Here is a 230686-nt window from a genome sequence, read left to right as displayed (position 1 = left end):
GCATAAAAACCGAAAAGAATCATCGGCAGAGATAAAGCCATGCCATAAGTAAATCCAGTAGAGTGGAAGAGAGATGCAAACCATTCTGGATCCTCTTGAGGAGCACGGAAAATTTCTGAAATGCTGCGTGCTATTCCATAGCTTATATTAAATATTCCAGTTATTATTCCAGGATGTTTTAATGCTTTGAAAGAAAAAATAGCAATGGCTAAAATGATAAAGAGAAGAAATCCTTCCATTAATGCTTCATAAAGTTGACTAGGATGGCGTGGAAGATATTGAGGATCGTTATAAAAACAAACTGCCCAAGGAACAGTAGTCACATTTCCCCATAATTCTTGATTAATGAAATTGCATATCCGTACAATACCAATGCCAATGGGAACGGCTGCGGCGATTGTATCAAACATTCCCCATACGTTAATATTGTTTTTATAAGAAAACCAAATCATAGCAATGATTATACCTATAAGTCCTCCGTGAAATGACATACCACCATTCCATACGGCAATGATATCGACCGGATGATTGAAATAATAAATAGGATCCCACATAAGTACTTGTCCTAAGCGGCCACCAACCACAATCCCAAGAGTACCTAAGGTAACAAAATCACTCATTTTTTGGGGGTGCATAGGTGCTTTATTGTTAGGCCACAAGGACTTTTTTTTAAGTAATTTTTGTGTATACCACCAGGCAAATAAAATGCCTACAACATAACCAAACCCGTACCAATGGAATGCTATCGGCCCTAAACGGATGATCACTGGATCAAGAAAAAGAGGAAAAGCAATAGCTTGGCAAAAAGGGAAATCATTCATGAGGGGGAGCTTTACATTTATGAAGTTATATGATTATCAAACCATGACAGATGAATACAAAATGGTCAAGTTCGGTCAGAGGTTAGTTGCTGTTATTGGTGGACGTAAAAAATACTGATAGATTAAAGTAATATCTATTAGAAAAACAAGTACAATCTTTCAATATTATAAAATGCATTACAGTGTGTATATAAATAGTGTGTATATAAATAATGAAAATTAAAGGAAAGCTTATGTATAATGGATCAAACCGTATTCTTGATGAACTGGCAAAATTAGCAACGGATGCAGCAGGTATTGCACAAGGTGTACGGCGTGAAGCTGAAACTGCTGTTCGTTCACAGGTTGAAAAGATGATCAATAAACTTGACCTTGTTTCACGCGAAGAATTTGAAGTTATTAAGGAAATGGTTCTTAAACTCTATGCCGAAAATGCTGATTTGAAAAAACGTCTTGATGGTTTAGAAAAACACAACAGAAAAAAGTGAAAACAGATACAGTCTAAGCAATAAATAGTCTTAGAAAAAATAATCCCCAATTTTTCCATACTATGTATGAAACCGAAAAATGCTTAGTCATGAGTCTGTTAGGGCAGATGAGCAATTTATTTTTAGTTCATTTTTTACAAAAAATTATTTTTTTTTAATTAAGGGACTAGCGCTACGAAATTGTATCAATACACTGAGTTTACTTGATGATTCGTTTTTTCTTTATCAAGCTATGTTATTATAGGAAATATTATCATTTGTTTCCTGGTGTTGTGTGTTTGCTATGTTTTAATGTGTATTTGTTTGGTGTAAAGGCTTTGATTGTGGCGAGTATTGTTACGATGATAGTTTTTTTCCATTGTATTGATAATATTCTTAATTATTGAGGGTTCATGATGAGGCTTGCCATTGGAGCCACAGAGCGAGAAGAGCATCCGGTTGATTTTATCGAACAAATTGTTTGTAAGTATGATTGGTCTTTTGAGCGGAATGCACAAGATGAAATTAGCGTTTGCGTAGAAGGAAAACGAGCTTGTTATCGTCTTTCTTTTTCATGGATGGAGGAGCAAGAGGCTCTTCATTTAGCTTGTGCATTTGATCTTTTTATTGAAAATACTCGTATAGCAGAGATACAACGTTTGTTGTTGGCAATTAATGAGAAATTGTTACTAGGACATTTTGATTATTGGCAAGGAGATAATACGGTTATTTATCGGCAGGGTCTTCTTTTAGCAGGTGGTGTACACCCATCACATACACAAGTAGAAACATTATTGATCTATGCACTTAAAATTTGTGAAAGTCATTATGCTGCTTTTCAAATGGTTGCTTGGGCTGGTGAAAGTGCTCATAAAGCACTACAGTATGCTTTATTTGAGACCGTAGGAAATGCTTAAAGTCTTCATATTGCTCTCATTACTCTTTAAAAAAGTTTTTGAATATGTTTTATAGAGGGATATCTATAATAGCGCGCAAACCTCCTAATGGACTATCATCTAATTGAATATTACCTCCGTGGCTACGTGCGATATCTTGCGCAATAGAAAGACCAAGACCTGTTCCACTGGCATCTTGATTGCGTGATTGATCAAGCCGAAAAAATGGTTTAAAAACTTCTGTATGCATGTCTTTTTGAATACCTGGTCCATCATCATCAATAGTAATAATCAAAGATTCTTTTTGGGGTTTAGCTGTGAGTTGGATGGTATTTGCATAATAAAATGCATTTGATAGAAGATTACTAATCAAACGGGTAAAAGCATAGGGGCGTACTTGTATCTGTGGGGAGCCTTCAATAGTATAGGAGAAGTTACGTTGATGAAGATGAGCATTAGTGGAGAACTTTTGCATCAAGACATTTAAATCAAGGGTGCTAATATTTTCGCTGCCTTCACCACGTGCAAAAGCAAGATAACCCTCTAACATATTTTGCATATCGCTGACATCTTGCTCAAGCGGTTTAATATCAAAATCATTACTTACTAATGCGAGTTGAAGCTTGAAACGTGTGAGGATGGTTCTTAGATCATGACTTACACCTGAGAGCATCATAGTGCGCTGTTCGATTTGACGTTCAATTCGTTCACGCATACGTAAAAAAGCAATACCAGCACGGCGTATTTCATCAGCTCCTTGTGGTTGAAATCCTTCTGGTAAAGGATGCCCACGTCCAAAACTTTCTGCTGCTTTTGCTAATTGTTGAATTGGTTTGATTTGATTACGTAAAAAGTAAATAGCTATTAACAGTAAAACAAGGGCTGTCCCTACCATCCAGCTTAAAAAAATACTGGTATTAGAGGCATAGGCTTGGCTGCGCATGGCAAAAACGCGCAAGATATTGTGATCAAGGCGGATACGAATTTCGACAAGATTAGAATCGCCAACTGTATCAATCCAGAAAGGACGGTTAATTTGGCGAGTGATTTCTTCACTTAAAAAGTAATCAAGTATGGCAAAAAACGGTTTCGGTCCTGGAGGAGGAAGAGGATCAGGTGGGAGGAGAGAGATGTTTAGTCCCATGCGTTGTTGTGCAATACGCTTAATTTCTTCATAATTATGCTGTTGTGGATATGTTTCAATTATATCGATAATAGCTGCAATATCATGGACAACAGTGGTTGAAAGACGTTCTGTTACCATTTGCCAATGGCGTTCCATGAAAACATAGCCAATTACTGTTTGTAAGAGTACCATAGGAGCAATGATGATGATCAAAGAACGAGCATAAAGCCGTTTAGGCATTTTCTTAGATAACCATTGCGCAATTTTTTTTGCAGGTTCGATCATCTCAGGCCTATTCAATTGAAAGCTTATAACCAATCCCTCTCACGGTTTGGATCCATATAGGATTTGTTGGGTTGCTTTCGATTTTACGACGAAGACGGTTGATTTGCACATCAATAGAACGTGCACTATTGTTATCATCCATTGCAAATTTATGGCGTGGAATAGTATCTCCTGCATGTTCAGAAAAAATGACCATCATTTCCTGTTCTTTATCTGTCAGTTTAATGATCTCTCCTGCTTTTTTGAGTTCACGTCGTGAAATTGAAAAGATATAAGGTCCAAAAATAATCTGTTCAATTTTTGGTTGGGTAGAAAATGAGCCACGTCGCAAAATGGCATTAATGCGGAGTAAAAGCTCGCGAGGATCAAAGGGTTTAGCAAGATAATCGTCTGCTCCTGCTTCTAATCCATGAATACGATTATCTATTTCTGATAAAGCTGTTAACATTAAAATAGGAACATTTTTTGTTTGACGGAGTGAATAGGTTAGATCAATACCGTTTTCACCAGGCATCATGATATCAACAATAAGAAGATCAAAATCTAAGCTTTTAAGTTGACGTTTAGCTTCATTAGAGTTGGCAGAGACTGAAACACGAAATCCATTTTTAATGAGAAATTGAGATAAAAGGTTGCGAATGCGGGTATCATCATCAATCACGAGAAGGTGGGGTGCATTATCACATAAAGTCTGAATGTGATCAGCCATGATTCAAACCCTTAATAAAAATTCAGTTTACATAGATTGTACTTTATATAAGTTATATAAAGCTGTCGAGCGAACAATTTTTTGCTTTATAAAGACAGAAGAAATGTTATCTATAAACTAAAAGATTTTAAAATATTGAATTTTTGAAAAGGGTTCTAATGAGCGATTTCAGTGTGTATATTATTCCGGTTACGCCTTTTCAACAAAATTGCACTTTACTTTTTGATAATGAAAGTAAAAGAGGTGTTTTAGTTGATCCGGGTGGTGATTGGCCTAAGATACAACAAACCATTCAAGAAAAAGGGGTTATTGTTGAAGCTATTTGGATAACACATGGTCATATTGATCATGTGGGAGCAGCCATGCAGGCTAAAGAAGCGTTGGATATTCAAATTATTGGTTCACATCGTAATGACAAACCAGTAATGGACGATGTCAGTGAAAGAGCAAAAATCTATCACATGCCTGATGCGCGTGTTTGTATTCCTGATCAATGGTTAGAAGATGGTGATAGTGTTGATTGTGCTGGACATGTGTTCAATGTCTTTCATACACCTGGCCATTCGCCTGGTCATGTTATTTATTTTAATGAAAAAAAGCATTTCGCTTTATTAGGGGATGTGCTTTTTCGTGGCGCTATTGGACGCACTGATTTTCCATTATGTTCTCATGAAGCATTAATTAAATCAATTAAAGAAAAAGTCTTGCCATTAGGCGATAATGTCAGCTTTATTTGTGGGCATGGGCCAGGAAGCGAAATAGGTTATGAACGCCAATACAATCCTTTTCTTCAGGGGATTTAATAGTTTATTATACTCAAAAAAAAACCGCTTTAAAGCGGTTTTTTTGGGTGTTGTTGAAAATTACTGTAGTGGGGCATAACAAACATGATCTAAGCCATCATGACCTCGAAAAGTTCCTGTTTTTGGATTAAAGGAACGGTATGTTTTTTTACAATATTGATACCAACTTGTTGTATTTAACGGCTGGGAAGATTGATATGTTACTACTGGTTGCACTTGATAGACCGTTTGATTTGATGGTGGGGTTTGATAAACAACTTGTGGCTGTTCAGGTTCTTTTAAAGCATTTTTGATAATTATACCTGCTGTCAAGGCTAGAAGACCTGCAGCAATAACACCACCTACATTACCACTACTACTACTGCTACTACTACGACTTACATGACGTTCGTGAATGTTTTGTTCTGTATATTCGAAATTCCTTTGTGCTGTAAAAGTCTGACTGGAAAACTGGAGAGGAGTACGTCCAGTTCCACCTGTTGTGCGCGTAATTGTCTGTTGGTATGATTGTACTTGTGCAGCAGCAAGTACTGTCTCTAACGGCGCTGAAATGGCTGTTGTCAACATTGCTGATAACACTATTAATTTAGTTAATTTTATCATAGCAATACTCCTTGTACAAATTTATCTTGGTCTGCACTTTAAATGTTCTAAGCTGAATGTAATCTGAACAATGCTCGATTTTATTCCACTAGAACGAATAAAGAAAGAGTTTATTATATAAAATTAAATATAGTAAAATGAAACCGGGTTTTAAACCCGGTTTCACAAAACGGACTTTGCTTAAATTAATTCATAACATTAATATTTATAGCTTTTGGTCCTTTACCACGACGGTCAGGCTCTATATCAAATGATACTTTTTGCGCGTCATTTAATCCAGTAAGGCCTGAGGCCTGGACATCAGAAATATGAACAAAGATATCAGTACTCCCATTATCAGGTTTAATGAAACCAAAGCCCTTGTTATTGTTAAAAAATTTTACTTCGCCCGTTTGAGCCATAGAATATTTCCTTATTTGATTGCCTTTGTAAGGCAGATAGTCAACAACCGTATTACGCACCTTACGTAAACGGTATATTTAGGCAAGTTACGATATCTGGAAAACGTTTTTTATTATTTTTTATCAACTCAGAACTTAGAATCATTTCTAGAAGACTTTTTATATCACCTTCCAATGTTCGCAATTTATCTAAAAAAACAAGATTGCTTGAAAATAGAATATTTGACAAGAGTTTTCTTTATAGAATCTGTTTTCTTATGTTATTTTTTTAGTTCATAGTAAGTATAGCGGCTTATTAATTTATCTTGGATAATAGATGGAAAAGAGAAATATCTTATTCCAATTTTTTATGGTATGTTACTATTATGTTACTATTTTGTGGTCCTATTGGCAGGGTTTTCTATAAAAGCTAATTATTTTGTAGCAATTTGTAGATTTTAGACTGTTTATTGCAAGAATCTCTTTTTAACATCTCATTTAAAGTATTCTTTGATCATTTTCTTTCTTTTTTGCGTTTTGCTAATAAACCAACATCCATAGTATTAGGGCCCATTTGATCAAGATTTGGTTTAGTGAAAAGACTTGAGTGTTCTATGGATTTATCAAGGGAATATTTGTTATTACACACTAAAGAATCACTGGCGATAGTTAATTCTATTTCTTGTAATCGTTTAATTTCATCACGAAGTTGAGCGGCTTCTTCAAAGTTAAGGTCATCAGCTGCTTTACGCATTAGTTTTTTGAGATGCTGAATATGGTTGGTTAGATTGTTGCCAACTTTATTATTTTGCGTGATAAAATGAGAGATCTTGACATTATGATCATTTTCGTAAACCGAACTAAGAATATCATCGATATTCTTTTTAATACTAGTCGGTGTAATTTGATGCTCTTCATTATAGGCTATTTGTTTTTTTCGACGTCGTTTCGTTTCTTGCAAAGCACGTTCTATAGAACCAGTAATTTTATCAGCGTAAAGGATAACCCGACTCTCTACATTACGTGCAGCTCGTCCAATCATTTGGATAAGTGAAGTTTCTGAACGTAAAAAACCCTCTTTATCAGCATCGAAGATAGCAACAAAACCACATTCTGGAATATCTAAGCCTTCTCGAAGTAAGTTAATACCGATTAAAACATCAAAAGTACCAAGGCGTAGATCTCGAAGAATTTCAATACGCTCTAGTGTATTAATATCAGAATGCATGTAACGCACACGAATATTTTGTTCATGGAGATACTCGGTCAGATCTTCTGCCATGCGTTTGGTAAGAACAGTTATTAATGTGCGATAACCCTTTTTGATTGTCTGGTGAATTTCGTTGATGACATCATCAACTTGTGTTTTGACTGGGCGTATTTCTGTTGGTGGATCAATCAGCCCTGTGGGACGAATGATTTGCTCTACAAAGATGCCATGCGATTGTTCTATTTCCCAGCGTCCAGGTGTAGCTGAAACGGCGATAGTTTGTGGGCGCATTGCATCCCATTCTTCAAAGCGTAAAGGACGATTGTCCATACAGGAGGGCAAGCGGAAACCATATTCTGCTAAGGTAGCCTTCCGTCGGAAATCACCTCGATACATACCACCGATTTGGGGAATTGTTACATGACTCTCGTCAATAAAAACAAGAGCGTGGTTAGGAATATATTCAAACAGAGTTGGAGGTGGTTCGCCTGGTTTTCTTCCAGTCAGATAGCGGGAATAGTTTTCAATTCCTGGGCAGGATCCGGTAGTTTCTAGCATTTCTAAATCAAATATTGTACGTTGTTCTAAACGTTGCGCTTCCAAAAGACGATCAGCTGCATTTAATTCATCGAGGCGTTGTGCTAATTCTATTTTGATTGATTTTATCGCTTGATTTAATGTGGGTCGCGGTATTACATAATGTGAATTAGCATAAATTTTAATGGATTGAAGATCTCCTGTTTTTTGTCCCGTTAAAGGGTCAAACTCAGTAATTGTTTCAATTTCATCACCAAACAGTGAAATACGCCAAGCACGGTCTTCAAGGTGGGCAGGGAAAATCTCAATTGTATCGCCTCGAACACGAAAAGAACCACGAACAAAGTTTATATCTTGTCGCTGATATTGTTGAGCAACTAAATCAGTCAGTAATTTCTGTTGATCGAGTTTGTTGCCTTTTTGCATTTGGAAAGTCATTGCTGTATAAGTTTCCACTGAACCAATTCCATAGATGCAAGATACAGATGCGATGATAATGACATCATCACGTTCTAATACAGCCCGTGTTGCAGCGTGGCGCATGCGGTCAATTTGTTCATTAATAGAGGATTCTTTTTCAATATAAGTGTCAGATCGTGCAACATAAGCTTCAGGTTGATAATAATCATAATAAGAAACAAAATACTCGACAGCATTATTGGGAAAAAAGTTTTTGAATTCTCCATAGAGCTGGGCAGCTAGAGTTTTGTTTGGTGCTAAAATAAGGGCGGGGCGTTGTGTTTCTTCAATGATTTTGGCCATTGTATATGTTTTACCTGAACCGGTAACGCCCAAAAGCACTTGAGTGCGTTCATTTTTCTTAATTCCCTTGACTAAAGATTTGATGGCAATGGGTTGATCACCGGCAGGCTGGAAGGATGTTTTAATTTGAAATTGAATTCCACCTTCAGATTTTTCAGGACGAATAGGACGATGAGGTGTCCATAATTCACCATTTTTAAAAAGGGGATTACCTGAAGCAATGAGTGCAGAAAGAGCTTCAACTGTTGCTGTAACACCGTTTGTTGTTGTTATGTTTTTAGGTGATATAGTATTTGTGGTTTCAGATGAAACATCATGGTTTTTGATTGTATGAATTTTGGTATTAGAGCATTGTTTCATAACTGCAGACGGATTTATTAATCCTTGATTGAATTGTTTTTGATTTTTTTTTGACTTTTTATGTGACATGATAAGAATATTTTATACAGTTATTCTAAATATAATTTAGAAAAAAATTAAAAGCTTTTGATTGCATTTGTTTTTGAAAGAAATTTCTTTTTTATCATTTGATAATTAGTTAAAATATTTTTTGTGATATGGTAGAGGTGACTATAACTATTTTTGATACTGATCCTAGGAAGTTATACCTCTCTATAAGTAAAGTGAAGGGATGGCTAAGGTCAAAGTCATGCTTTTTGTACTAGCAAGGTTGAGACTAGTGCTAATAACGTTCGGTAAAGCAATCTTGGTAATGTTTTTGGCTATTATTTTTTGATATTCGGAGTATGTGCTGTAGTCGACGGCTTTGTATACATTTGGTAAAGATCATTTCCATTTTTGAATGAAAGGTAACGGGATGATACCCAACCTGTTCGTGAATTATAATCAATTTGGCACCAGTTGCCTTTGCATGTTCGGATCGAAACTGATTGGTTTATCGGAATCCAGCCGAGAAGCGGGTGTTGCGTGCTCGGACCTATTCTGAAATTCAAATTATTTATTACGATAGCATTTGTAGCATCGGCTGGTGTTATTACTAAAATGAGGGAGCCAGCTATAAAAAAATTAATCAAATTTTTCATTTTTCTTCTAACATAGATTCTTGATACTGTATTTTCATTTTTACACAATGTCTTTATAATAAAAAAGATAATTACATCCTTTAATATATCGATAATAACAGAGATATTCCTAAACATTTAAAATCTAAAATATAAATTCACTTTTAAAGTAACTAAAGAGTCCTCTATGCTCTTTTTATTTTTTATATGGAAAACAGAATTTCTGTATTATATAATAAAGACAATTGTAATTTTCGGGTTCCAAGAGTCATCTTGGAGGCCGATTTTTATATCTTTATAAGGTCTTTCGTGTACAAGAAAGGGACGGATCATGGAAAAAGTTCCGATGACTACAGCTGGTTTTGAAAGTCTCAAAGAAGAGTTACGGTGGCGCCAACAACAAGAGCGTCGACGGATTATTGAAGCAATTTCTGAGGCACGCGCACATGGTGATTTGTCAGAAAATGCAGAGTATCACGCTGCTAAAGAAGCACAAAGTCATAATGAGGGGCGTATAAACGAGCTTGAAGATTGTATTGCCCGAGCAGAAGTTATTAATGTTTCACGTCTTTCAGGTGATAAAATTAAATTTGGAGCTACTATTAATCTTTTGGATGAAGACACTGAAGAGAGAAAAGTTTATCAGATCGTTGGTGATCAAGAAGCTGACGTAAAAACTGGTAAAATTTCTATTTCTTCTCCTATTGCGCGTGCACTTATTGGTAAGCAAGAGGGTGATGTAATTGAAGTAAATGCACCAGGTGGTGCGCATAATTATGAAATTATTAAGGTTCAATATATCTAAATTGTTATGCGTGCGTTTTTGAAAGAAACTGACATTATTGTTCCGCATTTTAAGAAACGTTTATCAGGAGTAACAACGACGATTATTCATCTTGTTCCATTGCAACGAAAACAGGGTATTTATATATCCACTTTAGGGATAGGGTTGCCAAAAAATTTACCTGCTCTTTCTTTTAAAGATCTTCTCGGTCTATGGAAAAGTCCAGTAGGAAAATCATTTCGAATTTGGCATGCACGACGCAATATTGAGATGCTTTGTGGTATTTTCTTACGGGATGTTTTAAAAATGAAACTTAAACTCATTTTTACATCGGCATCTCAACGTCATCATAAGCCTTTTACAAAATGGTTAATTCGCCGCATGGATAAAGTGATTGCTACAAGTGAACGCACAGGAAAGTATCTTGAAGTTCCTCATAAAGTTATTATGCATGGTGTGGATCTTGAGCGTTTTTCACCACCGAAAACCATTGATGATTGTTTTTCAACTTCTGGATTATCTGGAAAATATGCAATAGGATGCTTTGGACGTATACGCTATTTGAAGGGCACTGATTTATTTGTGGATGCAATGTTAAAATTATTGCCCAGTTATCCAGATTGGACAGCAATTATTGCCGGTCGTACTACAGTAAAACATTATAACTTTGAAAAACAATTACGTCAGAAAATTGCTACTGCTGGTTTAAGTGATCGTATTATTTTTCTTGGTGAGATCCAGGATACACCTTTGTGGTATCGTCGTCTTTCACTTTATGTTGCTCCCTCTCGTAGAGAAGGGTTTGGTTTAACACCATTGGAGGCAATGGCATCTCAGACTGCTGTAGTGGCTAGTAATGCAGGGATGTATGAAGAATTAATAAGAGAAGGAACAGGAACAGTTGTTTCTGCAGGAGATCGAGTAGCTTTGACAGAAGCGATTGAATTATATTTTTCTGATTTAGAAAAAACAATAATGGCAGGGAAAAAAGCGCTAACCCATGTTCAGACGCATTTCTCTTTAGAAAAGGAAGCAATAGCAATTGGGCATGTTTATAAAGAAATGTTTGCAGAGAACATATTTTAAATATATCATAGCTTATTTAGATAGAGATGAAATAATATTTTAAAAGCAAGATGCATGCGTTCATACATGTGATGCTAAGATTCTAATTTATACTCGCTCAAAATTTTTAATGTACTGATTTACTAAGAGCTCTTTTGGCATTTTATATTAATTACATTAAGATTGGTTTTAAAATTTATGTCATCTATAATGCATGTATTCTATGAATTTTCATATTATAAATATAGAAAACTGTACATTAGAATTGTTCGTTCCAAAAAGAACGGGTAAAAAGTACAAAGATAGTTATAATTTCAAGGCGGCCGGCGAGCATTAGAGCACTCAAAATCCATAAGGCCTGATCATTAATGGTTGAGAAATTTCCAACAGGACCAATAATGCTTCCAAGACCTGGACCAATATTTGAAAGCGCTGTTAAAGCGCCTGTGCAAGCAGAAGTAAAATCAAGTCCAGTAGTGAGTAAAAGTGCAGTACCAATAAGAAGACAGAACATATAAAGGCACAGAAAAAGTAAAACTGCCTTAGTAATATCATTAGAGACATTTGAGTGATCATAGCGCACTTTTACAATCGCATTAGGGGAAAGAAGTTGTGTCATATTTGTTTGTGCAATACGCCATAGGATAATTAAACGGTTAACTTTTATACCACCAGAAGTGGAACCAGCACAGCCACCCATAAAAGAAACAATAAAGAAAATACCAAGTGCAAAAGGTCCCCAAAGTTGGTAGTCTTCAGCACTGTAACCGGTAGTGCTAATGACAGATGTCAGATGAAAAATGACATCAAGAAAAATTTTGTGGAAGGGAAGATGATTATGAAATCGTAACCAGGTTGCGAGTGCAAAGCTAAAGAGAAAAACAATACTAAGAAAAACGATAACTTGTGGGTCTATGGAACGTTTAGAGTATCCAGGAAGTAACAGTTTAATATAAAGAACAAAAGGTAATGCAGAGAGCAACATGAAGATTGTAGCAACAATTAAAATAGCTGGTTTATCAGAAAAATAACCAAAGGAGGTATCATGGGTTGAGAACCCAGCCGTTGCTATCGTTGTCATTGCGTGGTTGATAGCATCAAATAATGTCATGCCAGCAGCAAAATAAGAAAGCATGCAAGCTAGTGTTAGTCCAATATAGGCAATAATAATGCCATTGGCGATTTGGTGGATACGGGGTAATATTTTTTCCGATTTATCAGATGATTCCATGTGGAAAAGTTGTATACCGCCAACTCGTAATGAGGGTAGAAGTAATAAGGCTAAACCGATAAAACCAATACCTCCAATCCAGCATATGATGGAGCGCCATAATAAAATGCTTCGTGATAGATGGTCAAGGCCAGTAATAACTGTAGAGCCTGTTGTTGTAATTCCAGAGATGGATTCAAAAATTGCTCCTGCTAAGGAAATTGGGAGTGAAGAAAGATAAAAAGGGAGAGCTGCCACTATACTGCCTGTTAGCCATAGACAAAGGGTTAGTGTAAAGCTAAGCCGTGTTGAAAAACGGCAGGTAGCTCCTCTAGTTGCTAAGAGAATAAGTGTTGCTAATACAGTTGTAATAGCACAAGGATAAAGAAAAATTGTCCAATTGTGATTGTTATCCCGTAAATCTGCAAGAGCTGGCAAAAGCATGGTTCCTCCCATGATTAATGCAAACCGTGCGCAAATATTAATAATAAACTGAAAAATAATCGCTCCTTGTCTCTAATTTTTTTATTGTAATGTTTACCTAATTAGAATTTATACACCTATGTAATATAAATTTAATGCTTATACTAAGCAAACTATGATAAATTAGCAATGCACTTTTAATCAATCTTGAAAAAATACAACTTTGCCATAATTCGAGTTCTTAAGAAATGTGTTTTTAAAGACATATTTTGTTATAAACTTATAAACTTATAAAGTTTAATTAAAGGCCGAAAAAAGGAGTTTTATTGTGCAATTGCATAGTCGTGTTCTTATTATTGGCTCCGGACCTGCTGGTTATACAGCGGCTATCTATGCTGCTAGAGCAATGCTTAAACCAGTGTTAATTACTGGAACGCAGCAAGGAGGGCAGTTGACAATTACAACTGAGGTTGAAAATTATCCAGGTTTTGCTGATCCAATTCAGGGGCCATGGTTGATGGAGCAAATGGCAAAGCAAACAGAAAATATGGGTACAAAAATTGTTTATGATAATATTGTAAAGGCTGATTTATCTAAGCGCCCTTTTATTTTATTTGGGGATTCAGGAACGCAGTATTGTGGTGATGCGCTAATTATTGCAACAGGAGCAAAGGCGCGTTGGCTTGGTTTGGAAAGTGAACAAGCTTTTATGGGTGGTGGTGTTTCTGCTTGTGCTACTTGTGATGGTTTTTTTTATCGTGGTAAAGATGTAATTGTAGTAGGTGGCGGTAATACAGCTGTTGAAGAAGCTCTTTATTTATCTCATTTGGCTAACAGTGTATGTGTGGTTCATAGGCGTGATCATTTTCGGGCAGAAAAAATCTTGCAAGATAGGTTATTTTCTCGTGATAATGTTCGCGTTATTTGGGATCATATAGTGGAAGAAATTATTGGGTTGCCTGCTCAGTCTCCAATGGGGGCTGTTGTAACAGGTGCGCGTCTAAAAAATACAAAAACAGGTCAAAAAATGCAAATGGATGTGGATGGAGTATTTATTGCCATTGGTCATGATCCTGCTGTTTCTTTATTTGAGGGGCAATTAAAACAAAAACCAGGGGGATACTTATGGACTGCACCTGATTCAACAGCAACAAGTATCGCTGGCGTTTTTGCTGCAGGGGATGTCGCTGATAATTTATTTCGTCAAGCTGTAACTGCAGCAGGGAGAGGATGTATGGCAGCGTTAGAGGTGGAACGGTTTTTGGATTCATAGATGTATATCTCAAAAAGGTAGTTCTTATAAATAACGTTTAAAAATTAGGAAGAAAATTGTGTCATTGCCATTAGATTGGAATAAATTAAGAGTTTTTCATGCTGCGGCAGAAGCAGGTTCTTTTACACATGCAGCTCAAAGGCTTCATTTATCTCAATCTGCAATTTCGAGACAAGTTTCGTCTTTAGAGCAAGATGTTCGAGTGCCTTTATTTCAGCGTCATGCACGCGGTTTAATTTTAACAGAGCAGGGCGAAATACTTTATCGTACAGCTCATGATATTTTGATGAAGCTTGAAAATACGCGTCTGCAATTAAGTGAAAGCTGTGAAAAACCAACAGGACATTTACGTGTAACATCGACTTTTGGAATAGGAGCAGGATGGCTTGCGGAGCATATACCTGAATTTTTGAGTCTGTATTCTGATATGCAAATTCAGCTTTTGTTTGATGATGAAGAGCTTGATTTGACAATGCGTTATGCAGACTGCGCTATTCGTTTACATCAGCCTCAACAGCCTGATCTTATACAAAGAAAATTATTTACAGTTCATATGCATGTTTATGCTTCAGAAAATTATATTGCAAATTATGGTAAGCCAGAAAAATTATCTGAGCTGGATCAGCATCGCATTATCTCATTTGGCGAACCTGTGCCACCTTATTTGGTTGGCTTGAATTGGTTGCAAAGAGCTGGGAAAAGTGGTGATTCCGTGCGTGTTTCAATTTTGCAAATTAATAACATTATTTCAATCAAAAATGCACTTATGCGCGATCTTGGTATTGCTGTACTTCCTGATTATATTGTGAATAATGATGAAAAACTTATACGTCTTTTTCCTGATATGATTGATATTCCTTCTTTTGATACTTTTTTTTGTTATCCTGTTGCTTTGAAGAATTCAGCAAAATTGAATGCTTTTAGAGATTATATCTTTTTAAAAGCACGCAAATGGTCCTTTTAAATAATATTTTTATAGATTATTGAAGGGTAGAGGCTCATAATCTAATGAGCTATGTGTTTATTTTTATAAAATGCAAGAAAATATTATCTCTTAGTTATGTTTCCTCCTATTAAGTTTTCTTGAGTGATTTCTTTGAGGATCTATAGGGTTATTAATTTTATCTCTCAAAATCTTCTGAATTTGCTAGGCTTTAGCTCGGTTTTTTATTTCTGAAAAAAATTTCTTTAAACTTTTTCTATGGCTACTTTTATTTTTTATGTTTATTAAGGTTTAATCGTACACTTATGTACAAGCCTGAAAAACCTAAAATACTAAAGAGAGTAGACAGTTTATAGATCATCTTTTTTATTATGGCATAATCAAAAAGTGTGCGAGTAATCTTATCCTATTAAGAATTTCTATTATCTCTTGTTTATGTGCAATAATATCTAATATATATATAATCGAACTACTATCTTTTCTAACATTGTTTTGAGAAACTTCAAGAATATCAAAAAGTATTATTTCCGTTATGAACTTATGTCATTTAATGTCTATGTTGTATTATTAAACTAAGTTATCGTTCATCTTGAATAAGAAAATATTCTTTTTTTCTTTTATTAAAATACATTCAATAATTAGAGCTATCATTTATTTTTAATTCATTAATACTATCTGGATAGATGATGATTCATAATTTCAGGACAAACTGTTACAAAAGCGCTGAATACGAAAACAGGCTTCTTCAAGTATTTCATCTGATGTTGCGTAGGAAATACGAAATGCTGGTCCAAGTCCGAAAGCAGATCCATGAACTACAGCAACGGACTCTGTTTCCAAAAGAGCTGTTACGAAATCCTCATCATTTGTAATAATTTTGTTTTGAGGTGTTTTTTTACCAATAAGCTTTGCACAGGATGGATAGACATAAAATGCACCTTCAGGGGTTGGGCAATCAATACCATAGGCTTGATTGAGCATAGAAACGACAAGATCTCGACGTGTTTGAAAAATATTTTTATTTTTAGCGATAAAGTCTTGTGGACCATTAAGTGCTTCGACACCTGCCCATTGTGAAATGGAACTTGTACCAGATGTTTGTTGACCTTGAATAATATCCATAGCTTTAATTAATTCATGCGGACCACCTGCATAACCAATTCTCCACCCTGTCATGGAATAGGCTTTTGAAAGACCATTCATTGTCAGTGTACGGTCATAGAGTTGTGGTTCTACTTGAGCTGGAGTGACAAAAGTAAAATCTCCATATGTTAGATGCTCATATATATCATCAGTGAGAATATAAATATGAGGGTATTTCATTAAAACGTTGGTTAATTTTTTTAATTCATCGTTTGTGTATGCAGCACCTGATGGATTCGAGGGAGAGTTAAAAATAAACCATTTAGTTTTTGGGGTGATAGCAGCTTCTAGATCTTGTGGTTGGAGTTTATAAAAAAATTCAGCTTTTGTTTCTACGAAAACAGATTTACCACCGTTAAGAGCAACCATTTCAGGATAACTAACCCAATAAGGAGATGGAATAATAACTTCATCACCTTTGTTTAAAGTTGCCATTAATGCATTAAAGAGAATCTGTTTGCCACCTGTGCCAACAATGATTTGCTCTGGCGTATAAGTAAGATTATTTTCTCTTTTAAACTTTACAGAAATAGCTTGACGCAATTCTGGAATACCAGATATGGGCGTATATTTTGTTTCTCCACGTCGAATAGCTTCAATAGCAGCATTTTTGATATTATCTGGTGTATCAAAATCTGGTTCTCCAGTACTTAAAGAGATGATATGACGACCTGAAGCTTTTAGAGAACGCACTTTTTGAGCTACAGCAATTGTTGCAGAGGGCTTGATGGAAGAAAGCTTATCAGCAATGAAAACCATCGTTTCAATTCCTTATAATATTAGGCAGGAAACTCTTAATTATAAAATACATAAAAGATTATGTCGTAGAAAACATAAAACTGCAAGAAAACTGCCAGCAAATTTTATTGTAAACTTAGATTTAGTGATTTTAGTTTTTTATACTGAGGAAATTTTGAAAAATCAATTCAAGAATAAATCTCATTTTATGCTGATAATGAGGCATTTATTTGACTTTATTTCTAAAAGGCACATCAAATTATATAGGCAACCTGATTGATGGCGTATAGTTTGGTGGATGAGATTAAGCAGATAAAGTTGACTGCGAAGGTAAAGATGACTGGTTGATTGAAGAATAAAATATATTAAAATTTTTTGTTTTGTAGAACAGTGTGATTTTATTAAATTTCTTATTTTCTTGGTTTTTTGTTATTATTCAATAATAAAATTTTTTATAGTTACTAGTTTATGTGTCATATTTTTATTTAAATTAGTAATGATTAATTTAAATAAAAGAAAGAAACAACTTAAATAATTTTGAAGAGAAAATAATCAATATTTTATAATACTTAAAAAACCTCGCCTATGAAGGCGAGATATTTTATGAAATACTCAAATTTTAAAGAGCAGAAAGATTTCCAGCAGAAAATTTTCCTGAACGACGATCTTGGAGAACATCATAAGAGATTTTTTGTCCTTCATTGAGGTCATTTAAACCAGAGCGCTCAACCGCGGAAATATGCACAAACACATCTGCACTTCCATCATTAGGCTGAATGAAACCAAAACCTTTGTTTGTATTAAACCATTTAACTGTTCCTGTAGACATAGGAAATTCCTTAGTATATATAATATTATGTACTGAGATTTAAAATTCTCACTACGAGTTCAAATCGAAATTAGGCGGAAGAGATTTCATCAGAAGTGCGATTGCACAGAAAAGAAAGATCGCGTAACCAAAAATACGATAAAAGAAACTATAAAAGGTTTTTTGATATAAAGCAAGCCCTATTAATTTTTGTTATATTAATCAAAGATTGATAAAAAAATGAAAGATATTACATTTTGTGGGTGCATAAGGAAAACTTTAAGTAAAGTAGTTTTGCAAAGAACGCACTTCAAGATTACTAGTTTTAAGTGCTCGAATAGCCTGTGCTGCCGATTCAGCTCCAGCTACTGTTGTGTAGTAAGGAACTTTTTGCATAAGTGCTGCATGGCGCAATGATTTGGAATCTGAAATGGCACTAGCAGTATTAGTTGTATTAAAAATCAGTTGAACTCTTAGATTACGAATAGCATCTTCAATATGAGGGTGACCTTCTAGAACTTTATTAATTTTTTCTGCTTTAACGCCGTTTTCAGCAAGAAATTTTTGTGTTCCAATTGTTGCTAAAACAGAAAAACCAAGCTCAATTAAACATTTGACAGGTTTTAAGATACGTTCTTTATCTTCATCTCTTACAGACACAAATAATGTGCCTTCTTTAGGAAGATCAACACCAGCTCCAAGCTGCGCTTTAGCAAAAGCAAGAGCAAAATCATAATCAAGCCCCATTACTTCACCTGTTGAACGCATTTCAGGGCCAAGTAGTGTATCTACACCTGAAAAACGGGAAAAAGGGAAGACTGCTTCTTTAACAGCAATATGTGGTTTTTGTAGCGTAGACGGTACTCCACCATAAGCTTTAAGTGCACTTTGGAGATCTTCTCCGATCATGATACGTGTTGCGATTTTAGCAATTGGTCGACCAATAGTTTTTGCAACAAATGGAACAGTACGGGAAGCACGAGGATTGACTTCTAAGACATAAATTGTTTCATTTTTGATAGCATATTGTACATTCATCAAGCCGCAAACGCGTAGTGCTTTTGCTAAAGCTTTTGTTTGATTCTCTAATTCATTAACCAATTTATGTGAAAGTGTGCGGACTGGTAAAGAACACGCTGAATCACCAGAATGGATACCTGCTTCTTCAATGTGCTCCATAATACCAACAACTAGTGTTTTTTCTCCATCACACAAACAATCAACATCAACTTCTATCGCTTCTGTTAGATAGGTATCAAATAGAAGCGGATTTTTACAAAGCAATGTGTTGACCTGATCTGTTTTGTTATGAGGATAACAAGCTTTAATATCTTCTGGCACTAATTCAGGGACTATTTCGAACAAATAATTCCGCAAGTCACGCTGGTCTCGAATAATTTGCATAGCACGCCCACCTAAAACATAAGAGGGACGTACAACTAATGGAAAATCTAGTTCGTGAGCTATGAGTTGTGCTTGTTCAACTGAATAAGCAATACCATTTTGGGGTTGGGTTAAATTAAGTTGGCACAACAATTTTTGAAAACGATCTCTATCCTCTGCAAGATCAATAGCATCAGGTGAGGTGCCTAAAATAGGAATGTTATTTTTTTCGAGTGCGCTTGCCAATTTCAATGGTGTTTGTCCACCAAATTGAACGATAACTCCGACTAATTCACCTTTTTCTTGCTCTGTTTTTAAAATTGCTAAAACATCTTCAGTTGTTAAAGGTTCAAAATAAAGGCGATCAGAGGTGTCATAGTCTGTTGAGACAGTTTCAGGATTACAGTTAATCATGATAGCCTCGAAGCCTGCATCTCGCAAAGCAAAGGCTGCATGGCAACAACAATAGTCAAATTCGATGCCTTGGCCAATTCGGTTTGGACCGCCACCTAAAATAGCAACTTTTTTGCGTTCAGAAATGTTCGCTTCTGAGCACTCCACACCTGCAAAGGGTCTTTCATATGTTGAGTACATATACGCTGTAGGTGAAGAAAATTCAGCTGCACAGGTATCAATTCGTTTGAAAACACTTTTAATATTCAGGGATTGTCGTAAGGCAAAAATATCATCTGGCGTTTTTCCAGCAAGATTTGCTAAGCGTGCATCTGAAAAACCCATAGCTTTTAACATGCGTAAATTATCTGCATCATCGGGAAGTCCATGGATACGAATACGCTGTTCTGTTTCGATGATAGAGGCTATTTGTTCCAAAAACCATGGGTCAATTTTGCTTATTTGGTGAATTTCGTTCAAGGATAAGCCCATACGTATCGCTTGCGCTATATAACGTAAACGATCGGGACTTGGGATGGCAATAGCCGAACGGATAGAATTTTTTTCATCACCTTCGGCGTGTTCAGGGAGTATGATTTCATCAAGACCCGTAAGACCTGTTTCAAGTCCACGGAGTGCTTTTTGTAAAGATTCTTGGAAAGTACGACCGATTGCCATAACTTCTCCAACAGATTTCATTGCGGTAGTTAAGACAGGCGATGAACCAGGAAATTTTTCAAAGGCAAAACGAGGGATTTTGGTGACAATATAGTCAATAGCAGGCTCAAATGATGCTGGTGTTGCACCGCCCGTAATGTCATTTTTTAATTCGTCAAGCGTATAACCAACTGCTAATTTAGCTGCTACCTTTGCAATTGGAAAACCAGTGGCTTTTGAAGCAAGCGCTGAAGAACGAGAAACACGTGGATTCATTTCAATAACAATTAAGCGGCCATTTTCAGGATTGACGGCAAACTGTACGTTAGATCCACCAGTTTCAACACCAATTTCACGAAGTACAGCAATTGAGGCATTCCGCATAATTTGATATTCTTTATCGGTTAAAGTAAGAGCAGGAGCAACAGTGATAGAGTCGCCGGTATGAACACCCATAGGATCAATGTTTTCAATGGAACAGATAATGATACAGTTATCCTTTTGATCACGAACAACTTCCATTTCGTATTCTTTCCATCCCAAAATACTTTCTTCAATCAAAACTTCTGTTGTTGGTGAAGCTTCAAGTCCACGTTCGATAATTTCGTAAAATTCAGAGCGGTTGTAAGCAATACCACCACCTGTGCCACCAAGTGTGAATGAGGGACGGATAATGGCTGGAAGTCCAATAATATCAAGAGCTTGAACCGCTTTTGCGGTGGCATGAGCTATATAATGTTGCTTACGATTGGCTTCTGTATTACACCAATCTTGTTCAAGCTTTTCTAACGCTTGATCAAATACATCACCGGAAAGTTCATTTTTAAGTGTATTATATGATTTTTCATATAATCGGCGATCTTCTTCTTTGAGCTCAGTTGCATTCGCTAATATAGAACGCGGTGTTTCTAAACCAATTTTTGCCATTGCTTTACGAAATAGAGCACGATCTTCTGCCTTATCAATAGCGTCAGCATTGGCGCCGATCATTTCAACATTATAGCGGTTTAAGATGCCCATTCGCTTTAAAGATAAAGCAGTATTAAGCGCTGTTTGTCCTCCCATTGTTGGTAAAAGTGCATCTGGGCGTTCATGAGCAATAATTTTAGCAACTATTTCTGGAGTAATGGGCTCAATGTAGGTTGCATCTGCCAAATCCGGATCAGTCATAATAGTAGCAGGATTAGAATTCACCAGGATAATTCGGTAGCCTTCTTCTTTTAAGGCTTTACAGGCTTGTGTGCCTGAATAATCAAATTCACATGCTTGACCAATAATAATAGGTCCTGCTCCAATGATAAGGATAGACTTTATATCTGTACGTTTTGGCATGGCTTTTTCCTATGGCAAACATTTATGCGCAGTTGTAGTAGGCAGAAATATTAGAATTTTGGCTAAACTCACTTTATAGGTTAATAGACAAAGAAAGTAATCCATAAAATATCTTTTTTATGCTTTTTCTTTGAGGATAATGTTTGAGAACAGTATGCTTTTATAAATAATAGTTAACTGATTTTAAAATAAAAAGGTGAAAGTATTTGTGGATTTCAGCAATGTTAGCTGAAATAGAAGATATTTAAAGCATTATCTTTTTGCTAATCTAACATGTATTATAAAAATATGTTGAAACATTATTATATTGTATATCAGTAAATACCTTTCTTTTTGCATGGCTATAATGATAATCATTGTGATATTTCAAACATAACTTATGTCTAAATATGATTATGGAGCTGGTTTTGGCTATAATATTGTTGAGGCAGATTTTATATTAGATAGGTTCAAGAATAACCATAACACTGTTTTTAAAATTATAGGTGTTTATAGTAAATTATCTTTTTATGATGATTATGCCTAATAAAGTATCTTCGGTAAATGTTTAGGAATTGCTCATGCTAGTTCGCAGAAAATACGAGTTATAAGGAGAGTCTAGATACTAAAGCTATGCGATTAGACTATTTTTTATAATCCATAATCAAATTGCGAAAATGTTGAAAGAGATAATGACTATCTTGAGGCCCAGGCGAAGCTTCAGGATGATATTGAACAGAAAAAATCGGTTTTTCAATAATTCGAATGCCGCAATTTGAACCATCAAAGAGGGAAATATGTGTCTCTTCAACATGTTGTGGTAGCGATGTTTTATCTACGGTGAAACCATGATTCATTGATACAATTTCGACTTTGCCGGTAGTAAAGTCTTTAACAGGATGATTGGCGCCATGATGCCCTTGATGCATTTTTATAGTTTTAGCTCCCACGGCAAGAGAAAGCAGCTGATGACCAAGGCATATGCCAAAAAGTGGTATGTTACAATCGATGAGTGTTTTGATGGTTGGAACAGCGTATTTAGCTGTAGCAGTTGGGTCTCCAGGACCATTAGAAAGAAAAATACCATCCGGCTTCATAGATAGAATTTTATTTGCATTTGTGGATGCTGGTACAATAGTTATGTGTGCACCCAAAGCCGATATAAGACGGAGGATATTGCGTTTAATACCATAGTCAATTGCGACAATGTGAAAATTACGTTTGCTATTTAAACTATAACCTTTATTCCATGTCCACGGTTTTTCATTCCATTCTATCAATTGCTTTGATGTTACTTCTTTTGCGAGATCAAGATTGATAAGGCCAGACCATTTTTGTGCACGCTTTTTTAAAGCATTAATATCAAAATTTCCATTTGGATCATGAGCAATGATGGCATTTGGTACACCTTTTTCGCGTATAAGAGTGGTTAATGCTCGTGTATCAATATCGTAAAGTGCAATAATTTTTCGTTCTTTAAGCCACTGATTTAGATTTTCATGTGCACGGTAATTAGAAGGACCCGTAATATCTGCTTTGAAAACAGCACCAACTGCGCCATGATAATTGAGGGGTGTAAGGTCTTCAATATCTTCTTGATTAGCTCCTACATTACCAATGTGAGGAAAGGTGAAATTAATGATTTGTCCTGTATATGATGGATCTGTGAGGATTTCTTCATAGCCTGTTATAGCGGTATTAAAACATACTTCGGCTTCAACAGTTCCTGTAGCACCTGCGCCTTTACCTTCGATCACTGTACCATCGGCTAAAACCAAAAGAGCTGTAGGTTTATTTGTGCTCCAAGGACGGGGAAGCGAGATGGTTTGTGTCATCGTTTGGGCTCACAATTTGCTATTTGAAGGCATAATACTCAAAGTTATGCAAAAACCGCGCAACTATAATAAATGCTGTATATTGTTATTGTAATTTTCACTTAGATTTAAAGTATAAGTATATTCTATAAGGAGGTAAAGATCCAGTTTTGAGTTTTCTGAAACTGTATTATGAATTATTTTTTATTCTATATTATTTATAGAGAAATTAATTACTTACAATGAAGCAAAAAAACAGTGAGGAGTTACGAGTTGTGAACTTTTCTTCATTGGATTGATGGGAAAAACATTGCATAGGATTTTGTTAGGTTTGAAAAAAAACTAAATACACAATGTGAAAAATCGAGATACCGTAAAGAAATGCTATGCGAAGTATCATTTTTTATACTAGGTAATGTTGTAGAAGAGTTGTAAATTAGGCAATTACACCCTGAATTTATTATTGCTATAGTTCAACAACAAAAATAGGGCTTAATTTGCTTTAAAAGGCAATAGAGAACATTCTTAAAAGATGAGTAATTATTTTATGATCGAACTTTTTTGCCAATCCATATAAGGATGCAGGCTCCAATAAAGCCGGAAATTAGATAACCAAGCCAACCAGCAAGATTAATTTCTAAAAAGCTTAGAAGGAAACTGGCTAATGCAGAACCAACAACACCTAAGATAATATTTAAAAATATTCCTGTTCGACTTTTCATAAAATATTGTGCAATCCAACCTGCAAGTCCACCAACAATAATAGCTAAGATCCAGCTGATATATATATCGTTCATTCCACTCTCCTATGTCTAAACTTAAACTATTATCTTTAACTGAAGTAGAAGCTAGAGTAAGTTGGTTCAAAGTCAAGGCTTATTTGTTGTCTTAATTTAAAGAAAGCTTGTTGTTTAGAAGTTTATGATGGTTTTTTTATTGATTTTCTTACGCAATGACTGAATGGAATCTATACCGAAAAGATAATTATTCTTTCAAAGAAAGTAAGGATTAGCTGTTTATTTGGGCAAAAAGATCTCTTAGATAAGAATTTGGGAGTATTCTTCGTCCTTCTAAATTGAATAAATTGTTATTTTATGACTTTAAGTTTTTTAAAGAATAAATATAATTAAAGTTTATTATTTTGTTTTCAATGTATTTTTTAGATTATAGCTTGCACGTGTTAAGTCATAGCCGCATGGATTTTGAAAAATTTTGAGACCAAAATCAGGGAGAATAGAATAAAGGTGATCAAAAATATCAGCTTGAATTTGTTCATATTCTTCCCAAACGGTGGTATTCGTAAAGCAATAAATTTCTAAAGGTAAACCATTTGGCGTAGGAGGTAATTGCCGTGTCATTAAAGGTGTATTTTTTTTGATATTTAGATGCTCTCTTAGATAAGATAACACATAAGCTCGGAAAGTACCGATATTAGTTAAACGGCGAGTATTGGCTGGTATGTTGTGATTTTTTTCTAAGCGAGTATTCCATTCATTAATTTCGGGTATTTTTTGTGCAAAGTAGTTTTCTAGTAGATTAAATCTTGCCAAATATTCTTCTTCTTTTTTTGTATGAAAGCGGATACTTGCTTGATCAATAAATAAGGATCGTTTGATACGTCGCCCACCTGACTCTTGCATACCACGCCAGTTTTTAAAAGGATCAGTTACCAGTTTACGGATAGGAACTGTGGTAATTGTTTTATCAAAGTTTTGAACTTTCACAGTATGGAGAGCAATTTCAATGACATCACCATCTGCGCCAAGATTAGGAATTTCAATCCAATCTCCGACGCGTACCATATCGGTAGATGAGATTTGAATTCCTGCAACAAGAGAAAGTAATGTATCTTGAAAGATCAAAATCAAAACAGCTGCCATTGCACCAAGACCAGAAAAAAGGATAAGAGGCGATCGGTCTATTAATGTGGCTAAGATAAAAATAGCAGTAAGAGTAAAAAGCGCAATTTTAGCTATTTGAATGTATCCTTTTATTGGCTTTAACCTCGCTGCAGGTCTTTGTTCGTAAAAGGTATTAATGATATTAAAAAGAGCAGAAATTGTTAAAGCAACGATAAAAATGATAAAGGCATTAGAAACATTTCGGATAATTGTACTGAGTATATTGGGCAATGTAGATATAAAATTGATACCCGTTGAAAGAATAAAAGCCGACGCAATATGAGCTATATACTTAGTAATATTTTCAATGTCGGTAGTTGTATTTTGATGGAGAAAAGTAGCGAGTTGTTTTTTTCCGTGAATAAGTAAGATACGTGTTAAAAAATTAACTAAAAGTGCAATGAGAACTAGAACAATTAACCAAGATATCATTTCTAGTGATGGATATTGAACAAGAAATTTAGGCACTTTTGCTGTCTCCATTTTTGAATCATATGTGGTTATTTATTTAGAAATTCATTTATTATTTAAGAGGAAGTATTGGAATTATGCTTTAAAGTAATTAAAATGCAAATAAAGAATTTTCAAACTCTGTGAGAGATAATGCGTATTCCGCCTGATTTCCTTGATGAGATTCGTGCCAGGTTACCAATTTCAGTAGTTATTGGTCAAAGGGTGACATTTGATCAAAAAAAAAGTAAGCCTTCACGTGGTGATTTTTGGTGTTGTTGCCCATTTCATGGTGAAAAGACTCCAAGTTTCCATTGTGATGATCGTCAGGGTCGTTATTATTGTTTCGGCTGTAATACAAGCGGTGATATTTTTACCTTTCTTTGCGAACTTGATGGATTGCGCTTTTCGGAATCTGTAGAGCGCTTAGCTAATTTTGCAGGTATGAAATTACCTATCTTTGATTTACAAAATCATAAAGATGAAATGAAGAAAAATGATCTTTATGATGTCATGAAAATAGCCACGGATTTTTTTCAAAATAACTTATATCATCAAATTGGATCCCAAGCACGCCATTATCTTTATGAACGTGGTGTGACATTAGAACTCGCAAAGCGCTTTCAGATTGGTTTTGCTCCGGTAGGGCGTACAACTTTGAAAGATGCATTGAGTGTACGTGGTATTTCGCTAAAGCAAATGGAGGATTGTGGTCTACTTATATCTGGTGAAGATATTTCTACTCCTTATGATCGATTTAGAAATCGCATTATATTTCCTATTCAAGATTTACGCGGCCGTGTGGTTGCTTTTGGCGGGCGCTCGTTAGATGAAAATGCACGAGCAAAATACTTAAACAGTCCTGAAACGGTTCTTTTTCATAAGGGTAATATGCTTTATAATGCAGCATCTGTTCGTAAAAATAGCCGTGTCTCCGAAAAAGGAGAAGCATATTCTGTTCTTGTTGTTGAAGGCTATATGGATGTAATTGCTTTAACTAAGGCTGGTTTTGAAAAAGCTGTTGCTCCTTTAGGAACAGCATTAACAGAAACGCAAATTGGCCTTTTATGGCAAATGGAATCTGATCCGATTTTGTGTTTTGATGGAGATAGTGCAGGTTTAAAAGCTGCTTTCCGTGTTGCTGATCGTGTACTTCCTCTTTTAAAAGCAGGAAAGTCTGTGCGTTTTGTTCTATTGCCAAATGGGAAAGATCCAGATGAAATTATTCGTGCAGGAGACGCACATCTTTTTTCTTCTTTTGTTCAAAATTCAATTCCATTGATTGAGCTTTTATGGTGGCGCGCTACTTTTGGAAAAAATTTTACAACTCCAGAAGCACGTGCTGCATTAGAACGAGAACTAAAACAGCAGATATCAACAATTAAGGATCAAGATATACGTCGCTATTATTTTCAAGATATAAAAAGACGACTCTTTGATTTTTTTCGTTCACCTTTTTTAAAACAAAAGAATCAACGGGAATATATTCAAAATCAAAAAGATGGAATGTTTAAAGACCAATCTTTTTCTGCATTAGAAAATTCTAATATAGTTCGTAGTTCAAAACATTTTATTCCTTTACGTGAAGCAGTTATTTTGCTGATTTTAGCTCACTATCCTGAGTTATGGTACGAGGATTTTGACGTTTTTGCAGAATTAGAATTAAAAAATGCTCAATTAATAAGCTTACATCAATCCATGTTGGAAATTCTTGGAAATCAAGAGTTATGTGATAAAGAAACAATGTTTGCACTTTTAGAAAAAAAAGGAAAAAAAACTATTTTAGAGCATATAGATAACCTTGCGCAAAGAGTTGGTATGCGGATTACTTTGGAAGGAGCTTCAATAGAAGATGCTCGCGCTGTGTTAAAACAAGCTATCTACTTGCATCTCCAAGAACACCACCTACATAAGAGACTACAAGATATCGAAGAGCAACTCATAAAAAATCCTAGAGATGAAGTTTTTGATCTACTTCGTGAGGTGAAAGCTGAATTGGAACGAACAAAAGCAATAGAAGCTTTAATTGAGGGATTCGGATCTTGGTTTTGCGAAAAAATAGATGAAGGTAAGCCAAAATAGAATAAAATGATTCGCTTTTTAAAAGCGAATCAGTCACCAAGTCTGATATAAAAACCTATTATTGAAATGACGTTTTTGTGAAGAATGGTGATTAAATTTTAGGAAAAGCGGGAAATTGGTTCTTATTATGTGTGCAGATATTATCTCAGAAAGACTGAGATATATTGGCGTGGTTTCTGCAGTGTTCCCGTGTTTTTGTGTGAAAAGGTGTATACAAGAGTGTGTCTTTTTGAATAGAAGATTAATCCTGTAAACAGCGCATATAAAAAATTTTAATGCGCTAAGTAAGAATAATAAGCTGATCACATGAATCTTACCTAGTGATCAAGTGGAGTTAACAGTATGGCAACAAAGGTTAAACAAAAAGATAGTGTGGAAGAAATGGGCAAAGTGAGCTCGGATGGTCCTCTTCTTGATTTTTCCGATGATGCTATCAAAAAAATGATTAAACTTGCCAAGAAAAATGGCTACGTGATGATGGATGAATTGAATGCGGTTCTTCCTTCTGAAGAATTCACATCTGAGCAAATTGAAGATATATTGGCAATGTTCTCTGAGATGGGTATTAGTGTTATAGATGATGAAGATGAAATTGAATCTGAGCAATATGAGGAAGAAATCACAATAGAAGGTGGCGATTTAGTAGAAGCCACAAATTATGCCGTTGCAACAACATCTAAACGTGAAGTAGCTGACCGAACTGATGATCCAGTTCGTATGTATTTACGTGAAATGGGAGCTGTTGAATTACTCTCGCGCGAGGGTGAAATCGCTATTGCTAAACGTATTGAGGCTGGGCGTGAAACAATGATTTCTGGTCTTTGTGAGAGCCCTTTAACATTTCAAGCTTTAATTATTTGGCGTGAAGAGTTGCAAGAGCAGCGTATTCTTCTTCGTGAAATTATTGATCTCGAGATGACTTATTCTGGCCCAGAAGCGAAGCAGGCTCCCATTATTGATGGAAGTGAAGTCAAAAAAATAAAAGAAGAAACACCATCTTATAGCATGCATGATACGAATGATCTTGAAGAAGATATAGGGGGCGAAGATGATGACGAAGAAGATGATGAAGTTAATTTATCCCTTGCGGCAATGGAACATGAGTTGTGTCCTCAGGTTGTGGAAACTTTAGATTTTATTGCTGAAACTTATGTAAAATTACGCGAGCTACAAGATAAACAAGTTGAAAGCAGTTTATCATATCGTAAAGAAGAGCTTCTTTCATCTGCAGAAAGAAAACAATATACCCAATTAAAAGATGCTTTAATCCAAGCAGTAAAATCTCTTTCTTTAAATCAAAACCGTATTGAGGCATTAGTTGAGCAATTATACGATATCAATAAGCGGTTAATACATAGCGAAGGTAAATTGAAAAGGCTTGCTAGTAACTATGGCATTGGGCATGAAGATTTTTTAAGAGAATATCAAGGTCGTGAGTTGGATGCGGATTGGGTTAATTATATTGCAACTTTATCAGGGCGTGGTTGGAAAGAATTTTCAACTTGTGAAGCTAAAACTATTCAAAGTTTGCGTAGTGAAATACAAAATCTTGCGCAAGAAACTGCTATTTCAATTAGTGAATTTCGCCGAATTGTTACGCAAGTACAGAAAGGGGAGCGTGAAGCAAATATCGCTAAAAAGGAAATGGTGGAAGCTAATTTGCGTCTTGTGATTTCAATTGCCAAAAAATACACTAATCGTGGCTTACAATTTCTTGATCTTATTCAGGAAGGCAATATCGGTTTGATGAAAGCTGTTGATAAATTCGAATATCGGCGTGGATATAAATTTTCAACTTATGCGACATGGTGGATACGTCAAGCAATTACGCGGTCTATTGCTGATCAGGCACGTACCATTCGTATTCCTGTTCACATGATTGAGACAATTAATAAAATTGTTCGTACATCACGCCAAATTTTACATGAAATTGGACGTGAACCAACACCAGAAGAACTCTCTAGCAAGCTTTCTATGCCATTAGAAAAAGTGCGAAAAGTGCTTAAGATTGCAAAAGAGCCTATCTCACTTGAAACACCTGTTGGTGATGAAGATGCTTCTCATTTAGGTGATTTTATTGAGGATAGAAACGCATTATTACCAATTGATGCAGCTATTCAGGCTAATTTACGAGATACAACAACACGTGTTCTTGCTTCATTAACGCCACGTGAAGAGCGTGTTTTACGAATGCGTTTTGGTATTGGAATGAATACTGATCATACATTAGAGGAAGTTGGTCAACAGTTTTCAGTTACCCGCGAGCGTATTCGTCAAATCGAAGCAAAAGCACTTCGTAAGTTGAAACATCCTAGCCGTTCACGCAAATTACGGAGCTTTCTTGATTCTTAATTAAAAAGAACAGCACATTTTAAAAGATGAATAAAAAATATGATATGAATAATAGATTGAATTTTATTTATTTTATTCTTTAAAAGAATTGTCTTATGAAAAGAGTAGATCCTGTTTATGAGTAAAGAACTTCCCTTTTGGAAAAGTAAAAAATTAGAGGAAATGTCTATTACTGAGTGGGAAAATCTTTGTGATGGTTGTGGGTGTTGTTGCTTGCATAAATTAGAAGATGACGATACGGGTGATATCTATGCAACTAGTGTTGCATGTCGTCTTTTGGATAAAGATACGTGTCAATGTAAGAACTATAGTCACCGTAAATCAATTATTCCAGATTGTATATTATTAGATATTGATACGATTAAAACAGCTCGTTGGTTGCCAGAAAGTTGTGCTTATAGGCTGGTGAATGAGGGTAAAGATCTTCCGTGGTGGCATCCATTAATCTCAAAAGATTTTCAAACAGTACATCAAACTCAATTTTCTGCACGTGAACAGATTAAAATTTATGACGATGAACTATCATCAATAGAATCTTATTGTCAATATATCACCGGAGTTCTCTACAAAAACCGATGATATAATTATTTTACTAAGTGATTGATGATTATTCGTCGATAGTAAATGTTATGGTGACATTAACATTGTAATTCAATTCACCTCCTGAAAAATTTGTATCTGCATAGTCTGCAGTTTGCGCTCTACTCATGAGGCGTGGTGTTGGATAACGTTCATTATTACTTTCATTAATTGCAATAATCTTGCCTAATTTCACATTGGCTGCTTGAGCTAAAGTTTCTGCTTTTGCAATAGCTTCAGTAACAGCTTTTTTACGTGCTTCTTTATATAATGGCTTTGTATTGGCGTTGGTAAAGGTAATTCCATTAACAGAATTAACACCAAGTGCCATTGCTTGATCAAATATTTTACCAGCATTGGCTAGATCACGGATATTTACTGTTAAAGAATTTGAAACATGGTAAGTTATTTCATTGTTCTTTTTTTCTTGTTTTGTATCTGAGGTCATTTGGTAAATAGATAAGCCTGATGTTTGCAAGTCATTTGCGTGAATGCCATTATTTTTAAAAGTATTCATAATATCATTCATAAATTTGTTATTCGCTGCTAATGCTTTTTGAGCAGTTGTGTCATGAGTAACAACGGCTAGATTGATAATCGCCATATCTGGTGTTGCTTGGTTTTCACCAGTTGCTGTAACTGTAATTGTTGATGCATCTTTGATTGTTTCTTCGGCATGTACGACGAGTGAAGTAGTGAGTAGAGATAATACAGTCAATATCGACAACTGAATTCGGTAGATATTCAACAGTTGAAAAATTATTTTAGTCATGTTTATTCCTTATAATATATATATTCTATTACTTTCCCATTTTTGGTACTCATTGTAAAGGAATTAGAGTGCTGAAAGAAAAAAAACAAAAAGCAAGGAAAAAAAGACGAAGTATAATTAAAGCAAGCTCTTGTATAATGGGATATTTTAGTTTAGAGAAAATCTTCGTGGGGCCTGTAGCTCAATTGGTTAGAGCCAGCGGCTCATAACCGCTTGGTTGGGGGTTCGAGTCCCTCCGGGCCCACGTTCCCCTAATAAAATAAATATCTTCATTCAAACATGAAGGATTTTGTAGGTATTAATTCCATTAATCTATTCCTGGTATGAGAAAATAATGATATAAAAGTTCTTAATTAGATATTACTAATCAAGGATTTATATGGTGTATAAAGTTATTTCTCTGGTCTTAGCAAGAATGGTAATTTGCTCTTTTTTATTTTGCGAAAAGAGAAGTTGTAACTAATGTTTAGTGCATCGTTTTTTAGATAAATGATGATGAGTAGTCTTAAGAGGATTCATCTAGTTTCTATCTTTATACTATTTGTATATAAAGTAACAATGATATATTGCAGTTTAGGTAAAAGTTTATGGATATTAAGGATAAATTTTGTCTATACTTCCCCCTTTAATCATTCGCCTTTGTGGGCCACGCGGGTTTTGTGCTGGTGTTGATCGTGCTATCCAGATTGTTATTCTTGCATTGAAAAAATATGGCTCTCCCGTGTATGTCCGTCATGAAATTGTCCATAACCGCTATGTTGTTGAGGGGTTGCAGCAACGAGGAGCCATTTTTGTTGAAGAACTTTGTGAGATACCTGAAGTGCATCGTAGTCGACCTGTTATATTTTCTGCTCATGGTGTGCCAAAATCTGTACAAGAAGAAGCTATTCGTTACAATTTATTTTATCTTGATGCGACATGTCCGTTAGTTTCTAAAGTCCATAAGCAAGCAATTCGTCATCAACGTCATGGCCGTCATGTTATATTGATTGGTCATGCAGGCCATCCTGAAGTAATTGGAACTATCGGGCAGCTTGAAGAAGAGAATGTTACACTGATTGAAACAGTAGAAGATGCTTTATATTATCAACCAAATAATCCAAATAAATTAGGATTTGTAACACAAACAACACTCTCTGTTGAAGATACAGCACAGATTCTTAATGTATTACAACAGCGTTTTCCTGCGTTAGCAGCTCCAGCGGCTGAATCAATTTGTTACGCTACTACTAATCGACAAGATGCTGTTAAGGCAGCGGCGTTAGGAAGTGATTTATTTTTAATTGTTGGTTCACCGAATTCATCTAATTCTAAACGTTTGGTGGAAGTTGCTGAGAGATTTGGTGCGCGTCAATCTATTTTAATTCAGCGTGCTGATGAAATTGATTTTGATAATCTAGGTGTCCTTTCAGTCATTAGCCTTTCAGCGGGAGCATCAGCTCCTGAAATTATTGTTGATGAAATCATTACAGCGTTTCGTACACGTTATGATGTCAAAATAGAATTGGCTGAAACTATAGTTGAAACGGAAACATTTCTAGTAAATCGTGAATTGCGTGATATCAGTCTATCTTCTCAAGATATAGCCTTTATTAAGGGACGAGCAGAAGTATTAAAAAACAAAAGTAATGATAATAGCGTTCATAAAATAAAAGAAGAATAGTAGCACTTATATAGGATATTATAGCTAAGGCATTTTAGCATGTTAGTCAGTAAGTTTGCTTTTAAAAACGAGGAAAAAGAGAGGATGCTGGAAGTCTAGAGTTTTATAAAATAGAACAACTATTCACTTTAATGTTTATGCAAAGTGTTTCTTAGAAAATAATTTATCTTGTATGTATCTTTATACGACATTTATATCCGATATAGTTTTTCTTGTTATGATCAGTGTTTCAACAAGTGATTATATCATAATTTATTGTATTGGACAGGCAATATAGTTTTATTATTCAAAAAAATTGTTGAAATATTGGCATGAACTTTATTTTTGCAGTAATGTGAACTTATTGGCTGAGGTAGAGTTTTGTTTATGTTATGTTAGATCAAAAAAAAGTCGTTGAAATTTATACAGATGGTGCTTGTTCGGGAAATCCTGGTTTGGGTGGATGGGGAGCAGTTTTACGCTGGAATGGTCATGAACGTGAGCTTTATGGTGGAGAAGTACATACGACCAATAATCAGATGGAACTTACAGCGGCAATTCGCGCGTTAAATGCTTTGAAGGAATCATGTTTGGTTGATCTTTATACGGACTCAGCTTACGTACGTAATGGGATTTCTACGTGGATTGAGCGATGGAAAAAAAATAATTGGCGCACTGCATCGAAAAGTCCTGTTAAAAATATGGAGTTATGGCGAGCCCTTGATGATGCCTGTTCTCACCATAATATCAGATGGTACTGGATAAAAGGACATGCGGGCCATCCAGATAATGAGCGCGCAGATGCACTCGCACGTAAAGCAATTACTGAATATCGTGAGAATGGGCATTTTTCAACATAATTTTTTATTTCATGGAATGGTAGTATGGCTTGATTGTGTATTTATTGTAAATGTTCCACTGAAGGCATGGTCTTGATAAGAAACAGTATAAAAAACTGTTTTGTTCAGTTCATCTGAATCGTAATATATCGGTGCAGTAAAGACTGCATATCCTTCGTGATCACTTATCTTTTTTGTTGGTCCAATTTGCATTGAACCTCCATCTAAAAAGAGAGCAGAAGTTGTGATTGTTTTATTATTTTTTATCTTTATTAAGAGGGTATTTTCATTTTTTTCAGCATGTATTTTTAATGCATTATGGGCTGTACCAGGTAAAGCATCTTGAGCTTTTTTTAATAAGGATAGAGAAAGAGAAGTATTATTTTGAGTAGATGAGGAAAAATTAAAATTGATAGTAAAGGGGATACAAATTTCATTACACATTCCGAGGGTTAAAGAACCACTTAGATTTTCGTCTGAACCAGAGATATTAAAGGGGAGTACAACTTTATTTGTATAACCTAATGACCAATCATTCTCTGTTTTATAGAGCTGTGGTGTAGGATAAAAAATTTCATAAGATACTTGTTGGTTGAAATTAAAAAATGGTGCCATACCGGAATCTCCTGGGTTTCGCCAATAAGTTTTCCATTTTGGTCTTAACGTAATTTCAATAATGCCACTTTTTATTCCAGAAAGCGAAGATGAAGTTATAGCTAATCTAGCATAGCCACCTTCTGATTCATGCCAAGGTGTTGCAATAAGATATGGTTTTTGTTTTGCTTGAGTATTAGCAAGAAAGTAGAAAAATCCTAAAAATACGAGTATTATTTTCAAAATTACTAAGAGATTTTTCTGAAAAGTATTTGTAATTTTTTGTAAATTTTGAAATATTTGCAATTTTTTCATTTGATCTTTATTCTTTACTGATACTGATTTAGTTGAAGTCAAAAATTAGATTGTGGAGACTATCAAATTATGAAACAGCATGAAGGATTTTTGAATGGACAGTTGCTGATAGCAATGCCTGGAATGAATGACAAGCGCTTTGTTCGTTCTGTTATCTATATTTGTGCCCATTCTAATGCTGGTGCTATGGGAATTATTCTCAATCAGTTACACAATATTAATTTTCCTGAACTTTTGCTTCAGCTGGGAGTGATTAACCAAAATCAAAAAAATTATCTTTCTGAGCCAATAAAAAAGTTTCCAATACGCTGTGGTGGGCCTATTGATACGTCTCGTGGTTTTGTACTGCATTCAGATGATTATGCTTGTGAAGCAACCATATCTGTTACAGACGAAATTTGTCTTACTACAACCCTTGATATATTAAAAGCTATGAGTTGTGAGAGGGGTCCTCAACATGCTCTTATAGCTTTGGGCTATGCTGGGTGGAAAGCAGGACAGCTTGAAACAGAGATTTATACAAATGGTTGGTTAATTAGTCCTACATCTCCTAATTTTCTTTTTGAAAGCGATATTAGTAGTAAGTATGATGAAAGCCTCATTCGCATGGGAATTAATCCAACTTCTCTTATTTCTGAAGTAGGTCATGCATAGATTATTCGTTTTATAACGTTACTTAATTATAGGTATGAGAGAAGTGATTTTGAATAAGAGCAATTAACTCTTCGACGGCAATTGGTTTAGTGACGGTTGTACTTTGAACATATTTACAACCTTCTTGTCGTAAAAAAATAGCTTCTTTTTCGTTTTCTACGCCTTCTGCTATGATTTGTAAATTAAGATCAGTAGCCATTCTGATAATTGATTTAAGTACAAGTTTTTTCTTATGTGAATCGATAGAGATAAGTGAACGATCTAATTTGACCATGTCGAATGGATAACGGACAAGATATGTAAGTGATGAATAACCTGTTCCGAAATTATCTAATGCCAGATTCATTCCCAGTGCTTTAATCTGTTCAAAAAAATGAGCTGATTGTTCAGGATTTTTTCTTAAAACAAGCTCAGATATTTCTATCATCAATCGTCCTTTACTGACCGGATTGCGAAGAAGAGCAGAGCGTAATTGACTTATAAAGTCAGGATGAATCATTTCTGCACTTGGTAAGTTGATAGAAATAAAGAAAGGATGTTTAGCACATTTTTCTTGTATATTTATAAGATCTACTATAGCGCGATCAACGATGAATTCTACTAAATCCATAACGAGCTGTTCGCTTTCTACGATTTTGATAAAATCATGGACATTTAAATTTCCATGATTTGGATGGTGCCATTCCACGATTGTTTCAAAACCAATAATTTGTCCATCTGATAAATTAAGAATAGGATGATAGAGAATTTTTATTTCATTACGCTTGATAGCATGATGAATATCTTTGTTGATATTGTTATGCTCGAGGTTTAAAGTACGAAAATTGGGGCGGAAAGGTTCAATGTGATTACCACCCATTTGTTTTGCATGGATCATTGCTAGCTCACTGTCATTGAAAAGATTTTGAGCAGTTGATCTGTTATCACTCCATGTAACCAATCCAATGGATGAAGAAAGCGTTATAGTTTTTTCTTCAAGAGTAATAGGAGCTGAAATTGTTTTGTGCAGATGATTTGCGAACATTGCAATTTTTTTTGGTTCTGTTTCGCTGAGTAAAATAATTGCAAAACGATCTGCAGAAAGGCGTGATAAGGTATCTTGTAGGTTAATAAGGCGGCTCAAACGACGCGCAATTATCAAGAGGACAGTGTCCCCAACCGCTATACCTAGTTTACGATTAATTTGACGAAAGTTGTCAAAATCAATCATAAAAATTGTTGGTTTAATTTTTATATTTGCTTTAGCTAAAGAGCTATAATTTTGTAATCTATCGAGAAAAATTTGTTGGTTAGGAAGACCGGTCAAGCTATCATGAATTGCATCGTATAGTAAACGTTCTTCGGCTTTTTTGTGATTGGTGATATTGACAATACTCCCGATAACGCGGGTAATCTTTCCGTCTTTTTGGATAGCTGGGCGTGCACGCAGAGAAAACCAATGATAATGGCCCCCACCGGAGGAGAGCCGAAAAATCTGATCAATACGTCCTTTTTTATGTTCAAGAATAATATTTAAAACAGCTTGAAAGCGCTCACGATCATCATAATGCAAGGCTGAAATCCAGTTGCTCATAGTACCGTTGAGTTTGCAGTTGTTAGCACCAAAAATGGCTGCCATATCTGGGTGAACAACAATGCGGTCACGTTCGACATTCCAGTCCCAAATAATACTTCCAGCTCCTCTTGCTGCCAGAACTTGTCGTTCAAGATCGGAAAAAATGCCCTCATAGAAAGCATCATTAGAAAACGTTTGTTGCATGACAAGAAAGCTGATAAGAAGAACAATGAGCACCAATCCTCCTGCTAGAGCTGGTTGAACAATATCATTATCTAAATATCCTATTATGCAGGCATAAGCTTCAAGAGACCAAAAGCTAATTAATAACCATGTTGGAATAAGCATGATTGCACGGTCATATCTACGGATTGAAAAATAGCTGATCAATATAATCCCGAGTATAGCTGTAAGCCCAAATGATAAGCGAGCGATTCCAGCTGCTCTAGTGGGATCATAAATAGCAAATGCTCCTAGTCCGCAGAGAGATATAATCCATATAATTGCACCATAGCTAAAGTGATAATGCCAGCGGTTAAGACACAGATAAGTAAATAGAAAAATAAAGAGTGTTGCAGCAAGTGCAACTTCTGTACCAGCACGCCAAATTGGTTCTGTTATTGGTGTAATTGCAAAGAGCTTATTCCAAAAGTTAAAATCAATACCAATGTAAAAAAGAACGGCCCAAGCAACAGCAGCTGTTGCAGGGAAAAGACTTGTCCCACGAACAACAAATAAAATAGTTAATAGGAGCGCCAAAAGTCCTGATATACCAAGAAGAATACCATGATAAAGCGTATAAGAATTAATTGTATCTTTGTAAGCTTCAGGCTGCCATAAGTAGATTTGTGGAAGATTTTTAGAGCTTAATTCTGCAACAAATGTAATTACAGTGCCAGGGTTGAGAGTGATACGAAAAATATCTGCATTTGCATTAGTTTGGCGATCAAGGGAAAAACCTGCACTTGGAGTGATGGATTCGATACGTGCTGATCCAAGATCTGGCCACAGAAGACCCGAATGAGCCATACGATAATGAGGCACTACAATGAGACGATCAATTTGTTCATCTGTTGGATTTGCGAGGGAAAATACTGCCCAGTTTCCTGAAAAATTTTCACTTTTTGCCTGTACTTCAATACGCCATATAATACCATCCGGTCCTGGTGCTGTACTGGTCTGGAAGATAGGGTTATTGGTGTGATGAATTTCAATAGCTTTGGACAAATCAAGGGCTATATCCTGAGGAGAAATTTTGATTGGTTCGATTGCTTGTGCTGATGAAAGGCATACAAAAAGACTAATTATTATGATAAGGACGATATTGATTATTTTACCAAAACTCTTCACGCTGCCTCACTCTCAGTATTTGAAGCTATTGAATCTTAAACGAGATTTTCGAGGAAATTCTTCCACTTTATTAGTTATTATTTTTATAAAGAGCGGTTGTCATTTTCTTTTGAAAAAATCACACAGATTTTATACAAAAATAGATCAGATATTTGCTCATACTAACGAGTCTCAAAATTAACGGAATTTTGTTCTTTTTAAAAGGAAAAATATCAACCATTTATTGTTAGATTTTACGCAATGTATTCTTGTTGATTAAATTATTTATCATATGAGGTGTTAATTAGGCAGTTTTGCTCGTTTTTTTGATAAAAATTTTTCAAATTTATTTAATTTAATAAAGAAAAGTTTTTATGATGATTTTCATTAAAGATGTGTGCATATTTTGGGGTTTATTGGGTTTTAGAGTAATTTATGCATATCCAATTATAATTTTATCTAATTAAAGTATTAGGGAGTACTCTTCATTTCTTTTAGAGAAGACAGTTCATATTAGGCGAAAGAGTTGACACTAAATCGTCAAAATTCATGAGTGGACCAATAGGGCCAACAGCTGCTAATGTTGGGCTAGAATTGATAAAAAGATGTTTAGCTAGATCAGTTAGCTGTTCTAAGGTAATAAGTTCTAAACATTCAGTCATTTCAGAAATTGGAATTGGTCTACCATAAAGGAGCATTTGGCGAGCGATAAGATGTGCTTGACTAGATGGATTTTCTTGTGACATTGTAAGATTAGCGCGATATTGTGCTTGTGCTCGTTGAAGTTCATTTTTATGAATATTTTTACTTATTTTATAGAGCTCATCAAGAATAACAGGTAGAAGTGTTTCTAATCCTTCTTGTCCTGTAGCAGCATGAAGACCGAAAAGCCCAGTGTCTGAAAATCCCCAATGGAAAGCATAAATAGAATAACATAACCCACGTTTTTCTCTTATTTCTTGGAATAAGCGTGATGACATACCTCCTCCAAGAATAATGGAAAGAATCTGAGCAGTATAAAAGTCATGCGCATGATATGGACGTCCTTCAAAACCAAGTACAATTTGTGTATCCATTAGATCACGATATTCGCGAAAGTCACCACCGATATAATTAGCAAGATTGACTAAAGGAGCTGTTGAATGGGGGCGGAAAGTGCCAAGACAACTTTCTACTTGGCGCAGAAAACTTTCATGTTCTACAGATCCTGCAGCAACTACGATCATGCGGTCTGCACTATATTGTTGCTTCATAAAATTGTGAAGATCAGCAGATGTGAACGATTGGACTGTTTTCTGTGTTCCTAAAATAGAACGGCCGAGAGATTGATGACGAAAGGCGGTTTCAGTAAAATGGTCAAAAACGATATCATCAGGAGCATCACAAGTAGCGCCAATTTCTTGAAAAATGACTTGTTTTTCACGTTCTAATTCATCTTCGTCAAATTTTGAAGATGTCATAATATCGGCTAGAATATCAATAGCAAGAGGAATGTCTTTTTTTAGAACACGTGCAAAATAAGCGGTTGTTTCAATACTTGTGGTAGCATTGATTTCTCCACCAACATCTTCAATATCAGTTGCGATTTTAAAAGCTGTACGGTTTTCTGTTCCTTTAAAAGCCATATGTTCAAGTAGATGGGCAATACCATGTTGTATAAAGGTTTCGTTACGTGAACCAACTTTAACCCATATTCCAAGCGCTACACTTTCAATTTGTGGCATTTTATGTGTGGCGATAGTCAAACCATTACTAAGGCGGCTGATATCTACACCCATGTATCATTACTCCGTTTAATCAACCAAATGCACAATTATAACGGCATTGGAATATTTCTTACTTAAATAAATGCAGCTAATTATAATAAGATGCACACGATTTTAAAGAAAATAGTCTTTTACTATTTTTTCTATCATTAGCAATAGTTTGTAAAGTGTTCTCTATAATCTATGAGATTTTTTAGACACATTAGTCATGGTAGATGAGTAATATTAACAACTAACATTAATTGAAGTAATGTAAGCGGCAGTAAGAGTAATCATCATTATAGATGTATGATTGTTTATTGTTGTGGATAATTTTGAGTGCAATTTCTGTATATAGATTAGTGAGATAGTTGCTGTCTTGATACATGCTATTCATTATCATATTGTTTTATGGATATAATTTGTTCTGTTAAAGGATAGAATAAAAATATTTTTGAGTTATTTTCATCAATTTTGAAACAGCTGAATTCAAGATTTCAATAATATTAAAAGTCTAAATTAATTTAAATTTGTTGTGTTCAAGTTAATAGATATCCAAATTAGAAAAATTCAATTTTCATAGATATAAAGAATAATATTATATTTCTTACAGGTATATTGCATAAGTTCGACTGAGCACTCTTCATACAAGGATGTTAATATCGTTCAGTGTAATGATTAATTACTCTATGAGTAATTCGTATCAATTTATCTTTTATTTCGATATATTTCATTTTTTAGCATGTATGATTTACTCTTTACTGATGATAGGATGCTATTAATTTTACGGATATATTCTAGTTTTTAAGAGTAATTGTTGAATTTTTTAGCCAAAAATTACTGAGAGAGTATATGAGCTGATATATGTCGGATGTATCTTTTTATTGCGAATCTTTCCATATTTTCATTGCTTCTAAGGTTTCGGGTAAATGAGCGTGTTTTGTAATAACCGTTTCAGCACCGGCTTCTACAAGAGCATTAGAGTGGCCAAGATAACTGTGGGAGCCTCCAGTGAAGCCGATAACACGCATTCCTGCAGCAGCAGCAGCATGTACACCATGAATAGAATCTTCTATAACAATAGTATTTTCTGGTCGTACACGTAATTCTTGTGCAGCAAAGAGAAAAACATCAGGTGCAGGTTTAGGTTTTTTAGTTCCAACTTCAGGTGCTGAAAATATTTTATTTTCAAAAAAGTGATAGAGTTTAACAGTGTTAAGCATATCTTTTATATCTCTGCTCATTGCATTGGAACAAATACAATAAGGATAAAGGGATTTAATAATTTCTATTGCTTCTTTTACACCGTTAATAATATGTAATTCAGTTTTCATTTGTGCGCGAAACAGATGTGCCATTTGATCTATGAAATTAGCAGAAATTGGTTTTTTAATTTCTTGTTCAATTTTTTTAAGAGTATCTTGAAAAATAAGTCCTGAATAGCGTTCGCTTAATTCTTTGGGCGATATTTTATATCCTATTTCTTTAAGTAATTGTGATCCAATTTTTGCTATAAGATATTCGGAATCTACTAAAACTCCATCACAATCAAAAATAATAAGATCAATTTGTAACATAAGACATTCCTTATTATAACGGGTTTAAGAATTTTCATAAAATAATATTGAAAAGCTCTCGTTTGATAAAGATATAACTTGAAAGATTTTTCTCATTAATTTGATAATATGAATAATATGCTACAAAGGAGTAAAATAAAGATTTATCAATATGAAATTATTTTGCTTGCATTGAATAAAATAAATTTGAATTAGCTTAACGATACATTTACTCTATTTTGTGAAGATAGCGGACAATTAGATTAATTAATCATTTTAATTATAGAGTTATTTCGGTTCGTGTTGTTGAGTTTTTTATGACAATTGTTCAGCTACAAAAAAATCAGGTTTGTACTTCTTCACAGACGCAGTGGCGTAATAAAATCTTTAAAGGAGATTGTGTTGCAGTACTAGAAAAACTTCCTAAACATTCTGTTGATGTAATTTTTGCAGATCCTCCTTATAATTTGCAATTAGAAGGTGTATTGTATCGTCCAGATTACTCGCGCGTTGATGCAGTTGATGACGCGTGGGATCAGTTCGAAAGTTTTTCTGCTTATGATGCTTTTACACGCGCATGGTTGCTTGCGTGTCGTCGTGTATTAAAACCTAATGGGACAATTTGGGTTATTGGATCTTACCATAATATTTTTCGAGTTGGTACGGCGCTACAGGATTTAGGTTTTTGGATGCTTAATGATATCATTTGGCGAAAAAATAATCCTATGCCGAATTTTCGAGGGCGTCGCTTTCAAAATGCTCACGAAACGCTTATTTGGGCTGTTCGAGATCAAAAGGATAAAAAATATACATTTAATTATGATGCTTTAAAAGCCGCCAATGAAGATAGACAAATGCGTTCAGATTGGCTGTTTCCTCTCTGTACAGGTGCTGAACGTTTAAAAGATAAAATAGGACGTAAATTACATCCAACACAAAAGCCTCAATCCTTACTAGCACGGATTATTATGGCTTCTAGCAAACCTGGCGATGTTATTCTTGATCCATTTTTTGGTTCAGGAACGACAGGTGCTGTTGCCAAACTTTTGGGTCGTGATTTTGTAGGGATTGAACGCGAGCAACATTATATTGATGCAGCTTACGAGAGAATTGCTGTAGTTCAACCTTTAGCTAAATCAGAATTAGAAATTTTAAAAACAAAAAGGACAGAACCACGCGTAGCATTTTCTAGCTTGCTTGATGCAGGATTGCTTCATCCCGGAAGCATTCTTTATGACAAGAAGAAAGAAATATCTGCTATTGTTAGAGCTGATGGGACTATTATGTATGATGGTGAAGCGGGATCTATTCATATGATAGGAAGAAAGGCTCAGGCTTCGCAAAGTTGTAACGGTTGGACATTTTGGTATTATGAAGAAAATGGCCTATTAAAATCGATAGATGATTTAAGAATGATGATACGTTCACAGATGTTGAAAGCTAATATTATATGAGTTGCACTAATTTTAATTGCTGATAAAGCATTATTATAGTCAATTTTTATTTTATATAGGTGGGAAGTTATTTGAATTTAAAGGGAGAAGGAATAGCTATAGCAATGGCTTTTTTCATAACAGTAGGGAGTGCCTCTTTGGTAAGATGATGAATATCACACCACCAACCATTTTTAAGCTTTATTCCCCCAATATTATCTGCACAGTAGACATTAAGTTTTAAAGAAAAGTGAGTAAAAATATGTGTAATTTGTCCCTTAAGTTTCCAATTAGCAGAACAGGGAGCATTTTGCAGTCCATTTTCTTCATTTATCCCAATATTATTAGGAATTTGGGTCATGCCGTTGAGTAATTTTGTATGCTGTCGTTTTTCTAAGTAAATTTGTTTATTTTCATTGAGTATTACAAAAGCAGCACCAGTTTTTAAAGGACGTTCTTTTTTAGGAGCTTTTACTGGAAAAGCTTCTGTTGTCTGCGTTTTCATTGCTGTGCACAAATTTTGAAGAGGGCAGAGTAAACAAGATGGCTTACGGGGGGTGCAAATTGTTGCACCTAAATCCATCATAGCTTGAGCAAAATCACCAGGACGTTGCACATCAGTAATTTCAAGTGTTTTTTCTTTGATCTCAGATTTTGCTTTGGGTAATGTTGAAGTAATGGCAAATAAGCGCGTTATAACACGTTCGACATTGCCATCAACAACGGCTACAGGATGACCAAAGGCAATTGCAGCAATAGCTGCTGCAGTATAGTCTCCAATACCCGGTAAAGTGCGTAATATTTTTACCGATTGTGGAAATTTACCTCTATGATTTTTAACAAGTTGAATAGCACAATTTTTAAGATTACGTGCACGTGAATAATAACCAAGGCCCGCCCATGCCTTCATGATATCATCTTGTGATGCTTGTGATAAAGAGAAGAGATCAGGCCAAAGTTTTAGAAATTTTTTAAAGTAAGGTTTAACAGTTTCAACTGTTGTTTGTTGCAGCATAACTTCGGATAACCAAATTTGATAAGGATCAGGATAAATGCCTTTTATTTGTTTTGTAGGGGGCATACGCCATGGTAAATGGCGATAATTTTGATCATACCAAGAAAGGAGAAGTGAAGAAATTTTATACATCGTTGTTTTTAATTATAAACAAGTCTAAAATACAAAAAAAGCATATATTTTGCAATTTATAGTTTGCTTTTAATATTTAATGATAAAAATTCTAATTCAGTAAACGCAGTTTTTTAAGTTGTATTTATTATTAATTTTCAAAGTATTGGCTTTAAATATCGAAAAGAAAACAATTATGATTTAATAATAGTCTAGGCTGGAATGAGCAAAAAAACACAAAAATATCATTTTTATTCTATTGCTGAAATGGTATCCGAAATGCTTGATCCGATTTTACGCAAAAGGACAGGGCTTAATATAGCGCTCATAGAAAATTGGTCACAGATTGTAGGTCAGGATATTGGCGAACGTACAATGCCGATCAAAATTATTTGGAAAGGTCGTGCAGATCAAAATGAAACATTTCATCCTGCGACACTCGTGGTAGCATGTGAAGGAATCGCTACGTTAAAGTTAATGCATGAAACAGATGAATTGATTCAAAGAATTAATAGTTTTTTTGGGTATATCGCTATTGACCGAATCAAAATTGAACAAAAGCAGGTATCAGTTGTCACGGATTGTTCGGAAGTAGAGCTATTCCCAGATGAAAAAAATAAACAACGCTTAAAAAAAATGCTTGAAGAGATTGAAGATAAAAGTTTACACCAATCACTTTATAAACTTGGATATTGCATTTTTGTGGAAAAAAAATAATAAAGAAGGAAAACCATTTTATATTTCTTTCCCTTAATAAAGAGGTATTAGATTTTTATTTGTTTAAGTCGAACAGAAAAGTGTTATTTATGATTAATTATCGTTTCATCGTATCTTTCGTAATAATTTTTATTTGGGGTGTAACTGCACAGGTGCATGCAACTACAACTTTAGTAAGTAAAGCTGAGCCAGTAGCAACCATTGATATGGCTGAACTCCTTAAATCGGGTAAAGTTAAGGATAAAGTTGAGGGTGAAGACAATGCTCCTGTGATTATTATTGAATATGCTTCACTTTCATGCGCTTTTTGTGCCGATTTTTACAATGTAATACTTCCTCAACTTCGTAAAAAGTACATCAAAACAGGTAAAGTAAAACTTATTTTTCGGGATTTTGCTTATGATCCTCGGGCAACAGCGGGTTTTATGTTGGCTAGATGTGCTCCAGAAGATCGTTATTTTCCTTTGATAGAAGTTTTGTTTCAAAAACAAAGCGAGTGGGTTATGGCACCAGATGCTTTGGAGCCATTGAAAAAAATTGCCTTTATGGCTGGTTTTACTGATGAAAGCTTTAATGCGTGCCTAAAAAATCAATCTATTTTGAACGAAGTGAATGCATCTTTTGAACGTGGAAAAGAGCTTGGTGTTACAGCAACACCAACCTTCTTTATTAACGGTAAGAAGTATGAAGGTGCTATGTCAATGGAAGATTTCTTTTCAGTAATTGATAGTTTTCTTTAACAATATACATTGTTTCCAAAATGAAGATTGGTAATTATGATTGTTGGTCTTCTTATTGGAGGGGGGTACTTTTCATACCTTACTATAAGGCAGTATTTTATTTGGCTTCATTAATTTTAAAATCAAAAGACTATTTTTAATGATTAGCTTAAGTCAAGTAATATTTTGATACTGATAATTAAACGGATTTATACGATGGCAAAATGGGTTTATAGTTTTGGTAATGGTCAAGCAGAAGGAAGTGCGAGTGAATGTAATCTTCTTGGTGGTAAGGGAGCTAATTTAGCAGAAATGAGTAATCTTGGTTTGCCTGTTCCTCCTGGATTTACTCTTACAACAGAAGTTTGCAACTTTTATTATACTCATGATGGTACATATCCAGAAGAATTGCAGGAGGATGTTAGACAAGCGCTCCAACGCATTGGAGAACAGACAGGACGGGAATTTGCTCATAAACAAATGCCGCTTTTGCTTTCTGTCCGTTCAGGAGCCCGGGATTCTATGCCAGGGATGATGGATACGGTTCTTAATCTTGGTATGAATGACGATACTGTAAAAGCAATTGCTATACAAACCGATAATGAGTGCTTTGCTTATGATAGTTATCGTCGTTTTATTCAAATGTATTCCAATGTTGTTTTGGGGTTAGATCATTCGCATTTTGAGGAGATTCTTGATGAAGTAAAAGCACGTAATGGTTACGGTGTTGATACAGAAATGACAGCAGATGATTGGAAAAATATTATTATTCTTTACAAAGCATGTGTTGAAGAAAAGTTAGGAGAACCTTTTCCACAAGATCCTGAAAAACAATTATGGGGTGCGATTGGAGCAGTTTTTTCAAGTTGGATGACAGCGCGTGCAATTACTTATCGTCGTTTACATAATATTCCTGAAAGTTGGGGAACAGCAGTTAATGTGCAAGCTATGGTGTTTGGCAATATGGGTGAAGATTCAGCAACAGGTGTTGCTTTTACACGTAATCCATCAACAGGGAAAAAAGAACTCTATGGTGAATTTTTAGTTAATGCACAGGGTGAAGATGTTGTAGCAGGTATTCGTACACCTCAGAATATTACCGAAGTTGCTCGTGTTGCTGCTGGTTCAAATAAACCATCATTGGAAAAAATTATGCCAGAAGCTTTTTCACAATTATGCCAGATTGCGCATAAGCTTGAACAGCATTATCGAGATATGCAAGATTTAGAGTTTACAATTGAAAAGGGTAAATTGTGGATGTTGCAGACTCGTTCAGGAAAGCGAACAGCACGTGCAGCTTTAAAGATAGCAGTTGAGATGGTTGCGGAGGGGTTGATAAGTTGTGAAGAAGCGGTGATGCGGATTGAACCAAAATCACTTGATCAACTTTTACATCCCATGCTTGATCCCAAAGCAAAGCGATGTGTTATAGCACGTGGTCTACCTGCTTCCCCAGGAGCTGCAACTGGTGAAATTGTTTTTACATCTGAAGAAGCAGAAAGAGCATCAATAGAAGGACGGAAAGTTATTTTAGTACGTGTAGAGACAAGTCCAGAAGATCTTCATGGTATGCACGCTGCAGAAGGAATTTTAACGACACGTGGTGGGATGACGAGTCATGCTGCTGTTGTCGCTCGCGGTATGGGAAAACCCTGTGTTTCTGGTGCCAGCAGTGTGCGGATTGATTATAAGACAAATACAATGATTGCTTCAGGTCAGAGCTTTCAAAAAGGCGATATTATTACAATAGATGGTGGAGTGGGGGAAGTTTTAGAAGGAAAGGTTGCAATGTTGCAGCCCGAACTTTGTGGAGATTTTGCTCAATTAATGGAATGGGCTGATGGAATGCGGCGAATGAAAGTTCGCGCTAATGCTGAAACAGTGACTGATGCACATATGGGGCGTTCTTTTGGAGCTGAAGGTATTGGTCTTTGTCGTACTGAGCATATGTTCTTTACTGGTGAGCGTATCGTTGTTATGCGTGAAATGATTTTAAGTAATGATGAAGATGGACGTCGCAAAGCGTTGGATAAGCTTTTGCCAATGCAACGATCAGATTTCATTGAATTGTTTGAAATTATGTCTGGTTTACCTGTGACTATCCGTTTTTTAGATCCGCCTTTACATGAGTTTTTGCCAAAAACAGAAAAAGAAATTCTTAATGTTGCAATGGCAATGGGAATTCCTTCTGAACTACTTGTAGAACGTTTGCACCAATTACATGAATTTAATCCCATGCTTGGATTACGGGGATGCCGTTTAATCATTACTTATCCTGAAATTGCTGAAATGCAAGCGCGAGCAGTTTTTGAAGCGGTAGTAGAATCAGCTAAGAAAACAGGATCTCCTGTCATTCCCGAAATTATGATACCACTCGTGGCTCTTAAGTCTGAATTGGATTTTGTTAAAGCGCGTATTGATTATGTTGCTGGTGAAGTAATGAAGGAAAAGAGTGTTAATATTCAATACGTAGTTGGGACAATGATTGAATTGCCAAGAGCTGCTCTTCGAGCGGATGAAATTGCAGAAACCGCAGAATTTTTTTCATTTGGAACAAATGACTTGACACAAACTACTTTTGGTATTTCGCGTGATGATGCAGCACCATTTTTGACAACTTATTTGCAAAAAGGACTTTTGGAAAAAGATCCTTTTGTATCGATTGATCAAGATGGAGTAGGAGAGCTTATCGCTATTGCTTCAGAACGTGGGCGTTCTCAACGTGCGAAAATTAAATTGGGTATTTGTGGTGAACATGGAGGTGATCCTCATTCTATCGCTTTTTGTGAAGAAAATGGTCTAGATTATATTTCATGTTCGCCTTTTCGGGTACCGGTCGCACGTTTAGCAGCAGCACAGTCAGCAATTGCCAAAAAAACTTTTTATTAAAGTGATACAATCACTCATCGAGTAAAGTTGATATCTCCATTGTATAAAGTTGTTTTTATTACAATCTTTTATATTCATTTTTGATTTTGCATGTTTTATCGATATTTTTGATAGTATCTTTATAGATTAAAACAGTGCTTTAATTCTAAATGCTAGCAGGTTTTTTTATAAACGATTAATAAGGAACTATAAATTTGTACTATTAAAAATTTGTTCAAATTAATTATTACATAAATAATTTCTATCCTTTTCGACCTTGTCCTTTAGCAATAGAGCTACTACCTTCAATAATTTAATCTGGAATAGATATGAGTTTTTATAAATTAACCGGAACAAATTTTACTCTAAATTATTGATTGAATATTATAAACTTTCTCTTAATATAAAGATATAACTATAAAATTATTAGGGTATTAGTTTTGTTATCAGCAAGTACATATTCTTTAAAATAAAGCACACTAGGCTTATTAAAGAATCTTATTGATTAGTTGTTATAATCATATTTACATAGTACACGATGATGCAGTCATCTATCAGTTGTAAAAACAATTCAACGGAAATAGTAATAGAGCTATAAATCAACACCTAAATTTTTATTAGGAAAAACTGGCTGGGGTACCTGGATTCGAACCAGGGAATGCCGGTACCAAAAACCGGTGCCTTACCGCTTGGCTATACCCCAAAGACAACATAATCACACTAGCGTTCGCGCCTTATAACGATTTTTACAACTGTACGCAATATGTGAAAGCAGAAGTGCTCATTTTTTCTTCTTATAAAAGCTTATTTCTATCATGATATCATAAAAATAGATTATTAGCTTCTAAGAAAATTAGACTAAAAATTAATTTGATGTATATCAATCAAATATTATATTTTCCTTACAGTAATTATTCTAACATTCAATATCTTATTATTTATAGTATAAAATTCATAAATATCTATGTTTAAGAGCGTATACAAATCAAAAAAAATATTGTATTATTTTCAAATAATTGAAACATCATAATAATCTATAAAAATACTATTTTGGCAAATGTAATTACAGAAATTATTCAATTACAAAGCTTATAAAATAATTTATTGTGGCATTAATTTAAAATTGTAGAAAATATCTCAATTATCTGTCTTTTTCTTATATCAAAATAAAATAATTATTTACTTTGAAAATGTAATCATATTTTATAATTTTTATTCATCGTTTGAAGAAAAAGGAATAGAAGCTATTTCTGTATCAAGTGCATCCATAAAAGCGATGATGAAAGCAGCATTTGTACCAAAATCTCTTGGCAAATGACGCGAAGTAGCACGCATATCAACAAAAGTTGTATCTCCTTCATCTGTTAAGCGAATTACAATATCGGAAATAAAACCTAGGCAAATAGTTTTTGCTATTGTCGCAATATAAAATTCATTATCTTCGCTTTTGATACTTTGTTGAGCTAGCACAGGCCAGCCGCGGGCTGCTAAGACATTAAAAACTGATTTACGAATATAATCAGGTGAGCCGTCATAACGACGTCCTGACATTTCTGGCCATTGTGACATTTGTACTGTTGCTTGTTTAATTAAATCATTTTTGAAAGGTAAAGAATCACTAGGACGCAAAGTACGGAAAAAAACTGGTGGTTTCTGTGTATCAGTAGCAACATCATAAATAGCTGGTAAGGCAAACCACCATCCAGTAGATAGCACCAGTGGTGTGGCAGTGATTAACGAAAAAATGATACCTTTCAGTGCTTTCATTCCACCTCGAATACCATGTGTCCATAAATTATAGAGTGCTTTGATGGCAAGAAAAAGAGAGAGAAAAATACAGCAAGCAGAAAGGCTTACTAAAACGATAAAATCACTGAAACGAAGCATAGAATATCGTTGTAAAAGTGTTGAGAATAATAAAATAAGAAATGCCAATCCACTAAAACGAGGAGACCATACCGCTGCTCTTGAGGTAAACCAAACATATTCCTTTTTCATGAAACGTTTTTTCCCCAATAAAGTACTCATTTTATGTTTAATGATATAAGTAAATAGAGCACTTACTTTTGAAATCAAGAGCACTTTAAGTAATATACATTTTCAGTAATTAAAATTAATTTATTCATACGAATAAATATCAATTTGTTTTTTAGAGAATTTATGTTAAATAAGGGCGTTATTAGAAAAAAGAGAACAGTTTGTCGTAATATTATTTTTTTGTGGTTTTTTTAACAAAATGTGTTGTATTTAAATTTGGATTTTTTACAAATGAATATAAAATATTTAATGACGGTATCCATTTTAGTTATTAGTTTAACTTCTAGAATACAGGCAGCTGACATTATAGTTCCTTCAAATTTAAAATCAATTTCTGCTCCTGTTTATTCTTGGGAGGGTTTTTATCTTGGGGGACAGATGGGCGGCTTTTCTAGTTCTGCTATTTGGCAATATAATGATATAGATAAAACTAAAAAATGGAATTCGATTGATAAAGATTTTTCATCTGAGCTTTCTGGTATTACGGGCGGTTTCTACGCTGGTTTTAACTTTGATTGGGGTAATCGTGTTGTTCTAGGTATTGATACAGATATCGTTTTCTCTAATAAAAGGAATACAAAAGTTTTTGTTAAAAACAAATTTGAAAGTTTGGTCCCGCCACAAAAACCAACAGAGTTAGCGCGCGGTCAAGCGCCTGTACGTTCAATGTCGATTCTTACATCCGTGGGTGAGGAGATAGTAAGTACTTCGGACAAGGAAATGGTAATTAGCCCTCTATCTTCTTCTCCAGCTTCTTTTCCAGTCGTTACTCATACAGTAACACGTTCTGCGGCCGCCTCCATTGATCCAAGCAGTGTAAACATGTATACTGTTGACAGCGCAGGAGGCGAACTGAAACCTTCAGTTACCAGAGGAGATGTTGTTACCACATCTTCTTCAAGACGGAAACGATCAATAAGCAGGCAGGTTTTATCTAATCCTCAACCCTCTAAGCCTATCGTGGAAAAAGCTGTTTCTTCTGAGAGTAGATCACCAGTACCTGTTGCGAGAAGTACAAGTTCACCAAACCCAATGTTAAGACAGCCTAATCTTGTTGAAACATATACTCATACTTTAAAACAGAAATGGATTGGTACTTCACGGATACGTTTAGGTTTGTCCGCTGGTCGTGTTATGCCTTATATTGCTGGTGGTATTGCTTATACAAACATTCAAGGTACTTTTTCGAAGTCAATTAAGGAAGTAGGTAAGGGAAATACTTCTTCGAGTTTGTTCGATAGTGCAGAAACAATGATTGGTTATACTCTTGGGGGTGGTTTTGATTTTGCGATGACTGATCATATTCTGCTACGCTCAGAGTATCGTTACTCGGATTTTGGTGAAAAGAAATTCGATAAAATAAACCTAAAATACTATAAAACTAATGATTTTCGTATTGGTTTAGCTTATAAATTTTAATTTGTTGGAGTATGAAATTACTTAAAAGTTATATTTTTCTGAATGAAAACCTTCTTTAAGGTAGTTAGGAAGGAATCTTAGGATAGCTATAGAGGTAAGTTTTTCAGAATGAGAATTAGAAAATCCTATTTAAAATTTCATTATAAGGTTTCTAATAATTAAAAGATGTAATGCAATAGAAATATTATAATGTGTAAATTTGCTGTTGGAATATAGACTTTTCAAGTGAATTGTAGGAAGATTCTAGTGCAAGGTGATTGATTAGGCTAGCAATAAATTTATAGATAAGAGAGGTACAAGGGTGATTTAAAAAATATAAGTTTTTCTAAATTCCATCTCATTTATAAAAAGTGTATCTATATTTTTATGGATAAAGCTGTGAGTTTTTTGAATGAGGAAAGAAGATAAGGAATTTGGAAGTTTTGATTTTTTATTTCCTATATTTTTGTTCTTGTTTTGGTCTATTTCTGCAGTAATTCTTTAAAATATTATCAAGCGATAGGGGAAAAAATATATTGATGTAGAAGACAATCGGGGCATTTTTCTTGGTATGCACTATTAAAAAGAGAATAATGAATTTTAGTTTATACAATTTGGTTTCAGTATGAAAGCCATCATTGTTTAGTGATGGGCATAATAGGCAGGGCGTACAGGTTTTGGCGGAGTTTTTTTAGTGGAAGATATCCTAGTTTTATACTGATATCAAAGGTGATTTATCTAGTATAGCAAAAGCTGTGGTGATGAATGACAATATAAAAGAGAGAGCTGGAACTCGGGTTAAAAACGATGGAAATGAGTGATAATCTGGTTATTTGGTTTGATTTATTGTAGGAACAATAGCATTCAATTTGTACAACAATAGCAAATATGAAATTGCTGGTTTTGTTAAGCATACTTAATTAACGCTAGTACAGAAAGGTATACTGAATGGTGTCTTTCGTATTGCTATTGATGAAGTTTTTTTCTTATTGGCTTGAAAGGTTTGCAAGCACTATTTGTTTATAGTACAGATTGTTTTTTCAGTTGTCAGCTCGCTATAGAAATATAGCTAAGTCACTTGTTGGAGCCATTAAATAACAATTTTTTGTTTTAGAAACGCAGGGTAGAAATTGTTTTGGGGGTAAATCTATTATTGAACTTTTTAATATTATGCTTATGAAAATTGATGAATGAGAAGTATAAATATTGTGTGTAGCAGCTAAATGATGTTTCATTTGAGATCTTATTCAATATTTGTTTTATAGTTACTGTTAAAACTTTTTGAAAAAATTGCGGAAATTGGTAATCTAAAAAATTACATTTGATTTTTTCTTTGATTAAGTACATTTAATTTATTAATAATCTTCTTAAGATTTTAATTGAGAAAATTGAACAGATTTTTTGTTTAATTTGTTTAAAAAGTGTTGGGATTTATTTTACAGAATCTACTTAATATTCCAGAAGCTATTTAAACTGAGCTTGGGAATTGTGTTCAATATGTATTATACTCCATGTGAAGTTAAGGCGGTTAAGAGTTGCTGCTTCAACTTTTTGTGTTAATCTGTAGTTTGATACAATGAAGGCAATAGAATAGCTTTCTATAGGAGAAGAACTTATTTCAATTTTAGAAAAAGAAGCAGTTCTATCGGTTGTGCAACGGAATTAATTTTTTCTTCACATTCATAGATTAGGCCAATAATACAGAAGAAAGTGAGAAATTTATTGCCTCTAGTTTTATTTGGGATCAGTATGAACAGAGTATTAAATGTGTTTCGGCTTATGAGATATTATCAAGATCTAGAGAAAAAAACTTTAATTTCTAAAAAGTAATCGCTAGCAATCTTATTTTGGATACAGTGATAAAAGGAATAACAAGTTCAATCATAAATATGCTAGGAAGAGTTTTGTAAAGACAGGTAAGAATATTTTCGTGGTGTGTTGGCAATATTTTATGTCGAAAATGTAAGGGCCGATAGCTATTAACTATTCTTCTTTTTGTTATTTAAAAGTAATTTGATATTCTGGTAGATAATCAGATTAGGAATATTTATCAGAATATGATTGTATTCAAGGTAGTATCATTGATTAATGATCAAATATCTTCAAAAAGCTGTTATAGTGTATATTATTCAATTGATATCAAACATTATTCGATATTTGCTCTTAAAAATATTATAAGTATCAAATTAGATTTAGGAGTGAGATTAATAATTAGAATCGAGGAGATTTTTAAATGACTTTTAAATTAGCTGAGTTGCCTTATGATTATGATGCCCTTTCGCCTTATATGTCACGCGAGACACTTGAATATCATCATGATAAGCACCACCTTGCTTATCTTACGAATACTAATAATTTTATAAGAGATTTAGGCTTAGAAGATAAGAATCTTACAGATCTTATTAGAGAAAGCTTTGGAAAAAATCCTGGTTTATTTAATAATGCAGCTCAGTATTATAATCACAACCATTTTTGGAATTGGATGAAAAAAGGTGGTGGAGGACAAAAACTTCCTGCAAAATTAGCTAAAGCTATCGAATCTGATCTTGGTGGTTATGATAAATTCCGTGCAGATTTCATGGCAGCTGGTGGTGCTCAATTTGGGTCTGGTTGGGCGTGGGTTGTTCTTAAAGATGATAAACTAGAAATTATGAAAACACCAAATGGCGAGAATCCTTTAATTCATGATGCGCAACCTATTCTAGGTGTTGATGTGTGGGAGCACTCCTATTATATTGATTATCGTAATGCTCGTCCAAAATATTTAGAGGCATTTGTGGATCATTTAATTAATTGGGATTATGTTTTAGAACTTTATGAAAGCTATGGATTATAGGAGGAGGAGTGTATAGTTCATTATAATTAATAAAGGCTTCAAATTTATAGTTTATGAAGCCTTTTATAGGGTAAGATATTGAAGTTAGCAGTTATTTTTTCCTACTATTTTTAGAATGTATGCGTAGATATATGCAATCTCTTCTAATTTTGAGAAACGTCCAGCGGCACCTGCATGGCCTGTATCCATATTAATACGCAATAAAACTGCATTATCATCTGTTTTTAAATCACGTAATTTCGCTATCCATTTTGCAGGCTCCCAGTATGTTACGCGAGGGTCTGTTAATCCTGCAATGGCAAGAATAGGAGGATATTGTTGGGCCTTGATATTATCATAGGGTGAATAGGAGGAAATAAGATGATAATCTTCTTCAGATTCAAGAGGGTTACCCCATTCTGGCCATTCTGGGGGGGTTAGAGGCAACGAAGCGTCGAGCATTGTTGTTAGGACGTCTACAAAAGGAACATTTGCGATAATACCAGCAAAATCCTGTGGGGCTATATTTGCTATGGCACCCATTAACATTCCTCCTGCTGAGCCGCCATAGGCAATTAGTCGATCATGAGCAGTGAACTTATTATTGACGAGATGACGTCCACAGGCAATAAAGTCTGTAAACGTATTTTTTTTAAAGAGGTGTTTTCCTTTTTCATACCATTCTGTCCCCTTTTCTTTTCCTCCACGAATATGGGCAATTGCATAAATAAAGCCTCTATTGACTAGCGAAAATATATTACTATTGAAATTTGCAGGAATTGAGATTCCATAGGCGCCATAGCCGTAAAGAAGGCAAGGCGCATTACCATTAAGATCAGTAGTCTTATGATAAAAAAGGGAGATAGGGATTTTCTCTCCATCACTTGCAGTTGCCATAATACGTTGTGTTATATAATTATCTTGATTATGCCCAGAGGGAATGTTTTGCGTTTTTAAAAGAATTTTTTTACGATTTTTTATTTCATAATCAAAAACTTGATTAGGGGTTGTCATGGATGAATAAATAAATCGAATAGTTTGGCTGTTGTATTCAGCTGCCCCTTGTAGATCTAAAGAATAAGCCTCTTCTGTAAAAGCAATAGAATGAGTTTTTTTAGTGGTCCTCTCCATGATTTGTATACGAGGAAGCCCCTCAAATTGTTCAAGCCAAATTAGAAATTCTTGATAAGCATCATGGGAAAGGATGAGACGCCCCAATTGATGTGGTACAATTTCAGACCAGTGTTCTGATTGCGGTGATGTATATGGTGCTACCATAATTTTAAAGTCTTTTGCATTATCTCGATTAGTGAGAATATAAAAGACATCGCCTCCTTCTGTGAATGAGTATTCAATGCCTTTTTCTCTTTTTCGTACACATTGAGGAGAATTGAGAGGAGCATTGGCAGGGATCAGCCAGATTTCTGAAGTTTCATGATCATGAATATTAATATAAATAAAGTCATTCAGTTTAGAACCACTCACATATAGAAAAAATCCTGGGTCATTTTCACAAAAAATAAGTTTATCTTGAGCTTGATCAGTATTTAATCGGTGATAGTAAAGTTCTGAAGGGCGATGATTTTTATCCATTTTAGTATAAAAAAATCCTTCAGAATTGGCATCCCATACGATTTGTCCGGATGTATTAGTGATTGTATCAGGATAGTGAGGCAATACTCCAAAATTATGAATTTTAGTTGTATAATATTCAGAGCCTTTATCATCATAAGCCCATGCTGCATATTTATGATTGGGAGATATTTGAACTGTACCAAATTTGAAATAATCTTTACCATTCGCCAAAACATCACCATTAAGATAAATGTTTTTTTCTCCACCATTTCTTGGTGTGCGGAAATAATGTGGTTGTTGACCTCCGGTTACATAAGAGAATCCATAGGCAAAAGGTCCATGTTTTATAGGAACAGAACTGTCATTTTCTTGAATACGGCTTTTCATTTCTGAAAAAAGTAAGTCTTGTAATGGTTTTGTATCAGCCATTTGATCAGTCTGATAAGCATTTTCTGCTTCGAGATGTTGTTGAATATTTTTATCAAGACAGCTGATTTTTTTTAAAACATCTTGCCAGTTTGATGCACGCAGCCAATGATAAGGATCTTCGCGGTAAATACCGTGATGAATTTCTTTATGAATAATTTTGGGTGCTTTTGGAGGGAGTATAGACGAACGAGGCATGCATAATCCTATGAAGATATCAGTATTTTCTACGTGTTAAATCAAGATTATTGATAGATTAATTCAAGTCCAATGCTTAGTAGGCTTTTATTTATTTTTTAAAATATAAGTTAGGTAGATTTTACAATTTATGTACTATACTTTTATTCATGATATTTGTTTTTTTATTATTGAAATTAAAAATAATTCCTTAAATTATTTTTTTATTAAGAAAAGACTAATTTTTGATACAAAAATTGAAATTGACGGAACTAATACAGGGTGTAGTGTTATTATTTAAAACGAAAAGTTTTTTTATATTATAAATTTGCATTTGGCATTTCTAATTCTATGCTTTTTTATTATATAATATGACAACAAAGAGAAGTTTATTTGATTTTTTTGTGTTAACGCAATTTTATAAAATAATTGAATTGACAAAAAAGATTTTTGTACAATATGAACCTTATATGTGTATAATCTCGTTATTGCGAGTATAAATACAATGATGTCTCGGTTAAAATTAAAGGAAATAAGAATGGAACATCGTCCAGTCCTGGAGACTGAAAGCAATTTAGTTATTACGTTGGTTGCCGATATTGTTGCTGCTTATGTGAGTAATAATTCGATACGGCCGGCGGAAGTGCCAAGTTTGATTGCTGATGTTCATGCTGCTTTTCTAAAAGCGGGGAATATGACATTAGCGGAAGTTGAAGTCGAAAAACAAAGGCCTGCTGTTAATCCAAAACGTTCAATCTTTCCTGATTATCTTATCTGTCTTGAAGATGGAAAGAAGTTTAAATCTTTAAAGCGTCATCTCATGACGCATTACGGGATGTTGCCCGAGGAATATCGTGAAAAATGGCAATTAGACAGCTCTTATCCCATGGTCGCACCTAATTATGCGAAAGCACGTTCAGCTTTGGCTAAAGAAATGGGACTTGGACGTAAAAGCGAAAAAAAGAAAATCAAATAATTGCGTTATTTCAAAGATATTGTCTTAATTTGAAGTCTAGAAGTATTTTTTAGAAAGCGTGTTAGTGATGAAGATTTAATGTACTTTTGGGAAAAAGAGTCTTATTGTTATAGAAAGCTTTCTGCACGAATTCGTTTAATCATTGCTTTAAGGCCATTAGATCGTTGTGGCGTTAAGTTTTCGTTTAGACCAAGCTTTGCAAGAAGTCCTTCAACATCAGCTACACGGATTTCGGAAGCTTTTTTGCCTGAATAGAAAGCAAGAAGGATGTAGATCAGACCACGTACAATGTGAGCATCAGAATCTCCTTGGAATGTTAATATTGGATTTTCTGAGTTATCGCGTGAGGAAAAAAGCCATACTTGACTAACACAACCACGAACTTTGTTAGTATCGTTTCGCGCACTTTCTGGAAAAGGTGGTAATTCATGGCCAAGCTCAATTACATAGCGATAACGATCTTCCCAGTTATCAAGCTGGGAAAAATCCTCTATAATATCATCAATCGTTCTTGTCATAATAAACTTTTTCCTTGTTTTCTGAGGCGCTTTTATGATGCTTCTTGTTGACAGAATTATCTTATTTTTAATGAAGTTAATGAGAAGTATTAGAAGAAATAAGAGTATTTTTATAAGGTAATTTTATATTATTTATTTTCTTTTGGTTTTTTTGTATCTGTGCTGGAGCTATTTTTTTTGGGAGTTCTCGTGTTTTTATTGCTAAATGTATGGTCAAGATATTCATAGATAATTTTTGAACCATTACGTGCGCGTTCACCCATTGATCCTAAAAAGGATTTTCCGATTTTACAAGCCTCTATGTTTCGTTCACAGAACATTCCTAAATCATTTATAGTTTCCTTCAAAGCAATAATCATATCTCTTGTTGTTGCATCAGTTTCTTTAGAGGAGGAAGGGTTATTATTGTTTTGCTTCGTTGTAAAAAACGAGATGATTATAAAAATAAAAAATAAAAAAAATGCTGATTTTATTAAAAAACGTATCATATTAGACCAATATGCTGCTATTATAAATGAATATAAGGGTAACTTATAATATTTTTGATGTGATATTCATAATGCTTAATATTTTATGAAATTGAGCATTCATTTTGAATGATTTATCTCGTGAATGATATTATAAAATATATATTTGTGTTGTATATAAATAATATTTTGCCATTGTTTCATTAAAAATTGAACATTAATTTTGTCTGTAGATAGAAAGTGTTGAGAATGTATATCATTTGTATTTTAAGTAGAATATAAATAGGATTATTACATTATAAGAGGTATGAACAGCGGGCATCTAATGATATTTAGATTAATATGTAGAGTGCTGTGCAGCCGTTGTGTGCATTATGCTGTTTTTATGGATAGTTTTAAACAGAAAAGTATTTTATAAATACTCTCTTCTAAAATGGTTGAATGAAATTTTAGGCTTTTGAAATTAATCGGTAGAAATATAGAAAATTCTAGTAAAATACAGTGCATTTTTAATATTATAACGTAAAGCTAGTATTAAATTATAGATTAAAACCAGATAAGAGACTGATTTAGTTTTTAGTCTTTTTAAGTTGTTTTTCTCATTGTTCAAATTATTCATGAGACTTTCATATTTTTGCGAGTGAAATTTTATTTTATGGCAAAAGAAAAAATAACCAATTTGTGTTAAAAAGACTGAGTAGTTTTTTATTATCTTGAAAATTTCAAATACAGTTATAGATGAAGTCTATGAAATTTATTAAATACTAACAGCATGGGTTACCATTTGCATATTATATTATATCTGAAATAATTATACTAATTTACTGTTATACAAAGATGTAAATTTATTATTCCATTATCTTTGAAAAGTGTATGCTGTGTTTTACGATCAAGCTTAATTTGATTTTAAATGTTATCAAATATAGGTACAAAAAGAGTGTAATTAAATTAATTATACAATGCGATTGAGATAGCAATAGAAAAAATAATTGGATGAAATAATAGCTTAATATGAAATAAAATGCTGTATAGTAGGAATTTCTTTTAGTCGTGTGAAAGTTCTGTTGAATGTAAGATCAATGGATAGAGAGTGTAATATAAATATATCTTTCATTAACTGAAAATGAAAATAATATATGTTAGTTTCTATTATGGCAAATAAACGAAAGAAACAAAAAAATAATTCTGTAAAACAGAGGATTATTACTATAGTGTTTTTGGCAGTAATATTCCGTTTTGTGCTTTGGTTAATAAAACAGTTTTATCGCCATACATGTGCAAATGCTTGTTTAGTTATAGGATTATTTATTTTTATTATAAGTTTTGGATTTTTTATTATTAATGCCTTGTTTTCACAAATGAAAACGCATCAAGATGTATTGACTAATATAAATTTAGCATTGGTTTCAGCTGTAGCAGAAGATTCTATTTTATCTGAAAAACAAATAAGAAACAAAGCAGATTCTCATATAATTTCTGTTTCTATTTCAAGTAGTTTACATTAAGATTTATCTTTGTGCTTGCTCAAAGAGCTATATCAGGAAATCTAGTGGATATGCAGAGGCAATTAGCAAAATTAAATTTTATAGTGGTCTTCTAGATGAAGTAAGTAGCGCCAAATATATATCATATTAGAGCATAGTAGGAATAGAAAATGATCCGTAAGCATTTATCAAAAAAATATTTTATTATAAATAATCAGAGAATTATAGTTTTTATTTATTAAGTACAGTGGGTTAAGATAGCAAATGCTTCAATAACGACATTGAATGCTTTACTTAAAGAAGCTATTTTAAATGTTGTATTGTCGATATTATTTTGAGAAAGGGAGCTTTATATATTTTTAGCTCTTAGAGAAATAATCATTTGTATAGAAGATTAAAAAACTGAGAATGATCTTAAATAGTCAAAAATATTTATACTTTCCTATAATAGAAAATTGATTACAAGATTTTGATTAAAATACTAAAGTTGGTTTGTTAAATTAACGATCAGGGCAATTTTCATTTATTGAATATACGACAAGTTGCTTTTGCAAGAAAGGATTCACTTTCTTTTTTTTCAAGTGGAGATGGAGTGAATACGCGTAAAATAGTAAAACCTTCATTTGATTTTTGAGAGACTAAAACTGAATTAAGAGTATGCTCAATTTTTGATTGTTTGAGTTTTGTTATTTGTAGAGGGCTTCCGATAATAAGATTGAGCTTAGCATTTGGAGTTGTTTTATCATTGAGATTGTAGAAAATAATTCCTTCGCTTGTATAGGCTGACAATGACCAAAATTGTGTTGTTTGCGGAGCGGTTAAGTGAACAGGACCATTTTCCAGATTAAATTTGCATACTTTAAGAAGAAATAAAGGATCCATAGATTTGCGAATAGGATTATATGAAGCCAAGTCAACAAATTGATAAGGAGGCCCTATTTTTTCAAGGCTTGTCCATATATTATTTCGTGTGTAATGAGGAATTAACAGTAAAATACCAATATGAACAATGATCGTACTGATGCCTATCAGAAGAATTGTATGAATGAATTTAAACACATTTTTCTCCTGATGGAATTCGTTCTACAGAGGGCATTATAGGTTTTCGTAGTGCTGTTGTAGAGAGAATTGAAGTGTCATATAAGTTCAGGATAAGTCCAAATTCTTTTTTACTAGTTGATGCAAGCCAATTGCCTGTTTGCGGTGTTGGTGAGATATTTATCCGTAATGAACCATCATTTTCATAAATTACGTTGTAGGTGTGGAGTGCAGAAGGAGTATTGTTGGTTGAAGTGTACGGTTTAAGGAATTTATCAGCTGTATACAGAGTAAAGAGACGCGTTTCAGAAATGTGTCCTTTAAGTAAATAATGGCAGCCGGGGCGTAACGGATGTCCCTGGTTATCTGTCCAAAGTTGGAAAATGAGATTTTCTGGATATCCAAGGGAAATATCGCCATGCTTTGCAGTGTGTGCGCGGGTGTAAGGATCAGCTTTAGCTGTTCCTATATGTAAATAGCTCTTCCATTCTCTAATCTTTAAATACTCAAAATTGATGGCAGTATTGAGCATATAATTAATGCTGAATATTCCACATAAAATGGAAACAACGAAGATTAGAAAAGTAAAAGTGATATTAAAAAGCACTGTAGGATACTCAAATTGCATTTGTTGAAGAAAAAATAGTTTTCGTATTTGATAAGGTCATATTTGGTAGTTTTTGTAGGTCTTTGTTGATAGAACGTATAGCGTTTAATGTTGCTGCTGAGAGTATTTGCGGCAATTTAGAAGTGATATAAGGATTATTATCATGGGAAGAATTAATTGGTGATTGATAAGGTAAAATAGAATTTTTTACTCCATAGAGTGGTTGGAGAACTATATTTTGATGTGCATAGAGCATAATGCGATGCCATATCATGGCAGGAATAACACCACCAAAAGCGCGATTCATAGATGAAAAATCATCATTTCCCATCCATACAGCGCCGGTATAATTACCAGTAAAGCCAACAAACCAAGCATCACGGTAGGCTTGTGATGTTCCAGTTTTTCCAGCAACAAGTGACATGGGCAGCGCTGCACGTTTACCAGATCCTCGTGTTGTAACGCCGACCAGCATTTGATTCATATAAGCAGCTGATTGTTGACTGATAACTTGATATAATTTGTTACCATTATGTGCCCAATCCCATATTACATGACCATCTATTGTGCTGATTCGTGTAAAACCGTGGCGATTTCCAGCTATGCCTCCATTAGCGAAGACATTAAAACCAATTGCTTGATCCATTGGTGTCATATTGGATGTTCCTAAAACCATGGTTTTGTGTGATAAAATATGAGAATTAATACCCATATTTTTAATCAAATTTCTGATTGGTTGAGTATCACGATTAAGATACTGGTAAGTAATATGGACAGGTACTGTATTAATGGAAAAGGCTAAAGCGGTTGCTAAATCGACATTGCCGATATAACGGCCAGAATTATTTCGTGGCGACCAACCGCCCCAATTGATAGGTTTATCAGATACTATAGTATTGGGGGATAAACCATGTTCTATTGCAGTTGCATAAACGTATGGTTTGAATGAAGAACCAGGCTGTCGACCACCTTGTGTTGCTCTATTAAACTGGCTTTTTTCATAATCAAGTCCTCCGACAATTGCACGTACAGCTCCGTTATTATCAAGAATAACGGTGGCTGCTTGTGTTACGTGATATTGTTGACCGTATTGGTATAGATAATATTCGATTGCTTCTTCTGCTGCTCGTTGAATATTTGGGTCAAGAGTGGTTTGAACAATTAAGGTATGGCTTGGTAATTGATTGCTGATTTGGCGTATTTCATCAAATACCCAATCAAGAAAATAATTAGGCTGACTGTTTTTGACTTTTGTAATAATCTTAGCAGGGTGGCGGTATGCTTTGATAATTTGGCTATCCGTCATAAAATTACTGTCAACAAGATTAGATAGAACTGTATTTGCACGTGCTTGTGCAGCAGGTAAGTTGCTATGAGGAGCATATTTTGTTGGTGCTTTAAAAAGACCAGCTAATATCGCAGATTCTGCTAAAGATATGTTGCGTACATTTTTATCAAAATAAAATTTTGATGCCGCTGCAATACCAAAATTATTTCCTCCCATGTATACGCGTTCAAGATAGAGTTGCAAAATTTGTTTTTTGCTGAGATTTGCTTCCAGCCATAGAGCAAGGTAAGCTTCTTTAATTTTGCGTGTTATAGTTCTTTCATGTGTTAAAAATAAATTTTTCGCGAGTTGCTGTGTAAGAGTTGAACCACCTTGAACGATAATTTTAGCTTGTATATTTTGTGTAATTGCTCGTATAAGACCATAAAAATCAATTCCCCAATGATGAAAAAAACGGCGATCTTCTGTTGCAAGAACTGCTTTGATAAGATAATCAGGCATTTCCTCAACAGGGACAGATAGAGCTGGTAAAGCTCCACGGTGTCCAATAGAATTTCCATAGCGGTCTAGAAAAAGAATGGAAAAATTCTTGGATGAATACCAATCTTTTTTTGTTAATTCAAAAACAGAAAGACCAACGATGGTGAATAAAGTAAAACCAATCAACCCTAATGTTAATGTTTCATCGAGGATTTCAACGATACATCGTTTCCATCCTCGTATATGAAAACGTTGCGAAATAAGAGCTGTTCTATTCCAGAAGAAATTGTGAGAAGTACGGATATTGTAAAGTGTCGTGTCTAGCCATGCGTCTAATTCAATAAGTTTAGGGCTATGGAATGGTTTATTTTGTTGGATTTTCTTTTTTTTCAAAAAATCAAACATAAAAAGCCTATGCTAAAGTAATGCAATTAAATAATCTAATAATAATTATATGGAGTATAAGAACTTTTTTGCTATAGGCATGACAAAAAAAGAATGTATTTAGAACTTTGATACTTAATTTATTTGACACATATATTTAGTTTTGCAGGTCATTTAAAAAATGAATTTATAATTACTAAAATTTTAATATTACGATATATATAATAAGATTATATTTTTCTTTGTGTAATTTTAATTTAAGAAATAAACTAATTCGTTTATTCGTTCTCTATTCGGATAATATGACTTATAAAAAATTTTCTTTTTTGTGATATTCATAAGTCTTATTGATTTAGATTTTGTTTTAGCAGCTGACTGTATTAAAATAGGAAAAAAGTTGCTATGCAACAAAGAGGAACATTAACTCGTTCAACACCGAGTGTTGAAGATAGCAAAAATATGTGTGTGGTTGTGATTGCTTTTTCTCTGCATAATGGAGATAAATCACGACGTGTTGAGGTTGTTATTGCTGCCAATTAACTTTTTCAGGTATAGTAATGCCTATTTTAGGAAGTACAAAGCCTTATGATGCTTGTTTTAATGTTAGCAGTGCGTGATCTTTGGTCTGATAAGGTATGTCGTGTTGATGCGGTTGTTGGTGATTATGTCGTTAAGTCATTCCATTTAGAGGAAGTGATGGCACGGTTGCGTGCTTTAATTCGCCGTTCGATGGGATATGCAACAAATATGTTATTTTGTGGGGAGGTTTTATTAGCTGTTAAAACTTCTCGTGTTTTTATTGGTGGACAGTTAATTAATTAACATCATATGAATTTCGGCTTCTGTCTTATACCATGCATCATAGCGATAAAATAGTTTTAAGGACAGAGTTTATTGAGCACCTTTATGATCAGGATTTTGATAAAGATTCGAATACGATTAAAGTGTTTGTAAGGCAGTTGCGTAAAAAACTCAGAGTAGATTTAATTGAGACTGTTCGTGGGTTAAGCTATAGAATAAATAATGTTAGGTGACAAATGAGAGTTTCGAAGAATAATAACCGATTGAAACGGTTATTATTTTATTGAAAAATTTCTCAGTCTGCGTGTTATGATTTTATCAACATTATAAGTCATTATTTCATTTTTATCTATTTCAGTAGTCAGTATTTATTCTATAAGTGTTCAAGCTAACAAAGTTTGGATCGTATTCTTTCGTTTCATCTTGATAGTCTGATTACAGCTGTCACTTTTACATCTGAGGGATGTTTGAAAGGGAAACTTAAATTTGGTGATATTCGTTATTCAGATTCAACATCTGGATGCTATTGAGAGGTTTTGCCTGTATCATCTAATTTACATGGAAGATTGGTATCACGATCATTAGGAACTAAAGAATTTTTTTTACCGAGCGTTGTTAATGCCCCTTTTAATAGTCAATTTTTTCTCTCCTATCAAATAAAGGTGTAGATGAGGAAAACCTGAAAGTTATTGAAAGTGCTGTTATTTTTGATAATCAGAATCATGTTGCTCGTTTTCGCCTTGTTGGAAATATTGATGAAGTGTATGCACAGGTAAATAATTTGTAACAGACTTTGCAAATTCTTCTGTGGAGTTTTGGTATAGGTAGTGTTCTGATTAATTTGATTTTTATTTTTTAGTTTTCAGCTATTGAGACGAATTCAACAAACATTGAATGATATTCGCATAGAAAAACTGATTATATAAGTACAGATTTATTGAGTAAGGGTATGTTGTTGGCGCAAGAAATGAATGCTCTTATTGATAATAATCAGCGTATTATTGAATGATTTCGAACTCAGGTTGGTAATCTTGCTCATTCATTAAAGGCACCTTTATCAGTTATCATTAATGAAGTCGATAAACATGGCAGAGGAACCAGCCTTCTTATTGCGCGAGCAAGCTAAAATAATGCATACCCAAATTGATCATTATTTGCAGCGTGTCCGGATTGCAGCGCAGCATGATAGTATTGTTTCTCACACGGCTGTTCCGGAAACATTTAATTGTTTGGTTAAGGTCATGAAGAAGCTTAATCCTGGTAAACATATTCAATTTACTATGGATGTTAATGATATTATTTTTTTCTGGTGAAAAGGAAAATTTAGAGGAAATTGTAGGTAATGTGATTGAGAATGCTGTTCAGTAGTTTCGCACTAAAATCTTAATCTGTTGTTCTTGAGAAGAAAGTTTTGAAGAAACAGCATTCTTTAGTATGATTATTAAAGATGATGGTCTGAGTTTGACAGAAGAGCAAATTGATAAAGCTTTTAAAAGAGATCAACGGTTTGATGGAAGTAAGCCAGGAACAGGATTAGGATTAGCGATTGTTTCAGGCATGGTCAGTGAATATGGCGGAAGCTTTTCTTTGCCACGTTCTGAGCTGGGTAGATTATATACAAAAATTGTATTACCAAGATGATAAATGTATTTTCTTTTTCTTGGTGCATATATCAAAGACGACATCTATAATAACAAAGCAATATTTTGTATACAGCTTACGATAGCAAGTAAAAATATCTTCGTGCCTTAATAGTTTTCTTTGTATGTAATGGAGAATATAAATGAAAATTTTGTTTTTATGGTTTTATAGATATCAGAAAAATTGATGATGAGTTTTATGGTGTCATAATGCAGAAAGTTTTTTTATTATTGGTTGGTATGCTGATTGTCAGTTTGTTAGGATGTAGCCATACATTGAAATTAGAGACAAGGGATCTCAATGTAGAAGTAGAAGAAGTTAATTCCGATAAGATTAATGGCATGGGGACAGGTCTCCTTGGATCTTCTTTTATGCTATTATCTTTGGGCGATCGTTATAAAGTTTTGCAAGCAGAATATAATGCACTAGAATATGCTAGTGCTGGAAAAAAAGTGCGTTGGATATCTACAAAAAGAGGCATTTTTGGTGAAGTAAGTGCAGGACAATTTTATCAAGTTGGTTCACAAAATTGTCGTCAGTATAGTCATTCTTTTACACTTAATGGTATATCTGAAATAGTTTACGGTAGCGCGTGTCGCAATCCTGATGGAAGCTGGATTCCTCTTATATAAGTGCTACAATTAATATAAGAATATGAAAGAAATTGGTTGTAGTTTTTTGATTTCTATATTGGTGTTAAAGTGATATGCTATTATCAATCTTAGCTGCATTTTTTTTTACTTTTTTTACAATTATTTTTTTTCTGCTTTTTTATTATAGAATAAAGCAAGAGAAAATGTCTTTTTTCAGTATTGATCAAATCCAACACTGTGAGAGTAAAACTGATTTTAAACGTTGCACTTTTGACGAAGAAAGTATACGAAAATTTTATAAGCATCCAAAAAGTTTTTGTGCACTTATAGTGCTGAGTCTTTTATTCATTTTTTTTGTAACATGGGGTGTTTATAGTCTGACGGGTAATCCAAGAGTCAAAAGTTATTTTTTTAGTGAATTGATGGAGAGAGAGCCCAATACGTTAAATGAGTATGAAAGACTTATCCGTTTAGAAGTACTTTTTTTTCGTATGCCTCATGATGGAAAGATAGCAGATGCATTGGCAGTAGGGTATCTTGAAGCAGGCCGTTTTCAGGATGCTGTGAATACCTATTTATATGCACTTCATTTAAATGGAGAAACAGCTCCAAGACTGTTGGGATATGGTTTAGCGTTAGTTAATTATGAAGGAGGAATGATTACGCAAGAAGCACAGGATGTTTTTCAAAAGGCTGTTAATTTAGCGCCAAAAGATTTTTATCCTCATTTACTTTTAGCGAGCGCTTTTCATCAAGCAGGCCGATCTTCTCAGGCGGTTCAGCTTTTGCAAAATTTCCTTAATAAAACGCCTAAGAATATTAAAGGAAGATCGCGTATTGAAGAAATGATTATTCAGTTGCGTAGTGTTTCTGATGAGCAAGATGTAGACTAGTTTATAATTGCATAATTAGGTGAATTTATTCAGAGATAGAAAAATACGTATAATAAGTTTTACTTATATCAAAGGATATACAAAGCTATTTTAGTAAAAGGTAGGGCATGTATACAACATACATTGATGAAAATATTTTCATGAGTAGGCCATGAACAATCGACCTTTAAAGGATTTTTATTCACTTGAGCTTGTTTTGCAGAAGCGAAAAAAAAATAGACTACTTATGATTTTGTCATGTCTTTTTATTATGGCAATTGCTACGGGTTTTATATTGTATACGATTCGTAATACAGTGAATTTTTTTCGCACGCCATCTGACATTACAAGAGAAGATATTTTAACGGGTCGTGCCTTACGTTTAGGTGGTTTTGTTGAAAAAGGAACTGTTGAATACAGTGGTAATATGCAGGTTACCTTTTTTGTAACTGATAGTCTAAAACGTGAAAAGGTTGTTTTTACTGGTATATTACCAGATCTTTTTCGTGAAGGACAAGGCGTTATTGTGGAAGGATATTTTAATAAACAAAGACTTTTTATAGGTACGCGTATTTTGGCAAAACATGATGAGACTTATATGTCTAGAGAAATGGCTGATCGCGTAAATAAGTGTCAGAATATGAAGAGGCAATTCGATTGTGCTCGTTGAATTGGGTCATCTTTTTTTAGCTGCAGCATTGGCAGTTAGCTTGTTGCAGGCATTTTTACCAACTTTTGGTGCTTTGCAAGAAAAGCCTTTATTGGTGCAATCAGCAGTGCCGCTAACGTATATCATTTTTATATTATTGCTCTTATCTTTCTTGATTATTGTTTATTCTTATATTGTATCTGATTTTTCTGTTCTTAATGTTGTTGAGAATTCTCATTCAGAAAAGCCAATTCTTTATAAAATCGTTGGTGTGTGGGGTAACCATGAAGGATCAATGTTATTATGGGTTTTGCTTTTAGCGTTTTTTAGTACATTGATTGCATTATTTTCTCGACAATTACCAGAACAGTTTAAAGCATTAGTTTTAGGTTGCCAAAGTTGGATCATAAGTGCTTTTCTTTTGTTTATTCTCTTTATATCTAATCCATTTATACGTGTTCATCCACCATTATTGCAGGGAAATGATCTTAATCCTGTGTTACAGGATATTTCTTTAGCAATCCATCCTCCACTTCTTTATTTAGGCTATGTTGGTTTTTCGGTTTGTTTTTCTTTTTCAATAGCTGCATTGATTACAGGATATCTTAACAAGATTTGGGCCCATTGGATACGACCATGGGTTTTGCTTGCGTGGATTTTTTTGACAGTTGGCATTACGGTCGGGTCTTATTGGGCCTATTATGAATTAGGCTGGGGTGGTTATTGGTTTTGGGATCCAGTTGAAAATGTTTCATTGATGCCTTGGCTTTCGGGAACTGCACTTTTACATTCGGTGATTGTTTTTGAAAAAAGAAACTTATTGAGAAGCTGGACCTTATTTTTAGCTATTCTTACGTTTTCTCTTTCTCTTATGGGAACTTTTCTTGTTCGTTCGGGTATTTTAATGTCTGTGCATAGTTTTGCTGTTGATCCAACACGTGGGAAGGCAATTCTTGCTATTTTGTTTTTTTTCACAGGAGGTGCGCTTCTTCTTTTTGCTATACGGATGCCTATTTTGAAAACAGGGGGATTTTTTTATCCAGTTTCGCGTGAAGGTTTTATTATTTTAAATAATTTGCTTCTCATAACAGCAACAGCAACAGTTTTAATTGGTACACTCTACCCTTATTTTTTTGAGACATTAACGGGGCAAAAAATTTCTGTAGGCGCTCTTTTTTTTAATTTTACATTTGGACCTTTAATGATGGTACTCTTGCTATTTGTTCCATTTGGCCCGATGATAGCTTGGAAACATGGCGATTTTTTTGCAGTTTTCGAACGATTATGGTTTGTATTTGCATTAGCTTGTGTAGCGTGTTTTATAACATTTTATGTAGATTCTTTATGTGATATTTTTGCCGCTTTAGGCGTTGGACTTGCGGTTTTTGTTTTTTTGGGTGGTTTAGCTGATCTTTGGAGTAAGAGTGGCTATCATAAGGTGCCTTTTTTATTACGAGTTAAGAGATTTTTGGGATTACCGTTGTCTGTTTTTGGTGCTGCGTTGGCGCATATGGGATTAGGAGTTACATTATTTGGCATTATCTGTGTTGCAACTTTTGGGCAAGAACGTATTTTAATTATGCAAATAGGGGAAACAGTTACGATAGCTGGTAAGACTATTCGTTTTGATGAAGTTCATAATATTGCAGGTTCAAATTATTCGGCAATACAATTTGATTTTAAAATATATGATAACAAAAATGTGATAAGTGATGTGATAGCCTCGAAACGTTTTTATTCAAGCCAAAATAGATCAACAACGGAAGTTGGTATCAAAAGTCATGGCTTTTCTCAATTTTATATTGCTCCTGGTCATATAAATGATCAAGGGCTTGTTGTGCATATATGGTGGAAACCTTATGTTATATGTATTTGGCTTGGTGCATTCATGATGGCAGTAGGAGGAGGATTATCTCTTTTAAATTATTGGATGCGTGTAGGTCGGTTGCAATCGATTATAAAGGGATCAAGATGAGGAAGCTTTTCTTTTGGACTTTTACATTCTTTGTTCTTATTTTTTCTATGCAATTAGTGAGAGCGGTAGAGCCAGATGAGATTTTAATGGATCCAGTACTCGAAGCCCGCGCTCGTGATATTTCATCATATTTGCGTTGTCCAGTTTGTCAAAATCAAACAATTGATGATTCAAATACTTCATTGGCACGTGACTTACGTCTTTTAGTTCGTGAACGCTTGAAAGCAGGCGATAATAATCAGCAGGTTATTCATTTTCTTGTTGAGCGGTATGGTGAGTTTATTTTACTAACACCGCCATTTAATAAAACGACATGGTTTTTATGGTTATCACCTTTGATCATAATTATTATTGGTGTAAGTTTCATCTTATTTCGAATAAAATGGACAAGCAGAAAGACATTCATCTCTTTTGATGTTAATTAATGGAAGCGGTTTGTAATATTGTTGCAATTTAATATGAATAAAAGAAAAGCAAGGAATTTAAACGGATAGTTTAGATTTATTATCATCTGAATTTATTTATCATTGACTTTACAAAACTTTAATAATTTAGACAGAAAACGGTAATATTTACTGTTTTATTGTTAATTACAATATGATTAAAATATTACTGAGTAGGAGCATAAAAAATGGTCAAATCAAATTTTCGTATGATGTTAACAGCAGTAAGTTGTTCTGTGTTTTTAGCAAGTACGATGTTTTTTAATGGATCAAACTTTTGGGTGACAACTACCCATGCAAATCCTGTATTTGTTCCTTCAGTACAACAACAAGGGTTTGCAGATGTTGTATCTAAAGTAAAGGCAGCTGTTGTTTCCGTGCAAGTGAAGAGTAATGCCAAAAAAGAAGAACGGTTCTTTAGTAATTTTTTTAGTAATCCAGGGATTGATCAGTTGCCAGATCAACATCCTTTGAAAAGATTTTTTAAAGATTTTTATAATCATGCTCTTCCTAATAATAAGCCTTTGAATCGTTCGCGTAAATTTCGTCCTGTAGCCTTTGGATCTGGTTTTTTTATCTCCCCTGATGGTTATATTGTTACTAACCATCATGTAATTGTAGATGGAACGAGCTATTCTGTCATTCTTGATGACGGTACAGAATTTGAGGCAAAACTTATTGGCGCAGATCCCCGAACTGATCTTGCCGTATTAAAAGTAAATGATAAACGGAAGTTTCCATATGTTGGTTTTGCAGATGACTCGACAATTCATGTGGGGGATTGGGTTGTTGCTGTCGGAAATCCATTTGGCCTTGGTGGAACTGTAACAGCAGGTATTGTTTCTGCACGTGGACGTGATATTGGTGCTGGTGTTTATGACGATTTTATTCAGATTGATGCTGCTGTTAATCGTGGTAATTCTGGTGGTCCAACTTTTAATCTTAATGGACAAGTTGTTGGAATTAATACAGCAATTTTTTCTCCTTCTGGCGGGAATGTTGGGATTGCTTTTGCGATTCCTTCAGCAACAGCGAAACAGGTTGTAAAACAACTTATGGAAAAAGGTTCCGTTCAGCGAGGTTGGATCGGTGTTCAAATTCAACCTGTCACAAAAGAAATTTCTGATTCAATTGGTCTAAAAGAAGCTAAAGGTGCTTTAATTACTGATCCGCTCAAAGGGCCAGCAGCAAAGGCCGGTGTTAAAACAGGTGATGTAATTATTGCGGTTAATGGCGAAAAAATTAATGATGCACGTGATCTAGCAAAGCGTATTGCAAACACTAAACCCGGAGAAACTGTTACTTTAGGAATTTGGAGATCAGGTAAAGAGGAAAGTGTCAAGGTTAAGCTTGATTCGATGCCAACAGATGAGGGACAACGAGAGAGAGCAAAATATTCAAATGAGCACGGTAATTCAGATGAAACATTAGAAGATTATGGTTTGATTGTAGCTCCTTCTGATGATGGTGTGGGATTGGTTGTAACTGATGTGGATTCGGATACAGATGCAGCTGATAGGGGTGTACGTCCTGGTGATGTTATCGTAACGGTTAATAATAGACCTGCCAAAAAAGCATCTGATATTACTGATGCAATCAAAGATGCAAAAAAATTAGGGCGAAATGCGATATTATTGCAAGTGCGAACAAATGATCAGAATCGTTTTATTGCTCTTCCAATTTTAAAAAAATAACATTTATGAGAAGTGAAACAGAAATTTATTGAGATTTCTGTTTCATTAATCATTTAATAAAATAATGGAGATGCGTTTTATGAAGATACTCATTATCGAAGATGATCGTGAGACAGGGCGTTATCTCGAAAAAGCATTTTTGGAAGCAGGACATGCAGCTGACATTGCTTATGATGGAGATACTGGTTATGCTTTGGCAGAGACGGTAAATTACGATGTGATGGTTATTGATCGCATGCTTCCATATCGTGACGGTCTTTCTATTGTTACTGAGTTGCGTGCAAAAGGCAACGAAACACCAGTTCTTATTCTTTCTGCTTTAGGTCAGGTTGATGATCGTGTAACCGGTTTGCGTGCGGGTGGAGATGATTATCTGACAAAACCTTATGCTTTTTCTGAGCTTCTTGCCCGTGTTGAAGTTTTACAACGGCGAAAAAATCCGAAAGAAGCAGAAACTGTTTATTGTGTTGGCGATCTCGAACTTGACCGGTTAGCACATATAGTGAAACGTCGTGACAAGAATATTATGTTGCAACCGCGTGAATTTCGCTTACTGGAATATTTAATGCGATACTCTGGACAGGTTGTCACTCGTACGATGCTTTTGGAAAATGTTTGGGATTACCATTTTGATCCGCAAACAAATGTTATTGATGTTCATATATCTCGTTTAAGAGCAAAAATTGAAAAAGATTTTGATGTTCCACTTTTACATACAGTTCGTGGGGCAGGATATATGCTAAAGGCACCAGAAAAAAAAATATGAACCGTTTAATCAACATGATGCGCACGACTACGTTGAGGCTTTCTGCGCTCTATATTTTGCTTTTTGGATTAGTTGCAGCGGGACTTTCTCTTTATATGACGGCATTCGCTATTTCATTACTGATAGATCAGACGGAGCAAGCTTTACGTGAAGAATTAAGGAATATCGAGAGTACTTATAATTATGGTGGGCTCCCTTTATTAATGCGTACTATTAATTATCGTTCACGACAACCAGGGGCTTTTCTTTATCTTGTCACTGATCCAATGGGCCGTGTTTTAGCAGGGAATGTTGCCCATATTGAACCTGGGCTTCTTCAGTATAAGGGCTCTCTTTCTCATTCTTTTTTGTATTCACGCTTTGGAGAAAATGGCCAAATAAATGGACAAAATAAACATCGTGCTTTAGCGGTCATTATTGATTTACCCAATACTATGAAGCTTCTTGTTGGGCGAGATTTGGATGAACCGGAACGTTTTGTGACAGTTATTCGTAAAGCCGTTATGATTGCTCTTGCAGCAATGGTTGGAGGTGCTTTGTTAATATGGTTTTTTATTGGTAGGCGGGCATTACAAAGGATTGATCGTGTAACAGATGCATCAAGGCGTTTGATGAATGGTGATTTTAGTGGGCGCTTACCTGTTTCTGGGGCGGGTGATGAGTTTGATCGATTGTCAGTTAATCTTAATGTTATGTTAGATCGCATTGAAGAATTAAATACCGGTTTGCGTCAGGTATCAGATAATATTGCCCATGACCTTAAGACACCACTAACCCGTCTCCGAAATCGTGCTGAAGAAGCCCTTTTAGGAAAAAAAACAGAGCTTGAATATCGGCAGGTTCTGGATGATGTTATTGCTGAATCGGATTATCTTATTCGTACTTTTAGTGCTATTTTAATGATTTCGCGTATTGAAGCCGGTAGTTCAATTGAGAATCTTGAAATAATGAATATAAAATTGATTCTTGAAGATGCAGTTGAATTTTATGAACCTTTTGCCGAAGAAGCTGGTATTTTACTTCGATTGGGACATACTTTTGATAAAGAGCTCAAGCTGAATCGTGAGCTTATTACACAATCAATTTTTAATCTTATTGATAACGCAATCAAATATGCATCTATAGGTGAAAAGAAGGCAGAGGTTTCTTTGTCAATGGAGTATGATGGCAGACGTTTACTTGTTGTAGTTAGTGATAATGGTCCAGGAATTGCAGAAGATAAGCGTGAAAAAGTGATAGAACGGTTTGTTCGTCTTGAAGAAAGTCGCACACAACCTGGTTTTGGTATTGGTTTAAGTATAGCAAAAGCTGTTATGAAACTTCATGGAGGCGAATTGTTGCTTGAAAATGCAAATCCAGGATTGAGAGCTGTTTTATTGTTTCCTTAATATTATTATTGCTTGGTTATTTTATAGGTATTGCCTTGTTCTAATTTTGTGATCCAATAAAATAGGATGAAAATTAAAATGCTTTCTTGATGGAATGCAGATGAAAACAGCTTTTTTAAAAACACAGCTTTTTCCTTTACGCCCTCTTGATGAGAGTGGTTTACAGTGGTTGAAAGATATTGAAGAACAAGCAAGGAAAGAGAATTTAGAATCATTGGTTTCCTATATTGTAGGTGGAGGAGAGCAAGTTGACTTCATCTGTGCAGTCATGACCTTGTCTCCTTTTTTGCGTGGAGTTTTGATAGCAAATCCCTCTTATCTTAGTCCTTTATTGACTGTAGATATAGAAACAAGGCTAAGTCAAATTATAGCAGATATTGCTTCTGCTGATAGAGCTGAAATGCTTCATGAAACTTCATTAATGGCAGCTTTAAGGTGCAAAAAAAGAGAAGCACATACTCTTATTGCTTTAGCTGATTTAGCTCGTGTTTTTACTTATAAGGTTTCTTGTGTATGGCTAACACGTCTTGGTGAAGCAGCATTAGGTGCGGCTTTACGTTTTCTTTTGAGAGAAGCACATGATTGCGGAAAAATAAGTTTAGCTAACCGTGATACACCAGAGAAAGATTGTGGTTTAATTGTTTTAGGTATGGGAAAGTTTGGTGCTGAAGAACTTAATTATTCTTCTGATATTGATCTGATTATTTTAATTGATGAAATGTCCCCTCATGTGGGAGATCTCTATGAAAGTATTGATATATTTTCAAAAATGGTGCGTCGATTAATCCATATCATTCAAGAACGTACTGCTGAAGGGTATGTTTTTCGGCTCGATTTGCGACTCCGACCGGATACAGGCTCAACACCTTTAGCATTACCTATTAGGGCTGCTCTGCGTTATTATGAAGGACGTGGTCAAAATTGGGAACGTGCAGCTATGATTAAAGCACGTCCAGTAGCAGGTGATATTGATGCAGGTTTTAATTTTCTTAAAGAACTTTCTCCTTATGTATGGCGAAAATATCTAGACTATGCAGCTATTGCTGATATTCATTCTATTAAACGCCAAATCCATACCTATAAAAATTATGGGCAAATTGCTGCTTATGGTCATAATATTAAGTTGGGACGAGGGGGTATTCGTGAGATTGAGTTTTTTGTGCAAACACAACAGTTAATTGCTGGAGGACGCTTACCTCAATTACGAGGACGTGAAACAGTTGAGATGTTAGCAGAGCTTTGCAAGCTTGGTTGGATCGGAGAGGAAATTAAAGATAGTCTTATAAAAAGCTATGCTTTTTTACGTAATGTTGAACACCGTATTCAAATGCTTGCAGATGAACAAACGCATATTTTACCAGAAGAAGTTTCTCGATTTACGAGCGTTGCATATTTGATGGGATATCAAAATAGTCGCTGTTTTATTCATGATTTGCTAGAAACACTTTTGATAGTTGAAAAGCATTATGCTGCACTGTTTGAGCATGAGCAAGAACTTGGCTTAGAAATTGGTAACTTGGTTTTTACAGGTGAGGAAGATGATCCTGAAACACTTATTACATTAAGTCGTTTAGGCTTTGAAAGAGCAAGTGATATTTGTCGTATTATGCGGACGTTGCATTGTGGGCGTTATAAGGCGACTCAATCTGCTGAAGCGCGTGAAAGATTAACAGAGCTTACACCAGCACTTTTAAAGGCTTTTGGCGCTACCAAAAGAGCAGATGAGGCAATGTTGTGTTTTGATAGTTTTTTGCAAGGTTTGCCTTCGGGAATACAGCTTTTTAGTTTATTGCAGTCGAATCCACCCCTTTTAGATATGTTGGTTTGTATTATGGGTGCTGCACCGCGTCTTGCTGAGATTATTACACGTACACCACACGTTTTTGATGGGATGCTGGATCCAGCAATTTTTTCAGAATTACCAACAAAAAATTATTTAGAAAATCGTTTAAAATATTTTCTTGAAGGTGTCACTACTTATGAAGAAATTCTTGATCATCTAAGGATTTTTGCTGGTGAACAGCGTTTTTTGATTGGTATTCGGCTTTTGAATGGTACAATTAAGGGAGATAGAGCAGGCCTTGCTTTTACTGCGCTTGCTGATCTCATGATTGCAAAAACACTTATTGCTGTTCAGGAAGAATTTTTTCGTCACCATGGCCATATTAAAGGGGGACGTATTGGCATATTGGGTATGGGTAAGCTAGGAAGCTGTGAATTAACTGCAGGATCGGATGTCGATCTTATTTTATTGTATGAACATGACGAAGATATAGAAATGTCTGATGGAGAAAAGCCACTCTATGTCTCTCAATATTATACGCGTTTAACACAACGTTTTGTTTCTGCTTTATCTACTTCTACAAATCAAGGAATTCTTTATACTGTTGATTTAAGACTGAGACCATTGGGTAATAAAGGGCCTATTGCTGTTCCTTTTCAGGTTTTTAGAAAATATCAGCGCCAGGAAGCCTGGATATGGGAACATCTTGCTTTAACCCGTGCGAGGGGCATAGCTGGAGATCCCGATTTTTTGCGCAAATTAGAAGATGAAGTAAGCGCAATTATTGCACTTCCTTGTGATAAAAAGAGGGTTGCAAAAGAAGTGAGTGAAATGCGTGCTTTAATTGAAATAGAAAAACCACCGGCGAATCGATGGGATTTAAAAACTATACCTGGTGGTATTATGGATCTTGAATTTATTGCTCAGTTTGCTCTTATAACTCATGTTATTGATTTTCAAATTGGAGCGACTACAGCTGATATTCTTTCTCGTTTGCCAACGGATTTTCTAAGTCAATCATTGATTTCTGATTTACATTACGCTTATTGTCTTTATACAAATTTGAGTCAAATTATACGTCTTTGTTTAAATGATTCTCTTAATCCTGATGATATGCCATCTGGGTTGAGTGATCTTTTGTTGAGTAGTATAGGTGAGCCTGATTTGCCACGTGTTGAAAAATTAATTGAAGAAATAGGACAATCAGTACGTACAATTTTTACACAAGTCATGGGAAGTTAGATATAATGCTCTTATGTACCCACACATTGACTTTTTAGTATAAAAAATCAATGTATGTTAAAATAAGCCATGAATATTATAATATTCTCTATTTTCTTCTGATTAATGAATAAATTTTTTTTATTGTCAATCAGTAAGGCAGGTGAGTTTATTAAACAGATAAGCTTTCTTTTAGCAGCTATTCTCCTCTTTACTAACTAAAAGCGGTCGTTAATCGTACTTCTTATAATTTATTTATGTTCAATTTAATTATGCATTTGATATGTAAAATTGTAGCTAAAAGAGTAACAGTATTTCACATTTGGAATAAGCTTATTTGTTTATGGGTAGAGGTTTAATTTTTAGGGGATTTTTGTGAATTTAACGATATCACAAGATATAATAAAGAGGAGCAAAAACAAGAGCAAGCAGGCTGCAGTTATTGTGATAGCTAGGGAAACATCGATAGGGAATCTTACGGTGGTGAAGTCGCGTAAGGGTCTTTGTTATATTGCTTTAGGAGATGTGACTGCACAGTTGTTTCAAGAATTAGAAGTGCATTTTACCGATATAAAACACGATGTGGATGATTTTGCATTGCATCAAGATATAGAGTGTATTGTAGAAATGATTGAAACTCCTAAATTGGTGAAGAATCACAATTTTCGATTAGATATAAATGGTACGGTTTTCCAGAAGAAAGTTTGGGCTGCGTTATGTGAAGTACAATGTGGAGAAATAATTTCTTATGAAGAGTTAGCACAAAATATTGGTATGCCAAAAGCATACCGTGCCGTTGCTAATGCATGTGCATGTAATAAATTAGCATTAGTGATCCCTTGCCACCGTGTAGTCCGTAAGAATGGTGCTCTTTCTGGTTATCGTTGGGGTATTCAACGCAAACAAATTTTGCTACAACGTGAACGATATTGAAAGATTTAATTTTGTTGAATTGGCATTATAATCGTTACGATTGTGCCTTTTGCTTCTTTAGAAGTGATTTCCAGTTTCCCTTTATGTAATTCTAATAAAGAACGGGATATAGCCAATCCAAGGCCTGAGCCGGGGTGGGTTTTGGTAAATTGATTTTCAACTTGTTCAAAAGGCTGTCCAAGTTTTTTGATTGCTTCTTGGGGAATACCAACACCTGTATCTTTAATACTAAAGATAAGGTTATTATTTTTCTGGAAAGCACGGATATCAATACTGCCGCCAGAAGGTGTGAATTTAACAGCATTAGAGATAAGATTAAGAAAAATTTGTTTCATAGCGCGGCAATCAACATCAGCATGAAGTTTTTGTTCAATATTTGTTGTAAGAGAAATCTTTTTCGCTTGTGCTTGTGGTGTTAGCGTACGAATTGTTTCACTGATAATTGGTTCAAGGTTGATATTTTTACGGTCAAGGGTGAATCTTCCAGCTTCGATTTTTGACATATCAAGGATATCATTGATAAGAGTTAGAAGATGGGTTCCTGAATTATGAATATCATGCATATATTCTTTATAGCGTTGTGAACCGAGGGGGCCAAAGGTAGATTGCAACATGATTTCTGAAAAACCAAGAATAGCATTAAGAGGAGTACGCAATTCATGGGAGATATTGGCTAAAAATTCTGATTTAGCTTTGTTAGCACTTTCGGCCCGTTCTTTTTCTTCTTGTAGGCTTTTATTAAGCTTTTCAACTTCTGTAGCACGTTGTTGAGCATTTCCTCGGGCACGTTTTAGTTCTTGAATAAATGAAAAAAGCCGCCTTTCACTATCTTCAAATTTTTCTTGTTGTTGTTTAAGTTCAGATATATCAGTACCAACACAAACAAGTCCTCCATCTTGTGTGCGTCTCTCATTAATTTTTAGCCAGTAGCCATCTGCAGTTTGGCGAATACTCGTTAAGTTACCAGTTTCATCTATTTTGAGAGGATATTCACTAATAGCAGGACGTGACATGGCTTCAACAGTTGCACGTTCGATTCCTGATTGTAGCATCTGTTTAGGGATAGCAGCATATTCACAAAATTTGCTATTAGACATAACTAGACGCCCTTCTGAATCCCACAAAACAAAAGATTCAGAAATATTTTCAATCGCATCGCGAATACGAAGATCAGCTTGTGCAGTTTGTTCAACAAATTGATGTTGTTCACTAATATCAAAGGAAATGCCAACCAAGTGAGGTTCTTCTTCATCGGTTACTTCGGCACGAATGCGCATCCATACATAATAGCCTTCAGCGTGCCGCATAGGTACATTAATGTCGATATGTTTTTTTTTGCTATCCATTAATTCTTGAGCGAGTTCAAAAAAATTGGCATCTTTTGGGTCAATGATAGCAGTAATTTGAGAAATTGATAGAAGTGCATTTTGAGGTTCATAGCCAAGCATTTCATACATTGCTCGTGACCAATAAACGCGTCCACTTGCCATATTCCAATCCCATAATCCACAACGTCCGCGCATCATAGCCATATCAATGCGATTTTGAATTTTTTCTGAAATCAGATCTGTATTACGCGCTCGTGTGATTTGATTATAATAAGCATAGAGAAGAACTAAAATAGTACTCACTGTTCCTATAAATAAAGTTATATTTAATGAGAATTTTTTTTGCCATTCCGTATAGATATGTTTTTTGGTTGCACTAATGAATACCCTATATTGGCCATTGTCTGTTTGATTGAATGAAGCGAGAGAAAGTTCTTCTCCTATTGTAATTTCTATAATTCCAGTATTTTTTTTGAGAGGCAATGAATCGATATTTTCAGAAATAAAATCTTGTAAAGATTTTTCTGAAATTATTTCTGAATTAGACGAGGCTAAGATATTTCCATTGCGATCAAGGATAGCTATTATAGGATTGATGTTAGTAAAGCTGTGATGATGAAAGTTTATCAGAATATTTTGTAAATGATTATGAGAAAGATCAGCTACTTTTTTTTGCTGATTAAAAGTCAGTAAATCATAGTTGATTTTATTTACGATAGAGGAGGATAAAAGAGAAAGTGTAGAGCGCGCATTATTGTCAATTGTATGGCGCCAATCATAAAGTGATGCAAAGCGTATTATTGCTAACACAATCAAAGATATAATAATGGCGAACGGAATAGAACGTCGCAACCAAGGTTCGATAAAGAGGAGTTTTTGGTAAGTCGAACTAGAAATACGTGCTACTCCTACCTTGCAGTTTGAAGTGCTTGGTTTTGAATCAGAATGCATTCTTGTGGCCGCGTTATACGCGTCCAATTTAGCCATTTCTGGGGTCCTTTAATCATGAATAATGTAACTAGAAAACTGTTTTGGTACTTATAACAGTTCAACAAGCCTAATGAATCAAAACAAGAGTCTTCTGTCTAGTCTTTTTTTTTAAAAAAAGAATAATTTTACTCTAATGAGTATAAATTGTGAAAATTAAAAGAACTTTAATATTACTTATAAATAGGTTAAAATAGCTTATTTATAGGCTTCTTGTTATGAAAGCCTCAAAAGAACTAAATTCGATTCATTAATAGAGCAATATTACAACGATTTAATTATCAATATTTTTATTTTAAGCAAGGATACGATTAATAATATCCGTAACATCACTTGATAATTTTGCTGCTGTTGCGATTGTTTTTAATGCAGATTCGAGTTTTTTCTGTCGAATAGGTTCCAATTGTCTCCAAGAGCGCATAATTGTTAATAATCGTGAAGCAAGTTGTGAATTTTTAGGGTCAATTTCTAAAATAGTTTGGCATAGGAAATGATAAGATGCACCATCAATCCTGTTAAAACCCGTCTGGTTACCAGAGGCAAAAGCGCCAATCAAAGCACGTACTCTATTAGGATTATCTTGTGAAAAAAGCGGATGTGTTGTGAGTTTTTGAACACAATCAAATGTTGATGCTCCTGCAACCATTGCTTGAATTGAAAACCATTTATCCATGACCAAAGGATCATGATAATATCGATTTTCAAAATCATTTAAAGCATTTTGCGCTTGTTCGCTTTTGTTAAAGCGTTGTACTAAAATTGTTATGCTGGCAATACGATCGGTCATATTATCAGACACTGCATATTGTGTGGCAGCACGCTTTGGATTATCTTCGGCAATAGAGAGATAGTCTAATATAATATTGCGTAATGCTCTTTTTCCAGTTTGCTGAGCATTTGGCGAATAAGATTCTTGTACCTGCATTTGTACATAGAATTTTGTGAAAAGTTCTTGATGAGTGTGTGCAATAGAAGCTAAAAATTGATTACGTACATCATAGATTCGATCTGGATCGATATTTTTACCAATTGCGTTTGCAAGTTCACTTTCGCTTGGTAAATTTAAACAAAATGCCCGAAATTCCGGCTCTAAGCTTTCATCTTTGACGATGGTTTTAATCAGCTTTAATAAGTTAGAGGGCATGGTTGCTTTTTCGAGTGTTTTATCTTGAATGGCTCTAATAAGGGCTTGTGTTATTAGAGTATTCAGTGACTGCCAACGATTGATTTGATTGCTATCATTTTGAGCAAGAAAAATCAGTTCCTTTTCATTAAATGGAGTTTGTAAAATAATAGGGGCAGAAAAATCTCGCAGGAGTGATAAGACAGGTTTATCATGCAGTGCTTTTAATTGAAAGGTTTGAGATTCCTTAGAAAGTAACATAACATCTGATTGAATAGTTTTATCACCTTCATAGGTGAGTGATTGTCCCTCAGGTCCTAATAGACCAAAGGCAATAGGGATAAGCATGGGTTTCTTATTATTTTGGTGTGGTGTTGGTGGAATATGTTGCTTTGCATGAATTGTTAAAGTACCATCATTATAATGGCTATCAATTTCCACATGAGGGGTACCTGCCTGTTCGTACCATAGCATAAATTGTGAGAAATCTTGATCCGATACTTCAGCAAAACAAGCGATAAAATCTTCAATAGTACAAGCTTGTCCATCATGGCGTTGAAAATAGAGATCCATACCTTTACGAAAGAGTACAGCGCCTAATATAGTACGTACCATACGCACTACTTCTGCTCCTTTTTCATAGATAGTTGTAGTATAAAAATTATTGATTTGACTATATTGACGGGGGCGTACAGGATGAGAAAGAGGACCAGTGTCTTCAGGAAACTGCGTAGCTTTCAACGTTTTTATGTTTTCAATTCTTTGCAGACTACGTATATTTTGATCTGCAGAAAATTCCTGATCACGGTAGACAGTTAATCCCTCTTTTAAACAAAGTTGAAACCAGTCACGACAGGTAATACGATTACCAGTCCAATTGTGGAAATATTCATGTGCAATGATGCGTTCAATATTTCTATAATCTTTGTCCGTTGCTGTTTCAGGATCTGCAAGAACATATTTATCATTAAAGATATTAAGACCTTTGTTTTCCATTGCGCCCATATTAAAGTCAGAGACAGCAACAATATTGAAAACATCTAGATCGTATTCACGCCCGAAACATTGTTCGTCCCAACGCATGGAACGTTTGAGGGCATCCATAGCATAAATTGCTTGTTTAGTTTTACCTTTTTCTACATAGATACCAAGTTTGACACATCGTCCGGAAGCTGTGATAAAATGATCTTCAAGTTTGTCAAGATTTCCACCAACTAAAGCAAAAAGGTAAGATGGTTTTGGATGAGGATCCTCCCAAAGAGCAAAATGTCTGTTATTCTCAAGGGTTCCTGTTTCAATGAGATTACCATTAGAAAGTAAGATTGGAATCGTTTGAGAATCTGCTTCAATTTTTACTGAATAGGTAGAAAGAATATCGGGACGGTCATAAAAATAAGTAATGCGACGAAAGCCTTCTGCTTCGCATTGTGTGCAATAGACACCATTTGAAAGATAAAGTCCCATAAGTTGACGGTTACTTTTAGGATTCAATTCTGTCACTATTTGTAATGTGAAAGAAGTTGCGGGAGGAGCAATAATTTCTAAGTTCGAAGGAGTGCTTTTATAAGCATTTTGGGCTAATTTTTCTCCATTGATAGTAACAGAAACTAATGTCAGTTCATCACCGGAAAGTACAAGAGGTGTTAATTCTTTTGTATGTTTACGAGGTTCAATAGACAATGTTGCTTTAACGACAGTTTTTGTTGGTTCCAGACAGAAATTAAGTTGTGTTTTAGGTATAGCATAGGGTGTTTGTTGGTAATCTTCTAAATGATAAACAGGGATTGTTTCTTGCTTCATAATTGTTTTCCTTGCTATATTGGAGGAGGTTAATTTGTTGAAAGGCCGCTTATTTCTTAAGAAAAGGCAGAATTTAAAAATGATTAAAGATTATTTAAACGGTTTTTTACTTCTAAAAAGTCTATCCATGTGAGCTTTTTTTGACTAGGCGTTCGTAAAAGATAAGCAGGATGAAAAGTTGGCATAACAGGTATTTTAAGATTTTCATTTTCGTAAGTAAGCCATTTTCCTCTTATTCGAATAATGCCACTCTGAATTCCCGTAAAAAATTGCACGGCAGTGCTTCCCAGCGCTATGAGAATACGAGGCTTGGCTAATAAAATTTGACGTTCAATAAAAGGGCGACATAATGCAATTTCGCGTGGTGTTGGTGTGCGGTTTCCTGGTGGACGCCAGGGAATAGTATTTGCTATATAGACATTTTGTCTTGTGAGACCAATTGATGCAAGTATTTTGTTGAGTAGTATGCCTGCTTTTCCTACAAATGGAATTCCTTGTATGTCTTCTTCTCGTCCTGGAGCTTCACCTATGAGCATAAGAGGACTTCCTGCTGTTCCATCAGAAAAACAGGTATTTTTGGCTGTTAGTTTTAATGAGCAGCCGTTAAAAGAAAGAAGGGCAGATTTCAGCTCATCAAGTGTTTGAGCATTTTTTGCTATCTCTACAGCTGAGAGCACGGGTTGCATTTTATCCGGATTATCAAGTAAAGGAGTATGCGATTTTATGGTTGGTGATATTTGTTGATGATAGGAGATATCGCATGCTTGGTTTAATTGCGGTTCTAAAGGGATAGCTTGATTAAAGTGATCAATAGGAACATCAGTAAGCGCAGTGTCAACACCACTTTCTTTATAGAAGCTGAGTAGATCTTCATTTAAGATTACATCTTTATTTTTTTTTGACATTTTTCTTTTTGCTTTGTACTGATCTATAAAGCAATAGACTAAGAAGAATTATTCTTCAAGATTTATAATATGTTTATTGCGAATAGAAGTTCAGTATATTCTCAGAAAATGGAGTGGTATTAGATTTTAATGATCCTTTTGACAATGCTTCAGAAATAATGTGTAAGTGTATGCTTTCGCATTTTTTATGGCTTCAATCATCGATTGTTTTAATGCTAGATTTGCAGCAATAGCACTTGAAAGGATGCAACCTGTTCCACGCATTGTTCCTTTTAAACGGGGAGAGGAAATATTTATAACTTCAGTTTTGTTAATTAAGCTATCTGTTGCGAAATTACTTTCGGTATGTCCACCTTTTATTAATATATGGCGTGGACCAAATGAGAGAAGTTTTTGTGCTTGGTGGATTGCTTCTTCATGATTAGAAGTCAAAGAGCTTTTACTGAGAAGAGCGAGCTCTGCCATATTGGGTGTTAAAAGATCAATATGAGGAAGCAGTTTATTGAGCATAATATCTGTGATTTTTTCTGTGGTAAGCTGCCCTCCTGATGAGGCAATAAGCACAGGGTCAAGAATGGTTGGAATATGATGATAATCTTTTAAGATATCACAGATCCCTTCTATAATTCCTTGGGTTCCTGTCATACCGATTTTGATTGCATGTATTGAATTGTTTTTGAGGGCAATACGCATTTGTGCAGCAACAGTTTCTTTACTCATGGGCACAATTTCAGCAACATGGTTGTTATCTTGTACGTTGACAGCTGTAATGGCTAAACTTGCTTTTGTTTGAAAATGCGTTGCTGTTTCTATATCACGAACAATACCCGCTCCTCCTGTTGGATCGGTACCTGCAACAATAAGTATAGAAGGCATTAGCGCCATGCTTGAGTCACCTTTATCCACTGTTGGACACGTTCTTCGGGCTTTTTATTTAAAATAATATCAGTGACAACAGCAGCGCTATTTGCTCCAACTGTTAAAATATTGATTGCGCGTTCTGGTGTTAAACCACCAATACCTACTAGAGGCAAAGAACCGATTTTCTTTCTCCATTGCTTGATTTTTTCTAGTCCTTGTGGAGCCCATTTCATTTTTTTAAAAATTGTTGGATAAATAGGACCAAGTGCAATATATTCAGGAGATATAGATAAACTTATATCTAATTCGTGTTCATCATGAGTACTAAGGCCCAATTTTATATCACTTTTACGGATTGCCAAAATATCAGCATTTTTTAAATCGTCTTGTCCAAGGTGAATAAAATCACATTTTTCGTCAATGGCTATTTTCCAATAGTCGTTAATGACTAACTGGGCTTTAAATTTGTCACATATATTCTTTGCTCGTTTTATATGTTGAATAATTGTTTCTGTATCTTTATCTTTTATGCGTAATTGTATCAGCTTAATTCCAAAGGGAACTAAACGTTCAACCCAATCTGCACTATCAACAATGAGATAAAATGGGTCAAGTTTCATGAAAATATTGCTTTTCCAATAACTGGTGTTGAAGGAACTGCTACGTTGCGTGCTTCAAGTAATCCTGCTTTATAACCCATACGTCCTGCTGTAATAGCTTTAGAAAATGCTTCAGCCATTAATACAGGATCACCAGCTTTAGCAACAGCTGTATTGAGTAGTACTGCATCATAGCCAAGCTCCATAGCAATGGTAGCATGTGATGGACGTCCAATACCAGCATCGATAACAAGAGTAAGATCAGGAAGATATGCACGGATAGAACGTAATCCATCAGTATCACGGGGACCTTTAGCAGATCCAATAGGCGCACACCAAGGCATAATGACACGGCAGCCAACTTCAAAGAGTTTTTCAGCAACAATAAGATCGTCTGTTGTATAGGCAAAAATTTGAAATCCTTCATTATTTAAAATTTGCGCTGTTTCGACTAAAGAAAAAACATTTGGCTGTAATGTATCTGGATTACCAATAACTTCTAGTTTAATCCAAGGCGTTTTAAAGAGATCTCGTGCTAATTGGGCTGTTGTTACTGCTTCCTTAACAGTATAACAGCCAGCAGTATTTGGAAGTACAGTTATGTCAAGCTCTTTAAGAAATTGCCAAAATTGTCCGCTCTGTTTTCCTCCTGCAGTTTCTCGGCGTAATGAAATTGTTATAATTTCTGTACCAGATTTATGAATAGCTTTACGAAGAACTTCTGGTGAGGGATATTGAGCCGTACCTAATAAAAGGCGGGAAGAGAATTCGCGTCCATAAAAATTCAACATCGCTTTAGCCTCCTTGCATTGGACTTAGAATTTCAATTCTATCTCCTTCGTGCAAGACAAATTGACTTCGTTCATCAAGAGAAACAACTTCAGCATTAACAGCTGTTGCTAACCAATTACCTTCATAACCTAATTCGTCAAGAAGTAATTTGAGGGAAGTTACTTTTGTTTCAATTATTTCACCGTTAACAGATATTTTCATGTTTTATTCCAACGCTAATTTTACTGCTTGTTTTGCCATTTCTGGAGATAAAAGGAAACCATGTCTGTAAAATCCATTAATAGAAATATGATTATCATGTTTGTGAACATAAGGTAAATTATTAGGATAGCATGGACGAATACCAACGCCGGATTCAATAATTTCTGCTTCAGCAAAGGCAGGATGAAGAGTATAAGCTGCGTTAAGAAATTCCATCATTGATCTTGCTGAGATAGCACCACTAAAGTCACTTTCAATCATTGTTGCTCCAATCATAAAGATATTATTTTGTCTGGGGACTACATAGAGTGGAATACGTGGGTGGAGAAGACGAATTGGACGAGAAATTTTAATATCTGTGCTGCGTACTAGAAGCATTTCACCGCGAACTCCTCGTATATTTTTGTCTTTGCCTAAACGTGCTATTCCTGTTGCATCAATGACAGTATTAAAATTCTCTTCGCATATTCCTATATCAACAAAACAGGCTCCATTTTTTATAAGAATCTCTTTTAAAGTGATCAGTGCTTTGCGCGGATCAATATGCGCTTCAGTTTCGTAAAAAAGTGCACGGTTAAAACGTCCAGCAAGATCAGGTTCAAGATGTGCTATTTCTGTATTGTCTATGATTTTGTGGTTATTTGTACGCATTGAAAATCGTTCGAGCTCTGTTATATCTCGCGTAGGAGCAACAACCAGAGTGCCTTTTTGTGCTACAATATCAGGGAGTATTTCTCTCCACCATTGCATCGCTTGTATACCAAGATCTTCGATGATTTGTTCAGAGCTTTCTTTTTCACAGTAAGGTGCTAACATACCTCCTGCATACCAGCTTGCAGTCCCTATAGGAGAATGGAGAGGGGCAGATACAGTGACAGGGATACCTTTTTGTTGTAGCATAAAAGCAACTGTTAAACCGCCTACACCTGCACCTTTGATAAGAATATTTTTCAATTGTTTGCTTTCTCTTTTCTAGAGGGAGCATTTTCTACGTAGAGATCACCATTTTTTTGATATTTTTCAGCCATAGCAATCATACCTTCTTTTTTTCTTTTTGTTGCTGCATCACGGATATCATGGGAAATACGCATTGAGCAGAATTTAGGTCCACACATAGAGCAAAAATGCACCAATTTATGTGCATCTTTAGGCATTGTTTCATCGTGAAAAGAGCATGCTGTATCTGGATCAAGAGAAAGATTAAATTGATCACGCCATCGAAAATCAAATCGTGCACGTGAAAGGGTATTATCGCGCAATTGCACTCCGGGCAAACCTTTAGCAAGATCAGCGGCATGAGCCGCAATTTTATAAGTGATTACCCCAGTTTTTACATCATTTTTATCTGGTAGTCCTAGATGTTCTTTAGGCGTTACATAGCAAAGCATGGCAGTACCAAACCAACCAATCATAGCGGCACCAATCGCTGATGTTATATGATCATATCCAGGAGCAATGTCAGTTGTAAGAGGGCCCAAAGTATAAAAAGGTGCTTCGTGGCAGAGGGTTAATTGTTTTTCCATATTTTCTTTAATTTTATGCATTGGTACATGACCAGGTCCTTCAATCATAATCTGTACATCTTTTTCCCATGCAACTTTTGTTAGTTCTCCCAAAGTTTTAAGTTCTGCAAATTGGGCTTCATCGTTTGCATCCGCAATAGAGCCTGGACGCAATCCATCTCCTAATGAAAGAGAGACATCATACATGCGTGCAATGTCACAAATTTCATCAAAATGTTCATATAAAAAATTTTCTTTGTGGTGATGAAGACACCACTTAGCCATAATAGAGCCACCTCGTGAAACAATACCTGTTATGCGATTAATCGTTAGGGGGATGAAGGGTAATCTTAATCCTGCATGAATAGTAAAATAATCAACACCTTGTTCTGCTTGTTTAATTAAGGTGTCACGAAAAATATCCCATGTTAAATTTTCGGCAACGCCATGTACTTTTTCGAGTGCTTGATAAATCGGGACAGTTCCAATGGGAACAGGAGAGTTACGAATAATCCATTCACGAATATTATGAATATTACGACCTGTTGAAAGATCCATAACTGTATCCGCACCCCAACGAATGGCCCAAATCATCTTTTCAACTTCTTCTGCCATAGATGAAGTAACTGCTGAATTACCGATATTAGCATTAATTTTAACACGAAAATTACGCCCAATAATCATTGGTTCGCATTCTGGGTGATTGATATTTTTAGGAATAATAGCGCGTCCGCAAGCAATTTCATTACGAACAAATTCTGCAGTATAGGTTTCTGGTATTGATGCGCCGAATGTTTCACTCGATATTTTTTTTTGATCTTTTGCTACCAAACCTTCATTTTCACGTATAGCAACATATTCCATTTCTGCGGTAATAATACCTGCACGTGCATAAGCCATTTGTGTAACTGCTTTATCGTTTTTTGCGCGAAAAACGGGACGAATTTGTTCAAAAGTTGGTGCAAGATTTTTATCATGAGTAAAACCGTTATCTGCAGGTTGAATTAATCGAGCCGGATAGGATTCGATATCAGAACGTTCAGATAGCCAAGGTGTGCTAATGTCAGGTAATCCTTTTGTAATATCAATAGTTGCATCTTCATCGGTATAAGGACCTGAAGTATCATAAACCTTTAAAGTTTTTTCATGATTATTATCTACTAGAGAAATTTCACGGAATGGTACATGCACGTTGGGAAAGAGAAGACTCTTTTGATAAATTTTGCGTGAAGCAGGGAAAGGAGAAAAACTAATTAATGGAGTGTTTTTTTGCACAGACTTTTTCCTTATAGATTCGTAGTGAAAAAACGCTTTGCAAGGTTATCAAGGATGCGTTTAACTCAATAAATTAAGGATTACGCACAATATCATTTTTTGTATCAAAACATATTTGACAAAATTCAGAAAATTTATTTTGAGGAAATCAATAAAAATATTTTTTGTAATGTCTACATATGTAATCCATTCCCAGTCAGAGCATTTATTTGTACAATTATGATCAGCTGAAATACTCATATTGTCAATTGCAAAGATGTATTTTGAGTAATTTGGGAATGTTTTTTGAATGGGATCAAGAAAAATTGTAAGTAATCAACCTACAATATTAGAGAAATAGCATAAATAAAAAATATATGCTTATGATTTATTTCATAAGTGATCTATTGATATAAAAGGTATAGCTCTATTATTAGTAGAACACTTGTAATATATAATATATATAGTGTAATATATAATATATATAGTGAAGTTGCTATTTTATTAGATAATTATCAATGAATTCAATATTATAAGAGATTTGTGATTATTACAGATGTTATCAGTAAAAAAGAAACTGGTAACTTCAGGCTACCAGTTTCTATAAGCATAATTTGTCAAGGATTAGAATGAACGTTGGAAACGAATCATACTTTGCAAAGCACTTTTTCCATTCAAAGCATTGCTATAGTGTGTGTCATTACTTTCTTTACTTTTGAAAGTACGGTCATCCTTCCAAGAAAGATACGTTAGTTCAGGTGTAATAACAAATCCTGGAATCAGTTTGTATGCAATATTAACGGATGTTGCGAAAGTTTTTATAGCACTATAAGATACTTGAGCATTCAAATTTGCTTTTGGATTGATTTTGTAAGTTGCACCAGCCCACGCTGCCCATTTACCACCCCAGTTTGCATAAATGGTCGTATTCTGACGTGATAATACATTATTAGAACCCTCTACAGTATTTACTGTATAGTAATCTAGGTTATTTTTATAACCTCCCATTGCCCAAAGATTCAAATTATTATTAACATTAAAATCTACACGTGTCTTAGCAGCCCATTTTTTGTAGTAAGCGTCATAAGCGACAATAGTTGAAACACCACCCCATTTTTGCATAAATTTCATACCAAATAAGATATTAGGATTATAGTCTTTTGTTTGTTTGCTAGGAAGACCTGTATCATCAACACGAACAATTGTGCTATCTTTATCGATATAATAGTAGTTGATATTATCACCAGCGTTTGTTTTAAGAGAAGGGCCTGAAGCATTTCCCAATTCAACTCCGACAATAGCGGAAAAACCAGAGTCAGCATTAAAAGTGTAAGAGATAACGTTAGTGCGTGTATCACCTGCCGGTGCTATGCTGTCATCATTTATAACTTTACCATAACTACCGGTCCAACTGTCGAAAATCGTTTTATCAAGACCTACACGAAAACCACCAATTTCTATATAAGCAGCACGAAGTTGCCCACCGGAATTATCTTTTCCTTTGCTCCATTGTGAGCGAAGTTCTGCATATGAACGAAGTGTTCCCAATTCCGTTTCAGAAGCAGCTTGGAAAATAAGGGTTAAACGTGAAGTTGTGCGATAAGTTTTTTTACCATTTGCTAATTCCGCATCGGTTATTGCATTAATATTATCACCACCTGCAAAATCAGCACGGACATTACCAGAGATGCGAATACATGTTTCTGTTCCAGGAATATAGAAATATCCTGCACCGTATGCATCACATGCACGTACGTATTCTATAGGTTCAGGCTCTGCTGGAATAGTTGAAGCCGCTTGAGATCCAGAAACTCCAGAGAGAACTAATGTAGAGCTTAAAAGAAAGGTTTTAATATTCATAAAGGATCTCCAGTTGAGCTTATTTATAGAATGTATAAATAGAATGTATAAAGTGTATAAAAGGTATAATTATGTCTGCTGACTGAAAAAGTACGAAGCAACTAAACAAAACATTACATAATGTTAACTATACAAATCTTTATTTGAAAATACAAACATAAATTAATCTTGTTGAAAAAATAATCTTGTTAAAAATGATTTATGTACTACTTAGATTAGTGTGATAAAAAAGACACAAATTTCCATTATTTTATTTTTTAGTTTAATCTAATCAATTAGAATGAAAATTTCAGATATTTTTGAAAAAAATTGAAAATATCTTGAATTTTTTATTGATACTGTTTATGCACTTTAGTTGGAGAGGTGGCCGAGTGGTCGAAGGCGCTCCCCTGCTAAGGGAGTAGGGCTCAAAAGGCTCTCGAGAGTTCGAATCTCTTCCTCTCCGCCAGATATCAATAAAATCAATAGGCTATCTAAAGGTTAGAGATTTTTTATTCTATTGATTTTATTATGTTTTTTCTGTTCTATCCCTAATTTTTGAAGTTTTTTGATAGCTTTTATTGCTAGGCGTTTTCTGTCAGCTGTTCGAGGATAGAGTGATGTCATACTGTCTTCTGTCCAGCCAAAAAGCGCTTTCATTTGTGAAACTGTAGCACCGGCATTAGCAGCACGTGTTGCTACTAATTTTCTTAATCCGTGAGCTGATTTTTTATATCCGCTGCATTACAGGCTTCACGAAATAGATTGCCAAAGCTTTCTTTAATGAGCTGATTTCCACTTTTCCCGCAAATAAATGTTTCATTTCCAATAGGACCAATTTTAAGTGTTTCTGCGAGTTCTGATAAAATGGGAAGAAAAACATCTGTTTTAAATTGGCTCTTTTCTGTTTTGAGATGAATGATATTATCTTTGACGCATTTGCAGCCAATGCGAACGGCATCACCACGCTGTAAACAGTGTACAGAAGAACGTCAATCCATACATGTTCATGAGTATCATGAGGCCAACAGTGATAATATTGATCAATATCTTTCTCTAACCATGGTATAGCACCTTTTGTATTAGATGTTGGTCGGCTTTATTTGCAGGGCGAAATCAATCAAGAGCAATATGATGCAGCACAAAAGTATCTACAAATCAAAAACAATTACCTCTGTGCGAAAGGATTGCCTAGTGCTGTTTATGATGAAATGCCTTCCTCTTCTGATGAGAAGGAAAGGGATAAATGGGTTCAGTTGGTAACAGAGCAATTTTCAAATGTACAAGAGGTCATAAGAGAAACACAAGGCTTCTATCGACAACATAATCTTTAGGCAGCATTACAATATCTTGCTAGTGAAGATAAAGCATTACTATATCTTGTATCTTCATTGCGGATTATTCTGAATGCGCTTCATAGACATTTTACACAAAAGTATAAAAAGATTATTGAATAGTAGGCTTTAGAATGTTATATTTTTATATAATATAAGAGAGGGCGTTTTATGTACATAACAAAATTACGGAAAGTTGGAGGATCGGTGATGCTCTCCATTCCCCCTGCATTGCTTGATGTTCTTCACTTGACTGAAAATACCGAAGTTGGTTTGGCTATTGATAATGGTCGTCTTGTCGTGGAATCACCAGTCCGGCCACGATACACGATGGCTGAGTTATTAGCTGACTCTGATTATTCGCAACCGCAATCACCTGAAGAACGTGAGTGGGTTGATGCCTCTGCTGTAGGGGGCGAGCTTATATGAGGCGTGGTGACATCTATATGGTAGATTTGGAACCAATCCAAGGACGAGAGCAGCGTGGGCATCGTCCTGTCGTCATTGTTTCTCCTGATGATTTTAATGAAGTAACAGGTTTACCAGTTATTTTGCCGATCACAAGCGGTGGAAATTTTGTTCGCCGTATTGGATTTGCAGTGCCGCTTACGGGCACAAGAACTAGGGGTGTCATTCGTTGCGATCAACCTCGTGTTCTCGATTTGGTGGTGCGCAATGGGCGTAAAGTAGAAAGTTTGCCAACAGCTATTATGAATGAGGTATTGGCGAAGGTCGTGACGATCTTTAGTTAACCAATTATATGTAGGATCCAGTTTTCAGATCAGATATCTTATAGAAGATCAAGTAGAAGATCAAGCAGTGCAGGTTTGTTACGGATTGCTCTTCTGATAGTTGAAGCTACGAATCTTATGTGAAAAAAGCTAAATAATATATACATGAATATTTCAAAAAATACGATGTAGATTACAGTGTCTTTATCTGTGTGATTGCCGTAGAATTGAAACCAGAAAAGCATTATCTGTATAAAAGTGAAAGAGGTAGCACCTGTATTCTATGTTGGATTGGTGCTATACAGACTGTAAGAGGAAGAGCAGGCATTAAAATGATTAGCGCTCGCCAATAAGGAGCAAAAGAGTCAGGAAGATATACAAAAACGACTAATATGAGACATATAATCATGAAAGTGCTTGCTGCTGCACGGAAGAAAACAGTTTCGTCGTGTTTGGCAAATTGACTTTTTTTCTTAATTGCTATGCGTTTTCTAAGTTGTTCTCGTTTCTCAATTAATTCTTTCCATTTGCTTTTATCCTTTGTAAAGGCATAGCTAATTGTTTCTACCATTGGTAATGTTATTATATATAGTGTTACCGGTGTTACAAGTATTATTGCCCATATTACAGCTAATGCTACTCTCAGAATTTCGCTAATAACGTAAATTACTAATACAGTGATACCAATTAATAGTGGGATTATTATGTAAATAGTTATTACAACTTGTATGATAAACCACATTTTCTCCCCCCTTTTTATTAATTATTAGTCATAGTATTGAACCTTTAATTGATTTTTTCTCAACCAGATTTATTCTGTTCCTCCATTATCATTATCTGTTTCTGTTGTTGCCAAAGCTTTTATTATTATCTTGGATAATTCCTCATTAATTATTTCCTCTTCAACCGCTTTAAGTTCATTAATTCTTTGATCCTTCCAATCAGACGCTATCTGATAATTTTCAATTAAGCGATCATGTTCAAAATTTGCTATTATTCCTAGGTAATTTCTCCAAGCAAACAACAAAATTGCTACTACTAATAAAAAGTTTCTTGAAAATTCAAGATACCAAAGCACCCCGAGTACTATGACTAATAAAAGAGTACCTTGAAATTCTGTATTCCGACCATTCTCTGCTTCTTCCCACATGTCAGAGACTATAGCCATAGTATAAGTATACCCACTATTACTATGACAATATCACGCATTGTTCTCCCCCCCCTTTGTAATGATCAGTCGTGTAATGGATTCGTTTAGATGATACAATAATGTCTCATTTGGTGTTAAAAACACTAGATTTAGGTGAGGGAAATAAAAAAGCACAATATTTAGATTTTTTTGTTGACATGACGTAAAAAGTCGTATTTAATGACATCACGGCACTGGTTGAATTGTGTCAAAAATTCAGTTCCGTTCATTCTGTATGCCCTGCAAATGCGGGGTTTTTTGTTATTTAGAGGGTGTATTTTATGACATCAGAAAATACCACTCAGCCTCCTCAAGCGCCACTTAAGAAGCGTATTCCTCCGAAGGCAGGAAGTGGTCGCGTTAAAGGTGTTCCGAATAAAATAACGCGTCTTTTGAAAGAAGCTGTGATTAAGGCTGCTGAGAATGCGGGCAATAAAATAGGAAATGATGGTTTGGTCTCTTATTTAGAAAAGCAAGCTGTCAGCTGTCCTGCGGCTTATTTATCGTTGCTTGGTAAGGTTTTGCCGTTACAGGTTACCGGAGAGAACGGTGGAGCGATTAAAATGATAGGGCGCGTTGAAATAGCGCCTTTGGTTGATGACCATAAGACAGATTAAGATTGTCCCCAAGCTCATACCGATTTTTTCAGGAACAGCAGCGGTGCGTGCGGCATGGGGAGGACGGGGATCAGGGAAGACGAGATCCTTTGCTTTGATGGCTGCTTTGAAAGGCTATCAATTTGGTATGGGAGGCATTTCTGGGACGATCCTTTGTGCGCGTCAATTTCAGAATTCGTTGGCAGAGAGTTCCTTGGAGGAAATTAAGCGCGCTGTTGAAGCGCATGATTTTTTAAAGGATTATTATCAGGTTGGGGAGTCCTCGATTAAGTCGAAGGATGGTCGAATATCTTTCCAGTTTTCAGGACTAGACCGGAATATAGCCAGTATCAAATCGATGGGTCGGATTTTGCTCTGTTGGGTTGATGAGGCAGAGCCTGTTACAGAGACAGCGTGGCAGACTCTTATACCGACTTTACGTGAAGAGGGCGATGGATGGCGCGCAGAGTTATGGGTGACATGGAATCCTTTACGTGAGCATGCTCCTGTTGAGAGGCGGTTTCGTTTTTCAGAGAATGAAGGGATTAAGGGTGTTGAGATCAATTGGTCAGACAATCCGAAGTTTCCGCAGATATTGAATGAGGCACGGTTGGATGATCTTAAGAACCGTGCAGAGAGCTATCAGCATATTTGGGAAGGTGGTTATTTAAAAGCGGTTCAGAGAGCCTATTTCCAAAAGGAAATGTTGGCCGCTGAGCAAGAGGTTTGGATCGGGCGTGTTGCTCGTGGTGGTAAAGAGAGTACTGTTAAACTAGGTAGTAATGGTGGCTAAGGGGGGTGTTTATGGCAGAGGAGGTGGATATTTTCCAGGAAAAGATGCAACGCTTTTATCCAGTGGTGATGGTGGGATGGTGGGGATGACACCGTATTAATCAAGGTATATTTATAGAAAGGAATTGAATAATGGCACGAAAAATCAGTAAAAGTTGTCTCAATTATTTAAAGAAATGGGAAGGGCTACGGCTTCATGCTTATCAAGATGCTTCTGACATTTGGAGCATAGGATATGGTCATACGGAAAAGGCCGGTAAGCCAATCGTTTTTGAAGGCATGGTCATTACAGAAAAAAAGGCAGAAACTATGCTTTTATCCGATTTGCGTCAATATGAGCGGGCGGTAGAGAAAGCGGTTTATGTTAACTTAAGTGATGAGCAGTTTGGAGCTCTTGTTTCCTTTTGTTATAATATAGGGATAGCGGCTTTTCAAAACTCTACATTGCTTAAGAAGCTTAATAAAGGCGATTATGAATCTGTACCCATTGAATTGAAGAAATGGACTAAAGTGGGAGGCAAGCGTTTGAAAGGCCTCGTACATCGTCGTGCAGCAGAGGCAGAATTATGGGCTAAGAGCGCTTATGTTTCGCCTAATTATCAGGTAGTTGACAAACAGGAGAAAACAGAGCTTTTAAAAGAAGTAGTTCTTGTTTATATTAAAGATATTTTTCTGATCATATCTTCTATTTTTTCGGGATTTGGAAAATTTTTAGCAGGGGATGGACCTGTGCAATGGGCACTAGCCGGCATTATAGTTTTTGCGTTCTGTCTGTGGTTAGTATTTATTGCTAAGCGCTTATGAGAGCAACGTTTATGATTTTTTGGAGAAAAAGATCTTTTGTGATGGTGATGGCGGTTTTAACCGCTTTTTTTTATAGCTTTAGTGAAGGTTTTTCGTTTTGGCAAGAAGACTGAACGGCACAAACAAAGAGAGAGCAATAACACGGCTGAAAATAGAAAATGAAGCTAATAAGCAAAGTGGTGCCGATGTGCGTGCTGATCTTGCTCAGTGAGTATGCGACAAATAAGCTCACTTTTTCTTGTGTTGGTTAGTTGCCTATTTACTTCAGCCGGCAAGATTTAAACGCCATCAGTTCAAACTTAACAAGAGAGATCTTATAGCACAACAAACAAGGTGTTTATGTACGTGGTTGGAAAGGTGCACAAAAAATTGAATCATAAAGATAAAGGATGCATAAAAATAACTCAAAAGAAGACATTAATGGGCAATATATTTTAGAGAAAACATGAAATCCTATTCCTTAACTTTTATTTAGGCATTCCGCACCTTAAAAAAATTATATAAAATCAAAGCTTTATTACTCCTAAATTTGAGATTCGAATTTCTTCCTCTTTGCCAGATTTTATAAAAATAATATATTATTAAAAATTAGAGATAGGTAATTAAGATTTGGAATAGCGCTTTGATATTTATTCCTAGAGCGCGCGTCTTTTTCTTTCGGCTTGCTCCACTAATTTTTTAAAGCTCTGGTATATAAAAAAGCTGTAGAAGCTATAGAGAAAGTGTCGTTAATTTGATGGTTCAATAATGAGTTAATAAGTTTGAGTGTAAGGTGCTAAACTGCTCTACAGAAGTATCTATATTAAGAACAATAGTTTATATGAAAAAGTCTATCGAAAATCTTGATCTTCCAATTGAATCAAACCTTTTTTCAGGAAAAGATGTTGTATTATATGTGTTATAAATGAGATGCTGTTTGTGGTAGTATGAAAGGGATGTTTTTTTTAGGTACTTCAGAAACTGTGAGTGAGCAATTATAAGCTTTACGCAGATTTTCTGTTGTTAAAACAGTGGAGGCATCTCCTTCACAACAAATTTTTCCTTGTTTTAATAATATCATTTTATCGGCATAGTGAGCGGCAAGATTGAGATCATGTAGAACAGCAAGAACACCACCACCACAACGAACAAAATTTTTTATAATATTCATAACAATCAGCTGATGTTGTATATCAAGGTTGGCAATAGGTTCATCTAATATCAGCCAACGAGCAACTCCATTATAAATAGGCTCCCATACTTGGCAAAGAACACGGGCAAGCTGGACTCTAGCTTGTTCGCCACCAGATAACTGGTGATAATATCGGTTTTCATAGTTTGCTAGACCAACACGTTTTAAGGCTTTTTGAGGGAGGCTTTTAAATTGAGCTTTTGTGATGTTAACTTTGTTGATAGAAAGACCAAGTCTTACTACTTCATGAACAAAAAATGGAAATGCTAATGTTGTTGATTGGGGTAAAACTGCACGCATCATTGCCATTTTGTTTGCTTGTGTTTGTTTAATATCATGGCCATTTAGAGTCATTTTACCATTATAAGGAATTTCTCCACTAAGCGCTTGTATAAAGGTACTTTTTCCAGATCCATTTGGGCCAATAATGATAGTGAGAGCGCCACTTCTAGCTTGAAGATGAATATGATTGAGAATGTGTGTTTTCCCGCGCTGAATACAGATATTAATTGCCTCAATCATGAAAAATTTATTCCTCGTTGGTATATAAGGATCCAAAGAAAAAAAGGCGCTCCAAAAAGTGCTGTGACAATTCCAATGGGTAATTCTGCTGGAGCAATAATACAACGCGCAAAGGTATCAGAGAAAATGAGTAATACTGCTCCTAAGAGAGCTGAACAGGGAATGAGATAGCGGTGATCATGACCAATAAGCAGACGTAAAATATGTGGAACAACAATACCAATAAAACCAATACCACCACTGACAGCAACTGCTCCTCCACACATGAGAGCAACAAGTAAAACAGCAATATTTTTAATTCGTTGAATATGAAAACCAATATGTTGAGCGACAGCTTCTCCGAGTGCAAGCGCATTGAGCGCACGTGATAAAAATGGAGAAAAAAGCAAGCCAGTCCAAACAATAGGTAAAATAAGACAAACTTTTAACCATGTGGCACCCGAAAGAGAACCAAGATTCCAAAAAGTAATATCACGCAATTGTTGATCATTGGCAGTGAAAATTAAACTTCCAACAATAGCACTACTGAAAGCACTGAGAGCAATGCCTGCAAGAAGCATCGTTGCAATAGAGGTAAAATTGTGTCGTGTTGCTATTACATAGAGAATCATTGTTGATAAAAGCCCACCAAGAAATGCGCCTATGACAATTTTGTAAGATTCTAGAAAAGGAATAAGGAAAGGTGGGAAGGAAACACCAATGACAATGACTAATACAGCGCCGAGACTCGCACCTGCTGATACACCTACGATTCCAGGATCTGCAAGAGGATTACGAAAGAGTCCCTGCATAAGAACGCCAGAAACAGCAAGAGCTGCTCCAACCAATGAACTTAAGATAATACGAGGTAATCTGATATCAATAAGTATAAGGTAGTCATATGTCTTACTAGCTACTGAAAAATTTTGCGTAAAAATTATATGAATGAGATTAATGAGAGAAGCATTTGATGCACCACTGAATAATCCACTAAAAATACTAAAGATAAGGAGCACTATTAAACTTAATAACGCAATTTTCCCCCGATTTATGGTTTTTTCTTTTGAATTTTCTATTATTTCAGAGATATGCGTTGTGGCAATATGCTTAACCATTTCTTTCAACTCTTACCATTTTGTTCTGTGTTATAAAGCATATTAATCAGCTCTTTTGATGCATCTGCAGTGCGTGGACCAAAACCTAAAAAATACATGGTATCTATTTGTTTAATAGCATGGTTTTGAGCCGCAGGTGTTGCTTGAATTGCTGGTATAGCTAAAATTGTATCAATTTTAGTTGAATTTCCATTGTGATTTACAAACAAGATGAAATCAGGATTTGAGTTTAATAAGGCTTCATTATTTAAAAGTTTGTATCCTTTATAATCAGAAATGGCATTTATACCTCCTGAAAGTTTTATCATACCATCAGCTGCAGTATCTGTTCCAGATACCATAACACCTCCGTTTTGTACGGAAAAAATAAAAAGAACACGTTTTGGTTTAGTTATTTTTGTTAAAAGCATATCATTGTTCATAAAGTTGCGGTTCAATTTTTCAATCAGTTCAGTTGCTTGAGCCTCTCGATGTAGAGCTTTACCAACAAGGTGAATTTTCTCTATGACACTTTCACGTGAAAAATTTTCTGGTATGATTATGAGAGGTATTGATGTTTTTTTGAGAACATCAATTGTTGAAGGAGGACCGCTTCCTTCAATAAGTAATATACCTTCTGGAGAAAGAGATAAAATACCTTCAGGGGAAAGGTTACGCATATACCCAAGTTCAGGAAGTTTGAGTGCAGCTTGTGGATAGATACTTGTGCTGTCACGAGCTACAAGTTGATCTTGAGCTCCTAATGCATAAACAATTTCTGTAAGAGAACCACCTATGGAAATAATTCGCCCATTTTCAGGAAAATTTGTTGTCGGTTCGGCAATTACTTGTCTAGAAATAAAAGTAAAGAAAAACAAAAAAACTAAAACAGAAAGGCCTGATAGTTTATGTAAAAAAGGTCTCAACATATCTAAGTTTTATCCTTTAAATAATGTTTGTTTCTTGGTATAAAGGTAAATCATTCAATAAAGAACGCCATTTTTCGCATTCTTTTTGACCTTCTTTTCTTAGACCAAAGAATTGAACAATCATTTCGCCATTTTGATCAAAAACTTCAAGAGAACTAACATAACCCTCACTTATAGGTTTGCGAACGTGCCATACTTTGTTAACGCCAGAAATAAGCATATGTAAGTGAAATTTTTCATCGAGAATATTGAGCCAAGGTCCCATTTGTTTAATGTTTTTAATTGGTCCGCTGAAAATTTGGATGCAGCCTTTATTACCGACAAAACACATAATTGGTATTTCTTGTTGAACGGCCTTATTCAGCATAATTTCAATAGATTCTACACTTAATTCATCGGTAAACTCGTTTCCAGCGAGTTTTACAGCATCATGCCGACCAATTTTAAATTCAGAAGTAATTTCATGGAGCTGATGCACATCAGTCATTTTTCTCCAACGGTCGCGGAATTTCTCAACATCTAAATTTGTTATATTGTGTTGTATAGGCTCGGGGGTAGAAAGAATATGAAGAGCAGATGATTGATCTTCATGAAGCAATTTTTCAACAAGTTCATCCCATTGTTTCATATTTGTCATATCTTTAGAATAGACTTTAAAAATAGCAGTACCATATTGATCGAAAAATTGTAAACTTTTTGTTGGTTTTCCAAAAACCATCATTTCATATTCAAAACCGAATTCCCATTTTTTGGGAAAAATTCGCAAATCAATTTCCCCAAATGTCATAGGGATATGTTCATTCAGAACAATTTTTTCAAAACATCCTGTTTTTTCATGAACGGCATATTCATTGCGTGTTAATGCCATAACGGTTTCAACTTTAGGAGCTGTTTCAAGGAGAGTAGGAATATCAACTTTTAGTCTTTTTGCTTTTCCGATTGTACGATAAGCTGCGATGAATTCTGCTTCAGATATACCAATCGAATTAGCAAAATCACGATTACGCATATCTTTTTTTTCTTCACGCAGTTTAATAATCATTTCAGCTGTATAAGACATAGATTTTCCTTACTTTATTTAGAGTCAATTTTACTTCATTTTAAAAAACTACGCTGAGTCATTGTTTACAATGACTCAGCCTGCCAATAAATTGCTCCTATCAATAACAAAAATTGAATCTGATAAATTAAAATATCTATAATCCTTTTTCCAATTTTTGGGTTAGAATAAAGTAAGGATTAAAATGTAATAACATACCTTTTTATCAATTATGATTTCCTCAATAGTTTAAAGATTAACAGCAATAATTAGAACTTTTGTACATAAGACACCTTAAAGTTACGGCCTGGCTGACTAAAATAATCTTTTGGTGGTAGTGACTGGCGTCTAGGGATAGGAGAAGGGGAAGGCAGATCAGTTGCATTCCAGTATTTTTGGTCAAAAAGATTATAAATACCAGCTCTTATAATTGGACCTTTTGCACCGAAAGGTTTCCACCAACCCAATATATCAACTATACCATAGCCTGGAACTGTATTGTAATCAGAATTTCCTTTTACTTTATCACGCTTAGCAGCTAAAGTAAGTACAATGTCTGTTCCCCAAATTTCTTTTGTATATCCTAATCCAAATACTGTTTTAAAAGCTGGGATTGAGTTAAGGTATTCGTTTTTATCAAGATCTTTTCCTTGTGTATAAGCAAGGGCAACATTACTATAAAGACCATTAATCAAGGTGAAATGTGCTTTCGTTTCGACACCAGAAATACGCACATGAGCACGATTTATATAATGTTTGCGCGCATATATAAATTCTTTTGAGGGCCCCTTATCTATAACATCAATAAGGTTTTTATATTCATTGGTGAAAACACTGAAAGAACCATTAAAATGCATGTTGTTGTATTGTACACCAATATCATATCCATTACTGGTCTCTGGTTTGAGATTAGGATTTCCAATCATATAGTAAAAAGAAGGTCTGATAAAGGTTAAGTAAAGCTCTGAAACGCTTGGTGCGCGAAAAGCTTGCGCCCATTGAGTATAAAATAATACTTGATTATCAGCATCCCATTCTATCCGCATTTTAGGAGAAAAATGTGAGCCGCTATTTTCTTCGGGCAGTATTCTGGAACCTAATGCTTTTTCAAAAGCAGATGTCTTTTGAGGGATATGTTTATACCAATCATAACGTATTCCTGGGATAAGACGAAGACTATTGTTAGAAAAACCAATTTCGTTTTCGAAAGCTAAACCAAAAGCCTGGCTATTTGTATCTGGCGCATCTGATTTGTTCGTACTTAGGAATACACATGCATGCTCACTTCCTTTTAAATGACAATTATCTTTACCCAATGCATATTGATGAAATTTAGAAGCGAAAACATTTGCAGCGAACTTTAGCTTATGACTTACAGAACCAATATCTAATTTTTTGAAACTATGAGCATTAAAGCCATAACCAATATTGCGCATAAAATTATCTCTTAAATAGTCTCCTTTTGGCATTTGTATACGATGTCCATTTAAGATGTGATTATTTGATAGCTTTTGCCAATAAAGTTGTCCATGAAATGCGTCAAAAATAGCATCTTCATTACCATTATAATCATAGGAGACAGAAAAACGTTTACGATGTGTGTGTTTCTCATTGTAAACAGATTGTGGCAAAAATATTTCAGTTGAAGCATTTAATGAGTGAGTGTCTTTATTGTAAGCGAAACGTTCTGCTGTAAAGCCAAATCGGTGATTATCATTAAAATATTGGTGGACTTTAAAAAGCAAATTATTTTTATCAAAGTCAGCAGGATTCTCTCGTGTACGTTTCTCTCCATAACCCTCTACAGTACCCATATTTTTACGTTGATGACCTTCTGCACGAGAACCTTGAAAAAGCAATAAAGTTTGATTAGCTCGCACTGCAAAAGCTTGATCTACGTGCCAACTTTTATCAACAGAATTATAGCTACCTTTTGTAAGAGTACCCCATTTTTTTTCTTTTGTGAGGAGGTCTTCAGGATTAAGAGTACGTAAGGCAATAATCCCACCTAGTGCGCCAGAACCATGAAGACTAGAATCTGAACCACGAACAATGTCAATTGCAGAAAGCGCATTAAAAGCAAATGCAGAACTTCCACCTTTAATACCACGCACTCCATCGTCAAGCCATGGAAGAGGAATACCATCCATTGTTGTTAAAACACGATTGGCATTTAAACCACGAATTACAAAGCTGTTATTATCTGCACTATAGTTTATAGATGGATTAAGATGGTTAACATCGCGAATATCATTTATTTGTTTCTTATCAATATTTTGAGCAGTGTTACGATCGGTCAAAACAGTTGTTTTATTGAAGGGATTTTCTATTTTTTTTTCAATTATGATTGGTTTAAGTTTAGTTATAGAATCCTTACCGCTGTTTTGTGCAAAAACAAATGAAGGTATACAAACTAAGAGTATACCTAAAATCACATGCTCTTTATATTCTTTATAGATATTCCGTTTTATTCGCATAGCCCACCATGGTTCTTTTAAAAAATGCCCCCCTCTATAAGTTCTCACATATAAAATAAACACATATAAAAATATTTGCCTTACTAATTACACAATGTAATCACATAATTGGTAAGCCAAGCACTAATTCAGTTTATAGCTATTAACGCGATCATATTAAACATGATAAAAATCGTCAAGAAAAAAGTTGTGCTTTAAAGACGACCTGTTTTAATAAAATTAAGCATCGATTATATGGTGATAGATGAGATGATGAAGGGTGCAAGTATTTGGCGAATGTCAGCTCTTTGGATAGGTGCTTTTGGGTGTGCTCTTGCTTTACATGTTGGAGTAGGAGCACGATTTTATTCTAAGAGTATTCATGTAAATGGGTTTGTATTCTCACCGATGGCTATGTTAATTGTTGTACCAGAAATTATGCACTCTGATGTTAATCCAGATTCAGAAATATTAGAGTTTAATGTTTTAAAGGAAGAAGAAATATTAAAACCAGAACTTAGTGAAGCTCGACCAGAGAATTCTCTATCAAAAGAGCATCAGATTACGAAAGAGCTTCAGTCTACCGTAAAAAAAGATGATTTTACAGTGCTGAAACCTTTGGAAAGATCTTCTCCGTCAAAGATAAATCGTAAAGTTTTTATAAAAAAGCGCTCATCAACACTGAATATTACAGAGAAGAAAATTAATGGTAAAAAAGCACATTCATTTGCTGTAAGCAGGGATAGTAATACAATGGCACTTGATAGTGCATTATCAGAACATTGGTTAGCAAAGGTACAAAAACAGTTAGAAAAACAAAAAAGTTACATTGTAGGACAGCGTATTAGTAGCGTACAGGGAGTCGTGCAGTTGGAATTTAAGGTGCGTGAACAAGGAGATATTTTTGCCAACCGCGTTATATTTTCTTCTGGTAGTCGGGAACTTGATTGGTTGGCTATGACAGCACTTAAACGTATTGACATGTTTCCTCCCCCACCACGTGAAATGGTGAATAAAACTATCAGAGTATCTTTGGTTTTTAATTAAAGAAAGTAAAATTACTATACAAAATCATATCTTATATCGTATTTACGTTTTTCAGGAGGATAATATTATTGGGCCTTGTGGTATTCATGGTCGTATCGAGAATGGGATTAACTGATTTCATGATAGCTTCTGTTAGATTTATAGAGGTAGAAAAGTTTATAACACTATCAATATTTCTGATTACATATCTAAGTTACTAAAAACGTTTACGTCTATAACAAAGACGCAGTTATGACTATATAGGGACTTATGGAAGAGAAGGTTGTTAAAAACGCTTAACTTTATGGCAAAATTCGCTTTGCGAGATTTACGAAACTGAGATTACTGTGAATATGTCCTTGAAGAAAAAGTGTATGTTACCCAATAAAAACTGATTAGTTTATAATTTTTGTTAAGATTGAAGGGCTAACTGAAATTTATGCGCATATTCTTTCTAGATACTCAATGAGAAGAGATAGAGAACGTCAGTAAAAAAGGAAGGAAGTCATTACTTTTAAAAGTAGAACTATTTTGTTGTACACAGAAAATAAGCAATGCGTTTATATAAAAATTAAGGTAAATTATTTAACTGTTATGCTAAATGGTAATAATTTATTATAAGGTTTGCAGAAAATGGGTAGTGATGCAAAAATGGATGTATGTTTTTTCATATTCGTGATTTTCAGATATGTTTAATGTACCGTTTCAGCCAAATTTTTCATATGAATTGGATTTGCAAAAAAAAGGTTTCTTTTATGTAGCAGGTGTTGATGAAGTTGGACGTGGGCCTTTAGCTGGGCCTGTAGTGACGGCAGCAGTTGTGTTAGATAAAGACCGTATTCCTGAAGGCTTGAATGATTCAAAAAAGCTCTCTAGACAACAACGTAATAGACTTTATTATGAAATTTTGCAAAATGCATTAGCGATTTCGGTTGCTAGTCTTTGTGCTCGGACAATTGATAAGTCTGATATTAGAAAAGCGACTTTAGAAGCAATGCAGCGTTGTGTTACAGGACTTGCCATTTCAGCACATTACGCGTTGATCGATGGGCGTGATATTCCTTCTAATTTGCCCTGTCCTGCAATTGCTTTGATTAAAGGTGATCAGTCTTCGGTTTCAATTGCGGCGGCATCTATTATAGCTAAAGTGATTCGTGATAGGATGATGCAATACGCTGGACGGGTTTATCAAAATTATGGTTTAGAGAAGCATGTGGGTTATGGAACGGTAGCACATCGTGCAGCTATTGATAAGTATGGACCTATTGTAAGATTACATCGTTATAGTTTTTCTCCTCTTAAAGAACGCTATAAGGATAGTATTTAATGGCAATTTTACCATTTAATAGTGCTGCAATAAACCAAGCAGTTACGATTCTTCAACAGGGACAATTAGTAGCTTTGCCAACAGAAACCGTTTATGGATTAGCTGGTGATGCGACAAATGGAAAAGCTGTAGCGTCTATTTTTTCTACAAAGGGACGTCCATTTTTTAATCCCCTTATTGTTCATGTAAGTGACATAGTTATGGCAGAGTGTTATGTGACAATTGATTTTCTTTCACGTCGGTTAATGGAGGCATTTTGGCCAGGTCCTTTAACCGTGGTTCTACCGTTAAAGGCTCATCATAATATTCATCCTTTGACAACTGCTGGTCTTAATACATTGGCTGTTCGTTTTCCCAAAGGAGGCTTTGCAGAAGTTATTCGGCATTTTGGGCGTCCTTTAGCTGCACCTAGTGCTAATCAATCAGGAAAATTGAGTCCTACTTCAGCTATATCTGTATTTACATCTTTAGGAACATCAGTGCCTTTAATTATTGATGGTGGAGCTTCAAAAATAGGCCTTGAATCAACGATTATTAAGATTTGTGATGAAAATGTTTATTTATTGCGTCCGGGAGGATTAGCTATTGAAGAAATTGCAAAAGTGGCAAAGAAGCCTGTAAAACGTTTGGATCAGCAGACTGCAATTGAAGCTCCGGGGATGTTAAGGTCACATTATGCACCTAATACTTCTATGCGTTTAAATGTAAAAAAGGTGGAAAGCGGCGAAGCATTGTTAGCATTTGGGGCTAAACGTGTTGAGGGTGTTGAAAATGCTGTCGCTGTTCTAAATCTTAGTGAAAGTGGTCGATTAGAAGAAGCTGCGTTCCATTTATTCCAGTATATGCAGCAATTAGATTTACCTAAAGTGAAGTGCATTGCAGTGGAGCCTATCCCATTTTATGGATTGGGGGAAGCTATTAATGATCGTTTAATACGCGCTGCAGCTCCAAAAGGGAAATAAAAATGGAGCAAGGTTTGATTGAGTCTTTTAGAAGCATTGTCGGTTCTGAATATGCTATAACAGATCAAGCATTGATTACACCTTATTTATTTGAAAATCGCCGACTTTTTCATGGAAAAACGCCATTACTTTTACGACCATCTTCCACAAAAGAAGTATCATTGATTATGCAATTGGCTAGTCAAACGTGTACGCCGATTGTTCCTCAAGGAGGAAATACTGGTCTTGTAGGTGCTCAGCTGCCTGATAATAGCGGGCACAGTGTTATTTTATCTATGGAACGTTTAAACAGGATTCGATCATTGGATCTTAAGGGTAATTTTGCTGTAGTGGAGGCTGGAGTTGTTCTACAAACATTACAAAAAAAAGCCGATGAAATGAATCGTTTTTTTCCTCTTTCTTTGGCTTCTGAAGAATCTTGTCAGATAGGAGGAAATCTATCTTCTAATGCGGGAGGAACGGGGGTCTTAGCTTATGGTAATATGCGTGATCTTTGTCTTGGTCTAGAAGTCGTTTTACCTGATGGACGTGTTTTGGATGATTTGCGATTTGTTAAGAAAGATAATAGCGGTTATAATCTGAAAGATCTTTTTATTGGTGCTGAAGGGACTTTAGGGGTTATTACTGCAGCAGTTTTAAAGCTTTTTCCAAAACCAAAAGGGAAAGAGGTTGCTCTTGTAGGCTTAGATAGTCCAGCGAAAGTTGTAGAGCTTTTGTCTCTTGCTCAATGCTACGGGGGGACGTTATTGACTGGTTTTGAGCTCATGGGAAAACTTAGTTTTCAAATGGCTTTAAATTATAAGATGTGTACCCAATCTCCTTTTGATCATGAGCATGAATGGTATGTTTTGATTAATATGTCATCATCACGGAATGACAATGATGCATTATCAGCATTGCATGTTGTTTTAGAAATGGCTTTAAAAAATTCTATTATTGATGATGCAGTTATTGCACAATCATTAAAACAGCAAGATTTTTTTTGGCAATTGCGTGAAAGTATATCATCTGCACAGAAATTAGCAGGAGGATCTATTAAGCATGATATTGCTATACCTATTGCTTTCATTCCTGATTTTATTGCTGAGTCTGCTCTTATTATTGAAGAAATGATACCAGGTGCACGAGTAGTTTGTTTCGGACATGTGGGTGATGGGAATCTTCATTATAATATTACGCAACCAATTGGAGCGGATACTACAGCATTTTTAAAATTATGGCCGAAAATAAGCCATCGTATTCATTGTTTAGCAATGCAATATCAGGGAACATTTTCTGCTGAACATGGAATTGGTCAGCTTAAACGAGAAGAACTACGTACTTTTAAATCTCCTGTTTCATTAGAAATTATGCAAGAGATTAAGAAATTGTTTGACCCTTTAGGGATTATGAATCCTGGAAAAATATTATAATTCCAGAAGAATAAATATTTTTTGGCATTTTTATTTAGAATTTAATAACCAAAAAGAAACTAAGTTTTTTTATATAATTTTGTTAATAATCCAATGAAGAAAATCTGCTAGATTGCCTGGGTTATTGAAAAAAATTGGGAACAGTGTATATGGCTAATCAATGCTTTAATCAGGCAAAGGCGGTGCTTGAGTTTCGACTAGATCCGTGCCATTTGCCACAAATAACGACATATTTTGTATCAAAAACGGGTAATCAAATAGTTTGTTCATTAAATAAATGTGGTGTTTTTTTTAAATTTGGGGCTTCCTCAGGTCTGTCACATTTGATCCCAGCTCACCATTTTAGGGGAATTGCAGCGCGTATAGTAGACACTCTCTCAGGTGAGAAAGCCATAACATTAGAGCTATTCCACGTAGATGAGGAGATTTGTATTCCACTTTTAGTTTCTAGAAAATTAAATAATGTTTTTCTGGATTGGCGATTGTGGACGCAGATTTACAATCTTCCTATGCTTATGATTGATGAATATAACAGTATTATTAAGGTTCAAGATCGTTCTGTTGTACATCAATTTTTTCACATGGTATCACCTATTTCTGTACAGAAACGTTTTTTACTTCGTGGCCATAATTCATTAGGTTTACGTTTGAGGATTGACAATCAAACTGTGTTGCAGTGAGATATGTGTTAATTTTTTATGTGCTGTGCAGTCATGTATATTTACTTCATTTGTGTTTTGACTTTTTATTCAATGATAATTAGATTCCTATCTAATAAAAATAGAAAAGAATTTTACGTATTTGAAACATTCAGAAAAAATGAAAATGCGTGTGCTTGTTTTTGAGCTTGATCAAAAGAAGGCAATAGAAGCGCAAAAAGCACATTGCCGTCGTTATATCAGAAGATTGAAGACATTTTTATATTTATTAATATTGTGGCTGATTTGTGTTGTTATTTATTGTGGTTTTCTCATCATGATTGAGGGGCAAAATTGGACGCATTATTGGGGAAAATCTTTTATCAAAACAGCTTGCATTTATGCTGCAATTATTTGCGTTATTTGGACATTGAATTATTATGTTTTAGTAAATCATAAAGCATCTCGTTTAGTAAAAAATAATCAACAAATAAGCCTTAAACAAATATGGCAATGGGATGATCATGCGCTTGCGATTCGAAATTCTTATATACAGGGTACTTATCCTTTTCGTCTGTTTTATGATTGGCATGAGTATCCAAATTTTATAGCACTTTATATTTCAGAAGAAAAATTCAACATTCTCCCTAAAGCTATGATGACTAAAGAGCAGTTAGCCGATTTACGTACTATTCTATCACGTGAAATTACGAGTCCTAAAAAAAGACTTTAAAAGTCTAGTTTTCCCGCATAATAGCACGCCATCCAATATCACGGCGTACAAAACCTTGTGGCCAATCAATATAGTCGACCGCTTCGTAAGCGCGTTTTTGAGCGAGTTTTATGGTTTTTCCTATTGCTGTTATATTTAAAACACGTCCGCTATTCGCAATTAATTCCCCATTACGTAAGGCTGTACCGGCTTGAAAAATTTTTACATTAGGAAGAGAATCTGCTTTATCAATATTGCGAATCACACTACCTTTTTGAGGAGAAAAAGGATAACCATTAGCGGCCATAACAACTGTTAAAGCGGTTTCTTCAGACCATTGAAGATTTTTCTTTTTAAGATTTCCTTGAGCAGCTGTAAGAAAAAGTGGAAGAATGTCATCTTTTAGACGCATCATTAAAACTTGGCATTCAGGATCACCAAATCGCACATTAAATTCAATTAATTGGGGACCTTTTTGTGTTATCATCAATCCAACGAAGAGAATACCCCTAAAAGATATATCCATTTCAGTTAGACCGCGTAAAGCTGGTGTAACAATTTCTTGAAGAGTACGGTTAACGATTTCTTCGGTCATTATAGGAGCCGGTGAATAAGCACCCATACCACCTGTATTGACACCCGTATCACCATCACCAACACGTTTATGATCTTGTGCAGATCCAAAGGGGATAGCTACTTTACCGTCACAAAGGCAGAAAAAACTTGTTTCTTCTCCCTCTAGATAAGCTTCAACAACTACTTCTTTTCCTGCATCGCCAAATGTACCTTCAAAACAGGCATCAATTGCATCAAACGCTTCTTCCATTGTTACAGCAACTACAACGCCTTTACCAGCAGCTAAGCCATCAGCTTTAATAACAATAGGAACACCTTGTTGCTGAATATAAGATTTAGCTTTCAAAGCATTATCAAAGCGTTGATAAGGAGCTGTAGGAATGTTATTTCTGTAACACAAGTCTTTTGTAAAACCTTTTGAGCCTTCTAACTGAGCAGCTTTTTGATTCGGTCCGAATACACAGATATTAGCTGCATTAAGAGCATCTGTTATACCCGCTACTAATGGAGCTTCTGGACCAACAACTACGAGATCAATGGCATTTTTTTTACAAAACTCAATGACACTACAATGATCATCAATGTCCAAATTAATATTTGTACCAAATTCCATTGTTGCAGGATTTCCGGGAGTACAATATAATTTCGTTAGCAATGGAGATGCCGCTATTTTCCATGCTAAAGCATGTTCTCGTCCGCCTGAACCTATAAGAAGAACGTTCATTGCTTGCTCCTATCATAGAAGATGGTTAAATTAATTATTTGTCATAAGAATGAAATATTTCTATTGCAAGTTTAAAGGTAAAATCATTTAATGAAAAAAAGTAAAGATATTTTGCATATTCAGTCCTATGAGAAGCAGGGACGAGTTATGGATGCAGCTCCAAAACAGTGGGTTTATGATTTTCTTCCTTGTTCTTTATGGTTATACGCTCAATTAGCTCGATGGGATAGGCCTATTGGATGGAAATTATTGATGTGGCCTTGTTTTTGGTCAACAACTATGGCTATTTTTTCTTATGAGATATCACAATTATCTATTTTGTCGATTGTCATTAATTGGGCTTGGTATCTTTTTTTATTCTTTGTAGGCTCTATAGCTATGCGGGGTGCAGGTTGTACATGGAATGACCTTGTTGATCAAGAAATTGATTCTCAAATAGAGCGAACACGTTCTCGTCCATTGCCTACGGGGCAAGTGAGTCGGTTTCATGCAAAAATCTTCATATTAATACAATGTATTATAGGCTTAGGTGTTTTATTGCAATTTAATGTATTTACTTTTTTTTTAGGTCTTTCATCATTGGTAGCAGTTGCATTTTACCCTTTTATGAAACGTATAACAAATTGGCCGCAATTTTTTTTAGGTGTTGCATTTAATTGGGGAGCATTAATGGGATGGGCTGCTGTGCATGGCAGTTTAAGTTGGGCACCAATAGCACTTTATATAGGCTCAATTTTATGGACGATAGGCTATGATACAATTTACGCTCATCAAGATAAAGATGACGATGTGATTGTTGGTGTTCGCTCTACAGCACTTCTCTTTGGTAAAAAAACTAAATATGCATTGGTACTTTTATATGGTGGTTTTGTAATTTTAACTAGCTTGGCATTTTATCTGGCGCAAGTCCCTATTCTGAGTTTTTTAGGGATTTTAATTGCAGCTATCCATATGTTTATACAAATTAAAGTTATTGATATCGACAACAGTTTGCAATGTTTACAGCTTTTCAAGTCTAATTCGTTTGTTGGTTTTTTGATCTTCGCTGGTTTGATGTGTGGAGGAATTTCGACAGTACTGTATTCGATAATTTTGTGATATTTATGGTAATATGAAATAATCTATAATGTTATTAAAACAGAAATTTGTTGTAATATAAACAGAAGTGTATTGCTTTAAGAGCTTGAGAATTAGGGGTAGAGTTTTTGCTTCTTCCAGTTATTTTGTTTAATTGAGGCTCGTGTAAAGAGTAAGCGATCATGTAAACGGAATGGACGATCACACCAGAATTCAATAGATAAAGGATTTACACAGAATCCAGACCAGTGAGGCGGGCGTGGGATTTTTTCTGCAGCATATTGTGCAGTATATTTAGCGATTTCTTTTTCAAGGGTAAAGCGGTTGTCTAATATTTGAGATTGTTTAGACGCCCATGCACCAATTTGGCTTTCACGTGAACGTGATTGAAAATATGCATCTGCTTCCTCAGTGTTGACTTTCTCAACGATTCCTCTGATTCTAACTTGACGACGGAGTGATTTCCAATGAAAGCCTAAGGACGCTTTCATTGATGCTAAAATTTCTTGTCCTTTGCAACTTTCATAGTTTGTATAGAAGATAAATCCTTTAGAACTAAAATCTTTGAGAAGAACCATACGAACATTAGGTAAGCCTGTTGCATCTACTGTTGCTAAAGCCATAGCATTTGGATCATTGATTTCGCTTGTCGTTGCTTCTTCAAGCCAACGTGTAAAAAGTACAAAGGGTTCTTGCATTTGCGCAAAATTATCATCTGTTTGTGTTGTGTTGTTCATAATGGACTTGCTATCAATTAGCGCGAATGGCAGATTATCTGATTCGTTTTTTCTATCAGCTGACAATGACAAAAGGCTGTTTTTTTATTTTTTAAAATTAATTTATCACAATTTTTCAACGATGTTAGTTTTAGTACGGGTTACAATACATTATATTGGATATAAAATATTTATTCCATATGGTATTTTCATTTATTTATAAACATATAGATAAAATAGAAATTACTTTAGTTAAATTGATTCAAGAATAAAGTTATAAAAATATACCGGTTAATATTAAAAATGACAAAGCTGGAAAGAGGACAATATGCGTGATCCTTATACGGTTCTAGGTGTGGCACGCACTGCAAAACCGCAAGAGATTAAATCTGCATTCAGAAAACTAGCAAAAAAATATCATCCAGATCATAATATGGGTGATGTGAAGGCTAAAGAAAAGTTTGCTGAAGTGAATCAAGCCTATGAAATTATAGGAGATAAAGATAAAAAGATACAATTTGATCGCGGTGAAATTGATGCAGAAGGAAAACCACTTCATCAAGCTTATGGTGCTGGAGGGCATTTTAGAGATGGACATAATCCTTTTTCAGGAAGTACAAGGGGATTTGATTTTAGTTCTTCAGGTGGTGTAGGTTTTGATGCAAGTGATATTTTTCGTGATTTATTTGGAAGAGGAAGAAATTTTTCAAATTCTACACAACATAATCAGCCTCAACAAGGAGCTCATATTCGTACCAGTCTTTCCGTAACCTTGGAACAGATGGTTGGTGCAGAAAAGGTGGAAACAATTTTTCCTAATGGCAAAAGACTAAAAATTAAGCTCCCAATTTATGTTGAGGATGGACAAACTATCCGTTTAAAAGGTCAGGGAGAAAAAGTACCGTACGGACAATCAGGAGATGCGTTGGTAACGGTTTACATTCAGAAACATCCTCATTTACGAGTTGAAGGAAGGGCACTTCATCTTGATTTACCAATTCCTCTTAAGCATGCTGTATTGGGGGCAAAAGAGGAAATTCAGACATTAGAAGGGCGTGTCGTTGTAACAATTCCTGCATGGTCAAGTTCTGATCGTGTTTTACGGTTAAAAGGGAAAGGGCTTCATTTAAAAAATGGAGAAAGAGATGATCTTTTTGTGCATGTTCGTATCATGTTACCCCAAAAAGATCACGCATTAGAACAGTTTTTTCAAAAATAAAAGATTAAGATTTTTTATAGTACAAAATTATAGTTTTGAGTTGATTTTAAACCAACTGCTTGAAGAAAAAGTTTACCTGTGCCATAGGCAAATGGGTAATGTTAATTTTTAGTTGCAATGAGGCAATGCTAATGGCTAATAGTGGTAATTTATTATGCGGTAAGCGTGGTCTAATTTTGGGGTTGGCCAATAATCGATCTATCGCTTGGGGGATAGCTAAGGCAGCAAGTGCTGCAGGGGCAGAGCTTGCTTTTACCTATCAAGGTGAAGCATTGAAGAAGCGTGTTGAGCCTTTGGCCGAAGAAGTGAGAGGAATTGTTTGCGGTCATTGTGATGTATCTGATAGTAAATCTATTGACGCAGTTTTTAATGAAATAGAGAAAAGATGGGGTAAGCTTGATTTTTTAGTTCATGCTATTGGTTTTTCTGACAAAGATGAATTAAGCGGTCGTTATCTTGATGTCAGCGAATCAAATTTTATGATGACAATGAATATTTCTGTTTATTCTTTGACAGCTCTTACACAACGTGCGGAAAAGTTGATGTCAGATGGTGGTTCAATTTTAACACTGACTTATTATGGTGCTGAGAAAGTTGTTCCTAACTATAATGTGATGGGGGTTGCTAAGGCTGCTCTTGAGGCTAGCGTAAAGTATTTAGCTGTAGATTTGGGACCGAAGAATATTCGTGTTAATGCTTTGTCGGCAGGGCCTATAAAAACGTTGGCTGCTTCTGGTATTGGTGACTTTCGTTATATTCTTAAATGGAATGAGTATAATGCTCCTTTACGTCGTACAGTGACAATAGAAGAGGTTGGTGATTCTGCGCTATACTTTCTTTCGGATTTATCTCGTTCTGTTACGGGAGAGGTGCACCATGTAGATTCAGGGTATCATATTATAGGTATGAAAGCTGTTGATGCACCAGATATTTCCGTTATTAAAGAGTAGGGAGGCAAGCTCACTTTATCAGCGGCGATTTGACTAAAGTTGAAGTGGTTAAATAATAATCTTAGGTGAGACGGTTTTATTTGCAGCTCAATGTACATATGGTTATATGTATTCTGTGGTTCGGTATATTTTAAGAATGAAACTGTTTCCATGTCCCATATATATTGGGGTCATTTGTTATCATGTGATAATATGCTATGAGAGTTATAGAGTTACGTTGAGTGTATTATTGATAGTTGTTCTCCAGGGATTATTTTCACTCTTACAGGAATTCAAGCATATCTTGATACAGTGATCAGGACAATCAAAATATGGAACACAACGTTGAGAATTAAGTCAGATAGAGCTTCTTTCGGGAGTTGTAACTCAGGTTGATGTTACAAACTTAGTAATAACAGGAACACCAGTTTCAATTTTTTTCTAAGATACAGATAGCAATCAGAGGATTATAATATAGAATTCCTTATTATTGAGTGGGTGTGCTTCAACACATGAAACAGTCGAGCATGTTGCAGCACATATATTTGTACGTAAAATTATTCTTGATTTGATTATTTGGGGCGCTGTGATAGTGATTGTCCCCCATCATATTAATTGTGATCGATGGAATTAGTTAAAGGTCTATAATAATCCTTTTTTACACTTGCTGCTTATGGAGCGAGTGTTTTCACTGATTATATGGATAAATTACTTAAAGATGGATTGTTCGTTGATACTGTTATTGAGATTATTACAGAAAATGTTTCATCATGGTTAGGAATATCTAATTTGTGCAAGACTGAATCAGGATATTGTATCGTTTTTAATGTTAATTAATGCAGTTTTAATGGTGTTGAAATTGGTGATGGTGATGTATTTTGCAGTTAAGCTCATTCATCGATTTTAACTTTCCGTTGTTCAATTGATGTTGATGGTAAAAACGTGGATGTTATCACAAACGAATGCTATGATTCGGGTTGTTCTTGTTGGTGAAACAATGATTCCTTTTGCTATTGCTGATTATTAGCTGAGGTATCGCGGTCAAATCGGTTGTATAGGAAGGAAAAGCAATGATTTATAATCAGAAAAAAGTTGTTTCTGCTATTCAAGCTTTTGAACGCGGCGAAATTGTTGTGGTTATGGATGATAATGATCGCGAAAATGAAGGCGACTTAATCGTTGCTGCTGTTCATTGTACAGAAAAAAAAATGGCGTTTATTATGCGTTATACATCCGGTATTGTTTGTGCGCCCTTACCGAAGGAGGAAGCACAACGATTAAATTTAGCTCCTATGGTATCAGATAATGATTCAATGCACTGTACCAAGTTTACTGTTACTGTTGATTTTAAATATGGAATAACAACAGGGATTTCAGCACACGATCGTACATTAGCAGTTCGTAATCTTGCTAATCCAAATGCTAATGCTAATGATTTTGTGCGTCCCGGACATATTTTTCCTTTAATTGCACATGAAGGTGGTGTTCTGATGCGGTCAGGACATACTGAGGCTGCAGTTGATTTATGTAAATTAGCTGGTTTGCCACCAGTTGGTGTGATTGGTGAATTAGTCAATGATGATGGGAGTGTTAAACATGGAGATGAGGTTATAAAGTTTGCACAGAATCATCAGTTGCATACAATAACAGTTGCAGATCTTATTGCTTATCGTCAGCGTAAAGAGACGCTGATAAAACATGTCGGAGAAATGCAAATTGAAACATCTGTAGGGCCGGCTGTAGTTCAAAGTTATCAACTGCCTTGGGAGACGGTGCAGCATGTTGCGATTGTTTTTGGTGATATCCGTGATGGTGAGGATATTCCGGTACGTTTGCACCGTGAAAACATTTTAAATGATGTTTTTGGTCAAGCATCAAATATTGAAGTTATTATGCGTCGTATGGTAGAAGAAGAGAAACGCGGTGTATTTGTTTATCTGCGAGGAGGGTTTGTTGGTGTTGATTGTCAATCAGCTATTGATAATCAGGAAATAACGAAAAGAGATTTAGAAAATCATATGCAGGCCATTGAACGTGAAAAAGAGTGGCGCCAAATTGGTTTAGGAGCGCAAATTTTGAGACATTTAGGGATTAGTTCTGTTATTGTCTATGCTTCTAAAGAACGTCATTATGTTGGTTTAGAAGGTTTTGGAATTCGCATATCTAGAACAGATATCTTGTGAGGATTACATGAAGCAAGACACAAAAAAAGAAGATATTGCTACGTTGAGTTTTGAGGAAGCACTTAAACAACTTGAAGCGATTGTTGAAAATTTAGAACGTGGAGATGTTCCTTTGGAACAGTCGATTGATATTTACGAACGTGGTGAAGCTCTTAAAAATCATTGCGATAGGTTACTAAAAGTAGCTGAAGCTAAAGTTGAAAAAATTCAACTTTCAGATGAGGGAAAACCCGAGGGTGTACAACCACTAGATCCTGAATGATATAAGTGATTTTTTTATTTGATTGAGTACAAAAAGTACAAAAAACTCGTATGAAGTAAACTTATTAATCTCATTTTTTTATATAAGCGAGTCAAAAGTATGCATATGAATGGTCAAAATATATGCTTATAATTATATCCATATAATTACCACACACTATGTTTATCAATATTTTCTTTTTCTTGATAATAAGTGATTGATAAAAATATTATTATGCAGGGTATAGAGTGTTGCGATAAGAGCTATCTACACTTCATTGAATATTCGCATACATCATGATATCTAAATCATTATTTATTCTTTTATATTCTGTTCATACAGGACCGTTTTTATAAAGAACCAGCAATTGAAACACTTGTTAAGGTATGGATTCTAAAAAAGTATAGAAAGAATAAGATAACATAATTGATTGCTCTATATTAATAATATAAGGAGTTCTTTTTGTCTCGCCCATTAACGCCACTGCTTGATCTGATTCATTTACCGCAAGATTTGCGAGTGTTACCGGAGTCTGATTTGCTACAGTTGGCTCATGAATTACGCGCCGAGACAATTAATGCAGTTTCTGTAACAGGCGGTCATCTTGGGGCAGGGCTCGGTGTTGTTGAACTCACTATTGCGCTACATTATGTTTTTAATACACCTGATGATAGGATTATTTGGGATGTTGGTCATCAGACCTATCCTCATAAAATTTTAACTGGTCGCAGAGATAGAATTCGCACATTACGTCAAGAGGGTGGTCTATCAGGTTTTACAAAACGTTCAGAAAGTGTGTATGATCCATTTGGCGCAGGTCATTCTTCCACTTCTATTTCAGCGGGTCTTGGTATGGCAATGGTTAGTGCATTGGAAGCTGAAGAAAGACGCAACATTATTTCTGTGATTGGTGATGGTGCTATATCTGCAGGTATGGCTTATGAAGCGATGAATAATGCTGGTGCTTTGGATGCACGTTTGATTGTTATCCTTAATGATAATGATATGTCTATTGCATCTCCTACGGGTGCTATGAGCGCTCATCTTGCACGATTGGTTTCACGTCCATCTTACCGCAGTTTGCGTGAACGAATAAAGATTTTAAGCAAAAAGTTACCAAAATTCTTTTTGGAGAAAGCACGTTATTCAGAAGAATTTGCGCGTAGTTTTTTTGTTGGAGGGACCTTGTTTGATGAGCTTGGCTTTTATTATGTTGGACCGATAGATGGTCATAATTTTGGGCATTTGTTACCTGTTCTGAAAAATGTTCGCGAATGTCCTGATGGACCTGTTTTAGTGCATGTGGTAACGCATAAAGGGAAAGGATATCCACCTGCAGAAGCGTCATCTGATAAATATCATGGTGTTAATCGTTTTGATGTCATTACCGGTAAACAAGTTAAAGCACAAAGTAACTCTCTTTCTTATACTAAAGTGTTCTCTCAAGCTTTAATAGAAGAGGCTACACATGATAATAAAATTGTTGGTATCACGGCAGCAATGCCAAATGGAACAGGGCTTGACTCTTTTTCTGAAAAATTTCCAAAAAGGATGTTTGATGTTGGTATTGCTGAACAGCATGCTGTAACTTTTGCTGCAGGTATTGCATGTGAAGGGTATAAACCCTTTGTTGCGATTTATTCTACCTTTTTACAGCGTGCTTATGATCAGATTATCCATGATGTATCGCTTCAAAAATTACCGGTGCGTTTTGCTATTGATAGAGCAGGCTTTGTTGGAGCAGATGGTGCGACGCATGCGGGGAGTTTTGATATTGTTTTTTTGGCAACTCTTCCTGATTTTGTGGTTATGGCACCTTCTGATGAGGTTGAACTTATGCATATGGTGCGCACGGCGGCAGCTTATGATCAGGGACCTATTTCTTTTCGTTATCCGCGTGGTGAGGGTATTGGTATGGATTTGCCGCAGCGTGGTGAAGTGCTTGAAATTGGAAAAGGGCGTGTTTTATGTGAAGGAAGTAAGATCGCTCTGGTTTGTTTTGGGACACGATTGTCGGAAGTATTGATTGCAGCTGATGAATTAGTGGCAGAAGGATTATCTACGACTGTTGCAGATGCGAGGTTTGCGAAGCCTTTGGATAAGGATTTGATGCGTCGGTTAGCACGGGAGCACGAAGTCTTAGTGACAATTGAAGAAGGAGCGGTAGGTGGATTTGGAGCGCACTTATTACAGTTTTTGGCGCAAGAAGGACTCTTAGAGCATGGCTTAAAAGTCCGTACCTTGAAGTTCCCTGATGAATATTTAAATCATGGTTCGCCAAATAAAGTTCTCTCACAGATTGGGCTTGATGCAACAGGTATTATTAATACTGTTTTTAGTGCTTTAGGACGTAAGCTTCGGCCTATATTGCAAAAACGAGTATAAATATGACAGTCACAAAAAGACTGGATGTTCTTTTAGTTGAAAAAAATTTTTTTGCAACTCGTTCACGGGCACGTGATGCAATTGCACGAAAAACAGTTAAAGTTGATGGACAAATCGTTTTTAAAGCTGGAAAAATGGTTTCTGATGGCGCAACAATTACAGTTTTTGATCCTGCGCAAAGTTATGTATCTCGGGCAGCATTAAAGCTTATTTATGCACTTGATATGTTTCCAGTGATGACAAATAAAATTACTGCAATTGATGTTGGCGCATCGACAGGTGGTTTTACGCAAGTTCTTTTAGAACGAGGAGCTGCTCATGTGATTGCTCTTGATGTTGGTCACAATCAATTTGATGCTCGTTTATCTGCTAACAGTGCAGTAACCTTATTAGAGGGCCTGAATGTTAGGGATTTGAAACAGGAACATTTAAGTGGTCGTGAGATTGATCTTATTGTATCAGATGTCAGTTTTATTTCTCTTAAACTTGCATTACCATCTGTTTTGTCTTTAACAAAAAAGAGCGCCCAAGCAGTTTTATTGGTAAAACCTCAATTTGAAGTCGGTCGAGCGGGTATTGGTAAGGGAGGGATATTGAAAGATCCATTAATCGCAAAAAGAACCGCTGAAGATCTTTTCGATTGGCTGAATATTCAGATAGGATGGACGGCAAAAGGTTTGCTTCCTGCACCTATCACAGGTGGTGACGGTAATGTAGAATATTTGTTATTCGGAGAAAAAAGTGAGTAATGATGTTATAATTGATCATATTGGCGTGAACGGCCATGGTATTGCCAAAACAGCATATGGTTTAATTTCTGTGCCTTTTACTTTGCCTGGAGAGGTAGTTAATATTGCTCTTCATGGAAAATACGGTATGCCTATTACTCTTAAAAAAAAATCATCAGAGCGTGTTGATGCTGTTTGTCAACATTTTGAGGCATGTGGAGGGTGCATGCTTCAACATTGGCATTTGAATGCTTATCACTTTTGGAAGCAACAATTGGTTGTTGATGCGTTTAAAAGATATGGTCTTGATGCTGTTATTTCTCCATTAATTGAATGTGGAAATCATACCCGTCGACGAGTTACTTTAACAGCATCTGTGACTCAAAAAAGCTATATTATTGGTTTTAACCGCTATCAATCTCATGATATTATAGCTATTAAAGAATGTCCAGTTACTCGTTCAGAGATTTTGTCTAAACTTGATGATATTAGGGCTATATGCGCTCTTTTAAAAAATAATGCTAAGCGATTTCATGTGGCAGTGACAGTTGTTGAAAATGGTTTTGATGTTGCTGTAAGTGGTTGTGTTGTACAAAATGAGTTTGTTCGTCAAAAAATGATACGTGTAGCTCTTTCATGTGGAATTACACGTTTATCTGTTCAAGGTGAAGTCTTAATTGAACAAGAAAAGCCGGTGATTTACTTTGGAGATATTTGTGTTGAATTTCCTATTGGTGGTTTTCTTCAAGCGACTTTTGAAGCGGAAACTATTATGGGTGATATTGTTTTAACTCATTTAAAAAAAGCAAAAAATGCTGCTGATTTATTTGCAGGCGTAGGAACTTTTACTTTACGTATGGCGAAAAAGATGAATGTTCGTGCAATAGAAAACGATGGAAGAGCATTAGCCAATCTGGATCAAGCTGCACGTATTGCTACTGGTTTAAAAACAGTAGTTTGTGAAAAACGTGACTTATTTCGTCGTCCACTTTCTGCAAAGGAGCTCGAATGCTTTGATAGTGTTGTTTTTGATCCACCACGTTCTGGTGCAGAGGAGCAGGTAAATGAGTTAGCCAAGACAACGGTAGCACGTGTGGTAGCTATATCATGCAATCCTGTTACATTAGCTCGTGATTTATCTCTTCTTGTTGCTGGTGGTTATACAATAGAAAAAGTCGTACCAATTGACCAATTTTTATGGTCGCCTCATATTGAAGTCGTTGCAACTTTAAGCAAACGAAAAAAGAAGAAAAGTTGGAAGCTTTAGCTAAACAATAAAAAGACTCTTTTAAATAAGACTAGGAAATTTCCGGGTTAAGTTGATCTAATTCACTCTACGAAACTGCTGTTCCACCAATTGTCATATTATTAATTCGCAAATGAGGTTGTCCGACGCCAACAGGAACGCTTTGTCCTGCTTTTCCGCATATTCCTACACCATTATCAAGTTTGCTATCATTACCAATCATTGTAATGCGTTTCATAGCATCTGGTCCATTACCAATAAGGGTTGCACCTCTGATTGGAGCTATGATTTTGCCATTTTCTACTCGATAAGCTTCGGTACATTCAAATACAAATTTTCCAGAAGTAATATCGACTTGTCCGCCACCAAACGAAACAGCATAAACACCGTTTTTTAATGAGGATAAAATTTCTTCGGGTGTCTTATCTCCACCCAACATTATTGTATTGGTCATTCGCGGTATTGGTACATGTGCATAGGATGCACGACGTCCATTACCAGTTGGTTTCATTCCCATAAGCCGAGCATTTAGTCTATCTTGCATATAATTAACGAGTTTTCCATCTTCAATCAAAATATTACAATTTGATGGTGTTCCTTCATCATCGACTGTAAGTGAACCACGGCACTCGGGGATTGTACCATCATCAACGATGGTAACACCTTGTGCGGCAACCTGTTGGCCTAAAAGTCCAGAAAAAGCAGATATTTTTTTACGGTTGAAATCTCCTTCTAAACCATGTCCAACAGCTTCATGCAGCATAACACCAGGCCATCCATTACCTAATACAACATCAAATGTTCCTGCTGGTGCTTCTTCTGCTTCTAGATTGATTAAGGCTATTCGTAAAGCTTCATCAGCAGCTTTTTTCCAGTTTTCTTCACAAATGAATTGGTTAAACATTTGTCGTCCACCACAGCCATAGGAACCATTTTCGCGTCGATTACCATTAGCAGCGACCACGGATATAGAAAGCCGTACAAGAGGACGAATGTCACGAACAAGATGTCCATCAGCTCGTAAAATTTCGACATGCTGTAGTGAACCGGAAAGAGTAACAGTTACTTGATGTAATTTGTCATTTTTTTCACGTAAATATGCATCAATTTTTTGCAAAAGCGCACTTTTTTTTTCAAATGAGGGAGAGACAAGAGGACTTTTTGATTTATAAAGACTTTTATTTCTCGATTTAGGAGCTGCACTATAAGGTCCTGCATGATTATTATAGGTTGCAGTTTTAGCTGTTTCACTCGCACGTTTGAGTGCGGCAGCAGATAGTTCATTAGAGTGGGCATATCCAGTGGTTTCTCCAGCAACAACACGTAAACCAAATCCTATATCTTGGTGAAATGAACCATTTTTAAGCCGTCCATTATCAAATAGAAGAACTTCACTTTCTGTATATTCAAGATAAAGCTCGCCATCATCAGCTTTATGAAGCGCTTCTTGTACAAGTGATTGTACTTTTGATGCAGAAATATCAAAATGGTCAATCAGCGATTTCATAGTGATTATCCTATTTTGTTAGTACTCAAAATTTATCCATTGCATTTGTAAGGCTAAAAGCGAAAACTATTTGATATGCTATATCAATATCAATCAATAGTAGTGAGTATTTATTATGACAAAGTCGCATAGGCATCTCTAAGACCATTAAGATCGACTAGACCTCCGATTCCTTGTTCAGGAGTTGTAAAAATAATATAGGTCGCTACTTTACCTTCTAAAAAGTGTTTTATGACATCTTCTTTAAGAAGTGCTTCGGCAACACAATTATTACCTAGACAACGACGATATTCCAATTTTCCTACATTTTCATTATCAATTTTAATTCTAATTCCAGATTGCAATTCAACTCGGATCGGAACAAAAACACGCATCAAAACTCCTTGGTTTTGAGGCAATTTGTAAAATGTTACACGAAAGGTAATATCACGACGCTCTTGTGTGCGAACATCTTGTACAATTTCACATTGTACGTTAGGTGTGCCCGGTGGCAAAGAACAAATTTTGGTCCATGCACCATAAGTTTGCGGGGCAGGAACACTCTGTGTATTGGGTGTTTGTGCAATAACGTGATTTGCAAAGACATTGCAAAATGCGTAAATAAGAATGCTAAAAAAGTTTTTTTTGAGAAATTGATAAAGTGTCATAAAAAGCCCTATTCGAATCGTTATCATGTTATTGTGTATAGCTTTTCATGAAAAGTAAAATTTTGATTTTTTTACAAAATAATTACAAAGTTAGGGTTTTTCCGAAGATATGAGGTCGTAATATATAGAACAAAAATAAAAATTTAAAAAAGAATAGTATTTGATGAAAACATAATTTCTTAGTGTTTGCTGTACGATATTTGGTAGAGTGTTTTTGTAGTACAATTCTTGAATACAATTAAAAAGTGTACTCTTATTATAATTATTTCTAATTTACATTAGGCATGTATAAAATTAAATGTATTGTACATTCTTTAAAAAATTGTAACACTAATTGGTTATTCTTATATTTTAGACGATATTTTTTTGGGTGATATAGATAAAAGGTTCTTTGACGGAATGTCTTTTTCAAAAGAATTACTGGTTAAAAATGGTAAACTAGGCTCGACGGCAGCTAATATTTGTAATTATATTACATTAATGAAACCACGAGTTATGTCGCTTGTTATATTTACAGCTCTGGTTGGATTAATGTTATCACCTGTTACTATGAGTCCATTATATGTTTTTTTAGCTATTTTGTGTATAGCTTTAGGTGGTGGTGGTGCGGGAACACTTAATATGTGGTATGAATCTGATATTGATGCAGTGATGAAACGTACCCAAAAGCGCCCTATTCCAACTGGTAAAATCAGTCGTAGGAAAGCATTTATTTTTGGTTTAGCTCTTTCTATCTTTTCAGTTTTGATTATGGGAATTTTCATTAATTGGTTTACGGCGTTTTTTCTTGCTTTTACAATTTTCTTTTATGTTGTTATTTACACAATTTGGTTAAAGCGTATAACATCTCAGAATATTGTGATTGGTGGTGCAGCGGGAGCTTTTCCACCAATGATTGGATGGGCAGCTGCAACAGGTACAGTAAGTCTTGAGAGTTTCCTCTTATTTTTAATCATTTTTATGTGGACTCCACCACATTTTTGGTCTCTTTCTCTATTTTCATCTTTTGATTATGATGTAGCGGGTATTCCTATGATGCCTAATATGCGAGGAGAGCAATCCACGAAAAACCAGATTTTAATTTATACTATTATTATGGCAATATGCGCTATTGGGCCTTGTATTATAGGTTTTTCAGGTATTCTCTATGGTATTTTTTCAACAATTTTAAGCGCTGTTTTTGTTTATCTTTCTTATTGTTTATGGAAAGCTAAAGAACATGATGAGACAACTGTTATGGCTAAAAAAGTATTTTTCTTTTCGTTATTTTATTTATCTGCTATATTCGGAACTCTTTTAGTTGAATCCTTTATTGGGTGATTTATCATTCTGTAGTGTTTTTTAATTTATCAAAAATTATACATTAATAGAATTTATAATTGCATATCATGGATATGGCGTTTTTTCTTAGAGAGATATAAAGTTTTTAAAAATAATAGATTTTATTGATAGGCAGATATTTAGCATTACATCTTCTGAAAGTTCAGAAACGTTAATAACTCTTGTTTTTGTACTTGAAACTGTAAAAAAGGGTGTTTTTAAATCGTTATGAATGGATTTCATATAACACTCTTAGATCGATTATCTGTTTAACCATGAAAAATATCTTCCTGCTGTTGAAAGAGTGCAAAATAAATACTGTGAGGTCATATGATAATGCGTTCCTTTATATACAAGGCCTAAAATCATAGGCAGTTAAATGAGTGAAGCAATATTATACTTTATGAAATATTTGTATCTTATATATTATTTTATAATCTTTCTCATAAAGTGCAATGTTTGTGATACAGGATACATTAGATCATATTATAAAATTTGCTATTTAATTATAAAGTTTTTAGTGAACGCTCTTTCACAGTCCAGTATTTTGCGGCATAGCTTCAACACCTAATACCTCAGGAATAAAATGCCGTAAAAGATTTTCAATACCATGTTTAAGGGTTGCTGTTGAAGAAGGACATCCAGCACAAGCACCTCGCATATTGAGGTAAACAATCCCATTTGCAAAGCCGCAGAAGGTGATATCACCACCATCATTTGCTACAGCTGGACGTACACGTGTTTCAAGCAATTCTTTGATGACAACAACAATATCAGTATCTTTTTCATCAAAAAATTCTTTATCAGGTATATGGACTTCTGTGGTGATAACAGGATCATTGGAAAGAAAATGTTCCATAATTGTACCTAAAATTGCTGGTTTGAGATGTTTCCACTCTCCATCATTCTTAGTTATAGTAATGAAATCATATCCCAAAAAAACGCTTTTTATATTTGGAATATTAAATAATTTTGCAGCAAGGGGAGAATTTTTAGCAGCTTCTTCACGATTATGAAATTCTAGGACGCCTTGAGAAAGAACAATACGGCCTGGTAAAAATTTAAGTGTCGTAGGGTTCGGTGTGCTTTCGGTTTGAATAAACATACATTATTCTTTCATTACTTATGGTTGCAAAAGAGAATTCATATAGAAGTATTGTTTCTAGGCAACAACTTCAATTTCTTCCTCAGGGAGATCGCTTGGGATAATAGTAACGGGGATAGGAAAAGTACTTCCCCGATGCGCAATGGATTGGATAAGCGGTCCTGGTCGTTCTGTATGACAACTTGCAGCTAAAACAATGAGGGCGATATCCTGATCTTCATTAATTAGTTTGAAAATTTCATTAATTTTTTCTCCTTCACGCATAATTGTTTCTGCTTCAAGAGCTTGAGTAGTGCGTACATCATCAGCTATTTTTTCTAGAATTACATAGGCGTGTGCCGTTGATTCCATCCGCATAACTTTGTCGACACCCAGAAAATGCTGAAATCTTGAGTTGTCAATAACAGAGAGCAAAATTAAGGTACCATTCGTATTTTTAGCATGTTGCGCAGCAAAAATGACAGCACGCCGACATTCAGGTGTTTCATCAATGATGACCAAAATTTTTCGTTTATGATCTATTTCTTGACTTTTTCGCTTAGAGAGCATGTCATTTTATTTCTTATTTTTAAGGTTAAAGTTTGACCATTTTATCTTATATATTGTGTACAAAACCGACAATTTCACGAATTTTTTTCATATTTTTTTCTGCTAAAAGACTTGCACGTTGTGCACCATCACGCAGAACAGAATTAATATAGGTTTTTTCTTGATATAGACGGCGTAACTCTTGTGTTATTGGCCCAAGCTTATAAACGATGAGATCAGCTAAAGCTGATTTAAAAAGTGAAAATTGTTTTCCTGAAAACTCTAACAGTGCTTTTTCTTTGCTGATTTCAGCAAAAGCGGCATAGATGCCTAATAAATTATTAACTTCTGGACGTTCTTGTAAATCGCTCAGCTTATCAGGAAGAGGAGTGGAGTCGGTTTTAGCCTTGCGTATTTTTTGTACGATAAGATCAGCATCATCGATTAAATTAATCCGTGAAAAGTCGGAAGGATCTGATTTTGACATTTTTTTTGTGCCATCACGTAAGGACATAATACGCATAGCTGTCTTTTTGATAAGAGCTTCTGGCATTGGAAAAAAAACTTGTTCGTTTTTTTCACCATTTTGCACAGAAACACCAAAATTTAAATTTGCAATACGATCAGCATAAATGCTGTTGAACTTTTGTGCAATATCACGTGTTAATTCAATATGTTGTGTTTGATCTTCTCCCACTGGAACATGTGTTGCACGGTAGATTAAAATATCAGCAGCCATTAAGCTTGGATAGGCAAACAGTCCAAGGGATGTTTGTTCACGGTTTTTACCTGCTTTATCTTTGAATTGAGTCATGCGGTGGAGCCAGCCAATACGTGCAATACAATTAAAAATCCATGCCAGTTCAGCATGTTGAAAAACACGTGATTGGTTGAAAATAATCTGTTTTTTAGGATCAATCCCGGCTGCTAAAAAGGCTGCTGTCATCATACGAGTAGATTCTGCTAAACTAAGTGAATCTGGATTAATGGTCAGAGCATGCATATCGACAACACAATAGAGACACTTATAGGATGTTTGCAGATCTACCCACTGTTTGATGGCTCCAAGATAATTGCCAAGATGCAGATGACCACTCGGTTGTACACCAGAAAAAACAAGAGGTGTAAAAGCGTCCATAGAAAAGGCCTTTCTTATGATATTATGTGCTTAATATATTGTGATAAAGCATATTTCTGAAAATAATAGAAATATTAGAGGTGCTGTTTCACATTTTTACGAAGGAGCGATAAATAATTTGTTCCAAATAAAAGACAAATGATAAAATAAACCGATGTTGAGGTAACAAGTAATCCTGCTAAGGTGCTTGCACGCAAGAAAAATGAAGCCTGTGATGATAAAGGCATAGAGAAAAAGCTAATGGAACAGTACAAAGTGAGAGCCATGAAGAAAGAGGCGATTATGAGAGATGCCATCCGCTTTATTAGTTGTGCATCATATTTCCAGTAGCCTCGTTTAAGAAGGGTGCTACACAGTAATAAGATGTTAACCCAGCCGGCAGTAATTTCAGCGATGACAATACCCCGTGCCGACAAAAACGAGAATAATGTTAGGGCTAAGCTGATATTGATAAAAACACAAACGCCTGCAAAAACCATGGGTGTTTTTGTATCTTCGCGAGCAAAAAAATTAGGAATAAAAACTTTTATGAGTACGAAAGCTGGAAGACCAATTCCATAAAGCTGGAGCAATTGAGCAACACTGTTTGTTGAGTCACTGCTAAATTGACCTCGTTCAAAGAGAAGACTGATAATGGGATTAGATATAAGCAGAAAAGCAACTGATGCGGGTAAAGTTAAAAATAAAGAGAACTCAATTGCACGATTTTGCAATTCATCAGAGTCTGTATTTTTTTTGTTGCGTAGCGCTTTTGTTAATTCAGGAAGAAGAACTGTTGCAACAGCAATACCAACCACTCCAAGGGGCAATTGGTAGAGACGATCAGCATAAACAAGAGAAGAGACGGCACCTGATTGGCTAGAAGCGATATTGGTATTAATCAATAAATTAATTTGTGTAATTCCCCCTGTGATAGCAGCAGGGAAGGCTAAAATTAACAGTTGGCGGACATTGGGGCTAAAATGAGGTAGGCGGAAGGAAAGTTTCATTCCGCTTTTACGTAAGGCTATTGTCATAAGAGCCAATTGAAGAAGTCCTGCTGCTGTTACCCCCCAGGAAAGATTTAGTCCAATATGCCAAGTGTCAAGTTGATAGATCCAAGCATAGGCGAGCACGCATATCAAGATAATATTTAGAAAGACAGGGGCAATAGCTGCAACAAAATAGTGTTGGAGTGCATTCAGCATTCCTCCCATCATCGCTGCTAAGGACATGCATGCTAAATAGGGGAACATAATAGTAGTAAAACGGATTGTAGCGTTAAATTTTGTAGCATCTTCTGCAAAGCCTGGTGCAATCAGTGTGCGGACCAAAAAAGGCATACTCAGTTCCATAGCAATAGTGAGAAGTAAGAGTAGTGAAAACAAAACACCAAAAACTTCTTCTGCGAATTTGCATGCATTTTCTGATCCATTTTCTGAGATTTTTTTAGCAAAAAGAGGAACAAAAGCTGTTTGAAAGGCTCCTTCAGCAAAAAAACGACGGAAGGTATTAGGAAAGCGAAAAGCAGCGTTAAACGCATCAGATACAGGACCTGTTCCAAGAGCCGCTGCCATGAGCATTTCACGAATGAAGCCAAAAAAACGGCTTGTGAGAGTTCCAGAAGCGACTGTTATAAATTTTTTAATCAGGTTCATGAGGATATATTGGGTTTGTAATAAAAAAGCTATTCTCGATAATAAAATATGATAAGTATATTGTAGAGTATCTTATGATGATATTTGTTTTTCTGTCAATAAGAGTGCATTTGGTCATTGGAGCTATTTCTATACCTTTTTTCTCACGGATAGAAAGCAGTTAGTTATTTTTTTTATAAAGAGAGTTGTATGGTTTGATAGGAGAAAATTTATGTAAATGCTTTTTTATTAATTTAGTACTTTTTTATGAAGAGACTACCTCTTATAAGCTCTTTCTTTTAAAAAAAGAGTAGAAAAGAGAAAGTAAAATCTGTATAAGGGCCCCTCTTTTATATTTTATTTTGTAAATCTTATTTTAAAAGCCTTATAATTCTTTTTACAACTTGTAAATAAAGAGTCATTGTTTGAACAACTCTAAAATTTTCTTACAATTTATGTGCTTTCTTACGACAAGCTCCACTTTTTATAGACAACTTTAATAGTTTTTTCTCATCATCTATAGAGTGGCCGAATTCTATAATTTTTTTATACATACTCTCAATAATAGAGAAATTATTCACTTTATTAAACAGTATTATTTTTTATTATAAGATAAATTTATATCGTGAAATAATTTATTTTACTATATTTAAGAGTTAGCTTATTTTTTGACTTGTTTTTATATTCATAATAATTTCTGATCGTTTTGCACGAAAGGCATAAACAAAATCCAAAAAATGAATAGAAATAGTTTAAAGAATAAAGAGGCATTGTGTAGAGTTTTGTAGAAGAGAGTTTGAAAATTCTTTTCTTTAGTCTTATGATATTGTCTTTAATTTTGTAAAATATAGATAGATCAATATATTAAAATAAAATAATTGGCATATGTCGATATGATACATAAACATAAGAGATAGCTTAAGAAATAGTGAACACATCAACGGGTGTATTTATGAAAGAACTCACACATATCGATCCTCTCATAAGGCAATATGATGCTGTTTTTTGTGATGTTTGGGGCGTTGTGCACAATGGTGTGCAGGTTTTTGAATCGGCAGTGCAAACATTGCAAAAAATTCGACAAATGGGAAAAAGTATTGTTTTGTTGACAAATTCTCCTCGACCAAAAGAAGATGTGGTTGCCCAATTACGAATGATGCAAGTCGATACAGAGTGTTATGATGAAATCGTCACTTCAGGTGATGTAACACGTGATCTTATTCGCTCTGCTCCACGTAAAGTTTTGTTCATTGGTCCACAACGTGATTTAGTTTTATTAGAAGGATTATCTTGCGAATTGGTTGAAGAATGGGAAGCTTCTGCGATTGTTTGTAGTGGTTTTCTTGAAGATTTAGAGGCGGTACCAGATGCTTATGAAGAGATGTTTTGTCGTTTACGAGAAAGGAATTTGCCTTTTATTTGTGCTAACCCTGATATTATCGTTCATTGTGGAAATCAAGAAATTTGGTGCGCTGGTGCTTTGGCACGCTTGTATCAACAATTAGGAGGTGAGGTGCGTATTGCTGGAAAGCCTTACGCTCCAATTTATGAATGTGCCTTTAAAAAATTACAGAAAATCCGTGGAATAGTAGATAAAAATCGGGTTTTAGCTATTGGTGATGGTCTTTTGACCGATATTAAAGGAGCGATACATTTCTCTCTTGATTCCCTTTATATTATGGGAGGCATTCACCATCATGACTATGAGCACAATGGTATTGTAAATAAAGAAGCTTTGCATGCTTTTTTTGATCGTTATGGTTATCAGCCACATGCAATGATGTGGATGCTTCAGTAATGTTCGATTTTTTGCGTCTTCAGGAATATAATCTTCTTCCTTTAGCGTGGCGTGGTGCGGTGCTCGCGATTGGAAATTTTGATGGTGTTCATCTTGGTCATCAAGCGGTTTTACAAAAAGCTCTTGATTTATCACGTGAAAAAAAGAGGCCGGCCCTTGTTTTAACGTTTGAACCACATCCAAAAAGTTTTTTTCAGGGTTCAACTTCTGTCGATCGTTTAACACAAGCTGCTGAAAAAGCTGAAATTTTTAAAATTATTGGTTTCCATGGGGTAATAGAGCAGCCTTTTGATGCACAATTTTCTGCTCTTTCAGCCGATGAATTCATTACTGTAATTTTAAAAGAAACGCTTGATGTTTCTGTTGTGGTAACGGGGGAAAATTTTCGTTTTGGCTGTCAAAAAAGTGGAAATGTGAGTTTTCTTTGTCAAAGAGGTGAAGAATATGGTTTTAAAGTGGTGCAAATTCCTTGCCTATGTAATGCACAAAGACGAACGATTTCTTCAAGTTTTATTAGGAAGCTCTTATTAAAAGGACAAGTATCACAAGTAGCTCATTTGCTAGGCTATCACTATCGGGTGAGCTCAAATGTTATACAAGGTGAAAAACTGGGGCGGAGGTTGGGCTTTCCTACAGCTAATCAGTTTGTTCCTCCTCAGACGAGTTTAGCTCATGGTGTTTATGCGGTAAAATTTCGTCGTGCTAATGGTGTTTTATATGATGGTATTTCAAGTTTTGGATGTCGGCCAACTGTTGTTAGTAATGGAGTACCAGTGCTAGAAACTTATTTATTTGATTTTGATGGTGATCTTTATGGTGAAAATTGTACGGTTTCTTTTTTGCAGTTTTTACGGGGACAAGAAAAATTTTATGAGTTAGAATCTCTGATAGCACAAATGCAGCACGATGAAAAAGAAGCGCAAGCAGTTTTGAGGACAAAACAACCACTTTCATTGCTAGATGAAGCATTGACTTTCAAAAATATATCTTAAAAATGATCTAAAAAGGAAAAGAGAGCAGAAAAAATAACGCTTAAACTCACTATGAGCACAAGACTATATTCCAAAATATCATGGACAATGTGAAGTTTCCGTTTATAGGTGGGTGAAACAAATATTTTAAGATCTGAGTTAATCATTATGTATTTCTTTCCTGTTTGTATAAGATATATTGTACAATTTTTAGTGCTTATTTCTTTCTAGTTAATAAAAAAGTTAAAACATGTCTAATAATCGCAATGCATCGTGCACATTCGTATTCTTTAGTGGTAATCAGTTTAAAGAGGAAAAGCGACGATTTTCAAAATAACTAATGGCTTTAATGTTTCTTTTTTCTATATTATAGGGCGATAGGAATACAATAGTCTTTATTTTGTGGCGATGAGTTGCTATTTAAAAACAGAATTAAGTTAATAAAAACTTTTTATATAGACTTAATTGCAGACTACCCTTTAAAAGATGATTTTCGTTTGTATCTTAATATTTTCAACCCTAATCTACACATTGATACAAAGTAATTTCCAATTTTCTGTCAGCTTTTTCCAATACACTAGATATTTATCTTTTTATTAGTACCATTGAAAAATGGAGTATAAAAACAAGAAAAATATCCCAAAAATCTATAGCTATTAGCTGTTTGTTATTTATTGCGCACCCACAATTAAGGCAATTACAATAGCAATATTAATACCAACAATTAGCGTTGAATAAAGCATAGTAGTTTTAATAATATCAATCACCGAATTCTCCTTTTCGAATTGTATTATTTATGATACACATAATGTTACATGATGTAATATATGCTGATATGAGATACTCAGCAAGCTTAAAATAATCCTTTATTTATTATAGTTTGATATGTTTATATTTAGCTGTTGTTTTGATATAGAGAGATTGCATGGTACAGCACCATTTTCACACAAGCTTTATCATTTACTTTGTACAATGAGATAATGAACTAGAGAGCAAAGGTAACTCTAAGGAAAATAAACTAGATATGCTTTGAAAATAAGCTAAAGAAAGCTTTGCACAAAGGGTATTCAGTGTGATTGTATAAGGAGAAAAGTGTGCAGCAGCATGGTTCAATGGTCAATATTGCTCACCAGGATAAGTTTTCTGGTCGAGATGTTGCGTTTGCAGCAGGAATTATCATTATTCTTACAGTTCTCTTTTTACCAGTTCCTGCTTTTATTTTGGATTTAGGACTTTCTTTTTCTATTGCATTTTCTGTTTTGATTTTGATGGTTTCGTTATGGATCCAACGGCCCCTTGATTTTTCAGCTTTTCCAACAGTTTTGTTGATTGCAACTTTATTGCGTTTATCGCTTAATATTGCAACCACCCGTGTAATTTTGACCCATGGTGATGAAGGATATAAAGCTGCAGGGCATGTGATTCAAGGTTTTTCACAATTTGTTATGGGTGGGGATTTTGTTATTGGTCTTGTTGTTTTTGCTATTTTAATTATTGTCAATTTTTTGGTGATAACTAAAGGTGCGACGCGTATTGCTGAAGTGGGCGCGCGTTTTACACTGGATGCTATTCCAGGAAAGCAAATGGCCATTGATGCTGATCTTTCATCGGGCCTTATTGATGAAAAAGAGGCACAGCATCGCCGTCAGGAGCTTGAGGAAGAAAGTTCATTTTTCGGGGCAATGGATGGGGCATCAAAGTTTGTGCGTGGTGATGCTATTGCCGGTCTTATTATTACGGCTGTTAATATTTTTGGTGGTATTGTTATTGGTGTAACGCGGCATGGAATGTCATTGTCTGGTGCAGCGGATGTTTTTACTAAGCTTTCTGTAGGAGATGGTCTTGTTACGCAGATACCTGCATTGATTGTTTCATTGGCAGCTGGTCTTTTGGTTTCAAAAGGGGGAACACGCGGCTCTGCTGAAAAGGCTGTTTTGGGGCAACTTGGAGGATATCCTAAGGCTCTTTTTGTATCATCATTACTGTTATTAATGCTGGGATTGATGCCGGGTTTACCCTCTTTTCCTTTTTTACTTTTGTCTGCTCTGATGGCTTCAATTGGTTATTCTATTCCCCGTCGTTTAAAAAGGGAAGCTCTTGCGAAAGAAGCTTTGCGTGAAAAAGAAAATCAGATGGCTCACCAGGAAGAGAGTCAATCAGTAAAAGCATCTCTTGAAATAGTACAGATTGAAATCGCTATGGGTAAGCAATTATCTCAACGTTTATTGCCGCAAAAAGTTGAATTAGCTAATCGTGTTGCAAAAATGCGCCGTAAATTTGCACAGGAGTATGGTTTTGTTATTCCTGAAATTCAAATATCCGATGATTATACAGTCCCGGGAAAAAGCTATTGGATCAAATTATATGGTACGGTTATTGCTTCTTACGAAATGCGTATTGGTGATGTTCTTATTATGCCAGGTAATAAGCCTATTCCAAATATTCCAGGTGAATACGTATCTGAGCCGGCTTTTGGGATGCGTGCTTTTTCGACCTCAGAGACATTTCGTTCTGAACTAATCCGTGAAGGCTATATGGCAGTCGATAATCTTTCTGTATTATTAACGCACTTAAGTGAGGTTTTACGCAATAATTTAGCACAATTATTTTCTTATAAAGATATGCGCATTCTTCTTGAGCGTTTAGGGAGCGAATATCGTAAATTATTAGAAGAGATTTGCCCTGCACATCTTTCCTATTCGGGTTTACAATCGATTTTAAAACTTTTATTATCAGAACGTGTTTCTATCCGTAATCTTAATCTTATTCTCGAAGCAGTGGCTGAAATAGCACCTCATGTGCGGCGTTGTGAACTGATTGCTGAGCATGTACGGTTGCGTATGTCACAACAAATTTGTGGTGATTTATCTGAAAATGGCATTTTGAATGTTTTGCGGATGGGAAGCCATTGGGATCTCGTTTTTCATAAGGCGTTAAAGCGTGATACAAAGGGTGACATTATTGAATTTGATATTAACCCAGTTGAACTTGAAAAGTTTGGGACGGATGCGACGGTACTTATTCGACAACATATGGAAAAAGCAACGCGTTTTGCACTGATCACATCTCCTGAAGCGCGGCCTTATATCCGCATGATTATCGAACGTCTTTTTCCAACTTTGCCTGTGCTTTCTCATGCAGAAATTGCTCGTGGAATTGAAGTTAAAACATTGGGAACTATTTCTTAAAAGGTGAGGGGTTTATGTCATTAACATCTGTTCTTCCCCTAACATCTTTTTCAATTGAGCAATTGGTAACAATTGCTTTGTTAGTTTTTTCGCGGGTTGGAGCTTGTTTAATGTTGATGCCGGGAATGTCTAGTGTACGCATTCCTATGAGTTTGCGTTTATTTATTGGCATTTCTTTTTCACTTGCTATTCTTCCTTTGGTTACAGACTCTTTTAAGACTCTAGGTGATAAACCCGATCTTGCATTGCTTGTCCGTGCTTTGTTTGCTGAGATGTTAATTGGGGCTACTTTTGGGGTAATTGCTCATGCTTATTTATGGGCTTTGCAATTTATGGCCTCAATTATTGGGATGTCAATAGGATTTTCTGGCCAACCTGGTCATAGTATCACTGAGTCAACGCCAGAATCACATGTTGCAAATGTATTAGTTTTTGCGACTATCATACTTTTTTTTGCAAGCGATTTGCATATTATCACCATTCAGGGGCTCTTAGCATCTTATGATATCATCCCTCTAGCTTTTATTCCAAATCCAGAAGCTGCTTTGACAGATTATCATGAGGCTTTATCGCGTGCGTTTTTAACTACATTGTCGATAGCAGCGCCTTTTATTATTTATGCAATTTTGATTAATATTACGATAGGATTGCTAAATAAATTAACACCTACCATTCCAGTTTATTTTATTTCATTACCTTTTGTTATGTGTGGAGGCTTGTTTTTACTTTATATTTTGATGCCAGAACTTTTACACTTGTTTAATTCTGAATTACATGATTGGCTTAAGAAATGATCTTAACGGCGCAGAAAAGAAAACGTTATGGAAGACTTTTAAAAGTACAAAGTCTTATTGAAACACATCGTAAAGCTGAATTGGAATATATGAAGGGCCAGCTTTTTTCTTGTCAGGAAGAGACGCGTGCGCTTTTCTCTTTGATGGAAAAAGATTCGGCTTTCAATTTTTGGAATGCTTCTTTTTTAGCAAAACGTTTGCATCATATTGCTAAGTTTGAAAAGAAACTTCAAGGACAAATTGCACAACAAAAACAAGTTGTGTGTGAAGCTTCTAGCCGTTCGAAAAGATTAGAAGATAAGTATAAAGAAATGCAATCAATAGAAAAACACAAACAATTTAGTGATATGCTAGAAGAGTATATTGCAAATAAAATGTGTTAGACGTCAGCTTGACATAAGTTTGGACGTTTATATCTATTACCTTAATTATGAGGATTTTTTCTTTCTATAAAGAGCTATTGAAAGAAAGAAGAAATCTTATAAGCTAGAAATTTGATTGCAAAGAAAAGCGAGAGTTAGGTAAAAAGGGGAAATTTATGGCTATTCAGCCTCCGTCTGATATTGTGCTTGATGTTGCCCGTGCAGCAGATCCACTTGAATATCGGGCTTCTGTCGAAAAATTGTATTCTTTACAAAAAATTGCTCGTGCACAGACAACTGAACAAGAGGGGAGTAGTTTTGCTGATTTAGCACACGCTCATTCGGCTTTAGCAGTACCAGATGATTTAATTTCTGATGGGATTGTACAACAGGCTCATATCAGGCCACAATCTGTAAAAAGTAAAGAAGCTGCAGTTTTTAGAGATTTTGAAGCTTTTGTATTACAAACTTTTGTTGAAAGTATGTTTGCAACCGATATACAATCGATTTTTGGAAAAGGGCAAGCAGGACAAATTTGGAAGTCAATGATGGCTGAACAATTAGCTAAAGAATTTGCAGTATCTGGTGGAATTGGCATTGCACAGATGTTAGTTTCTGATCAAATGAGAAAAGAAACGGGCACATCATTGTCTGCAGTAGAAACAGATCAGCTATTGGATGCCAAAGTGTATTAGCGGATGCAGTTATTTACAAAAATGAACTAGATTTGACGCGTTATGATCAAATGAAAACGAACTGAATATCTTATTAAGATGAGAATTGAATAAATATTTTAGAGGGGAATGGAAATGTCTGTAGTACAATACGATGATGAAAATGTTGCATTGAAAACAAAAATTCTTAACAATAATCTCATTGGTCGTGATTGGGCCATGACTAAATTTAATGCTGCCATTAAGGGGTTATCAGAAGTTGTTGACTATGAAAGCAATATGCTAGAAAATCACGGTTCTCCAGATTATGAAGAAATTAATTTGCGTAAAACACGTGGTTTGCGTGATCTTAATAAATCAATGAACGATGTAAAACGTTATATGGACCAGGATATTGAAATTGAGGTACAGCGCTTGTTAACGGATTTACAAGAAAAATTAAACCGTAATAGTGAACTTCTGCGTATTCACCTGGAGGCAGTAAAAGATTTGTCTCAAATTATGCAGGTTGCTGTTCGCGCTGAAGAAACAGATGGAACTTACGATCCAGTTTTGGTTAATGCTGGGCATTCTAGATGATTAGAATGATTGCAATGGGCTTGTGGATTTGTTTAGTGGCTTTGGGCGCTTTAGTCTTTAGCCTTAAAGTGAATGCAGTTGATCCTAATCAGTCGGAAGAAACCACTCCCATTGCTATAGAGATTGGTTCTAATAATACGGAAATCATGAGTGTTCCGATTTTTGTTGATGGTAATGTACAGGGGTATATCATTGTACAGCTTGCCTATATAGTAGATAAAACAGTTGAAAAAGAGATATCTATTTCTGTAGGGACCTTGATTAATGATACTATTTTTCAATATTTTTGGGGTAGCTATTCTGATGTGCGTGAAATCGAAAAAGTAAAATTTGAGATGATCAAAGAACGGATTATTGATGATGTTAATCAACGTTTTTCAAAAGCTGTCCTGAAAGATTTGCTTGTCAAACAGTTTAACTATCTTTCAGTTGATAAAATACGTAGCATGAAAAATACCCGATAAAGATGTTTGTCAGTTTTTTAAAGGCAATAAAATATAAAAAACAAATTTCCAAATCTGTTAATTAATTTTTATCAGTTTGTGTATCACTCTTAACGCTCTGCGTAAGCGTTAAAATTTGATATTTCTAAACTAAAATTTATAGGCTTCATAAAAGCAGGTCTACGTCTCATTGGAGAACTTATAATCAAACTAGCGCTTATAGCCAGTATACTTAACCATTTTTATCTCTATTATATTTACGAATATTTATTCTTAAATCTTATGATAAATACCCTAAAAGTTAACCGTTACTATCTAAAGTGATTATATCAATTGTGAATAAAGTTTATCTCTATAAAAAATTAATCACATATTTATTGTGGAAGGAATTTAAGGCTTTTTCGATTTTTTATTCTTATTGCATACTTTTGCATTAATTTGATCTGAAAGATGAACAACAATTTATAAAAGTGTTATGTGAAGGTTTCTTTTCTAAAGACATATGAGATTGGATCATAAAAAATAGAATAGAGTCAAAAGTGTTTCAACTTACCTTATTAATTTACATTCAGGTTTCAGATCTATTTCTAAAATGCAGAGTGTTTTAAGTTTTTACTTATTCGTGAAGAGAAGAGAATTTTTTACGCATAATTTTTTCATTTTGTGAGTAAACACATTTTAGATAAATGTAGTTTTGTTTTAATGCGTAAGTGGTTTTTGTATTCGTGCATTATTGAGCGCATTCATGAAAGCGCTGGTATTGCTTTCTTCATCGGAAGGATTATCAAAAATACAATTATCTAGCTCAACTCCAAATTCTTCAGCAGACATAAAGATGCGGAAAAAAGCGTTAACTCCTTCATTAGAAAACTCCATGTGAAGTAATATGCTGGGCGTGGTATTCCAGTCTAGTTCATAACTTGCGTTACGGGCAAAGCGCATTGTATGAGGATAAAAACGCAATTCTGTTGCACTCTCAATGAGGTCAGAAAGATAATTGAAGCGTTCAGTATGGATACAGGCAATAAAGTCACCTACGTCAATTAATCGTAGTTCTGGAATAAATTGCGCAACCTGTTTTGCCAGAACCATTTCACGAATTTCAATTATATAATCTTTTTTCATCTTTTAACTTTATATCATTGTTAAACATTATTGATTAATTCTTTCTTTTTCTTAATTTATGCTTTTTATTGTTAAATTTTAAGAAAGAAAATTAATAAATTATTATTTTAGTAATTTTTTTGATTGTTAATAAAACGAATTAAAGCGGCAACACTTTCATATAATTCTGTTGGAATTGTTTGGTCGATTTCAACTTGTTTGTACAGCGTTCGTGCTAAAGTGATATTTTCAAAAATGGGGATGTCATGTTCTATGGCAATTTCACGAATATGTAATGCTAGGATATCTTGCCCTTTTGCAATTACAACTGGTGCATAATCAAGCGGTGGTTTATAGCGTAAAGCAACAGAGAAGTGAGTAGGGTTTGTTACAATAAGGGTTGCTGTAGGAACATTGGCAATCATTCTGCGGCGAATACGGTCTCGTGATAAGGAACGCATTCGTGCTTTAACCACAGGATTTCCTTCAAGGTTTTTATGTTCTTCTTTAATTTCTTGTTTGGTCATGCGTAATTGTTGACGCCAGTGAAAACGTGACCATGCGATGTCTAAACCCACAAGAGCAATAACGGCTGTAGTAAAAGAGAGGGATAGATTAATCAATTCTTTGTGAATATATTTTGGTAAAGCTGATGCATCTGTTAAAAGTGCATTAATGAAAATTGTGTTGCTTTTGAAAAATATCAAATAAATAATTAAACTAACACCAATAAGCTTAGTGAGTGATTTTAAAAATTCAACTAATCCTGCTTTACTATAGATTCGGTTAAATCCATTGGCAGGAGAGATACGCGACCATTGCGGACGAATACGCTCTATGATAAATTTTGGTACATTCTGTATCGCTGATGCAGTAATGCTAAGTAAGGGGATAAGAATTAAGATAGGGGCCAAGGCTAATCCTACATTTCCACCTACTAAATAAATCAAGTGTTTGACATCTTCTGCAGTATTAATACGCCAGGATTCTGGACGTTCGAGCCATTGGACCAAAAAATATGTAAGTTTTGAAATAGCTGGAAAGGAGATAAAAACGCAAATGAGACTAAAGCTTACAAGTGAAGCAAAGATAGGTAATTCACGAGAAAAAGGAAGATTTCCTTTTTCCTCTTCTTTACGAATTTTATATTCGGTTGGTTCTTCTGTTTTACTTTCTTTATCGGGTTTTTCATCTGACATGCTGGTTCAGTGCGTCCTTTAGGACGTTCCCTCTTCACCTAAAAGGTTTATTGTTCCTTGTTCTGATAGTTTAATAGCTGTTTGAGCAATGCTACGGCGTGCGTTGTTAATCGCTTCTTGTTGAATAGCTTCATTCTCTACAGAAAGCTCTGTTTCTACCATGCGGCGTGTCCGTTGTGAAAGAGAATTCAGAATGAGTTCTTTCATAAGGTCTTTTGCGCCACGCAAAGCTGTAATGATAGTATCGGCTGCAATTCCATCAAAAAGAAGTAATCGTGCTCGTTCTGTCAAACGTGGAATATCTTCAAAAACAAAAAGTTTTGCTTTGATTTTTTCTATATCTTCTGGATTTAGATTATCAAGATTGGCCAACATTTCATCAATATCTTCTTTATCAAGCTCATTAAAAATGACAGCCACTTGGTTGTGATGCGCTTTGTCTCCTTCATCATTGTTCTTTAGGAGTGCAGGTCGTAGCGCTTGATCAAGAAGTGTTTCTATTTCTGGCGAAACTGTGCGCAGGTGTAATCTTCTGCGTGTAAGATTACTACGCATAGACATTGGTTGCGCCATCAAAATTTTTGCTGCTATTTCAGAAGGAAGGCGAGAAATAATATAACTGATTACTTGTGGATGTTCTTGTATAAGATGCTTTTGTAAAACATCAATGTCTAATTTTTTAATGATATCCCAAATACTTTCTTGAGGCAGTGTTGGTGCTTTTGAAGGATCAAAAACTAAAGCAGCTTCGTCTTCTGGCAATGTTTCTTGTATTAAATTATCGAATTTTGTACCAGCTTCTGAAAATGAGACACCTTCTGCAAAAGCATCTTCGAACTGACGAACTAAAATTTCAAAATCAGCAAGAGAAATATTGGGTAAGGTATGTGCTTGCCCACTAAGACGGCGTAAATCATCTGGTGTAAAGTGTTTTAAAAGACGCGCAGCAGCAGGTTTCCCTAAAGCAACAAGCAGAGCTGCAACCTTTTGTTGTCCAGAAAGCGTATCGATAATTGTCGTGGAGCTTTCTCTATCAGAGGGTATATTCTCTGATACAGCATTGAGCTCTTCTGTAGTTTTTGTTTGCTTTACCTGCGTCATATTTATCTTTCATAAGATTTGAAATCAGTTATTTATCAATAATTTCGGTAAGGCTAACCCCAAAACGAGAAGGATCATCCTCTAGAACAATGACTTCGCCGCGGGCGATAACACGGCCATTAACGACGATATCAATAGGATCTCCAATTTGTTTGTCAAGTGTAATAACTGCACCTCTTCCCAAATCCATTAAGGTCGAGACTGGCATTGTTGTTGAACCAAGTACTACTTGAACTTCAACAGGAATACTCATAATGAGTTCTGTATTGCTGGATGTGTCACCTGCGTTTTGGGGTGCTTTTGAAGCACCTGAACTTCCAATAGTTGTTTTTCCTGCTGCGCCAGCTCCAAAAGCGGGAGCACCTGGTTTTGCTCCAGGAGTAGGTGTTGCTGTTCCTGATAGTGGTGCTCCAGCTCCAAAACTTCCTGGCATTCCAGGTTTTGGTGCTATACCCTCTCCAACTTTTGGTGTTGTAAGATTGGGTGTTGCTGTAGGATTGATTCCTTTAGGAATTCCGGGTTTGTTTATGTCATTCGTCATTCTGTCACCGTACTATTTTTTCTACCTTTAAAGGTTTTAAAATTTTGTTTTTTAAAGTTGTATTTTGTTGTTAAGGGGAGTTTTATGAACTTTGCGTTGTACAAAAACAGGCAGGCTTTTAGGAACAATAGGTTGCCGGTGAAGAGTAGGTATTGCACCAGATGCTACAGAGGGCCCATGAGCTTGCGCGGCTAAAATGCCGCGGAATTGATTGAAATCACTTTTCAATTGATCACGGACATTTTCCATATGGGAGATCGAGCGGTCAATATCACGCCGAATACGTGTGGATTCAATCATACGTGCATCCATTTTTTTATTTTCATCGCGGAACTCTTGATGTTCTTCACGCAGGGTTGAAAGAGCTTGGTCAAGACAAGCTGTCCCCATTTGAACTTGTTTTGCGAGCTCACGTCCCATTTGGATAGTGGCAGCGAGTTTGCGTATTGTAATAATCAAAACACTTAATGAGGCCAAAGCCAAAAGTGCACTTACAAAATTAAACATGAACCAACTCATCAATCATTTCCTCTTCTTCATCAATAGGGTTTGTAACTCGGATAGAAAAACTTGTCCCAATTTTACCAAGGGAGCATTTATAAAGTGATTTATTGCCACTGCGTAATTTAATTTTTTTTACAGCATTGGCAGGAAGGGGTAAAATCTGCCCTACTTTGAGGGTGGATAATTCATTTAAAGTCATTGAGCCCTGTTGAATAAAAGCTTCAATGTGTACACGTGATCGACTGACTTCTTGTTTTAAACGTTTGGCCCAAAGGGGATCAGTGCGTTTTGCAGGAGTGCGGAGCGCACGCGTAACAGCTTCTTGGATAGGGCGATGGCAACTGCGTGGCATTAAAATATTCACGCGTGTTTCCACTTCACCGCATTTAACTCCGAGAGTGCAGGAAAACATTTGTGATTGGTTAAATGTTTCTGCATTAAATTCTTGTGCTTTACATGTTTGTTTGAAAATTAAAAGTGATCCATCACCGATACCAAAGACACCATCTAATGCGTAGGCTAACAATTTTCCAAAAGTTGCGCCGACTTTGCATTCTACCGGGCTAAAAGGGCGTCCATTACGATTTGTTACCATGGGTTCTGAAGCCCCAAAAAACACTTCCGTTGCGAGTTCTACAAGTGTTGCATCAAGAACAAAAATAACATCATCTCCCCAACGATCGGAATTAAAATAAATCAGAAGTGCTTCTGTTCCAATCGCTTGGGTAATTTGATCTGCTTTGAGTGTATCAAGCGATTGTACATCTGTCGTAAATTTTAAAGATGTATAATTGCCCAATCGCATACAAAGGTTACTTGCTGCATCACGGAAAACATATTGAAATGACATGAGGTCATCACTTGATAGGCCAGCTGCACGCAAAATATGTTGAGTCAGTGCATCTTGTTTTTTATCTTCTTGCGCTTTTTCTTCATTTGCTTGTTTTTCGATCGGTTTAGTCATATTTAGGCAGCCTCTTTTTCAGTACCTTGACCAGCGATTGCATGTTGTTCCATAACATCGATTGTTGGACGGTCTTTTGCTGAGATGGTTTTACGACCGTACTCGATTGCTATTTGGGGTATTGCGCCGTTCATGTAAGCCAACAATGTTTGTTTAACAACAATGTAAATACGCACTTTTTTATTACGCACTGTTTTGATTTTTGAGGCTAGAGGGCCAAAGATACCATAGGCAAAAAAAATGCCAGCAAAGGTTCCTACAAGGGCAGCTCCAATCAAGTGTCCTAACACTTCTGGTGGTTCACTAATGGCTCCCATGGCTTTAACTACACCTAAAACAGCTGCGACAATTCCAAGAGCTGGAAGAGCATCAGCCATAGTTTGCATTGCTTGATAGGGTTTTTGAGAATCGTATGAAATTGTATGGATTTCTTCATCCATCAAAGCTTCAATTTCAAAATGGCGTGTATTACCCATGACAATAAGACGGCAATAGTCACAAATAAAATTGGTTAAAGATTCATCTTTTAAGATCAGAGGATATTGCTGAAAGAGTGTAGATTCTTTCGGATTGTCAATATGATTTTCCATTTCAGATCTTGATTTTGAACGCATTTCGCGCATAAGCACGTAAAGTAAACCCAATAGTGATAAAAAATCTTTTTGTTTTGGGACAGCATCTTTCATTGCTTCTATTGTTGCTTTCAGTGTATCTTTAATAGCAGAAAAAGGATTGGCAACAATAAATGTTCCAATGGCTGATCCTAAAATAATAACAAATTCCCATGGTTGTATTAAAACATCAATATGACCTCCCATGGCAACATAACCACCAAGTATGGATCCAAAAATAATTACTAATCCTATAATAACACCCAAGGCTGTGAGCTCCTTATTTTCAATTTTTGTGGAAATATAAATATTTATGCTTGTGTAAAACTTACCATTTATTTGCTTAATATTATAAAAAAGTGTTAAGAGATATAATAATTTATAAAATAAAAAGCATTTAGTCTATTAACAAAGGCTTATAAAATAGTTCTTATTAATAATAACAAAGTGATTTTATCATAAGTTTTAGACAAGTTTTATGCTTTAAATGGGGGCTTATGTAGAGAGGGATTTTCTATGATTAGCACATATACGAGTTACAGAAGTACAATTGATAATATGAAACAAACGTATGATCGGCTTTTCCAAAAGCCACAAGTTAAACATGAGACAGATTATTATGTTAAGCATATTATTGGTGTGAAGTCAGTTGATGATTTTTTGGCAAATGATAAGATCTATAATTATGCTATGAAAGCTTATGGATTGGAAGATATGATTTTTGCTAAAGGCATGATTCGTAAGGTGCTTTCAGATCCTCAGTACGCTGCTCAATTAGTAGATAAACGTTATCAGCAATTTGCAGAGGCATTTAATTTTAGCAAATATGGTGAAAAAGCGACACAAAGAGAGAGCGCAAAAACGATTACCGTGAATAAATATATGCAACAAACATTGGAAGTTGAAGCGGGACAAGTTAATGAGGGAACACGTCTTGCTTTGTATTTCACTCGAACTGTTGGCGGAATGGTGAAGGATAATATTCTGACAGAAAAAAATTGGGCTTACCAGATCCTTAGCGATAAAGCTTTGTCCGCTGTTATTTTTAAGGCATTCAATATTTCTGAGAATGTGCTTACATCGCCAATTGAAGCGCAAAAATCTTTGTTAGAGTCACGTATGTCGCTTAAGGATTTACAAGATCCGAAGAAATTAGAACATCTCATTGCAAAATTTTCTGCTATGTATGATGTTCAAAATCAAACAGTTGTTAATCCCGCTTTAATGATTTTGCAAGGGTCAAATGTAGGCAGAGGATTAAATTTTTCAAATGAAACAATAATGGCTTTACAATTTTTCAAACAGGGTGGTCTGTAAGCAAGTCGTTGATAAGATTCCAGAAAAGGGACTAGGTATATGCAAAATCCAATTTATGTGGGTGTTTCAGGCCAAATTGGTTTGGAACGGCGAATGGAGACTATTGCGCAAAATATGGCGAATGTGAATACACCAGGTTTTCGCGCAGGTGGTATGAAGTTCGATACATTAGTGTCTTCTGTTGCACATGAACAGGGGGATCGTGTTTTTTTCACAAGTGCTGGCAAGGGATATATTTCCACTGATCGTGGTTCCTTGATACAAACGGGTAATGCACTTGATATTGCTGTAACAGGCGATTCCTATTTTTCTATGCAAGCATCTTTCGGACAAGTTTATACTCGTGATGGACGAATGATCATGACTCCGGAAGGGGGATTGGTTTCTGTGACAGGGTTGCCTTTTTTAGATGAGGGAGGTGCACCAATTCAGCTTAATCCAGCAGGGGGAATGCTACGTATTGTAACTGATGGGAGTATCTATCAGGATAATGTCTTTGTTGGAAAAATTGGTTTATTTCAATTTCAGCCAGGTACCCAGTTGCGTTATGGACCGAATTCTTCTGTGATTCCTGATAGAGCTGCTTTTCCGTCAGAAGAGGGAAACGGTGATGGCGTTGTCCAGGGATATATTGAAAGTTCGAATGTGAATGGTGTGATAGAGATGACTCGTCTTATTGAAGTAAGCCGTGCTTTTGAACGTGTTGAAGCAATGCTTCGTCAGCAAGAAGAAATGCGTTCTAAGTCTATTCAAATTCTGAGTGGAAAAATATAAATATTTGATCATAGAAGTTTTGTGTTAAAGAGTATGTACAATGCTAGAGAGTAAAAATGGTTCTGTGCCAGAAGTTGTTTTAGTCAATGCTATGCCAACAACAGATACAGTTATAAATTCTTCTCTTACTGATGCAAAAGATACTGATACTAATGCTGAGGAATCAGCTGGTACGGCAAATTTTTCCAAAGAGGCAGCAAATGCTGATCCAAATACTGACATAATTGAGACAACTCCTTCTCCTACTGCTTTAAATCGATTGCTTGATTTTGCAAAACGCAAAAACGATCATTATTCTCACCTTGTGAGTCAAGGTGGTGTTATTAGTGATGTAGCACGGGGGACATTAGTTGCACGTGGTTTATCACAATCTGTCTTATTGGGTGATACAGTGTGTATTGAGTGTGAGACACAGCTTCTACGAGGTGAAATTATTCGTGTTAATGAAGAAAGTGCTTTAATTAAACCTTATGATGAAACTGTTGTTCCTATACTTTCTGCTTCTGTTTTTCCAAAAGGGCCTCTTTTTGTTGCCCCAGATCGCTCTTGGTGTGGACGGATTGTTAATGCTTTTGGTGAGGCTATTGATGGCAAGGGGGGATTGTCTTCTGGTCCGCGAAATATGGCGATTGAGACTTATGCACCTCCAGCATTGAAACGTGCGCGTGTGGGTGCAGGATTGCGCACGGGCGTTAAGGTTATTGATATTTTTACGCCCCTGTGTTTTGGGCAGCGTATTGGAATTTTTTCTGGTTCTGGGGTAGGGAAGTCGACTCTTTTGTCTATGATGATGCAAGCTGATCATTTTGATACGGTTGTTTTAGCGCTTACAGGAGAGCGTGGTCGTGAAGTACGTGATATGCTTGATGATATATTACAAGATAAATTACACAAATTGATCGGGGTAATCGCAACAGGTGATGAAAGCCCAATGATGCGGCGTTTAGCTCCAATTATGGCTACAACAATTGCTGAATATTTTTCTTCTTTAGGGGATAATGTTTTACTTGTTGTCGATTCTATTACGCGTTATGCGTTAGCAGCCAGAGAAATTGCTATTACTGCTCATGAGCCACCTGTTTCACGTGGATTTCCTCCACGAGTTTTTAGTGAATTGCCCCGTTTGCTGGAACGTGCAGGTCCGGGCAGGGAAGGGAAAGGATCTATTACGGGTGTTTATGCAGTGTTGGTTGATGGTGATGACCATAATGATCCTATTGCTGATACTATTCGTGGGATTTTGGATGGTCATATTGTTCTTGATCGTGCTATTGCTGCACAGGGACGATTTCCTGCTGTTGATATCCTTTCTTCTATTTCACGTTTGGCATCTCATAGCTGGACACCTGAACAATGTACATTGGTTAAAAATTTGAAAGAGATGATTTTTCGCTACGAAGAAACACGTGATTTACGTGCTATGGGTGCTTATCGTCCAGGGACAGACCATATTCTTGATCAAGCTGTCTTTTTAGTTCCCGCTGTTTATACTGCAATGAAGCAAAATCCTGATATGCCACTTATTATTGATCCCTATGAAGAATTGGCTAAATTATTGAAAAGTCAATAACGGCTGATAGGAGAAAAGGTAGAATTCTTTTTCAAGAGATTATATTTTGTTGTGTACAGGTTTGTGTTCGGTTAGTATTTTTTCTTTTTATGGCTTATGATTTGTTTAGAGAAGGCAATGTGAGGTGTTTTAGAGAGCTTCATCGGTTTTCTTATAAACCTAATAAATTAAGAGTATGTTTGCAAAGTTCTGTGTGAATCTCCTGATAGAAAAAGGAATGCTGTTTGAAAAGGTTGTTCTTTCATTGATGATAAGCTGTATAGATTGATTTTGAGTTAAGCCTTAACGGACAAGACGAGGTTTTTTTCTTGCTTTCTTGGTTAAGTGTAAAAAATTCTTCTTCTCAAAGAGATGAAGGATGGCATCGCGATGGTTGAGTGTGATGCGTATGTTGTTTATTAAGTCAGGAAGTTAATTCATTCATGACAGTTAACGTCTTGCTATTATGGTTAATAAAAGCAAGGTGTGGTAAAGAGACATCTATAGTGCGGGGCGGGGTATGATTTCATTTTCTTGTAGATTTAAAAATACGAAGGCAAGTCTCGCACAGGCAAGTCTCGCACAAGTTTTCTTTCTTATGATGGTTTGAAGTAAAAGGATAAGAATTATGGATTCGGTTAATTTTTTTGAGATGGCAAATAAACAAGCAGATTGGTTATCTGTTCGTCAAAAGGCGATTGCGAGTAATGTTGCGAATGCAAATACACCTGGGTATAAAGCCCGTGATGTAGAGGACTTTACAGCTATTTTACAAAATAAAACGATTTCTATGGCTGTAACGAATGTTCATCATATGGATATAACCGAAAATGGTATGGAAACTCATGTTATCCGTCCTGAAAATATTATGGAAGTGACTCATTCAGGTAATGATGTCAATTTAGAAGAAGAAATGCGTAAAGGAGGAGATATTAGTCGTGAAATATCTCTTAACACTGCTATTGTAAAAGCTTTTCATCGAATGACAATGGCAACAGTTAGAGGAGGAGCTTAAGGATGTCTGATCGTCTTATTGCAGCAGAACAGATTGCTACAACCGGTTTGAGTGCTCAGTCAACACGTTTGCGTATTATTGCTGAAAATTTAGCTAATGTCAATTCAACGGGAAAGTCACCAGGCGCTCGACCTTATCAGCGAAAAACAGTGAGTTTTGAAGCGACGCTTAATCCTTATATTGATGCACAAGGTGTGCATGTGACACGTGTTAGCACTGATAAAGCGCCTTTTATTATGCGTTATGAACCTGGTCATTTAGCTGCTGATAGTAATGGTTATGTGAAATATCCTAATGTGAATTCAATTATAGAAATGGCAGATATGCGTGAAGCAAATCGCTCATATGAAGCGAATTTACAAGTAATTCGCCAAGCACGCGATTTAGTCTCACAAACGATTGATTTATTAAAAGGATAAGGTGTTTTATCATCTTAATTAATGGTTTTAGTTTGAATTTTGTAGGAGTGTATAAAATGATTGAAGCATTGACTTCTGTTGTGTCAAACAATGTTCTTGATTCGTTAGGGCAAGGCAGTGCGCAAATGAATAGTCTTAATGGGCAGCAGATATCGCCTGGTATAATTGAAAGAGGAAACAAAGTCAGTTTTGATCAGGTTTTATCTGAGGTTGTAGAAGTTGTTGGTACAAAATTACAAACAGCAGAAAGTCTTTCTATAGATAGAATCTCTGGGAGTGATGTTGGTGTGCGTGAGGTTGTGAATTCGGTCATGGCGGCTGAAAGGTCTTTAAGTACAGCTATTGCTCTTCGTGACAAGCTTGTACAAGCATATCTTGAAGTAAGTCGGATGCAAATTTAGTATGAGCACAATAGTGCTTAGAAAAGTATAGGAAAAAATTATGGTCATGAAATCATTGTCAATTGCAGCAACGGGTATGGCTGCCCAGCAAACTAATCTTGATGTTATTGCTAATAATATGGCGAATATTAACACAACGGGTTTTAAGCGTGGGCGTGCAGAATTTGCAGACTTGATGTATGTTGCAGATCGTGCAGTTGGTGTTCCTAATATGCTTAATCAAGCTATTATACCTGAAGGAGCAATGATTGGGATGGGTGTGCGTACTGCTGCTGTTCGTACGGTTAATACGCAGGGGGCTTTTGTGCAAACTGGTAATGCTTTGGATCTCGCTATTAATGGAAATGGTTGGTTTGAAATACAAGATCCCAATGGAAATGTTTTTTATACTCGTTCAGGTGCTTTTAATTTGAGTGAAACAGGGCAGATAATAACGTTGGATGGCAATTTAGTGCAGCCTGTTGTTACTATTCCTATAGGGAGCAAAAATATTACAGTCAGTTCTGATGGGACAATTTATTATCAAACGGATACAGATCCTAATGCTGTAGAAGCGGGACGGCTTCGTTTAGTGAATTTTGTTAATGAGGTAGGTCTAGAGCCGATAGGAGATAATCTTTTCCGTGAGACACAGGCTTCTGGTGCGCCGGTTCCAGGAGATCCAAAGGAGGATGGATATGGCAGCATTATGCAAGCAATGCTTGAAACTTCTAATGTTGATCCAGTCAAAGAAATGACAGAGCTTATTGCAGCACAGCGTTCTTATGAAATGAATTCTAAAGTTATTCAAGCATCAGATGAAATGGCAGCGGTTGTTTCTAAAAATCTGAGGTAAATGGTATGAAAAATCTTTGGCTTTTGCTTATAAATTTTTTGCTTTCATTTTGTTTATTAACAGCAGCTTATGCTGATCGGATTAGTTTTCTGGTTCCGGATAAGTCTATTTATGCTGGTCAGCGTATAAGCGATATAGGTTTAAGCGAAAAGCATTTTTTTATTAAATCTGATGCAGCTTCCTTGTATGTGATGGATATGAAACAAATTCTTCATAAGGTGGCAAAACGTACTTTAACAGCAGGCCGGCCTATTTCTCTTTCTTCTTTGGGAGATCCAGTTTTGGTCGAGCGTGGTCAGGCAACAAAGTTGATTTTTCAAACACATAATTTGCAAATTACAGCTCGAGGAGTTGTTTTACAGTCGGGATCTTCTGGTGATGTCATTCGTGTTCGCAATTCCGATTCAGGGCGTGTGGTTACGGGAACCGTTTTGCAAAATGGTGATGTAAGAGTAGGTTTTTAATAGTTATGCGTTTTCTTGTTTTAATAGTTATGCGTTTTCTTGCTTGTTTTTTGTCTTTTTGTGTTCTCTTTATTCCAGCATTTGCAGATGAAGGTGGGAAAAATGTTGAACAATATAACTCTACAGCGGAAGCTGATGCTGCTTGGTTAGGTTCGGGAGGACATCCCGCACAAATGCATTATTCAGATTTAGCACGTTCAAGTGCAGTAGCCCGTTTAAAAGATATTGCGGTTGTTCAGGGTGTTCGTTCTAATCAATTGGTGGGTTATGGTTTGGTGATTGGTTTAAATGGTACGGGTGACTCTTTACGAAATGCACCTTTTACAGAGCAATCTATGCGGGCTATGCTGGATAATTTAGGAATTAGCCCTCCTGCTGGTGCATCCCGTGTCAATAATATAGCTGCTGTTATTGTCACTGCTGAAATGATGCCCTTTGCAACTCCAGGATCACGGATTGATGTAACCGTTTCTTCTTTGGGAGATGCAACATCTTTACAAGGGGGCACATTAGTGATGACACCGCTTCTTGGAGCAGATGGTAAAACTTATGCAGTGGCACAAGGTAATATGGTTATTTCTGGTTTTGGTGCTAAGGGAGCGGCAGAAAGTGTAACCCAAGGTGTACCTACATCGGGTCGTATTCCAAATGGTGCACTTGTAGAACGTAAGGTTGATGGAAATTTCAATCATAGTAACGAGATTATTATAGAGTTACGGAATTCTGATTTTTCAACAGCAGTTCGTATGTCTGATCTAATTAATATTTTTGCTAATAAGCGTTATAAACAAAGTGTTGCTAGAGAGCGTGATGCAAAAACCATTGTTTTAAACAAACCACGCAATATTTCAGTTGCACGCTTTATTGCTGAAATTGAAGGATTACCTATTCCTACTGATGAGGTAGCGCGTGTAGTTGTTGATGAACGTACAGGAACTGTTGTTATTGGTGAAAAAGTACGCGTTTCACGTGTTGCTATTTCACATGGTAGCTTAACAGTACGTGTAACGGAGGAACCGAGTGTTTCACAGCCCAATCCTTTTAGTGAAACAGGTGATACAATTGTGGTTCCGAGAACATCAATTGATGTTGATCAGTCATTATCTAATATTGGTATTTTGAGTGGCGTTGATTTAGATAGTCTCGTTAAAGGATTAAATCAAATTGGTGTCAAACCAACAGCAATTATAGCAGTTCTGCAGGCAATTAAAACCTCTGGCGCTCTTCATGCGGAGCTTATTGTACAATGATAAAATTACAATTTTATGTTTTTTCTCTATTTATAGCAATATTCATGGCTTTTCCCGTTGGGAGGGGGTACGTGAAAAATGTACCTGTGCCAATTCTTTCACCAAATAAGATTGCTTCATCTGAAGAGAATGCAAAACAGACACCAGTGTCTGCTGAAGTCGCTAAACCAAAAATTGAAACTGTATCCAATCAATCAGCTCAGCTGAAGGAGCCAACAGAGGCTGTGGTAGAGACAAAAGCTCCTATTATTTCATTGATACAAGAAAAGTCTGGAGAAAAATCTGAGGGGATCTCTGGGATAAATACAGAAGAAATAGAGCGTTTTTGTAGCAATATTGGGAGTCAGGCAGCAGATGCGCGTTTTCAGCTACAACGTCAACAATTACAAGAATTACGCGATCAAATTAGTGAACGTGTGAAGATTTTAGAAGAAAAACAGAATGAATATCAAGTGTGGCTTAATAAGCGCAATGAGTTTTTATCAATGGCAGAGAATTCTTTAGTTGAAATTATTACGAAAATGCGCCCTGATGCTGCAGCTGCTCAATTGGCTTTGATGAACGATCTTGTTGCAGCTTCACTTGTACTTAAATTGAATCCTAAAGTATCAAGCGCCATTATGAATGAATTACCGCCTGAAAAATCAGCTGAATTAACTCAAATATTAATGAGCGCACAACAAGCATCGACAGAAAAGAAATAAGCGCGATAGAAGTAAAGATAAGATAATTATGCAAGTAAAACAGATAAAAAGTAAAAATAAATACTCTTCTTTTTTGTGTGTAGCAATTGAGTTGACTGCCATTGCTATAATATTGGCCAGTTGTTCTTATAATGTGAAAGATTTTAATTCAGCACCAAATTTTTCACCGGTCCGTGCTGATTTAGGATATGCTTCTTCGCATACAGCAAGTGTTTATCCACCAGCACCAAGTGAAAGTCGATATTCGCTTTATCGTTCAAGCGCTAATAGCTTTTACCGCGATCCTCGTGCAATGAAGCCGGGTGATGTCTTGACTGTGCAAATTTTTATTAATGATCGTGCTAGTTTGAACAATAAAAGTGATTTAAAACGTGATTCCAGTTCCAAATATACAATTGGAGCCGGATATTCATTCATGGATAAGCTTGCTGGTAGTATTGAAGGTGAGTCATCGAGTCAGTCTAAAGGGGATACTAAGGTAGAACGACAAGAAAATATTCGTTTGTCTATTGCAGCTATTGTAACAGATGTTTTGCCAAATGGTAATTTGGTCATTAATGGTTCACAGGAAGTTCGGGTTAATAATGAATTGCGTATTCTCAATATTGCAGGATTGGTTCGTCCACGTGATATTTCAGGCAATAATATGATTGACTATGATAAAATTGCTGAAGCGCGCATTTCATATGGAGGCCGTGGACGTATGAGTGAAATACAACAACCTCCTTATGGACAGCAATTGCTCAATCAGATTGCACCTTTTTAAGGAATGAGTATATAAGTTTTTAATTTTATTGTTAATTATCAAAAAATAGAAGATTGTCAAAAGTAACTTTTATTGCATTGTTTATATAACAAGATTTATGTAACAGGGAATTTTTATGGCAGAAGAGCCGAAAAAAGAAAAAAACATTGTGCAACAAGAAAGTAACTTGAAAATCTTCTTGGTTGTTGTATTTGTTTTGACATTAGTTGCTGTAGCTTCTGGGTGGTTTTTAGGAGCATGGGTGAGTCGGGAAATGGCGCCAACTTCTAGTAATTTTAAAGAATTACCAGTGACCAAAACTCCAGAGAATCTTATTGCAGCTGATTCTCATATTGTTATTTTGCCTCCTATTTTGACCAATATTGCAGTACCAGAAAATGCTTGGATTCGAATGGAGGTCTCTTTAGTTATTAAGCCTGATGAGAATATTGAAGCTACTCTGACAGCGGATATATCAAATGATTTTTTAGCGTTTTTGCGACAAGTTACAATCGATCAGATCAAAGGGCCATCGGGGTTAATGAATTTGCGTACTGATCTTTTAGATCGTGCTAGAATTCGTTCTGGTAACAAAGTAAGTAATATTTTGATTTCAAGCTTGGTGGTAGAACAATGAAGCAGCTTGGCGGTTTTGTATTGATGATATTGTTGTTAACAACAACAGTTGCTTTTGCACAAAAAACAGGTGCTGAAAATGCTAGTAGTCTTGCTGGATTATTTTCTTATCCTGAAGGCTCAATTAGTGGACGGATTGTCCAACTTTTCGGCTTATTGACTATTTTATCAGTGGCTCCTGGTTTATTAATCATGGTCACCAGTTTTACTCGTTTTGCTATTGCTTTTTCGCTGTTGCGGACAGGTTTAGGGTTACAAACAACGCCCTCTAATCTTGTGATGATCTCATTAGCTTTATTTATGTCCTTTTATGTAATGGCTCCGACATTTAATACGGCATGGGAGCAGGGAGTACAACCTTTAGTAAGTAATAAAATCAGTGAACAACAAGCGATAGAAAAAATTAGTCAGCCCTTTAGAGAATTTATGATATCACAGGTTCGCGAGAAAGATCTTGATTTATTTGTTGATCTCTCTGATTCTTCTCTGCAAGTTAAAACAGGTTCTGATGTTGATTTTCGAGTTTTAATTCCTGCTTTTATGATTTCTGAATTACGTCGTGGATTTGAAATAGGTTTCCTTATTGTTCTTCCTTTTTTAGTGATAGATCTTGTTGTAGCCACGTTGACAATGTCAATGGGAATGATGATGTTGCCACCAACGGTTATTTCTCTACCATTTAAAATTCTTTTTTTTGTATTAATTGATGGATGGAATTTATTAATTGGAAGCTTAATAAGATCTTTTTAAAGTTATATTTAAACTTATAAATAATAGAATTATGATTTATTCCTCCTTGAATATTCAGTGTTTGAACCTCATAAGACTGATTTGAGAAGCGTCGTAAGTGACTAAACCGGTTGTGCTCGTTATTATTGAACCTATATTAAATCACTAACATTTCATAAATCTTGATAAACCTTTATTTAAGTTTTCCATTTATTATAATCGTACTCATTTCATAACAATTTCGCTTGTAACATTATACCCAAATAAAATAGTTGGTATAAAATCAATTGTTTCTGATATTATTTTCAGTAAAAGATTAACACTATTGTCCGCTGTGAGCTCAGTTTCAGAAAATATTGTAAATCAGCAACAATGTTAATAATTAAAATTCATTATGATGCTAATTGTCAAAATAAGTCAACAATCAATATATATAATAAATTATTGAATTTATTTGGAATTATTAATTACTAATCATGTCTCTAATGGAAATGATAACTAAGCTTTTCGATTTTGACATTAAATATTCTTTATATTAAATTCATTTTGATTTGAATAAGTTTATAAGATAGAGAGTATATCCGATGAGTAAGCTATTGCATCTGATGGTATTGATTTTTGTAGTTTGCACTTTAAGTGCAGGTATAGCAGAAGTGCCGAAAAATAGGAATAACGAAAGTTTTTATCGTAGTGATGGAATTGCAATCATTACAACTGGTGATTTTGTTGTAATTAATGAAGAGGAACTTGTATCAGAATATGTGGGGATTGCATCTGATGCTAAAAAATTTGATGCTACAGGGATTAATTTACGAACAGGTCTTGTAGGTGTAATGCCTGCACGCGCATCTAGAATATATTTCAAAGATTCAACTATAGAAGTTAGTGGTGTTAGTTTTGGGAAGAATGATTTTTTTAGCTATGGTATTCATTTCGGGTACGAGCACTTTAAAACAACAGGCAGCAAAAGTTCCGATTTCTATCCTCCAAGTCAGGTACACCTTACCGATACAGAAATTTTATCTGACGTAGGCATTGCTTCATTAGGATCAGGTGTTGTATCCTTACATAATTCAGAAATTCGTTCTAGGCTTTTATTAAGCAGCTACGGTGTTGTTAATAGCAGTGAGAACGCTCAGAGAATATCGCAGGATAGTGTTGATGAAATGTTGAGAGTTAATGCAGATCATTCTATTTTAGAAGGTCAGGCAGAGGCTCTCGGAAAGCAATATTCATTTTTAACTCTTCAAAATGGTTCAAAATGGATCATACCAGTTATTAGAAAAAAACAAGCTGGCGTAGGAACGAAACAGCATGTAACGCAACGGCAAGAATCTGTTTTGCATATGCTTGTACTTAATAACAGTGCTATTGTCTTCGATCAAAAAAAGAATTATTTTAAAGATGATATTTACCAAACTTTGCGCATAAAAGCTCCATACTCAGGTGGTGTTGCACAGTATATCGCGGTTAATGATGCTAATATTTATTTTAATACGGCATTGAACGATTCTGATAAACTTATAATTGAATCTGATGTAAAGGGTATTACTACAGTTCATATTAATTACATTGAAAATCAGACTGATGCAGAAAATGAGACTGGTGCAACTGACTCAGAAAATTCAGAAAACGTCTATTTAAAACCTGTTACTAGAGGTGGAGTTACTTTTTCACCGGAAGGAGTAACAATTGTTGAGGTTCATGGACATGCAAATAAAGATTCTTTCCAATTAGCTCATGGCTATACTGTGATAGGTGGCTTGCCTTATAAGTATGTTCTTAATACTACATCTAGTAAGGGAGAAAAGAATTCTAATATTCTGAAGTTCAATTTGTTAAATGACTATGTTGATGCTGAAGCACAAGTCAAAGCTCTTGTACCACAGATGGCTAGTTATTTGGTTATGCCAAATGCTTTATTCTTGGCTGGTTTCTCTGATATTAGTCATCAGAACGGTATATTAGCTAATATGCAGGAAACATTAAATTCTGCAGGCAATAAAAAGAATTCTTTCTTTTTATCCTCTTATGGTAATGTAGTAACTTTCTCATCTATTCGCAATCCGTTACAATATGGTTATGGTGCGGATATAGATTATGTTGCTCTACAAACTGGTATTGTGTTAAGTGCTTTTGAAGATAGAAATACGGTTGCACGTGTCGGTCTGTTTGGGAATTATGGTCAACTATCTTTTACTCCAAAAGATATGAAAGATTCTGCTAAAAGTACCCTTGATAAGTATTCGATTTCAGTTTTCAGTAATATGCAACATGATAACAATTTGTATGTGAATACACTCTTTTCTTATGGTATCGTGAAAGGGCATATTAAAACTGCTGTTATCAATAATGTGGCAAAACTTGATGATACAAAGATGTTAAATTTATCTGCAACTGTTGGTCACAAATTAGCAACTGGCGTTAAAGGTGTATCTTTTGAACCGCAGGCACAAATTTTTTATCAACGTTTGATGTTTGACATTATTTTAGATAGTGATAACCTTGAAGTTAATATGAAGGATCCTAATCAATGGTTAGTGCGTGTAGGGGGGCGTTTAACTAAAACTGTTCCTGTTATTGAAAAGGATAGTTTCATTTCTTATTATGGAAAAATGAATGTTATAAAAACTCTTAAGCATAGCAATAGCATAGAAGTTGGTGATACTTTTTACCTTGATTCTATGGGCTCTGCTATTGAAGGTGGTTTAGGTGTTAATATGCAGTTAACTAAGAATATTCTTGTGCATGGTGATGCTAGTTATCAGCAAAGGTTATCAAAAACTGGTATATCTGGAGCATCTTTTTCTGGAAAACTGCGTTATCGTTTTTGATACATTAATGCTACTTTAGTAAAGAGGTAATATAATTTATTGTTTTCTTTATATAGAAATTTTTATTCTTCTTTTTAGATCTTTGTAGTTTTCAAAAGTATCACAAAAGGTATCCTGTTAATAATAGAGATCATTTGTAATTTTATGTTCTTTATTTTCGCATTCGTTTAATAGTGTTTTTATCTCTTGATAAAAAAGAAGGTGGATGAGGAGTTTTAGGGATAAAAGAATATAAGTTTTGTGAATGGAATTATTATAAAAAAAGGGCAGTATCTTATACTGCCCTTTTTATCTAAGTTAATATCAGTATTGTTTTAGAAACGATAACGTATCCCACCTGAAAAAGAAGTTGCTGATATACCTGCTTTTTGAAGTTTGTGTTGGTGGCTGATATCACCATGCAATCCAATCTTTTTATTTAATTGTGCATTAATCCCTACACCACTTTCAACAGAGGCTCCCATAGGATCAAGATGGAAATTATCACCACTTACCTGTATTGTTTCACCATCACCAAAAGTATTAATCATGTTTAATTTTCCATAAAGGGAAACGGCATAACCGTTTTCTGCTGCAATGACAGTTTTGGTTAAACGTCCACCAATACGAACTAACCATTGATTAGGATTATTCATATCGATTTCAAGGTTATCATTGTCTGAAATGCTATCAAACATCAAACGTTGATAAGCAAGCTGTGCTTGTGGTTCAAAGACTAGTCCTTCAACACCAGTTGAAAATTGTTGACCAATGGTTGCAGAGGCACTCAATGTGTTTGCATCACTCAATTTTGCAACATTACCGATATTAGCTACTTTAATATGTCCTTTCACAAGGCCATAGGAAAGGAGTGTGTCAAGGTATAAGCCATTCCGATGCTGTATACTACCGAAAGCTGAGATTGACCATTTATCAAGCGTACTCTTATCAGCACCTTCCATGTCTTTTGGCGTGAAAGATACTTTTCCATAAGTGCCTAACAAACCAAAATTTGTTGTAGTATTTTGATTTTCCAGAGCACCTAATGCAACACCTATTTGTAGAGCATTATAGCGAAGATCAGCTCCGTAACCATACTCGAGAGCAGTATGGTTGGATGATAAAGTCGCTGTATTGCCATAAGAGGATAAGAAGAAAGCATTTTTCTTATTGTTTTCATTGGCTAATGACATTGTCCGTAGAGATGCATTTTGCTGATTCATATCAGAAAAACCAGCAGAGAATAAAGCATTTGGCATAACCAAATAACTAGCCATTTGTGGTACAAGAGCTTTCACTTTTGATTGAGAGTCAAGATAGGCATTTTGCAAACGGAAATCCCAATATGCTTGATCTTCACCAAACATACTTTGATCTGCACCGTGAGAGGAATCCTCAGGACCGTAGGCATTAAGAGTATATTTATAAGGAGAATTATTTAGTGTGGCGTAACCATTTGCTAGTTTAAAGGAGTCTTTATTTGCTTCTCCAGCAACTTGGATGAGTGAGACACCACTTTCATTTGCAGGAACAGAAGTATTTTTTTCTGCTTTATTCTTTCCCTTGATATCGTTGACATAGACTGTCGTTGTTCCTGAAGCGTCACCATTAATTACAAGTCGATCTGTTTTTTGCTCTTTTGTTGTAAGTCCGTTACTCCATTCAGTATTGAAGTAAATTTTTGCATCACCTTTTGCATTATAGACTGTTTTTGGGTTGTCTGGATCATTTGCATTACGGTCAACTTGATTTGGACCAACTTCTGGTAGTGCAGGTACTTCTGCTTTTTCTATTGCAGGTCCTACATGTAATACCTGATATTGGTCATCTGTTGGTTTGTCAAAAACAATGGTACTGTTATCAAGATTAAGCATAGAAACAGTGGAGCGTGATCTAGTAGAAATATCAAGCAGTTCTCCCGGTTTTCCACCTTCACCTGGTTCTCTTTCTTCTTTACTGATTTTGAGTGTCCATATTGTACCATTACTCAAATTGAAGACTGTTTCAGCCTTTTCTCCGGTTTCAGCACGACCTTCTAAAACTGAATGATCCGCGTTGAGTGTAAGAGCTGCCTCTTTGTCTTCTTTGGGAGTGTACTTTAATAAAAGATCAGCACGTATTTCTGAATTTTTGAGGGTGACAACATCTTTTCCAGATTCTTCTCTAAAAATACCTACGCCCTTTTTAACAGTAAGCTTTGTATTCGTGAAATTAACGCCATTATTTACTTCCTCATCTGCTGCTGCACCATTTGTAAGCACTAGACCATTTTTAGAAGCTGTTGCAGAAACATTGGAGATATTAATTTTTGCACTGTCTTCTACAGCGAATGCAGCCTTGCTTGCATTAATTGTACCACCTGTCATTGTAACATCTGTTTTATTACCAGACGCATAAAGACCACGGCCTTCTTCAGATTGAATGGAGACATTTTCTAAAGAGATTTTACTGTCTCTAACTCTTAATCCAACTCCTTTGGTAACGGCAATTTCTGTATCTTTCAGTTTGTTTTTATCACTTTCACTGCCTCCAAGAGAAACACCGTATCCTTCATCAGCTCCTTCACCTTCATATCCTTCAGCTTTAATGGAACCACCAGTCATATTTAATGTTGCGGTGTTATCTATCTCGATACCATTTTTACTTGAAGAAATTTTTACATCATTTAATGTAACGCTAACTTCTTGTCCGTCAGCAACAATCGCTGCTAGCACATTATCATTAGCGTTATCATTTTCTACTGTAATAGAGCCACCATTTGCTACAATTTGGGCACCATTTGCTATATGAATACCTTCACCTTTTGAAGTAAGGTCTACATTACCGAGTGTAATTTTTGTATCTTTACCATCAGCTTTTATAGCAGTTTTTTCGGTTTTGATAGAGCCACCTTCCATATTGAAATTAGCACCATTTGCTATATCAAGACCTTTATCTTTTGAATCAATTTCTACATTAGCTAGTGTAATTTTTGTATCTTTACCATCAGCTTTTATAGCAGTTTTTTCGGTTTTGATAGAGCCACCTTCCATATTGAAATTAGCACCATTTGCTATATCAAGACCTTTATCTTTTGAATCAATTTCTACATTAGCTAGTGTAATTTTTGTATCTTTATCCTTAGCTTTTATAGCAGTTTTTTCGGTTTTGATAGAGCCACCTTCCATATTGAAATTAGCACCATCTGCTATATCAAGACCTTTATCTTTTGAATCAATTTCTACATTACCGAGTGTAATTTTTGTATCTTTACCTTCAGCTGTTACGGCAGTTTTTTCAGTTTTGATAGAGCCGCTTTCCATCTCAAAATTAGCACCATCTGCTATATCAAGACCTTTATCTGTTGAAGTAATTTCTACATTACCGAGTGTAATTTTTGTATCTTTACCCTCAGCTGTTACGGCAGTATCACTGACATTAATCGTACCACTTTCTATTGTGATTGTACCACCCTTACTCGCAGAAAGACCAATTGCGAGATCTTTAATAATTGTCTTGCCATTTAGAGTAATTGTGCTATTCGACCCATCAACTGTTGCACCTTTTCCTTTTTTATCATTAGTACCGATTAGCGTTAAATCTTTACCTGTGATTGTTCCACCGCCATCTTTAATAGCTTCAACAACAGCATCATTATTTGGAAGAGGAACAGCACCACTTTCTGGATTTGGAAGAGGAACAGCACCACCTTCTGCCTCTTCACCTACATAAAGAGCACTTGTATCAGCAGACTCAGCTTGATAAGTTTTTTTTTCAACGTTTTCCGTACCGCCGTCAATTATAGATAATTTCTCAGCAACAGCAACATTAAAATGAGCACCAAATAAAACTATAGCAGCCGCAGCTGTACACGATAAAAGATAATTTTTACACATAAGGATTGTCCTAACTTATAAAGCCCACAATATCCCCCCTCGCTTATAAGAAGGATATCGAATAGATAAATTTCATTGATTGAAGTAAATTATTTTTTCTTATATGTAAAGACAAAAATCATTTTATATAAAGATAAAGATATTTATTACTTATATACATAATGTATTAAATGTCGTTTTTATTAATAATACATAATGTATTAAATTATTATTTTTAATGAAAAATAATTTCTTCATATTTATATTTAAAATAAAGCAATAATATAATAGCTCAACATTATCTTTAATAAGATATAATCTTGATAAGATATAGAATTATTATGAGCTAAAATTTAAAATACTGATAAGTGTTTTATTTTTATAAAAATGATGGAATGATGGAGAAGAGCCAATCAAAGAAATAAGATATAAAGAAGATTTAATATTTTTTATCTCTTTAAGGGAGGGAAAAAAATAAAAGGCAGTATTTTATACTGCCTTTTATATCTAAGTTAATATCAGTATTGTTTTAGAAACGATAACGTACCCCACCTAAGAAAGAGGTTGCTGATATACCTGCTTTTTGAAGTTTGTGCTGGTGGCTGATATCACCATGCAATTCGATCTTTTTATTTAATTGTGCATTAATTCCTACACCACCTTCAACAGAGGAGCCCATAGGATCAAGATGGAAATCATAACCACTTACCTGTATTGTTTCACTATCACCAAAAGCTTTAATCATGTTTAATTTTCCATAAAGGGAAACGGCATAACCGTTTTCTGCTGCAGTGACAGTTTTGGTTAAACGTCCACCAATACGAACTAACCATTGATTAGGATTATTCATATCGATTTCAAGGTTATCATTGTCTGAAATGCTATCAAACATCAAACGTTGATAAGCAAGCTGTGCTTGTGGTTCAAAGACTAGTCCTTCAACACCGGTTGAAAATTGTTGACCAATGGTTGCAGAGGCACTCAATGTGTTTGCATCACTCAATTTTGCAACATTACCGATATTAGCTACTTTAATATGTCCTTTCACAAGGCCATAGGAAAGGAGTGTGTCAAGGTATAAGCCGTTCCGATGCTGTATACTACCGAAAGCTGAGATTGACCATTTATCAAGCGTACTCTTATCAGCACCTTCCATGTCTTTTGGCGTGAAAGATACTTGTCCATAAGTGCCTAACAAACCAAAATTTGTTGTAGTATTTTGATTTTCCAGAGCACCTAATGCAACACCTATTTGTAGAGCATTATAGCGAAGATCAGCTCCGTAACCATACTCGAGAGCAGTATGGTTGGATGATAAAGTCGCTGTATTGCCATAAGAGGATAAGAAGAAAGCATTTTTCTTATTGTTTTCATTGGCTAATGACATTGTCCGTAGAGATGCATTTTGCTGATTCATATCAGAAAAACCAGCAGAGAATAAAGCATTTGGCATAACCAAATAACTAGCCATTTGTGGTACAAGAGCTTTCACTTTTGATTGAGAGTCAAGATAGGCATTTTGCAAACGGAAATCCCAATATGATTGCGATGGATTAAACATATTTTGATTTGCATCGCGAGAGGAAGCCTCAGGACCGTAGGCATTAAGAGTATATTTATAAGGAGAATTATTTATTGTGGTGTAACCATTTGCTAGTTTAAAGGAGTCTTTATTTGCTTCTCCAGCAACTTGGATGAGTGAGACTCCGCGTTTATTCGCAGGAATAGAAGTATTTTCTGTTGTTTGCGTCTTTCCCTTGATATCGTTGACATAAACTGTCGTTGTTCCTGAAACGCCACCATTAATTACAAGTCGATCTGTTTTTTGCTCTTTTGTTGGAAGCTCACTACTCCAGTCAGTATTGAAGTAAATTTTTGCACCACCTTTTGCATTATAGATTATTTCTGGGTTGTTGATAGCAGAAAAATCCGCATTTATTATCAAAGGTCCTACATGTAATACCTGATATTGGTCATCTGTTGGTTTGTCAAAAACAATGGTACTGTTATCAAGATTAAGCATAGAAACAGAAGAGTATGAATAAGTATGAATACTAGTCGTTTCCTGATGAGTTATTTCTTTTTTACTGATTTTTGGTGTCCATACTGTACCATTGCTCAGATTAAAGACTATTCGAGTACCTTCCTGTACATTAATCAAGGCACCCCCTTCTAAAATTGAGTGATCTGCATTTAATGTAAAATTACGCAGGGGATATTTTTTTTCTATTAGAACATTAGAACGTATTTCTGAATTTTTAAGATTAAAGTTAATTAAACTGCTATAAGAGGAAGCTATAATACCAGCTGTTTCTGACTCGATACATACATCAGTTAATTTAATTTCAGCTCTTTTCTGGAAAATTCCTGCGAGTTTTTTATCTGTTTCACTCTTTAAATATTGAAAAATCTCTACACCCTCTCCTTTCGCTTTGATAAAGCCTTTATTCATTATGAAGGTACCTCCATTTACAATGGAAACACCTCTTCTTTTTGCTTCAATTTGTACATTATTTACTTCAATCATGGATCCATTTTCAATATATACACCTGTTTCCCCCTTAATAGAGCCTTTTTCCATTGTAACGATGCTGTTTTTATCAGCACTAATACCTCCACTCTTTCCTGAGATTTGTATATCACCTAATTTAATCATACTATTATAACCCGCAGCTTGCACAGCAAAGCCGTCTGTTGTGATCAAACCTTTTTTCATTGTGATGGTAGCGTTATTTCCAGTATAAAGACCTGTTACGCCAGAATTAATTTCTACATTACCTAATTCGATTATACTGTTAATACCACTTGCTTGCGCAGAAGCTCCATGCTGATTTAGAATAGAGCCTTTTTCCATTATGATAATATTGTCCGCTTTTATAGTAGAAAGAGCCGTGTATTCTGATTCGATTCGTACATCACCTAACTTAAACCTATTTCCTTCTCCTTTAAGGAGAACAGCAGTACTATAATCAGTTGGTTTGATGGTACCTTTTTCTACCACAGTCATGATATTGTTACCGTCAATAGAAAAACTTTGATGGCTTGTACCACTTATTACATTTAAAATTTTGTAATAATTCGCAGCATCGGTTTTATTACCGTAACTTACATGTGTTTGGCAGAACATTCCAAAACTGATAAATGTGGAACACACTAATAAATTTCTTATACATTTAAAGCTCATTTTAGACTCATGAATAAAGTATAAATTAACAAAATAAAAATATCAAGAAAAGGATTCTAATGTAAATTATGTCTAAATTATGTGTAGTTAATAAAAATAATGAAATGATAGCGAAACATTACTTTTAAATAAATCCATGATATATTCATATCGTGAGCTTTTCTATCAAAAGCAGGCATCATTTTCACGCAAGTTTTGTTTTTTATGATTTAAGCAGTAGGAGTGGGGAAACAGCTGTTTCTCTTTAGTTTTACGTGAGATTTTCTTATTCAATAATAATGGTGCAAATCTATGTTTGATAAATTTTTGGCTTTTCTTTCTTCTTCTGGAAATGCTCTTCATAAACTAGGAGTAAAGCGCCTTATTGCGCTTGGTATGGTTGGATTAACTTTGTTTGGAACAATTTTGTTTTCTAGCTTTTATTTAACACGTCCTGTTTATGAAACACTTTATGTTGGTCTTTCTCGTGATGATGTGAATCGAATGGGAATGGCATTGGGTGAAGCGGGGATTGCTTTTGATGTTTCTTCTGATGGTAGTGTTGTTCAGGTTCCTGTAGGGCAAGCAGAGCAAGCACGAATGTTCCTTGCTGAAAAAGGACTGCCAACATCAAATAATGCTGGATATGAATTGTTTGATAATATGGGGTCTTTAGGGCTTACATCTTTTATGCAAGAAATTACACGCCAACGTGCTTTAGAAGGTGAAATTGCACGGACGATTCAAGTTGTACAAGGTGTAAAGGCAGCACGTGTCCATATTGTTTTACCAGATAAAGGATCATTTCGTAAGGCTAATCAGAAGCCTACTGCTTCTGTTGTAATTCGTACTAATAGTGGTTTTGCAGTTGAATCTGCTCAGTCTATTCGTCAATTAGTAGCGGCAGCTGTTCCTTCACTTGAAGCAAGCTCAGTGACAGTAATGGATACGCGTGGACAGTTGCTTGCTTCTGGAGTGGATGCAATGAATGGAGCTCCGATAATGATGGCATCTCTTGAGCAACAGGTTGCTTCGCAAATTGACGCGAATATTCGTAAACAATTGGTTCCTTATCTTGGTCTTGATCATTTTCAAACCAGTGTGCAAGTTGTTTTAGATACAGATCGCCGTCAAACGAATGAAACCGTTTTTGATCCAGAATCACAAGTTGTACGTTCTGTGCGTTCTGTGCGTGATCAAGCTGATAGCGAAAATAATCGCAATAGTGATGCTGTTGGTGTAGAACAAAATATTCCGCAAGAAGAAATTGCTAATGGTGGTGGAGAAAGATCAACGGATAAAAAAGATCGCCGTGAAGAAACCACTAATTATGAAATTAACTCTAAGACTATCTCTACAGTTAGTGATGGTTATAGTGTGAAGAAATTAGCTGTTGCTATCGTGGTAGATCGTGCGCGTTTGATTCTTCCAGATGGTACAAAGCCAACCTCTGAAAATGCTCTTAATGATGAAGTAAACCGTATCCAGCAGATGGTAGCAACGGCAGCAGGTCTTGATCCAAAACGTGGGGATATTATTAATGTTACAGCCGTTGATTTCGTCGGTCATTCTGAGTCCGATATGGCACCTGTTCAAGCACCTATTTGGAAATCATTGTCACGTTATACATCTGGTTTGATCAATGGAGTTGCTTTAGTGATTGCTGTTTTGTTGATTTTATTCTTAGGTGTGCGTCCTTTGATGCGTGAAATGCGGGAAGGGAAAAAGGCACTTGAAAATAATGAAAGTACTGTAGCTGGTCTTGGAAATATACCTGCTTTGGAACACCAATATCAAGCTAATGCAGAATTCGGTAGCGTTACAGGGACAAATAATGATACACTTAACAATTTGCGCAATCGTATGCGTGTTCCACCACAGAATCGTCTTGAGCAAATGATTGCAATGGATGAAGAACGTTTTGCTGGAGTTTTACGTGAATGGGTCAATGATACCAATACAACTATGGCTGCGTAGAAGTGAAATGTTAAATGGAAGTGGTAAATGGAATGGAACAAATAGGTGAAAAACTTGAAAAACAAGTAAGTCTTCCGTTATCTTCTTTTCTGAGTGATTTTTCATCGCGCTATATTTCTCCTGAGGATATAGAGATTTTGCCTTCTGATGATGAAAGTGAACTCATGTATAATAGCGAGAAGCAGGAAGATTTTGCATCATCCAACATTGAGTTTGCAAAAGAATATATGGAAGAGATATTATCTTTCGATCTTTCTTCTGAAGGCGTTGTTGATGTTGAAGCAGCCCGAAAGGAGGCTGTTGATCAAGCTGTGCAAGAGACAACAGAAAAATTGCAAAAACAGTTTGAAGTGGAAAAAAAATGTATGGAAGAAGAGCATACAAAAGCTATTGAAGCGGTTAAACAAAGTTTTGTTGAATCGCTAGGAGCTAATGTACAGCGTCAATTAACAAAAGATTTTGCTAATTTACGTCAAGAAATTTCTCAAGAAATTGCACAGGTTCTTTCCATATTCATTGGTGAAAAAATTACAGAAGAAGCACTTCAGGAATTTGCTACAAAAATGGTAGATCAGGCTCTTGGTGCAGAGAAACCTTTAGTCCTTGAGGGGAATGAAGAATTATTTGAACAACTCAAAAAGCAGCGTGATTTTGATGCGTCTCAATTTGAATTTCAACCGACCAAAAGTACAGAGATACGTTTACATCGCGGTGAAATGGTTATTGCTACACAGCTTACTCCATTGTTGATGACGTTGAAGGAGTTGATACAATGAAATCTGATGATCAACAATCTTCTTCTGAAATTATTATTGTTCGTCGTGCGAGACATGGAGATCATGATGATCATCATGGTGGTGTTTGGAAGATTGCTTATGCCGATTTTATGACAGCAATGATGGCGCTTTTTCTCGTTTTGTGGCTTGTTAACGTTCAGGATGATGAGGCAAAGGAAGCTATCGCAAACTATTTTAATCCAATCAAACTCGTAGATCCTCAAACAAGTAAACGTGGTATTCAACATAATGATATTGGACAAGATAAAAAAAGTTCTCTTGATCAAGAGCGTAGAGATGATACTCAGTCAGAAAAGTTAAATGCTACGGAGGAAGCAGAATTAATGCTCAATCCTTATCCTGGATTGGAAAAGATTGTTCAATCAGAATACTCCGCACAAAATCCTGCTGAACAGCAGTTCAAACAAGGGGATCTTGTAGGGCAGGGAGCTGGTGATTCTCAAGAAAATTTACAATTAGGAACAAAGAATCATGATCCTTTTTCTCCATATTATTGGAAAGAAAATATTGATTCTTCTCAAAAAAGAAAAAACCAAAAGCAAAAAACACTGGTAAAAGAATCCACACAAGAAAATAATTTTTCTGAGAATTCACGTGCTCTTGTAAAAGACTTAACAGATTTAATAGAAGGGACAAATAGTGATATATTGGTTTATGTGAAGCCGATTAAAGAAGGAGTTATGATTGAATTAATGGATCAGCCGAAATATGAAATGTTTAAAGTTGGTCTGTCTGTTCCAACGGCGCGGACTGTTGATTTGATTGGTAGCATGGCAGGAATTATTGCAAAACATCAGGGAGATATAGTGATTAGTGGGCATACTGATGCGCGGCCTTATCGTAGTACTGTTTATGATAATTGGCAACTTTCGACAGCACGTGCACAGATGGCTTATTATATGTTGGTGCGTGGTGGTTTGGATGAAAAACGAATTTTGCGTGTTGAAGGTTATGCAGATCGGGATTTGAAAAATAAAAAGGATCCATATGCTGCTGAAAATCGGCGTATATCCATTTTTATACGAGATCCAAAAGGTGAACAAATAGAGGAAAAGTCGACATTAGGAACGTCTTCTTTTGAGGGGTCTATACAAGACAAATCAGTTTTTGAAAAGGAAAAAACACCATGATTGTGAGAAAGACATACTATGTCTATTTTCTATCTTTTGTGGTCTTTCAAGGAATTTTTATACAAGAGGGTAGAGCTTTTTTACAAAAGATAGGAAGGGATTCTCAGGCAGTTTTTGTTGCACAGGCAGAGCGTGAAATTAAAGAGCCCTCTATATTATCAAAAATTATTGTCTCTGAGCCGGTAAATCTTGTGCGTTCTTTACAAAACTTACAAGATAAAATTATATCAGGACAAGAGGAGGACCTGCAAAAACAACTGCAGCTTTTGGGAGAAATTGGTGATAAATTTTTAACTTTTGATTCTAGTGTTTGGAAAGATAAGAATAATCTTTATGCGTTATTGATCTATCTTTTTAATGGTGGAAATCCTCGAGTAGTGCAAAGCATCCTAGAGAAATATGGGAAGGGAGTGATTTCGCAAAATGTAATAGAGGTTGCTTCGGCGTATGCATCTCATAAAAAAAACGCTTTTTTAAAGGCATATACACAATTAACTGAAAAAGATGTTCAATCTATTCCTCCTGCTTTATTTGCATCTATTGTGCTTTCTACAGTTGTTAATATTATAGAAAAAGATCCTGTTTTAGCTTTGAATAAACTAGATCAAGTAAGGCTTTTTGCTCCAGGAACTTTATTTGAAGAGGGGGCTATTCGTCGAGAACTAAAAGTTGCATCAATACTTGGCGAAATAGATCTTATGGCTTTATTAACTCGTCATTATGCGCATCGTTTTGGGAAATCACCTTATGCTTGTGACTTTTGGCATGAGTTTATTCCCGCTATATTGCGGGTTGATGAAAAATTAAGTATTGAGCAATTGGAAACATTGCTTGTCTATGCACCGACAAAAGTGCGGTTTATGGCATATATGGCAGTGAGTCGTGCTGCGTTAATTGATGCACGTATGGAAAAAGCGCAAATAAGTGCTCAGAAAGCTTTGGCATTAGCACGTGAGATCAGTGTAGATGATACGTCCGCACGTCTATATTACGCTATGAGTCTTGCTGGTTCAATCGCTGCAGAAGAAGCTCTACAGATGATACAAAATATCGTCTACAAAGACTTATCAGAAAAAGATCGTTTTTTATTTATTGCTGCACAAGCTGTCGCGCAAAGAGTTGTTTCTTTTCCGTTGGGTATTCTGAAAGAGAAAAAGGCACAAGTTGCATTACAACCGCAAAGTTATGAAGAATTGAAGTTAAACTTAGAAAAAGATGCTAAACAACAAAACACAACATCTCCTATAGAAACAGAAATAAAACAGTTTATTCAACATACACGAGAAAAGATAAACGAAGTCGACCAATTATTAGGATACAAAAATGATGATAAACGCTGATGGGTTGTATGGTCTCCTTTCTGTACAAATGGCTACAATAAGTAAAACTACAGCAGATAAAGTTGCAGCTCAATCAGAAGATTGTGCAGATAATCAACTACCTAAAACGTTTGATACGTTGCTTAAACAAAGTAAATTTGTGCAAGATAAAAATCTTCATGAAGATTCTTCGCTTATGTATATGGGGAAAGAAGCTTTAGGAGAGTCTGTAAAAAAGACAATTCTAGATGATGATGTAGAGTATTTAAATGAAGTTATGGAACAGGATTCTTTAGATAAAATTGTAGAGTTGGAAATATCAAAAGAAATTGTGGAACAAAATGTAATTAAAGCTTTTGAGAAAAAATTGCAAAAAGCAAAGCATAATTATATTGACAATAAAGAAAATATTTCTCTTCAAAATTTTTTGAATCCACTTTATTTGGTGCAGAGGTTTATAAAGCAAGGAAAAATTGGAGAAAAAGTTAATGAGTATATAAAAAATGAGAGCACTATAGCTTCTATAAATGGTGATATACAAGATCAGTTGGTTGCAGATATTCAAAAAGAATGTGCCGTTGAAGAAAAAAATCAAGTTAAAGCAATCGACAAACATTTTCTTACACAACAAAAAATAACACAGTATAGTACACAAAATTTTGCACATGGAAGTGAATCCTTGACTCTACGTGTGGGTATGGAGATAGAAAAAGCTCAATTTCTTAAGAATTTAGAAATAGGGAATAGGCTTATTTTTCAAGAAGAAAAGCCTGATTTTATGATGCAGTTAAGTGGTGTTGATATTACGTGTAATAAAAAGGTTGGGGATGTAACGATTCTGCATTTAAAACTCACACCCGTAGAGCTTGGGACAGTTGATGCAAAAGTGAGAATGACTGCGCAAGGGCTTCATATTGAATTATGTACTCAACATCGGGAAACAGCGCGTCTTTTAATCAGCAATCAGCAGATGTTATCATATGTTTTAGAAAAGGCACATGTTCATGATGGTGGTCATTTATTAATTAGTGTTGTTGATAAAAGTGCCCAAGTTGTTCCACAAAACCAATCTTTACAAATAGAGCAAGATAATAGTGGACAACATTTTGATGGTCAACATCAAGCGTTTGGTGATAATAAACAGAATGGAAAAAATGAATCAAAGCAATTTTTCAAGCAATTTTCTTTGTCAGATGCATCATTTTTGGATATTCCTCTTGAAGATATTTCCTCACGCACTTCTTATCGGTTGCTCGTATAGCATTATAATATTAAATTGTGCGGTAGCTAAGAATATTTGTGAAGCAGAAATGATTTCTGCTTCTAAACGCTATGGTGTACCGCTAGGCATATTATATGCAGTTGGTTTAACAGAGACAGGCCATAAAGAATCGCTCCAACCTTATGCATTGAATATTGATGGCAAAGCTGTTTTTGCAAAAAATCAAGCGGAAGCTTTACATATCTTTAAAAATGCTAAGCGTTATGGAGCGAAATTCATTGATATAGGTTGTATGCAAATTAATTATTATTACCACGGTAAAAATTTTTTTTCTGTTGTAGAAATGTTAAAACCTCGTCTTAATGTTGATTATGCTGCGCGCTTTTTAAAAAAATTATACCAAAAAGAAGGCAGCTGGACTATGGCAGTTGCACGTTACCATGCAGGACCTAATAATGATCCAGCTCAAAAGCGTTATGTATGTCGTGTGATGCGTAACATGATTGCTAGCGGGTTTGGTCGATGGACTTCTAATTCTCGAGCATTTTGTGAAGGAGTCTCATGAATCATTATGACAAAAACAGTGAATCATTTTGATAAAAAAATGAAATTTTGTGTCATTTTGAAATAACAGCAACTTAAAAAACAACCAAAAGATGTTTTTGTGTCAAAAAAATACAACTAAAGATAGCAATTGTGTTTTTATGGATAATAAATCGTAAAAATAACTTGTGTTTTTAAAAATTAAAGTTGTATAAATTTAGTAATATGTAGATTTTCCTGCGTATGTATTTTAATTTTAGTTCTAAATTGCTGAGTGAGTGCTTATGATTGTTGTAGTAGATGACCGTAAATTGGTAACAGATGGCTATGCTACCTTATTTTCTCGCGAAGGAGTTGCTGCAACAGGTTTACCTCCTTCTGATTTTAGTGAATGGATCTCAACCGCCTCAGATAGTGAAATATCCTCAATTGAAGCAATTCTTTTAGGAAAATGTAAAAACCAAATCGAATTACCGAAAGAAATTCGGAATTATAGCTTAACCCCAATTTTAGCCTTAACAGAAACAAATGCTTTAGAGCACACGATAGAACTTTTTCAATCAGGTATCGACGATGTAATTCGTAAGCCAATCCACGTCCGTGAAATCTTAGCGCGAATCGCTGCTATTCGGAGACGAATCGGGAGCGATATACGAGGAACAAATACAGCAATCGAAATTGGCCCTATTAGCGTTTTTAATGACGGACGAGACCCACAAATTAACGGAGTAAACTTCCCCCTTCCACGGAGAGAACGTCGCATTCTTGAATACCTAACAACAAACCCTGGTAGACGCGTTAACAAAACACAAATATTTAACGCTGTCTACGGAATCTTTGATGATACAATAGAAGAAAATGTCATTGAAAGCCACATCAGCAAACTCCGCAAAAAACTAAAAGCAAAACTCGGCTATGACATCATAGACTCAAAAAGATTCCTCGGTTACAGTTTACAAATTAAAAATCGCTTAGATTAAACTTATACAACGACCTCCTCTGACTTTAAAAAATACACTTCACATTAACGTTTCAATCTAATCCGGATCTATAAAGATAAATTATGTTTTTTTTATGATCATGTAGTTTATTTTTATCAAAACATTTAAGCAAAAGCTTCACGCAAGGAAGTTTATTTATGGTAGTGTTATAGGCTAAAAATCATAGGAGATGATATGGGTATTTATGGAATGATGCGTACTGGTGTTTCTGGTATGAACGCTCAGGGAACGCGGCTGTCTGGTGTGGCTGACAATGTCGCTAATGTTGGTACAGTCGGGTATAAACGTACGAATGTTCAGTTTTCTAATTATGTAACGCCTTCAGGACAATATGCTTATGTTCCTGGTGGAGTGAAGAGCCATATTGGTCATGATATTTCGATTAGTGGTCCGGCGCATGCAACAGGTCGTTCTGGTGATGTGATGATTCATGGAAGTGGCTTTTTTCGTGTTGCAGATGAAAATGGAAAAGAATTTTTAACGCGTGCAGGGTCTTTTACACGCGATAAGGATGGGTATCTTCGTAATACTGCAGGGTATTATCTTTTAAATGAAGATGGAGAAAGAATCCAGATTAAAGGTGGTCCAACCGATTTATTCGGTCCTGAAGCGACGACGAAAATTGATTTTAAAGCAAACTTTAATGCGAGTGCGAAGGTTGTGGAGCCGGAGGATGGTGAAATTGATCCTGATGATCCTAAAAGTTATAGTCAGAAAAAGTCAATGACAACTTATGACAGCCAAGGTAAAAAGGTTCAGGTTGATTTCTATATGAGAAAAACCGCTGAAAATAAGTGGGTTGTTGATGCTTATTCTAACGGAGAAAAAGTTGGTTCTACAGAGTTTAACTTTGATAAAGAAGGAAATCTTATAGAGCCTACAGAAGAATTTAGATTAACATTACCAGATAGTGAAGGGGAAACTTTTGAGGTTGATGTTAATTTTGGCGGGGTGGGGGCAGATTCCCTGGTGACGCAAAAGGGCAATTTATTTGCTTTTGAAGCGGAAGCAGATGGTATGGAGTCGGGTGCCTTTGATGGTTTCACCTTTGGTAAAAATGGTGAAATTGAGGTTATGTATTCCAATCAAAAAACGCGAATTATTGGGTACGTAGGCATGACGACTGTGGCTTCACCAGAAAGTTTAACTTTTTTAGGTGGTTCTGTTTTTGAAACTAATAGTCAGACGGGAGCTCAAATGATGGGGCGTCCTGGTGATGGTGTCTTTGGTACTCTATCTTCTGGTTATTTGGAGGATTCAAACGTTGATATGGGCGATGAACTGACAGATATGATTGAAGCGCAACGGAATTATACAGCGAATTCCAAAGTATTTCAAACGGGTTCGGAGTTGATGGATGTTATTGTTAATTTGAAACGATAATGTAAACACAATCAAAAGGGGATAAGATTATGTCGCTTAACTTAGCACTTAACTCAGCCCGAAACTCGCTAAAAGCAACTACAGGTCGACTTGATACTGTTTCGCGTAATGTCGTGAGAGCAGGAGATCCGAATTATACGCGCCGCACTTCATATTTAGAATCGGGGCCGGGGGGAGCGGTTCATGTTGTTGTGCGTCGTGATGGTGATATCCATTTATTGAATAATTATTTGGTCAAAGCAAGCGAAGCTGCTGCTGCTGGCAGTCTTTCTAATGGGCTTAATCGTTTATCTGATATTTATGGAGCGGATAAATTTTCAAATTCACCTTCTAAATTGCTTGGTGAATTTCAAAAAGCACTTCAGTTGTATGCTAATGATCCACAACAGCGTTCTAATGGAGAAGCAGCAGTTGACCGTGCTCGTGATTTGGCCAAAGGGTTGAATGCAGGAAATCGTGAAATTGAGAAATTATGTAATGATGTGAATAGTGACATTGAAGATTCTGTTAATTACATCAATGATTTGTTGCAAAAATTTCATGAACTTGATCAGCTTGTAGTGCAGGAGAGAAATGCAAATCGAGATGATAGTGTTTATATGGATCAAAGAGATGCTATTTTAAAAGAGTTATCTCAAGAAATTGGTATCAATACAGTTAATCATTCTGATGGAACAATGTCCATTTATGGTATGGATGGCAGTACTTTGTACGATAAAATACCACGGACAGTATCGTTTCAATTCAGTACTTCTTTGCCACCTGGTATTTCTGGAAAACAGGTTTTCATTGATGGTGTCCCTTTAGGTCATTCATCTTTTATTGATCCTAATGGAGGAGGTAATCTTGGCGGTTTATTGAAGCTACGTGATGATATTATACCACAATATCAAAAGCAGTTAGACGAAATAGCAAATGCTTTGATGCAGATGTTTCCTGGCCCCCCTTCTTTATTTTTAGATGGAGATCAGCCGAGTGGTCAGATCGGTGCTCTTGAGGGTTTAGCAGGAAGAATACAACTGAATCCTATATTTGACAGCAAAACAGAGGATGGTGGTCCAGAACATTTTGGTGATAATCTTCAAGAATTAGTAGATGCTTTTAATAAAAAACAGAAATTTGGAACGGGTACAGGTTTGGATCCAGAGCAGTCAATTATGGATTTTGGTAAAAACTCAGTAGGTTGGCTTGAAGGTTTACGGTCAAATGCAGACAAAGAAGCTAGATATCAGGGTGCAATGTTTTTGCATGCTGCTGAGGCATTATCCAATGCAACAGGTGTTAATACGGATGATGAATTAGCTTTGATGTTACAATTAGAGCAGACATATGGAGCAACCTCTCGTATTATCAGTACGGTTGGTAAAATGTTAGATGATCTTCTAGCAGCAGTTAGGTAGGTGTAAAGTGAGAGTTTCTTCAATTTCGACATATGTTTTAAACAATGCACGGCGTAATATAATTTCTGAAGGACAGTCTGATTTGATGAAAGCGGGCTATGAAATGGCTACTGGACAGGTGTATGATCCAGGTCTTACATTGGGGCATAAAACAGGACGCTTAATGGATATTGAGAATCAGATGAGTTATCTCGAAGGTTATAGTACGAGCAATAAACTTCTTTCATTAAGACTATCTTCTGTGCAGGTTGCGATTCAAAGTTTAATTGCATCAGGTGATCAAGAAGGAACGCCAGGGGCATTGACTATTTTTAATAATATGCTTGTAGGTGATGCAGGAAGTGTAACACCATCTGCAGCGCAAGCTGTTGCCCAAAATGCTTTGGGTGCATTTATTTCGGCTTTAAATACCAATTTTAATGGTGAGTATGTATTTGGTGGGATAAATACGAGTGAACCACCGTTAAAGTTTTATAAAGTAGGTGGTGAAACGGGTCCCAGTAAAATTGTGCAAGAGACGTTTGAGAATTTTCTAAATGGTAGAAGACTAGAAGATCTCACCAGCGAAGAGATGGAAGAATTTATTGATGGGCCCTTTAGCGATTTATTTAATGAAGAGAATTTTAAGGAATTTTTTTCAAATGCTCAGGATGGTTCTATTGAGAAACACATTGCACCCAATGGTGATAAGGTAGATGCTGCGGTAAGTGCTAATGAACAAGGTTTCCGTGACGCTATGAAAAATCTGATTTTAGTCGCAGAATTTGGTGATATCGGTTTATCAAAAGAAGCACAAGAAAGTCTCTTTTCAAGAGCACGAGTGTCTGCTGATGATACATCTACAAGCAGTGCTGTGGATAAAATTATTACAACAGCTTCTAAAGTGGGAAGTACAGAAGCAAGGGTGAAAGCGGCTACGCAACAAATTGAAACTCAAGTAGGTCTTCTCAAAGGAGCACAAATTAATATGATTGGTGTTGATGCGGCAGAGGTCGCTCAAAAAGTCAAAGCTTTGGAGGCTATGTTAGAAGCTTCTTATACTTTGACAGATATGATAAGACGATTAAGTCTTATTAATTATTTAAAATAAAGAGGTTAAGCTGTTTAATGTATCAAATGCGATATGAAGATATCATGGAAGATGATGCAATGAGCGCTCGTGAGCGTGAACGGTTTTTGTTTGATCGCTGTATTAAGCTTCTTTTAGCTGCAAAAGCGAAAGGTCCTGGTACGTGTGAAGCTAAGGATGCAGTTCAGTTCGCTCGAAAGCTTTGGGTTATTCTTATTGAAGATCTTGGGCAAGCAGCAAATGCTTTACCACAGGCATTGAAAGCATCTCTCATTTCTATTGGTTTTTTTATTTTAAAAGAAATTCAAAAATTAGATGAAGGAGAGATTACTGATTTTGATGTTCTTGTTGAGATCTCTGAATCTATTCGTGATGGTTTAGCAGAAAATGCGGAGATATGTGAATGAGCAAGAAAACAATTCATTTGACACTCAAACCAAATGAAAGGATCTTTCTTAATGGTGCTGTATTACGGGTGGATCGTAAAGTAACTTTTGAGTTATTGAATGATGCGACTTTTCTTTTAGAAGGGCATGTTTTACAAGTTGAAGATACTGATACCCCTCTTAAACAGCTTTATTTTTCTGCTCAGCTTATGTTGATTAATCCAAATGAAGCGGAGAAAGCATTAACTGTGTTTGTTGATCTGTTAAAAAAATTACTTCAAACTTTTACTGATTGTGACCTTTTGAAAGGTTTAAAGGAATGTATTTATTTAACTGAGCAAAATAAAATTTTTGAGGTATTAAAAGTTCTCCGTAGTTTGTTTCAGAAAGAAGCACAAATTATGGGTAAAATGTCTTCAACAAATTCGACAAGTATGAATGTAAGGCAAGTTGGAATATAATATTAACGAGGTGTGATATGGCATTGGACGCGGTTAGTGCTCTTAGAAGTTATTCTCAAGATAGTGGTGGACAGCCGGAAATGGCTGGAGCAAAGAAGAATGTAGATTATGATACGTTTATAAAGCTGTTGGTAGCACAGATGAAAAATCAAGATCCAACAAAGCCTATGGATTCAACAGAATTTGTGGCGCAATTAGCAAGTTTTTCATCTGTTGAACAAGCTATAAAAATGAATGAGACGCTTGCCCAGATGCTTTCTAATGGATCAATCAACGGGGCAGAGGGATATGTTGGCAAATATATTCAATTTACAGATGAAAAAGACACAGTTATTGAAGGATATGTAGTTTCTGTTGATATTTATAGTGATGGTATAGTTGCGACATTGGACAATGGTGAAAAAGTTGTTATTGGTCCAGGTGTTAAAGTTATGGCTGAAAAACCTGATATAGAGGGTGATAAACCTGGTGAAAATGGTGATAAAAGTGAAGCTGATGGTCGTAAATCTTATGTTGGTAGGCTTTAGAGTATGAATGAAGCTGATGCTATTGATATGGTAACAGCGGCTATATGGACTGTTTTAACTGCTAGTGGTCCAGCCGTTTTTGCTGCAATGTCTGCAGGTATTATTATTGCTTTATTTCAAGCACTGACACAAATTCAGGAAATGACTCTGACATTTATTCCTAAAATTATTATTATTTTTTTAGTGTTAGCATTTACAGCTCCATTTGTTGGAGGACAGATTTACGCTTTCACACAATTGGTTTATAATCGAATAGAAACGGGATTTTAGAGATTTTTGTTAAAAGTGTATCATAAGATACTAGAATATTTTTTTCTTATACCCGCATATGTAAAGCTATTAATTGATAGGCTTTCTTGTACAAGCTAAATTATTACGGTTATTGCACAAATAAAATATAATACTATTACAAATTTTTTAGAAAATTCTTTGTAAGACACGCATTAAATTTTTTTGAAAAACCCTTTTTGTTTTTATAAACAATAATTACTTATTTCACACTGATTATTGTAATTCAATTATCACTCTGCAAATTTCACATATATTCATGCAGCACTTTCTTTCTCTACCGCAATTAATTCCCCATCTGTTCTTTGTGCTGTAGGAAACTCTTCTTTCTTTATCATTTCATATTGTTGCATTGGTTGCTTCTTATACTTTTCTGCAGCATTTAAAAAGAAAAAATCATCATAGTTTGTGACTGGTTTCATTATTTTCTGACGTATAATCTCATTAATATGCGTAAGCATATCAGAGATATTTGCTGAAAGAGGATAATGGGGCATGGGTTCAACAACAGGAGCCATTTTTGTAAATTTCTGAGTTGATCGCACTTCATTTTTAGAAAATGTTACTGGCGATATTGGTGTTGTAAAACGCATTGTTGAAGTAACTTTCTCTGGCTTCATAATCATTACCCCTCATTGCATTAACTATTTAATGATTCATAAAAACTACACGAAGGTAATCGATTTTTTTCATAAAATCAAGCAGCTAATAGGTAATATGGGAAAAGGATACATAAATAAAGCACTTAGATTAAGAATATTAAGAGAAAATCTGAATGTTCATTTTATAAATATTCAGGAGTCATGTAACATTAATTTCTTTGTATAAAAAATGACCGAATTAGAATTTGTTTACGTATACCTGTTTTGTTTTTTGTAACACTGTCTTCTATTTTTGAAATAACAATTAGCAGATTATTTGAAATGGTATTGCTACTTTTTTGTCATTAGGGTTGCTATTTTAATGATTACAAAATTTCAGGATCGAGAAAAATTAGTCAGATGAAGAAAAAAAAGATCAAGATTTCTGAGTGTAAAATGTAAATTACTAATTTTATTAAATTTTTTAGAATTTGGATTTGTTCCAAGATTGATGGTATCAGAGTTTACTATTACTCAATATTCAAATTTTACTTTTTTAGAAAATTTTGAAGAGTATGCGAGTTTTAAAGAAAAGTTTTTTATTGGTAATAAAGAGCAATAGGTACATCATTGATGGTTGTAACTTGAATATCCATATCATAAATGTCTTTAAGAATTTTAGGCTGGATAATTTCTTTTGGACTCCCACAATAAACAGCTTTGCCATTTTTGATTGCGACAATCAAATCTGAGTAATATGAGGCAAAATTAATATCATGCATAACAAGAAGAATGGTTTTTTTTAATTCATTGGCTGCACGGCGTAGTTGCTTCATCATGGAAACGGAATGTTTCATATCGAGGTTGTTCAATGGTTCATCTAATAAAAAATAGTTAGTATTTTGACAAATGACCATTGCAATAAAAGCACGTTGACGCTGTCCTCCAGACAGTTCATCTAAAAAGCGCGTTTCTAAGTTTTTTAAACCAAGATATTGAATAGCACTATTGATAAATTGTTTATCTTCATTGTTATATCGACCTTTAGAATAAGGATAGCGCCCAAAACTGACTAAATCACGAACTGTTAGGCGAACAGATAAAGGATTATCTTGACGTAAAAGTGAGAGTTTTTTAGCTAAAATATCGTATGATGTCGTTTGAATATCAAAGCCATCGACATTAATTGTGCCTTTAGTAATCGGCAGAAGGCGTCTAATCATCATCAAAAGGGTTGATTTTCCTGAGCCATTAGGACCAATAAGAGAAATAATTCCTCCCTCTGGTAAATGAAGGCATAAATTATCAATAACCGTCTTAGCTCCATAGGTTTTGGAAAGATGATTGATCTCAATCATTTTAATTGTCCCTTCATCAATAGAGTTAAAAAGACGATACCACCAAAAAATTCAATAATGAAACTTAGTCGTCCTCCCATGTTCAAGATTTGTTCTAAAATAAATTGTCCGCTTACTAAAGAAATTATGGCTAATAATATTGTAATAGGTACAACAACATGGTGTTTTGCTTGAGGTGAAAGCTCATAAGAAAGATTGGCAACTAATAATCCAAAAAAAGTGACTGGTCCAACAAGTGCGGTAGAAATCGATACAAGAATAGAGATAAAAATAAGAATAGCTGTAGCACTTTTGTGATAATCAACGCCAAGATTAAGAGCAGCTTCGCGTCCAAGAGAAAGAACATCAAGTAAGTGACGTAAACGCCATCCGATCAAGCTTACGATGAAAACAATGATTGTAGCAAAGCCAATTAATGATGTATTGAATTTATTAAAATTTGCAAACATAATATCTGTCAAATTCATCATTTGATCTGGATTCAGTTGTAATTGCATAAACATGCGTAAGCTGAAAAAAAATCCACCAAAAACGACACCAATCAATAAAGTTAGATGAAGACCTTGAACGCTTCCTGAGAATAACCAGCGAAAGAGGCTTGTTGAAAAAATAATAAGAATAAGAGCTTCAAGAATTAATTGCCCTTCTTCATTTAGGAATGGTAGAGAAAGAGAGTCGAGAGAATAAAGAATAACGGTTTTGATTAAAATATAAAGTTGATCAAATCCCATGATTGAAGGTGTCAAAAGACGATTATTAATGACTGTTTGAAATAAAACAGTAGAGATAGCAATTGTATAAGCAATGAGAAGAAGAGAAACAAGTTTTGCGAAACGAAATTTCCATGTAAAAATAGTTATATTCCATAACATATACAGACTACTCATGACACACGCCATTATGGTCAGTGCTGTCAATATCAGTATAGTTGTTTTTTTTCTATCCAAGACGCTGCCTCCAGTGTAAAAGTAGTATGATAAAAACAAAGCTACCAATGACACCCATTACAGTACTGATAGGAATTTCAAAATCATGGTGAAGGACTCGTCCTAAAAGATCACAGACTAGTACCAGTCCAGCACCGCTAATCATTACCCAGGGAGCACTATGACGCATATTGTCCCCCATGAAATTTGAGATAAGATTTGGGATAATCAATCCGACAAAAGGAATACGACCAACTGTACAAGTGACCAAAGCGGTAATTGATGCAACGATAAAGAGCCCAAAAAACATGACAATACGGTAATTAAGACCAAGATTATTCGTCAAATCTTCCCCAAGGCCAGCTACAGTAAAGTGATGGGCAGCAAAATAAGCAAGAATGCATAAAGGAAAAGACAACCATAAAAGTTCATATTTCCCATCAATAATCATTGAAAAACTACCAAACAAATGGGCTTGAAGAGAAGGAAGAAGCATTTCATGATCAGCAATAGCATTTGTTAGGGCATTAATAACATATCCCAGCATAATTCCTATAAGCGGTACGATGAGAACAGATTTTAAAGGAACCTTGTATAATAAAAACATAAAAATTAATGTACCAATCATGGCAAAGGCTGTGGAAACAACCATTTTTCCAAGTACAGGTATGTCAGGAATAAAAATCATAACGAAAAGGATGCCGAGTGATGCGGATTCAACTGTTCCAGCGGTTGAAGGTTCGACAAAGCGATTACGTGTTAACAATTGCATAATCGTTCCTGAGAGAGCAAGTGACATACCCGTCAAGAGTACTGCAATTGTTCGGGGAAGACGCGTTTGCCAAAAAAGAAGCCACGCTTTTAAATCGCCTGATAATAAATTAGCAAGTGTCATATCAGAATAACCAACAAAAATGCTACAAGCAGAAAATATTGCAATGATCGCTATGGCTATCCAATAATTTGTCACATCAAATTCTTTTTTTTAAATAACAGAAGCTTTCTGGTATAATAATATAAAAACTTCTGTTATTAAATCTTACTTTATAATGAGCAAGTTATTTTATATTTAACCGTTCTTATTTACTTTCTGTAAAAGCTTTGCTGATTTGCTTTGTTGCTTCATTAAGTCCAGTTAAACCACCACTTGCACGATACCAGCTCCAGGAATCTAGGTAAATAATTTGATTTTTTTTCCCAGCAGTTGTGCGGTGAACAAGTTCATTGTCTAACAATTCTGCTGCAGATTTTCCTTCCCGTCCAATTGCGGCATCGCGATCAATAACTAATAACCAATCAGGATTGGTTTCAAGAATAAATTCAGGAGAAATAGGTTGTCCATGTTTATGCACAACTATTTTATCAGTTGCAGCAGCGATTCCAAAGTTAGTATGAATAATATCTATGCGTGATTTTGGACCCAAAGCATTTATTTTTCCACCTGAAGTCATCAGAACGAGTCCTGTACCTTTTCCCTCCGTGCTTTTACGAACCATTGCTAAATTTTCTTTGAGCATTGCAATTTCTCGTTCCGCTTCTTTTTCTTTACCAAAAATTTTTCCAAGAATGGTGATATTCCGTTCAATATTTTGGAGAGCATTTTCATACCCTACTGTCAAATCAATCGTTGGAGCGATTTTGGATAAATCGTGATATTTAGATTTCGTTCTTGAAGAAATAATAATAAGGTCAGGCTGAAAAGCAGCGATTTTTTCATAATTAGGTTCAAAGAAAGTACCAATTTTTTCATATTTTGCATCATCGAAATGTTGCAAATATATAGGTTTTTTTCCTTCAGGAACACCAACCTCAGTATTAATGCCTAAACGATTTACATTATCAAGCGATGCGAGATCAAAAAACACAACCTTTTTAGGGTTGTTAGGAACAGAAGTTGTGCCTGAAGCGTGTTCAACTGTTAGATTTGCCCACGCCGCGGTTATAAAGCTCATTATTACAGTTAAAATAGAAACTGCCTTTATTATACGTTTAACAATCATTATTTTGTCCTTTTCTTTAAAAAACATTTTTAAAATTTTAGGATCAAGATCCTTATATTAAGTTTTTTACACAATAAATATACAGCAAGAACACATTACGTTATCAAAATGATCTAAGATATGTAATGTTTAGTGTATAATTCAATGTCAATCAAGGATTAAATTTGTTTTGTATTTTTTATGTTGTACAAACTTTTTATGGTTAGTTTACAGAAAACTATTGAGTGAGCTGATAAAGCGTAGCTATGATTTTTTTATTTTTTCACAAAAGTTGTTTCCTTCCTTTTATTTCATATGATTTGTGAGCATGATCTGCAAAGCGAATTTGATACTTAAAAGAGTGAGGGTTTATAAGATTGTTTATAATTTTATTTCTTTTATTGATTAAGGCTTGTTAATATTTTCGTTCTTTTAAAAGAATGAGTGACTAAAAGAATTTGTGGTTATTAAATGCTTTGATTTAAAAAGAATAAGCAATGTTTTTCTCTTTGAGACTAAGGAGTGATTTAGTTTCTTTTTTTATTTATCTGGGTTATTTTATGCGATTTAGTACTTTTAAATGGACAGTATGGCTTATACGAGGAGAATATTTAATGTAGTAAGAGATCTTGTTTCTTACGCAGTTGTGCAATCCATTGATTTTCGCGAATAGTTGTATTGTGTATTGTAATGAGTTCATTCTTTTTAATTGCAGCTGTAACCGTTGCTTTTTCTAGAAGTCCACAAGGGATAGCTTGATGAGCACGTGCTTCTTCAACGCTCATTGTCCAAGCACGATAGCTGTAAAGACCTATAAAATCTAATTGTTCACCAGGGTATAAGTCTTTTTTAGCAACAGCACAAACCTCGGCAACTGGTTGTTTAAGTGGTGCCATATCTGTTTTACCATACAACATAATGCGTGCGCAGGTAAGTGGAACTTCCATTGCAGTTAAGTGGTAGGGGCGGTGAAAGGTAAAGTAAGGTCCTTGACCGATTTTTAAATCTTCCATACGTTCACGTAAACGTGGATGTGCTATTTCTGCAATGACAAAAACACCAGGGGCAACTCCTTTACCTATTGAATAATCTACAACACCGCATCTGTTTAAAATGCCACCATCTTGTTTTGGAATAAGTACTTTATTTAAATCTTTGAGTGCAGCATTAGGGCCATGCATTCCTGGGCAATCAGGAAGAAGTCCTGTCGCATTAGCAATTGCTGCCATTTCAACCATTGTTTTAGATCCATCAATAAATTCAACTAACATACGAACATTCATATTGCGTTTTCTGGCTTCTTCTTCGTACTCATCAGGAGTGGCATCTAAAATAAGTGGATTATTTTTTCCTTTACCTACTGCAACAATCTTATGCCCGAGTGCTGATACAAATTCAATGAGTTCCATACAAGATGTCGGTTCATCACCAGCACCAAGTGTATAAATAAGACCTCGTTTATCTGCTTCATACTTGAGATAAGCACCAATTGTAACATCAGCTTCCACATTCATCATGACAAGATGTTTATTGTTGCTAAGTGTTTTGAAACCAATTTCTGCACCTGCTTCAGGATGACCTGTTGCATCAACAATAATGTCAATTTGCTCATGGCGTAAGACAAGGTCTAAATCATTAGTAGCAGCAATTAAGCCTTTTTCAATAGTTTGGGTTAAGGCAGTAGTGTTTTCAACTTCACATACATGGCCTTCTTCTCCATAGGCTAATGCAGCGGCATCAAAAATACGAGATGGTGTGCGGCTAGCAACAGCTGCAATTGTTATGCCGTCCATATGTGTAATACTAGATAATAAATCTGTTCCCATTTCACCACAACCAATTAGTCCAATACGAATGGGTTTATAGCTTTCTGCACGCTGTTTCAAATCACGTGCTAAACCTGTTAGGTTTATATTGCTGGTCATTGTTGTTTCCTATTTAAATTTTTCTTTAAGAAAACATTTTATTATTAATAAATGCGTTTCTCTATGAGACATTTAAACTTTATGTTGTTGATGCTCTAAACAATGGCTTTTATAAAAGCAAGAGATAAGGCATTTAGTCTTTTATCCAGTAAAACAAGGATAGTGTTATGCAACGAAAAATAGCAGTGAAGGATATAGCCAATTTCATTGGAAAAGAAATTGGCTTATCACAGTGGCGTCTTGTTACACAAGATATGATTAATCAATTTGCATATGCAACGGATGATCATCAATGGATTCATGTAGATGAAGAAAAAGCGAAAGAAACGCCTTTTGGAGGTACTATTGCTCATGGTTTTTTAACATTGTCACTTTTGTCTGTGTTAGCTTATGAGGCATTGCCAGAGTTGGAAGGTGCGACGATGGGGATTAATTACGGTTTTGATAAAGTTCGTTTTATGAATCCTGTAAAAACAGGAGCACGAGTGCGTGCTCGTTTTATTTTAAATAATGCTAAAGTTCGTCCTTCTGGTCGTGTTGTTTTTCATTATGAAGTAACGATGGAGATTGAACAATTAAAAAATCCAGCTTTTATTGCCGATTGGCTTATTATTGCTATGATTGACCAAAACAAGTCAGCTTGTGAAACTTTTTAATATTTTGTTTTATCCAATTTCTGTGCAATTTTATCACCAGTCCATTGAACAATGATATTGAGAATAATTAAAAAAATAATCACTATTGTCATGATAATGGTATTGTAGCGTTGATAGCCGTAGCGAATTGCTAGATCACCCAAACCACCACCACCAAGATATCCAGCAAGCGAAGTAGCACTGATTAGAGAAATGATCATGACTGTAAAACCAGTAATGAGGCTAGGAAGTGCTTCAGGAATAAGAACATGTCTGATGATTTGAAAGCGATTGGCTCCCATAGAACGGACGGCTTCAACTAAATTATGATCAACTGTTTTAAAAGATAATTCTGCTATACGCGCATAAAAAGGAATAGCTGAAATGGTAAGAACAAAAATTACTGAAAAAATTCCTATGCCGCTTCCTATTACCGCACGGGTAATAGGTAAAAGATAAAAGGCCAGTATAATAAAGGGAATAGCACGAATACTATCGATAATAATAGTCAAAAGGCAATGAATAAGGAATGACGGAAAAAGTTCTTCACGTGTAGTTGTATGAAGCAACAAACCAAGCGGCAGTCCTAAAATAAGGGCCATAAAAGAGGCACTTATTGTCATGAATAATGTATCAAAAATAGCATTAGGAAGCTCATGATATAGAATATTAAACATAGCCCAAAACCTCACAATATTGTCCCTTTTCAGTTAACCATTGGACAGCTTTTTTAAAAGCTACTTTATTATGTCCAGGAAGTCCTAAAAAAAGACGTCCGATAGTTTCTCCTTGGACTGTATTAATGCCACCGTGAAGAATACGCGCTCTTAAACCTGTTTCATCTTCAAGGAGATTAAGAAAAGGTTGTTGAACAATTTCACCGGCAATATTGATTTCGATAATCGCTTCTTGACCTATTGATTTAAGATTTTGTGCAAATTCCATAGGAAGTTGTGGTGTTACAAGTTTTAGCATAGCAATGGTTGTATCTTCTTGGGGTGATGTGAAAATGTTTTTGACACATCCTTCTTCTACAATTCGTCCTTGGTTAAGGACAACAACGCGATGCGCAATAGTACGCACAACTTCCATTTCATGAGTAATGAGAACAATAGTAAGATTAAAACGTTTATTAATATCAGCAAGAAGTTCCAGAATAGATTGTGTTGTTTCAGGATCAAGAGCAGAGGTTGCTTCATCTGATAACAAAATTTTGGGGTTTGCTGCCAAAGAGCGTGCAATACCAACACGCTGTTTTTGTCCTCCCGAAAGTTCTGCAGGATAACAATATTCTTTTCCGCATAATCCCACTAATTCAATGAGTTCAGAAGCTCGTTGGCGGCGTTTTTTTTTGTTTATACCTGCTAATTGGAGTGGTAAAGCGATGTTGTCAATAATGTTTTGCGACGATAAAAGATTGAAATGTTGAAAAATCATTCCAATATGCTTGCGGTAGGAAGTCCACTCTATTTCTGATAAGTTGGAAACGTTAACGCCATCAAAAAAGATGTATCCTTCATCAATTTTTTCTAGTCCATTTAAGCAGCGAATAAGTGTCGATTTTCCTGCACCACTGCGTCCAATAATACCAAGAATTTCACCAGCATGGATATCGAGAGATAAATTATCAATAGCTGGAATACCTGTTGTTTTTTTGAAGCGGTGGCTAATGTTCTTTAGGGAAATAAGAGTGTTATTTTCCATTCACAATTACCAAGATATTTGAGCAGCTGTACCAAAAATTTCTTTAATTTTTGTACGAACAGGTTCGCTATTATAGGCATCAACTAATTTTTTGACCCATAATTCATCTTTATCGATAGTGCGCACAACGATGATATTGTGATAAGGGTTATCATCTGTTTTTTCCCATGCGATAGCATTTTTGTGTAAGTTTAATCCAGTGGTCAAAGCCCAGTTTGTATTGACAATTACAATATCAAAATCGTTGATTACTCGCCCTAAAATACCGGCATCTAATTCACGAATTTTCAATTTTTTAGGGTTTTCAATAATATCAAGTGGAGATGCAAGAATATTCTTAGGATTTTTCAATTTAATAAGACCTAAGGAATCAAGAAGAAGCAAAGCTCTCCCACCATTTGATGGATCGTTAGGAATGCCAACAGTTGCTCTATTCCGAAGCTCTTTTATATCTTTGATTTTATGTGAATAGATACCAATTGGAGTGATAAACGTATATCCAGCAATTGAAAGTTTATAATTACGCTGCTCAATTTGATTATTCAAATAAGGTGTATGTTGGAAGGCATTTGCATCGATATCTCCCATATTAACAGCGTCATTAGGGAGGGTGTAATCAGAAAAATAAACAAGTTCAATATCTAAATTGGCTTTTTTTGCTTGTTCAACGGCAACTGACCAAATAATCGCTTCTTTTCCTTCCATAACACCAAGTTTAATTTTTGATTTATCTTCTGCTATAGCGTAGGAAGCATGAAAGATAAAGGCAGAGATAGAAAGGAATAATCCAATGATTGTGTACTGGAACAGTTTATTCAATTTCATGCGTGTTTATCTTTCTTTTATTTTTGTATAAAGGGTTTTAAGGGAAAATTTTATATATTCGAATTGTCTTGAAAAAAATTAAGAATATAAAAGCTTCAAAGAATGTTCAATCATTTTTATTTAAAAAATGATATTATTTTTTATCCTCTGTTACGAAGTGTTTATTTTTAAGCAAATACATCCTATTGGTGGAAGAGCTTTACTCCAACTTAGGTCAATATATTCTACGTTGTGATCTTTTTTGTGGAACCAATAGTATTTTCAAAACTTCTTTAAGAACTGATGATCAAGTGATCAAATGATATTTTTGCATACAATGATCGATAAGGTCAGCATTGTTTGCAAGAGAAAAGCTCGTGTCTATAGGGTGGTGGGAGACACGTAAGAGAGCTTTTGCAATTTTCTCAAGATGTAGCAGACTTTTGAGAAGCTAGAAAATTTACCACGATTTTATTGAAACGAGACAAATTTTTGCAAAGACAAATTTGAGTCTATGAATACTATGAATAGGAAAAAAAGAGAATGTTTAAAAAGAATTTTTTATCAGCGGCAATGATGTTGACATCTTTGATGGGAGCTGGGCTTATGATGGTTACTTGTGATGCAGCTGCTGGAACAGTTGCTAAAATAGAAAAAGGTAAAGCAATTTTACGCGCAGGGCCAGCTACAACTTATAAAGTTACGGCGATAGTTCCTACTGGAGCGAAAGTGCAAATTAATGGTTGCCTTGCTAATAAAGTATGGTGTTTACTTCAACATAATGAAATGGTTGGTTGGGCATCTGCAAATTATTTTAATGTTCACAATGTTCCCGTAATTTCTTTTATACAGATGAAAGAAAAGGCGAAACCTGTAATTCAAAAGCAAATAGTACAAGAAAAAAAGGTTGTCTCTCATTCAAAAAACATGTCCACTGTTCCAGTGGCAGAAAAGAAGATACAAAAAAAAGATGCAACAAGCGTGATGGTTAATAAACCTACAGATATTAAGGATATTGTGCACACAGGTGTGAAAAAAACTGATGATCGAATAATTTTAAAACCGTCTGAAAATACACGTGAAATATCTATAAAACGAGTGACAGCTTATAATCCTTTGTTTCCAGATAATGTCAATTTTGAAAATGCTGAACGCAATGAAACACGTTATCGCGTTATAACATATCCTACTCTATAAAAATTAAGAAAATTTTCTTGTATTTTCTGAAGAAAAAATAAACAAAAATAGCAGTATAAAGAGAATTTTTATGCTGCTATTTCCGTTTAGATAGCTGATTTAGGTGTGATTAAATTACGAGAGATGAGAAGTTCAGCAATTTGAACCGCATTCAATGCTGCTCCTTTTCTTAAATTATCAGCAACAACCCAAAAAGCTAAACCATTTTCAACTGTGGCATCTTCACGAATACGGCTAATAAAAATATCATCCTCTCCTGTGCACTCATAGGGAGAGATATAACCACCATCTTCTTGTTTATCTATGATTTGGCAACCAGATGTGTTGCGTAAGAGAGTGCGCGCTTCATGAACACTTAATGGCTTTGCAAATTCAACATTAACAGACTCAGCATGACCAATAAAGACGGGAACTCGAACAGCCGTAGCGGTTAATTTGATCTTGGGATCAAGAATTTTTTTTGTTTCAGCCATTATTTTCCATTCTTCTTTAGTATAGCCATCTTCCATAAAAACATCAATATGAGGAATGATATTAAAGGCGATGCGTTTAGGAAACTTTTTTAATAAGATTGGATCAGCGACAAAAACAGCTCGTGATTGTTCAAATAATTCATCCATTCCTTCTTTACCAGCTCCGGATACTGATTGATAAGTGGATACAACAACGCGTTTGATAATTGCTGCATCATGGAGAGGTTTTAAAGCGACAACAAGTTGAATGGTTGAACAATTAGGATTGGCAATAATGTTACGTTTAGAAAATGCTTTAATGCTATCTGCATTTACTTCTGGCACAATCAAGGGAACATTGGCATCATAGCGCCATGTGGAGGAGTTATCGATGACTATACAACCAGTAGCACTAATCTTAGGAGCGTATTCTTTGGAAATATTTCCTCCGGCAGACATAAGACATAAATCAGTGTCAGAAAAATTATATGTATCAAGTGCTTTGACTTTTAAAGTTTTGTTGCCATAAGAAACACTTTGTCCTAGTGAGCGTCGTGAAGCTAAAGGAACTATCTCGCTAGCTGGAAAGCAACGCTCTTCTAGAATTGTTAATATTTCACGACCAACATTTCCAGTAGCACCAACAACTGCAACTTTAAAATTCATATTTTAACTTCTTTCTCTATTTTATAAAATAGATATGAGGCTGATCTTTTTGCTTAGATTAAATCTAATAAAGAGGATAAATTAGCCAAGAAATTTGTATATTTTTAATCATTACTTCCTTAGGTCCAAGTGTATGTACACAATTATCATGACGAAGGTACTATAGATCATCTTACTTGACAATACACTGTTTTCTTAGTTCTTTTGGAACTGGAGAGAGTCTGCTATTAATTATCATTCTTTTAGGATTTTTCTTGTTGCGTAAGGATCAGAATTGAAAGGAATCAGTCTGTTTTGGTTAGCAGATGATAAACCAAATTGTTTACGCATGTATCAATGGATATTCAAAGAAATAATATGAGTTTTTATGGAAGCAGAGAATGAGTTTCTTTATTGAAGAAAATTAAAACTTTAACGTTATTAGTAAGTAGCATAATTTTTTGAGATGCTTTTTGAGTATGCGTTGAAAAAAGCTGATCGAGAGAAAATATGTTTTGATATAAATTTATAATCGGTTTTATAAAAAGGAAAATAAAAATTATTTTTTTTCATTATGTTCTAAAGGACGCGCTTCTGAAGTGAGCATAATAGGGACACCACTACGAATAGGATAGGCTAGTTTTGCTTTTAATGAAATTAATTCTTGTGTTTTTTTATTTAAAGAAAGGGGTTCTTTTGTAATTGGGCAGACCAGTAATTCAAGCATTTTAGGATCAGTTGTCATTTTTTTCATATTTGAAAATCCGTTAATGTAAGCGATGATATGCACCTGTTTGTTTCATAAGTGAACGCTCAGTTAAAGCAAGGAGAGTTTGGGCGCGACTTGCGATATCTGGTGCTTCCAGTAAAGCTTGTTTTTCTTCTGGAGCAAAGGGAATAAGAGTTGAAAGAGCATTAACGAGTACAGGTGTAGGCGTTTGTACAATGTTATTCCAATTATGTTCAATTTCATGGAGTACAAGATAGTTTTCAATCGTATTGAGTAAATTTTCTCGATTAACATTCTCTGAATTTTCATGTTCTTGTAAATCTTTTATATTAAATTCAATGATGGCAATCCGATAAGGCTTTTTGCTGACTAATTCTTTTTTTAAAGTAAAACGACAAACACCTTGTAATACGATAAGAAGTCGTCCATTTCCTGTTTCATTATAATTTGTAATACGACCAACACAGCCCATTTCATAGAGTTCTGAGGAAAAATTATCTGTACCCGATGATAACGGCTGAATAATTCCTAATAGACGATTGGATGTCATGGCGTCTTCAATCATTTCAAGAGCACTTGGTTCGAAAATGTTAAGTGATAAAAAACCTCCAGGAAGCAATAATGCGCCTTCTAAAGGAAAAAGAGCAATTTGTTTTGGTAAGTCATTTTCACAATTATAGTGGATATTACCAGCTTTCATGAGTGTTCTGTAACCTTTATCTAATGCAGTTTCGTATATAAAATTATTATAGTTTTTTTATTTATAAGGAAAATTATATTATTGTGAGCAAGATCAGATCACATAATATAAGTTATTATAATGAGGAAAACTATAATCCTTCCTTATAGAGAAAAGGAAGAGAAACAACAATATCTTGGGTTGTATTCAGCAAGATTTTAAAGAATATGAATTCCCTTTAAGTAAAGATTTATGATGATAGTTTGAAAAAACAAGATTATTATAAAAAAAATTAAAATTTAGAGGACTATAATCAGTTTTTTAATGACAGTGTAGAGAAGATAAGTTATAGCGAAAATATATTGGAAAGAATGTCATTGCTTCTTTAATTCTTTGCGGGAGAATGCAAAATACTCACTTTAATATCTGCTGCTAAAGAGTGAAATAATCTGTAATCCTGCAGGTTTGAGACAAAGGGTAAGAAAGACGACCATAATATAGAGTAATAAACGCGATAGAGTAGTAAACGCGGCTTTGGAGAAATTATGAGCACCGATTTGCTGGCATTTGAGGCATTGCCTTTAAAAAAGCTCCCCTTACATGATCTGCATGAAAAAGCACAAGCGAAATTTGGTGCTTTTGCTGGTTGGATGATGCCTTTAGTCTATCCTCTAGGTGTTTTGAAAGAGCATTTGCATACGCGTGCTCAGGCTGGTCTTTTTGATATTTCTCATATGAAGTTGATAGCTGTTGAAGGGCAAGAAGCTGCTGAATTTTTATCTTATGCACTTCCTATTGATGCATCACTTTTACAAAAAGGCCAATCACGCTATAATTATTTGCTGAATGAGCAAGCTGGTATTCTTGATGATCTTATTCTTACTCGTTTAGATGAATACCGTTTTATGCTGGTTGTCAATGCAGGGAATGCACAGGTTGATTTTTCTGAACTTAAAAAACGTGCTGTTGGTTTTAAGTGTCAAATAGTTACGCTTGAGAGAGTATTGCTTGCTCTTCAAGGTCCGCAGGCTGCATCTGTTATGGCTGATGTAGGTTTGCCTGGGAACGAGCTTTTATTTATGCAAGGATTTGAGCCACACCAAGATTGGTTTTTAACACGTTCTGGTTATACAGGAGAGGACGGTTTTGAAATTGCACTTCCGGAAAATCAGGCGCGTTCATTAGTTGAAAAATTACTCAATGATTGTCGTATTGAATGGATCGGTCTTGCTGCGCGTGATAGTCTTCGATTGGAAGCGGGATTGTGTTTACATGGCAATGATATTACGCCTGATACTACTCCTATTGAGGCCGGGCTGACATGGGCTGTGTCCAAAAGTGTTCGGGAAAAAGCTAAGTTTTATGGAGCAGAAGCTTTTCTGAGAGCATATCAGAAAGGCCCTTCTCGTTGTCGCGTTGGTTTAAAACCACAAGGACGTCAGCCTGTACGTGCAGGTGCAGTTCTTCTAGATAATAAGGAGAATCAGATTGGAATAGTAACATCGGGTGGTTTTGGTCCTTCTTTTAATGGTCCTGTAGCAATGGGCTATGTTCCTATTGATTGGAAAATGGAAGGAACAGAAGTTTTTACTGAAGTGCGTGGCAAAAAAATCATGTTGTCTGTTCATTCGCTTCCTTTTGTTGTACAACGTTATATTAAGGGATAATTTTTTATGTCTGAAATTTATTTTACGCAAGATCACGAATGGGTAAGTGTTGAAGGACAGATTGCTACGGTTGGAATTACCAATCATGCTCAAGAGCAATTAGGTGATTTAGTTTTCGTTGATTTGCCACAGAGCGGAACACATTTTTGTAAGGGAGATTCAGCTGCTGTTGTTGAGTCTGTTAAAGCGGCATCAGATGTTTATGCACCTATTGATGGAGAAGTGATTGAAAGTAATAGAGCTTTAGCAGATGATCCTGCATTGGTAAATCGGCAAGCCGAAAAGGAAGGCTGGTTATGGAAAATGAGGATACAGGATAAGACACAGCTTGATGAGTTGTTAGATGAGCCTTCTTATCATGCGTTGATTGGGTAAAAATCATGCAAGAACATCGTTTTGTTTCGCGGCACATTGGGCTTCGACCTGATGAAATACAAAAAATGCTTAGTGTATTAGCACTTGATTCAATAGAAGCTTTGGTTTCTCAAGCTGTCCCCCAGTCCGTTCATTTGAAACGGTCACTTAATTTACCAGAAGCAGCAAGTGAAGCACAAGCTTTAGAAGAATTATCGAAGATTATGGAACGCAATCATGTACGGAAGAGTTTTATTGGGCAAGGCTATTATGGAACATCTGTACCACCTGTTATTTTGCGTAATTTTTTTGAAAATCCAGCTTGGTATACCGCTTATACACCCTATCAGGCAGAGATTAGCCAAGGCCGTTTAGAGCTTTTGTTTTATTTTCAAACATTAGTAAGTGAATTGACAGGATTACCTATTGCTGCTGCTTCACTTCTTGATGAGGCAACGGCTTTAGCTGAAGCTAATGCGGTGGCTGTCCGTTTTGCACGTGAGAAAAAAACAAAGATTTCAATTCAAGGCTTTTTGCATCCTCAAACATTGAGTGTTGCGCAGACACGTGCTCAGACACAAGGAATTCATATGAGTGAAAAGAGCAAAATTTGCTCTGATACAGCGGCTGTTATTTTACCATGGCCAGACACAAGAGGATGCTTTAATGATTACAGTGAAGTCATTAAAGAGGCAAAGGAGAAAGGCGCACTGGTTATTGTTGTTGCAGATCCTTTAGCCCTCACTCTTATGGAAGCACCAGCAAAATGGGGTGCTGATATTGTTGTTGGTTCTATGCAGCGTTATGGAGTCCCAATAGGTTTTGGCGGTCCTCATGCAGGCTATCTTGCAGTGAGTGATGCTTTAATGCGTTTAATTCCAGGGCGTATCGTTGGACAATCAACGGATACGAAAGGGCGTATTGGTTTTCGATTAGCATTGCAAACCCGTGAACAACATATTCGACGTGATAAAGCAACGTCGAATATATGTACTGCACAGGCTTTGTTGGCTAATATGGCGGCGGCTTATGCTATTTGGCATGGACCACAAGGCCTACAGGAAATTGCCAAACGTGTTCATCATTTAACATGTCGTTTCGCAGCCGGTTTAGAAGCGGCAGGTGTTCGTTGTGAAGGTAAATATTTTTTTGATTGTATTAGTGTTTTTGTTGAGAAGAGAGCTCAAGATATTGCGGTTCAAGCAAAAAGGGATGGGCGGCTTATACGTATTCTTGACGATGATTGGGTTGCAATTAATTTTGATGAATTGTCAACAGAAGAAGATGCTATTGCTTTAGCACAGCTTTTTAATGCTCAATTAGCTGATGAAACTGTTTCAAGGCTTTTTGGTAAAGGGCGCGATTCTGCTTTTCTTTCGCAGTCATTTTTTCATACAGTGTGTTCAGAAACAGATATGATGCGTTTTTTACGTCGTTTATCAGATAAGGATTTAGCACTAGATCGGGCGATGATTCCACTTGGTTCTTGTACAATGAAACTCAATGCTGCTGCTGAATTAATGCCTGTGAGTTGGCCTACAGTGGCCAATATACATCCTTTTGCACCTAAAGATGATGCGTTGGGATATCAGGAAATGATGAATCAGTTAAATGCATGGTTATGTGAAATTACAGGATTTTCCCAAGTTTCTTTCCAGCCTAATTCTGGTGCTCAGGGTGAATATGCTGGACTTTTAGCTATTCGCCGATATCATCAATCTCGTGGTGATTATCAACGTAACATTTGTCTTATTCCTGCGTCAGCACATGGAACCAATCCAGCCTCAGCACATATGGCAGGGATGGAAGTTGTGGTAGTGAAATGCTTGAGCGATGGTGATGTTGACATTGATGATCTTAAAGTAAAAGCACAATTGCATAAGACTCATTTGGCAGCTTTAATGATTACTTATCCTTCAACACATGGTGTTTATGAGGAAAACATTAAGGACATTTGTGCCATTATTCATGAAAATGGTGGACAAGTCTATTTCGATGGAGCTAATTTAAATGCACTTGTAGGTCTTGCACGTCCTGCGGATATGGGGGCAGATGTTTGTCACATGAATCTTCATAAAACATTTGCGATTCCTCATGGTGGCGGAGGTCCTGGTGTTGGTCCGATTGGCGTTGGAACGCATTTAAAACCATTTTTACCTGGCCATGAACAAGATAAGACGACGCATGCGGTTTCCGCAGCTCCCTACGGAAGTGCTTCTATTTTAGTGATTACATGGATGTATATTCGGATGATGGGAGCTGATGGATTAAAATGTGCAACACAGATAGCAATATTAAATGCTAATTATGTCGCTGAGCGTCTCTCAAAAGCTTATTCTATTCTTTATCGGGGTAAACATGGGCGTGTTGCACATGAATGTATTGTGGATACACGGTTGCTGAAAGAGCAATATGGAGTCAGTGTTGATGATATTGCAAAACGTCTCATTGATTATGGATTTCATGCTCCAACAATGTCATTTCCAGTTCCTGGAACTTTGATGATTGAGCCAACTGAATCAGAACCGAAGGCAGAAATTGATCGTCTTTGTGATGCTTTGTTATCTATTGCTGAAGAGTCTAAGAAAATTGGCGCAGGCATTTGGCCAAAAGATGATAATCCATTGGTGAATGCACCGCATACGTTAGCAGACACTTTAGATGATAATTGGAAACGGGCTTATTCACGAAAAGAAGCTGCTTTTCCTAATCCTCACTTTGATCCAGTGAATAAATATTGGCCGCCTGTTTCACGTATTGACAATGTTTCTGGTGATAGAATGTTAATTTGTTCTTGCCCACCATTAGTGAACACCTTTTAAATTTATTTGCTTATGTTTCAATCAAATAAGCCTATATAAAATCTGTAGAATTGGATATAAGTTATTTCGATTTTTGTTTAAGATTCATCATGGTTATTTTAAATTCACTTTATGAGAATTCGAAGATTTAAATGTAAATACGTTTATAACGAGAGCCGAGTGAGGTAAGAATTTCGTAAGGAATGGTTCCTGCATCTGCAGCAACATTTTCGATAGTTTGATGTCTTCCAATAAGCTCTACCCAATCACCTCGTTTTGGTTTTTCATGTTTAAGATTGGTTGCATCAACGATAATAGAATCCATAGAGATTTGTCCAATGATGGGTAGCTTATGTCTTTTAAAATAAACGGAACCTTTATTAGAAAGGTTTCGTAGCCAGCCATCAGCATAACCAATAGAAATGGTGGTAAGAATGCTGGGCTTTTGGGTGATGAAACTTCCTCCATAACCAACAGGAGTCCCTGCTTCAGTGTAACGGCTTTGAATAACTTGAGCCTTAAGTTCTAAAACAGATTTAAGAGATGTGGGATGTTTTTTATGGGGATCAATTCCATAAAGTGCAATGCCTGGGCGAACAAGATCAAAATAAAAGTCTGGGCCAAGAAAGATTCCTCCAGAATTAGCAAGTGAGGCTTTACAGGCAGGAAGTTGTGCAAGCGCTGTTTTCATAGCATTTTTTTGGGCGCAATTGGATGCATGTGTTATATCATCTCCGTTAGCAAGATGACTGATAATATATTTTATGTCTGCTCTTTCGAAGAGAGTAGGGTTTTGGATTAACCATTTTAGCTCTTCTTGATCGAGCCCTAGTCGATTCATATTAGTATCAATTTGAATGATTGCTGGAAATTTTTTACCATTTTTTTGACAATGCATTTGCCAGGTTTCAATTTCATGCCGAGAATTAAGAACAGGAACAATACCAGCTTTAGTTATGAGTTCTTCTGCAGTAGGGGGAATACCGTTCAGAAGGACAAGGGTGATATTTTGTGGTAAAATAGCTTTTAATTGGAGTGCTTCTTTAAGATGGGCAATAAAAAAAGTGCGGCAACCAGCTTGATAAAGTGCAGGGGCAATTTTTTCAGCTCCTAGCCCATAGGCATCAGCTTTTACAACAGCTGAACATTCTATAGGAGCAACACGTTGGACTAAAGTTTTATAATTGGCGATAATTGCACTAATATTAATAGTTGCTACGGCAGTATAAGGTAAAGTTACATTTGCTTCATAACCAACGAATTTGTCCATTTTGTAATCCTATCTCTATATAATAAGATATGAATTTCCTTTTAAATTATTATCCTTATAACTATGCCTATAATACACAAAAATGCGAATATTATCTTTATTGAAATATATGAAATATATAAGTGGTGAAAGCAATTATTAAAGTGAGAGATGCAATTTTGATATAACGAATAAAAGTATTATTCTCTTTGAATAATAGTTCATACTGGAAAAATGTTTTTTTATTTCAATTTATCTTTTGAAGCAAAAAAAACATGTATCTAAATGTCATAAGAAAAAATAATAGATGATAAATTATTTGAAAAAGAATTTTACAATACCTTTTAGGGGATATCTGTATAGTTATAATATTATAAGAAAATAAAATATAGAAGTAATGGTGATATTGGTTTTGCTTCATAAATATAAAGATGGTAGCAATCCAGTTGAGTTTGCGCTATATTTTCCATGGATGGTGCTAAGAAATAGGTTTAAGAGAAAATGTAGATATCTTTTAAGACAGATTTTTAAAGTGGTTGTGCACTGTTTTTTCATAAGAAATATGGTTCTCTTAAAGAATGTGAAAAAATGCGCAGTTATTGGCAATCTTCATTATTTAAAAGGTATTGCTTTAGATAATTTTTAAAGCCGTAAAATTGAACTTAAAAAGGTAATAAGGTTGGGCATTGCTGTTATTTTGATCATATTTTCTTAAAATTAGGCTGTCTCTCTGTTGTAGAGATAGGCTAAATTGATGTATGTAACATTTTCATTTCAATCTGTTATATATAAAGTTGGAATAGCAGTGAGAGCTCTAAACTGTTTCAGTGTATCACTGCATTAGAAGTAGATTCTTAATTTACAGGTAAAAGTTAAAGTATGTTCTTCAAATTAGGCCAATAATGTAATAAAAGATATCACCGCTATGAACTAAAGGGATATTCCGACTTTTATTAAACACTTCAAAAGCAATCATATATATATAGCTTTGTGTTTGTGTGCCTTTGTGTTTGCTTATTTTGAAATCGATGAGAGTTTATGGTTTTTTGTAACCAGCAACGAGATCAGATTTGATATCTGTTGTTCCAGTGAGGCGCGCTTTGTAAATTTCATAATTTTCTATAACACGCATCACATAGTTACGCGTTTCTGTATAGGGAATACGTTCAATCCAATCGACAACGTTATCAAGAGATTGTCCTCTAGGATCACCATAACGTTCTATCCATTCATTTGCACGACGGAAGCCTGCATTATAGCTAATAAGAGCCAATATATAAGATCCGTTAAAGCGTTCTAATTGTTCACTTAAAAAATGAGCGCCTAATATAGTATTATAACTGACGTCACTGCTAAATTTTTTGTGAGACCACGCTATTGAATGTTTTTTAGCTAATGCTCTTGCTGTGGTAGGCAACAATTGTAACATACCTTGAGCTCCTGCTTTTGATATAGCGATAGGATTAAATTCGCTTTCTTGGCGTGCAATGGCATAGATGAGTGCTTTTTTTGTTGCAGAAATGTTGATGGATGTTGGAATAGCACCGATAGGATGAGCAAGAGCACTGACAGCCTTACCTTGAAAAACAGCAGTTTTACCAATTCTGAGGCTGGTATAATAGTCACCATTTTTTTCTGACATAACAGCTAAAAGAGCTAGTTCACCAGGATTTTCTATTGTTTTGCTGAGTTCTTGATAAAAAATTTTAGCGAGATTAGCATAGCCAGCAGCTTCAAGCCTTTGGATAACTTGGACACCTTTTCGTGCACTAAAATTTTGCCGTTCATTCATTGTTGGTTTAGGAAAATGAATTTCAAGTTTTTTTTTGTTAAGTCGAGAGGCTGCTAATTGACCATAATAAGTTGTACTAAAATGAGCAGCACGTTGAAAATAATGCTGAGCATTTTTATGTTCACCTAAGGCTTCTGCTGTTCGCCCCATCCAGTAATAGCCACGGGATGTTGAGAGAGGAGAAGAAGAGAGTTGAGAAATACGTGCAAAATGGTGCATTGCTGTCTTGGGATTATGCAAAAACCGAAGTGCATACCATCCTGCATGAAATGCAGCATCAATTTCTAATGAAGGTGTTCCTCCAATATGAGCTGAAACAAGTTGATAAGCGATTTTAGGTTTGTTTAAATCAAGCATTTCTCGAGAAAGAACACGTCGTTCTATCCACCATGCATCAGGGTTAATCAGATTTATTGCATCTCGCGGTGCTCGCATCATGAGTTGTGCAGCAGTATGGTATTGTCCAGTTCGTCGAAAATAACGAATTTTAGCAAATTGTAAGAGAGGATCTTTTCTCCATGATTGATCAACAGCTTTTAGTTTTTGTGCGGCTTGAGGTTCATTTTTTTCAACAGCAGCAAAAGCATTAAAGAGAGATTGAGCATAGGCTAATTTTGCAATTCGCTGGGCTGAATCGATACGATTTGCATAAAGCATAATCTTCATACGTTTTAAATGATCAGTAGGTTTTAATGCAGCGCTTGCATTTTTAAGAATAAGATCTTCTTCTTGAGCATTGAGCTGTACTGTATGCCACCATGGCGCAATGATTTGTCGCGCACGGGTGGTTTGTCCAGTTGCGATAAGGGCTTTGGCAAGTGCAGCCATTCCTTGTACTGTGAGGGGGGAGTGGTAAGTAAATTTTTGAATAATAGCTTGTGTAGAATTGTTTTCATTAATGAAGGCACGTTCAGCATTGCGTTTCATTATATTCATACCTGGCCAATCTTTTAATTCATTGATGGCACTTAATATTTCAGAGCTTGGTATATTCGTTTGATATGATGTATTGATTGCCCACGTTAAGATATGGCGATCAAGACTGTTTCGAGGCATTGTATTGCGAAGTGCTATTGTTTTTGTAATATCTTTGTTTGAAAGAGTATCTAAGCCGAATTTAAGTTGGCTAGTTCTAGTAATATTAATTCTTGTTGGGGTGTTATTATTTATAGGAGGAATAGCCTCAAAAGATTTTTTAAGTTTTTTTATGGTCGTAAGAGAATGAGGATGAACTAAAGGGATTGGTCCATTTTGTGGTAGAATAACTATTTGTGCTGAGGCGTTTGAGAATAAAATTATAGCTGCCAATTTAAGTATAATAAAGATTGATACAAAAAAGTGAGCAGAGATTATACGCATGGAGGAAAGACCTTTAGATATTGCTTTTTAGGCAACATTTTATAATTTTAAAAGAGAAGCATGAAAGACATGTTAACGGATTAGTTGTGTTTTTAGGAAATGTTCAGCGTACAGAAAATATAGATTAATAATATAGATTAATATTGTAAGATCTTTATGAAATTCAACTTGCTTTGGCTATAGAGCAAGACTATGTTTTATAATAAGGTGACTATTGAAAATAAAATAAAGTTAAATATTATCGGGAGTTTATTATGCTCAAGGGAGCACTAACTGCATTGATTACACCGTTTAATGAAGATGGTGTTATTGATGAAAAGTCATTTTGCAATTTCGTTGAATGGCAAATTAAACAAGGTATTCACGGTGTGAGTCCCGTTGGAACAACAGGCGAGTCAGCAACTTTAAGTCATGAAGAACATAAGCGAGTTGTAGAATTATGTGTTAAGCAAGTTGCTAAACGCGTTCCTGTTGTTGCTGGGGCAGGATCAAATAGCACAGATGAGGCTATAAAGCTTGCACAGCATGCAGAGCAAGTAGGTGCAGACGCAGTATTAGTGGTAACTCCTTATTATAATAAGCCTAATCAAAAGGGATTATATGCTCATTTTTCTGCTATTGCGAAAGCTATTTCTATTCCTATTGTTATTTATAATATTCCTGGGCGCTCGGTTGTTGATATCGCTGTAGAAACTATGAAAAATCTTTGTCAGGATTTTAAAAATATCATTGGTATCAAAGATGCAACAGGTAAAATTGAGCGTGTAAGTGAACAACGAGAAAAATGTGGTCAGAATTTTATACAGCTCTCCGGTGATGATAGAACAGCGTTAGGTTTTAATGCACATGGAGGTATAGGGTGTGTTTCAGTTGTATCCAATGTTGCTCCAAAGCTTTGCGCAGAACTTTATACTGCTTGTCATCGTGGTGATTATAATACAGCATTAGAATTAAATAATCGTTTAATGCCCCTCAATCGCGGAATATTTATTGAACCCAATCCAGCAGGTATTAAATATGCTGCTGCAAAATTAGGGCTTTGTAGTGATACTGTTCGTTTACCGATTGTTCCATTAGACGATACTACAAAGAGGATTATTGATGCTGCTTTGCAATATGCAGGTCTTATTAAAGAATAAAATGGTGTTGAAATAGCCATGAATAGCAAAAAAAAGACTGCATCAATACGAAAAGTTATCGCAGATAATCGTAAAGCACGTTTCAATTTTGAAATTCTTGATACTCTTGAGGTCGGTATTGTTCTTCAAGGAACAGAGGTTAAGTCTTTACGTTCCAGTCATGCCAATATTTCTGAAAGTTATGCTAGTTTTGAAAAGGGAGAATTATGGTTGATTAATTCTCATATTCCTGAATATACACAAGCAAATCGCTTTAATCATGAGGCACGTCGTTTACGTAAATTATTACTTTCAAAGCGTGAAATGGCGCGTTTCTTTAATGCAACTTCTCGTGAGGGCATGACGATTATTCCACTTAAACTTTATTTTAATGAGCAGGGGCGTGTTAAACTGGAGATTGCTTTGGCACGTGGTAAAAAACTTCATGATAAACGTGAAACGGAAAAAAAACGGGATTGGGGGCGTGAAAAGGCACGACTTTTGAGAAGGCATGGATAATAGGAAAGCAATTTACATATTTTGGTTAGAGAGATTTCAACATTGATTTAAATAGATTTTTGCAGCTTGGAAGACTTGATAAAACATAGTATCTGTCAAGCGACCGGTATTAGTATTATAGCGTGAACAGTGATAGCTTGAAAAAATACGTAATTTACCGACATCACTGATTTTTCCGTGACCAAAAGGGTGTGCTAAGATTTTTGCGTTTAAAGCTCGTATAGTGGAGTTATGAGCGATGCTGCCAAGAGTAATGATGGCTTTAAGTTGAGGAAGATTTGTTAAAAGAGGTGAAAAAAAATGCCGACAAGTGTTGATCTCAGCGCTAGTGGGTTTATTCTCTGGTGGGACACAACGTACTGAATTAACAATTGCGGTATCGATGAGCTCGAGGGTATCATCTGCTCTTTCTGCAAAGGTACCTTGAGCAAAACCAAATTTTTTTAAAGTGGAATACAGGAGATGTCCAGCATAATCGCCTGTGAAAGGACGTCCAGTTCGATTTGCTCCACGTAATCCAGGAGCAAGTCCGACGATTAGAAGGCGTGTTGTTGCAGCCCCTTTATGAGGGAAAAATGGACTGACAGGTGCATTGTGCCAATGAGGCTCTTTAATACGCCAGTCAGCGATAAAGTTGTTTAGGCGAGGACATAAATTACAATTTAGGGGCGGTTCTGGGCACAATGATGTTAATTTACTATTCATGGATTGCAGGTACCAATTATGTTTTATTAAAAATCTTTTAAGTTATTTTATTTCGTATTCAGTAGAGTATATCTTTGTAAACAATCTTATAATATGTATACAAAGATTTTTTCACAATAGATTAAGATGAATTTGTTGCTGATTGTATTATAGGGAGAACATGTATTGCTATGAGTAGTTGCTAATACATTGACTGATATAGTATCAAATGAGTTTAAAACTCTTTCTATAAAATCCGTGATGTTGATGACTTAATCTAGAGCTAGAGATTCATAGATAGTATATTATTATGGGTGCTTCATTAAGTTTTTTTCTCTTCTGAAAAGGGGCATGTTATTTCCTTAATTATAGTGAACCTAATTTTTTGCATAGTTGTGGATCAAAAAAATTATATATTTTAAAGATTCTTGTGGATTAGGTATATTGAGTTAACGGTGAAAAAAGGTTTGGGTATTTATGCCTAATAGCCTTTTATATAGTTTTTATAGTAGTCTATTATATTCATTAAGTTGATTAAAGCTTTATTCTCTGCAATCAGTTTTCATTATATTTTAAGTAAATTTTTATGAATGTAGAGAGAAGGAATATAGCAATGCGTTATTGTAATTTTTTGATAAATGCGCTTATTTTTTTGTACAATCCATTTTCTTTAATTATGATAATCACTGTGTTATTAAGAATGCAATGGTTTGAGATTATTTTGTTTTTAAAAACTTATGGATTTTAGTGTCTTTGTAAACTTAAATTTTTTCAAGATTTTTGGTGTATTGAGAAAAAAGTAATAAGGTATATGTTGTTTTTCTTGTTTTTTGTTTTGATTATTGTATATACTCTGCGGCAATCGTTAATTTTTGAACCTTGAAGAAAGGGACATGAATGGCCCGTGTAACAGTAGAAGATTGTATTGATAAAGTTGATAATCGTTTTGAGTTGGTGCTTTTAGCTGGGCACCGGGCTCGTCAGATTTCACAAGGTGCACAGATTACAATTGATCGTGATAATGATAAAAATCCAGTTGTTGCTTTGCGTGAAATAGCAGATAAAACTTTATCCCCCGCTGATTTAAAAGAAGATCTTATTCATTCTTTACAAAAGCATGTAGAAGTCGATGAACCAGAGGGAGCAATGGAGTTTATTTCTCACTCAAGTGAATCTGGAGGTATTTTGGGCTCTTCATCAGAGGAGAGTAGTGGTTCATTTGATTACATGTCAGAAGAAGAGCTTTTGGCAGGTATTGAAAGTTTAGTTGTGCCAGAGAAAAATGATGATTATTAATGATCATATCTTATTGAAAAAGTAATACATAGATTATCATTTGGTAGATTTATTTTTTCTTTTATTAGTAAGGTATTCAATAATAATTTAATTACGAAATTTCTGAGGATATATCTATATGATGCGTCAGTGTGAGCTGGTTGAGCGTGTGCAGCGTTACAAGCCTGACGTAAATGCGGCTTTATTAAATAAAGCCTATGTTTATGCAATGAGGAAGCACCGCCATCAAAAGCGTGCTTCAGGTGATCTTTATTTTTCTCATCCTTTAGAAGTTGCTGCTATTTTAACGGATATGCACTTAGATGAAGCAACAATTGCTGTCGCTCTTTTGCATGATACAATTGAAGATACAAATGCTACAAGAGCAGAAATTGATCAACTTTTTGGATCTGAAATTGGTAAATTAGTTGAGGCTCTCACAAAGCTTAATAAGCTTGATCTTGTATCGAAGAAAGCTGTGCAAGCAGAAAATCTTCGTAAACTTCTTATTGCTGTTTCTGATGATATTCGTGTTCTTTTAGTTAAATTGGCAGATCGTCTTCATAATATGCGTACCCTTGATGTTATGCGTGATGATAAGCGTCGATGGATTGCTGAAGAGACAATGGATATTTATGCACCGCTTGCTGGCCGTATGGGTATGCAAGATATGCGTGAAGAGTTAGAGGATCTTTCTTTTTTTTATTTAAATCCAGAGGGCTATCGTACTATTACTGATAGGCTTTCAGAATTATCAGTACGCAATCGCGATTTGCTATCCACAATTGAAAAAGAATTGACAAAACTTTTTTTAAAAAACGGTATTAAAGCCAGTGTTCAAAGTCGTCAGAAAAAATCTTATTCAATTTTTCGTAAAATGGAAAACAAGATCTTATCTTTTGAACAATTATCTGATATTTTTGGGTTTCGTGTAATTGTTGAGAGCGTGGATGATTGTTATCGTGCTCTTGGTATTATACACACTACATGGCCAATGGTTCCTGGGCGTTTTAAGGACTATATTTCTATACCTAAACAAAATGATTATCGTTCAATTCATACAACAATTGTTGGGCCTTCAGGGCAACGCATTGAATTGCAAATTAGAACTGGTGCAATGGATAGGATTGCTGAATATGGTGTTGCGGCACATGCCATTTATAAAGATCATGGTTCTGATTATTCAACATCAAGATTATCAAGTGAGGCTAATGCTTATGCATGGTTGCGTCAAACAATTCAATCTTTGTCAGATGGCCATAATCCGGAAGAGTTTCTAGAATATACAAAACTTGAGCTTTTTCATGATCAAGTTTTCTGTTTTACGCCGAAAGGGCAGCTAATTGCATTTCCAAAAGGCGCTACACCTATTGACTTTGCTTATGCAGTACATACCGATATTGGTAATTCTTGTGTGGGAGTAAAAATCAATGGTCGTATTATGCCTATAATGACCAAATTAAAAAATGGTGATGAAGTTAATATTATATGTTCGCAGATTCAATCTCCACCAGCAGCGTGGGAATCGATAGTTGTAACAGGCAAGGCACGTTCTGCAATTCGTCGAGCAACACGTTCAGCAATACATAAGCAATATTCAGGTTTGGGATGTCGTATTCTTGAACGTTCATTTGAATGTGCGGGAAAACAATTTTCGCAAGATATGCTTAAGAAAATTTTACCGCGTTTAGCGCGTAAGGACGTGAATGACGTTTTAGCAGCTGTTGGGCGTGGTGAATTAGCTGCTATAGATGTAGTTAAGGCAGTTTATCCAAATTATCAAGATCATTCTGTGGTGAGAAAGCCATCGTTTAAGTTTAGGGAGAGAAGTTGGTTTAATATTGAAAATGCTCAAGATATGATTTTTAAAATTCTTGAGAATAAAAAAAGAAAAAATTTAAAGAGGGAAGATAAGTATAGAGTATTACCTATTCAAGGCACAAAAGGGGATATTCCAGTACAATTTTCTCCTGAGGGAGCTGTGCCGGGAGATCAAATTATTGGCATTATGCAGCCGGGTGCAGGTATTATTATTTATCCGATACAATCTTCGGCTTTAATGGCTTATGATGATCAACCAGAACGGTGGATTGATGTACGTTGGGATATTGATTCTGAGATGAATGAACGTTTTCCTGCTCGAATTAATATTGTAGCTGTAAATAGTCCTGGTTCTTTAGCTGAAATTACTCAGATTATTTTTGCAAATGATGCCAATATTGAAAATTTATCTTGTGTTCATAAGGCGATAGATTTTACAGAAATTATCATTGATCTTGAGGTTTGGGATTTAAAACATTTAAATTGTATCTTTTCTCAGTTAAAAAGAGCAAGATCAGTGAATATGGTGCGTCGGGTTTATGGGTGAAAGAGATTCTGCAATGAATACACAAGATGTGATTAATATTTTTAGACAAGCAGATGCTATTTTAGAAGGGCATTTTATTTTAACATCAGGTCGTCATAGTGCTACTTATTTACAGAAGGCAAGAGTGTTTATGCATGCTGATCTTACCGAAAAGCTGTGTTACGCTTTGGCTCAAAAAATTAAGAAATATGTGGAAGGAAAAATTGATTACATAGTTGGGCCTGCAATTGGTGGTCTCATTCCTTCGTACGAGACTTCACGTCATCTTTGCGTTCCTTCTATTTGGGTAGAGCGTGTGAATGGTATATTCCAATTACATCGCTTTGAAATTGAAAAAGGTGCACGGGTTGTTATTGTTGAAGATATTATAACAACTGGTCTTTCTATTCGTGAGACCATTGAAGCATTGGTTGAAGCAAAAGCCAATGTGGTAGCGAGTGCATGTATTCTTGATCGATCTGGTGGTAAGGTTAATGTAGGAGTTCCTCTTATTTCACTTGCCGAGTATGAAATTGCATCCTATGATGCTAATGCTGTACCTCCTGAGCTTGCTATACTTCCAGCGATTAAGCCAGGGAGCCGAAATATTTGATTTTTATTAATTTTTCTATGAAAATGCTTGATAGAGTAAACTTGAATAACGTAAAATATAAGTATTATTTAGTGTGTACAAGGTATATATGAGTAACCATATGTTTTTTAGTTATCGAACAGCAATGAATTTTGGAGAGCGTATTCGACGTAAGTTTAGTCTGTGTCGTTCATTTTATTATATACGTAAACGTATTTTACGTATATCAGCAACGCCTCATGAAGTAGCATTGGGGTTCTCTATTGGTATTTTTGCAGCTTGTTCACCTCTTTTGGGGTTGCACGTTATTTTAGCAGTATTTTTTTCTTGGGTTTTACATGGTAATTTTGCTGCAGCAATTATCGGGACTGTTTTTTCTAATCCATTGACATTTTTTCTTATTATTATGGCTGATTATAAGGTGGGGCGCCTATTTTTAGTGTTTTTTGGTAATAAAGATGAAATTTCTTTTTCACAAATTCGCACTATGTTAGGTGATTTGACGTTTTCGCAATCATGGTCATTTTTTTGGGAGACATGGGATTTGATTATGATGCCGATGTTTGTGGGGGGAATGTTTTTAGGTGTTATTTTTGGTAGTTTGTCTTATATAGGCGTTTACAGAACAATAATCCATTTTCAAAAAAAATCGCTATCAAAAAAAGATGGTAAAAGAAAGATGTTTAAAGCAAAAAAGCTTAGGTAATATTTATGATTATTGGTCTTGGCAATGATATGGTTGATATAAGGCGGATTGAGAGGATGTTGGTTCGCTATGGTGGCCGTTTTATACAGCGTATTTTTACAGATGTTGAACAAGAAAAATCTGAAAGTCTCTATCACCGATCTAGTTCCTATGCTAAAAGATTTGCTGCTAAGGAAGCGTGCGCTAAAGCTTTAGGAACAGGGATTGCTCGTGGTGTTAGTTGGAAAGATATGGGGGTAGTTAATTTACCATCTGGTAAACCGACTATGAGATTAACGAATTGCGCGCGCACGCGATTAAAAGAACTATTACCCGCTCACCATGAGGTGATAATTCATCTCAGTATAACAGATGATTTTCCTTGGGCACAGGCGTTTGTTATTATAGAAGCACTTCCATGTGTATAGTTTCTTGAGAGATTGTACTTTTATTATTTGGGCATTATGATGACAAAATAAGTTTTATCTATAAAAAGGTAGCACAGGATGAAACAAGAAGAGAAAATGAAAAAAAAAGATAAAAAAAGTGAAATTATTGAATTTTGTTCTGTTTTGATACAAGCGTTGTTTTTGGCTGGGATTATTCGTACACTTTTTTTTCAGCCTTTTACTATCCCTTCTGGTTCAATGCGTCCTACTTTGCTAGTGGGAGATTATCTTTTTGTTTCTAAATATGCATATGGGTATTCCCGTTTTTCTATACCTTTTTCTCCTCCTATTTTTTCAGGACGGATTTGGGCATCTCAACCTAAGCGTGGGGATGTTTTGGTTTTTCGTTTACCGAGCAATCCGGATATTGATTATATTAAACGTGTTATTGGATTACCCGGTGATCGTGTTCAAGTTCGTCAAAGTGTTATCTATATTAATGGTGAAGCTGTTCCACGTCAGTTTATGGGGAAGATTGATGATCCTGATGTGACAGAGGTTAGTCACCCTGTTGATGTTTATCGCGAAACAATGTCTAATGGCGTAAGTTACGATACGCTTCATTTAGGGTTTGTTCCTCAGGTTGATGATACAAAGGTTTTTGAGGTTCCACCAGGACATTATTTTGTGATGGGTGATAATCGTGATAATTCAGATGATAGCCGTTTGAGTGTAGGATATGTTCCGGATGAGAATCTTATTGGCCGAGCCAATTTGATTTTTTTCTCTATTAGTAATGGTTCTAGTGCGTGGCAGATTTGGCGTTGGCCATTTGATGTACGTTGGGATCGTTTATTTTCTTTCATTCATGCTATTCACTATTTTCCGCTTGATAAATAAGTAGGAATTCGGTGATGAAGTATCACGTTATTGATCAGCTGGAAAAGCTGACAGGTCATAGTTTTAAAGATGTAGACAGATTAAAAAGAGCATTAACACATTCCAGTGTGCAAAGTTCAGAGAATGGTAATTATGAGAGGTTAGAATTTTTAGGTGATCGAGTTCTTGGGCTTTTGATTGCTGAAATGCTTTATAAAATTTTTCCACAAGCAAGTGAAGGTGAATTATCCGTACGTTTAAATGGTTTGGTAAATGCGCAAACATGTGCCGATATTGCATTAGAAATGGGATTACCCGATATGGTTCATGTTGGTTGTGAAATGAAAAACTTAGAAGGTCGTCGGTTAGCTAATATGCATGCTGATGTTATTGAAGCCTTAATCGCTGTAATATATCTTGACGGAGGTTTAGAGAGCGTTCGACCTGTCATTCAAAGATATTGGCAAGATCGAGCAAAGAAGATGAATGCTGGTCGACGTGATGCCAAAACGGAGTTACAGGAATGGGCTCATACACAAGATAGTGCACAACCTCATTACCAGGTTGTACAGCGTTATGGCCCAGATCATGATCCGATTTTTATAGTTGAGGTAAGTATTTGTGGTTATGCACCTGAGATAGGGCGAGGTAGTTCTAAACGTCAAGCCGAGAGAGACGCTGCTGAAAGAATCTTGCGACGTGAAGGTATATGGGAAATAGAGGGGCAACATAATCATGAATGATCTTATTAAAACGCGTTCAGGTTTTGTTGCTCTCATTGGTGTGCCTAATGCTGGAAAGTCAACGTTAGTTAATCAGTTAGTTGGAACTAAAGTGTCAATTGTAACGCATAAAGTACAAACAACACGAACTTTAGTTCGTGGTATTGTAATTTATGATAAAACCCAAATTATTCTGATTGATACGCCAGGTGTTTTTCGTCCTCATAAGCGATTAGAACGAGCTATGGTTTCTGCTGCTTGGGGTGGTGCGAAGAATGCTGATATTCTTTTGGTTCTTATTGATGTCCAAAGCGGTCTTTCAGATGAAGTTAATGCAATGTTAGATATTTTAAAAAGTGTTGAACAGGATAAAATTCTTGTTCTGAATAAAATTGATACGGTTGTTAAATCATCTCTTTTGGCATTAACGGCTAAAGTGAATGAACAAGTGAATTTTTTGCAGACATTTATGATTTCAGCTTTAAATGGTTCTGGGTGTAAGGATTTGCTGCATTATCTTAGTACAATTATGCAGGAGGGGCCATGGTATTATCCAGAAGATCAAATTTCTGATATGCCTATGCGTCAGCTTGCTGCTGAAATTACGCGTGAAAAACTTTTTCTTCGTCTCCATCAAGAACTTCCTTATTCTTCAACAGTTGAAACAGAAAATTGGGAAGAGTGTGCAAATGGTTCGATTAAAATTAATCAAGTCATTTATGTAGAACGTGATAATCAGAAAAAAATTGTTTTAGGAACAAAAGGTAGCACTATTAAAGCTATTGGTCAGGCAGCACGTAAAGAATTAATGGATATCATGGGACAGAAGGTTCATCTTTTTATATTTGTGAAAGTGCGTGATAATTGGGATGCAAACCCAGAGCGTTATCGCGAAATGGGATTGGATTTTTTTTAATGCAATGAAATGGAAAGAACCAGCTATCATTCTCGGTACACGCCAACATGGTGAAACGAACGTTATTCTTGAAATTATGACACGACAGCATGGTCGCTATATGGGAATTGTAAAAGGTGGTCGTTCTCGTCGTATGGCTCCTCTCCTTCAGCCTGGAAATTTTGTTGAAGCTGAATGGTGGGCACGTTTAGATGAAAATTTAGGATTATTTAGGCTTGAAGCACTTGATTTGCATGCTTCAAGATTGATAGTTCTACCAGAGGCACTTTATTCCCTGCAATTGATGGCTTCTCATTTACGGCTTCTTCCTGAGCGTGATCCTCATCCTGTTTTGTATGATATGTTATATTTTTTTATGCGAAATTTTGATGATCCATTTATAAATGCTGAATTACTTGTACGTTTTGAGCTTCTACTGCTTGAAGAACTTGGTTTTGGACTCGATTTGTCTTGTTGTGCTGTAACAGGTCGTCAAGAAAAACTTTGTTATGTTTCTCCAAAATCGGGACGTGCTGTATGTGAGGAAATAGGACGCCCTTGGAAAGATAAGCTTTTACTTTTACCGCAATTTCTTGTAAAAGAAACCGTTCGTCCTGTTGATTTTAATGATATAAACAAAGGATTAATTCTGACAGATTTTTTTTTAACACGCTATGTTTGGGAGGCGAGAGGTATAAAACAGCCGTCTTTGCGTGTTAATTTGATACAATTGTTTGAACGGCGGTTTTGTATGGAAGCGTCAACATTTTGATTTTGTGAAAGTAGATAGAATGCAAACTTTGCAAACAATTGCTGAGTTGCGTCAATACCTCAGAGAGGAGCGACGTTTAGGGCTGTCAATTGGTTTTGTACCAACTATGGGGGCGTTGCATGATGGCCATCTTGCACTGGTGCGACAGGCACGGGCAATGTGTGATCGTGTAGTGGTTTCTATATTTGTTAATCCCAAGCAATTTAGTCGCCATGAAGATTTTAATATATATCCGAGGGATCTAGAAGGAGATTGCTCTTTATTGAAAAGAGCGAATGTTGAGTATGTTTTTGTGCCTTCTGTAGAAGAAATGTGGCCGCTAGGCAATGAGACAATTGTAGAGGTAAAAAAATTATCACGTATTTTGATGGGCAAATTACGTCCAGGACATTTTTGTGGTGTGACCAGTGTTGTTGCTAAACTTTTTAATATTGTGCAACCAGATAAAGCTTTTTTTGGGGAAAAAGATTTTCAACAGCTTTTGATTATCCGTCGTATGGTCAAAGATTTGGCTTTTCCTGTTGAAATTGTCGGTGTTCCTATTTTACGTGATGCAGATGGAGTTGCTAGTTCTTCACGTAATAAACTTTTGACATTAGAAGATCGCAAAGCTGCAAAAATTATTCCTGAAAGCCTTAAAGCTGTTAAGAGACTTTATGAGCAAGGTGAAAGATCCGTTGATAAATTGTGTGAAGTTGTCCGCTCTGTTTTACAAAAAGAACCACGTGCTGTTATTGAATCAATAGATTTACGTGATATAGAAACTTTATGCGTGATTAAAAAGGAATTAAACACGTCTGCGGTTTTGTTGCTTACCGTTTGCTTTGGTGAAGTTAGACTTATTGATCAATATATATTACAATAAAAAGGCTGAAAAATGAGTTCTCATAAAGATATAAAGCGTATTACTGCTTCTGAAATACGTTTGAGAAAGAAACAAGAACCTATTGTTGCTTTAACAGCTTATCAGGCTTATAGCGCACGGATTGCTGATTCACATTGTGATGTACTTTTGGTTGGTGACAGCGTTGGTATGGTTATATATGGGTTTGATACAACGCTCCCTGTAAGTGTGGATATGATGATTTTGCATGGACAAGCTGTTGTGCGTAGCTCTAAACGAGCTCTTGTTGTTGTCGATATGCCTTTTGGTTCTTATGAGCAAAGTCCAGAACAAGCTTTTACTAATGCATCCCGTATTATTGCAGAAACAGGATGTGGTGCAGTGAAGCTTGAAGGTGGTGCTTATATGGCAGAAACAATTAGTTTTTTATGCAATCGTGGTATTCCAGTTATGGGTCATATTGGTCTCACACCACAAGCGGTGAATCGTTTTGGCGGTTTTAAGACGCAAGGGCGTAATAAAAATGATTGGCCACAAATTGAAGCGGATGCTACAGCTATTGAAGTGGCAGGAGCTTTTTCTGTTGTTGTGGAAGGGGTGGTAGAGCCATTGGCGGTAAAACTTACAGAGAATCTTTCTATTCCTACTATTGGTATTGGTGCGTCTAATCAGTGTGATGGACAGGTTTTAGTGATGGAAGATATGTTAGGTTATGGCACTTATGTACCTAAATTTGTGCGTCGTTATGGTGTTTTCGAGCAAGCGATGGATACAGCAATTAGGAATTATGCGAATGATGTTAAATCACGCATTTTTCCAGCTGATTCAGAGGTTTACAAGCTCAAATAAATTAAGTTTAAAAAGGAAATTCTGCGAAAAGATGAAGAGATTCATAGAGAGAGATACAATAGAAACGTAATATTTCACCAAAGTAATGGCCGTGTGATAGTAAGAAATTTTATATTTTTTCAGTTATGACAAAAAAATCAGGAGCCAGAATGTGGTCTTGGAACATCGAGATCATTAAAACGAATTAAAAAGGCGTTTTCAATTTGTTGCGTGGAACATGGTTGTAAATTGAATCCATCAGGTAAAATATTACTTGGATGACCAAAATAACGAAGAGCTTCTTCTATACTAAAACCAGCAAGAGCAGTGGCTTCATAGAAAGCAGCAATGCGATCAGCTTGTTTGATTTTTTTTAAGATCTTTTGAGGTGGATTGACGGGTAGAGAAAAGCGTATGTGAATGGTATCTTGTATACGTTTTTCTACGCGCTCATAATGTTTTCCTATCACAGCTTTAAACGGTGAAATTATATCGCCAATAACATATTCTGGTGCATCGTGAAGAAGAGCACAAAGACATTCTTCATTGGAGGACTGTGGGAAAAGTTTCTGAAATATTTGTTCGACAAAAAGTGAATGTTGTGCGACAGAATAAGCATATTCTCCTTTTGTTTGTCCGTTCCAACGTGCAACGCGAGCGAGGCCATGGGCAATATCTTCAATTTCAATATCAAAAGGAGAAGGATTAAGTAAATCAAGTCGTCGACCAGAAAGCATTCTTTGCCACGCACGCATTGTTCCATCTTTTGATAATTCAGCTTTAGCCATTAGTTAGCCTCTACGGAGCTTTTAGGGAAGGTGAAATTCATATTTTCAGCAATACTAATTGTTACAGGAGTATCATCTACTGTAAATTGAAGATTTTTTTCCATAGCTTCTTTGACATGATCAATACGCATTAAGGCTAAAGCTTCATTTTTGACGCATGTTCCTAATTGACTAAGTATTTTTGTACCTGCTTTAACAGTAGAGCCTGAGGTTAAGGGATATTGGCTTTTGACCACTAAAAAACGGCGGCGAGCTGTTCTGCGATGATGCATTCGTGAAATAACCTCTTGTCCAATATAACATCCCTTATTGAAGAAAAGTCCATGAATTTGATCATAATTAATATCATGAGGAAAGACTTTACCTATTTCATAATCTTGATCACTTTCTGCTATCCCATAATGGATACGCATTCGATCCCAATAAATATTATACTCTGGAATAAGAAAAGGAATTTTTCCATAAGTTCGTACTACTTTTTCCTTCTTTGGGAATCGCTTATCTATAAAACTTAAATTAAAATTCAAACTATCTAATTCATTTTGCCAAAAAACATTTATAATCTCTTGTAATGGTTGTGTAATTTCTATTTTTTTATGGAGTTTATAGAGGGTAAGACGCTTATGAAAAGCATCAGCTAAGGAAGCCGCAATATCAATCATATAGTTTTGGTCTATTTTGCCAATGAGAAAATCAGCAATAACCTTTCCCTGTGGGGATAATAGGGCACCAGGAAAGAGCTCCTGTGAGTTTATTTTTGTTACATCTGTAGTAATAAGAGCTTGCAGAAAATGTGTTGCTTCTTCACCTATAACTTTAATAATTTTACGGTTTTTTAAATTTATGGCATTCTGTTTTTCAATCATGGTTCTTGCCTTTCTGCTCAGAGTTACATAACGATGGAGAAGCGATATACAAGGAGCATGGCTATGTTTAAAACATTTGATACAATTTTTAAAGGCGCAACGCTCGTTAATCATGATGGTAGCAGTAAGCGCGATATTGGTGTTGTGAATGGTCGTATTGTTGAAATTGGTGATCTCACATGCGCATCTGGTGGAGAGGTAATTGATTGTACAGGTCTTCATATTTTGCCTGGTATAATTGATAGCCAAGTTCATTTTCGTGAACCGGGTAAGGAATATAAGGAGGATCTGGAAAGTGGTTCGCGTTCTGCTGTTTTAGGGGGAGTTACAGCAGTATTTGAAATGCCAAATACCAATCCATTAACGATATCGAAAGAAGCTCTGAATGATAAGATTAAACGTGGATTCCATCGAATGCATTGTGATTACGCATTTTGGGTTGGAGCAACACGTGATAATATTTATGAATTAGCAGAGTTAGAAAGACTTCCTGGTGTTGCTGGTATTAAAGTATTTATGGGATCATCGACAGGTAATCTTCTCGTGGAGGATGATAAAAGTGTGCGTCTTATTTTGCAAAATACACGCCGTCGCACAGCTTTTCACTGTGAAGATGAAGCACGGCTTAAAGAACGTAAAGCTTTTTGTGTTACAGAGGATGTATCATCACATCCAGTTTGGCGTGATGAGACTACCGCTTTACAATGTACACAGCGTTTAGTTAAAATCGCACGTGAAACAGGAGCGCGTATCCATATATTACATCTTTCTACAGCGGAAGAAGTTGATTTTTTGAAAGAGCATAAAGACATAGCAACAGTTGAAGTTACGCAGCATCATTTGACTTTGAGCGCTGATGATTATCAACGGTTTGGTACATTTATCCAGATGAATCCACCTATTCGCGAAAAACGTCATCGTGAAGGTCTTTGGTATGGGGTTCAGCAAGGCATTATCGATATTTTAGGTTCTGATCATGCTCCGCACACGCGTGAAGAGAAACATAAGCCTTATCCCTCATCTCCTTCAGGGATAACAGGTGTACAGACAACAGCAGCAATTATGCTTACCCATGTTAATGCAGGGAACATGTCTCTTGAGCGTTTTGTTGATCTTACTTCGCATGGTCCTAATCGGGTTTTTGGTATAAGCTGTAAAGGGCGTATTGCTGTTGGATATGATGCTGACTTGACTATTGTTGACCTTAAACGTCAGGAGATTATTACGAATACGTTAGTTGGTTCACGCGCTGGTTGGACACCTTATGATGGCAAAAAGGTAAAAGGATGGCCAGTAGGGACAATTATCCGTGGCATGCGGGTTATGTGGGAAGGCGAAATTGTTACACCTTCACAAGGTGAGCCTGTTAAATTTACAGAAGTCTTATCGTAGCACCAAGAAAACGGATATTGTGTCTATAAAACAAATCGACTATGGAGTAATGCGCGTACTCGCTAGAAAAGGATGTATGGGATAGTCGGATCGTTTTTTTAATTACTTTGCTAGAAGTAATAATTATTAGAGTATTACTTTCTTGTTGTAACGATGATGATCCGCAAGGACAGTTTACTTAAATTTCTTCTGCAGCTAATAGTATATTTTAAGAAGTAATTATCTCATATTTCATTTGACAAGTTGGCGAGATTTGAAAATTTAAAATTTGGCTTCTCTCAGAAAATCATAAGATATTATTATTTTATGAGAGGTATATTTTTATGGTCCTAAGGATTCCAGATAGAGTGCATTTCCTAGCAACAAAAGTGCTCGGTAAAGTCGATAAAGAGAAAGAAAAGTAAGAAAAATCTAGAGATTATAGAGATCTATAATAAAAGGATAGCATAAAATCATGTTTATCAGAAATAAAATCTTTTGTATTTTCTATAGGTTAATTTATTTTTTGGGATTGCTTATGTCAGTTAAATAAGGGATCTATCGATTTGTTTTCTAGTTTTCATTATTGAAATGCTTAAGTAAGCTTGTGGATAAAGCGTTGCCTTCTTTTACATATCTTTGATCTGCTTCGATTGCTGAATCTGTACAACGATGATAATTTTTTGAAAAAGCGCTGTAAGCTGCATTAAAAGTTTCATATAGATGAGCACGTATTTGGGGTGTTGGTTTTTCTGCTTCAATTAATGCAACCATGTGGTCATACCATTGATTTGTTGGATGGCTACAAAGATTACGTAGATAATGCAGGGATCCTAAAATTTCTGCTAATCGTACAAGTTTGATATAATAGGGTGGAAATTGTTGCGTAAAGGTTGGTGTTGGAACTAAGAAAAAAATTAAAAAAATGATATTTATCAATATATTATTCATTATTTTTATTGCTCTCTTTTAACAGTATCTCTATGAATTTCGATAATGAATAGAGGAATTTTATTACGGACTATATTTTGATAAATAGAGTCAGAAAATAGCTCACTCATTCTTATTCGCTATAGATGTCCAATAAGTATTTAGGGCATGATAGACATAAGAAAATAAATATGAAAATATTAAAATTGAGTATTTTAAAATATTTGTTTTTTATGCAATCAATGTTCTTTTCTCCATAAGATTACATAGTATTTCTTATTTATAATTCTATCTTGATGGAAATTATTTCTGATAGATAAAGGCAGTTAATATTTGCTCATAACAAATAAAATGACTTTGCTTCATTAATAAAAACGGATTATTGTTTTTAGCATAAAATAGATATCTCTTTATTGAATTGAAGCACAAAAGAAAATAACTTTGAATTTTATAAAAAATGTATGTGTAGTTTTTATTTTCAATTACATTTATTGTAGGGTGGTTTGATTATTCTCATTCAAGGGAAATGATGTTATGGACCTTATGATAAGCTCAGTATATGATGATTTTGAGTTTTATCCTATTTCAAATAAAGTTAATAAGACAACTTATATGTTATCAGATATTTTGAGGTTATATCTTTTACCAAACCAAATAGCTAATTTATTCGATATTCAAAACAATGAACAGTTTGATTTGTTTTAATTTTTTGAGTCTGTACAGTTAGTGTGTTTGCTAATGAGCGTTTATTACTATTTTTTTTATGTTATATATGAAAAAATTGATGTTAGCAGTAGATGCAATAGGGCAATATTTCTTTTCAAATAGTGCTATTAGTGCGATGATGTAAACAATTTTTAAAGGAATGGCTAAGAAGTATCACGAATGGAGTGTGATGATGGGAGAGTTGCGGTTTTATAATACGCTGACACGGAAAAAAGAGGATTTTATACCGATCGATGCTACTAAAGTACGCCTTTATGTTTGCGGTCCAACAGTTTACGATTATGCCCATATCGGTAATGCTCGTCCTGTTATTGTTTTTGATGTTTTATTTCGTTTATTACGTCATGTTTATGGCGAGAACCATGTTATATATGCTCGTAATATCACTGATGTGGATGATAAAATTAATGCAAAAGCAGCTTTTCAATATCCCAATCTAGAACTTAACGATGCTATTCATCAATTAACAGAGCATACATCTTATCAATTTCAGCAAGATACATTGGCGCTTGGTTGTTTGCCACCGACTAGTCAACCGCGTGCAACGGATCATTTGGAGGAAATACGGTCTTTGATTGAAAGGCTTCTTGAAAAGGGCTATGCTTATATAGCAGACAATCATATATTATTTTCTGTCAGCAGTATGGGAGACAACCCTCGTTATGGTATGTTTGCAAAACGGTCGCTTGACGAAATGAGAGCGGGAGCACGCATAGAAGTGGCTTCTTATAAAAAGGGAGAAATGGATTTTGTTTTGTGGAAACCTTCCGCTCAAGGAGAACCAGGCTGGACATCACCAGCAGGAGTTTCTGTTTTAGGTCGTCCTGGTTGGCATATTGAGTGCTCAGCAATGTCGATGGCGAAGTTGTTATCTCCTTATGGTGGTGGTTTTGTTTGTGAGGATCCAACTGCAAATATTTTTGATATTCATGGTGGTGGTATTGATTTGATTTTTCCTCATCATGAAAATGAAATTGCGCAAAGTTGTTCAGTTTTTGGGACAGAACGAATGGCTAATTTTTGGATGCATAATGGTTTTTTGCAAATTGAAGGCAAAAAAATGTCTAAAAGTCTTGGGAATTTCGTCACTATTCGTTCACTCTTAGAGAATGATTTTTTCGAGTTTGCGGGTATTTTATCAGACGAAGTAAAACGGATCTGGGCAGGCTTATCTATACGTTTTTCGATGTTACAAACGCATTATCGAGAGCCTTTAAATTGGACAATGCAGCGTTTAGTACAGTCCAGTAATGAGTTATATCGCTGGTATGAATTGCTTCGTAGTGAAAAATGGTGTTTGGATGATAAACAATCTGTTGATTCTTCTTTAATTAAAACATTAAGTAATGATCTTAATACTTGGAATACAATTACTATTTTAAGAAAATTTTATAAAAAACACAATGTTGTAGCTCTTGCACGTGGTATGGATTTTTTGGGGTTATTGCGACAGGAGTTGGTTAAGGAAAAAGAATGTCCACTCTTCATTAGCAAAATGCATTTTGATTTACAATTTATTGATCAGCGTATTGCCGAAAGGCTTTGTCTTATCCATAATAAGGAGTGGGCAGCTGCAGATAAAATTCGTGATGAGCTTGCAGCAGGGGGGGTCTTCTTAAAAGATAGTAAAGATCCGCAGACTGGTGAGCGTATAACCACGTGGGAGATGAAACAATTCTAATTCCCGTATTCGAGTAGCTCTCATAAATATGAGGAGAGATTTTTATGGAATTATATGGTTATGGATATATCGCACTTAAGCTAGTTGTGGGTCTTATCGCTTTTTTGTTTATTTTAAGAACAACAGGTCGTGGCAGTCTCAGTCAAATGACACCAATTGACTTGGTGAGCAATTTTGTTTTGGGAGGCATTATTGGAGGAGTTATTTATAATTCAAATATTAGTAGTATCCAGTTGTTGCTTGTTTTATTTATTTGGCAAATTTTAATTACATCTTTTAATTTTTTGGCACGATATTCAGTATTTTTTCATCGACTTATTGCGGGAGGAAATGCCAAACTTGTTGTAGATGGTGTCTTTCAGCTCGATGAGATTAAGCGTTTAGGGATCTGTGTAAATGATTTGGCTACGATGTTAAGTATTAAAGGATGTAGTTTACATGAAGCCGACTTTGTTCGATTAGAGACAAATGGTGATTTTTCTGTTGTTAAAAAAGAAGAAGGTAAGAGGTCTGTTATTTTAGTAACAAATGGTGAAATACTTGAAGAAAATCTTAAAGAGATTGGTAAAACAAAGAAATGGCTTAAGACAGAGTTGAAAGAGAAACGTGTAAAAGTTGAAGATTTATTTGTTGCAGAGTGGTATGAGAATATAGATAAAAGCAATAAGTTCTATAGTGGATTATTTCTTGTTCCTTTTCCAAGAACGGTTTAATTTTAAATGTATTTGTATTGTGTAGTTTACTAGAGGTAAATAAAAGGTATGATACGTTCTATGAAAGAGCAATATAGGAGCTGTTTTTGTGCGTATTAAATGGGTAATAAAGAAGTAAAGATTTTATGAAACAGAATAGAATCATAAAAACTGTGTCAGCGGCTTCAGGCCAGACCCTACGCACACTTTATAATTTATGGCCTTATATGTGGCCATCAGATCGATCTGATCTAAAAATGCGCGTTGTATGGGCGGTATTTTACCTTATTTTAGCAAAGCTGATTCTCATGTCTATCCCATATTTCTTTAAGTATGCTACGAATGCACTTGATATGAGTTTTAGGCCACCTGTGTGGCCTTCATCGACTTGGGCGGTGCTTATCATATTAGTTTTAGCTTATAACGTTGCGCGTATTGCTCAGGCTGGATTTAACCAGCTACGCGATTCTCTTTTTGCGACCGTTGGTCAGCACGCTATTCGCCAATTAGCATATAAGACCTTTGTTCATCTTCATGAATTATCTTTACGTTTCCATTTGGAACGGAAAACTGGTGGCCTTTCTCGTATTATTGAGCGCGGCACAAAGGGAATTGAGGCCGTTGTTCGATTTTCGATTCTTAATACAATACCAACTATTTTAGAATTTATCCTAACAGCATTTATTTTTTATATAAGTTATGGCTGGTATTATTTTCTTGTCGTTATGATAACAGTTGGTTTGTATACCTGGTTTACGATTAAGGCAAGTGATTGGCGCATTAATGTTCGGAAAGAGATGAATACGGCGGATACAGAAGCAAATACACGTGCAGTTGATTCTTTGTTGAATTTTGAAACAGTTAAATATTTTTGCAATGAAGACCTAGAAGCGCGTCGATTTGATGCTTCTATGGCTGGTTATGAAAAAACTGCAGTGAAAATTTGGACTTCTTTAAGCTGGCTTAATTTTGGTCAAGCCCTTATTTTTGGTATTGGGATGACAATTCTTATGTTAATGTCAGCTTACGAAGTAGCTTACACGACGCAAACTTTGGGAGATTTCGTCTTTATCAATGCGCTTTTAATGCAGCTATCCATTCCATTGAACTTTATTGGATCAATTTATCGTGAAGTTCGGCAGGGGTTAACGGATATTGAAGCGATGTTTGATCTTTTGGATGTTCCGCAAGAAATTATTGATAAGCCAAGTGCTAAATCGCTTGTGGTGACTCATGGTACTATCCGGTTTAATCGAGTGAAATTTTCCTATGATTCAGCTCGTCCAATTCTCAAAGATATTGATTTTGAAGTACCTGGAGGTAAAACTGTTGCAATTGTAGGGCCTTCAGGCGCTGGTAAATCAACTATTTCTCGATTACTTTTTCGATTTTATGATGTTAATGAGGGGTCAATAACCATAGATGGACAGGATATCCGTGATGTCACTCAGAGAAGTTTACGTGAAGTGATTGGCATGGTGCCACAAGATACAGTTTTATTTAATGATACAATTGCATATAATATTTGTTATGGACGCCCAAATGCTACAGATGCAGAGATGCGCAAAGCTGCTAAAATGGCTCAGATATCGGAATTTATCGAGATGCTTCCAGAGGGATTTCAATCTCTAGTTGGTGAACGTGGTCTTAAATTATCTGGGGGCGAAAAACAACGCTTAGCTATTGCACGAACACTTTTAAAAGCGCCACCGCTTCTTATTCTAGATGAAGCAACTGCAGCTCTTGATACAACGACAGAGCAGGAAATTCAGCAAGCATTGAATATTGTAAGCAGCGGACGTACAACATTGATTATTGCCCATCGTCTTTCGACTGTGGTTGGCGCAGATGAGATATTGGTGCTCAAAAATGGTCGTATTATTGAAAAAGGTACACATGCTGATCTTTTATGCAAAAAAGGTTTATATGCATCAATGTGGAATAAGCAGCTTGAGGCTTCACAAGCTGAAGAGAAATTACGAAAAATGCGTGAAGAGGATGAACTAGGTGTTGTTAATCGTGGTAAATAAATTACATAAAATGGTAGCTGATTTTATGTATAGTGATTGATTAAATATACAAATAGGGGAAAAGAATTTATTAGTTATTAAATCATCTATGAATAGGAAACTATATGACTATTGTACAATCTATCCAAAATGGATTCGTCCCAATTCACAAAGAAGGCTATCCATTTATTATAGTATTTTTTATCATTTCACTCATTTTAGGCTTAATCTGGAGTCCATTGTTTTGGTGTGGTCTTGTTCTAACAATGTGGTGTATATATTTTTTTCGCGATCCAGAACGAGTGATCCCTGTGAATTCGAATTGGGTTCTTTCTCCTGCTGATGGTCGTATTTCTTTTGTTGAGCCATGTATTCCGCCTGCAGAGTTGGGATTAGGTGATCAAGAAATGGTACGTGTTTCTGTATTTATGAATATTTTTGCATGTCATATCAATCGTGTGCCTATGAGTGGTACGATAGAGTCTATCGTTTATCGTCCGGGTAAATTTTCTAATGCTGAATTTGATAAAGCTAGTCAATTTAATGAATGTAATGGAATGGTCATTGATGGTGAACATGGAAAAATTGGTGTTGTACAGATAGCAGGATTGATTGCTCGTCGGATTGTTTGTTGGCAGAAACAAGATGACTCAATTATTTCTGGACAACGTTTTGGGTTAATACGTTTTGGTTCTCGTCTTGATGTTTATATGCCAGCTAATGTAAAATTGCGTGTTGCAGTTGGTCAGATAGCAATTGCTGGAGAAACAGTTTTAGGCTCTTTTGGTGATGACGTTGCTGTAAATGACTTTAGGCTTGATTAGGATGAGACATGAAAAATTCTTCACCGTTTTCTTCATTTGAACCTGAAAGAAAAAGTGATGATGGTGCTCATCGGCGGCGTTCACCTATACCGATGCGGTATGTTATTCCTAATATTATTACTATTTTAGCAATTTGTGCGGGAATGAATGGTATTCGTTTGGCTTTTGAGAATCGCTATGAATCAGCTATTTTAGTCATACTTTTGGCAGCAATTTTAGATGGAGCTGATGGCCGTGTTGCTCGTTTGATGGATGGTACTTCATCTTTTGGAGCGCAGATGGATTCGCTTGCTGACGTTATTAATTTTGGTGTTACTCCTGCCCTTGTTATTTATTCTTTTATACTGTCTCAGGCTCATCAGGTGGGTTGGGTAGCTGCGCTTGTTTACTGTGTTGCGTGTTGTTTGCGGTTAGCTCGTTTTAATGTGATGCTAGATGATTCTGATATACCGGAGTGGCAGAGAAATTATTTTATTGGTGTTCCTGCACCAGCAGGTGCATTAATGCTTTTATTACCTGTTTATTTAGGGGGGGTAGGTTTAGTTCCCGATTGGGGATGGGCTTTATTCTTTAGTTTTTATACTGTGATTATTGCCTTTCTTTTGGTAAGCCGTTTACCAGTATGGAGTGGAAAAACAATAGGTAATAATTTGAGGCGAGATATTGTAGTACCATGTATGCTAGCCATTGTTATTTATGTTGGTTTTCTAGCCACTTATATGTGGTATACTTTATTAATAACAGCTCTCGGTTATATGGCTTTTCTTCCTTACAGTGCTTGGATTTATAGTAAACGAGCTGTTTTAGAAGAAAAAATGAAAAACATTATAGATAGCTAATTAATAATCCGAAAGCTCTACAACTCGCTTAAAAAAAATTAGAGTATCTACTCTAGAAAGGCTACAATTAGTTTTGTAGTATATACAGATTACAGTTAATCAGGAATATGATAGTTCATAAATCGTTTTTTACGAACATCAAAAAGCCTTCCTGTTTCTTTTAAGTGAGGTGATGAGAGATAGGCTATCTCTGCTGCAACTTCTTGTGGAGAAGGTAAGGTTTGAGGATCTTCACCAGGTAGAGCTTGTGCGCGCATTGTAGTACGTGTAGCACCTGGGTTAACGCAATTAACTTTAATAGGTGTTTGTTTGAGTTCTTCTGCCCAGCAACGAGCAAGAAGTTCTAGGGCGGCTTTAGAAGCTGCATAAGGTCCCCAGAAAGCGCGTGCGCAATGAGCAACACTTGATGAAAGAAGAATAGCACGTCCAGCATCAGATTTGAGCAATAAAGGTTCGACTGCTTTCATTAAACGCCATTGACTAGTAAGATTTATTTGCAATATATCTTCAAACATTGCATTTTCGGTATGAGCTATTGGTGAAAGAGCTCCTAAAATTGCAGCGTTTGCAACTAAAATATCAAGTTTCTTCCAACGTTCCTCAATTGATATATTTAATGCATCAATAGCTTCCATATTATGCAAATCGAGTGGTATTAGCGTTGCAGAAGCACCTTTTTTTTTAATTTCGTTATTAAGCGTTTTTAAACCACTTATTGTTCGTGCAAGTGCAATAATATGAGCGCCACGTGTTGCTAGCTCTAATGCTAAATGATAACCAATTCCTTTAGAGGCGCCCGTGACAAGAGCAACACATCCAGTAAGATCAAAATCAGATTTTATCATTATTAATTTCTTGTTTTTAGAACAGATAATTTATGAACTATTGGAGTACTTTTTTGATCAGTAAGATGTGTAGGGTAATGGCCAGTAAAATAATGATCAGTAAATTGTGGGTGAGAGTTATTTCGTTTTTCTCCTATAACAGCAAGATATAGACCATCAGTTGAAAGAAAGTCTAATGAATCAGCACCAATAAAATTGCACATGGATTGCAGGTTTGGATATTGATTAGCTAAAAGATTCTCAATTGCAGGTGTATCGATACCGTAAAAATCAGGATATAAAATCATTGGGCTGGAAACACGCATATGAACTTCTTTCGCTCCTGCATTGCGAAGCATTCTTACAATCTTTACAGATGTTGTTCCACGTACAATTGAGTCATCGATTAAAATAACACGCTTTCCTTCAATAATAGAACGGTTTGCAGAATGTTTTAATTTAACACCGAAAGCACGAATTTGTTGAGTTGGTTCAATAAAAGTACGACCAACATAATGATTACGAATAATGCCTAGCTCAAAAGGAATTCCAATTTCTTGCGCGTAACCAATTGCTGCAGGTGTACCTCCATCAGGAACAGGAACCACAACATCACCATCACAAGGTGCTTCTCGTGCTAAATGTATACCCATATTTTTCCGGACTACATAGACACTTCGCCCTCCGACGATTGAATCGGGACGAGCAAAATAGACATATTCAAAAAGACAAAGCCTTTCTGGTTTCTCTATTTCTGGTTTAATAATTTCTGTAGTAATTTGACCGTCTTTTTGTATTTCACATATGATGATTTCACCATTTTTAACATCACGAATATATTTTGCTCCGATAATATCAAGAGCACAGGTTTCTGAACAAAAGATTGGTTTACCATCAAGTTGGCCCATAACAAGCGGTCTAATGCCTGTTGGATCACGTGCTGCAATGAGTTTAGTACGTGTTAATGCTAACATAGCATATCCACCTTCTACTTGTCGAATAGCATCAACAAAGCGGTCAGATGATGATTCATGACGTGAGCGGGCAATAAGGTGGAGAAAGACTTCAGAATCTGATGTTGATTGGCAGATAGCACCAGAGGCAATTAATTCACGGCGTAATGTAAGGCCATTTGTTAGATTACCGTTATGAGCAATAGCAATACCTCCAGCATTTAATTCTGCGAAAAGAGGTTGTACATTGCGTAATGCTACTTCGCCTGTTGTTGAATAACGGGTATGTCCGATAGCACGATCTCCTGGTAGACGAGCTAATGTTGCGGAATCTGTATAGTGATCACCTACAAGACCTAAATGTTTTTCTTGGTGAAATATCTTGTTATGATAAGAAACAATTCCTGCAGCTTCTTGACCACGATGCTGTAACGCGTGCAATCCAAGAGCCGTCACTGTTGCTGCCTCTTCATGTCCAAGGATACCAAATACCCCACATTCTTCATGAAGTGTGTCGTCATCTAATGAAAATTCCTGACAAGAAGCGTTGATTTTTGTCATCATATTCTTTCAGTTATGACGTAAAGGATAGCTAACATCATACACTCCATATTATTTAAAACTCATTCTTAAAAAAACTATTTCTTATTCTGCGAATAATAGCATCGTTAATTGGTTTAATAATATTTGTAATTTAATTATCTGTTGTGTCATCTTTTTTAAAGAACTTTTCTATTATTTCAAAAGTATAATCGAGATCTTTTGGCATCATTTCTGCTATTTTTTTACTCAGTGAATCTAACATAGGTTTTGTTTGTGCATTTTTTAGCCAGTCGGATTGTTGTTCAGGTTTAATAAGTGCATTGATAAGCAGTACGCTGATAACAGTAATCAATAAGCCACGGAATGCTCCGAAAATAAATCCAACGGTACGGTCAAGTGCACCAATTCGACTATCAATAATAAAATCAGCAATTTTCATAGTGATTATAGAGGTAATGATAAGAACAATGATAAAAATCATGAAAAACGTGATAACCAATGCTATCATTTTATTAGAGAAATATTGTTCAGTGAAGGGTAATATAAGTTTAAATGAATAAAACGTTGAAACTGCTGCAATTATCCAAGAAATGAGTGATAATACTTCACGTGAGAAACCGCGAAGCATAGCTAGAAAAGAAGAAAATAGGATGACTACTACGACAATACCGTCTAGAATTGTTACACTCATTTTTTGATTCCTTATATATGCGTTGCATTTCATTGTAATCAGTATGAAAATACATTTTTTATTTTTGGTTATGTCGACTTTCTATTTTTATATCAAGAATCTTTATCATTTTATAGAATTTTCTCTTTAATTATTTTTCTCTGGTACAGATCGTTTTTATCTGAAGTAATGGCCGCAATCAATTCGGGAAGATCAGAGAATGTGTGTTGTTGAAAACTTTGTGATTTTATTGTTTCGGTTGTTGCTGTAGGTTGAAAAGCTCCTTGAAAGCCTAGCTTTTTTGCTTCTTTAATGCGTTGTCCTGAATGTGCAACGGAGCGGATTGCTCCTGAGAGACTGACTTCACCAAAATACACATAGTGAGTTGGAAGAGGGATGTTTGTAAGAGAAGATACCAAAGCAGCTGCAACTGCTAAATCAGCTGCAGGTTCTGATATTCGGTAACCACCTGCAACATTAAGATAGACATCGTGTTGTCCAAAGCGGATACCACAATGAGCTTCTAATACGGCTAGAATCATTGCAAGACGATTCCCATCCCATCCCACGACAGCACGTCGTGGCATACCAAGTGAAGAGGGAGCAACAAGAGCTTGAATTTCTACTAATATAGGGCGTGTACCTTCGATTCCTGCAAAAACGGCAGCTCCTGGTGCTTTTTCATTACGCTCACCTAAGAATAATTCAGATGGATTAGAAATTTCCCGTAATCCTTTGTCTGACATTTCAAAGACACCAATTTCGTCCGTTGGTCCAAACCGGTTTTTCATAGTTCTTAAAATTCGATAATGGTGTCCACCTTCACCTTCAAAATAAAAAACACCATCAACCATATGTTCAACAACACGAGGTCCAGCAATTTGTCCATCTTTTGTGACGTGACCAACAAGAACAACAGAAACTCCTGTTTTTTTTGCAAAGTGGATCATCGCTTGAGCACTGATACGGACTTGTGTTACGGTTCCGGGTGCTGAATCTGCTAGATTCGACCACAAAGTTTGAATAGAATCAACTATAACCATATCAAGTTTTTTATGTGTGTTTAAAGTTGCGAGAATATCTTCAACATTGGTTTCAGCAGCGAGTTGAACCGCTGTATTTGTTGCATTAAGTCTTTGTGCACGTAAGCGAATTTGTGTAATAGCTTCTTCACCTGAGACATAGATGACATTATATCTCTTTTGCGATAAGGCTGCTGCTGTTTGTGTTAGCAATGTTGATTTTCCTATGCCCGGATCGCCGGCAATAAGTAATGCTGATCCACGGACAAAACCACCGCCGGTAACACGATCGAGTTCGGCAATGCCAGAATGGATACGCGGAATATTTTCTATATCTCCAGAAAGAGATGTAAGTGTAACCACATGACCTTTACGAATATTTTTAGGAGGACCACTACCTACACCACTATTTATACTCTCTTCGGTAAGAGAATTCCAATCTCCGCAGGAGTGACATTTTCCAGTCCAGCGCGAATGGACGGCGCCACAATTTTGGCAAATAAATTGAAGACGATTACGTACCATACTAGTTTAATCATATCGTTC

194 protein-coding genes, 3 tRNA genes and 7 pseudogenes (2 of these 204 running past the window's edge) are annotated in these 230686 nt (G+C 35.5%); 118 read left to right on the top strand and 86 right to left on the bottom strand.

The genetic code is table 11. The annotated features are described in order from the left end of the window. Positions 1–821, bottom strand: the 5' portion of a protein-coding gene (gene lgt / locus ACJTDF_RS05130) for a prolipoprotein diacylglyceryl transferase (protein ID WP_407965245.1). It extends 37 nt beyond the left edge of the window; only the first 821 of its 858 coding nucleotides appear in the window; its start codon is at positions 819–821; its stop codon lies off the left edge, out of view. A gap of 233 nt (positions 822–1054) precedes the next feature. Between lgt and ACJTDF_RS05125 the strand changes: the two genes are divergently transcribed. Continuing rightward, a complete protein-coding gene (locus ACJTDF_RS05125; RefSeq protein ID WP_407965244.1) occupies positions 1055–1309 on the top strand; it encodes an accessory factor UbiK family protein in 255 nt (84 codons plus the stop codon). A 395-nt stretch (positions 1310–1704) separates the two neighbouring features. Then, on the top strand, positions 1705–2205 hold the full coding sequence (locus tag ACJTDF_RS05120) for a YbjN domain-containing protein (RefSeq protein WP_407965243.1): 501 nt from the start codon (positions 1705–1707) through the stop codon (positions 2203–2205). 49 nt (positions 2206–2254) lie between these two features. Here ACJTDF_RS05120 and ACJTDF_RS05115 read toward each other — a convergent pair whose 3' ends face one another. Next, entirely contained in the window at positions 2255–3595 is a 1341-nt protein-coding gene (locus tag ACJTDF_RS05115) for an ATP-binding protein (protein WP_407965242.1), read from the bottom strand. Between the two features lie 7 nt (positions 3596–3602). Next, a complete protein-coding gene (locus ACJTDF_RS05110) occupies positions 3603–4304 on the bottom strand; it encodes a response regulator (protein WP_407965241.1) in 702 nt (233 codons plus the stop codon). A 158-nt stretch (positions 4305–4462) separates the two neighbouring features. Between ACJTDF_RS05110 and ACJTDF_RS05105 the strand changes: the two genes are divergently transcribed. Then, positions 4463–5107 (top strand): MBL fold metallo-hydrolase, encoded by a 645-nt coding sequence (locus tag ACJTDF_RS05105; RefSeq protein WP_407965240.1) that lies wholly within the window; start codon positions 4463–4465, stop codon positions 5105–5107. 60 nt (positions 5108–5167) lie between these two features. Here the strand turns inward: ACJTDF_RS05105 and ACJTDF_RS05100 are convergent, their stop codons facing one another. The 4 genes and pseudogenes from ACJTDF_RS05100 to ACJTDF_RS05085 all read right to left on the bottom strand — a co-directional run bounded on the left by ACJTDF_RS05100 (position 5168) and on the right by ACJTDF_RS05085 (position 9642). Further along, complete coding sequence (locus tag ACJTDF_RS05100; RefSeq protein WP_407965239.1) at positions 5168–5710, bottom strand: BA14K family protein; 543 nt, start codon at positions 5708–5710, stop codon at positions 5168–5170. Positions 5711–5895: 185 nt separating this feature from the next. Beyond that, positions 5896–6111 (bottom strand): cold-shock protein, encoded by a 216-nt coding sequence (locus ACJTDF_RS05095; protein WP_407965238.1) that lies wholly within the window; start codon positions 6109–6111, stop codon positions 5896–5898. 493 nt (positions 6112–6604) lie between these two features. Next, positions 6605–8857: pseudogene (gene uvrB / locus ACJTDF_RS05090) on the bottom strand (excinuclease ABC subunit UvrB); the annotation flags it as partial. A gap of 467 nt (positions 8858–9324) precedes the next feature. Next, a complete protein-coding gene (locus ACJTDF_RS05085; RefSeq protein ID WP_407965237.1) occupies positions 9325–9642 on the bottom strand; it encodes an SH3 domain-containing protein in 318 nt (105 codons plus the stop codon). A 310-nt stretch (positions 9643–9952) separates the two neighbouring features. Here ACJTDF_RS05085 and greA point away from each other — a divergent pair, with 310 nt between their 5' ends. After that, positions 9953–10426 carry a transcription elongation factor GreA gene (gene greA / locus ACJTDF_RS05080; protein WP_078680571.1) on the top strand — a complete coding sequence of 158 codons (474 nt, stop codon included), beginning with the start codon at positions 9953–9955 and terminating at the stop codon, positions 10424–10426. A 6-nt stretch (positions 10427–10432) separates the two neighbouring features. Beyond that, entirely contained in the window at positions 10433–11491 is a 1059-nt protein-coding gene (locus tag ACJTDF_RS05075; RefSeq protein ID WP_407965236.1) for a glycosyltransferase family 4 protein, read from the top strand. A 238-nt stretch (positions 11492–11729) separates the two neighbouring features. Here the strand turns inward: ACJTDF_RS05075 and ACJTDF_RS05070 are convergent, their stop codons facing one another. Further along, positions 11730–13124: a TrkH family potassium uptake protein gene (locus tag ACJTDF_RS05070; RefSeq protein ID WP_407965235.1), complete on the bottom strand. Its 1395-nt coding sequence runs from the start codon at positions 13122–13124 to the stop codon at positions 11730–11732. 304 nt (positions 13125–13428) lie between these two features. On the opposite strand from ACJTDF_RS05070, the gene trxB reads away from it, so the two are divergent. Together trxB and ACJTDF_RS05060 are read left to right on the top strand one after the other, a co-directional pair. Next, positions 13429–14376, top strand: coding sequence for a thioredoxin-disulfide reductase (gene trxB / locus ACJTDF_RS05065; RefSeq protein ID WP_407966229.1), 948 nt, complete (start codon positions 13429–13431; stop codon positions 14374–14376). Positions 14377–14434: 58 nt separating this feature from the next. After that, positions 14435–15340: a LysR family transcriptional regulator gene (locus ACJTDF_RS05060; RefSeq protein WP_407965234.1), complete on the top strand. Its 906-nt coding sequence runs from the start codon at positions 14435–14437 to the stop codon at positions 15338–15340. Positions 15341–16018: 678 nt separating this feature from the next. On the opposite strand, the gene ACJTDF_RS05055 is transcribed toward ACJTDF_RS05060, so the two are convergent. The 6 genes from ACJTDF_RS05055 to ACJTDF_RS05030 all read right to left on the bottom strand — a co-directional run bounded on the left by ACJTDF_RS05055 (position 16019) and on the right by ACJTDF_RS05030 (position 25935). Continuing rightward, the gene (locus tag ACJTDF_RS05055; protein ID WP_407965233.1) at positions 16019–17221 is read right to left on the bottom strand and encodes a pyridoxal phosphate-dependent aminotransferase; all 1203 of its coding nucleotides are present in this window, start codon (positions 17219–17221) and stop codon (positions 16019–16021) included. Positions 17222–17819: 598 nt separating this feature from the next. Next, positions 17820–18029 carry a cold-shock protein gene (locus tag ACJTDF_RS05050; RefSeq protein WP_249675382.1) on the bottom strand — a complete coding sequence of 70 codons (210 nt, stop codon included), beginning with the start codon at positions 18027–18029 and terminating at the stop codon, positions 17820–17822. A gap of 258 nt (positions 18030–18287) precedes the next feature. Then, positions 18288–21773, bottom strand: a complete 3486-nt coding sequence (carB, locus tag ACJTDF_RS05045; protein ID WP_407965232.1) for a carbamoyl-phosphate synthase large subunit — start codon at positions 21771–21773, stop codon at positions 18288–18290. 623 nt (positions 21774–22396) lie between these two features. Then, positions 22397–23587 carry a glutamine-hydrolyzing carbamoyl-phosphate synthase small subunit gene (gene carA / locus ACJTDF_RS05040; protein WP_407965231.1) on the bottom strand — a complete coding sequence of 397 codons (1191 nt, stop codon included), beginning with the start codon at positions 23585–23587 and terminating at the stop codon, positions 22397–22399. Between the two features lie 524 nt (positions 23588–24111). Then, positions 24112–24363, bottom strand: a complete 252-nt coding sequence (locus ACJTDF_RS05035; protein WP_407965230.1) for a GlsB/YeaQ/YmgE family stress response membrane protein — start codon at positions 24361–24363, stop codon at positions 24112–24114. A 339-nt stretch (positions 24364–24702) separates the two neighbouring features. Further along, the gene (locus tag ACJTDF_RS05030; RefSeq protein ID WP_407965229.1) at positions 24703–25935 is read right to left on the bottom strand and encodes a mechanosensitive ion channel family protein; all 1233 of its coding nucleotides are present in this window, start codon (positions 25933–25935) and stop codon (positions 24703–24705) included. Between the two features lie 135 nt (positions 25936–26070). On the opposite strand from ACJTDF_RS05030, the gene dnaG reads away from it, so the two are divergent. From dnaG to ACJTDF_RS05015, 3 genes are all read left to right on the top strand, one after another. After that, positions 26071–27999, top strand: a complete 1929-nt coding sequence (gene dnaG, locus ACJTDF_RS05025) for a DNA primase (RefSeq protein ID WP_407965228.1) — start codon at positions 26071–26073, stop codon at positions 27997–27999. Between the two features lie 342 nt (positions 28000–28341). Next, positions 28342–30351 (top strand): RNA polymerase sigma factor RpoD, encoded by a 2010-nt coding sequence (gene rpoD, locus ACJTDF_RS05020; protein WP_407965227.1) that lies wholly within the window; start codon positions 28342–28344, stop codon positions 30349–30351. 117 nt (positions 30352–30468) lie between these two features. Beyond that, positions 30469–30930, top strand: coding sequence for a YcgN family cysteine cluster protein (locus ACJTDF_RS05015; protein WP_407965226.1), 462 nt, complete (start codon positions 30469–30471; stop codon positions 30928–30930). Between the two features lie 28 nt (positions 30931–30958). On the opposite strand, the gene ACJTDF_RS05010 is transcribed toward ACJTDF_RS05015, so the two are convergent. After that, entirely contained in the window at positions 30959–31702 is a 744-nt protein-coding gene (locus ACJTDF_RS05010) for an SIMPL domain-containing protein (protein WP_407965225.1), read from the bottom strand. A gap of 170 nt (positions 31703–31872) precedes the next feature. Here ACJTDF_RS05010 and ACJTDF_RS05005 point away from each other — a divergent pair. The 3 genes from ACJTDF_RS05005 (at position 31873) to rnhA (ending at position 34204) form a co-directional block, all read left to right on the top strand. Beyond that, positions 31873–31946: transfer RNA gene (locus ACJTDF_RS05005), tRNA-Ile, on the top strand. 363 nt (positions 31947–32309) lie between these two features. Next, complete coding sequence (gene ispH, locus ACJTDF_RS05000; protein ID WP_407965224.1) at positions 32310–33365, top strand: 4-hydroxy-3-methylbut-2-enyl diphosphate reductase; 1056 nt, start codon at positions 32310–32312, stop codon at positions 33363–33365. A 371-nt stretch (positions 33366–33736) separates the two neighbouring features. Further along, positions 33737–34204, top strand: a complete 468-nt coding sequence (gene rnhA, locus ACJTDF_RS04995; protein ID WP_407965223.1) for a ribonuclease HI — start codon at positions 33737–33739, stop codon at positions 34202–34204. A gap of 9 nt (positions 34205–34213) precedes the next feature. On the opposite strand, the gene ACJTDF_RS04990 is transcribed toward rnhA, so the two are convergent. Then, positions 34214–35092, bottom strand: coding sequence for a protein-disulfide reductase DsbD domain-containing protein (locus tag ACJTDF_RS04990; RefSeq protein WP_407965222.1), 879 nt, complete (start codon positions 35090–35092; stop codon positions 34214–34216). 69 nt (positions 35093–35161) lie between these two features. On the opposite strand from ACJTDF_RS04990, the gene ACJTDF_RS04985 reads away from it, so the two are divergent. Next, on the top strand, positions 35162–35746 hold the full coding sequence (locus ACJTDF_RS04985; protein ID WP_249675414.1) for a YqgE/AlgH family protein: 585 nt from the start codon (positions 35162–35164) through the stop codon (positions 35744–35746). Between the two features lie 22 nt (positions 35747–35768). On the opposite strand, the gene ACJTDF_RS04980 is transcribed toward ACJTDF_RS04985, so the two are convergent. The 3 genes from ACJTDF_RS04980 to ACJTDF_RS04970 form a co-directional block, all read right to left on the bottom strand. Next, positions 35769–38651, bottom strand: a complete 2883-nt coding sequence (locus ACJTDF_RS04980) for an EAL domain-containing protein (RefSeq protein ID WP_407965221.1) — start codon at positions 38649–38651, stop codon at positions 35769–35771. A 473-nt stretch (positions 38652–39124) separates the two neighbouring features. After that, a complete protein-coding gene (locus tag ACJTDF_RS04975) occupies positions 39125–40408 on the bottom strand; it encodes a M16 family metallopeptidase (protein ID WP_407965220.1) in 1284 nt (427 codons plus the stop codon). 848 nt (positions 40409–41256) lie between these two features. Next, complete coding sequence (locus ACJTDF_RS04970; RefSeq protein ID WP_407965219.1) at positions 41257–41952, bottom strand: HAD family hydrolase; 696 nt, start codon at positions 41950–41952, stop codon at positions 41257–41259. A 296-nt stretch (positions 41953–42248) separates the two neighbouring features. Here ACJTDF_RS04970 and ACJTDF_RS04965 point away from each other — a divergent pair, with 296 nt between their 5' ends. Further along, entirely contained in the window at positions 42249–43385 is a 1137-nt protein-coding gene (locus ACJTDF_RS04965) for a site-specific DNA-methyltransferase (RefSeq protein WP_407965218.1), read from the top strand. A gap of 67 nt (positions 43386–43452) precedes the next feature. Here the strand turns inward: ACJTDF_RS04965 and mutY are convergent, their stop codons facing one another. Next, positions 43453–44511 carry an A/G-specific adenine glycosylase gene (gene mutY / locus ACJTDF_RS04960; protein WP_407965217.1) on the bottom strand — a complete coding sequence of 353 codons (1059 nt, stop codon included), beginning with the start codon at positions 44509–44511 and terminating at the stop codon, positions 43453–43455. Between the two features lie 201 nt (positions 44512–44712). Between mutY and ACJTDF_RS04955 the strand changes: the two genes are divergently transcribed. The 3 genes from ACJTDF_RS04955 (at position 44713) to ppdK (ending at position 48815) form a co-directional block, all read left to right on the top strand. Continuing rightward, positions 44713–45207: a DUF721 domain-containing protein gene (locus ACJTDF_RS04955; RefSeq protein ID WP_407965216.1), complete on the top strand. Its 495-nt coding sequence runs from the start codon at positions 44713–44715 to the stop codon at positions 45205–45207. Positions 45208–45296: 89 nt separating this feature from the next. Further along, the gene (locus tag ACJTDF_RS04950; protein WP_407965215.1) at positions 45297–45947 is read left to right on the top strand and encodes a DsbA family protein; all 651 of its coding nucleotides are present in this window, start codon (positions 45297–45299) and stop codon (positions 45945–45947) included. Between the two features lie 195 nt (positions 45948–46142). Then, a complete protein-coding gene (ppdK, locus tag ACJTDF_RS04945; RefSeq protein ID WP_407965214.1) occupies positions 46143–48815 on the top strand; it encodes a pyruvate, phosphate dikinase in 2673 nt (890 codons plus the stop codon). 607 nt (positions 48816–49422) lie between these two features. Here the strand turns inward: ppdK and ACJTDF_RS04940 are convergent. Both ACJTDF_RS04940 and ACJTDF_RS04935 read right to left on the bottom strand, forming a co-directional pair. Beyond that, positions 49423–49497, bottom strand: a tRNA-Gln gene (locus ACJTDF_RS04940). 509 nt (positions 49498–50006) lie between these two features. Next, positions 50007–50792, bottom strand: a complete 786-nt coding sequence (locus tag ACJTDF_RS04935) for a DUF1499 domain-containing protein (protein ID WP_407965213.1) — start codon at positions 50790–50792, stop codon at positions 50007–50009. Between the two features lie 270 nt (positions 50793–51062). On the opposite strand from ACJTDF_RS04935, the gene ACJTDF_RS04930 reads away from it, so the two are divergent. Both ACJTDF_RS04930 and ACJTDF_RS04925 read left to right on the top strand, forming a co-directional pair. Further along, positions 51063–52250: an outer membrane protein gene (locus ACJTDF_RS04930; RefSeq protein WP_407965212.1), complete on the top strand. Its 1188-nt coding sequence runs from the start codon at positions 51063–51065 to the stop codon at positions 52248–52250. A gap of 2212 nt (positions 52251–54462) precedes the next feature. Beyond that, complete coding sequence (locus tag ACJTDF_RS04925; RefSeq protein WP_407965211.1) at positions 54463–55065, top strand: superoxide dismutase; 603 nt, start codon at positions 54463–54465, stop codon at positions 55063–55065. Between the two features lie 84 nt (positions 55066–55149). Here the strand turns inward: ACJTDF_RS04925 and ACJTDF_RS04920 are convergent, their stop codons facing one another. Further along, the gene (locus ACJTDF_RS04920; RefSeq protein WP_407965210.1) at positions 55150–57243 is read right to left on the bottom strand and encodes a S9 family peptidase; all 2094 of its coding nucleotides are present in this window, start codon (positions 57241–57243) and stop codon (positions 55150–55152) included. A gap of 517 nt (positions 57244–57760) precedes the next feature. Between ACJTDF_RS04920 and ACJTDF_RS04915 the strand changes: the two genes are divergently transcribed. Next, positions 57761–58198 carry a MucR family transcriptional regulator gene (locus ACJTDF_RS04915; RefSeq protein WP_249675450.1) on the top strand — a complete coding sequence of 146 codons (438 nt, stop codon included), beginning with the start codon at positions 57761–57763 and terminating at the stop codon, positions 58196–58198. Positions 58199–58305: 107 nt separating this feature from the next. On the opposite strand, the gene ACJTDF_RS04910 is transcribed toward ACJTDF_RS04915, so the two are convergent. After that, positions 58306–58716, bottom strand: coding sequence for a SufE family protein (locus ACJTDF_RS04910; RefSeq protein WP_407965209.1), 411 nt, complete (start codon positions 58714–58716; stop codon positions 58306–58308). A gap of 128 nt (positions 58717–58844) precedes the next feature. Beyond that, on the bottom strand, positions 58845–59075 hold the full coding sequence (locus tag ACJTDF_RS04905) for a DUF5330 domain-containing protein (RefSeq protein ID WP_407965208.1): 231 nt from the start codon (positions 59073–59075) through the stop codon (positions 58845–58847). 1259 nt (positions 59076–60334) lie between these two features. Here ACJTDF_RS04905 and ACJTDF_RS04900 point away from each other — a divergent pair. Beyond that, the gene (locus tag ACJTDF_RS04900) at positions 60335–60688 is read left to right on the top strand and encodes a hypothetical protein (protein ID WP_407965207.1); all 354 of its coding nucleotides are present in this window, start codon (positions 60335–60337) and stop codon (positions 60686–60688) included. 498 nt (positions 60689–61186) lie between these two features. On the opposite strand, the gene ACJTDF_RS04895 is transcribed toward ACJTDF_RS04900, so the two are convergent. From ACJTDF_RS04895 to ACJTDF_RS04885, 3 genes are read right to left on the bottom strand one after another with little or no spacing between them, the layout of a single operon-like run. After that, a complete protein-coding gene (locus ACJTDF_RS04895) occupies positions 61187–61726 on the bottom strand; it encodes a hypothetical protein (RefSeq protein WP_407965206.1) in 540 nt (179 codons plus the stop codon). After that, complete coding sequence (locus ACJTDF_RS04890; protein WP_407966228.1) at positions 61719–62312, bottom strand: DUF1214 domain-containing protein; 594 nt, start codon at positions 62310–62312, stop codon at positions 61719–61721. The genes ACJTDF_RS04895 and ACJTDF_RS04890 overlap by 8 nt, the downstream gene beginning before the upstream one ends. A 10-nt stretch (positions 62313–62322) precedes the next feature. After that, positions 62323–64485 carry a transglycosylase domain-containing protein gene (locus tag ACJTDF_RS04885; protein WP_407965205.1) on the bottom strand — a complete coding sequence of 721 codons (2163 nt, stop codon included), beginning with the start codon at positions 64483–64485 and terminating at the stop codon, positions 62323–62325. A 381-nt stretch (positions 64486–64866) separates the two neighbouring features. Between ACJTDF_RS04885 and ACJTDF_RS04880 the strand changes: the two genes are divergently transcribed. The 13 genes and pseudogenes from ACJTDF_RS04880 to ACJTDF_RS04820 all read left to right on the top strand — a co-directional run bounded on the left by ACJTDF_RS04880 (position 64867) and on the right by ACJTDF_RS04820 (position 79223). After that, on the top strand, positions 64867–65004 hold the full coding sequence (locus ACJTDF_RS04880) for a hypothetical protein (RefSeq protein WP_407965204.1): 138 nt from the start codon (positions 64867–64869) through the stop codon (positions 65002–65004). 48 nt (positions 65005–65052) lie between these two features. Next, positions 65053–65498, top strand: a pseudogene (locus ACJTDF_RS04875) (winged helix-turn-helix domain-containing protein); the annotation flags it as partial. Between the two features lie 3 nt (positions 65499–65501). Then, positions 65502–66906: pseudogene (locus tag ACJTDF_RS04870) on the top strand (ATP-binding protein). Positions 66907–67115: 209 nt separating this feature from the next. Beyond that, positions 67116–67538 (top strand): hypothetical protein, encoded by a 423-nt coding sequence (locus tag ACJTDF_RS04865; RefSeq protein WP_078680541.1) that lies wholly within the window; start codon positions 67116–67118, stop codon positions 67536–67538. 74 nt (positions 67539–67612) lie between these two features. Continuing rightward, the gene (locus ACJTDF_RS04860; RefSeq protein ID WP_407965203.1) at positions 67613–68392 is read left to right on the top strand and encodes a tetratricopeptide repeat protein; all 780 of its coding nucleotides are present in this window, start codon (positions 67613–67615) and stop codon (positions 68390–68392) included. Positions 68393–68543: 151 nt separating this feature from the next. Beyond that, positions 68544–69041, top strand: coding sequence for a cytochrome c maturation protein CcmE (ccmE, locus tag ACJTDF_RS04855; RefSeq protein WP_407965202.1), 498 nt, complete (start codon positions 68544–68546; stop codon positions 69039–69041). Then, on the top strand, positions 69031–70995 hold the full coding sequence (locus tag ACJTDF_RS04850) for a heme lyase CcmF/NrfE family subunit (protein ID WP_407965201.1): 1965 nt from the start codon (positions 69031–69033) through the stop codon (positions 70993–70995). Before ccmE ends, ACJTDF_RS04850 begins: the two co-directional genes overlap by 11 nt. Further along, positions 70992–71420 carry a cytochrome c-type biogenesis protein CcmH gene (locus ACJTDF_RS04845; protein ID WP_407965200.1) on the top strand — a complete coding sequence of 143 codons (429 nt, stop codon included), beginning with the start codon at positions 70992–70994 and terminating at the stop codon, positions 71418–71420. The genes ACJTDF_RS04850 and ACJTDF_RS04845 overlap by 4 nt, the downstream gene beginning before the upstream one ends. 206 nt (positions 71421–71626) lie before the next feature. After that, positions 71627–73132, top strand: a complete 1506-nt coding sequence (locus ACJTDF_RS04840) for a Do family serine endopeptidase (RefSeq protein WP_407965199.1) — start codon at positions 71627–71629, stop codon at positions 73130–73132. Positions 73133–73211: 79 nt separating this feature from the next. After that, positions 73212–73898, top strand: coding sequence for a response regulator transcription factor (locus tag ACJTDF_RS04835; protein WP_078680535.1), 687 nt, complete (start codon positions 73212–73214; stop codon positions 73896–73898). Further along, positions 73895–75286 (top strand): ATP-binding protein, encoded by a 1392-nt coding sequence (locus ACJTDF_RS04830; RefSeq protein WP_407965198.1) that lies wholly within the window; start codon positions 73895–73897, stop codon positions 75284–75286. Before ACJTDF_RS04835 ends, ACJTDF_RS04830 begins: the two co-directional genes overlap by 4 nt. 100 nt (positions 75287–75386) lie before the next feature. After that, positions 75387–78311, top strand: a complete 2925-nt coding sequence (locus tag ACJTDF_RS04825; protein WP_407965197.1) for a bifunctional [glutamine synthetase] adenylyltransferase/[glutamine synthetase]-adenylyl-L-tyrosine phosphorylase — start codon at positions 75387–75389, stop codon at positions 78309–78311. 381 nt (positions 78312–78692) lie between these two features. Beyond that, entirely contained in the window at positions 78693–79223 is a 531-nt protein-coding gene (locus ACJTDF_RS04820; protein WP_407966227.1) for a methylated-DNA--[protein]-cysteine S-methyltransferase, read from the top strand. A gap of 5 nt (positions 79224–79228) precedes the next feature. Here the strand turns inward: ACJTDF_RS04820 and ACJTDF_RS04815 are convergent, their stop codons facing one another. The 10 genes from ACJTDF_RS04815 to ACJTDF_RS04770 form a co-directional block, all read right to left on the bottom strand. Next, positions 79229–81538 (bottom strand): ATP-binding protein, encoded by a 2310-nt coding sequence (locus ACJTDF_RS04815; RefSeq protein WP_407965196.1) that lies wholly within the window; start codon positions 81536–81538, stop codon positions 79229–79231. Positions 81539–81833: 295 nt separating this feature from the next. Continuing rightward, positions 81834–84461 (bottom strand): aminopeptidase N, encoded by a 2628-nt coding sequence (gene pepN / locus ACJTDF_RS04810; protein WP_407965195.1) that lies wholly within the window; start codon positions 84459–84461, stop codon positions 81834–81836. 83 nt (positions 84462–84544) lie between these two features. Beyond that, positions 84545–85366, bottom strand: coding sequence for a uracil-DNA glycosylase family protein (locus tag ACJTDF_RS04805; protein ID WP_407965194.1), 822 nt, complete (start codon positions 85364–85366; stop codon positions 84545–84547). 126 nt (positions 85367–85492) lie between these two features. Beyond that, entirely contained in the window at positions 85493–86251 is a 759-nt protein-coding gene (locus tag ACJTDF_RS04800; protein ID WP_407965193.1) for a hydroxymethylpyrimidine/phosphomethylpyrimidine kinase, read from the bottom strand. After that, positions 86242–86847 carry a thiamine phosphate synthase gene (locus ACJTDF_RS04795; RefSeq protein WP_407965192.1) on the bottom strand — a complete coding sequence of 202 codons (606 nt, stop codon included), beginning with the start codon at positions 86845–86847 and terminating at the stop codon, positions 86242–86244. The genes ACJTDF_RS04800 and ACJTDF_RS04795 overlap by 10 nt, the downstream gene beginning before the upstream one ends. Next, complete coding sequence (locus tag ACJTDF_RS04790) at positions 86844–87617, bottom strand: thiazole synthase (protein WP_407965191.1); 774 nt, start codon at positions 87615–87617, stop codon at positions 86844–86846. Before ACJTDF_RS04790 ends, ACJTDF_RS04795 begins: the two co-directional genes overlap by 4 nt. 4 nt (positions 87618–87621) lie before the next feature. After that, on the bottom strand, positions 87622–87819 hold the full coding sequence (gene thiS / locus ACJTDF_RS04785) for a sulfur carrier protein ThiS (protein WP_407965190.1): 198 nt from the start codon (positions 87817–87819) through the stop codon (positions 87622–87624). Positions 87820–87822: 3 nt separating this feature from the next. After that, on the bottom strand, positions 87823–88773 hold the full coding sequence (locus tag ACJTDF_RS04780) for an FAD-dependent oxidoreductase (protein ID WP_407965189.1): 951 nt from the start codon (positions 88771–88773) through the stop codon (positions 87823–87825). After that, on the bottom strand, positions 88770–90596 hold the full coding sequence (gene thiC / locus ACJTDF_RS04775; protein ID WP_407965188.1) for a phosphomethylpyrimidine synthase ThiC: 1827 nt from the start codon (positions 90594–90596) through the stop codon (positions 88770–88772). Before thiC ends, ACJTDF_RS04780 begins: the two co-directional genes overlap by 4 nt. Before the next feature lie 603 nt (positions 90597–91199). Continuing rightward, a complete protein-coding gene (locus tag ACJTDF_RS04770) occupies positions 91200–92435 on the bottom strand; it encodes a porin (RefSeq protein WP_407965187.1) in 1236 nt (411 codons plus the stop codon). Between the two features lie 357 nt (positions 92436–92792). Between ACJTDF_RS04770 and ACJTDF_RS04765 the strand changes: the two genes are divergently transcribed. Beyond that, positions 92793–92883 (top strand) — tRNA-Ser (locus ACJTDF_RS04765). 32 nt (positions 92884–92915) lie between these two features. Here ACJTDF_RS04765 and ACJTDF_RS04760 read toward each other — a convergent pair. Next, a pseudogene (locus ACJTDF_RS04760) lies at positions 92916–93498 on the bottom strand (tyrosine-type recombinase/integrase); the annotation flags it as partial. 4 nt (positions 93499–93502) lie between these two features. On the opposite strand from ACJTDF_RS04760, the pseudogene ACJTDF_RS04755 reads away from it, so the two are divergent. The 3 genes and pseudogenes from ACJTDF_RS04755 to ACJTDF_RS04745 form a co-directional block, all read left to right on the top strand. After that, positions 93503–93871 (top strand): annotated as a pseudogene (locus tag ACJTDF_RS04755) (hypothetical protein); the annotation flags it as partial. 48 nt (positions 93872–93919) lie between these two features. Further along, positions 93920–94177 (top strand): AbrB/MazE/SpoVT family DNA-binding domain-containing protein, encoded by a 258-nt coding sequence (locus ACJTDF_RS04750; protein ID WP_407965186.1) that lies wholly within the window; start codon positions 93920–93922, stop codon positions 94175–94177. Further along, positions 94174–94500: a type II toxin-antitoxin system PemK/MazF family toxin gene (locus tag ACJTDF_RS04745; protein ID WP_407965185.1), complete on the top strand. Its 327-nt coding sequence runs from the start codon at positions 94174–94176 to the stop codon at positions 94498–94500. The genes ACJTDF_RS04750 and ACJTDF_RS04745 overlap by 4 nt, the downstream gene beginning before the upstream one ends. A gap of 223 nt (positions 94501–94723) precedes the next feature. On the opposite strand, the gene ACJTDF_RS04740 is transcribed toward ACJTDF_RS04745, so the two are convergent. Continuing rightward, entirely contained in the window at positions 94724–95221 is a 498-nt protein-coding gene (locus ACJTDF_RS04740) for a hypothetical protein (RefSeq protein ID WP_407965184.1), read from the bottom strand. 69 nt (positions 95222–95290) lie between these two features. Then, the gene (locus tag ACJTDF_RS04735; protein WP_407965183.1) at positions 95291–95647 is read right to left on the bottom strand and encodes a hypothetical protein; all 357 of its coding nucleotides are present in this window, start codon (positions 95645–95647) and stop codon (positions 95291–95293) included. 302 nt (positions 95648–95949) lie between these two features. On the opposite strand from ACJTDF_RS04735, the gene ACJTDF_RS04730 reads away from it, so the two are divergent. The 3 genes and pseudogenes from ACJTDF_RS04730 (at position 95950) to ACJTDF_RS04720 (ending at position 97860) form a co-directional block, all read left to right on the top strand. Then, complete coding sequence (locus tag ACJTDF_RS04730) at positions 95950–96285, top strand: hypothetical protein (RefSeq protein WP_407965182.1); 336 nt, start codon at positions 95950–95952, stop codon at positions 96283–96285. Further along, positions 96266–97012, top strand: a pseudogene (locus ACJTDF_RS04725) (phage terminase large subunit); the annotation flags it as partial. The gene ACJTDF_RS04730 and the pseudogene ACJTDF_RS04725, both read left to right, overlap by 20 nt. 176 nt (positions 97013–97188) lie before the next feature. Further along, positions 97189–97860 (top strand): lysozyme, encoded by a 672-nt coding sequence (locus ACJTDF_RS04720; RefSeq protein WP_407965181.1) that lies wholly within the window; start codon positions 97189–97191, stop codon positions 97858–97860. Between the two features lie 898 nt (positions 97861–98758). Here ACJTDF_RS04720 and ACJTDF_RS04715 read toward each other — a convergent pair. The 5 genes from ACJTDF_RS04715 to ACJTDF_RS04695 all read right to left on the bottom strand — a co-directional run bounded on the left by ACJTDF_RS04715 (position 98759) and on the right by ACJTDF_RS04695 (position 105071). Further along, positions 98759–99553: a heme ABC transporter ATP-binding protein gene (locus ACJTDF_RS04715; protein WP_407965180.1), complete on the bottom strand. Its 795-nt coding sequence runs from the start codon at positions 99551–99553 to the stop codon at positions 98759–98761. Next, positions 99550–100647, bottom strand: coding sequence for a FecCD family ABC transporter permease (locus tag ACJTDF_RS04710; RefSeq protein ID WP_407965179.1), 1098 nt, complete (start codon positions 100645–100647; stop codon positions 99550–99552). Before ACJTDF_RS04710 ends, ACJTDF_RS04715 begins: the two co-directional genes overlap by 4 nt. Before the next feature lie 5 nt (positions 100648–100652). Further along, positions 100653–101555, bottom strand: a complete 903-nt coding sequence (locus ACJTDF_RS04705; RefSeq protein ID WP_407965178.1) for a hemin ABC transporter substrate-binding protein — start codon at positions 101553–101555, stop codon at positions 100653–100655. A 16-nt stretch (positions 101556–101571) separates the two neighbouring features. Continuing rightward, the gene (locus ACJTDF_RS04700) at positions 101572–102615 is read right to left on the bottom strand and encodes a hemin-degrading factor (protein WP_407965177.1); all 1044 of its coding nucleotides are present in this window, start codon (positions 102613–102615) and stop codon (positions 101572–101574) included. Positions 102616–102863: 248 nt separating this feature from the next. After that, complete coding sequence (locus tag ACJTDF_RS04695) at positions 102864–105071, bottom strand: TonB-dependent hemoglobin/transferrin/lactoferrin family receptor (protein WP_407966226.1); 2208 nt, start codon at positions 105069–105071, stop codon at positions 102864–102866. A gap of 234 nt (positions 105072–105305) precedes the next feature. Between ACJTDF_RS04695 and ACJTDF_RS04690 the strand changes: the two genes are divergently transcribed. From ACJTDF_RS04690 to ACJTDF_RS04665, 6 genes are all read left to right on the top strand, one after another. Continuing rightward, positions 105306–106097 carry an energy transducer TonB gene (locus ACJTDF_RS04690; RefSeq protein ID WP_407965176.1) on the top strand — a complete coding sequence of 264 codons (792 nt, stop codon included), beginning with the start codon at positions 105306–105308 and terminating at the stop codon, positions 106095–106097. Positions 106098–106764: 667 nt separating this feature from the next. Beyond that, positions 106765–107403, top strand: a complete 639-nt coding sequence (locus ACJTDF_RS04685; RefSeq protein WP_407965175.1) for a ribonuclease HII — start codon at positions 106765–106767, stop codon at positions 107401–107403. Beyond that, on the top strand, positions 107403–108365 hold the full coding sequence (locus ACJTDF_RS04680) for an L-threonylcarbamoyladenylate synthase (protein ID WP_407965174.1): 963 nt from the start codon (positions 107403–107405) through the stop codon (positions 108363–108365). The genes ACJTDF_RS04685 and ACJTDF_RS04680 overlap by 1 nt, the downstream gene beginning before the upstream one ends. Positions 108366–108367: 2 nt before the next feature. Then, positions 108368–109777 carry an FAD-binding oxidoreductase gene (locus tag ACJTDF_RS04675; protein WP_407965173.1) on the top strand — a complete coding sequence of 470 codons (1410 nt, stop codon included), beginning with the start codon at positions 108368–108370 and terminating at the stop codon, positions 109775–109777. Positions 109778–109926: 149 nt separating this feature from the next. Next, positions 109927–110457, top strand: coding sequence for a DUF6101 family protein (locus ACJTDF_RS04670; protein ID WP_407965172.1), 531 nt, complete (start codon positions 109927–109929; stop codon positions 110455–110457). 121 nt (positions 110458–110578) lie between these two features. Beyond that, on the top strand, positions 110579–111148 hold the full coding sequence (locus tag ACJTDF_RS04665) for a YcxB family protein (protein WP_407965171.1): 570 nt from the start codon (positions 110579–110581) through the stop codon (positions 111146–111148). 4 nt (positions 111149–111152) lie between these two features. On the opposite strand, the gene purD is transcribed toward ACJTDF_RS04665, so the two are convergent. Next, on the bottom strand, positions 111153–112427 hold the full coding sequence (gene purD, locus ACJTDF_RS04660) for a phosphoribosylamine--glycine ligase (protein ID WP_407965170.1): 1275 nt from the start codon (positions 112425–112427) through the stop codon (positions 111153–111155). Positions 112428–112517: 90 nt separating this feature from the next. Here purD and ubiA point away from each other — a divergent pair, with 90 nt between their 5' ends. After that, positions 112518–113525 (top strand): 4-hydroxybenzoate octaprenyltransferase, encoded by a 1008-nt coding sequence (gene ubiA / locus ACJTDF_RS04655; RefSeq protein WP_407965169.1) that lies wholly within the window; start codon positions 112518–112520, stop codon positions 113523–113525. Positions 113526–113617: 92 nt separating this feature from the next. Here the strand turns inward: ubiA and pdxH are convergent, their stop codons facing one another. Continuing rightward, the gene (gene pdxH, locus ACJTDF_RS04650) at positions 113618–114241 is read right to left on the bottom strand and encodes a pyridoxamine 5'-phosphate oxidase (RefSeq protein ID WP_407965168.1); all 624 of its coding nucleotides are present in this window, start codon (positions 114239–114241) and stop codon (positions 113618–113620) included. A 307-nt stretch (positions 114242–114548) separates the two neighbouring features. Between pdxH and ACJTDF_RS04645 the strand changes: the two genes are divergently transcribed. From ACJTDF_RS04645 to ACJTDF_RS04610, 8 genes are all read left to right on the top strand, one after another. Beyond that, on the top strand, positions 114549–115439 hold the full coding sequence (locus ACJTDF_RS04645; RefSeq protein WP_407965167.1) for a DnaJ C-terminal domain-containing protein: 891 nt from the start codon (positions 114549–114551) through the stop codon (positions 115437–115439). 131 nt (positions 115440–115570) lie between these two features. After that, complete coding sequence (gene fabI, locus ACJTDF_RS04640; protein ID WP_407965166.1) at positions 115571–116389, top strand: enoyl-ACP reductase FabI; 819 nt, start codon at positions 115571–115573, stop codon at positions 116387–116389. 469 nt (positions 116390–116858) lie between these two features. Beyond that, positions 116859–117002, top strand: a complete 144-nt coding sequence (locus ACJTDF_RS04635; RefSeq protein WP_407965165.1) for a hypothetical protein — start codon at positions 116859–116861, stop codon at positions 117000–117002. 436 nt (positions 117003–117438) lie between these two features. Then, positions 117439–118551: a 3,4-dihydroxy-2-butanone-4-phosphate synthase gene (gene ribB / locus ACJTDF_RS04630; RefSeq protein ID WP_407965164.1), complete on the top strand. Its 1113-nt coding sequence runs from the start codon at positions 117439–117441 to the stop codon at positions 118549–118551. Between the two features lie 7 nt (positions 118552–118558). Further along, entirely contained in the window at positions 118559–118813 is a 255-nt protein-coding gene (locus ACJTDF_RS04625; protein ID WP_407965163.1) for an exodeoxyribonuclease VII small subunit, read from the top strand. Between the two features lie 441 nt (positions 118814–119254). Continuing rightward, entirely contained in the window at positions 119255–121177 is a 1923-nt protein-coding gene (gene dxs / locus ACJTDF_RS04620) for a 1-deoxy-D-xylulose-5-phosphate synthase (RefSeq protein ID WP_407965162.1), read from the top strand. A 2-nt stretch (positions 121178–121179) separates the two neighbouring features. Continuing rightward, positions 121180–121926 (top strand): TlyA family RNA methyltransferase, encoded by a 747-nt coding sequence (locus ACJTDF_RS04615; protein ID WP_407965161.1) that lies wholly within the window; start codon positions 121180–121182, stop codon positions 121924–121926. Continuing rightward, the gene (locus ACJTDF_RS04610; RefSeq protein WP_407965160.1) at positions 121919–123172 is read left to right on the top strand and encodes a class I SAM-dependent RNA methyltransferase; all 1254 of its coding nucleotides are present in this window, start codon (positions 121919–121921) and stop codon (positions 123170–123172) included. Before ACJTDF_RS04615 ends, ACJTDF_RS04610 begins: the two co-directional genes overlap by 8 nt. Before the next feature lie 67 nt (positions 123173–123239). On the opposite strand, the gene tldD is transcribed toward ACJTDF_RS04610, so the two are convergent. Together tldD and ACJTDF_RS04600 are read right to left on the bottom strand one after the other, a co-directional pair. Then, positions 123240–124658: a metalloprotease TldD gene (gene tldD, locus ACJTDF_RS04605; RefSeq protein WP_407965159.1), complete on the bottom strand. Its 1419-nt coding sequence runs from the start codon at positions 124656–124658 to the stop codon at positions 123240–123242. Positions 124659–124771: 113 nt separating this feature from the next. Continuing rightward, positions 124772–125305, bottom strand: coding sequence for an invasion associated locus B family protein (locus ACJTDF_RS04600; RefSeq protein ID WP_407966225.1), 534 nt, complete (start codon positions 125303–125305; stop codon positions 124772–124774). Positions 125306–125704: 399 nt separating this feature from the next. Here ACJTDF_RS04600 and cyoE point away from each other — a divergent pair, with 399 nt between their 5' ends. Continuing rightward, on the top strand, positions 125705–126625 hold the full coding sequence (gene cyoE / locus ACJTDF_RS04595) for a heme o synthase (RefSeq protein WP_407965158.1): 921 nt from the start codon (positions 125705–125707) through the stop codon (positions 126623–126625). Between the two features lie 532 nt (positions 126626–127157). On the opposite strand, the gene ACJTDF_RS04590 is transcribed toward cyoE, so the two are convergent. The 4 genes from ACJTDF_RS04590 to murJ all read right to left on the bottom strand — a co-directional run bounded on the left by ACJTDF_RS04590 (position 127158) and on the right by murJ (position 131033). Next, the gene (locus ACJTDF_RS04590; protein WP_407965157.1) at positions 127158–127730 is read right to left on the bottom strand and encodes a NifU family protein; all 573 of its coding nucleotides are present in this window, start codon (positions 127728–127730) and stop codon (positions 127158–127160) included. Between the two features lie 57 nt (positions 127731–127787). After that, positions 127788–128279: a universal stress protein gene (locus tag ACJTDF_RS04585; protein WP_407965156.1), complete on the bottom strand. Its 492-nt coding sequence runs from the start codon at positions 128277–128279 to the stop codon at positions 127788–127790. 46 nt (positions 128280–128325) lie between these two features. Beyond that, positions 128326–129396 carry a tryptophan--tRNA ligase gene (gene trpS / locus ACJTDF_RS04580; protein WP_407965155.1) on the bottom strand — a complete coding sequence of 357 codons (1071 nt, stop codon included), beginning with the start codon at positions 129394–129396 and terminating at the stop codon, positions 128326–128328. 74 nt (positions 129397–129470) lie between these two features. Continuing rightward, positions 129471–131033, bottom strand: a complete 1563-nt coding sequence (gene murJ / locus ACJTDF_RS04575) for a murein biosynthesis integral membrane protein MurJ (protein ID WP_407965154.1) — start codon at positions 131031–131033, stop codon at positions 129471–129473. A gap of 931 nt (positions 131034–131964) precedes the next feature. Here murJ and ACJTDF_RS04570 point away from each other — a divergent pair. From ACJTDF_RS04570 to ACJTDF_RS04535, 8 genes are all read left to right on the top strand, one after another. After that, positions 131965–132810 (top strand): TIGR01459 family HAD-type hydrolase, encoded by an 846-nt coding sequence (locus tag ACJTDF_RS04570; protein ID WP_407965153.1) that lies wholly within the window; start codon positions 131965–131967, stop codon positions 132808–132810. Continuing rightward, positions 132810–133802, top strand: coding sequence for a bifunctional riboflavin kinase/FAD synthetase (locus ACJTDF_RS04565; protein WP_407965152.1), 993 nt, complete (start codon positions 132810–132812; stop codon positions 133800–133802). Before ACJTDF_RS04570 ends, ACJTDF_RS04565 begins: the two co-directional genes overlap by 1 nt. 1091 nt (positions 133803–134893) lie before the next feature. Beyond that, positions 134894–136969, top strand: coding sequence for a flagellar biosynthesis protein FlhA (gene flhA / locus ACJTDF_RS04560; RefSeq protein WP_407966224.1), 2076 nt, complete (start codon positions 134894–134896; stop codon positions 136967–136969). 14 nt (positions 136970–136983) lie between these two features. Then, a complete protein-coding gene (locus ACJTDF_RS04555; RefSeq protein WP_407965151.1) occupies positions 136984–137763 on the top strand; it encodes a flagellar biosynthetic protein FliR in 780 nt (259 codons plus the stop codon). Continuing rightward, positions 137760–138146, top strand: coding sequence for a hypothetical protein (locus ACJTDF_RS04550; RefSeq protein WP_407965150.1), 387 nt, complete (start codon positions 137760–137762; stop codon positions 138144–138146). Before ACJTDF_RS04555 ends, ACJTDF_RS04550 begins: the two co-directional genes overlap by 4 nt. 155 nt (positions 138147–138301) lie before the next feature. Further along, positions 138302–138820: a rod-binding protein gene (locus tag ACJTDF_RS04545; RefSeq protein ID WP_407965149.1), complete on the top strand. Its 519-nt coding sequence runs from the start codon at positions 138302–138304 to the stop codon at positions 138818–138820. A 114-nt stretch (positions 138821–138934) separates the two neighbouring features. After that, positions 138935–139378, top strand: a complete 444-nt coding sequence (locus ACJTDF_RS04540) for a flagellar protein FlgN (RefSeq protein ID WP_407965148.1) — start codon at positions 138935–138937, stop codon at positions 139376–139378. After that, entirely contained in the window at positions 139375–139842 is a 468-nt protein-coding gene (locus tag ACJTDF_RS04535; RefSeq protein ID WP_407965147.1) for a hypothetical protein, read from the top strand. Before ACJTDF_RS04540 ends, ACJTDF_RS04535 begins: the two co-directional genes overlap by 4 nt. A gap of 678 nt (positions 139843–140520) precedes the next feature. On the opposite strand, the gene ACJTDF_RS04530 is transcribed toward ACJTDF_RS04535, so the two are convergent. The 7 genes from ACJTDF_RS04530 to motA all read right to left on the bottom strand — a co-directional run bounded on the left by ACJTDF_RS04530 (position 140521) and on the right by motA (position 146112). Beyond that, positions 140521–140946 (bottom strand): hypothetical protein, encoded by a 426-nt coding sequence (locus ACJTDF_RS04530; protein WP_407965146.1) that lies wholly within the window; start codon positions 140944–140946, stop codon positions 140521–140523. Between the two features lie 107 nt (positions 140947–141053). Next, entirely contained in the window at positions 141054–142124 is a 1071-nt protein-coding gene (flhB, locus tag ACJTDF_RS04525; protein WP_407965145.1) for a flagellar type III secretion system protein FlhB, read from the bottom strand. 18 nt (positions 142125–142142) lie between these two features. Further along, positions 142143–143225, bottom strand: coding sequence for a flagellar motor switch protein FliG (locus ACJTDF_RS04520; RefSeq protein ID WP_407965144.1), 1083 nt, complete (start codon positions 143223–143225; stop codon positions 142143–142145). Between the two features lie 28 nt (positions 143226–143253). Next, the gene (gene fliN / locus ACJTDF_RS04515) at positions 143254–143658 is read right to left on the bottom strand and encodes a flagellar motor switch protein FliN (RefSeq protein WP_407966223.1); all 405 of its coding nucleotides are present in this window, start codon (positions 143656–143658) and stop codon (positions 143254–143256) included. 159 nt (positions 143659–143817) lie between these two features. Then, positions 143818–144285 carry a BAB2_0123 family type IV secretion system effector gene (locus ACJTDF_RS04510; RefSeq protein WP_407965143.1) on the bottom strand — a complete coding sequence of 156 codons (468 nt, stop codon included), beginning with the start codon at positions 144283–144285 and terminating at the stop codon, positions 143818–143820. Beyond that, a complete protein-coding gene (locus tag ACJTDF_RS04505; protein WP_407965142.1) occupies positions 144266–145234 on the bottom strand; it encodes a FliM/FliN family flagellar motor switch protein in 969 nt (322 codons plus the stop codon). The genes ACJTDF_RS04510 and ACJTDF_RS04505 overlap by 20 nt, the downstream gene beginning before the upstream one ends. A gap of 2 nt (positions 145235–145236) precedes the next feature. Next, positions 145237–146112 carry a flagellar motor stator protein MotA gene (gene motA / locus ACJTDF_RS04500; protein WP_078680956.1) on the bottom strand — a complete coding sequence of 292 codons (876 nt, stop codon included), beginning with the start codon at positions 146110–146112 and terminating at the stop codon, positions 145237–145239. Positions 146113–146361: 249 nt separating this feature from the next. Between motA and ACJTDF_RS04495 the strand changes: the two genes are divergently transcribed. From ACJTDF_RS04495 to ACJTDF_RS04430, 14 genes are all read left to right on the top strand, one after another. Beyond that, entirely contained in the window at positions 146362–147162 is an 801-nt protein-coding gene (locus ACJTDF_RS04495) for a DUF1217 domain-containing protein (RefSeq protein WP_407965141.1), read from the top strand. A 39-nt stretch (positions 147163–147201) separates the two neighbouring features. Next, complete coding sequence (gene flgF / locus ACJTDF_RS04490; protein WP_407965140.1) at positions 147202–147936, top strand: flagellar basal-body rod protein FlgF; 735 nt, start codon at positions 147202–147204, stop codon at positions 147934–147936. 40 nt (positions 147937–147976) lie between these two features. Beyond that, positions 147977–149506: a flagellar protein export ATPase FliI gene (locus ACJTDF_RS04485; protein WP_407965139.1), complete on the top strand. Its 1530-nt coding sequence runs from the start codon at positions 147977–147979 to the stop codon at positions 149504–149506. Positions 149507–150113: 607 nt separating this feature from the next. Then, complete coding sequence (flgB, locus tag ACJTDF_RS04480; protein ID WP_249675635.1) at positions 150114–150500, top strand: flagellar basal body rod protein FlgB; 387 nt, start codon at positions 150114–150116, stop codon at positions 150498–150500. Positions 150501–150502: 2 nt separating this feature from the next. After that, a complete protein-coding gene (flgC, locus tag ACJTDF_RS04475; protein ID WP_407965138.1) occupies positions 150503–150919 on the top strand; it encodes a flagellar basal body rod protein FlgC in 417 nt (138 codons plus the stop codon). A gap of 56 nt (positions 150920–150975) precedes the next feature. Next, positions 150976–151320: a flagellar hook-basal body complex protein FliE gene (locus ACJTDF_RS04470; RefSeq protein ID WP_407965137.1), complete on the top strand. Its 345-nt coding sequence runs from the start codon at positions 150976–150978 to the stop codon at positions 151318–151320. Positions 151321–151366: 46 nt separating this feature from the next. Further along, positions 151367–152155 carry a flagellar basal-body rod protein FlgG gene (gene flgG, locus ACJTDF_RS04465; RefSeq protein ID WP_198934333.1) on the top strand — a complete coding sequence of 263 codons (789 nt, stop codon included), beginning with the start codon at positions 151367–151369 and terminating at the stop codon, positions 152153–152155. A 5-nt stretch (positions 152156–152160) separates the two neighbouring features. Further along, positions 152161–152619, top strand: coding sequence for a flagellar basal body P-ring formation chaperone FlgA (gene flgA, locus ACJTDF_RS04460; protein WP_407965136.1), 459 nt, complete (start codon positions 152161–152163; stop codon positions 152617–152619). A gap of 29 nt (positions 152620–152648) precedes the next feature. Next, positions 152649–153869: a flagellar basal body P-ring protein FlgI gene (locus ACJTDF_RS04455; RefSeq protein WP_407966222.1), complete on the top strand. Its 1221-nt coding sequence runs from the start codon at positions 152649–152651 to the stop codon at positions 153867–153869. A 71-nt stretch (positions 153870–153940) separates the two neighbouring features. Beyond that, positions 153941–154573: a MotE family protein gene (locus ACJTDF_RS04450; RefSeq protein ID WP_407965135.1), complete on the top strand. Its 633-nt coding sequence runs from the start codon at positions 153941–153943 to the stop codon at positions 154571–154573. A gap of 28 nt (positions 154574–154601) precedes the next feature. After that, on the top strand, positions 154602–155339 hold the full coding sequence (gene flgH / locus ACJTDF_RS04445) for a flagellar basal body L-ring protein FlgH (RefSeq protein WP_407965134.1): 738 nt from the start codon (positions 154602–154604) through the stop codon (positions 155337–155339). A 115-nt stretch (positions 155340–155454) separates the two neighbouring features. Further along, positions 155455–155955 (top strand): flagellar basal body-associated FliL family protein, encoded by a 501-nt coding sequence (locus ACJTDF_RS04440; protein ID WP_407965133.1) that lies wholly within the window; start codon positions 155455–155457, stop codon positions 155953–155955. Then, a complete protein-coding gene (gene fliP / locus ACJTDF_RS04435) occupies positions 155952–156704 on the top strand; it encodes a flagellar type III secretion system pore protein FliP (RefSeq protein WP_407965132.1) in 753 nt (250 codons plus the stop codon). Before ACJTDF_RS04440 ends, fliP begins: the two co-directional genes overlap by 4 nt. A 563-nt stretch (positions 156705–157267) precedes the next feature. Beyond that, positions 157268–159517 (top strand): autotransporter outer membrane beta-barrel domain-containing protein, encoded by a 2250-nt coding sequence (locus ACJTDF_RS04430; protein WP_407965131.1) that lies wholly within the window; start codon positions 157268–157270, stop codon positions 159515–159517. A 314-nt stretch (positions 159518–159831) separates the two neighbouring features. Here ACJTDF_RS04430 and ACJTDF_RS04425 read toward each other — a convergent pair whose 3' ends face one another. Then, on the bottom strand, positions 159832–163371 hold the full coding sequence (locus ACJTDF_RS04425; RefSeq protein ID WP_407965130.1) for an autotransporter outer membrane beta-barrel domain-containing protein: 3540 nt from the start codon (positions 163369–163371) through the stop codon (positions 159832–159834). A 508-nt stretch (positions 163372–163879) separates the two neighbouring features. Further along, complete coding sequence (locus ACJTDF_RS04420) at positions 163880–166477, bottom strand: autotransporter outer membrane beta-barrel domain-containing protein (RefSeq protein ID WP_407965129.1); 2598 nt, start codon at positions 166475–166477, stop codon at positions 163880–163882. Positions 166478–166825: 348 nt separating this feature from the next. On the opposite strand from ACJTDF_RS04420, the gene fliF reads away from it, so the two are divergent. From fliF to fliQ, 14 genes are all read left to right on the top strand, one after another. After that, positions 166826–168490 carry a flagellar basal-body MS-ring/collar protein FliF gene (fliF, locus tag ACJTDF_RS04415; RefSeq protein WP_407965128.1) on the top strand — a complete coding sequence of 555 codons (1665 nt, stop codon included), beginning with the start codon at positions 166826–166828 and terminating at the stop codon, positions 168488–168490. Positions 168491–168504: 14 nt separating this feature from the next. Next, positions 168505–169266 (top strand): hypothetical protein, encoded by a 762-nt coding sequence (locus tag ACJTDF_RS04410; protein WP_407965127.1) that lies wholly within the window; start codon positions 168505–168507, stop codon positions 169264–169266. Continuing rightward, a complete protein-coding gene (locus ACJTDF_RS04405; protein WP_407965126.1) occupies positions 169263–170417 on the top strand; it encodes a flagellar motor protein MotB in 1155 nt (384 codons plus the stop codon). Before ACJTDF_RS04410 ends, ACJTDF_RS04405 begins: the two co-directional genes overlap by 4 nt. Next, the gene (locus tag ACJTDF_RS04400) at positions 170414–171757 is read left to right on the top strand and encodes a chemotaxis protein (RefSeq protein ID WP_407965125.1); all 1344 of its coding nucleotides are present in this window, start codon (positions 170414–170416) and stop codon (positions 171755–171757) included. Before ACJTDF_RS04405 ends, ACJTDF_RS04400 begins: the two co-directional genes overlap by 4 nt. Continuing rightward, positions 171741–172997: a flagellar hook-length control protein FliK gene (locus tag ACJTDF_RS04395; protein ID WP_407965124.1), complete on the top strand. Its 1257-nt coding sequence runs from the start codon at positions 171741–171743 to the stop codon at positions 172995–172997. The genes ACJTDF_RS04400 and ACJTDF_RS04395 overlap by 17 nt, the downstream gene beginning before the upstream one ends. 49 nt (positions 172998–173046) lie before the next feature. Then, positions 173047–173523: a transglycosylase SLT domain-containing protein gene (locus ACJTDF_RS04390; RefSeq protein WP_407965123.1), complete on the top strand. Its 477-nt coding sequence runs from the start codon at positions 173047–173049 to the stop codon at positions 173521–173523. 262 nt (positions 173524–173785) lie between these two features. Continuing rightward, complete coding sequence (locus ACJTDF_RS04385) at positions 173786–174481, top strand: response regulator transcription factor (protein ID WP_407965122.1); 696 nt, start codon at positions 173786–173788, stop codon at positions 174479–174481. A 195-nt stretch (positions 174482–174676) separates the two neighbouring features. Beyond that, positions 174677–175885, top strand: a complete 1209-nt coding sequence (locus ACJTDF_RS04380) for a flagellar hook protein FlgE (RefSeq protein ID WP_407965121.1) — start codon at positions 174677–174679, stop codon at positions 175883–175885. 29 nt (positions 175886–175914) lie between these two features. Further along, the gene (gene flgK, locus ACJTDF_RS04375) at positions 175915–177285 is read left to right on the top strand and encodes a flagellar hook-associated protein FlgK (RefSeq protein ID WP_407965120.1); all 1371 of its coding nucleotides are present in this window, start codon (positions 175915–175917) and stop codon (positions 177283–177285) included. 7 nt (positions 177286–177292) lie between these two features. After that, entirely contained in the window at positions 177293–178375 is a 1083-nt protein-coding gene (locus ACJTDF_RS04370; protein ID WP_407965119.1) for a flagellar hook-associated family protein, read from the top strand. A gap of 17 nt (positions 178376–178392) precedes the next feature. Next, complete coding sequence (flaF, locus tag ACJTDF_RS04365) at positions 178393–178761, top strand: flagellar biosynthesis regulator FlaF (protein ID WP_249675725.1); 369 nt, start codon at positions 178393–178395, stop codon at positions 178759–178761. Continuing rightward, positions 178758–179201, top strand: a complete 444-nt coding sequence (flbT, locus tag ACJTDF_RS04360; RefSeq protein WP_407965118.1) for a flagellar biosynthesis repressor FlbT — start codon at positions 178758–178760, stop codon at positions 179199–179201. The genes flaF and flbT overlap by 4 nt, the downstream gene beginning before the upstream one ends. Before the next feature lie 17 nt (positions 179202–179218). Then, the gene (flgD, locus tag ACJTDF_RS04355) at positions 179219–179728 is read left to right on the top strand and encodes a flagellar hook assembly protein FlgD (protein WP_407965117.1); all 510 of its coding nucleotides are present in this window, start codon (positions 179219–179221) and stop codon (positions 179726–179728) included. A 3-nt stretch (positions 179729–179731) separates the two neighbouring features. Then, positions 179732–179998: a flagellar biosynthesis protein FliQ gene (gene fliQ, locus ACJTDF_RS04350; RefSeq protein ID WP_407965116.1), complete on the top strand. Its 267-nt coding sequence runs from the start codon at positions 179732–179734 to the stop codon at positions 179996–179998. A gap of 275 nt (positions 179999–180273) precedes the next feature. Here fliQ and ACJTDF_RS04345 read toward each other — a convergent pair whose 3' ends face one another. The 6 genes from ACJTDF_RS04345 to ACJTDF_RS04320 form a co-directional block, all read right to left on the bottom strand. Beyond that, positions 180274–180636: a hypothetical protein gene (locus ACJTDF_RS04345; protein WP_407965115.1), complete on the bottom strand. Its 363-nt coding sequence runs from the start codon at positions 180634–180636 to the stop codon at positions 180274–180276. 560 nt (positions 180637–181196) lie between these two features. Further along, positions 181197–181955: an ABC transporter ATP-binding protein gene (locus ACJTDF_RS04340; protein ID WP_407965114.1), complete on the bottom strand. Its 759-nt coding sequence runs from the start codon at positions 181953–181955 to the stop codon at positions 181197–181199. Beyond that, complete coding sequence (locus tag ACJTDF_RS04335; protein WP_407965113.1) at positions 181952–182902, bottom strand: iron chelate uptake ABC transporter family permease subunit; 951 nt, start codon at positions 182900–182902, stop codon at positions 181952–181954. The genes ACJTDF_RS04340 and ACJTDF_RS04335 overlap by 4 nt, the downstream gene beginning before the upstream one ends. Next, entirely contained in the window at positions 182895–183851 is a 957-nt protein-coding gene (locus ACJTDF_RS04330; protein ID WP_407965112.1) for an ABC transporter permease, read from the bottom strand. The genes ACJTDF_RS04335 and ACJTDF_RS04330 overlap by 8 nt, the downstream gene beginning before the upstream one ends. A 109-nt stretch (positions 183852–183960) precedes the next feature. Continuing rightward, positions 183961–184881: a siderophore ABC transporter substrate-binding protein gene (locus ACJTDF_RS04325; protein WP_407965111.1), complete on the bottom strand. Its 921-nt coding sequence runs from the start codon at positions 184879–184881 to the stop codon at positions 183961–183963. Positions 184882–185471: 590 nt separating this feature from the next. Next, positions 185472–186785, bottom strand: a complete 1314-nt coding sequence (locus tag ACJTDF_RS04320) for an NAD(P)H-dependent oxidoreductase (RefSeq protein ID WP_407965110.1) — start codon at positions 186783–186785, stop codon at positions 185472–185474. Between the two features lie 167 nt (positions 186786–186952). Here ACJTDF_RS04320 and ACJTDF_RS04315 point away from each other — a divergent pair, with 167 nt between their 5' ends. Continuing rightward, complete coding sequence (locus ACJTDF_RS04315; protein ID WP_407965109.1) at positions 186953–187441, top strand: MaoC family dehydratase; 489 nt, start codon at positions 186953–186955, stop codon at positions 187439–187441. Here ACJTDF_RS04315 and ACJTDF_RS04310 read toward each other — a convergent pair. The 3 genes from ACJTDF_RS04310 to ACJTDF_RS04300 are packed head-to-tail and all read right to left on the bottom strand — an operon-like array spanning position 187438 to position 189949. Continuing rightward, a complete protein-coding gene (locus tag ACJTDF_RS04310) occupies positions 187438–188097 on the bottom strand; it encodes a methionine ABC transporter permease (RefSeq protein ID WP_407965108.1) in 660 nt (219 codons plus the stop codon). The two genes, ACJTDF_RS04315 and ACJTDF_RS04310, sit on opposite strands and share 4 nt — an antisense overlap. Next, positions 188090–189124, bottom strand: coding sequence for a methionine ABC transporter ATP-binding protein (locus ACJTDF_RS04305; RefSeq protein WP_407965107.1), 1035 nt, complete (start codon positions 189122–189124; stop codon positions 188090–188092). Before ACJTDF_RS04305 ends, ACJTDF_RS04310 begins: the two co-directional genes overlap by 8 nt. A gap of 6 nt (positions 189125–189130) precedes the next feature. Further along, positions 189131–189949 (bottom strand): MetQ/NlpA family ABC transporter substrate-binding protein, encoded by an 819-nt coding sequence (locus tag ACJTDF_RS04300; RefSeq protein ID WP_407965106.1) that lies wholly within the window; start codon positions 189947–189949, stop codon positions 189131–189133. A 522-nt stretch (positions 189950–190471) separates the two neighbouring features. On the opposite strand from ACJTDF_RS04300, the gene ACJTDF_RS04295 reads away from it, so the two are divergent. Then, positions 190472–191125, top strand: a complete 654-nt coding sequence (locus ACJTDF_RS04295; protein WP_407965105.1) for an SH3 domain-containing protein — start codon at positions 190472–190474, stop codon at positions 191123–191125. A gap of 86 nt (positions 191126–191211) precedes the next feature. Here ACJTDF_RS04295 and ACJTDF_RS04290 read toward each other — a convergent pair whose 3' ends face one another. The 3 genes from ACJTDF_RS04290 to ACJTDF_RS04280 all read right to left on the bottom strand — a co-directional run bounded on the left by ACJTDF_RS04290 (position 191212) and on the right by ACJTDF_RS04280 (position 193652). Further along, entirely contained in the window at positions 191212–192243 is a 1032-nt protein-coding gene (locus tag ACJTDF_RS04290; protein WP_407965104.1) for an aspartate-semialdehyde dehydrogenase, read from the bottom strand. Between the two features lie 538 nt (positions 192244–192781). Then, the gene (locus tag ACJTDF_RS04285) at positions 192782–192976 is read right to left on the bottom strand and encodes a Trm112 family protein (protein ID WP_407965103.1); all 195 of its coding nucleotides are present in this window, start codon (positions 192974–192976) and stop codon (positions 192782–192784) included. Between the two features lie 13 nt (positions 192977–192989). Beyond that, positions 192990–193652, bottom strand: a complete 663-nt coding sequence (locus ACJTDF_RS04280) for an LON peptidase substrate-binding domain-containing protein (protein ID WP_407965102.1) — start codon at positions 193650–193652, stop codon at positions 192990–192992. 524 nt (positions 193653–194176) lie between these two features. Here ACJTDF_RS04280 and gcvT point away from each other — a divergent pair. From gcvT to gcvP, 3 genes are read left to right on the top strand one after another with little or no spacing between them, the layout of a single operon-like run. Continuing rightward, positions 194177–195298: a glycine cleavage system aminomethyltransferase GcvT gene (gene gcvT, locus ACJTDF_RS04275; RefSeq protein WP_407965101.1), complete on the top strand. Its 1122-nt coding sequence runs from the start codon at positions 194177–194179 to the stop codon at positions 195296–195298. 6 nt (positions 195299–195304) lie between these two features. Further along, positions 195305–195673 (top strand): glycine cleavage system protein GcvH, encoded by a 369-nt coding sequence (gcvH, locus tag ACJTDF_RS04270; RefSeq protein WP_407965100.1) that lies wholly within the window; start codon positions 195305–195307, stop codon positions 195671–195673. A gap of 5 nt (positions 195674–195678) precedes the next feature. Next, positions 195679–198474, top strand: a complete 2796-nt coding sequence (gene gcvP, locus ACJTDF_RS04265) for an aminomethyl-transferring glycine dehydrogenase (protein ID WP_407965099.1) — start codon at positions 195679–195681, stop codon at positions 198472–198474. Between the two features lie 127 nt (positions 198475–198601). On the opposite strand, the gene alr is transcribed toward gcvP, so the two are convergent. Both alr and ACJTDF_RS04255 read right to left on the bottom strand, forming a co-directional pair. Continuing rightward, positions 198602–199723 (bottom strand): alanine racemase, encoded by a 1122-nt coding sequence (alr, locus tag ACJTDF_RS04260; protein ID WP_407965098.1) that lies wholly within the window; start codon positions 199721–199723, stop codon positions 198602–198604. Between the two features lie 1015 nt (positions 199724–200738). Continuing rightward, on the bottom strand, positions 200739–202853 hold the full coding sequence (locus tag ACJTDF_RS04255) for a lytic transglycosylase domain-containing protein (protein WP_407965097.1): 2115 nt from the start codon (positions 202851–202853) through the stop codon (positions 200739–200741). 254 nt (positions 202854–203107) lie between these two features. Here ACJTDF_RS04255 and dapA point away from each other — a divergent pair, with 254 nt between their 5' ends. Both dapA and smpB read left to right on the top strand, forming a co-directional pair. Next, positions 203108–203992 (top strand): 4-hydroxy-tetrahydrodipicolinate synthase, encoded by an 885-nt coding sequence (gene dapA, locus ACJTDF_RS04250; RefSeq protein ID WP_407965096.1) that lies wholly within the window; start codon positions 203108–203110, stop codon positions 203990–203992. Positions 203993–204010: 18 nt separating this feature from the next. After that, entirely contained in the window at positions 204011–204490 is a 480-nt protein-coding gene (smpB, locus tag ACJTDF_RS04245) for an SsrA-binding protein SmpB (protein WP_407965095.1), read from the top strand. 36 nt (positions 204491–204526) lie between these two features. On the opposite strand, the gene ACJTDF_RS04240 is transcribed toward smpB, so the two are convergent. Beyond that, positions 204527–205195, bottom strand: a complete 669-nt coding sequence (locus tag ACJTDF_RS04240; protein WP_407965094.1) for a uracil-DNA glycosylase — start codon at positions 205193–205195, stop codon at positions 204527–204529. Positions 205196–206071: 876 nt separating this feature from the next. Between ACJTDF_RS04240 and rpoZ the strand changes: the two genes are divergently transcribed. From rpoZ to panB, 11 genes and pseudogenes are all read left to right on the top strand, one after another. Continuing rightward, entirely contained in the window at positions 206072–206470 is a 399-nt protein-coding gene (gene rpoZ / locus ACJTDF_RS04235) for a DNA-directed RNA polymerase subunit omega (RefSeq protein ID WP_407965093.1), read from the top strand. Between the two features lie 118 nt (positions 206471–206588). Next, the gene (locus ACJTDF_RS04230) at positions 206589–208817 is read left to right on the top strand and encodes a RelA/SpoT family protein (protein ID WP_407965092.1); all 2229 of its coding nucleotides are present in this window, start codon (positions 206589–206591) and stop codon (positions 208815–208817) included. Positions 208818–208830: 13 nt separating this feature from the next. Then, the gene (gene pyrE, locus ACJTDF_RS04225; protein ID WP_407966221.1) at positions 208831–209409 is read left to right on the top strand and encodes an orotate phosphoribosyltransferase; all 579 of its coding nucleotides are present in this window, start codon (positions 208831–208833) and stop codon (positions 209407–209409) included. A 100-nt stretch (positions 209410–209509) separates the two neighbouring features. Then, positions 209510–210122 (top strand): annotated as a pseudogene (locus ACJTDF_RS04220) (DUF2062 domain-containing protein). Then, positions 210100–210501 carry a holo-ACP synthase gene (gene acpS, locus ACJTDF_RS04215; protein ID WP_407965091.1) on the top strand — a complete coding sequence of 134 codons (402 nt, stop codon included), beginning with the start codon at positions 210100–210102 and terminating at the stop codon, positions 210499–210501. Before ACJTDF_RS04220 ends, acpS begins: the two are co-directional and overlap by 23 nt. A 78-nt stretch (positions 210502–210579) precedes the next feature. Next, the gene (lepB, locus tag ACJTDF_RS04210; RefSeq protein ID WP_407965090.1) at positions 210580–211362 is read left to right on the top strand and encodes a signal peptidase I; all 783 of its coding nucleotides are present in this window, start codon (positions 210580–210582) and stop codon (positions 211360–211362) included. Positions 211363–211376: 14 nt separating this feature from the next. Further along, positions 211377–212084 (top strand): ribonuclease III, encoded by a 708-nt coding sequence (rnc, locus tag ACJTDF_RS04205; RefSeq protein ID WP_407965089.1) that lies wholly within the window; start codon positions 211377–211379, stop codon positions 212082–212084. Continuing rightward, positions 212077–212979 carry a GTPase Era gene (gene era, locus ACJTDF_RS04200; RefSeq protein ID WP_407965088.1) on the top strand — a complete coding sequence of 301 codons (903 nt, stop codon included), beginning with the start codon at positions 212077–212079 and terminating at the stop codon, positions 212977–212979. The genes rnc and era overlap by 8 nt, the downstream gene beginning before the upstream one ends. Positions 212980–212983: 4 nt before the next feature. Continuing rightward, the gene (gene recO, locus ACJTDF_RS04195) at positions 212984–213730 is read left to right on the top strand and encodes a DNA repair protein RecO (protein WP_407966220.1); all 747 of its coding nucleotides are present in this window, start codon (positions 212984–212986) and stop codon (positions 213728–213730) included. Positions 213731–213749: 19 nt separating this feature from the next. After that, the gene (gene panC, locus ACJTDF_RS04190; protein ID WP_407965087.1) at positions 213750–214595 is read left to right on the top strand and encodes a pantoate--beta-alanine ligase; all 846 of its coding nucleotides are present in this window, start codon (positions 213750–213752) and stop codon (positions 214593–214595) included. Positions 214596–214607: 12 nt separating this feature from the next. After that, a complete protein-coding gene (gene panB / locus ACJTDF_RS04185; protein ID WP_407965086.1) occupies positions 214608–215423 on the top strand; it encodes a 3-methyl-2-oxobutanoate hydroxymethyltransferase in 816 nt (271 codons plus the stop codon). Positions 215424–215560: 137 nt separating this feature from the next. Here panB and ACJTDF_RS04180 read toward each other — a convergent pair whose 3' ends face one another. Further along, positions 215561–216190 carry a YfbR-like 5'-deoxynucleotidase gene (locus tag ACJTDF_RS04180; RefSeq protein WP_407965085.1) on the bottom strand — a complete coding sequence of 210 codons (630 nt, stop codon included), beginning with the start codon at positions 216188–216190 and terminating at the stop codon, positions 215561–215563. Beyond that, a complete protein-coding gene (locus ACJTDF_RS04175) occupies positions 216190–217056 on the bottom strand; it encodes a YgfZ/GcvT domain-containing protein (RefSeq protein ID WP_407965084.1) in 867 nt (288 codons plus the stop codon). The genes ACJTDF_RS04180 and ACJTDF_RS04175 overlap by 1 nt, the downstream gene beginning before the upstream one ends. 63 nt (positions 217057–217119) lie before the next feature. Between ACJTDF_RS04175 and ACJTDF_RS04170 the strand changes: the two genes are divergently transcribed. Further along, a complete protein-coding gene (locus tag ACJTDF_RS04170; protein WP_407965083.1) occupies positions 217120–218448 on the top strand; it encodes a dihydroorotase in 1329 nt (442 codons plus the stop codon). 552 nt (positions 218449–219000) lie between these two features. Here ACJTDF_RS04170 and ACJTDF_RS04165 read toward each other — a convergent pair. Beyond that, positions 219001–219378 carry a TIGR02301 family protein gene (locus ACJTDF_RS04165; RefSeq protein WP_407965082.1) on the bottom strand — a complete coding sequence of 126 codons (378 nt, stop codon included), beginning with the start codon at positions 219376–219378 and terminating at the stop codon, positions 219001–219003. Between the two features lie 877 nt (positions 219379–220255). Here ACJTDF_RS04165 and cysS point away from each other — a divergent pair. The 5 genes from cysS (at position 220256) to pssA (ending at position 226128) form a co-directional block, all read left to right on the top strand. After that, a complete protein-coding gene (cysS, locus tag ACJTDF_RS04160) occupies positions 220256–221764 on the top strand; it encodes a cysteine--tRNA ligase (RefSeq protein WP_407966219.1) in 1509 nt (502 codons plus the stop codon). A gap of 44 nt (positions 221765–221808) precedes the next feature. Continuing rightward, positions 221809–222477 (top strand): DUF421 domain-containing protein, encoded by a 669-nt coding sequence (locus ACJTDF_RS04155; RefSeq protein WP_407965081.1) that lies wholly within the window; start codon positions 221809–221811, stop codon positions 222475–222477. 125 nt (positions 222478–222602) lie between these two features. Further along, complete coding sequence (locus ACJTDF_RS04150) at positions 222603–224486, top strand: ABCB family ABC transporter ATP-binding protein/permease (protein ID WP_407965080.1); 1884 nt, start codon at positions 222603–222605, stop codon at positions 224484–224486. A 104-nt stretch (positions 224487–224590) separates the two neighbouring features. After that, on the top strand, positions 224591–225289 hold the full coding sequence (locus ACJTDF_RS04145) for a phosphatidylserine decarboxylase (RefSeq protein ID WP_407965079.1): 699 nt from the start codon (positions 224591–224593) through the stop codon (positions 225287–225289). Between the two features lie 8 nt (positions 225290–225297). Continuing rightward, the gene (pssA, locus tag ACJTDF_RS04140) at positions 225298–226128 is read left to right on the top strand and encodes a CDP-diacylglycerol--serine O-phosphatidyltransferase (protein WP_407965078.1); all 831 of its coding nucleotides are present in this window, start codon (positions 225298–225300) and stop codon (positions 226126–226128) included. 95 nt (positions 226129–226223) lie between these two features. On the opposite strand, the gene ACJTDF_RS04135 is transcribed toward pssA, so the two are convergent. The 5 genes from ACJTDF_RS04135 to ACJTDF_RS04115 form a co-directional block, all read right to left on the bottom strand. Beyond that, positions 226224–226973 (bottom strand): SDR family NAD(P)-dependent oxidoreductase, encoded by a 750-nt coding sequence (locus ACJTDF_RS04135; protein WP_407965077.1) that lies wholly within the window; start codon positions 226971–226973, stop codon positions 226224–226226. 2 nt (positions 226974–226975) lie between these two features. Beyond that, positions 226976–228469, bottom strand: a complete 1494-nt coding sequence (purF, locus tag ACJTDF_RS04130; protein ID WP_407965076.1) for an amidophosphoribosyltransferase — start codon at positions 228467–228469, stop codon at positions 226976–226978. 130 nt (positions 228470–228599) lie between these two features. Beyond that, complete coding sequence (locus ACJTDF_RS04125; protein ID WP_407965075.1) at positions 228600–229139, bottom strand: CvpA family protein; 540 nt, start codon at positions 229137–229139, stop codon at positions 228600–228602. Positions 229140–229249: 110 nt separating this feature from the next. Continuing rightward, positions 229250–230665 carry a DNA repair protein RadA gene (gene radA / locus ACJTDF_RS04120; RefSeq protein WP_407965074.1) on the bottom strand — a complete coding sequence of 472 codons (1416 nt, stop codon included), beginning with the start codon at positions 230663–230665 and terminating at the stop codon, positions 229250–229252. A gap of 6 nt (positions 230666–230671) precedes the next feature. Beyond that, positions 230672–230686, bottom strand: partial view of a replicative DNA helicase gene (locus ACJTDF_RS04115; protein ID WP_407965073.1) — the 3' portion only. It continues 1485 nt past the right edge of the window; only the last 15 of its 1500 coding nucleotides appear in the window; the start codon falls outside the window, past its right edge; its stop codon occupies positions 230672–230674.

The organism is Bartonella bennetti, from assembly GCF_045945445.1.
Taxonomy (GTDB): domain Bacteria; phylum Pseudomonadota; class Alphaproteobacteria; order Rhizobiales; family Rhizobiaceae; genus Bartonella.
The sequence above is the reverse complement of the archived record's forward strand: the minus strand, read 5'-3'. Positions and strand labels throughout refer to the sequence as shown.

Coding starts and splice junctions, on each gene's coding strand:
- ACJTDF_RS05125 (WP_407965244.1), top strand. CDS start 1,055: ATGTATAATGGATCAAACCGTATTCTTGATGAACTGGCAAAATTAGCA.
- ACJTDF_RS05120 (WP_407965243.1), top strand. CDS start 1,705: ATGAGGCTTGCCATTGGAGCCACAGAGCGAGAAGAGCATCCGGTTGAT.
- ACJTDF_RS05115 (WP_407965242.1), bottom strand. CDS start 3,595: ATGATCGAACCTGCAAAAAAAATTGCGCAATGGTTATCTAAGAAAATG.
- ACJTDF_RS05110 (WP_407965241.1), bottom strand. CDS start 4,304: ATGGCTGATCACATTCAGACTTTATGTGATAATGCACCCCACCTTCTC.
- ACJTDF_RS05105 (WP_407965240.1), top strand. CDS start 4,463: ATGAGCGATTTCAGTGTGTATATTATTCCGGTTACGCCTTTTCAACAA.
- ACJTDF_RS05100 (WP_407965239.1), bottom strand. CDS start 5,710: ATGATAAAATTAACTAAATTAATAGTGTTATCAGCAATGTTGACAACA.
- ACJTDF_RS05095 (WP_407965238.1), bottom strand. CDS start 6,111: ATGGCTCAAACGGGCGAAGTAAAATTTTTTAACAATAACAAGGGCTTT.
- ACJTDF_RS05085 (WP_407965237.1), bottom strand. CDS start 9,642: ATGAAAAATTTGATTAATTTTTTTATAGCTGGCTCCCTCATTTTAGTA.
- greA (WP_078680571.1), top strand. CDS start 9,953: ATGGAAAAAGTTCCGATGACTACAGCTGGTTTTGAAAGTCTCAAAGAA.
- ACJTDF_RS05075 (WP_407965236.1), top strand. CDS start 10,433: ATGCGTGCGTTTTTGAAAGAAACTGACATTATTGTTCCGCATTTTAAG.
- ACJTDF_RS05070 (WP_407965235.1), bottom strand. CDS start 13,124: ATGCTTTTGCCAGCTCTTGCAGATTTACGGGATAACAATCACAATTGG.
- ACJTDF_RS05055 (WP_407965233.1), bottom strand. CDS start 17,221: ATGGTTTTCATTGCTGATAAGCTTTCTTCCATCAAGCCCTCTGCAACA.
- ACJTDF_RS05050 (WP_249675382.1), bottom strand. CDS start 18,029: ATGTCTACAGGAACAGTTAAATGGTTTAATACAAACAAAGGTTTTGGT.
- carB (WP_407965232.1), bottom strand. CDS start 21,773: ATGCCAAAACGTACAGATATAAAGTCTATCCTTATCATTGGAGCAGGA.
- carA (WP_407965231.1), bottom strand. CDS start 23,587: ATGACACAAACCATCTCGCTTCCCCGTCCTTGGAGCACAAATAAACCT.
- ACJTDF_RS05035 (WP_407965230.1), bottom strand. CDS start 24,363: ATGAACGATATATATATCAGCTGGATCTTAGCTATTATTGTTGGTGGA.
- dnaG (WP_407965228.1), top strand. CDS start 26,071: ATGCGTATTCCGCCTGATTTCCTTGATGAGATTCGTGCCAGGTTACCA.
- rpoD (WP_407965227.1), top strand. CDS start 28,342: ATGGCAACAAAGGTTAAACAAAAAGATAGTGTGGAAGAAATGGGCAAA.
- ACJTDF_RS05015 (WP_407965226.1), top strand. CDS start 30,469: ATGAGTAAAGAACTTCCCTTTTGGAAAAGTAAAAAATTAGAGGAAATG.
- ACJTDF_RS05010 (WP_407965225.1), bottom strand. CDS start 31,702: ATGACTAAAATAATTTTTCAACTGTTGAATATCTACCGAATTCAGTTG.
- rnhA (WP_407965223.1), top strand. CDS start 33,737: ATGTTAGATCAAAAAAAAGTCGTTGAAATTTATACAGATGGTGCTTGT.
- ACJTDF_RS04990 (WP_407965222.1), bottom strand. CDS start 35,092: ATGAAAAAATTGCAAATATTTCAAAATTTACAAAAAATTACAAATACT.
- ACJTDF_RS04985 (WP_249675414.1), top strand. CDS start 35,162: ATGAAACAGCATGAAGGATTTTTGAATGGACAGTTGCTGATAGCAATG.
- ACJTDF_RS04975 (WP_407965220.1), bottom strand. CDS start 40,408: ATGGGTGTAGATATCAGCCGCCTTAGTAATGGTTTGACTATCGCCACA.
- ACJTDF_RS04970 (WP_407965219.1), bottom strand. CDS start 41,952: ATGTTACAAATTGATCTTATTATTTTTGATTGTGATGGAGTTTTAGTA.
- ACJTDF_RS04965 (WP_407965218.1), top strand. CDS start 42,249: ATGACAATTGTTCAGCTACAAAAAAATCAGGTTTGTACTTCTTCACAG.
- mutY (WP_407965217.1), bottom strand. CDS start 44,511: ATGTATAAAATTTCTTCACTTCTCCTTTCTTGGTATGATCAAAATTAT.
- ACJTDF_RS04955 (WP_407965216.1), top strand. CDS start 44,713: ATGAGCAAAAAAACACAAAAATATCATTTTTATTCTATTGCTGAAATG.
- ACJTDF_RS04950 (WP_407965215.1), top strand. CDS start 45,297: ATGATTAATTATCGTTTCATCGTATCTTTCGTAATAATTTTTATTTGG.
- ppdK (WP_407965214.1), top strand. CDS start 46,143: ATGGCAAAATGGGTTTATAGTTTTGGTAATGGTCAAGCAGAAGGAAGT.
- ACJTDF_RS04935 (WP_407965213.1), bottom strand. CDS start 50,792: ATGAAAAAGGAATATGTTTGGTTTACCTCAAGAGCAGCGGTATGGTCT.
- ACJTDF_RS04930 (WP_407965212.1), top strand. CDS start 51,063: ATGAATATAAAATATTTAATGACGGTATCCATTTTAGTTATTAGTTTA.
- ACJTDF_RS04925 (WP_407965211.1), top strand. CDS start 54,463: ATGACTTTTAAATTAGCTGAGTTGCCTTATGATTATGATGCCCTTTCG.
- ACJTDF_RS04920 (WP_407965210.1), bottom strand. CDS start 57,243: ATGCCTCGTTCGTCTATACTCCCTCCAAAAGCACCCAAAATTATTCAT.
- ACJTDF_RS04915 (WP_249675450.1), top strand. CDS start 57,761: ATGGAACATCGTCCAGTCCTGGAGACTGAAAGCAATTTAGTTATTACG.
- ACJTDF_RS04910 (WP_407965209.1), bottom strand. CDS start 58,716: ATGACAAGAACGATTGATGATATTATAGAGGATTTTTCCCAGCTTGAT.
- ACJTDF_RS04905 (WP_407965208.1), bottom strand. CDS start 59,075: ATGATTATTGCTTTGAAGGAAACTATAAATGATTTAGGAATGTTCTGT.
- ACJTDF_RS04900 (WP_407965207.1), top strand. CDS start 60,335: ATGGCAAATAAACGAAAGAAACAAAAAAATAATTCTGTAAAACAGAGG.
- ACJTDF_RS04885 (WP_407965205.1), bottom strand. CDS start 64,485: ATGTTTGATTTTTTGAAAAAAAAGAAAATCCAACAAAATAAACCATTC.
- ACJTDF_RS04880 (WP_407965204.1), top strand. CDS start 64,867: ATGCAACAAAGAGGAACATTAACTCGTTCAACACCGAGTGTTGAAGAT.
- ACJTDF_RS04865 (WP_078680541.1), top strand. CDS start 67,116: ATGCAGAAAGTTTTTTTATTATTGGTTGGTATGCTGATTGTCAGTTTG.
- ACJTDF_RS04860 (WP_407965203.1), top strand. CDS start 67,613: ATGCTATTATCAATCTTAGCTGCATTTTTTTTTACTTTTTTTACAATT.
- ccmE (WP_407965202.1), top strand. CDS start 68,544: ATGAACAATCGACCTTTAAAGGATTTTTATTCACTTGAGCTTGTTTTG.
- ACJTDF_RS04845 (WP_407965200.1), top strand. CDS start 70,992: ATGAGGAAGCTTTTCTTTTGGACTTTTACATTCTTTGTTCTTATTTTT.
- ACJTDF_RS04840 (WP_407965199.1), top strand. CDS start 71,627: ATGGTCAAATCAAATTTTCGTATGATGTTAACAGCAGTAAGTTGTTCT.
- ACJTDF_RS04835 (WP_078680535.1), top strand. CDS start 73,212: ATGAAGATACTCATTATCGAAGATGATCGTGAGACAGGGCGTTATCTC.
- ACJTDF_RS04830 (WP_407965198.1), top strand. CDS start 73,895: ATGAACCGTTTAATCAACATGATGCGCACGACTACGTTGAGGCTTTCT.
- ACJTDF_RS04825 (WP_407965197.1), top strand. CDS start 75,387: ATGAAAACAGCTTTTTTAAAAACACAGCTTTTTCCTTTACGCCCTCTT.
- ACJTDF_RS04815 (WP_407965196.1), bottom strand. CDS start 81,538: ATGGCTAAATTGGACGCGTATAACGCGGCCACAAGAATGCATTCTGAT.
- pepN (WP_407965195.1), bottom strand. CDS start 84,461: ATGAAGCAAGAAACAATCCCTGTTTATCATTTAGAAGATTACCAACAA.
- ACJTDF_RS04805 (WP_407965194.1), bottom strand. CDS start 85,366: ATGTCAAAAAAAAATAAAGATGTAATCTTAAATGAAGATCTACTCAGC.
- ACJTDF_RS04800 (WP_407965193.1), bottom strand. CDS start 86,251: ATGGCGCTAATGCCTTCTATACTTATTGTTGCAGGTACCGATCCAACA.
- ACJTDF_RS04795 (WP_407965192.1), bottom strand. CDS start 86,847: ATGAAACTTGACCCATTTTATCTCATTGTTGATAGTGCAGATTGGGTT.
- ACJTDF_RS04790 (WP_407965191.1), bottom strand. CDS start 87,617: ATGTTGAATTTTTATGGACGCGAATTCTCTTCCCGCCTTTTATTAGGT.
- thiS (WP_407965190.1), bottom strand. CDS start 87,819: ATGAAAATATCTGTTAACGGTGAAATAATTGAAACAAAAGTAACTTCC.
- ACJTDF_RS04770 (WP_407965187.1), bottom strand. CDS start 92,435: ATGAATATTAAAACCTTTCTTTTAAGCTCTACATTAGTTCTCTCTGGA.
- ACJTDF_RS04750 (WP_407965186.1), top strand. CDS start 93,920: ATGTACATAACAAAATTACGGAAAGTTGGAGGATCGGTGATGCTCTCC.
- ACJTDF_RS04745 (WP_407965185.1), top strand. CDS start 94,174: ATGAGGCGTGGTGACATCTATATGGTAGATTTGGAACCAATCCAAGGA.
- ACJTDF_RS04740 (WP_407965184.1), bottom strand. CDS start 95,221: ATGTGGTTTATCATACAAGTTGTAATAACTATTTACATAATAATCCCA.
- ACJTDF_RS04735 (WP_407965183.1), bottom strand. CDS start 95,647: ATGGCTATAGTCTCTGACATGTGGGAAGAAGCAGAGAATGGTCGGAAT.
- ACJTDF_RS04730 (WP_407965182.1), top strand. CDS start 95,950: ATGACATCAGAAAATACCACTCAGCCTCCTCAAGCGCCACTTAAGAAG.
- ACJTDF_RS04720 (WP_407965181.1), top strand. CDS start 97,189: ATGGCACGAAAAATCAGTAAAAGTTGTCTCAATTATTTAAAGAAATGG.
- ACJTDF_RS04715 (WP_407965180.1), bottom strand. CDS start 99,553: ATGATTGAGGCAATTAATATCTGTATTCAGCGCGGGAAAACACACATT.
- ACJTDF_RS04710 (WP_407965179.1), bottom strand. CDS start 100,647: ATGGTTAAGCATATTGCCACAACGCATATCTCTGAAATAATAGAAAAT.
- ACJTDF_RS04705 (WP_407965178.1), bottom strand. CDS start 101,555: ATGTTGAGACCTTTTTTACATAAACTATCAGGCCTTTCTGTTTTAGTT.
- ACJTDF_RS04700 (WP_407965177.1), bottom strand. CDS start 102,615: ATGTCTTATACAGCTGAAATGATTATTAAACTGCGTGAAGAAAAAAAA.
- ACJTDF_RS04695 (WP_407966226.1), bottom strand. CDS start 105,071: ATGCGAATAAAACGGAATATCTATAAAGAATATAAAGAGCATGTGATT.
- ACJTDF_RS04690 (WP_407965176.1), top strand. CDS start 105,306: ATGGTGATAGATGAGATGATGAAGGGTGCAAGTATTTGGCGAATGTCA.
- ACJTDF_RS04685 (WP_407965175.1), top strand. CDS start 106,765: ATGTTTAATGTACCGTTTCAGCCAAATTTTTCATATGAATTGGATTTG.
- ACJTDF_RS04680 (WP_407965174.1), top strand. CDS start 107,403: ATGGCAATTTTACCATTTAATAGTGCTGCAATAAACCAAGCAGTTACG.
- ACJTDF_RS04675 (WP_407965173.1), top strand. CDS start 108,368: ATGGAGCAAGGTTTGATTGAGTCTTTTAGAAGCATTGTCGGTTCTGAA.
- ACJTDF_RS04670 (WP_407965172.1), top strand. CDS start 109,927: ATGGCTAATCAATGCTTTAATCAGGCAAAGGCGGTGCTTGAGTTTCGA.
- purD (WP_407965170.1), bottom strand. CDS start 112,427: ATGAACGTTCTTCTTATAGGTTCAGGCGGACGAGAACATGCTTTAGCA.
- ubiA (WP_407965169.1), top strand. CDS start 112,518: ATGAAAAAAAGTAAAGATATTTTGCATATTCAGTCCTATGAGAAGCAG.
- pdxH (WP_407965168.1), bottom strand. CDS start 114,241: ATGAACAACACAACACAAACAGATGATAATTTTGCGCAAATGCAAGAA.
- ACJTDF_RS04645 (WP_407965167.1), top strand. CDS start 114,549: ATGCGTGATCCTTATACGGTTCTAGGTGTGGCACGCACTGCAAAACCG.
- fabI (WP_407965166.1), top strand. CDS start 115,571: ATGGCTAATAGTGGTAATTTATTATGCGGTAAGCGTGGTCTAATTTTG.
- ribB (WP_407965164.1), top strand. CDS start 117,439: ATGATTTATAATCAGAAAAAAGTTGTTTCTGCTATTCAAGCTTTTGAA.
- ACJTDF_RS04625 (WP_407965163.1), top strand. CDS start 118,559: ATGAAGCAAGACACAAAAAAAGAAGATATTGCTACGTTGAGTTTTGAG.
- ACJTDF_RS04615 (WP_407965161.1), top strand. CDS start 121,180: ATGACAGTCACAAAAAGACTGGATGTTCTTTTAGTTGAAAAAAATTTT.
- tldD (WP_407965159.1), bottom strand. CDS start 124,658: ATGAAATCGCTGATTGACCATTTTGATATTTCTGCATCAAAAGTACAA.
- ACJTDF_RS04600 (WP_407966225.1), bottom strand. CDS start 125,305: ATGACACTTTATCAATTTCTCAAAAAAAACTTTTTTAGCATTCTTATT.
- cyoE (WP_407965158.1), top strand. CDS start 125,705: ATGTCTTTTTCAAAAGAATTACTGGTTAAAAATGGTAAACTAGGCTCG.
- ACJTDF_RS04590 (WP_407965157.1), bottom strand. CDS start 127,730: ATGTTTATTCAAACCGAAAGCACACCGAACCCTACGACACTTAAATTT.
- ACJTDF_RS04585 (WP_407965156.1), bottom strand. CDS start 128,279: ATGCTCTCTAAGCGAAAAAGTCAAGAAATAGATCATAAACGAAAAATT.
- trpS (WP_407965155.1), bottom strand. CDS start 129,396: ATGGACGCTTTTACACCTCTTGTTTTTTCTGGTGTACAACCGAGTGGT.
- murJ (WP_407965154.1), bottom strand. CDS start 131,033: ATGAACCTGATTAAAAAATTTATAACAGTCGCTTCTGGAACTCTCACA.
- ACJTDF_RS04570 (WP_407965153.1), top strand. CDS start 131,965: ATGAAAGAACTCACACATATCGATCCTCTCATAAGGCAATATGATGCT.
- ACJTDF_RS04565 (WP_407965152.1), top strand. CDS start 132,810: ATGTTCGATTTTTTGCGTCTTCAGGAATATAATCTTCTTCCTTTAGCG.
- flhA (WP_407966224.1), top strand. CDS start 134,894: ATGGTCAATATTGCTCACCAGGATAAGTTTTCTGGTCGAGATGTTGCG.
- ACJTDF_RS04555 (WP_407965151.1), top strand. CDS start 136,984: ATGTCATTAACATCTGTTCTTCCCCTAACATCTTTTTCAATTGAGCAA.
- ACJTDF_RS04550 (WP_407965150.1), top strand. CDS start 137,760: ATGATCTTAACGGCGCAGAAAAGAAAACGTTATGGAAGACTTTTAAAA.
- ACJTDF_RS04545 (WP_407965149.1), top strand. CDS start 138,302: ATGGCTATTCAGCCTCCGTCTGATATTGTGCTTGATGTTGCCCGTGCA.
- ACJTDF_RS04540 (WP_407965148.1), top strand. CDS start 138,935: ATGTCTGTAGTACAATACGATGATGAAAATGTTGCATTGAAAACAAAA.
- ACJTDF_RS04535 (WP_407965147.1), top strand. CDS start 139,375: ATGATTAGAATGATTGCAATGGGCTTGTGGATTTGTTTAGTGGCTTTG.
- ACJTDF_RS04530 (WP_407965146.1), bottom strand. CDS start 140,946: ATGAAAAAAGATTATATAATTGAAATTCGTGAAATGGTTCTGGCAAAA.
- flhB (WP_407965145.1), bottom strand. CDS start 142,124: ATGTCAGATGAAAAACCCGATAAAGAAAGTAAAACAGAAGAACCAACC.
- ACJTDF_RS04520 (WP_407965144.1), bottom strand. CDS start 143,225: ATGACGCAGGTAAAGCAAACAAAAACTACAGAAGAGCTCAATGCTGTA.
- fliN (WP_407966223.1), bottom strand. CDS start 143,658: ATGCCAGGAAGTTTTGGAGCTGGAGCACCACTATCAGGAACAGCAACA.
- ACJTDF_RS04510 (WP_407965143.1), bottom strand. CDS start 144,285: ATGAGTTGGTTCATGTTTAATTTTGTAAGTGCACTTTTGGCTTTGGCC.
- ACJTDF_RS04505 (WP_407965142.1), bottom strand. CDS start 145,234: ATGACTAAACCGATCGAAAAACAAGCAAATGAAGAAAAAGCGCAAGAA.
- ACJTDF_RS04495 (WP_407965141.1), top strand. CDS start 146,362: ATGATTAGCACATATACGAGTTACAGAAGTACAATTGATAATATGAAA.
- flgF (WP_407965140.1), top strand. CDS start 147,202: ATGCAAAATCCAATTTATGTGGGTGTTTCAGGCCAAATTGGTTTGGAA.
- ACJTDF_RS04485 (WP_407965139.1), top strand. CDS start 147,977: ATGCTAGAGAGTAAAAATGGTTCTGTGCCAGAAGTTGTTTTAGTCAAT.
- flgB (WP_249675635.1), top strand. CDS start 150,114: ATGGATTCGGTTAATTTTTTTGAGATGGCAAATAAACAAGCAGATTGG.
- flgC (WP_407965138.1), top strand. CDS start 150,503: ATGTCTGATCGTCTTATTGCAGCAGAACAGATTGCTACAACCGGTTTG.
- ACJTDF_RS04470 (WP_407965137.1), top strand. CDS start 150,976: ATGATTGAAGCATTGACTTCTGTTGTGTCAAACAATGTTCTTGATTCG.
- flgG (WP_198934333.1), top strand. CDS start 151,367: ATGAAATCATTGTCAATTGCAGCAACGGGTATGGCTGCCCAGCAAACT.
- flgA (WP_407965136.1), top strand. CDS start 152,161: ATGAAAAATCTTTGGCTTTTGCTTATAAATTTTTTGCTTTCATTTTGT.
- ACJTDF_RS04455 (WP_407966222.1), top strand. CDS start 152,649: ATGCGTTTTCTTGCTTGTTTTTTGTCTTTTTGTGTTCTCTTTATTCCA.
- flgH (WP_407965134.1), top strand. CDS start 154,602: ATGCAAGTAAAACAGATAAAAAGTAAAAATAAATACTCTTCTTTTTTG.
- ACJTDF_RS04440 (WP_407965133.1), top strand. CDS start 155,455: ATGGCAGAAGAGCCGAAAAAAGAAAAAAACATTGTGCAACAAGAAAGT.
- fliP (WP_407965132.1), top strand. CDS start 155,952: ATGAAGCAGCTTGGCGGTTTTGTATTGATGATATTGTTGTTAACAACA.
- ACJTDF_RS04430 (WP_407965131.1), top strand. CDS start 157,268: ATGAGTAAGCTATTGCATCTGATGGTATTGATTTTTGTAGTTTGCACT.
- ACJTDF_RS04425 (WP_407965130.1), bottom strand. CDS start 163,371: ATGTGTAAAAATTATCTTTTATCGTGTACAGCTGCGGCTGCTATAGTT.
- ACJTDF_RS04420 (WP_407965129.1), bottom strand. CDS start 166,477: ATGTTCTGCCAAACACATGTAAGTTACGGTAATAAAACCGATGCTGCG.
- fliF (WP_407965128.1), top strand. CDS start 166,826: ATGTTTGATAAATTTTTGGCTTTTCTTTCTTCTTCTGGAAATGCTCTT.
- ACJTDF_RS04410 (WP_407965127.1), top strand. CDS start 168,505: ATGGAAGTGGTAAATGGAATGGAACAAATAGGTGAAAAACTTGAAAAA.
- ACJTDF_RS04405 (WP_407965126.1), top strand. CDS start 169,263: ATGAAATCTGATGATCAACAATCTTCTTCTGAAATTATTATTGTTCGT.
- ACJTDF_RS04400 (WP_407965125.1), top strand. CDS start 170,414: ATGATTGTGAGAAAGACATACTATGTCTATTTTCTATCTTTTGTGGTC.
- ACJTDF_RS04395 (WP_407965124.1), top strand. CDS start 171,741: ATGATGATAAACGCTGATGGGTTGTATGGTCTCCTTTCTGTACAAATG.
- ACJTDF_RS04390 (WP_407965123.1), top strand. CDS start 173,047: ATGATTTCTGCTTCTAAACGCTATGGTGTACCGCTAGGCATATTATAT.
- ACJTDF_RS04385 (WP_407965122.1), top strand. CDS start 173,786: ATGATTGTTGTAGTAGATGACCGTAAATTGGTAACAGATGGCTATGCT.
- ACJTDF_RS04380 (WP_407965121.1), top strand. CDS start 174,677: ATGGGTATTTATGGAATGATGCGTACTGGTGTTTCTGGTATGAACGCT.
- flgK (WP_407965120.1), top strand. CDS start 175,915: ATGTCGCTTAACTTAGCACTTAACTCAGCCCGAAACTCGCTAAAAGCA.
- flaF (WP_249675725.1), top strand. CDS start 178,393: ATGTATCAAATGCGATATGAAGATATCATGGAAGATGATGCAATGAGC.
- flbT (WP_407965118.1), top strand. CDS start 178,758: ATGAGCAAGAAAACAATTCATTTGACACTCAAACCAAATGAAAGGATC.
- flgD (WP_407965117.1), top strand. CDS start 179,219: ATGGCATTGGACGCGGTTAGTGCTCTTAGAAGTTATTCTCAAGATAGT.
- fliQ (WP_407965116.1), top strand. CDS start 179,732: ATGAATGAAGCTGATGCTATTGATATGGTAACAGCGGCTATATGGACT.
- ACJTDF_RS04345 (WP_407965115.1), bottom strand. CDS start 180,636: ATGAAGCCAGAGAAAGTTACTTCAACAATGCGTTTTACAACACCAATA.
- ACJTDF_RS04340 (WP_407965114.1), bottom strand. CDS start 181,955: ATGATTGAGATCAATCATCTTTCCAAAACCTATGGAGCTAAGACGGTT.
- ACJTDF_RS04325 (WP_407965111.1), bottom strand. CDS start 184,881: ATGATTGTTAAACGTATAATAAAGGCAGTTTCTATTTTAACTGTAATA.
- ACJTDF_RS04320 (WP_407965110.1), bottom strand. CDS start 186,785: ATGACCAGCAATATAAACCTAACAGGTTTAGCACGTGATTTGAAACAG.
- ACJTDF_RS04315 (WP_407965109.1), top strand. CDS start 186,953: ATGCAACGAAAAATAGCAGTGAAGGATATAGCCAATTTCATTGGAAAA.
- ACJTDF_RS04310 (WP_407965108.1), bottom strand. CDS start 188,097: ATGTTTAATATTCTATATCATGAGCTTCCTAATGCTATTTTTGATACA.
- ACJTDF_RS04305 (WP_407965107.1), bottom strand. CDS start 189,124: ATGGAAAATAACACTCTTATTTCCCTAAAGAACATTAGCCACCGCTTC.
- ACJTDF_RS04300 (WP_407965106.1), bottom strand. CDS start 189,949: ATGAAATTGAATAAACTGTTCCAGTACACAATCATTGGATTATTCCTT.
- ACJTDF_RS04295 (WP_407965105.1), top strand. CDS start 190,472: ATGTTTAAAAAGAATTTTTTATCAGCGGCAATGATGTTGACATCTTTG.
- ACJTDF_RS04290 (WP_407965104.1), bottom strand. CDS start 192,243: ATGAATTTTAAAGTTGCAGTTGTTGGTGCTACTGGAAATGTTGGTCGT.
- ACJTDF_RS04285 (WP_407965103.1), bottom strand. CDS start 192,976: ATGAAAAAAATGACAACTGATCCTAAAATGCTTGAATTACTGGTCTGC.
- ACJTDF_RS04280 (WP_407965102.1), bottom strand. CDS start 193,652: ATGAAAGCTGGTAATATCCACTATAATTGTGAAAATGACTTACCAAAA.
- gcvT (WP_407965101.1), top strand. CDS start 194,177: ATGAGCACCGATTTGCTGGCATTTGAGGCATTGCCTTTAAAAAAGCTC.
- gcvH (WP_407965100.1), top strand. CDS start 195,305: ATGTCTGAAATTTATTTTACGCAAGATCACGAATGGGTAAGTGTTGAA.
- gcvP (WP_407965099.1), top strand. CDS start 195,679: ATGCAAGAACATCGTTTTGTTTCGCGGCACATTGGGCTTCGACCTGAT.
- alr (WP_407965098.1), bottom strand. CDS start 199,723: ATGGACAAATTCGTTGGTTATGAAGCAAATGTAACTTTACCTTATACT.
- ACJTDF_RS04255 (WP_407965097.1), bottom strand. CDS start 202,853: ATGCGTATAATCTCTGCTCACTTTTTTGTATCAATCTTTATTATACTT.
- dapA (WP_407965096.1), top strand. CDS start 203,108: ATGCTCAAGGGAGCACTAACTGCATTGATTACACCGTTTAATGAAGAT.
- smpB (WP_407965095.1), top strand. CDS start 204,011: ATGAATAGCAAAAAAAAGACTGCATCAATACGAAAAGTTATCGCAGAT.
- ACJTDF_RS04240 (WP_407965094.1), bottom strand. CDS start 205,195: ATGAATAGTAAATTAACATCATTGTGCCCAGAACCGCCCCTAAATTGT.
- rpoZ (WP_407965093.1), top strand. CDS start 206,072: ATGGCCCGTGTAACAGTAGAAGATTGTATTGATAAAGTTGATAATCGT.
- ACJTDF_RS04230 (WP_407965092.1), top strand. CDS start 206,589: ATGATGCGTCAGTGTGAGCTGGTTGAGCGTGTGCAGCGTTACAAGCCT.
- pyrE (WP_407966221.1), top strand. CDS start 208,831: ATGAATACACAAGATGTGATTAATATTTTTAGACAAGCAGATGCTATT.
- acpS (WP_407965091.1), top strand. CDS start 210,100: ATGATTATTGGTCTTGGCAATGATATGGTTGATATAAGGCGGATTGAG.
- lepB (WP_407965090.1), top strand. CDS start 210,580: ATGAAACAAGAAGAGAAAATGAAAAAAAAAGATAAAAAAAGTGAAATT.
- rnc (WP_407965089.1), top strand. CDS start 211,377: ATGAAGTATCACGTTATTGATCAGCTGGAAAAGCTGACAGGTCATAGT.
- era (WP_407965088.1), top strand. CDS start 212,077: ATGAATGATCTTATTAAAACGCGTTCAGGTTTTGTTGCTCTCATTGGT.
- recO (WP_407966220.1), top strand. CDS start 212,984: ATGAAATGGAAAGAACCAGCTATCATTCTCGGTACACGCCAACATGGT.
- panC (WP_407965087.1), top strand. CDS start 213,750: ATGCAAACTTTGCAAACAATTGCTGAGTTGCGTCAATACCTCAGAGAG.
- panB (WP_407965086.1), top strand. CDS start 214,608: ATGAGTTCTCATAAAGATATAAAGCGTATTACTGCTTCTGAAATACGT.
- ACJTDF_RS04180 (WP_407965085.1), bottom strand. CDS start 216,190: ATGGCTAAAGCTGAATTATCAAAAGATGGAACAATGCGTGCGTGGCAA.
- ACJTDF_RS04175 (WP_407965084.1), bottom strand. CDS start 217,056: ATGATTGAAAAACAGAATGCCATAAATTTAAAAAACCGTAAAATTATT.
- ACJTDF_RS04170 (WP_407965083.1), top strand. CDS start 217,120: ATGTTTAAAACATTTGATACAATTTTTAAAGGCGCAACGCTCGTTAAT.
- ACJTDF_RS04165 (WP_407965082.1), bottom strand. CDS start 219,378: ATGAATAATATATTGATAAATATCATTTTTTTAATTTTTTTCTTAGTT.
- cysS (WP_407966219.1), top strand. CDS start 220,256: ATGGGAGAGTTGCGGTTTTATAATACGCTGACACGGAAAAAAGAGGAT.
- ACJTDF_RS04155 (WP_407965081.1), top strand. CDS start 221,809: ATGGAATTATATGGTTATGGATATATCGCACTTAAGCTAGTTGTGGGT.
- ACJTDF_RS04150 (WP_407965080.1), top strand. CDS start 222,603: ATGAAACAGAATAGAATCATAAAAACTGTGTCAGCGGCTTCAGGCCAG.
- ACJTDF_RS04145 (WP_407965079.1), top strand. CDS start 224,591: ATGACTATTGTACAATCTATCCAAAATGGATTCGTCCCAATTCACAAA.
- pssA (WP_407965078.1), top strand. CDS start 225,298: ATGAAAAATTCTTCACCGTTTTCTTCATTTGAACCTGAAAGAAAAAGT.
- ACJTDF_RS04135 (WP_407965077.1), bottom strand. CDS start 226,973: ATGATAAAATCTGATTTTGATCTTACTGGATGTGTTGCTCTTGTCACG.
- purF (WP_407965076.1), bottom strand. CDS start 228,469: ATGATGACAAAAATCAACGCTTCTTGTCAGGAATTTTCATTAGATGAC.
- ACJTDF_RS04125 (WP_407965075.1), bottom strand. CDS start 229,139: ATGAGTGTAACAATTCTAGACGGTATTGTCGTAGTAGTCATCCTATTT.
- radA (WP_407965074.1), bottom strand. CDS start 230,665: ATGGTACGTAATCGTCTTCAATTTATTTGCCAAAATTGTGGCGCCGTC.